Source organism: Bombella favorum, assembly GCF_014048475.1.
In the GTDB taxonomy this organism is placed as follows: domain Bacteria; phylum Pseudomonadota; class Alphaproteobacteria; order Acetobacterales; family Acetobacteraceae; genus Bombella; species Bombella favorum.
In genome coordinates, this window is record NZ_NWUS01000001.1 from 690,700 (window position 1) to 921,385 (window position 230,686).

Genomic DNA, 230,686 nt, shown 5'->3' on the forward strand with positions numbered 1-230,686 from the left:
CCGAAACGGGCACCTCACCATCGTAAGCATACAATGCCATGGCCTGCCCCCGGCTATGAGCCTCTGTAAACAAAGCCCTCAACAAGGGGTAATCATGATGGTTCTGTGGCAGCTCCCGCTTGACCAAAGTGATGAACAGCTCAACATCCGCAGATTCCTGAACCGAAAGTTTTTTATCCGCCGTACGGATGAGGTTCCTCGTCTTTTGGTCGCAATCCTGCCACGCTGTTTCCAACGATTTTTCAGGCATGATACGGAATGTAAAACCCTGATATACTTTAAATCCGGTGAGCCGGAACGCAAATGCAGAATCGTTTTCTGGGTCTAGATAGAAATGAACACCATGATATTTAGGCAGGCTAGCGATAGTTTTGTCCACAACATGCCGGATATTTTGCTCGTAACGGAATGTCTTAGAAGACGGTAACGAGAAGTGTGGGCCTAATGTCCGAGTATATTTTGGCATCCTTATTACATAGGAGCCAAACCGCTTCTTCCTGACAAAAGGAAAACGGGAGACAATTTTTCCGCCCATTTCTACATCAATAGAGGAAAATGTCTGACGGCTGGCCGTGGCAAGCCACCATTCCTGATGAAAAATGGGAATGGATAGCCGAGACGAGACATTGTTACTCATGATAACCATAAATAATGAGAATGAATGAAGACGCCTTCTATCATCAACATCCACAATATTGGATTAATATTTTTTTTAATAAAGACAAAAAAACAAATTGTAGATATTCCGCTATATGAAAATAATTAAAATAATATAAAAATTAAACTCATTATTTATAAATTAGAACATAAAATTATGGGGTTATTAATTTACATATCCTAAATGCCATTTAAAAATCAGAAATTATACTACCTTCCGAACTTCCTAACGTTCTGCCCGTGCCGAAAGACTTGACGACGATCATCTCACACAACCGTCGTTCGCACCTCTTTCGCCACGAAATCATCAAAATCGACAGCAGCCCTCGCCATAGCTGACGAACGCCCAGCCGAAACCAACGCCACCACTTTTGGCCCCCGCATATAGGCCGCCATGAAATCAAAACCGTTTAGGTCTCCCTCGATCAAGACCCGATCAAATGGGCCACCCCAGCCTATATATTCCAGTTTTTTTCCAAATTGCTGCGTCCAGTACCATGGAACAGGCATAGGCTGACGGGGTAGCCCCAGAATAGTCCTAGCAGCAGCCCGCCCTTCGATCTGCGCCTGCCGCCAATGCTCAACCCGGCAAAACGTCCCCTCATGCTGAAATATCGCAACATCCCCGGCAGCATAGATACCCGGCATCACCCGCATATCCTTATCCACCACAATACCTGTCATCCCATTCTTTGAATCCTTGCCAATATTATCTGGCAAGAAATCACGGCACGGCTCATTACCGATAGCAACGAGAACATGGGTGCAGGGAAGTTTCATGCCGTCATCCAGCTCAATCCCTTCCACCTGTTCCGTCCCACAGATACGCACCACTTTGCTATCGGTAACAAAAGCAACGCCATTATCGGCATGTAGGCGTTGCAGAATACGCCCCACCTCACGCCCCCATTGGGCTTCCATCGAGATAACCCGCTCCGGGGCAATGATCGTGACACCGGCACCCTTCTGCCGAAGAGCAGAAGCAAGCTCCAACGTAGTCAAGCCACCACCGATCAGAATAACCGCCTGCTCACCTGTGATACATTCTGCAATCTGGCGGGCATCACGCACGCCATGCAAAGTCATGACGCCATCCAGCTCGATACCGGGTAAAACAGGCTTCACCGGCTGGCCACCTGTCGCAATCAGCACATGGTCGGCGCTATAATCCCGCCCATCAGCAAGCTCAACCCGCCGCTTTTTGCAGTCCAGCGAGACGATCTTACCCTGTACACGGGTAATCTCATGATGCGCAAAAAAGGCCTCATTCAACAGTAGGGGCGGCTGCACCTTATCTGGCCCACCAAGGAAAATACCCTTACTCAACGAGGGGCGATCATAAGGGGGGAGGCTCTCCTCACCTATCAGCACAATGCTGCCCCCAAAGCCTTCCTCCCGCAGGGTATAGATGGCACTCGCCGCCGCTGCACCACCACCCAGAACCAGCACGGAACTTTCTTCCATGCATTTCTTAGCCTCACCAGCACCGATGGGGCTCACACCCACTAGGACCCGTCCCTCCACAAGCCGAACGGGATAAACGGGCAGGCTGGAAAAAGCGACAGGCTCTTTTACCTTACCATCCCGCACGCCAAACACCGCTTTATGCCACGGGCAAACAACCACATCTCCATGCACTTTACTGTGGCAATGAAGACGCCCACGCAATGGTGCTCCTTTATGCGGGCAGCGGCCTCCCACGGCATGGACCTCCCCCCCAACACGGACCAGCGCAATAGACTGCTCCTTGATGAGAACAGAAAGGACTTCCCCCTCTTTAACATCTTCTACCGCAGCCACATCATACAGGGTACGGTCCGGCTGCTGATCGGGTGTCGCCGCACTAACATCAGGTCCAAGAACGGGTCGGGGTGCTTCTTCCATAAATCTTGTCCTGTTGTTCTCCGTCAGGCCCCTGCGGGCACACCCTCGCCCAAACATGGGGCCGACCATGCTCGGAAGGTTTCACAAAATGGGCAAGGCCCGCCAAAGACCTTACCCGCCGCATCATCTGTCAGGCTGTATCAGAAAAAATCATCCCGGCCCATGTCATCACCATCATCAACCGGTGCGTCCTGCGGGCCAAAATCCTGCGGAGAGAACCCAGCTGCATCTGTCCCACTCCCTGCAAATGGATCCTGATAATTATCACCGTAGTTATTAATGATGGTCGTCTCGCTGCCAAAACCATCACCGGCACCATCGCCCATGCCTTCATGAGTATGCTCACCGCCATGTTCACCGGAGAACAGACCCTCCAATGCATGGGCAGCCATCATACCACCAGCAACACCCGCAGCGGTCGACAAAGCAGACCCCAGAAAGCCCGAACCAGACCGCCCAAACATACCCGGCTGATAACCAGGCGGTGGAGCGTAAGCCCGGCCCATTTCGGGCGCAGCTGCACCGGAGGCAGGCCCCCAGCCCGGCGGCAGGGACGCACCACGAGGTGGCGGCGGAGCGGACGGCCCCCGACCAAACAGACCAGAGAAGAACCCACCAGACTGCCCACTGCTCTGCTGCCCCGGCTGGCTGGCCTGCTGCTGAAGCTGCGCAATCTGCCCCCGTGCCTGCTGAAGCTGGAACTCCAGATCACGGATGCGGGCCTGCGCCTGCGAGAGTGCGGCCTCCTGCACGACAGCCAGCTGCGTGATACGATAGCGGGCTTCCGGGAAACGCTGGAAATTTTCGGCGATGAAACGGTCTGCCTCCGGGTCGATCGGCGGCAGGGAAGCCGGACTCTGGCCATTCGGCAACCCCACGCCCCCGCCAACACGGGCCACAAAGCGACTTATGAGATCACGTTCTTCCGAATTCATGGGCGTGCTGTCCTTCACAACTACTCGCAGCCCCCACCCGCCCGACCGGACGCAATGCGGGAGATGCTGCCTCTTTGATCCCACATGATATGATACAGCTCTGCATCCCCTGCAAGGCCCCGTCCTCTTCCCTCCAACAGAACCCGCAGAATTACGCCCATTATGTAAGCCATCTTAAATAAAGACCGCCATGCTAGAGTAGCAACTTCTTTACCCCCTCTGCCCCTGCCCGCTAGCGATCTGGGCGGTCATCCTGTAATGTGCAGCCATCTTTACGTTAATGGAGCCTAGTGAATTGCCCACATCCCGGCCCCCCTGCTTTCAGGATCTGATCCTGCGCCTTCATCAGTTCTGGTCACAGAAGGGCTGTGCCATTCTCCAGCCTTACGATACCGAACTGGGTGCAGGTACGCTTTCCCCTCATACAACCCTGCGTGCGCTAGGGCGCAAGCCGTGGGCAGCTGCCTATGTGCAGCCCTGCCGCCGCCCCTCTGATGGCCGCTACGGGGAAAACCCGAACCGCCTCCAGCATTATTACCAGTATCAGGTGCTGCTCAAGCCCACACCGCAGGAAAGCCAAAACCTGCTACTGGAAAGCTACCGTGCCATTGGGATTGACCCCGAAAAACACGATATCCGCTTCGTAGAAGATGACTGGGAGAACCCGACAATCGGGGCTTGGGGGCTTGGTTGGGAAGTCTGGTGTGATGGTATGGAAGTCACGCAGTTTACCTACTTCCAGCAGGTTGGCGGCATCCCAACTGTTGTCCCCTCTACTGAGCTGACCTACGGGCTGGAACGTCTGGCCATGTATGTGCAGGGTGTCGAGAATGTCTATGACCTCGACTTCAATGGTCGAGGCCTGACCTACGGGGATGTATTCCTCCGGGCTGAACGGGACTATTCACGTCATAACTTCGAGCTGGCCGATACGGACATGCTGCTTGCCCAGTTCAAGGCAGCTGAAGCCGAATCCATCCGCCTCTCCGAGGCCGGTGTGGCCCAGCCCGCCTACGACCAGTGCCTGAAGGCCTCTCATCTGTTCAATCTGCTGGATGCACGGGGTGTCATTTCCGTTTCGGAACGTGCCTCCTATATCGGGCGTGTGCGCACGCTGGCCAAAGCCGCCTGCGAGGCATGGCTTGCTGGAGACGAGGAGGAAACCTCTCATGGCTGAACTGCTTCTTGACCTGTTCTGCGAAGAAATCCCCTCCGGGATGCAGGCCCGTGCCGCCGAGGACCTCACCCGCCTGCTGGAACAAGCCCTCGCCGACCTAAAGCCCCGCAACATCCGCAGCTTCTACGGTGCCCGTCACATCGCTGCCAGCCTTGAGGTAGATGAAAGCATCCCGACCCGCACCATTTCCGAGCGTGGCCCACGGGAGAATGCTCCAGAAAAGGCCCTAGCCGGTTTCTCCCGCAAGCATGGTGTTAGCCCTGATGAGCTGACGAAGGAAAACGGCTTCTGGGTTCTCAACCGCACCCTGCCGCCCGTCAAAGCGGCAGAACTGATTGCCGAGCAGCTGCCGGATTTGCTCTGGAAGTTCCCATGGCCCAAAGCCATGCGCTGGGGTAACGGCTCCCTCTTCACATGGGTACGCCCGCTCCATCACATTGCCTGCCTGCTGGATGGACAGACCGTTCCCTTCACCCTAGCTCGTCAGGATGATGACGCCCATGGGCTAAAGAGCGGCAACGCGACCGAAGGCCACCGCATCCTCTCCCCCGGCACGTTCACCGTCACCACCACCGAACAATGGCTGAAAGAGCTGGAAGCCCGCCACGTCGTCATCAACGAAGGCAAACGGGCTGATCTCATCCGGCAGGGTGTCCATAAGCTAGCCAAAGACAAAGGCCTGACGTTGGTCGAGGATGAAGGGCTGGTTCAGGAAGTCAGCGGGCTGGTAGAATATCCTGTGCCCCTGTTGGGCCGCATTGACGATGCCTTCATGGACCTCCCGCCGGAAGTCATGCAGGTTTCCATGCGGGTCAATCAACGGTATTTCGCCCTACGCACAAAGGACGGCAAGGCAGCCCCTTACTTTGCCTTCGTGGCTAACCAGACCTTCAGCGATGGGGGCACGCTCTGCATTGCCGGGAATGAGCGGGTGCTGCGTGCCCGCTTCGCCGATGCCCGCCATTTCTGGGACCTAGACCGCAAGACAAAACTGGCCGACCGTGTTGAAGCTCTAAAACTCGTGACCTTCCATGCCAAGCTGGGCACGCAGGAAGAACGGACACAGCGCATCAGCACACTAGCAGGCATTATCGCCAAGGCCATGGGGCTGGATGACGCACAGGCGAAACACGCCGAACGGGCCGGTCTGCTCGCCAAAGCTGACCTAACAACCGGCATGGTGGGTGAGTTCCCCGAACTTCAGGGCGTGATGGGCGGTTACTACGCCGCCCATGATGGCGAAGCCCCGGAAGTAGCACAGGCCGTTGCCGAGCATTATATGCCCCGTGGCCTACAGGATGGCACAGCCAGTGCCCCCATCTCCGTTGCCGTCGCTCTGGCAGACCGGCTGGACATGCTGGCCGGATTCTTCGCCATCGGGGAAACCCCCACCGGCTCTGGCGACCCGTATGGCCTGCGCCGTGCCGCTCTTGGCGTCATCCGCACCATCCGGGATAATGGCCTACGCATCGACCTCGGCAGCCTGCTTTCCAAAGCAGCGGAAGCCTACGCCGGGAAAGACGGTAAGGACTCCGCTCTAGACGGGCTAGAGCCCTTCTTTACGGATAGGCTCCGGGTCCAGCTCCGCAATGAAGGCCGCCGTCATGACGTGCTGGATGCTACCTTGGCCGTCACGCAAGTGCGGGAGGATAAAAGCCTCTTCACCGATCATCTGGATGGCGACCTTGTCCGCCTGCTCAGCCGTGTAGAAGCACTCTCTGACATGATGGGCACGGAAGATGGCCAGAATCTTCTAGCAGCCTATCGGCGTGCTACGAACATCCTACGCATTGAAGAGAAAAAGGACGGGCCACACCATCAGGCACCTGAAGTGGCCCTCTATGTGCAGGATGAAGAGCGTGAGCTAGATGCAGCCCTGAACGACGCTGGGCCGAAGATCGCAGCCAGCCTGGCCGATGATGACTTCACCAGTGCCATGCAGCATCTTGCAGTCCTGCGCCCGGTCATGGACCGCTTCTTCGAGGCTGTGACTGTCAACGCTGATGATGCAGGCCAGCGGCTCAACCGCCTACGTCTGCTTTCAGCCTTCAGCCGCAGTGGCCAGCTAATCGCTGATTTTGGCCGCATCGAAGGCTGATCATCACCGTCATAACAGACTATAGGAAAGGCCGGTGGGATATTCTCTCACCGGCCTTTTCCATATCCTTCCTCATGGGGAAGGGCTATCTGTCAGAAAAATTTTGGCCCCGAAGGCAATAAACACCAATCCTGTTAGACGATCCAGCCGGCGCACCACGACAGGACGGTTAAAGAACTGTGCCAGCGGGACCGTCAGAGCCACCAGCAGCCCCAGCCATATGAAGGTCAACACGACCTGAATCACCACCTGCACCAACGTAAATGCCACTACATCCGTGGCAGGCGGAATAAACTGAGGAAAAAAAGTGATAACAAAAATGCCCGCCTTGGGGTTGAGGAGATCCGTCAGCATCCCACGGCGGAACCCCGGCCAGAAGGCGTTGCGATGCTCCACCCGCCGGGCTTGTTCCGGCCCAGCCTCTGTTGTCAATGCCATGCGGGGCCGCAGAAGCTGGCTAGCACCGATCCAGACCAGATAAACCGCACCAACACATTTCACGATAAAGAACGCTGTGGAAGACGCCGCCAGAAGGGCCGTCAGCCCGAACGCCGCCGCCAGCCCCCAGAGGCTCAGCCCCACGGCGATACCAAAAATAGCCCCAACCCCGGCACGCCGCCCATCGGAGGCAGCCGTCCGCAGGACCATGACGGAATCCAACCCCGGCGTAACAGTAAAGATCGCCGCTGCGGTGGTGAAGGCCAGCAGGGGAAGAAACCACTGATGCATAAAAACAGACACCTGAAAAAAACCGGCCACGACACTCCGTAGCCCGATGTCTCCCAGATGGGGTCTCGACCCTACGGTTCCAATAGATCAGTCAGGGTCATCCCGATGCACCCAGCTGGAGAGTAGCAGACCAAAGCCGAACATCATGGTCAACATGGCTGATCCCCCGTAGGAGATCAATGGCAAGGGCACCCCACCAACCGGGATAACCCCCATAACCATGGAGAGATTGACCACGCAGTAGAGGAAAAAATCCATCGCAATGCCCAGCCCAACCAACCGGCCAAAACGGTTCCGGCAGCGCAAGGCAATCAACATGCTACTGAGTGTGATCAAAAAGAGAAGCCCAATGACGACTGCTCCGCCTACATACCCCCATTCCTCCCCAATCATGGTGAAGATGAAGTCGGTCTGCTTCTCCGGCAGGAAGCTCAGCTGCCCCTGTGTACCATGAAGATAGCCCTGCCCCCATCGGCCCCCAGCCCCCAACGCAATACGGGATTGGAGAATATTGTAGCCTGCCCCTAGTGGGTCCCGCTCCGGATGGAGGAAGGTATCAATTCTAGCCTTCTGATAATCGTGGAGGTGATTATAAATGAACGGCCCAAGAAACGGCAGCGGCGACACCAGAATGATGATCTGCCACCAGCGCATCCCAGCGGCAAAGAACAATGAGGCCCCAATCACGCCGACAATGGTTGCCGTCCCCAGATTAGGTTCCTTCAGCACCAGAACCACCGGCAGAAGCGTCAGAAGGGCCGGGATAATGAGCCGTAGCGGATTGCCCATACGCTCCCGCCCTATGCGGTAGAACCATGTCGAAAGCATGAGAACCAGCGCAATCTTGGCAAACTCGGAAGGCTGAAACTGGAAGCCACCCAGATTGATCCAGCGTTCTGCCCCCTTGCCCACGTGCCCCATCTTCAACACCAGTGCCAAAAGCAGGATGGACAGACCATAAATAGGCACGGAGAGCATCCGCAACACCCGTGGGCTCGCCAGAGCCACACCCAGCATCATGAGCAGCCCGAAGCAGAAACGGATAAGCTGGGGCTGAGCGAAAGCTTCTGCTCGCCCCCCACCAGCGGAATAAAGAGCGATGTAACCAACACCCGCCAGACAACAAACCAGCAGCACAAAAAACCAGTTGATCTGCCAAAGCCGGGAGAACATGCGCAGATTTGGTTCCGCCCGCAACAGACGGCGAGCAGTACGGGGAACTGTAAAGTCCTTCAGCGACATGCCATCCCTTTTGCCTCAGTCATCCAAACCGTCAGCCCGTGCAACAACCCCTCTGGAAAGAGAGGTCCGGCTGGCTGGGTCCCTGATGAGAGTATCCGTCATGATCTGCGCTGCAAGCGGTGCCGCTTCCGTTGCGCCAGCATTACCATGTTCCACCACAACAGACACAGCATAACGAGGATTATCGTATGGGGCGAAGCAGATAAACAAAGCATGAGGGCGATACTGCCACGGTAGGTTCATGGAATTAAAATGCCCGCTCTCACGCAAAGCCCGCGGGACATTCCGCACCTGTGCCGAGCCAGTCTTACCCGCCATCTGCACACCCGGCAAATTCAGCCGTGCCGCTGGCGCCGTACCCTGTGGCTCATTCACCACGGCAAACATCCCCGCCCGGGCCGCAGCCAAGGCCTCCCGTGCGAAAGGCAGAGGCTCAGGAGCCGGAACGACCTCCCGCCCGCTTACAGACCGTAAAAGATGCGGCTGAACAATACGCCCTGTCGCCAGACGGGACACATAAGTGGCCAGTGCTAGCGGTGTCGTCTGCACTAACCCCTGCCCAATACCAGCATTGACCGTATCCCCACCATTCCAGTGATGCCCATGACGGCGGCGCATCTCTGGCGTCGGGACAGACCCTGACCGCACATGGGGCAGCTCTATCGGCAGTGCCCCATCCAGCCCCAAAATGGCCGCTGCCTCATGTATGGACTCCATGCCACAACGGCGGGCCACCTGATAGAAATAGACATCGCAAGAATATTTCAATGCCTGATGGAGGTTAATCGACCCATGTCCATAGCGGCTCCAACAATGGAACCGCACGCCACCCATATCGTAATAACCGGGACAGGAGAAACGGTCTGACGGGGTAATCGCATGAGCTCTCAACGCCGCCAGTGCCACGGCAGGCTTGAAGGTGGATCCCGGCGGATACAAGCCAGAGACGGCCTTATCCACCAACGGCGTGCGCTGATCGGTAAGTAGGTTGTTCCACTGTGTCCGGCTAATGCCACCATCAAACAGGGTCGGATCAAAAGAGGGGGTGCTGACTAGCCCCATCACCTCGCCATTGCGGCAATCCATCACCACAGCACTAGCTACACGCTCGCCTATGCGATCCTTAATGCGTGTCTGAAGGACTGTATCCAGTGTCAGTTCCAACCGGGAACCGGGTTGACCTTCTACACGCTCCAGCTCTCCCATAACACGGCCATGAGCATTCACCTCCATCTCCACCGTGCCGGGCTGGCCACGGAGATAGCTTTCCTGCGTCTGCTCCAGCCCAGCACGCCCTACCTTCATGCCCGGCAGGGCCATAATACCATCCCGCTGAACATCCGCCTCATTGGGTGGGGCCACATAACCAATGATATGGGAGAGCAGCTCCTTGAACGGATACTCCCGCGTCGTCCCCACATCAATCAGAACACCGGGTAATGTTGGCGCATTCAACCCCAGACGGGCCACATCATCCCAAGACAGGAACTCCTTGAGGGTCAGCGGAACATAACGGCGAATATGTTTACGGTCGTGTTCAATACGGGCCCGGTCACGCTCATCAAGCGGAACAATCGTAGCGAAACGGTCCACCACGGCCTGAAGGTCCGTCGTTTCTTCCGTCATGACCAGTGCCCGCCAGTTGGGGCGATTCCCGGCCAAAAGAACACCACATCGATCGTAAATCTCACCACGGGCAGGAGCGATCTGACGGCGGCTTGTTCGGTTACGGCGGGCCTGTTCCTTCAGTTCATCCCCGTGGACAACCTGCATCTCATAAAGGTGATGGGCCAGCGTCCCCATGACACCTGTCTGCGCCGCCAGAAGCAGCAGGGCACGACGTGTGAACATACCCCCACCGACCGCCTGCTCCTCTGAGAAAGACAGGTCAGCGGCTGGACCACTTCGTTTCCGAAATGGCGGACGGGTTTCATCACGCCGGAAGAACATTGCTCAATATACACTTAAAGAAAGATTAAAAAAAGGAAAACTCAAGGCTTCCATGTTTCAGATAGCCATAGTCTATTATAATCTGTCGTGTTTTTCCATAACAGAAAGCCCCCACAAATACAGAACATGCAGGAAAGGATAGCTCCCCACAGCAAGAGATTCCTGAAAAACAATAGGATAAACTGACAAAGCTCCCCGCACCCGGATGACCATCAGCACCCAGTCCGTCATAGCCTCTCCCAGAACGATCAACCCGTACAAAATCCATGACAACAGGAATCCACGACGGGAAAGGCCGACACGGCAACCATGAGCCACGCCATAGGCCACCAACATCCAGAAAAGAAGCACACCCGGGGGATTGGCACTGAACAGCTCGATCACCAACCCGCTACAGAATAAACCAAACAGCGGCATGAAAGCAGGACGATATAACGCCCAGAACCAGACCGTACCTAGTGTTAGCGCTGTCTGAAGTTCAGTTTGCCCCAGAATGCCGAACGGGGCAGACAACACAAAAGCTAGAAACACCATGATGATACAGGGCGACAACTTGCGCCGTACCCGAACCATCAGCTTGCGCTGCCGTACGCCTTCTAGCGCCTCATGGTCCAGCCGCCCCTGTTCCAACCGTAATGCCATAATCTCGCACCCGTTGCTATCTTCCCGGCCCCATGCCCCCTCGGGAATAATGTGCTTACCCATAGAAAGCAAACATTCCAAGAAGCAGAACACATCTTTAGGGCTATTTCCGGTCCAAGGTCAGAACCATGTCCGAAATATACCATCGAAATGACTGTATAGACCATCAATGACAACAGACGGTTTAACCGCCAGCGTATAATGATGTGCCTTGCACAAAAAAAGGAACGTCAGCCATTCCTGAGAGAAGCGAAAGGCAGGAAGCGACGCAGATTCTGCCAGTTTGAAGGGGCTTCACCATCTCGATGATCTGGCAAAAGCGGCGGTTTTTCCCGTACTCGCCCCGCACTGGGTGGGGCCTCCAGCATAAAATCACCATCGAAAACACGTATCAGCTCCAGCTTTCCAAGAGCTGCATCGGGTATGACGACCGGCTGCCCCGGTGTCAGATAATGCACCCGCCCGACAGCCACACCCCCTGTAAGACCTGTCTGCCCCCGTGTGACGATATGCTCACCCTCCTCCGGAGGAAGGCTCTGATTATAATACATAAGACGGGGATACGGCGTGTTATCACCGATCATCATGGCATCCCCGCCACTACTCTGTAATGTGACGGGAATACGGCTAGCAGCATCTTCAATCAGCAGGACACGCACAACATGCGGCCCTACCTCGCTGACACGCCCAACAAGCCCGACAGCATCCACCGCTAGACTGCCCTGCTGCACCTTGTGGTCGCCCACTTCCAACAGGACCGCCCGCAGATAAGGGCCGCTCTCATCCCGAACAACCCACCCGCTTACATAGTCTCTGGAATCTTCTGTCCCCCAATGCAGGGCCGCCTTCAGGCGGGCATTCTCCTGCCGGAGGGTCTGAGCCTCGCCATACCAATAAGCAAGCTGGCGGTTCTCCTGCCTTAGGCGGGCATTAGACGCCAGAAGATCACCCACGCCCTGTAGCGTTAGCTGCCATTTACGAAACTGCCGTTGTGGAAAGAGGAGAGCTTGATAGGTAGGCCCAACACTTCGTACCGCCGCCATACGCAGCTGTATGGCCTTGCCCGGCCATATCTGCCCGGCCAGCACAATCCCCACCGCCAGAAAGACCATAACCGGCAGAACCAGCCCGGCCAGAAGCTGGCGTGTGTGAATGGAGACCATAAGCCTACCTCTCCCCTCCGTTCAGCCCTGAGACCAGAACCTTGTTGGCAGAAAAGGATTAGTACATGCTGCTCAAAACACTGCGGAGCTGCTGCATATGCTCCAGCGTGCGCCCCGTCCCTACGGCTACGCAGGACAGCGCATTCTCGGCAACAACAACCGGCAGACCTGTGGCATTCCGCAGCACGTCATCCAAACGCCGCAACAGCGCACCACCACCAGAAAGGACAATACCTTTCTCCACAATATCAGCAGCTAGCTCCGGTGGCGTATGTTCCAGAACGGTTGCCACAGCATCAATGATATGTCCTACCGGCTCCTGAAGAGCCTCCGCAATCTGCGCCTCACTAACGGTGATCTCACGAGGGACACCATTCAGAAGGTCACGCCCCTTGAGCGGCATAGTCCGTTCTTCGGTCTGCGTATTGGGGTCGAACGTGGCTGCACCAAGATCAATCTTGATCCGCTCGGCAGAACTTTCCCCGATCATAAGATTATAGTTACGGCGGATATAGGCCATAATAGCCTCATCCATCTGGTCGCCACCAACCCGGACGGAGCGGGCATAGACGATACCCCCGAGAGAAATCACAGCGACCTCGGTCGTGCCTCCCCCGATATCCACAATCATACTACCGGATGGCTCCGTCACGGCCAGACCAGCCCCGATAGCCGCCGCCATGGGCTCCTCAATCAGATAAACCTTCCGGGCCCCGGCACTCTCTGCGCTCTCCTGAATAGCCCGACGTTCTACAGCGGTGGAACCAGACGGAACACAGATGACGATTTGTGAGCTAAAAAAGGACCGGCGATTGTGAACTTTGCGGATGAAATGCTTGATCATTTCCTCCGCACTCTCGAAGTCGGCAATAACGCCGTCCCGCAGTGGGCGGATGGCCTGAATATTTCCCGGCGTACGGCCAACCATCAGCTTGGCCTCATTCCCTACCGCCAGAACCTGTCTGCGCCCGCGCACTTCTGTTACAGCGACAACGGAAGGCTCACTCAGCACCACACCACGCCCCTTGACATAAACAAGGGTGTTAGCAGTGCCAAGATCGATCGCCATATCAGCGGAAATGAGCCCCAACAGACGAGAGAACATTCAAAACTCCTGGCCGGATAGCCCCGTGCTCACGGGGAGTGGAAATAATCAAGAACACCATCCACAGCATTCGCCGCAAATTATAAAGCCCCACAACAGTTCAGCAAGGCCATATTCCCACCCTAGGCAATATTTTTTCGCAGAAAACTCCGCTTTAATTACCGTACAGTAACATTCGGCCTCTTACTGTATCAAAGTCTGAACCGGTGACTGACACAGGTACGCCCACCAAGCCACCGGCCATCTTTTTATTCTTCAGACAGACAGTTCTTCTGGCTCACCACGTGTACGCTTTACCAGCAACTTGTTCAGCGCATGAATATAGGCCCGGGCAGCTGACACAACCGTATCTGCATCACTTCCCTGCCCATCCACTAGGCGACCACCCTCCTGAAGACGGACCGTCGTGCGGGCCTGAGCATCGGTCCCTTCTGTAACATTGGCTACAGAGAACAATGCCAATGTTGCCTCATGCGGGAATGCTTCCCCAATAGCCCGAAAGACAGCATCCACAGGGCCATTACCTGTAGAAGACACATGGCGGGCTTCACCATCTACTTCGACATCCAGCACTACCTGTGCAGCATGCTGCGTGCCGCCCTGCAACTCCAAAGAGGTCAGACGAACACGCTCATGGTCACGGCTTTCATCATCAACCAGTGCCCGCACATCATCATCGAAGACGATCTTCTTATGATCTGCCAGTGTTTTGAAACGCTGGAAGGCAGCATGGATGGTCTCTTCCGTCAGGTCTTCATACCCCAGAGCCTTCAGCTTATCCCTGAAGGCAGCACGACCGGAATGCTTACCCAGTACCAGAGACGTGCTTGTCCACCCCACGCTTTCCGGCGTCATGATCTCATAGGTGCCAGCGTGCTTCAGGATGCCATCCTGATGAATACCACTTTCATGAGCAAACGCATTCCGTCCCACGATGGCTTTGTTCGGCTGAACGTCAAAGCCCGTGATCGTAGCCAGCAGACGGGACATGCCCAGCAGGCGGGGTGTCTCGATGCCTGTTTCCATGCCGTAGCGGTCATGACGGGTCCGCAGAGCCATCACAACCTCTTCCAGAGCCGCATTACCGGCACGCTCACCAATACCGTTAATCGTACATTCGATCTGCCGGGCACCGCCTTCAACCGCTGCCAGCGTATTACCTACAGCCAGCCCCAGATCGTTATGATTGTGTGTGGAGAAAATGACCTGATCCGCACCCGGTACACGCTCCTTCAGCATAGTGAAGATGCGTTCCATCTCATCTGGCGTCGCAAAACCAACCGTATCGGGGATGTTGATGGTCGTTGCCCCATTGGCAATGGCTGTTTCCACACAGCGGCACAGGAAGTCCGGCTCCGTGCGGGAACCATCTTCAGCCGACCATTCCACGTCATCTGTATAACGACGGGATTCCTTATTACCAAAAGCGATCAGCTCCAGCACCCGCTCCGGCTCCATCCGCAGCTTGTACTTCATATGCAGCGGAGACGTGGAGATGAAGTTATGGATACGCCCACGCCGTGCGCCCTTAATGGCCTTGCCAGCGGCTTCAATATCCTTCGGGGCACTACGGGCCAGACCACAGATGACAGGGCCATCCACGTTATCGGCAATCTGTTTCACGCTCTCGAAGTCACCTTCCGAGGCTGCCGGGAAGCCCGCCTCGATGACATCCACACCCAGAGCGGCCAGGGCATGGGCCATGCGCAGCTTCTCACCCAGATTCATGGAGAAACCAGGGGACTGCTCACCATCACGCAGGGTCGTATCGAAAATAATGATACGATTATCGGCAATATGACCAAAAGAAGGATGCTGAAAAGACATGAATACGCCCTACTCTAAAAATCTACGAAAGGTCCAAAAAGGGAGGTTTTACCCCTGAACGCAGCAAAGCACCTGCTCGCCCGTATGGCGTTCAGGGGTTCATAAGTCGTAGAAGGAGGGCGCTAAAAAATGTCATTGCCCGGGCAAGGTAGCGGGCAATGACGCATGATGCAAGCGACTACCAGACTTTTTTACAGCATACCCCTCCGCTGCCGCAGGAAATAGCCATCAATGGCCTGCTTCATAGCCTGGGTGATCTGCGTTCTATGAGCAGCCCGCCGCAGGGCCTGCTCATCCAGGTGATTGGACATGAAGCCCATTTCCACCAGGACAGAGGGAATATCACCAGACTTCAACACCCTGAAGGCGGCATGGCGGGAGGGATGATGCAAAAGCTGGATACGGTTCTGGAATGAGCGGATCACACTGGCCGCCATATGGGCCGACCCCCGGCGTGTTTCCTCATGCACGAGGCTGTTGAGGATTGCCTCCACATCCGGCGGCACGCCAGCCACACCCGGCCCGGCAAAACGATCTGCACTATTCTCCGTCTCTGCCAGCATGGCCGTCTGCCTGTCCGATGCATTGCCGGAAAGCGTATAAACGCTGGCCCCACGAATATCAGACTGATGCAGCGCATCCGCATGCATGGAAATGAACAAATCTGCCTTATGGCGATGGGCTAGCTCCACCCGACCCGCCAACGGAATGAAACGGTCATCTTTCCGGCTCAGCACTACATCATACTTACCAGAAGCCATGAGAAGATTGTGCAGCTCTGTCGCAGCCGCCACGGCAATATGTTTCTCATACGTTCCGGAAACACCAATAGCCCCGGGGTCTTTTCCACCATGGCCGGGGTCGAGCATGATAACAGGTTTAGGTGGTGGAACCCTACGAAGCACGGCAGGAGCCTGCCCGGCATGCAGTCCTGCCCTCTTTAAATGGGAGGAAGCTCCATGAGCCACACCGTGGCGTGCGGCCAAAGCACCCCCTCCACCAGCCAACAACACCCCACTGGCCGCCCCGCCCAACAGATGGCGGCGTGTCAGCTTTGCCATGGTGATCCTCCTCTGCGTTCGGTCCACGACACTACCTTATCTTCAAACACGGCTCCCCAGCCTCTTCCATTCCATTAAGCGATCCCTCCTAATACGGGAACCGCCTTCCCATTTTCTTTGGTTAACACCTCGCTACAGAACCTCACATAAACAGGGAAAAATGGCTTTATTCCGCCCGTTCCACTGCCCATCAACTACCCACTTGCCATCCGCCCTGATTTAGGCCATTGTCACCGAGCAGAAGCCCGGAGCTCCAATGCACTCCCGCCCTGGAAAACAGGCTGGCAGGACCGCATCAGGCAGGGCCCGCAATGCAGTACCTTCTCCGCGCCGTTTGGTGCAGATAGCCCGGGACGATTGTTCCCGGTGTGCTCACACCCTGGCAGGAAGGCTGCATCCGAACCACCGGCATCCCACCTGGATGGCATCGCCATCCCCTAGGCGGGCTGCATCAATTCCCGATGGCAGGACCTGCCATCAGCGTGTTTACCAGAGGCTGCAATGCTGTTCTGTGTTATCCCATATGGCGCCCCTAATAGGATGTGCGCCCGCAAGAGACCGGATCACCTGCCCTCTGCCGACCAAGACAATCGGCGCATACAGGGCCATGACCCATGCGCCACGGAGTCCAGTCCTTCATGACAAAGCAGATGCTCATAGACGCCACACACGCCGAAGAAACCCGCGTTGTGGTCATGAACGGCAAGCGCATTGAAGATTATGATGTTGAAACATCAGCGCGCCGTCAGCTTAAAGGCAATATTTACCTCGCCAAGGTCATCCGTGTAGAACCGAGCCTTCAGGCTGCCTTCGTAGATTACGGCGGCAATCGCCACGGTTTTCTGGCCTTCAGCGAAATCCACCCCGATTATTTCCAAATCCCCGTCGCCGACCGGGAAAAACTTCTTGCCCTTCAGGAAGAAGAATATGCTGCCGAGCAGCGCAACCGGGACAATGATACCGATGATGAGGAGCTGGATGAAGACGCCCTCTCCGACACGGACGAACCCGGCCCGGAAATTGTCAGCGGTGAGCATGATACCGGTGACGAACAAAGTGCCAGCCGCCGCATGGCGCGGTTCCTGCGTAATTATCGCATTCAGGAAGTCATCCGCCGCCGTCAGGTAATCCTTGTGCAAGTCGTCAAGGAGGAGCGTGGCAACAAAGGTGCTGCTCTAACAACCTACCTCTCCCTCGCTGGTCGCTATGGTGTGCTGATGCCCAACGCTCTGCGTGGTGGTGGGGTATCCCGCAAGATCACCTCCGAGACTGACCGCCGCCGCCTGCGGGACATCGTCAGCAAGCTAGACCTGCCCCGGACAATGGCCATGATCATCCGCACAGCGGGTGCCGGCCGCCCGGAAGCGGAGATCACCAAGGATTGCGACTATCTCCTCCAGCTCTGGGACAATATCCGTACCCATGCGCTTTCCTCCATCGCTCCAGCGTTGATCTATGAGGAAGCAAGCCTGATCAAGCGGGCCATCCGGGACCTCTTCACACGGGACATCGAGACTGTTCTAGTTGATGGAGAAGAGGCATGGAAGAATACGAAAGAATTCGCCCGCTTGTTAATGCCTCACAATGCCAGCCGCATCCGCATGTGGCAGAATAGAGGGCAGAATCTTTTCTCCCACTATCAGGTAGAGAGCCATCTGGAAGCCATGTTCTCCCCAACGGTCAAGCTGGAGTCCGGTGGCTATATCGTCATCAACCAGACCGAAGCTCTCGTTGCGATTGACGTTAACTCCGGCAAATCTACCTCTCAGCGCAATATTGAGGAAACGGCCCTCCGTACCAATCTGGAGGCTGCCGAGGAGGTTGCTCGCCAGCTGCGCCTGCGTGACTTGGCTGGGTTGATCGTGATCGACTTCATCGACATGGAGAGCCGCCGCCATAACAGTCAGGTAGAAAAACGCCTCAAAGAGGCTCTCCGGATGGACCGCGCCCGCATCCAGCTGGGTCGCATTTCCCATTTCGGGCTGCTCGAAATGTCCCGCCAGCGTTTGCGCCCCTCCATTGCCGAGAGCATGCTCAGCCCCTGCCCGCACTGTCAGGGAACAGGGTTCATCCGTGGTGTGGAAAGCATGGCCCTGCAGGTTCTCCGCAGCGTAGAGGATGAAGCTAGCCGCCGCCATTCGTCCGATATCATCGTACATGTCAGCCCCAGCATCGTCCTTTACATGCTCAACAGCAAACGGGCTGCCATCAGCCAGCTTGAGCAGCGGCATAACATGACCATCCGCTTTGAAAATGACGAAAGCCTGCCAGAAGGTGAGCTGCGTATCGAACGGCTGGCCTCACGGCAGAAGCCCTCTCGTGAGGAAAGCCCTGTTACCACGGTTCGCACAATCGACATCACAGAAGGAGCCACTCCTGCCGCTACGCCGGAAGCCAACCCGAAAGCCGGTGCCGAACATATTCAGGAAGAACGGGATAGCGGCAACGAAGGTGAACCACGCCGCCGCCGCCGCCGCCGCCGTGGTAGCCGTCGTAACGAGCAGGATAGTCAGGACATTCAGGCTGAAACCGCTACCCAAAAAGATGCGGCTCCGGCAAAGGCTGAAACTGGCAATGCTGGCAGCGTCAGTTCTGAAGATGATGGACAGGCTCTCATGCCCGGTCGTCGTCGTACCAGAACACGGCGTGTTACAACCTCCTCCCAGTCTACCCATCAGCCTGCACCGGCAGCACATCGGGAAGAGGAAGAGCAAAAAGGCCGCCGCCGTGAGCGTCCAGCCCGACGTCGCCCAGCTCGCCATCAGGAAGAGCGGGATACCGTGCAGGGGTCTGCTACCTATCAGGGGCCAACACCGGCCAACCCGTTCCAGGGAGCAAGCATTGATATTTTCGACATGATGGAACAACAGGAAAGCCTCAGAGCTGCCCAGTCCCATGATGAAGAAATCACCGTTGCGGATGAGCCAACACCTCCCCACCATCGCCAGAAGCCGGCTCGTCCGGCAGCAGGGACGGTAAGTGCGGAAAGCCACGGGGATACCGAAGACGAGAAACCCGCTCGCCGCTCACGCACCCGTCGTCGCCCAGCAACACGCAGCCGCATTGTTGTTGACCAGGCTCAGGACGAAGACGAAAATCAGGTCGTCAAAATCCCGTCCCGTCCGGTTGATCCTGCTGATGTTGAGGAGGAAACGGCCCGTCGTCAGGCTCGCCGCCCCCGTCCTCGCCGTCGCCCAACACGGAACGAGACAGTAGAGCCCGACACTGACACGCAGGCCGTGGAGGCAGCACCTTCCCCGGTTGCGGCCGTAGAGGGTGAGGCACTGCCAGAAGCAACGGCAGAGGAAAAACCCGCCCGTCGTCGGCGTCCTGCACGACGCAAGAAGGCTGCGCCTGCGGAAGAAGCCCCCTCTGCCCCCAAGGTAGAAGAGACGGCCCCGGCTGAAAATGCCGTAGCACCGCAGCCAGTCAACATTGATGAGACAAAACCCAAAAAACGGCGTGTGGGCTGGTGGCGGCGTTAAAAGCCACCACCATCGTAACATGCTCTAAAAAAAGGGCGGCCAGATTAAACTCTGGTCGCCCTTTTCTTTATCTGGTCCTAACTAAAGACCTTAACGGCAAACGCTGTTATTGCCATCCTGTGCGATGAATGTGCCTGTCAGAGGCTGGAAACAAGCATTACGGGCACAGCTATTTCCGACTGCCAAGCTGCGGCTATACACACCTGCGCCCGTTCTGGCCTGTTCATGTAAGGCCGTACCACAAAGCGGTGTATTCACCGGGGCAGACGGAAGGTTCGTTTTCGCCCGGTTAGAAGGAGAAACGTCTCCTCCTCCACCAGAAGGAGCTCCCGCAAAACTCTGAATAGCTGGATGCTGTGCCGCTGCAACCTGCCGTGTAGGTGGCGTACTAGCACAGCCTGCCAGTATACCCCCCATCACAAACATCAGGGTATACCCCCGCATCACTATGACGACCTTATGCATCATATCCCCCTCCATCACCCGGAACTTATCACTGCCCTTCACACAAATAAGCACAGCAACATTTATAAGCTAAACTCGCCCTGCTGAGCCTGCTGACCAGCCCCCTCGGGGTCCAACTGAGCCTCTCGGACACCATCTGCAAAAGAAAGCCGGACCCGGCTCCTCTCCGGCACAGCCTTGGAAGAGGTGACTGCATGGCCCGCTTCATCCTGCACCAAAACATAGCCACGCTCCAGAATGGCCCGGGGGGATACCGCCTTCAGATGGCGGGCAACCCCTTCCAGCCGTGTTCTTTGAAGATTCATCTGGGACTGCACAGTCTCTACCCGCAACGGAGAGCGCAAAAGATGCATATGGCACCCCTGTATGTATCTCTCCCACCCAGACTTCAGCCGTCCTGCCTGCGTTTCCACAAGGCTGCGCCGCTGGCCCAATACAGTTTCCACAGCTGGCAGATGATAGGCAGACTGCCCCAACAGGGCACGAGCCCGCATCACAAAGCCCGGCAAGGCTAGCTCCAGCCTCTGGGCACGGTCATCCAGCCGCATCCGGGCTGTATCCAGCAAGCCCGGCAGGTCTGGCATCCGGGCCGCAACAGCCTGCAACCGCAGACCCTGACGTTGCAATATCCCCGCCATCCCCCCGGAAAGGCGGGCTGTTCGATGTGTAAGGTCTGCTAACAATTCCGATCGAAGGGGTACAGCCATTTCAGCTGCGGCCGTGGGTGTCGGTGCCCGCCGATCGGCGGCATAATCAACAAGGGTCGTATCCGTCTCATGCCCCACAGCGGAAATGACTGGCAGCGGGCAGGCAGCAACGGCCCGCACCACAGCTTCATCATTAAAAGCCATGAGGTCTTCCAACGAACCCCCACCACGAGCCACAATCAGCACATCCGGCGGGTTAGGCAAAGCGCTCATAGCCTGCACAGCATGAACAATTTGGCGTGCAGCCCCTTCCCCCTGCACAGCCACGGGCCAGAGCACAATATCCCGTGGGAAGCGGCGAGAAATGGTCGTGCAAATATCATGTAGCACAGCCCCAGACCGGGATGTCACCACCCCCACGCAACGGGGTAGGAAAGGAATGGGCTTCTTACGGTCGGACTGGAAGAGCCCTTCATCCCGCAACCGGATACGCAGAGCCTCGATCCGGGCTAGAAGAGCCCCCTCGCCAGCAAACTCCATCCTGTCGATGATGAGCTGGTAGTTCGAGCGTTCACCGTAAGAGGAAATCTTCCCTGTAGCGATAACCTCCGTACCATTCTCCGGCACCATGCCCAACCGGGAAACATTCCCCCGCCAGATGACAGCAGAAATTTTCCCGCCTTCATCCTTGAGGGAGAGATAAACATGGCCAGAGGCGTAACGCTTCATCTCCGTGATCTCACCACGGACACGCACCCGCCCGAACGTCCCCTCCAGCACACGTTTGATCGCCGAGGAAATCGACCCGACAGAATATTCCGGTATGTTGCTGCTCCCCGAACCCGTGCCGCTCTGCTGCCCGGTGGGAGAAAGAAGGCTCTCTCGTTCCATCATGTAGCCATTCTATGCTAAATGAGGGACAACGTGAAAGCGGCTATCTTCACCGCACGACATAATAAAAGGAAACAGAATGCGCGTACTTCTGGTCGGTTCAGGTGGACGGGAACATGCCCTCGCCACAGCCATTGCCCGGTCCCCTCTACTGGACACACTCTTTGCCGCTCCCGGCAATCCCGGCATGGCGGACTGCGCTCGCTGCGTTTCCATCGCTGCTGATGACATCCCCGGCCTGGTCGAATTTGCCAAAAAAGAAAAGATCGACCTTGTGGTGCCAGGGCCGGAAGTCTCCCTTGTAGCGGGCCTGACCGACGCCTGCCAGCAGGCGGGTATCGCCTGTGCAGGCCCTTCCAAAGCAGCCGCTGCGCTGGAGGGTAGTAAAGCCTTCACCAAAGAAGTCGCCGATGCGGCTGGTATCCCTACCGCCCGCTGGCAGCGTTTCGATGCCAATAGCAACACAGACGCCGCTAAGGCCTATGTGCGTGAACAGGGCGCCCCTATCGTCATCAAAGCGGATGGTCTAGCTGCCGGTAAAGGCGTTGTCGTTGCCCAGAGCGTGGATGAAGCGCTGGATGCCATCGACCGCCTTGGCCTGCCGTTGGTTATTGAGGAATGTCTCGTCGGGCGGGAAGTTTCCCTCTTCGCCTTCTGTGCTGATGACAAAGCTAGCCTGATTGGGGCTGCACGAGACCATAAGCGGGTCGGCGATGGTGATACTGGGCCGAACACGGGCGGCATGGGGGCTATCTGCCCGCCACCGGATTTTGACCGTACAGCACAGGAAGCCGCACTGGACCTCACCGTCCGCCCGATGCTGGCAGAAATGGTACGCCGTGGCACACCGTTCCGTGGCGTGATCTTCGCTGGCCTGATGCTGACGAAGGAAGGCCCGAAGCTTATCGAATACAACGTGCGCTTTGGTGACCCAGAGGCGCAGGCCCTACTCATCCGTCTGGAAAGCGACCTTCTTCCAGCCCTTAAGGCTCTGGCAGAAGGCACACTGTCTGAAGACAGTATCCGCTTTTCGGATAAACCATCCATTTCTCTGGTGCTGGCCGCCAAGGGCTATCCGGATGCACCCATCAAGGGGGGTGTCATTTCCGGACTGGACCGGACGGAACAGCTTCCCGGCGTGTCCGTCTTCCATGCAGGGACAAAACTGGATGGCGACAAGCTGCTGGCCAATGGTGGGCGTGTTCTGACCATCTGCGCCACAGGCCCCACAGCAGCCAAGGCCCGCTCCCGTGCTTATGAGGCAGCAGCAACCATCCAATGGGATGACAAGATGCTCCGTAGCGACATCGGGCTGTAAGACTGTCCCACGTGCTACAAAAACAGGGCCGGCCCATGAAAATGAGCCGGCCCTGTTTTACGTTGATGATATAGCCTGTTCAGCTCTCTGTATCGGATAGCAGGGCCGGTAGCTCCCATAGGCTATCCAGCTGATAATTTGGCTTCAAAGCCTTACAGACCTCTGCCACACCGTGCCCGTAGCTAGCCCAGCAGACATCCATGCCGAGGTTCTGAGCAAAATTGATATCCGCTGTTGTGTCGCCCACCATGAGGAACTGTTCCGCTTTCCAACCCGGTAAAAGATGGGCCAGACGCTGGGTGAACACTTCTTTCTCCGGCTTGCGGGGGAGCCCTTCTTCGGCACCAATGGCAGCCTCGAAGAAGTCTTCCAACTGGAACCGGGCAAGGCTGTGCCGCAGAGTAGGTCCGTGCTTATTGCTCACAGCGACCAGTCTGTACCCTCGCCCCTGTAAAATCTGCAGCACCTCATGAACGCCATCATACAGGTAGGTTTCTTCCTCATCAGCCTGGGTGTAACGCTTACGATAAGCTGCAACGTAACGCTGCGCCTCCTCCATCGAGGCACCTTCATCTACGATGCTCTGGTAAAAACCCTGTAGCGCATCTCCCTTACCCAAACGCTCCTGCAAATAGGAACGAGGCGGAGGCGTACGGTCAATATCCTCGAAAGCCTCCTCCAAACTCCGCAGGATGGCAGGGCGTGTCTCAGCCAGCGTACCATCATAATCCAGCAGAAGAATGGGATAGCGTAACATGGGCTGTTCCTTACTCTCTGTTCTGGCCAGACCGGGCCATGAGCTGCTCCAGCCCTGCTGTCAGGACTGTGGTGTCATCCGTCACTGGAATCATGCCAGCATAATGACCTTCCGGTGACATGACCACGAAAGATGGGGCAGGCTGATAATATGTCTGCCCCGGCTCCAGCGCATAGGGGGCATGGAAGAGGCGTGTCATGGCCTGTGTCATGTTCGGGGTCGCAAAAACCGGGAAGATGTGCGGGGCTACACCCATCACATAATCTTTCAGCGTATCGGGGTCTTCCGCTCTGGCATCCAGCGAAACGACCAATGGCAGAGTGTTCCGGCCTTTTTGCTTCATCGTTACGAGTGTCTGGTCCAAAGCCTTGAGCGGCGGCTGGCAGCGTTCAGGCGGGCAGCGTGGGTCTACAAACCAAACAACTGTCCATGCCCCCTGAAAATCACCCTCTGTCACCATTCCCCCGCCGAGGGAAAAGACACGGAAAGACCCGCCCACCGCATTGCCCTGCGTATGGACCCGTGCCCCTTCATTCGTACCGGTCGAGAGATAATACCCCCCATAACCCAGCAGCCCCGCCAGCAGGATCAGACCAAGAACAACCCACCCTGCACGGCGAACCTTCTTCTTGGGGTCCAGCCCGTTCTTGTCCCCAGCCTGCTGAACAGTCATGCCGTTATCTCCCTTTTTCTTTTCCGCTGGCCTCAGTGAGCCTCGCCCCAGTTCTGGCCAAGCCCTGTCTCCACAGACAAAGCGACATCCACTGTGGCCACGGATTCCATGACCTCTTTTACAAGAGCTGCCGTCTTTTCAGCTTCGTCATCCGGGACTTCAAAAAGAAGTTCATCATGCACCTGGAGCAGCATCCGAGCCTTCAATCTCGCCTCGGCCAGCCGCTCTGGCAGACGGACCATCGCTTTTTTGATGATATCCGCAGCACCGCCCTGTAGAGGGGCATTAATGGCCTGACGCTCGGCATAGGAACGCTGCGCTGCCTGACGGGCCTTGATACCCGGCACATAACAACGACGGCCGAAGGGGGTAAGCACATAGCCTTTTTCCCGAGCTTCTTCCTTCATCGTCTCCATATAATCCCGGATGCCGGGGTAACGTTCAAAATAGGCATCAATATAACGTTTGGCTTCGCCCTGCGGCACCTGAAGCTGCCGGGCCAGACCAAAGGCCGAAATACCGTAAATAATACCGAAATTGATGGCCTTAGCCCGCCGCCTTGTCAGTGGGTCCATCTCTTCCAGAGGGATGCCGAACACTTCGGAGGCTGTGCGTGCGTGAATGTCCTGCCCATTACGGAAAGCATCCAGCAAGGGCTCAATCTGCGCCACATGGGCCAAAAGGCGTAGCTCAATCTGGCTATAGTCGGCAGATAAAAGCTTATACCCCGGTGCTGCCACGAAGGCCTGACGAATACGGGCACCTTCCTCCGTGCGGATAGGAATGTTCTGGAGGTTCGGCTCGTTGGAGGAAAGACGCCCTGTGGTCGTAGTCGTCATCTGAAAAGTCGTATGCACACGCTGGGTCTTCGGGTCCATCAGCTTAAGCAGTGCATCCGCATAAGTAGATTTCAGCTTGGCCAGACGCCGCCAGTTCAGAATGGCCGTGGGAAGGTCATGCCCCTGCTCGGCAAGTTCCTCCAGAACACGGGAATCCGTGCCCCATGCGCCCGTCTTGGTGCGTTTGCCACCGGGGAGCCCCATCTCATCGAACAGAATTTCCCCCAGCTGCTTAGGCGAACCAATATTGAAGGACCGCCCAGCCCGATCGTAAATCCCCTGCTCCATCTCCGTCATGCGGGTGGCGAAATCCTCCGACAGGCGACGTAGCTCATCAGCATCGACCCGCACACCCTCTTCTTCCATGCGCTCCAGAACAGTGATAAGCGGGCGTTCCATTTCTTCATACAGAGCTGTGGCCTTCTGGCGAGGAAGGGTTACACGCAGCACCTCCCAGAGGCGAAGCGTCACATCGGCATCTTCCGCCGCATAGGCGGTAGCCTTATCCAGCGGCACCTGTGTGAATGAGATGCGATTACGGCCTGTTCCCGTTACCTCATCATAAGAGATGGGCGTATGATCCAGATGCAAACGGGAGAGTTCATCCATGCCCTGACCATGCGCTCCAGCAGACTGGGCGTAGGAAAGCAGCATCGTGTCATCCAACGGGGCGATGACCTCCAAACCTGCCTGCCGCAGGATGGTGAGGTCATATTTCGCATTTTGGAAAATCTTCAGCACCGTATTATCGGCCATCAGCGGGGCAAGCTGCTCCAGCGTGGCTTTTGCCGCCAGCTGTTCGCCGACAGGGGCTTCCAGCGTGCCTTCATGACGGAACGGCACATAACACGCCTTACCCGGAGCTACGGCCAGAGACAAACCAACAATCTCGGCCGTGCGGGCATTTAGGCCGGTCGTTTCCGTATCCACAGCTACACGTCCTGCGGCACGGGCGGCGTCGATCCACTGAGCCAGCGTATCCTTATCGGTCACGGTCTCATAAGGGCCGAAGGATGCCTCGCTACGGGGAGCATCCCCAACATCCTGCCCCTCTTCCGTGGCTGAAGCCGGGCTTGCGGCGGGCTTGCGCTGCGCTGGATGACGGGCTTTGCCACCAAAGCCCATACGCTGGAGAATGGAGGAGAAGCCCATACTCTCCAGCCAGCTCCGCAGCGTTTCGGCATCGGGTTCCCGAGGGCGTAGCTCCTCCACGGGGGTGGGCACAGCCACATCGTCTGCTAGGAGAACCAGCTGGCGGGAAATACGGGCTCCCTCAGCATGGTCGATGAGATTTTGCCGCCTCTTGGAAGGCTTCATGCTAGGAGCCGCCTCCAGGACAGCATCCAGCGACCCATATTCATTGATAAGCTGTGCTGCCCCTTTGGGACCGATCCCCGGCACGCCCGGTACATTATCGGTGGAATCTCCCATGAGGGCCTGCACATCCACCACCTTATCCGGCGTCACACCAAATTTAGCCTCGACCTCGGCCAGACCGATGGGCTTTTGCTTCATCGGGTCCTTTAAGGACACACCGGGGCGGATAAGCTGCATCAGGTCTTTATCTGACGAAATGATGGTGCAGCTACCACCCTGCTCTACGACCAGACGAGCGTAAGTTGCCAACAGATCATCTGCCTCCCAGCCCGGCAGTTCAATGGCGGGAATCCCAAACTGGTCCGTTGCCTGACGGATGAGGTCGAACTGGGGCCGCAGGTCTTCCGGCGGTTCGGGGCGATGGGCTTTATAATCGGGGTAAATATCGTTACGGAACGTCTTACGGCCTGCATCAAAGATCACGGCCATCGGCTGGCCTTCATGCTCTCTCATGAGCTGCAAGAGCATGTTGGTGAAGCCGTAAACAGCGTTGACGGGTACACCCTCCGGATTACTCATGTGGCGAATGGCAAAGAAGGCACGGAAAATGAACCCCGAACCATCCACCAAAACCAGATGTGTGTTTTTTGACGTCACGCCGTCTTTCTCCCCTGCCCATGCTGGCAGATCAGTCTTGCAGATGCTTTCTTCTCTAGCCGATTTCCGACGTTTTAAAAACGGTCCCCTATCTGTCATAGCCGTATTTCTGCTCGTGGCTTTGCTTGAGGGGTGCCAGACACTGCCTGCCCCCCAGACTTTGCCCCACCGCACTGCCGAGGCTGCCTTCATCCCTGCCAGTACGCAGATTGCTCTCTCCGATGGCAAGCAGGCTCCAGTACGGCTTTATATACCAAATATACCAACGCCCCCTCTTCGGGGCGTTATTCTGGCCTTTCATGGCTTCGGGGACAGCCGGGATGCATGGGAAGTCATGGCTCCTGCCCTGAACAAGGCGGGGTTTCTGATTGTCGCACCGGATGTGCGTAGCTTTGGTGAGTTCCCGGTTAAAGGGAACTGGAGCACGACAGACCGGATGATTGCCGATGCCGTGGAAGAAGTACGCTGGTGCCAACATCGCTGGCCCGGCCAGCCCCTCTATCTGATGGGGGAAAGCATGGGCGGTGCCCTTGCCCTCCTCACCAGTGCGAACTTGCCTGTACCCCGCCCTAATGGGCTGATCCTACTAGCCCCGGCCATCCTGTCGATTGGCGAGCCGTGGCAGACCCTTCTAGAAGGCTGGAACCTCATAACACCGCAGGCACGGCTAACGGGTGCGCATGTACCGGGACATCATGTCGCCACGGGCAATCTCACGGCCATGCGCCGCATGTTCTTCGACCCCCTAACCCGCCACGAGACAAACGTTCACGCCCTGCGAGGGCTGACGCATCTAATGGCCCGTGCATTGGAGGCCGTGCCCTCTGTACAGGCACCAACCCTGCTTATCTGGGGGGACCGAGACCAATTTGTCCCGGCCTCGGCCACAGGTCACCTTATCCAGCGGGCCCCTCAACACCTCTTCCGGTTAGATGAGCTGCCCCGTGGTTATCACCTCATCACCCGTGAACCACATGACCGCCCGGCCAAAGACATCATCTCGTGGTTGGAGCAGCCGGGCCATTTTCTGCCCTCCGGCGGGGACAGTGCCGCCACTATGTGGCTCTGGCTGGAGCAGACACGCTAAATAGAATGGAAAAAAGAACAGATTAAGGGCTAGGCAAACAGGCTCCTTCCCGTTAAAAGTACCGCCAACGGGGACCCGTAGCTCAGCTGGATAGAGCGTTGCCCTCCGAAGGCAAAGGTCGCGCGTTCGAATCGCGCCGGGTCCACCATCAAAAATCCTAAAATCGATCACAATGGGGCATATTTCAGCCCCTTGCCGTTGTCTTTCCTTCACAACTTCCATCGTGGCAACGTACCCGGCACCTGCCTCGTCTCCAGTGTGAAATTAAGCCTCTGACATCTCGTAACCGGATGAAAGAGAGCCGAGCACTACCTGCCCTACACCCTATAACGGTGCCCAACGGACGAAGAGCTTTCACCTCACCCCAGCAGCTCCTCCCCCACATAATGACCCTCCATACGCCCCGGACAGGCGAAAAGGCCGCTGCCGATGTGGGTTGTGTATTGGTTCATCATGTCGAACTTAGACATACGCTCAAATATCTTCGTAAAGGCTGTGCGGGGGTCCTGCTGATAAGCAAGAAACATCAGCCCCGCATCGAACTCATTGCCCTGCCGCCACGGGGGCCAGCGTTCGGCAATGTAACTTAGGCCATTATCGTAGGAATAAGACCGCCTCAGCAACTCTGCTCCACCATTCTCCTGCGGCGCAGCAAGGCGGGCATGGGCATTTTCAGGCGTAATAGGGTTGCCGTCTTTATCCGTCTGCTTCAGCGTTAATGGTTCATATTCATGATGTCCCCCAATAGGGGCACCGCTCTGCTTCTGACGCCCCATTGTCTGTTCCTGAAAACCCGTGTTCGTCCTGTCCCAATGTTCCAGAGCGATGCGAATAATGCGGGCTACAAGGTAGGTCCCACCCTGCATCCACGGTTTATCCGTAGGGGCTGCCCACAACACACGATCCGCCACAGCAGGGTTAGTAATATCAGGCTGTATGGTCCCATCCTTAAAGCCCATGAGGTTACGACCCGTCTGGTGCTTCGCAAAATCCGGGGAAAAGCCCGTCTGTGCCCAGCGCGGTGTTGCGATATTATCGGCCAAACGGGCTAGGATGCGTATGGCATGAAAGGCCGTCTGCGGGTCTGTTGCACAGCTTTGCACGCATAGATCCCCCCCTGTATGGGCAGGAACAAGCTGATCCCCTGTAAAACGAGGCAGATCCTCCAACGGGGCTGGGCGGCAGGCCGCCAGACCATACCGATCTTTCCCATCCTTCATGAACAACCCCGGACCAAAACCAAAAGTAAGGGTCAGAGTGCCGGGCTCCAGCCCTTCCACATCTCCGGAATCAACAAGATGAGGGGCTGATTCATGCTTCATCAAGGCATCGGCAGCCTCTGTCCATTTCCGCATGAGGGCCGCTATGTCGGATTTCTTGTCTGTCGTAAGATCAAACGTGATGAAATACAGAAACGGTAACTGCGGTAGTGTAATGCCGGGCTGATGCTGTATCCGGGCAGGCAGCGCAAAGCTGACTGTCGGTTTCATCAACTCCAGCCCTGCCAGCCCCAACGCCCCACCCAGAAGACGACGACGGGAAAGAAAAAATGTCATGGCTCTACTCTCACGGGAGGGCAACATTGAGGGTATTCATATCGTCTTCGACATAATAGAAACCCTTATTATCCGGCGTCATGGCTAGACCGAACAGGTCCCCGTTACCGGGAGGCTGCTGTGCCTGATCATTATCAACCCACTGCGCGTAGAGCTGCTTCTTCGCTACCGGGTCAATCTCAACAACCTGCCCGTTGCGCCCGTTTGCTACTAGAAGGTGATGCCCCGGCACCCAGATCATCGCCAATGGCCAGTTAAGAAGCTGCCCTTTGGTAATGACACGCCCTACCGCATCATTTTTCCGTGTGACAGGCGTTGTCCGGTTTACTGCATCATCAATGGCGGTCACTTCTTCATCGTAACCATCCGTAACGTACAATGTGCCATCACTATCCAAAGCGAGCCCCGTCGGCCCGAAGAGGAAGTTATCACGGTCGGCACGGCCAGCAAAACCACTTGCAATGATCGTCTGCTTATCCAGAACTGGGGGCTGCCCCTGGGGAATATGCAGATTGAAACGCAGAACAGTCGCATTATGCAAGATAGGCGGGTAGTGCGTTACGGGGTCCAAAACATAAGGGCTTGGCAGCCCTGCCGCCGCCATGGAAATAAAGAGCGTTGCCGTATCCCCGTTATCAATACTCGCAATATTTCCCCACGGCCCTGTTATATCCGGCCCCTTCCATGCAGTAGCGAATTTTCCATTGGCATCGAAGACAAGCAGGCATCCGTCCCCCTTCGTGCCTGTTGTGCCATCCTTGCTTGGTGTACTACCTACAATAACCCAGCCGGACTTCAGAACCGTCAGTGCTGTCGTAAAGCCAATCCCTCCCGGACAGGCTGGTAGATTGGCCGGCGCACTGGCAAAGAGTCGTATATTCTTAGTAACGGGAGAGTAAGCGACAATCGTTGTCCCTGTCCCCTGTAGATTATTTACATTATTGAAGTTGGTAATAAGAACCTCATCCTTCTTCAGGCCGCCCACATCCTGCGGCACGAGATAAATGGCGTAAGGATTGAGGTCTCCATTCCCCGGACTGGTGGAGGCCAGCATGGCATGACGATGGATAGTCTCCAGAAAGCCCCTTGGTGCGGCCTCTCCTGCCTGCTGGCCACACATTAGGGCCACCGTCAGACAGACCAGCCCCGGTAACATTCGGTAAAACACACACTTCATGAGAGGCCTCCTACAGGGCAATGTTTGCGCGTAGACCAAGGACCGCAATGTCCTTCACACGCCTGTCAGGATGGAGGGTGTTCGGAACACCACCTGACGGATTGAAAATATACTGGAAGTCGGGCTGTAGCTGGAGCCAACCTGTCATCTGGCACTGATACATCAGCTCCATGTAGGTTTCCCCACTCTGGGCAGGCGTGTAGGCCCCACTATAAAACCGGGTCGCCTTGTCGAACTTGGCTAGTGCTTTACTGAAATGCGTATAGCCCATGGCAAGGCCTAACGTATCATCCTGACGGTACGGCAGCGGGTCTTTTAACGTAAACCCAAAGTTCAGGCTGAAGTCATTCGGAACACGGCTGGACTGCGGCGTCCCCATTGCCCGCCCAAAAACATTGAATGTCCGATTAGGGTCATAATGGCTATGCCACAGCATCTGATCCACAACCGCATATAAGCTGAAAGCACCACGATGTTGACGGGGCACCCCGCTACTCGCCGGGGAAGCAAGTGGAATATGGGTATTGTCCCAATACTGATCATAAAAAGGCTCGGAATCGTACCATGCACCGAGACGATATACCCGAGAAAGCGCATCGGCCTGATCTGGTGAGACCATCGCCCCGAGAGCAGGATAAACATACTGGAACTCGACAAGAGCCAGAACACCACGGTTTAGAACAAAGCTGGTCCCGGACCGGTTGCTCTTCTGCGCATCCACACTAACATTATGGGCAGGACTGCCACTGAATACACCAGCCTGCACATATAATGGTGTGGCCATCCAGTATTTTGCCCGTACCCCCAGCGAGGATAACGGATAGGCCGGGCCGCCTCCGGGCAGGTCAGCAGAGGGCACCATCGGCCAGCCAAACATCGTATTAGCAAAGACAAGCGCATTGCTGCTGACCATCCATTCCTGATCCAAACTCTGCTGGCCTATTTTGATGTCCAAAGCCTGTTGGTCGAGGAATTTCTGGTCAAACCACATTTCCCATAAGCGTGTGGAACGATCGGCCTCGATACCGCTGATTGTCTGAACGACCTGCAAGTTATCGTCACTCAGATTACGCCCGTGTATCTGCTCCATACTGACCTGAAAGGTACCCCCATACCAGCCAAAGGCACGCTGTGTGTTGAGCTGCAATACGGCTACGGTCAGCCCATCATAAGCGGCTCCCTTACGTGTTCCCCCCGTCACATTGCCGAAGATCTCTGACGTCTCCTGCAACGCGAACACCAGCCCCGCCTTCCCCATGGCTGTCCGCAACCCCCACATGCTGCCAAGCAGATTGGAATCACGTTTCCAGTTCGAAAGAAAACCAAAAGGGCCATCCGCATTCTCATCACCAGCTGCCGCCGCATTCCCCAGATTGACCATCGGCGCACGGGCATAAGCCGCAGTAGCCATAACGAAAGACAGAGCACCAATCGCTACAGCCTGTGTAACGCCGTGCAACAAACGGGATTGCAGCTTTCTAGAGAGAATGGACGGGATCATGATGGCCCTGCTAGTTGTAAATGATTCTTATTACTAAGATAGATGAAACCTCTTGTGCAATTGAAAATTGATTCTCATTCGCATTTTATGCACACTCTCAACGCCCAAAATTCCGCCACATATATGGCAAAAACCACACGGAGAGAACGGAAGCATCTGGCAGGTAAAAACTATCGTGCAGCAAGATCAGCCCATAACTCTCGCCTATAACTGGGCTGGAAGTACCCCCCTTGGTCTTCTACTCATTAGACGAACTTCCATTATCGAGACACCAGAGAGGCCACATCATCATGCTTTCTTCCTCATGGATTTTCTGGGCATTGCTTTCGGCTGGTTTTGCGGCACTGACAGCCCTTTGCGCTAAGATAGGCGTCAGCACTCTTGATTCCGACCTTGCCACTTTTATCCGTACACTGGTCATTCTTGGCGTACTGGGCACGATCCTGATGGTAACAGGCAAGTTCCATAACACCGAAGGCTTCAACCCACGGGCCTGCCTGTTCCTGCTGTTCTCTGGGCTAGCAACGGGAGCCTCATGGCTATGTTATTTCCGTGCGCTCAAAATGGGGGATGCCGCCCGTGTCGCCCCACTCGACAAGCTAAGTGTCGTCTTTGTTGCCATCCTTGGCGTCACAGTGCTGGGAGAGCAGCTCTCCGTTAAAGGCTGGCTAGGTATCGCATTTATCGGGTTGGGGGCCATACTGGTTTCCCTAGGCTGAACAGCTCCCTCCTTCCTGTTCAAACATAAAAAAAGAACGGACCTGACGAGCAGATCCGTTCTTCCCGAAGATAAACCTTTCTGGGAGAGGGCTTACCCTCCCCCATCAAAATTATTCGCCTTCTTTTTCAGCCTGTTCCTCTGTGGAGGCAGGCTCTTCCGTTGTCGCTACAGGGGCCAGACGGCTAGCGAAGTTACAAGCCATCAGGTAGCAGACCACCGCCGTGCCGAGGGAGGCAAAGGCTGTTTCACGCTCGGCTGGATTGATCAGCATGGCCACAAACACCAGAACAATGGCAACCAGACACAGGATGCTGAAATACGGGTAAAGCGGCAGCGCAAAATGCTTGCTGGTCCCGGCTCTCTTACTACGACCACGCAGCACGATGTATGTGGTGGAGATCAGAGCATACGTCAGCAGGATAAGACCACCACTACAGTTCAGCAGGAAGCCAAAAATCTCACTCGGTGCAAAGATCGAGGAGAATGCCACCAACAAACCAGCACCAGAGCTGATCGTAATGGCCATACGAGGGGCCTTGTCCGGTGATGTACGCACCAAGAAAGCAGGAGCATCACCCTGAATAGCCAGCTCTGTCAGAATACGAGACGTAATGTACATGCTGGAGTTCAGGCAGGACAGAACGGCACTGAGAATAGCAATCTGCATAATCAGCGCAGCACCCGGCACACCCATGATCTTGAGCACGGCCACGAACGGGGACTTACCCGGATACAGTGTCCACCACGGAACGATCATCGTGATCAAGCAGATGGAGGAGACGTAGAACATCATGATACGCAGGCCGAGCGTCCGTGTCACACGGGAGACATTCTCACCCGGGTCAGACGTCTCGGAGGCTGCCACGGTGGAGATCTCGGATCCCATCATGGTGAACAGCACGGTCGGCACCAGTGCTAGCAACGGCACGACACCATTCGGGAACAGACCACGCTGGCCGAACAGGTTATGATGAACAGGAACACCTGGCCCAAACACGTGCAGAACGAACAGCAGCGACAGCAGGATAAAGGCCACAATGGTGAAGACCTTGACGCTGGAGAGCCAGAACTCACACTCACCAAAGATCTTAGGCGCAAAGAAGTTGACGAGCTTCATGCAGAGAATGAGCACGACAGCCAGCAGCCAGACCGGCAGATGAATCCAGTCCCGCAGCATCATGGCACCAGCGATAGCTTCCGAGCCAATCACAACTACCCAGAAGAACCAGTACAGCCAGCCAGAGGCAAAGCCGATCCGATCCCCATGGGCGAGGCGGATATACTCCACAAAAGAGCCACGGCCAGGGTCACTGACAACGATCTCGCCAAGCATCCGCATGATCGCCATAATCAGGAATCCAACGGCCACGAAAACAAGTGCGATGCCCGGCCCCGCTTTGGCGATGGCGGCACTGCTCCCGACAAACAGCCCGGCGCCAATCACGCCGCCAAGGGCGATCATCGCAATATGACGACTCGAAAGTCCTTTATCTTCGGACAGAGTCTGGTCAGTGGTGGGTTCCTTCATGAAAAGGTCCTTATGAATAGTTGGCTGTGCAAGTTGCCCATCCCATGGATGGTAGGCTCCCCGCTAAGTCATTCCCATTTTGTAACATCCCCTCTCAAAAGGGAAGCCGGAACAGCATAAAACCCTGCCCCTACTAGAAATGACGATAAAAATACAGCTCCAGCACACCGGACGTTCCGTGGATAGGAGGGATTTCCATGCCACTCGGCACACCCGACTTTGCCAGTGCTTTCCCCGCTGGCCCCGCAAAAGCGACGCCACCGGTAATCGCTCCCGATGTATTACCATCAAACGTATATTCTGCGGAGAAATCAAGCTCATCTGACATATGGCTCCCGACATTACTCGGCAACCCAGAGCCCGTGGGGTAGAGAAAAGACAGGTCATAAAAATGCAGACCTAGCTTCAGCTCGTCCTCCTTCCGCAGCAGATGAACAGGCGGGACACCCGTCAAATCCACCTGATGCACCTCCATATTGGAGAGTGGAGAGAGATACATACCCGTAATCTCTCCCGGCCAAAACCCACCATATGTATAGCGGCGACCATCGTACAAAAAGTACGTATCGTAATTATGCTTTGTCCGGCTCTGTGGGTTCTTTCCCCCACTAAAGCGGGTATAGCGATAGAAGATATGAGGCTTCCACGGCAGGGTCGTGAATGTGTAGCCCGGCTCTATGTAGGTTGCATAGGCACTGACCCCTTTATACCCATTTCCGGCATGGCTGTTTTGCTCAGAAACGAACGTGCCGTAGAGGGTGAAATTCTTCGAAATTCCTAACGCCTTGATCGGCACAAACGTACCGCCCCAACCCAACTGGGTTACATTCATGCCCTGACGGTCTCCACGATTGGCGTAGTCATAGGCAGCACCGATATTTGCCTTACGCACATGAAAGTAAGCCAGCGTCAGATAAGCTGCTCTATCCTCATAGGAAGAGCCACCATCCCCGCCCGGCTTGCTTCGGAACCATGTAATGTCAAACCCTTCGAACTTTGTCTCTGGGCGGTCATAATTCCGGTTCTGCTTATTATTGGTATTATTCTCCAACATGAAGACATCCGCACGGAGCTTCTTACCCTGATACTTGATGACACCCGGCCCAGAAAAAGCAAACCGGGGCGCATACCACCACGCACCACGATCGCCAGAGCTATAAGCCCCTTTCCCCATCAAAAAGCCATCATCAATCTGGAACTTCTGCCGCCCCCCTTCGATAATCAGCTTTCTCTCACTATTGAAGGGCAAATCTATTCCCAGATTGGCTTCCTCCAACGTAACGGCACGAGGGGTTCGTGTGGTCTGGGACACGCTCTCAGCATCCCCGTCCCCCAATGTCGTAGACCCAATGGCTGAAGCCTGCCCGAATACACTGAAACCCCACGGGGTTTTCCATTGCCCAGCAATTATGGGCTTGCCATACAGCTCGGCATAGGTTGTGTCCTTGATCAAGGCATAACCACCTGTCCGCCGCTCACGGTAAGAGCCTGTACCGTAATTAGTATTTGGCAGAAAGAATGCATCCCCCCCAATATCCAGAGAAGCCTTGATCGAGATATTCTTTGTAGAAACAAGTGTTTGGTCAGCATAAGCGTCAGAAATCGCATAGACGTTGCCCAAAGCGGCCAACGAAACGAAGAGCTTCCGCATTTTTGATGACATATGAAAAACCTTTTAGGAATATTCTTCTTCATTTCATTGCAGAATAATTCCTAAATGTCTATCGCTTGACCGGTCTATATATCAAAACAATCTATAATTTACTTATGATATATAGTTTTTTCTTTGTCATGTCCTCCAGAAATTACACTCTAAAATGACGCTCTGGTAGGCAATTTATTAACCTTTCTGCTCCGCTGCACTCTTTCTGGTCGGCAGAGTGGCATTCACCAGAAAAAAAATCAGAAATGTTTATAAAAATACACTTCCAGCACGCCAGAAACACCATGAATCCTCGGTATGCCCTGCCCAGCTGGCACGCCATCCTTGGCCAAAGCCCGCCCACCCGGACCAGAAAAAGCCGCCCCAGCAGCAATCGCACCAGATGTGTTCGCATCAAGGGCATATTCGGCTGAAACATTAACCTCATCTGACATATGCCGCTTCGTTCCCGCTGGGAGGCCCGCCCCGGTAGGGTAGAGATAAGCGAGATCATAAAAATGCAGGCCGAGTTTCAGCTCATCATCCTTCTTCAGCAGATGGACAGGCGGCACCCCAGTAATATCAAACTGCTGAACCTCCATATTGGAGAGCGGGGACATGTTGTTCCCTACGATTTCACCCGGCCAATAGCCGCCATAAGTGTATCGGGCACCATCATAAAGAAAGAACGTATCGTAATTATGCTTCGTCCGGCTATGCGGGTTCTTCCCACCGCTGAAGCGGGTATAGCGGTAGAAAACATGCGGCCGCCATGGCAGGTTAGCGAATGTATAGCCGGGTTCCACATACACGGCATATGCGCTGACGCCCTTATAGCCATTGCCTGCGTGGCTGTTCTGCTCGGAAACAAAATTGCCATAGAATGTGACATTCTTTGTAAAAGGATGTCTCTTCATAGCGAACGGTGTGCCGCCCCAACTGAGAGCTGTCACGCTCATGCCCTGCCTGTCCGCCCTGTTGGAGTAGTCGTAAGCTGCTCCCTTATCGGCATGACGGACATAGAAATAAGTCAGCGTGACATAAGCCGCTCTGTCCCCGTAGGTACTTCCACCATCTCCGCCCGGTTTGCTACGGAAGAGGGTAACATCAAACCCGACGAACTTTGTTTCCGGCTTGTCATTCCCGTAAGTTTGGCGGTTATTACTGTTATTCTCCAGCATGAAGACATCCGACCGGATAGACTGCCCCTCATATTTCAGGACACCGGGCCCGGAAAAGGCAAAACGAGGGGCATACCACCACGCCCCACGCTCGCCTGAGCTGTAGGCCCCCTTCCCCATGAGGAAGCCATCATCAATCTGGAACCTCTGCCGCCCCCCTTCTATGATCAGCCGCCTCTTTCCGTTGAGAGGAATCTTCACACCCAGATTAGCATCTTCAAGATTCACCTGCCGGGGCGTGCCCGAGGTCTGGCTCACGCTTTCAGCATCACCATCCCCTAGGGTTGTGGACCCAATGGCAGATACCAGTCCGAACACTGAGAAACCCCACGGGGTTTGCCATGTGCCCGAAAGCATGGGCTGGCCATAAAGCTCGGCCAGGGTGACATTTTTTGTGCGTGAATAACCCGACTTATGCGGCGCATAAGAGCCAGTACCAAAATTGGCATTGGGAAAATAAAACGCATCGCCCCCGATATCGAGGGCGGCGTTGATGGTAATATCCTTGCGGGAGAACAAAGAAATATCAGCATAGGCTTTAGGCGCAGCAAAAACACCAGCTGACATTGCTGCCGCATAAAGCAGTTTCTGCACCCTCACCGCCATGTCCGTCCTTTTTCTAGGCTGTTCTGGCGGCTTATTATCTCATGTCGGACCAATAATCCAGAAAATGTTACGACCACGGAAATACATCAGCTGATTATAATGCCATTCTGCAACAATGGCGACAGATCACCCTCTACCCTATCGGCCCAAGCCACCATTCCCGCTTACGATCCATTTACACGGCCGTGATACCCGCCCATAGACCAGATAAATACCGCCATCGATCACCAGCCAGATCATCACCGTGCCCATGTGATACCATCCATGGACATCATCACAGCACCGCAGGACAACGCCCCCGCCAGTGGAATGAACAACGCCCCACCCGGCACCGTAAAGCAACACTCCATCTCCGGCGCACGAAACCGCAAGATCATGACAGCAATACAAACGATCACAAAAGCCAGCAACGTCCCAATAAACGTCATGACCCCAGCACGCCAATCAACATATGTCCAACGTCATCGTAGGGGCAAGAAAACGAGGGGCCAGAACGATCCCATAGACTATACTCCCCATATCCGATCATCTTATTTCGATATAAAAACATTTAGGCACAGAATATTGCTTTTGGGAAATGATTTCATATCTATTAATTTCACGATGGGAGACCGCCCTGCCATAGCGGGCATATTACGGACGCAACTGTCCTTGCCCATGCACCTCATAACGATATGTCATCAGCTGTGCTGGGCCAACTGGGCCACGGGGTAGCATACGGCCTGACATAATGCCAATTTCCCCACCCAAGCCAAATTCACCACCATCACTGAACTGCGTTGAGGTGTTCCACATCACGATGGCACTGGGAACACGCTGCATGAAATACTGCGCTACAGCCTCATCTTCCGTCAGGATCGCCTCCGTATGACGGGACGAGAAACGGGCAATATGTGCCAGAGCGGCATCTACCCCTTCCACGACGGCAATGTTCAAAATCCTATCCAGCCATTCTGTGGCGAAGTCATCTTCAGTAGCGGCTGGCAGATCTGGCAGGATCGCACGGGCCGCCTCATCCGCCCGAAAAGTGCAGCCCTCCGCTGCTAGATCAGCCACAATGTTCGGCAAAAAGGTTGGAGCAATCGCTGCATCAATCAAAAGCGTTTCCGTAGCCCCGCAAATACCGGGACGGCGGAGCTTGGCGTTACGCACGACCTTTCTGGCTAGCACCGGGTCTGCTGCCTGATGAACATAACTGTGGCACATCCCCGCAGCATGGGCCAGAACCGGCACACGGGCCTCGGCCTGCACATGCTCCACAAGTGCACGCCCGCCACGAACCACAATCACATCAATTAACCCTACCGCACGGAGCATGGCCTCCACATGCTCCGGTCCGGCATCTGGCACCATAAGCACGGCGTCCTCTGGCAAGCCAGCACGGGCCAGCCCCTGCTGAATCACACTATGTAGGGCCCGTGTGCTATGAAAACTCTCCGGCCCGCCCCGCAACAATAGAACATTGCCGGACCGGATGGCCAAAGTTGCCGCATCCACCCCAACGGTGGGCCGCCCCTCATGGATCATACCCAGCACACCAAGCGGCGTAGCCACACGGCGCAACTTCAGGCCATTGGGCTGCTGCCATGCAGCAAGAACCTGCCCCACCGGGTCTTCCATACCCGCTAGAGCATCCACGCTACTAGCAACGCTCTCAAGCCGTTCCGTTGTCAGGGTCAGCCGCTCCCGGAAGAACGGGCTGAGATTAGCCTGCTCAAGGTCCCAGCGATTAGCAGCCAGCAAGGCCTCCGTTTCATTCCGCAACCCTGTAGCCACATGGCGTAGGGCCGCTGTACGCTGCTCTACCGGACATACGGACAAAATTCCGGACGCCACACGGGCACGCCGTGCCAGCCCATGCATGGGGGGACACTGTCCCTCATTCTGCTTGTTTATGGGCATGGCCTTCTCTCCTCTCTTTCCACCGGCTCGGCATACCGCTACCGGATGAGCTGCACCATCCATCATCAAAGAATCATCGTGCCAATTTATGCCGTCATTGCAAGATCGTGCTGCGATACGATCATATCCAGCTCCAAATCGGAGCATCGCTTGACAGAAAGACGCCGGCCCCACATCTCTTGAAACATGTCTTCTGCCCCCATATCGCCATCAGCTGCCCATCCGCTTCGCCTACTGGGGATTCTCAGTATTCTGATGGGTTTTGCGGCCATCTCTACCGATTTTTACCTGCCCGCTATGCCCACTATGTCGCAGGCCCTACAGGCACCTGGCGGAGAAATGGCATGGACGATCTCGGGGTATCTGGTCGGGTTCAGTTCCAGCCAGCTCATCTGGGGGCCAGTCAGTGATCATTATGGCAGGCGGCTGCCCATCGCCCTGGGGCTAGTTCTCTTCACGCTCGGCTCGGCAGGCTGTGCCCTTGCGGATTCCATCACAACACTCATTGCGTTCCGCATCCTTCAAGCCATTGGGGCCTGTGCCAATGTCGTCATTGCCCGGGCTATGGTGCGAGACCTCTATCATGGTCACCGTGCTGCGCAAATGCTCTCCACATTAATGACCGTCACGGCCATAACACCCCTGCTTGCACCGCTCATTGGCGGGCAAATTCTGGCCTTTTGGGGCTGGCGGGCTATTTTCGTCAGCTTGGTCTGTGTAGGTATCATCATGCTAGGCAGCATGGTCTTCCTACCGGAGACCCTGCCAAAACAGAAGGAACGGCCTCATTCTGTCCTTCATGCCTTTTCCCATTATGCCCAGCTCATCCGCCGCCCCCGCCTGATCGGCTATGCCGGGGCAGGTGGCTGCTATTATGCTGGAACATTCGCCTATATTTCCGGTTCACCCTTTGCCTACATCAGCTATCATCATGCCTCTTCCCTGCTCTATGCGTTGCTCTTCGGCATGGGGATTGTTGGCATCATGGCCGCCAATATGATCAACGCCCGGCTGGTTCGTGCATGGGGGAGTGACAAGCTCCTGATCATGGGGGTTGCCATCAGTGTTGTGGTCTCCCTCTGGCTGATGATCGATGTCTGGACCGATTTTGGCGGGATATGGGGAATGTTCATCCCCCTATTCCTCTTCGTTGCCATGGCGGGATTCATTGTAGCCAACTCCCTTTCCGGTGCCTTGCATGATGACCCCGGCCATGCAGGTACAGTCTCGGCCATGACGGGTGCTGTCCATTACGGCAGCGGCATCATCGGCTCTGGCATGGTGGGACTGATGGCTGATGGCACGCCCCGCCCCATGGCTACGACTATCGGCTTAGCCTCGCTACTCAGCCTCGCCTTCCTGCTACTCATCCGCCGTGACAGGAAAGGCTGAAGGCTAACCAATACCTCACGGATTCAGTTCGCCACGCTCCAGCCAGCCCGCAAGCTGCTGCATCCCCATCTGAATATCCGAAAGCTGGAACACATAAGCCCACGGCGCGCCTGTCTTCGTTTTTGCCGTCAGCTGGGCCGTCTTACCAGAAGCAAGAGCGAGCACAATCGGAGCAGGAAGCTCCTTCTGGGCCATGCAGCCCGTTTCATCACAAGACTGCAACGCCAGAGGCACGGCATGCCCGTTATCCACGCTCAACTGCAGACCAGCCTTCATATCGAAAGGCAGGCGTGTCGGCAGATTCAGGCTGATCTGCCACGGCTGCTGGGCCAGTGGCTTTTTGATGAGGTCTGGCGTGGCATGGGCCAGCAGAAAGAATCCGCTATCCATTGTGGTGCCTGCCATATGCTCCAGCTGGATGGTACAGAACTGCGTGCCCTGACGGCTACCCTTGGCTGGATAAGCACAACCATACCGCCAAGGCCCTGCAAAAGCAGACCGTGCGGCAACCCCCGGATGTTCGGCCGCCATGATCTCTGGCAGGCCGCCCCCTTTTTCCGTTACAGCCTCCACAGCCGCAGCCCGATTATCCTTCGACCCGGCAGCAAAAGCAGGCAGGACAGACAGCATCCCAGCTACTGCCATTCCTGCCATGACGGCGTGAGAGCGTCTGAACATCTTTTTTTCTCCTTACTACGGGTCAGCTCCGTTACCGTAACACCAACAGGCCCTCACATCATCAGGAAAACTCAGGGCTACACACTAGCTCCAGCAGCCACAGCAATGCGCCGCAACACATAAGGAAGAATGCCACCTTGGGCGATATAGGCCAGCTCAACCTCTGTCTCCAGCTGGAGAGTGGCCTGAATGACCTGCTCCGCTCCATCAGGAGCCGTAAAACACACACGGACAGGCTGGCGGGGTTCCAATGCGGCAGGAAGATCAATGCTCACCTGCTCCTGCCCTGTCAGGCCGAGCGACTGGCGTGTCACACCCTTGGGGAAAATGATGGGTAGAATCCCCATCCCGGCCAGATTGGCCCTGTGAATCCGCTCAAAATCTTCCGCAATAACGGCCTTCACACCTAGAAGACGAGGCCCTTTCGCTGCCCAGTCTCGTGATGACCCCATGCCATAATTCCGCCCAGCAATCACGACTAGCGGTACCTGCTCCTGCTGATACCGGGTAGCAACATCGAAGATGGCCCCTTCCTCACCGTCGGGCCAATGGCGGGTTATGCCGCCTTCACTGCCGGGGATCATCTCATTCCGAATACGAATATTGGCAAACGTCCCCCGTGCCATAACAAGGTCATTTCCCCGGCGGCTACCATAGGAATTAAACTGCGCAGGAGCCACACCATGCTCCTCCAGATAGCGGGCTGCAGGCGAACTAGCGGCAATCGTCCCTGCTGGGGAGATATGATCTGTCGTAATGTTATCCCCAAAAAGAGCCAAAATCCGAGCATTACAGATCGGCCCCGCTACGCCAACATCACCCTCCAACCACGGCGGGGAGTGAATGTAGGTGGAGGTTTCATCCCACGCAAAGGTTGCGCTGGCCTTACCATCCCCTAAGGTCTGCCACTGGGCTGGTCCCTGCTCCACAGTGGCATAGCCACGGGCGAATGCCTCCGCCACGACAGACTTCGCCATGAGCTGGGCTAATTCTGTTTCATCAGGCCAGATATCGGCCAACATGACAGGTTGCCCCGCCTCATCATGCCCGAGCGGTTCAGTTGTCAGGTCCCGTGTCACAGTCCCGGCGAGGGCATAGGCCATCACAAGTGGCGGGCTGGTGATATAATTCAACTTCGTATAGGGGGACACACGCCCCTCGAAGTTACGATTGCCCGACAGCACTGCAGCCACTGTCAGATCATGCTCCGTGATCGTCCGAGCAATGTCAGCCTGCAACGGCCCACTATTGCCGATGCAGGTCGTGCAACCATAACCGACAATCTCAAAGCCCAGCGCATTGAAATCTTCCAGCAGACCTGCCCGTTCTAGATAATGGGTCACGGCCTGACTGCCCGGAGCCAGAGAGGTCTTGATGCGTCTTGCGACTTTCAGCCCCCGCTGGCGGGCCTTTCGTGCCAGAAGACCAGCTGTCAGCATGGCTGCAGGGTTGGATGTATTGGTGCATGAGGTAATCGCTGCTAGCACAACATCCCCGGCCCCCAAAGTTTCCTCCGCAAGGGCTGCATCTTCCGTAAGGATGGGCAGACGGGCATCATCCTGCTTATCGGCAGCCAGTGCAACACGGCTGGCCCCTGCCACGGCAGATAGATCATGCCGCTGGGATGGCGTTTTCGGCCCGGCGACAGAGGGCTTTACAGAGGCAAGGTCCAGACGCAGAACGGTGGTAAAGAGCGGCTCCTCCTCACCTTTACGGAACAGACCTTGCGTGCGTAGATAGGCTTCCACAAGGTGAATATGCTCTGCTGAGCGGCCTGTTAGGGCCAGATACTCCATTGTCAGCGCATCGGGGGGGAAGTAGCCGCAGGTCGCTCCATATTCTGGGGCCATATTGGCAATGGTGGCCCGGTCCGCCACGGGCATATGGTCCAGTGCGGGCCCAAAAAACTCCACAAACTTGCCGACAACACCCTCCGCCCGCAGCTGTTCTGTCAAGGTCAGCACGATATCTGTGGCCGTCACACCGGGGGCGGGCCGTCCTTCCAGATACACGCCCACGACATCAGGCAAGCGCATGGCGATAGCTTCACCCAAGGCAGCGGCTTCCGCCTCAATCCCACCAACGCCCCAACCCAGAACACCAAGGCCGTTGATCATGGTCGTGTGGCTATCCGTTCCGAAAACCGTATCCGGGAACAGGGTCGTTACGCCGTTTTCTTCTTGCTGCATGACCAGCGGGGCCAGATATTCCAGATTCACCTGATGGCAGATACCTGCCTCTGGTGGAATGACCCGGAAATTATCAAACGCCTGCTGTCCCCAGCGCAGGAAGCTATAACGCTCCCGGTTGCGGCTGAACTCATGGGCCACATTCTGCTCTAGAGCATCCTTTTGCCCGGCCACATCCACCGTCACGGAATGATCAATCACGAGGTCTACGGGGATGAAAGGATTGACCTTTTCCGGCTCTCCTCCCAGTGCCTTCATGCCATCCCGCATGGCGGCGAGGTCCACCACTGCGGGCACGCCTGTAAAATCCTGCATCAGGATACGGGCGGGGCAAAAGGGAATCTCGCCTTCAGAGTGGCAACTCTTAACCCAGCCCGTTACCAAGGCAGCCGCATCATGCCGCCCCTGCCGCAGAACATTCTCCAGCACGATTTTCAACGCATAAGGCAGACGCCGTGCCTTTTCTCCCGCTTCGGCCAACACCGGCGGAAGGGGCACATAACGATAGCTCTGCCCTTCATGCTCCAGTATCTGCCACGCAATAGGTTGCTGCCCGCCGGCCCCGTTCATCTCACTCATGATATCCCCCGCTCTCCTGCATCTGCCCGCTCAGTCCTCTGCGCCGTAAGAAGACGGAACATCCCGCCTCGTTTGCCCTACATACAGGGCTCGGGGACGGCTGATGCCGGGGCGGCTCTCCAGCATCTCCTTCCACTGGGCGACCCAACCTGCTGTGCGGGCCACCGCAAAAAAGACCGTGAACATGGAAGATGGAATCCCCATCGCCCGCAGAATAATGCCGGAATAGAAATCCACATTCGGATAAAGCCGCCGGGAGATGAAATATTCATCATTAAGGGCCGTTTCTTCCAGCTTTAGGGCCAGTTCAAGGCGGGGATCGTGGTCCATGCCCAGCTCAGCCAGAACCTCATGGCAGATGCGCCGCATCAGCCCGGCCCGCGGGTCTAGCTTCTTATAGACACGATGCCCGAAGCCCATCAGCCGCGTTCCATCCTTCTGATTCCGCACTCGGTTCATGAAGTCCGGTATGCCGTCTACGGTGCCGATCTCATCCAGCATGTCCAGAACAGCCTCATTCGCACCGCCATGGGCAGGCCCCCAAAGGGCCGCCACACCAGCGGCAATGCAGGCAAATGGATTCACCCCCGTGGAACCGACCGTCCGCACGGTGGAGGTGGAAACATTCTGCCCGTGATCAGCATGAAGGATCAAAATCCTATCAAAGGCACGGGCCAAAACGGGGTTCACCGCCCATGGGGCTTCCGGCATGGAGAACAGCATATGCAGGCAATTTTCCGCATAGCTCAGCCCGGGGCGGGGATAGATGAGTGGCAAACCACGGCTATAGCGGTAAACCCATGCCGCAAGGGTTGGCATTTTGGCCACCAGACGAAGCGTGGACATCTCCCGCTCCTCTGGCGTGATGCGATGCCGCTGGTCAGCCCCCTGATTGCCATAGAAGCTGGAAAGCCCAGCCAATGTCCCACAGAGCATAGCCATAGGGTGAGAATCACGCCGAAACCCGTTGAAGAAATTGCGTATCTGCTCATGCAGGTGGGCTTCGGCCATGAGGCCTTGTTCAAAACGAACTTTCTGCTGGGCATCGGGCAATTCACCATGCGAGAGCAACCAAGCTACATCCGTAAAACTCGCCTTTTCGCAAAGCTGCTCGATCGGATAGCCACGATGGAGCAATACGCCTTCCTCACCATCGATATAGGTGATGGCACTCTGGCAAGCAGCCGTATTGGCAAAGCCGGGGTCGTAAGAAAACACACCCGCCTGTTTGTAAAGGCCCCGCATATCCACTACATCCGGCCCTATCTGGCCTTCCATGCTGCTTAGATGAATAGGCTGCGCAGAATCATCCGCCTTGCAAAGCACCCACTGGCCAGCACCTTTGTGCCCTATCGCTGTTTCCCCAATGCCCATGATACGGCCTCCCTGCGAAAAGCAACCGGAGCAGTCCAGTTTATTCCGTGATCGTTATATTTGAGTAACACACACATCCCCACTACCCGCAAGAAGCTAACCTCATGAAAAGAACTTTACCGCCTCAACCCTTGCCTCATCGTTATGAAGCATGATGAAGTTATTCTTCTGGCCGGGCAGATAGTTTTGTCCTCTATGGTCACAGAAGGGCACCCGGCCCCATCTCCAGGGAGAGTTCTTATGTCGGCTCATGCATCCCCCACAACGGGCAAGCCTATCCCCGTTACCCTGATTCCCGGCGATGGAATCGGCCCTGAAATCACACAGGCCACTAAACGAACTCTGGCGGCCCTTGGTGCCCCCTTCCTCTGGGACGAGCAAAAAGCCGGCGTTGCCGCTTTGGAAGAAGACGGCACCCCTCTGCCAGATACCACTCTCCGGAGTCTGGAACGTACCCGCCTTGCCCTCAAGGCACCATTAGCAACACCTAGCGGTACGGGGTTTCGGTCCGTCAATGTGACGTTACGGCAGAAATTCGACCTCTACGCCAATATTCGCCCCGCCCGGACACTTATCCCCCGAGACGATCTACGCCGTTATGATGGGCTGGATATTGTGCTGATCCGGGAAAATATCGAAGGCTACTACGCTGCCCGTGACTACTACCTCCCACAGGGGGATGACCCCCAAGGGATGGCCCTTTCTGCCGGCTACACAACACGGGCAGAATGTGAGCGCATCGTGACCCACGCCTTTGAGTACGCTCTTGCGCATGGCCGTAAAAAAGTAACGCTCGTCCACAAAGCTAACATCCTCAAGCTAATGAGTGGCCTGTTTCTGGAAACAGGCCGGAAAGTCGCCGCCCGTTATGAGGGCCGCATTGCTTTTGATGAACGCATCGTTGATGCCTGCGCTATGCAGCTCTGCCTGAACCCATCTCAATTTGACGTGATTGTCACCACGAACCTTTTTGGTGACATTCTCTCCGACCAGATATCCGGCCTGACAGGGGGGCTAGGGCTGGCACCGGGGGCCAATATCGGGGAAAACATGGCCATCTTCGAGGCTGTACACGGTTCGGCCCCTGATATTGCTGGACAGAACAAAGCAAATCCAACGGCTCTGCTCCTCGCCAGTGCGCTCATGCTGGACCATACAGGCTATAACGCTCTGGCCACTCGCCTGCGTAATGCCATCACCCGTACTCTCCAGAAGGGCCCACGTACGGGAGACCTCGGCGGCACAGCGACGACAGATCAATTTACCGCTGCACTCATCAAAGAACTGGGAACTCCCTGATCCCCTACAAAAAACCCGGCCATAAGAGGCCGGGTCTCCACACTGTTTTACCAAGAAAACAAGCCTTAGCTCAGGTGCTTGACGAGGACGCTGCGGTGAATCACCGAAAAGCCCCAGAACATCAGGCTGATCGCCACATAATACCCCAAAGCTGCCTGCGCCACGATCGGATTCATGCAAAACAGGGTTACACCGAGAACAATATTAACGATGGCATCCAACGCCATGAAGCTACGCCCATAAGGGGAAGCCCCCATTCCGGCCAGTTCCATCACACCACGCACGATGAACCATGCGGCTACCCAGATCGTCAGCCCGAAAGCAGAGCCAACGGGATTGAAGAAAATCAGAAACGACAAAATAATGCAGATAATCCCCAAAAGGCCATCAAGCATCCGACGCTCCATACCGGCACGGCGGAACACATCCACCAGCGTAAAAACGCCTGTCACCAGCAGCCCGACAGCCAGTAATGCCGTCAAAGAAACGACGGTCAACACGGGAGCCATTGCCATAAGAATACCGGTAAGGACAATCAGAATCCCCATGACGATTCCGCAATTACCTTCTTGTTTTAAAAGATTATTCTGCTGATGGTCAGTCATAAGACCCTCTCCTGCATGATCACTCTTAAAAGGGATGACGTATATTCAGTGTCCTGACAAGTATCATAAGCTATGCGCCATCATGATACCTATCATCTTTCCTACTCTGATATATCCTGACATTTTGATACGATCAGACTGACATAAATATGCTGTACGGAACGGGGGAAGACATCATGGCGCAGGCAAAACTGGTATTGATGCGCCACGGGCAAAGTCTGGGGAATGAAGCCAACCTCTTTACAGGCTGGTATGATTTGGACCTTTCCCCCACGGGGCATGAAGAAGCCCGCAAAGCAGGCCGCCTGATGCGGGAGCGTGGCCTCCAATTTGATGCCGCCCATTGCTCCATGCTCCAGCGGACCATTCACACCCTTCATCACTGTTTGGATGAGCTAGATCAGGTCTGGCTTCCAGAATATCACAGCTGGCGCCTGAATGAGCGTCACTACGGTGCCTTACAAGGGCTGAACAAAGAAGACACCATCGCCCTCTACGGGCGGGAACAGGTGCAGCAATGGCGGCGAGGCTTTGACGTCACTCCGCCAGACGTAGCCTTGGGCAGCCCTCACTATCCCGGCCATGACCCCCGCTATGCCACTCTCCCCAAGGCCGACATCCCCCGTGGGGAGAGTCTGGCCACGACTACAAAGCGTGTTCTCCCTTACTGGCAGAACACGCTACTCCCCAGCTTACAGCAGGGCCAGTCCCTGCTTGTCATTACGCATGGAACAGTCATGCGGGCCCTCATCGGCCATCTAAACGGCCTTGACCCAGACGATGCCCGGACTCTGGAAATCCCAACCGGGACGCCACTTGTTTACGAGGTTAATAGCGTTGGGATCATGCGCCGCCTCGGCTATCTGAACCCACCTAGCTGATCTCTCTCGAATCAGAAGCTGGGCCGGTTAGCTTCTCGCTCTACCCTATCTCCCGAACACATTGTGACAGCGTCCGCCCCTCTTTATTCTTCCATTCTGTCCAGCCATTGGCGGAACGCCCTAACAGAAAACTGGCTGCCGGTGATGGATTTTTAAAAACGACATCTCGTGTCAGGACCAGTCGTCCCTCATCCCACGTCAACACGCCTTCCTCAATGGCAGCCTGCCGCCTTGCAGCACAGCTCGGCGAGGACTTATCAAAGGCTGGACTAGCCTTACGGCCGTATGACCCTTTGAGAACCACCATACCTTCCTCGGTATAGTAGCCACGTCCATCAACCCCTTCTGCTTGGCAGAAAAACACCTCTGCCGCCGCCGTATCAGTCTCATCCATCACTGATGAGCCATCCGGAGAAGATTTTTTAACCATAGCCTCAAAAAGAGGATACCCAAGAGTGGTCAGCAGAACATGAATTGTTTCAAACAGTTCACGACATTCTGCCTCCATAGCAGGGAGCGTATGAGGCAATGTACCTGTTGTTTTATTCTCCAACACATAACGACCCACTACGCTGGCCTTTTCCAAGGCTTCCGCCTCCAGGTAATAGGCTTGAGTCAACGTAATATTACCAGTCAGCGATACCGCCACGACCGCCCTATTCCAGAAGTCCTTTTTTTCGTTATGCTCTTTCAGTCTCGTGCCCAATTTACCTGTCTGGCCGACATAAGCCTTGGGCTGCGCCGTCTGATCATCCTCTCCAAACAAAAAATAAATACCAACCTGATTAGCTTCTGGCCGTTTCAGAAAGAGGTCCAGCTGCGCCCTTGGAATCTCGATCATACTGACAACACGAGTTGTCACCATAGCAATACGCAGGCTCTGCGGATCGCCGGAAGGTAGAAAAATCTGAATGGTCTGCGGATGTTTCATCACCAGTCTGTCCTATCTCTTCAAAAAACCCTGCGAACAGGCCGCTGTTTTCCATACCCGCTATTCACACGCTCATCCCCAGATCATCCACCATTCCATCCGCCAGAACTGTGGGTAACCCATTCACAATCCGTCAGCTATGACCTGCACCCTGCGTTGCTGTGATCAGACTGAACAAAGCCGTGCCACAGCACATATAGAGAATATTGCGCTTCGGCCCACCAAACGTGAGGTTCGAGCAACCAACAGGAAGGCGGATGCGACCAATCATCTGGCCATGCGGGTTATAGATAAATACACCGCACAGCCCTAGCGGTCCCCACGCCCCGCACCAAAGGTTACCCTCCACATCGGCGCGCAGTCCATCAGGGCGCATGGCCCGCCCGGCCAGTGTGAAATCCGTAAAAAGCCGCCCGTTGGTCGGGCGTCCCTGCTTCATATCAAACACATGGATCGCATGATCAGGCAATGGCGGCTGCGAACCGGCAGCAACGCCAGAAGACGCCACATAAAGCCGAGTACCATCAGGCGAGAAGCACAGGCCATTCGGCCCCGCTACATCTTTCTGCCCCAATACAGCCTCGACCTTTCCAGTCTTTGGATCAACCCGGAAGGTATGATCCTCCTGCCGCCGTAGCCCGCCATATTGGGCCATTAGCTCTGCGTCCAGATATGGATTAAGGTGACGCTGCGGGTTGGCTGGGCCATCCACATCGGCATGGCCTTCCACCACGCCATCCCCATAGGCGGGGTCGGTGAACCAGATACTGCCATCAGGGGCCACGACAACATCATTAGGGGAATTCAGCGTTTTCCCCCGATAACGGTCCGCCAGTACGTTCACACTGCCATCATGCTCCCAGCGGATAACCCGGCGCATCCCATGCTCGCAGGTAATGAGCCGCCCTTCAGCATCGAATGTATTACCATTGGCATTAAAGCTCTGCCGGCGGTACAGGCTCATATGCCCCTGTGGGCCATCTTCAGGATCATACCGATACTGACAGCTTGTGATCGTATCGCTCAACAGGAGGAAACGCCCGACCGTGCACCAAGCTGGGCCTTCCAGCCAGCCGCTCCCTTGCCAGAGCTTCCGCAAGGGGGAATTGCCGTAATTTACCAGCCCGAAAGACGGGTCCAGCGGCAAAACATCCGGGTCCGGCAGATTAGCTGGTGTATCACCCACCCCCCATGTGCGGGGTGGCGATGAAATCACGCTTGGACTGGAAACGATGGATCCAAGGGCGTGCCCTACTGCGGGAGAGGCCGCTAATCCGGCCAGCCCTCCCAACAGACCACGCCGTGTAAGGCGGGCAACAGAGGACATCCGGGACTGCGCCTCTCCGTTCTGCACTGCTTCATCCATGCCTGTACCCTCCCTAAACCTTGCTCACGCCGATCTGCCGACGGTTTACATCAAGGTAAGAGACGTAACGAGGCAATCAATACCCAAAAGCAAAAACATGCTGCACGGCTACAGCATCCTTCACGCCACCGGCCAGAAGAAGCTGGAGCAACAGACGAGCCTTCTGCGGGTTCAGATCATAAGAGGCGACAAAATGATGGGCATCGTCATCCACTTCTACATCACGGTTTACAAAACCATCTCCAACACGGCTGGACCGCACAACCACCAGCCCGGCGGCAACAGCCCTATCCAACGCCTGTAAAGCCGGAGCAGATACATTGCCATCACCCATCCCAGCAATGACAATCCCTTTCACACCGGCACGAATAGCATCATCAATCTGACGACCATCCATATCCGCATGAGCATAAATCACATCCACCGGGGGAAGGTCCGTACCAGACGGCAGCGGGAGGGACAAACGAGCCCGGGCAGGACCATAAAATCGGACAGCAGCCGGGTCCACAATCCCTACCGGCCCCGCATTGCGGGAAACAAATGTCTGCAAGGCCGTGCTGTCAGCCTTGCTGACCCAATGTGCTGCGTGGATAGTGTCGTTCAACACCACCAACACGCCACGCCCTCTTGCCTGCGGATGTGCTGCCACCTTAACGGCCTCATAAATATTGGCGGGGCCATCCGCACTAATGGCCGAACCGGGCCGCATGGCCCCCGTCATCACCACAGGCTGCTCATGATGCAGAACAGTATCCAAGAAAAACGCCGTTTCTTCCATCGTATCCGTACCGTGGGTGATGACCACGGCATCGGCCTCATGCTGGGCAAAGGCTTTATTGATGCGCTCGACAAGTCGGAACCAGACCTTATGGTTCATATCCTGTGAGGGAATATTAGCAATCTGCTCTACCTGAAGGTGAGCGAGCCGCTCCACCCCCGGCACAGCGTCCACAAGCTGCTGCCCCGTTGTAGAACCAGCATCATAACCAATGGCCGAACGAGGATCGGCTTTACCGGCAATGGTTCCACCCGTTGCCAGAACAAGCACACGAGGAAGGCGGGCCACATCCTGCCCCACATCTGCCGAAGCCGGTGCAGCAGCCATCAGCCCAGCCCCCAGCGGCAGCATCCTAACGGCAGAGCAAGCTGTTTTGACATAATGCCGGGCCCCCGTGCGGGCTTTGAGGATGGTCAGCATACGGCGAATGGTCATGGGTGATGAGGCCTTTTTACACAAAAGCAACAATAAGTGGGCCCAGCAATGTTAGCAGCACATTGGCCAAAGCATAGGTAATGGCAAAGGGAATGGTGGGGCTGCTATGGCCAGCCTTGGCCAGAACCTCGCCAAAAGCCGGGTTGGAACTGCGTGTCCCCGCCAGAGCTCCAGCAAAGAGAGCAACATTCCGATAGCCCAACAGAAAGCGCCCGGCAAGAGCTGTCACCACGAGCGGCACGATGGTGACGATCATGCCCAGCAGAAGAATCATCACCCCTTGATGGGTAATAATCTCCACAACCTGCCCACCTGTCTGCAACCCTGTCACAGCGACAAACCCTGCTAGACCAAAACTGCCCCAAAGCAGGCAGACAGAGGATGGCATTTCCCCATATGCAGGATGCCGCCCATGCCACCAGCCAAACAGCAGGCCAGACAGCAAAGCCCCGCCACCACTGCCCAGCGTGATAGAGACACCCCCTAATCGGACAACCACCAGCCCGAGCATCAACCCCAGTGCCATGCCCAGCATGTTATAAACAAGGTCCGTAGCGACAGGTAGCGCAGCTTGCCGGGATGCTTCTTCATCCTGAATAGCCGGAAGAGCATTTTCCTCTACTTCCTCCTCCGGCAATGAGCCCGCCTTCAGCGCATCATCCCGCATGTTGCGACGCATAACGAGCGGCAGGATATTCACACAAAAAATGATAGTCCCGATAGACCCAAAAATATACGTCACAGCGTAGCCTACAGCGACATGAGCCTGCATCTGCTGCACCTGCGCCAGTGGCAAGCTCAACTTCTCCAAAGCGGAACTAGCCGTGCCGATAATGGCAGACTGTGTCAGCCCACCAGCCGCCAAACCGGCTGCCATGCCCTTATCCAGATGAAACAGCCGCCCCACTCCGACCACCGTCACAAATGCGCTGATCGCCATAATGGCAGCCAAAGCAACCTCCCTGAGAGATTGCCGCCCTAATGACCGAAAGAACCCCGGCCCGCTCCGGTAGCCTACCGCATAGATGAACAGAACAAACAGTACGGTTTTGAGGCTGGAACCAATATGCACGCCACATTGGCTAATCAGCACGGCCATCAGCAATGACCCAGCCACACCTCCGAGCTGGAACACCCCGACCTTGATACGCCCAACCCAGCAACCGAGACCAACTGATAGGAAAAAAGCCAGCTCCGGATTTTCTGCAAAAAGATGCGACAGCCCATGATACAGAAACATCCCGTGACCTTCTCTCCAAACAGCTTTTAAGAAAGCCGGACTGTTTTTCTAGTCGGGCTTTCTCCTCCATGTGCGCTACTTAATAGTTACAGAACATTTCTGCCAGAGAGTTAGAACCGTCAAGCTTACTCGGGCACACAATAAAAGAACTAGAATAGCACCAGGAAAACGCAGTCATAAAAAAAGCCACCACGCTCATAGAGCGATGGCGGCTTTTCTACAGCCCCGCTTTACTGAGCAGCTTTGAAGATTTCTTCAAGATGCTCAAGGGACACAGCTTCCCGGGTATCGGGGATGGGCTTACCTGCCTGGTCCAGCTTCTCGATCTCGTAGACGATGAAGCCCTCATCATCATAATGAACATCAATGACGACAAAACGGTCAGAGGCTTCACCCTCGCCACGATGTTCTTCCGTCTTCACCAGCTGCTGATCCTTCGCAAAGGGAAGGTCTGCCAGCTTTTCTTCATCAATCTGGCGGACAGCATGGTTCCATTTTTCATAGGTCTCCCGAATAGCCGCATAGATCGCTGTAATATCGGGAAACTCTTCCACATCTTCCGTGGTGGTGACATCGACCGTGGCGATGTCTGAGCCAAAATTAGCCTGCACCTGATAGGACTCAGGCGCAATAGACTGCACAGCCTCCAGAATGCGCTCGAGGAACTCAGGCCCATACATGGATGAGTTGAAATTCAGCATCTTGGAACGATCAAGAGTAACACTGATTTTGGCAGTTGTGGCCATGGCCCCCTCCTGGATAAAAAAATTGCCAGAGCACACTCTACCAAAATAGGCCGTTTCACACAGCCCCCTTAAAGGCCAGCCCCTTTGCACGCATCACCCCTCCCATACGAGAAAGGCCTTTTTCCCTGATGAATACTGGCAATTCCTGCCATGATTACCGAAAGTTAGCGCCATGTTACAAAAACGTAACATGACATAAATGTGCTTCCCAACAGCAAAAACACCCCTCTTATTCGCACGCCCCTTCACAACAGCCTCATAACGACCGTTCTCTCATAGTAAGTCGATGCAAGTGAATTTTACTGTTCCGGTTTCGTTATGAATGCCCTAGTCTACCCTTCTGGAAGACAAGGAGACACTCCCTCATGAGTACAGGCCAGCAAACAACACCCTCTTCTTCTCAGGTAGATGACAGGCATAACGGCAAACGAACCGACGATGACTACCCCCTCCGTTACGCACCGAGCCATTATCGCCGCTGGTCGCCCGCAACGGTAGCTATTACAGCTCTAGGTGGTATTGCCTATCTGGCCGACTTCTCCATCGGTGCCTCCATCGCCCTCTCTTATGGAACATGGAACGCCATTCTGGGTATTCTGGTGGCGGGACCTGTTCCCCCACCTACGAAGGTTGTAACCCCAGCGGCGAGGGCTTCTTCAACCTGCTGAGGGCAAATATAGTGAATGTGACTGTTGACCCCGCCCGGCGTGACGATGCGCCCTTCCGCAGCGATGATCTCCGTTCCCGGCCCGATGATAATGCCCATCCCGCTGGATGCTCAGCCTGTCCCGCACATGCAGCCGTTGCAGCTGCTCCCCAGAGCTACAGCGGCCTAAAATACGACTCTCGTAAAAAAGAAAGCTGGCCGTATCTGCCATCTCCACAGCCATGAAACGCTCCAACCGAGCCCCATTAAAGAAAATGGTCCCATGAGGCAACCATTCCAGTCGGGAATGTGGAGCTAGATGGTAGATTGTCCGGATCACAGCGGGCGGGTCTTCCGAACGGACACGGGCGCTGAGCGTGAACGTGCCTTCCGCCCTTTGCAGAGACACTCCTGCCCCCCCACCTACAACCATTGTCACGCTCTCCCATCCACCATTTCTTTAATGGCCAGATATGAAAGAACCATCATATCAGGACAGAGACAATCCAGACACACCCTAAAAGGAAACAGACATAATACATGGTGATTAATAAATAACAACAAACCATATAATATAATATTTATGCATATTTATTACGCTAATTTCATATTCTATTTAATGTGCTGGTAACATTGTTATTAGACACAGGGCTTTCAAAATATCTTGTTCCATCACGATCAAGTGATGATTAAATAATGCCTAACGGGGATAGCATGTCTAACTTTTCAGCCATCATGACTAATCCAAAAGAACGCTTTGAGGATACTGACGATCTGAAATCCCGGCTGCATTTTCTCAAGCTGGGGGAACGGGACTGTCTGGCTATCCGCCGTATTGAAAAATATGTTAACCGATGCCTGCCCAAAGCCCTTGATGCGTTTTATGACACGGTTCGCCAAGAACCGCATACAAGAACTTTCTTCAGTTCAGAAGCACAGATACAGAAAGCCAAACAGGCACAGCTCACCTATTGGAAGAATATTTCAGCGGCTAATTTCGGCCTGCAATATGCCAATACCGTCCGCCAGATTGGTCGTACCCATGCCAAAATTGGGCTGGAACCACGTTGGTATATTGGCGGCTACGCCCTTCTACTGACCTCCATCATTACAGATGTTACAACTCAGTTAGCCCCCCCGGCACCGCTCCTACCCTCCAAAATGCCCTTTTCCAAGCTGACGGAATCCCTTGCCAGCCTCTGCAAAGCCGTCTTTTTGGACATGGAACTCACCATTTCCATCTATATTGACGAGGCCAAGCAGCTCAATAAAGAGGAAATGAACAAGCTTGATGAAGCTATCGAGCAGGAGCGGCGGTTTGTCACAGAGCGATTTGGGTACATTATTGATGCGCTCGCCAACAAAAATCTCTCGCACACGGTAGAAGGGGATTTCCCCAACACCTACCTCCCCATGCGCGACAACCTCAATCGTGCCATCTCATCGCTCTGTCAGACACTCCATACCATCAGCGAAGCGACAGAAAGCATCGACAATACAGCCGATGAGATCAACAGCGCTGCCCAGGACCTCGCCCAGCGTACGGAACGGCAGGCAGCCTCTGTTGAGAAAACAGCCGCCGCCGTAGAGCAGATCACCGCCACCGTCTCCTCCACCGAGGCCCGTGTTAGTGAGGCCACCCAGTTCGTGGAGGAGTGCCAAACTATTACGGAACAATTCGGCACCATGATTCGCCGTGCCAGCACAGCCATGGAAGAGATCGAACGTTCTGCCGAAGCCGTAAACAAGATTACAAACGTCATCTCCAACATCGCCACGCAAACCAATCTACTGGCACTGAATACCGGCGTGGAAGCTGCCCATGCGGGAGAGGCAGGCAGTGGCTTCCGTGTTCTGGCGCAGGAAATCCGCAAATTGGCCAACCGGGTTGGCGATGCCTCCGAAGAGGTCAAAGACCTCATCACCACGTCTCAGACCCACGTCAGTTCTGGGTCCACCATCATGAAAGATGCCAGCGGCGCCATCGACACCATCATCTCCAGCGTGGCCAATATCGGTACACACCTCAAAGAAATCTCCAAGGCAACATCCGAGCAAGCATCGGCCCTACGGGATGTCAACGGGGCTGTCGTCACCATTGATCAGGGCACACGGGAGAATGCCGCCATGGTGGAAGAAACCTCTGCGGCAACCTCCAACATGGCGCAGCGGACACGCCAGCTTCGCCAGCTACTGAGTGAATTTATCCTTCAGGATCGGAGGTAACAGGAAAGAGGGGTCAACGCCCCTCCAACCTGTCGGCAAGCTGCACTATGAAACGGGACAGGCGGTTAAACTCACCTCTCAGCTCGCTCATCTCCTGCCGCAACCGACTACATTCCTCCCGGGCTTGCTCTGCCTGCTGGGAAAATGATGCGGCAAGACGATATTCCTGACGAGCCTGCTGGAGGAATGCCGCCTGCAACTCCCTCATCCGGCCTTTACCCTGGATGGCATCCCGCAGCACAGTGTTGGTATAAGCAATGATGGCATCGTAGGAGAACTCTGTCTCGCTCTTGTCATCCGGCCCGCCGGTCCTGAGTGGCCTCTGATGGTAATTTGCCAAGAAATCTGGAATGATCCCCACTTCCCCCGCCAACATAAGACGCTGGAAGAAGTCCTGATCTTCCACATAAGGCAGGGTCGTATTCACCCCATCCGAGGCTGGAATGGCCGAGCGGCGGAACACTGTCGTAATCGTGCTGAGCAAACTGACATGCGCCAGAAATAGGCCATAATCAACAATGGACCCTTCTTTACGTCCGAGGGTATCAAAACGCTTATCGAAAACGATTTGCCCCTCTTCCATATGCTCAACGATATCGTAGCTGCTTGTCGTCACCCCCACGAACGTACCGGCCTGGTCATCATCAAGATACGCAACAGTGCGCGCGTAAAATTCTGGTTCTAACGTATCGTCATCATCGTGGATGTGGACATACTCTTCTTTGACAAGCCCCAGCCCGATGCTCATGGCTTGCGCCCGACCTGCTGAAGTTGGGAGGTCCATCTGGACGACACGGTCTGCCTCGCTAGGGCCATATAGCGAGATGACCCGGAACACCTCGTCGGGATCTCCGCCATCATTAATGACGTACACACGGAAATCCTGAAAGCTCTGCCGCCGCAAACTCTCAAAAGCCCGGGCTAGGAACAGGGGACGATTCTTTGTCCGAATAATAATAGCAACCCTGTACGGCATGATCTCCAATCCTCCTGTATCAGAAACTTTACTAATCGCTCGTACCTCACAAAAAAAGGCCCGGAGCCTGAAAACTCCGGACCTTTCTTATAAAGAGCCGTGCTTCCACAGCCCTAGCCTGTCAGGCCATATTAGCCCTGATGGGCAGCACGGTAACGCTCACCAAGAGCATTTGCTGCAACCATGGCATGATAGACATCATCCGGCGTGACCTTGAAGGGCAGGTTGCCCATTGTGTCATTCTTATCGCAGGCAATCTCTGCCACCTTGCGCCAGTCTGCCTCCACAAACTCCTTAACCCCAAGCTCTTTGAGGGTCATCGGCAGGCCTGCAGACCGGACAACACGCAGCACTTCCTCGATCTCTTCCTTCGGTGCATTCTCCAAAACCAGCTGGGTCAGCAGGCCGAACACCACTTTCTCACCGTGCTGAGCGTGATGGAGGTCTTCAATAACGGTCATACCGTTATGCACAGCATGAGCAGCAGCCAAGCCGCCTGTCTCTGCACCTGTACCGCTGAGGTAAATGGTTGCTTCGACCATTTCTTCCAATGCACGGGTCGGCACCTTGTTGCGCACGGCGTCCATGGCCAGATCAACATTCTGGCAAACCAGATCGTAGCACATACGGGCCAGACCGAGCCCCGTGCGGGACGGACGCTTGCAGGACAGGTTCACACCGTCGGAATTATAGCAAGCACGGGCTTCGAAATAGGTGGAGAGAGCATCACCGATACCCGCGGCAAAGAAGCGGACCGGTGCACCGGCGATCACGCCTGTGTCAGCCACCACCACATCAGGGTTCTGCGGCAGGAAGAGATAGCGGTCAAACTCGCCCTTCTCCGTATAGATGACGGCCAGAGCAATGCAAGGAGCATCGGTAGAGGCGATAGTCGGATAAAGGATGAGAGGCAGCTTGTAATAGTGCGCCACGGCCTTGCTGGTATCCAGCGTCTTACCGCCACCAATACCGACAATCACATTAGCACCCTGCGCCTTGGCCAGCTCGCCCAGACGCTTAATCTCGGCATCCGTACACTCACGCTGGAATTTCTCGGCCTTACCCTTCAGCCCTGCTTTCTCCAGCCCAGCAACGGATTCTTTCTGAACACGCTCAACAAAGAACTCGTCACTGATGATGAAAGCGTTATCACCAAAATCTTTTACAAAATCATGCAGCTGAGCGAGCAGGCCCGTGCCGATGATGAATTTCTTGGGGGCTGAAACGGTGCGGGGGGTTTTCTCAACCATGCTCGATATCTCCTTCAAGCATATGTAAATGCCTCATTACCTCGCCACGCTACCCCCTCACCTGCTGATTGACCAGAAGCCAATCCGGGTTTTTGCATCATGCCAGCATGTATTGCCATGCATAGGTTGCAGCCATAGGACTGCTCTTGTCTTAAATGACTTTCCACGCACGAATAATAGGACAGATACAGCCCCCTTTTTTTAAGAAAGACCATTCTGTTCCATTCACTAGAAACATGAGAATTATTGCAACTTCTCTTCAGAACAGGGGCATATTATCAATCAGCCGGACAGCCCCCAACTTTACAGCCAACAGGGCCAGAGCCGTTTCCTCCACCGTCTCTTCTGCTTGAAAGGTTTCCGGGTTCACCACGGTGACATAATCGATCTCCGTCAGGCCGGCCTTCACCAACACATCGCGTATGGCGTCTTCCAGAACCATGCGTCTGCGCTCCCCACCCTGGGCCAGATCACGGGCACGACACAAAGCCTGATGCAAAACTGGTGCCCGGCTGCGTTCCTCCTCCGTCAGACGGCTGTTACGACTTGAGCCTGCCAGACCATCCGCCTCCCGCCATGTTGGCAGGGTAGTGATCTCTACCGGAATATTCAGGTCCTGTACGAAACGCTGAACGACAGCGCATTGCTGGGCGTCCTTCTGCCCAAAATAGGCCCGCTGCGGCTGGACGATATTAAAGAATTTGGTCAGCACCGTTGCTACACCAGCAAAATGACCAGGGCGTGATGGCCCTTCCAGCTCCTGCGCTACACCGCCTACATCCACCTGCGTAGCAAAACCAGCGGGATAAAACTCGGCTGCATCCGGCGTGAAGACACAGGCAAGACCCTCCTTTTGCAGTAAGGCAATATCCCTCTCTACCGCACGGGGGTAATTGGCCAGATCATCAGGAGAGCCAAACTGAATGGGATTGACAAAAAGACTGACGACAACCGCCTCATTCTCCTCTCTAGCACGCCGGACAAGGGAGAGATGCCCCTCGTGCAGAAACCCCATGGTCGGGACAAAACCGACTGTCCCAAGCTTTGCCCGCTCCTGCCGCATTTCCTGAACCGTTGTGCAGAGTCTCATGTCGTTCCTTCCCCCAATGGCCACCTAATGGCCTTTTCCCTTCCATAGCCTGCCTGCCTCCGGTTTGTCTTCCCCGAGAGACCGGAACAGGCTAACAACAGCTCACTCCCGCAGATCACCCAACCGAACGGATCACTCATGCCTGATACCAGCACGGCACAGACATCCCCCATTGCCATCATCGGCGCAGGCCCAGCCGGACTCTTCGCTGCCGAATGCCTGAGCAAGAAAGGCCATAAGGTCCATCTGTTCGACCACATGGCCAGACCGGGCCGAAAATTCCTTATGGCTGGGCGCAGCGGGCTAAACCTAACCCATAGCGAACCGCTAGAGCTGTTCCTTCAACGCTATGGCGCTGCACGGAACAGGCTGGAACCCACCATCCGCTGCTTTCCGCCCGAGGCTCTCCGCCACTGGGCCGAAGAGCTGGGCGAACCCTGCTTTATCGGCAGTTCTGGTCGAGTATTCCTAAAATCACTCAAAGCCTCTCCTCTTCTGCGCCGCTGGCTCAACCGCCTGCAGGAACAAGGCGTGCACTTCTTCCCCCGGCACCGGCTGACAGACATGCAGGGCCTCTCCCTCACCTTCCAGACAGCTGAAGGGCCTGTTCACACAACCGCACAAGCCGTCATCCTAGCTTGTGGCGGTGGAAGCTGGTCACGACTAGGCAGTGATGGGCACTGGGCCTCACTACTGAAAGACTATTGCACCCCCTTTGTCCCCTCTAACTGTGGGTTCATGCCGGATTGGCCAGAAGAGTTCCTACTCCGCCATGAAGGTGCCACCCTTCGGGGCATCACACTCAATTTTGCGGGTCAGACACAACGGGGCGATATCATCATCACAAAGCGGGGGCTAGAAGGCGCGCCGCTTTATGCCCTTTCAGCCTTATTGCGGCAGGCTCTGGCAGAGGCAGATAAGAAGGGCGTAACGATCCATCTAAATCTCCGCCCGACTCTGGAACCAGAACGCATCATGGAACGTCTCTCCCGCCAGCGCATCCGTGAAAGCCGCAGCAACAGACTCCGCAAAGCATTGGGGCTAGACCGCACCATACGGGAGCTGCTTGCTCGCCTCTGCCCGGAAGCCCGCACGGCAGGGGAGCTGACAAACGCCATCACGCAGGCACCCCTACGTCTTGTAGCCCCTGCCGAACTGGACCGGGCTATCTCCACCGCTGGCGGCCTAAAATTGGACGCCCTGGATGATACTCTCATGCTCCGCCATCAGCCCGGCCTGTTTGCCTGTGGTGAAATGCTGGACTGGGACGCCCCTACGGGCGGGTATTTGCTACAGGGCTGTTTTTCTACCGCCTACTGCTGTGCGGAGAGCGTTCATCACTGGCTCTCGCGCTCATTGCCCGGTAAAGTAACGCCATGAGTTCATCACATTTCGGCCCCCTTCTTCTTGGCACCACGACCCGTGGCGAGGATGCCCATATCGACCTGCCCGAACTTCTGGCTACCCGCCTGCTCGTACAGGGCAATTCCGGTTCTGGGAAATCTCATCTCCTTCGCCGCTTGCTGGAGCAGAGCGCAACCCTTGTCCAACAGGTCATCATCGACCCGGAAGGGGACTTTGTTACTCTAGCCGAAAAATACGACCATCTTGTCATCGAGACAGACACACAGTCTGAAGCCAGCCTGCGGAGTGCGGGGGAGCGTGTGCGAATGCACCGGGCTTCTGTCGTACTGAATCTGGAGCAGAGTGAGCCAGAAGGACAGCTCCGCTCGGTAGGAGCCTTTCTAACAGGCATGTTCGAAGCCCCACGGGCCTACTGGTACCCGGTTCTCATTGTGGTGGATGAGGCGCAGCTCTTTGCGCCCATCGCAGGGGGCGATACCTCCGATGAAGCTCGCCGCATCTCTCTCAATGCCATGACGAACCTCATGTGCCGTGGGCGCAAGCGTGGCATGGCGGGCATCATTGCGACCCAGCGTCTTGCCAAGCTCGCCAAGAATGTCGCTGCAGAAGCCTCTAACTTTCTAATGGGCCGAACCTTTCTGGACATCGACATGGCCCGTGCCGCCGACCTACTGGGCATGGAACGCCGCGCCGCTGAAGCATTCCGGGACCTTACCCGTGGTCAGTTCATGGCTCTGGGGCCTGCTCTGGCCCGCCGCCCCCAACGGGTTACCATCGGCCCGGTCGAAACTGCCAGCCATGCAGGGGGGCCTGCACTCATGCCGCTGGAGCAGCCCAATATTCCCATGGATGAGCTACGGGACCTCATTCTAGAGGCCCCACCCGAACCAGCTCCCCGCCCCCGCAAAGAACCAGCAGCCCCCAAACCGGACCTACTTGCCCAGCTGGATGCCTACAGCTCTTCCCGCGATGCCAGAGAGCAACAGCAGAACCAGCAGATGGCCACCCCCGATCCGGAAACACTCTGGAACCTAGTAGCCGAAGCGGGCCAGGATGAAGATGCGGCCTATCGGCCACTCGCCACCTTGTATCAGGACTTCCAGATGCGGGCCCGGCTGGCTGGATTCTCCCGTAACATCCTGCCCATGCCCCAGTTTCAAACCATGCTAAGCACTATCCGTTGCGGCATCACACGGGAACAGGCTGAAAGTGACGCATGGCAGGATATCCAGCAACGGGCTGGCCGCCTCCCTGAGGACATGCAGCCCGTTTATTTTCTGCTGGCTCGTGCCGCTATGGAGGGGGAACCCTGCCCGGATGACGCCGCTCTGGCCCGTGCCTATGGCACACATTCTCTTGGCCGTGCACGACGCCAACTAACTTACCTCGAAAAATGCGAGGCTATCATCCTACAAGGCACAGGCCGCCATCGGCGTGTTGCCATTATCGGACCGGGCTGGCAGACAGCCGCCTCGCTCTGACCACCTAGACGTTTCCGAGGGGAGTGACAAAATAACAACCTGCTGCTCCTCTCTCCCCTCCTACAAAAAATGGCGGAGCCAAAGCCCCGCCATCTTCCAAAGTCTCTAAGGACTATTACTGAACGAGCGCCAGAAGCCCCGTATCAGTCTACCACCTTCGGCGGCGGCACAACACGCAGACGCTCGATTACGCGGTCACGCAGCTCTTCCGGTGTTGCATCACCGGGAACACGAATAACGGGCTCGTCATCTGTCGGCTCTTCCAGAGTGGCCAACTGGCTCGGCAGCAAGGTCGGCGGCATGTAATGCCCGACACGGTGCTTCAACCGTTCCTCTATAATCTTCGGGTCCACCTTCAGATACACAAACTGCACCGGAATATGCTTGGCCAATGCGTCGCGATATTTCTTCTTCAGGGCAGAGCATGTCAGTACGGCACCGGTACCCTTCTCGGCGCATTTGGCCAGCCAGTCATGACACAGCTCCAGCCAGGGGGCACGGTCCTCATCCGTCAACGGGTGGCCGTTGCGCATTTTCTCTACATTGGCTTTGGGGTGCAGATCGTCCCCTTCCTGAAACGGCCAGCCGAGGCTCTTGGCCAGCAACTCAGCTACAGTGGTCTTGCCGTTACCGGAAACACCCATCACCACAATGTAATGCGGAGCAATACCAGATGCTGCCTGAGCAGCCTCTTTCTCTGTCATGGCGCCCATTGTTCAACCTCCCGTTCGGTGGCAACCAACACATCGGTCGCCATATTGGGGAACAACCCATGCTCCACCACGCCCACCGTACCATCAAGCCGTGCGGCCAGAGCCTGCACATCGTTGATTGGACCGAAAGCGCAATCAAGTATCCTGTTCCCATTATCGGTAGTAAGTAGCTCACCCGTCAGATGCCGACGAGGGCGAATAACCTTTGCCCCCATTGCCTCCAGACGAGCCGCTGTTGCCTCGTAACCAAATGGAACAACTTCCACTGGCACGGGCACCCGCTGGCCAAGCTGGTCAACCGGTTTGGTCACATCGACAATCACGACAAAACGCCGTGACGCCTGTGCAACAATCTTCTCACGCAGCAGAGCAGCCCCCAACCCTTTGATGAGATGAAGCGTTTTACGTTCCACTTCATCCGCACCATCAATAGTGATGTCGACTACGGAATGATCTGCAAACGTCGTGATCGGAATCCCCGCTGCACGAGCAAGCTTTGTTGATTCCTCGGAGGTTGGAATGGCCTGAATCTTCAGCCCCTCTTTGGCAACACGCTCGCCAAGCCGTTCGATCATGAATGCTGCTGTGCTTCCTGTCCCCAGCCCGACAACCATTCCTGGTTTGACAAGGCTTGCAGCAAGATGGGCAGCAGCACGTTTACAGTCATCTACGTTCATGAAAGCTCTCCAGCAGCAGCTCTGTCTGCCAGTATGAGGATTTTCCCTTCCGAAACAATACGCCCGGATGGGATGCTGCCATCACCCTGACGCAAACGGGCCAACATTGGTACTTTATTTTCCCCTGTCACAAGGAAGACAACCAATGCGCTGGAGGCAATGGCCGGGTAGGTCAGTGTCAGGCGTTCATGCGGGGCTGTACTGGGGGCGGCAATGCTCACCCAGGCCTTCTTTTCCTCAAGGACGGGTTCACCGGGGAACAAAGATGCCGTATGGCCGTCTGTCCCCAAGCCGAGCATGACAATATCAAAGAGCGGGCGGCCTGCCTCAAGGGTTGTGGAGCCGTAGGCCTTTTCCAGAACACTCTGATACCGAGCAGCATCCCCCTTGGCTGTGGTATCTGTCGGCATCGGGTGGACCTGATCCACCGGGATAGAAACCTTAGAAAGCAGCAAGGTGCGGGCACTAGCATGGTTGCTGTCCGCATGCCCCTCGGGCACATGGCGTTCATCACCATAGAAAATCTCGACACGAGACCAATCGACCTGCTGGGCCATTTCGGGCCGGGCAAGAATCGCAAAAAGCTGTTTAGGCGTGGACCCACCAGAAAGGGCGATGCGTACCTTGCCTTCCCGCTTTTCCTTCACTGTCGCGATCAGCAGCTTTGCCATTTCCATAGCGACTGCCTCTGAATCCTTCAGAACCTCCACGGCCGCATGGCGCATATCCGTTGTCATACCCGTCGTACCCTCCGAATCACTTTCTGCTCCCATCTGAAAAAGGAGCTGCCGGCATAATGAACGTCTCAGCTGCGTATGCCCAGCCACCTTCATCAGGTTTTCCGGTAACATAGCTGGCCTGCTCTTTCACAGAGTCCTGCGCCTGCCCCATGGCAATGCTCATACCCGCAGCCTGCAACATAGGAATGTCATTGGGAGCGTCACCAAGGGCGGCAATCTCCTGCGGGGTCACGCCATATAGTCTGGCTAGTTCGACTACGGCCTCCCCCTTCGTGGCCTTAGCGGGCGTGATATTCAGCTTATGGGGGGCAGAGCGCAACATGCTGGCACGCCCAGCAAAAGGAGGTGCCAACTCTTCCTCCAACCGAGCAATCAAAGCCGTATCATCAGAACAGACTATGAGCCGGTTTACCGTTTCCGGCGTCATGGGAAGGGACTCCACCTCCCGTGGGGTCATGCCCGTTAGCTCCCGCTCCCGCAGTACCAACGGCGTTCGACACTCACGGACCAGCCATTCCTGTTCTGTCTGAAACCAGATTTCCACAGGGAAAGAAGACAGAGCCTCCATAATGGCCATGAGGCTCTCAACAGGGAAATGATGGCTTTTTAGAATATTTCCATCAGGCGTGAAAAAGACTCCGCCGTTAAACCCCACACATGGCCCCTTCAACCCAAGCTGACGAACATAGGGCAGCACGGCCGCTGGCATACGGGCACTGACAAGCGCCAGGGCCACCCCCCGCTCGGCAAGGCGCTGTACAGCTGCGCCTGTTGTGGGGGAAATAGTATGGTCAGAATCAAGAATGGTGCCATCCATGTCGGATAGCACCAGTCTGATCGTCGGGGATGTTTCTGTCATGTGAGTCTCCTCCTCCCTTTCGGGGGAAGAGGGGGTGCGGCCCCCTACCCGCATCCCCCGCTCTTCAGGACAATGTATTACTTCTTGCGTTCGGTATGACCACCGAAGCCGTACCGCATGGCGGACAAGGCCTTCTCGGCAAAGTTGTTGCCAGTACGGGACCGGAAACGTGTGAAAAGGGCAGCTGTCATCACCGGTGCAGGGACATCTTCCTCAATAGCGGCTTCGATCGTCCAACGACCTTCCCCGGAGTCCTGCACCTCACCACTGAATTCGTTCAGGTCACCAGAACGAGCCAGAGCTTCGGCTGTCAAATCCAGCAGCCAAGAAGAGACGACACTGCCACGACGCCACACCTCGGCGATATCAGCCAAATGCAGGTCGTAACGCTCTTCCTCCGGCAGTTTTTCGGAATTCTTGCTAGCCAGCACATCAAAGCCTTCAGCAATGGCCTGCATCATGCCGTATTCGATGCCGTTGTGAATCATCTTCACAAAATGGCCAGCACCAGCAGGGCCGCAATAAAGATACCCTTTCTCGGCCCGTGGATCATGACGTCCATCATCCTCACGGTCTGGCGTACGGGGTACATCCCCCATACCCGGTGCCAAAGCATTCAAAATCGGATCTACATATTCAGCAGCGTGTTTCTCGCCGCCATACATCATGCAGTAGCCCCGCTCGAGCCCCCAGACACCGCCAGAGGTACCGACATCGATATAATCAATGCCGCGCTCGGCCAGCTCTTTCGCCCGGCGGATATCTTCCTTGTAATATGTATTGCCACCATCAATGATGATGTCCCCCTTACCCAGCAGGGGAGCGAGCTTCTGTATGCAGTCTTCTGTCACCTTACCGGCTGGCAGCATGACCCAGATCACACGCCGCTCCTCACCAGAAAGAAGCTCAACCATTTTCTCGAAGGTTGGGGCTCCCTGAGCCCGCCCCTTTTCTGACCGCTCGACAATCTTCTCGGTGACAGCGGGTGTCCGGTCGAACGCGACAACATCATGCCCCTTGCGGGTCAAGCGGACAGCAATATTGCCACCCATGCGGCCAAGTCCGACAATTCCGATACGCATTCTCAAGCTCCTTTTAGAATATCTGTCACCAGCTGAGCGAGACGGTCCAACCCTGCATGCAGGGGCCCGGCAATATGCACCCGCAGCGCACGACGGCCACGGGCAGCCAGAACGTCAAAATCCCCTCGTGCCTGAGCGGCCTTAACGACACCAAAGCTATAGGCATGCCCCGGGATGGGCAGGTCGGCAGCATCATCTGCCGTCACCTGTAGGAAGACACCGCTATTAGGGCCCCCTTTATAGGCCTGGCCTGTCGAGTGAAGGAAGCGTGGACCAAACTGCGCCGCTGTTGCGACATGAAGCTGGTCCCTCAACTCTGTTCTCACCGTCTGCTCCCAGGCGATATGGGCTTTGTTCCGCTCAATATAAGCTAGGAGGCCAATATAATCATTCTTACCCACACGGTCAAAATGAGCTTTCAGAATGGTTTCTGCACTCCCATTGCCCAAGGCTTCACGGTTGCGCTCATCAGCATAGAAGGCAAGATCACCATCCTTAGCAAAGGGGGTTTCCTCCGGCAGATGCCCCGTCTCGGCATAAGCCTTAGTTAGCTTGCGGGTTTCCACCTTGCTGAACTCTACATCCGGCTGATCAAATGGATTGATCCCCAGCACGGACCCAGCTACCGCCGTGGCGAACTCAAAAACAAAGAAAGCCTGCACGATCTGGCTAACATCATCAAGATGCAGGGTCACGACAGGGTGCCCCGCCTCCCGCAGCGCCTTCAGCCCCGGATTGACTGGCTCATGCCCCAACCGCAGCTCCACGAAGACACGGTCATCCCCATAGACTTCCGGGGTGCCCAGCGGCTCGCCATCTATGGGGATAAGGCCTGTACCGTTCTTACCAGTACTCTCGGCCAGAAGCTGCTCCAGCCAAGCCCCAAGGGAGGCAATTTTCTGTGACGCCACAAACGTGACCTTGTCCCGCCGGAAGCTCGTTGCTGCCACACCAAGAGCGAGCCCCAGATTCACCCCGGGGTTAGTAACGGGCGGAACGGAAGCGTCGCAGGCCTCAATCATCAGCTGAGTACTGTCCAGCAAGGCCCGAACATCGTACCCCGCCGCCGCAGCCGGGGCGAGACCGAATGCAGACAGAACAGAATACCGGCCACCAATCTCCGGATTGCCATGGAAAATATGAGCAAACCCACGCTCTTTAGCCAATGCTTCCAATGAGGAACCGGGGTCCGTCACGGCGACAAAATGCTCACTCGGGCTGCGTCCCAAAGCTTTTTCTGCCTGATCCCAGAAATAGGCAAACAGGATGTTCGGCTCCAGCGTACTGCCGGACTTACTGGACACGATAAACAGCGTCTTAGCCGGGTCGATAGCCTTGCGGAAGCTGGCAACCTGCTGAGGGTCGGTGCTGTCCAGCACATGCAGCTTGGGCCCACCAGACACCCGCCCGAATGTCTCTTCCAGCACTTCTGGCCCAAGGCTGGACCCACCCATAGCCAGAAGCAGCACGTCGCTATAGCCACGCTCCTTTACCTCACGGCCGAGGGCCTCATATGCCTCAAGAGCGGCACGGCCATTTTTTACGACATCCAGCCATCCCAGCCATTTACTTTCCGGCCCGTTGGTCCAAACAGAGGCATCACGCTCCCATATGCGCCGTACCTTGCCGTCATGGCTCCAGCTCTTACCAGCTGCGACAACGGCATTTTCCAACTCACCTGACAGTGCCAAGGATACTCGCATAAGACGTTCCCCCAAAACAGCTTCCCGGCGGGCTGCAACCGCACCGAGCAATCCATCAAAAGCGACCTCGAAAGCCGCCACCCCTTCTTCCAACAAGGTGGTGGCCACACCGTCCAGATCAAGCCCCAACCGCTCCGCTTCCAGCAGAATCTTACGGGCAGCATCTACATTCTGAACCAAACGCCCCTCTGGAACCCCATGGTCTCGGAAGGCCTCCAGCGTGCGGGGCGGTAGCGTATTAACGGTATCGGTGCCGATCAACTCCTCCACATACAGCACATCACGATAGGCTTTATCCTTCGTACTTGTGCTGGCCCAGAGAAGACGCTGTGTCTGCGCTCCCTTCGCCGCCAGTGCCTGCCAACGAGGACTGGCTATGACACTAAGGTAATGCTGATACGCCATACGGGCATTAGCAATGGCCACCTGCCCCCGCAACGCTTTCAGTGCCTCACTTTCCGGGTCTTCCGCTGCTATGCGGCGGTCGATCCGGGCATCAATCCGCCCATCAATACGACTGACAAAGAAAGAGGCCACGCTACCGATATGCCCTACCGGCAAACCAGCTTTTACCCGTGTCTCCAGCCCTTTCAGATACGCCTCCAGCACTTTCTTATACATGCCAATCGCAAAGAGAAGCGTGACATTGACATTGATGCCCTCAGCAATGGCTTGCTCGATGGCTGGAATGGCTTCTTCCGTTGCCGGAATCTTAATCATCACATTAGGATGATCCACCTGCTGCCAGAGCCTGCGGGCTTCCTCCAGGCTTCTCTTAGAGTCATGTGCTAGATAGGGAGAGACCTCAAGGCTGACATAGCCGTCCCGCCCGTTTGTCTCATCAAAAACGGGACGCAGAACCTGACAGGCCTGACGGATATCCTCCACAGCCAGAGCCTCATAGAGTTCTCCAGCGGTCAGGCTACCCGTTTCCAGAAGGGCCTGTACGGCTTCTTCATATTCCGCACCATGCCCGATGGCCTGCTCAAAAATAGCTGGGTTGGAGGTCACCCCTTTCAGGGCGTCCTCCTTCACCATGGCGGCCAGGCGACCATCTTCGACGAAATCTCGCCTGATGAAGTCCAACCAAATGGACTGGCCATGACGGGCCAGACCGGTCAAAGGGGTCTCTGGCAGGGTGCCTTCCATTGTTTTTGCTCCTCTCCAGTCAGTCTTCTGCGGCCCGTAGCAAGAGGTGGACCTGCTCGTAAACAGCCTGTTCTGTAAAGCCGAATTTTTCCATCAGCTCTGACGCCGCTCCGGATTCACCAAAGCTATTCATGGCAATGACGACACCGTCCAGCCCCACATAGCGGTCCCAGCCAAACCCGGACGCCATTTCCACACCGACACGCCTACGGACAGAAGGCGGCAACACGTCGTCACGATAGGTGCGATCCTGCTTCTCGAATAGCTCAAAGCTCGGAATGGAGACTACACGGGCCCGCACACCCTCGGCCTTCAGCCGTTCATAGACCCCAACAACAAGCGACACTTCGGAGCCAGAAGCCATAAGCAGGATATCCGGCGTGCCTTCGCAATCTGCCAGAACATAACCACCACGGGCCACGCCAGCGGCAGGAGCATAATGGGTACGGTCCAGCGTTGGCAGATTCTGCCGGGTCAAGGCAAGGGCCACAGGGCCAGCACGGTGCTGCATGGCGACACGCCAGCTTTCCACCACTTCATTTGCATCTGCTGGGCGCAACATAGTCAGCCCCGGCATCGCCCGGAACTGGGCCAGCTGTTCGATCGGCTGGTGGGTCGGTCCATCTTCACCCACGCCAATAGAATCATGAGTAAAGACATAGATCACCGGCAGATGCATCAAAGCAGCAAGACGGATAGCGGGCTTCATGTAATCCGAGAAGATCAGAAAGCCCGCACAGAAAGGCCGCAGGCCACTCAGGGCTAGACCATTGCAAATGGCCGCCATCGCATGTTCACGCACTCCGAAATGGACGTTCCGACCGTCATAATGCGCCCCTTCCTGCACCATGTTGGACGGAGCCTGCAACGACCGCGCCCCCTGGATGAGCGTCTTAGTGGATGGTGCAAGGTCTGCCGCCCCACCAACCAGCCACGGGAACTGGGACGCTATGGCATTCAGCACCTCACCGGAACTCTGGCGGGATGCGATCCCTTTTTCATCAGCAGGATAGACGGGCAAATTTTTGTCCCAGCTTTCCGGCAATGTACCAGCAAAGATGTGCTTTAGCTCATCCCCTTCCTTCGGATACTCGGTACAATAGGCAGCAAACTGCGCTTCCCATTCCGCCTGGGCCTTAGCACCACGCTGGCCAGCCAGCTCCTGGAAACGTTCCTTCACGCCCTCAGGCACAGTAAAGTGCGGTGCATCATCGGGCCAGCCGTAGGCTTTTTTGGCCCCCACCAGTGCTTCCATGCCGAGCGGCTCACCATGGGCGGAGGCTGTACCCGCCTTACCCGGTGCCCCATAGCCAATGACCGTCTTCAGAATGATCAGCGTTGGGCGGAAGGTTTCTGCACGGCCCTGCTGTAGAGCGTCACAGATGGCAGGAACATCATTGCCATCGTCTACCTCCAGCACCTGCCACCCGTAAGCGGCAAAACGCATGGCCACGTCTTCCGTAAAGGTTACATCTGTGGAGCCTTCAATGGAAATGCGGTTGCTGTCATAAACCCATGTCAGGTTACCTAGCTTGAGATGCCCTGCTAGAGACGCAGCCTCGGCGGCGACACCCTCCATGATGTCCCCATCACCGCAGAAAGAGGTAATGTGATAGCCAAACAGGTCGTAGCCCGGTCGCCCATAATGTGTAGCAAGCCACCGCTCGGCCATGGCCATGCCGACGGCACTGCTGCATCCCTGCCCCAACGGGCCGGTCGTGATTTCTACACCGGCAGTCAGCCCATATTCAGGATGACCCGGCGTGCGGGATTCAAACCGGCGGAAGTTTTTTAAGTCTTCCAACGTCAGAGCCGGGCGGTCAACGACCTGCCCGTTCTCAATATCCTTCACTCCAGCAAGAAAGACCGTGGCATAGAGAAGGATAGACGCATGCCCACCCGAGAGAATAAATCGGTCACGCCCCGGCCAAAAGGGATCGGCCGGGTTATAATACATCGTAAACTGCCAATAAGCATACATAGCCGGAGCCAGAGCCATTGCGGTACCCGGATGACCGGATTTTGCGCGCTCTACACTATCCATCACCAATGTGCGGATCGTGTCTATGCCAAGTTTCGACAGCATACTGTTCACTGATCTAACATCCTCAATTCAAACAATCATCCGGTCTCCCATGTCAGGCTCATGCCCCTTAACACGGCCTGTCATAGTCCGGATATTTCACAAGTGGCCTTATCCTGCGAAAGAACGCAATGCCCAACAGACAAATAAGGTCAATTTTCCTACCTCCAGAGTATAGACAGGTCGCACCTGTCAGACCCTACGGCAGATTCCGGTCAGGCTGCCCTCTTCCATCCATCCTGCATCAATCACATATCCGACGTATCAGAGAGGGCCTTCCCCCTTGACCTGACCGCAAACAGGCAGGACATTCGGAGGCCACATGCGTGCACATTCTTTTATCACAAAGGCAGCCCATCCATGACGCAGCCCGAAATGTCCTTCACCCCAGAGCAGATCACCGCTCTCTTCATCGATGCGGCCCGCAATGGAGAGAATGATCTGGTCAGACAGTTTCTCGAAGCCGGAATGCCTGCCGACTGCGCCGACAGCCGCGGCTATACCCCACTGATTGTCGCCACTTATAACGACCAGCTCGACACAGCTCGCCTGCTGCTGGATAACGGGGCCGACCCGAATGGCGTGGATGCCAAGGGAGCTACGGCTCTCTCCGGTGTGGCTTTTAAAGGATATGAGGCCATTGCCCTCCTGCTGCTGGAACGTGGAGCGCATATTGATCAAGCCAACCATGCTGGACGCACGCCGCTCATGTTTGCCATCATGTTCGGGCGGCAGGGCATAGCCCGTATGCTGCTGGAACATGGTGCCAACCCCGATATTCGTGATGCCGAGGGCCTGTCCGCCCGTGACCTTGCTCACCGCCAGGGATTAGGCAGCCTGTTTGATGGGGCAACGGCACAATGAGCCAGTTCTGGAACAGGAAGGTCCACGACCTCCAGCCTTACGTCCCCGGCGAACAACCCCGCATGGCCACGCTCATAAAGCTAAACACCAATGAGTCCCCCTACGGCCCGTCCCCTCGTGCGCTGGAAGCCATAAAGGCCAGCGCAGATGACCGCCTACGCCTCTATCCCGACCCGGCGGCCCTCGCCCTGTGTACGGCCATTGCCGAACAGGAACAGGTTCCAGTTGAATGTATCTTCGCTGGGAACGGCTCTGATGAAGTCCTCGCCCATGCTTTCCAGGCGTTATTCCGCAATGATGCGCCGATATTGTTTAGCGATGTGACCTACGGTTTCTACCCGATCTACTGCCAGATGTTCGGGCTGGAGTACCGTACTATTCCCCTGCGGGATGATTTCACCATCGCCGTGGAGGATTATGAGGGGCCGGCTGGCGGCATCATCATCGCCAATCCCAACGCCAATACTGGTATCGGTCTGCCTGTATCGGCTATTGAGTCGCTGCTAAAACGCTTCACCACCCAGACGGTCATCATTGATGAAGCCTATGTTGACTTCGGTGGCAAGAGTGTCGTGCCACTCACGCAGCGTTACCCCAATTTACTCGTTACCCGTACCTTCTCCAAATCCTCCGGGCTGGCGGGGCTGCGTGTAGGCTATGCTATCGGCTCGCCCGAGCTGATCGAAGGGCTGATACGGGTGAAGGACAGCTTCAACTCCTACCCCCTCTCCCGCCCTGCACAGGCCGGGGCGGAGGCATCTGTCCGGGATAAAGCATGGCTGGAACAAACCGTAGGCCGCATCATCGCCACACGGGACCGCACCGTCACAGCCCTGCGGGAGCGTGGGCTGAAGGTTCTGCCCTCTGTAGGTAACTTCATTCTGGTGCATCACCCCGACTGTTCGTCTGATACACTCTTCAATGCTCTGCGGGAGCGGGCTATCATCGTTCGCCATCAGGGCAGCAGCCCCCGCATCAGCGACTGGCTCCGCATCACCATCGGCTCAGATGAGGAAATGGATGCCTTGCTGAAGGCACTGGATGAAATCCTGTCTCTCTAATTCCATCCAAACATCATCATTTCACGAGATTATCCCATGCCCACATCACCTTTCACACATGAGCAGCTTCTGGACCGTCTGGCTGAAGTTTCCGTCCGTACAGGGCTGAACATCACACCCGGCCAGCAACTCATCATCACAGCAGGGCTGGAGGCTGTACCTCTCATCCGGCGTATTACCGCCCACGCCTACAAGGCTGGGGCCTCTCTCGTCACCACGCTGTATCAGGATGATGAAACCACGCTAGCCCGCTTTATTCACGGGCACGAGGACGGCTTCGACACCGCTGCGGGCTGGCTAGCCAATGGCATGGCAGAGGCTTTTGGCAACGGGGCCGCCCGTATGGCCATCACAGGGGGGAACCCCACCCTGCTGAAGGACCAGAACCCGGACCATATCTCCCGTGTTAGCCGGGCCAATTCTGCAGCCTATCGTCCTGCTATGGAGCGCATCACCAATTTTGACATCAACTGGAACATCATCGCCTGTGCCACCCCAGCATGGGCACAACAGGTCTTCCCCGACCTCCCAGAAGATGAAGCCCTGAAAGCTCTGTGGAACGGCATCTTCCATGCCTCCCGTGTGGATGTGGCAGACCCTGTCTCCGCTTGGGCGGAGCATAACAAGACCCTCCATGCCCGTGCCGCCATGCTCAATGACCGCCGCTTTGACGCCCTGCACTTCACCGGGCCGGGAACAGACCTAACGGTCGGGCTGGCTGATGGTCACCTCTGGGCTGGTGGGTCTGAGGAGGCCAGAAATGGCGTTGTCTGCAACCCGAACATTCCGACAGAAGAGGTCTTCACCACACCGCACTGCGCCCGTGTGGAAGGGACCGTCTCCAGCACTAAGCCGCTCTTTCATCAAGGTTCCTTGATCGACGGGATTCAGGTCCGATTTGAGAAAGGCCGCATTGTGGAGGCTCACGCCAGCAAAGGCGAAGATGTGCTAAACCGCATCCTAGAGAGTGATGCAGGGGCTCGCCGCATTGGTGAGGTTGCCCTTGTTCCTCACTCCTCCCCAATCTCCCAGAGTGGCATCCTGTATCAGAACACTCTGTTTGATGAGAATGCCGCCTGCCATATCGCCCTCGGCCAAGCCTACACAAAATGTATGACCGACCCTGACGGGCTAAGCGAGGATGAACTGATTGCCCGTGGGGCCAATCACTCCATCATCCATATCGATTGGATGATCGGTTCCGACAGAATCGATATCGATGGGGTGAAGGACGGTCAGAAAGTTCCTCTCATGCGCTCTGGTGAGTGGGTCTAATGGCCATCACGCTTGATCCAACCCGCCTGCCCAAACTGGATATCCTCTCTCTTGCCCAGAACGGCCTCATCCTTCGTGCCGAACGGACTACACCAGAGGCGGGGATTCCTAGTTTTCTAACCCGTGCGGGCTGGAACGAGCTCATCGCCCATCATCGCCACTCCACAACGGAGGGAGGCGAGACGGAAGAGCAAACAGCCAGCCGCCTCCTCCCTGCGCTGGAGCGCATCAGTGCCCGCCTCCTTAGCGAGGCGGCCCGCGGGGCGGAGACACAGGGGCAGCAGGATGCGTCTGTCTTCACGCTGGAGACCGACCTCTTTCCCAGCTCTACACAGACACGCCTTGTACTGGTTGCAGATAAGACACATCCCGTTGCTTGTGCGCTGATTGGCACGCCAGAACAGATCACCCAGCTTCTGGCATCCAGCACGGCAGAGCCTGGCGACGCCTAAAGCGATTCGGACTTCCAGACTCCTAATTGTATTATTTTGCTCCATAAAAATGGGAGTAAAGCGGTTTTATTTCTTTGCGTAAAAAATTATTAAGCGGCTCCCACTCCGTAAAAAAAGAAAAGTTATTCCGATAAGTGTGTTCGATAATTTGCTCTAATGTGGCGGCATGCTTATTTTAATTTTTTCTTTATTTAGTAAAACGCTTTTCACGTTCCTGTGATATTCATCTAAAATTGAATATACATAGATTGATACACACAAAGGTATAAGTATTCATCTTAATTATTGAAGCCTACCCCCCTTATTTTCTTTCTCACAGCAAAAGACGACATTAAATTATCATCTACTCAACACAAAAATGCCCCATACGAGGAGCAGAAGTAGCTCCTGTTCTAGTTGTATGGATTACAAGAAAAACAATCAAAGGTTGCATCCTATAAAAAATATCTTCCATACTACAACCAGTCCAAGGGGAGTTGAAATTATGCGTATTCTCATCGCTGATACCGACAGCGTTGCGGTAAACTATCTGGTGAAGGTGTTGGAAAAATCTTCTTATGCGGTCGACCATGTCAGAACCGCTGATGAAGCTCTCAACATGTTCAAGCACTACGATTATGATCTATTCATAACCGAGCTGAACTTGGCTGACCTACCAGGGGAAGAATTGATCCGCCAGCTTCGGCGCTCCCGCATCGCAACGCCTGTCATGGTTTTGTCTGCCCGGATGGATTCCTCCACCAAGGTTGCTGCCTTCTCCGCTGGTGCTGATGACTATGTGACAAAGCCCTTCGATATAAACGAGGCACAGGCCCGTATTCAGGCCCTAACCCGCCGTGCCTATGGCATCTCCGAGCCACGCCTGCGTGTCGGCCCGCTAGAGCTGGACCTGGAGAGCCGGATGGTCAGCGTCAATGGTCACTTCCTGCACCTGACCAGCAAAGAATATTCCATTCTGGAGCTGCTCCTTCTGCGTAAGGGCGCTGTCCTTACCAAGGATATGTTCCTGAATCACCTCTATGGCGGCATTGATGAGCCCGAGATGAAGATCATCGACGTGTTCATCTGCAAGCTGCGCCGTAAGCTCCAGCGTTTTGGGGCCGAGCATATGATCACTACCGTCTGGGGCCGCGGCTACATTCTGCAAGACCCAGCCGCGATATCCAACGGCGCAAACCATGTTGCCCCGCAGCCCTTTTCTGACGGGACTCCCCCCATGCGTCAGGCTGGCTAAAACAGAAAAAGGGGCAGATGCCGAGGCAGCCCCTTCTTCTTACGCTATCAATGCTCTAACAAAAAAGCCCCCGTTGCCAAAGGCTCGGGGGCTTCTTCTCTGCGCAGAATCCTCATGTATTGTTTAGCTAACTGCCAGCTGCTGGATGTGAGCACTGACCCGCTCCACCACATCCGCTACTAGTGCCTCATCCCGGGCTTCCACCATCACACGGATCAAAGGTTCCGTACCACTCGCCCGCAAAACGAGACGCCCCTTCCCAGCAAGCTTCTCTTCCGCCCAGCGGACAATCTCTCCCAGAGCTGGGTTCTGCATGGGGTTTGTGCCCTTATAGGGCACATTCTTCAAGGTCTGCGGATATGGCGTAAAAAGGTGGCAGAGCTCACTTGCAGGTCTGCCAGAGTCTACCAACGCTGCCAGAACCTGAAGAGCGGCTAAAAGACCATCCCCCGTTGTCGCATGGTCGGACAACACCATGTGGCCAGACTGTTCCCCGCCCAAGTTTCCGCCAGTCTGGCGCATACGCTCTACAACGTAACGATCACCAACTGCTGTGCGATGCAGGCTCAGCCCCTGTGTTTTCAGATACTCTTCCAGCCCGATATTGGACATAACAGTCGCCACAATTTCGGTACCATTCAGCCATCCCATGCGCTTCCAAAGCGTAGCGATAAGGGCCAGTATCTGGTCACCATCCACCAACTCGCCACGCTCATTAGCAAACAGGACACGGTCCGCATCACCATCAAGCGCAATGCCGCAATCAGCCTTATTGGCACGCACCGCCTCGCAAAGAGCCTCTGGGTGGGTGGAGCCAACACCATCATTGATGTTCAGACCATCCGGCGAAGCCCCGATGGTGATGACCTCTGCCCCAAGCTCCCACAAGGCGGCAGGTGCCACACGGTAGGCAGAACCATGCGCACAATCTAGGACAATCTTCAGACCATCCAAACGCAACCCACGGGGAAAGGAGGATTTGACACTCTCAATATACCGCCCGGCAGCGTCATTCAGGCGAGAGGCCCGCCCTATGGCCGCAGGAGAGGCTAGCTGGCCGCTCAGGTCTTCTGCCATGAGGGCCTCAATCTCTTTCTCCACCGCATCGGAGAGCTTAAACCCATCCGGACCAAACAGCTTGATCCCATTATCCGTAAATGGATTATGGGATGCTGAGATCATAACCCCCAGATCGGCCCTCAGAGAACGTGTAAGGAAAGCAACAGCCGGAGTTGGCAGTGGGCCCAGCAACACCACATCCACACCAGCGGACAGAAACCCCGAGACCAGAGCACACTCGATCATATAGCCAGAAAGGCGTGTATCCTTACCAAGTACAACCGTATGGCGGTGCTGTCTCCCTGTCTCGCCCTGCCGGCAGAAATAAAGTCCCGCCGCCTGCCCCAACTTCTGAGCAATCTCAACCGTCATGGGTGCCGTATTGGCCGTACCACGGATACCGTCAGTGCCGAAAAACATCCGCCTGTCTGCCATGACTTCCCCTCTGTTTTTTCTGTCTCTCTGCCTGCTTTCTACCGGTCGCCGACAGGACAGGCCCACCTGTTACACCATGAAACGCCCCCTGAAATGCCAGCCATTCCCTTGATACGCAAGCATTTCGTAAACAAAACGGGCGTATAGCCACCGCCATACGCCCGTCCCACTTATCAACGAACAGTCTATTATATCAGACAGTTCCGGGGGTAGCCGTCAGCCCGCCGGCCGGTGCCACACTCCCACCGCCCGCAGACGGTACAGAAGGCCTACGCCCACTGAAGGACTGATCCTCATCATCTGTCCGGCCCAGAGGCTCATCGCGGATGAGACGCCCGATCTCTTCACCAGTCAGGGTCTCATATTCCAGCAGGGCCTGCGCCACACGATGCAGGGCATCCATGTGCGTCAGGATGATATGACGGCAAGTCGCATAAGCGGCATCCAGAATCTTACGGACTTCCTGATCCACCTCACGGGCTGTCATACCGGAAATCTGGTCCGCATCACCATAATCCATCATACCGAGCTTATCGCTCATCCCCCACTGCGTGACCATGCTCCGTGCTGTACGGGTCGCACTCTTGATGTCACCAGAGGCCCCGGCACTAACCTGATCATGCCCAAAGATGACCTCCTCACCAACACGGCCACCCATGCAGATGACAATCCAAGAAAAGCACCACTGCCGCCTATAGGTAAGATTGTCCTTCTCTGGCAGAGACTGAACCATCCCTAGGGCCTGACCTCGCGGCACAATCGTTGCCTTATGCATGGGGTCGGAACCGGGGCTGAAATAAGATGCCAGCGCATGAGCTGCCTCATGATAGGCCGTCATCTTCTTCTCAGCATCATCAATGACAGCGGAACGACGCTCCGCTCCCATCATCACCTTATCTCGGGCTTCATCAAACTGCGCCATGCTGACCGTCCGCAGGCCCAGACGAGCCGCAAACAAAGCAGCCTCATTCACAAGATTGGCCAGCTCCGCCCCGGAGAACCCAACTGTTCCACGGGCAATCACCTTCGGATTAACGTCGGAGGAAAGTGGCAGCTTCTTCATATGGACCTGAAGAATCTTCTCACGCCCCTTCACGTCAGGGTTGGGCACAACCACCTGACGGTCAAAACGACCCGGACGCAACAAGGCACGATCCAACACATCCGGACGGTTGGTAGCAGCAATGAGAATGACACCCTCATTGCTATCAAAACCATCCATCTCAACGAGCATCTGGTTCAGTGTCTGCTCACGCTCATCATTGCCGCCGCCCATGCCAGCACCACGCTGACGGCCTACGGCATCGATCTCATCGATAAAGATGATGCAGGGAGCATTCTTCTTACCCTGTTCGAACATGTCACGAACACGAGACGCACCGACACCGACAAACATCTCCACGAAGTCAGAGCCAGACACGCTGAAGAACGGTACATTTGCCTCACCGGCCACAGCACGAGCCAGCAAGGTCTTACCAGTACCGGGAGGACCAACCAAAAGAACACCCTTGGGAATCTTACCACCCAGACGGGTATATTTCTGTGGGTCCTTCAGGAAGTCTACGATCTCGACCAGCTCTTCTTTGGATTCCTCCACACCGGCCACATCAGCAAAGGTGACACGGCCTTTCTTCTCCACCATCATCTTGGCACGAGATTTACCGAAGCTCATGGCACCACGACCAGCCCCGCCATTCTGCATCTGGCGGAAAACCATGAAGCCCAGCCCAAGCATCAGGATGATCGGCAGATAAGCCGCAATATAGCGAAGGATAGGGTTATCATCGCTCTGCGGCGGATGGGCGGTGACCTCCACCCCAGAATCTGTCAGCCTGGAGACCATTGCAGGGTCTGACGGTGCGTAGGTCTCAAAGGACGTCCCATTAGTCAGCACACCGGAAATATTCTGCTCCCGAATGGTAACAGAACGGACCTCGTGGCGTTCCACATCATGCATAAAGTCGGAATAAGCGATCTTCTGGACAGCCTGCCGACTCCCCCCCGGCTGGAATGCCGCCAGCATGCCGATGGCCGCTAGGACAACAACCACCCAGATCGCAACATTACGGCCAATGTTTTTCATCTCTACAAACACCTCACAAATCGGGGCACAGGGGCAGAGCCCACACCACACTTAGTCCCTTCAAGATAGGTATTTCTGGCGGCGTTCCCACCCCCATCGGGGCAAAATGGATGAAAAACCCTCATCTCGCCGCATTTATCAAGCTAGTTTCAGCCGCTCCAGTCCCGTTCCCCTGTTAGGGGAGCTCCCCCATCCCACACAAAGGCTACACGGGGCAGGCCAGGAGGAAGCCCCCTCACTCCCTCTGGTACGGCAAGCAGCTCATCCCCCGCCCACAAAGCTGGCAAAGCAGGCAGAACGCAGGCCGGTATACCACGCCCCTCCCGCCGATGCGGCCCGAGAGCCGCAATCACCGCATCCGGGCGGTCCGGCCCTATATAACGCCAACGCCCATCCCAGCATTGCCCATGTCGAGCTGATATTTTTTCTTCCAGATTCCGGGCTTCGCGATACAACATCCAACCGGCTTCTCGCCCCCGGAGAGGAGCCAGGCAGGTCCGTCCTAAAGACCCCGTCCCCGCCTGCCGCAAAGCCGAAACAGCCTGACGCTCTGGCACATAATCCTGCCCGCCCACAAGGCGGATCAACCGCCCCAGCAACTCATCCCCTAATGAGGACAGAAGAGCATCAGTGGTGAGTTTCAGCCACCCTTCCGGCTGCCACGCCACACAGCTGGCAACATGTGCTGCCAGCCGTTGCTCCGTGTCTTGTTGTTCGGCACAGGCCTGTCGCCTGATATCATGCATCTCCCGCCGCTCATCATCGGTCAGGTCCTGCCGGACTTCTACACGGCGAAACCGACGATTCTGATTAGAAGGGTCTTCACACCAAACCACGCCAGCTTGCCGCAGCGTCTCCCGCAGGCGTTCCGGCCTGATGCCCAGCAATGGCCGCAACAGCGTGATTCGCCCCCGAACGGTGCGGGCTGCCATGCCACATAACCCCCGGGCCCCACTCCCCCGCTCCTGACGCATCCAGAGCGTTTCTTCCTGATCTGCCTCATGATGAGCGACCAGCAAAACAGACCCTCCAGCTTCAACGCAAGCAGCTTCCAATATTTCAAACCGTGCTTCTCTAGCCCGCTGCTGCATACCGCCGGGTTTCAGAGGCCCTAACGTAAGTTGCCGTGAAGGAATATCTAACGCAGCCAAACGCTGGCAGGTTAAGGCGGCTTCCTCGGCGGATTCTGGGCGCAGAGCATGATCCACGACCAGAGCCAGAACGTTCCGCCTCCATCGCCGAGCCAACAGCGCCAAGGCCATAGAGTCCCCACCACCGGACACCGCAATACAGAGCGAATGCGCCGCCTCATCCGGCCCTACAGGCCCGAGCCTCTCCATAAGAGAGGCAAATTCACTCTGCGTGACAGGCTCTTCTCTACCCTCTCTGGCGTTATTCTTAATGACAGCCAGCCCGTTCACTGAAGATTTTCTCAGAAGACTTCACACGAGCCGAAGCATTGGGGAATTCTTTATGGAGCCGCCGCAATGCCTCGCAAGATGCCGTCTTGTTCCCTAACGCCAACATGGAAGCTGAAACACCCAACAGAGCCTCTGGTGCCCGAGGAGACTCCGGTGAATGGCTATATACATCGTAATAGGTCAAAGCCGCATTCTTGTAGGATTTCTGACCAGCAAGGGACTGCGCCAGTAGATACTGGGCTTCTGTGTGGCTCCAACCTGTTTTGCTCTGCTTAAGTACCTGACGGGCCTGTGTTTCAGCCGTCTCATACTGATGGGCCTTCAGAGCCGCACGGCCAGCCTGCAACATCTCCGTGGTAGACGCCACATGTGGTGCGGCTGCCGGAGCAGCAGCAGATGTTTCAGCCGCGGCAGAGGGACGGGCTGCGGCATGATGGCCATTCTCAAGGGCGAACTGCATATCCCCGAGCTGCTTGGTCATCGTCGCTTCATCCTGATGAAGCTGATTGCTCATCTGCTCTATCTGGCCATGCATCTCCCGCACCTGCCCTTCCAGAGAATTCACACGCTCCAGCAGGTTGGCAACCAAGTCCCCGCTACTCCGACCTGAAGAGCTCCCTTCAGAAGACCTACTTCCACTGCTGCTAGATGCTACCGGCAAGGGAGCGGACAGATCATCACCCTGATCATCAAGACTGCCTGTGCCGTCGTCACTGCTACTACCATGCTGACGGGCCAATGCCTGATGCTGCTGCATGATAGCTTCGCGCGAGAGACCAGCATCCGCCCAGGCAGAGCCAAGGGGCGCAATCGCCGTGCAGGAAAGCAGCAGAGCCCCCAATGCTCCCTTCAGAGTGGCTGAAACAGGACCCAGAACAGGCCGAGCAGAATGACGCATGATCTCATCTCCCAACGGACAGGCAATAATCGCACATAAAAATCGGGCCGGTTAAGCAAACCGGCCCGACCTTTTCTGAAAGGGCACCACCGCCCCTTCTACAGGTTTCCCGGAACCGGGCCTGCTTTAGCGGACAGACGTAATAGCGTTACGGTTCTGTGCCCATGCTTCTGGTGTATCGCCATCAGCTGTCGGACGGTCTTTGCCGTAAGAGATCGTCATGATACGGGCCGGGGCCACGCCCTTGGCTTCCAGATACTCACGGGCAGCGTTAGCACGACGCTGGCCAAGAGCGATGTTGTACTCTTCCGTACCACGGTCATCGCAGTTACCAGCAACCAGGATATTGACCTGAGGGTAGCGAGCCAGCCAAGCAGCCTGCTTATCCAGCGTGGCACGACCTTCGCTGTTAAGCTGATTCTTATTCAGCTCGAAATAAACACGGTCCCCGGCAGTGGCGACCAGATCAGCCTGACTACCCGGAACCGGGCCCTGACTCATCTGCTGGGTGTTCTGCCCATCACCGTCATTATCGTGGTTCTTATGGTCACCACTACAGGCGGTCAGAGCGCAGGCCATACCCAGCACAGCGAACATCTTCAACTTCATGACAATCTCCTGCAAAAAGATGCACCCCAGTTAATGGGGGAGTTTTCACCCACCTGCAAGATGCAGATGAGGAAAGACGCATGGCAGCCCCGAAAGCTACCAGAGCCATGGAAGCGCAACGTCTCCCATAGCCCCAAACAACCGTTCCCTACGCTTAGCGCCGCAACGGCGACCATGCTGGGTCAGAAGCCCCTGTCGTAGTGGGAATGATATGCTCATTGAAACCCGCTACGTCAATCACAGCGATAGAAGAGGTAAAGCCCGCACCACCGGCACCCGCTGCATTCTGGCGGCAGAAGGCCAGTGCCCGGCCATTTGGTGCGAAACTTGGGCTCTCCACAGTAAAGCCTTGTGTCAGAGACCGCTCCCCAACACCATCTGGCCCCATCACGCCAAGGGTGAAGCCACCCGAGCCAATACGGACGAAAGCAATCTGATCACCTCTCGGGGACCATACAGGCGACCCATAGTGACCATTACCGTAAGAAATGCGATGGGCATTTCCACCGTTCGCACTCATCACATACAGCTGCGGCGAGCCACCACGGTCGGAGTTAAAGACGATGTTCTGACCATCTGGGCTAAAGCACGGGCTAGTATCAATCACACCCGGTGCCGATGTCAGACGGCGACGGTGCTGGGTGGCCAGATCAATCAGATACAAATCCGCCCCACCATCCTTAGTCGTGGCCGAAAGAATGATGCTCCGCCCATCTGGAGAAAAGCGCGGTGCAAAGGAAATGCCCTCAAACGTGCCAAGAATGGTCTGCTGCCCCGTGTTGAGGTCATACACATACACACGAGGGCGATTATTAGCGTAGGACAGAAAGGCCAACTGCTCACTAATAGGGCTGAAGCGTGGCTCCAACGTCAGCCAGTTACCATTGGTCAACATATGAGCATTGGCACCGTCCTGATCCATAATGGCAAGACGTGTGGCCTGATGGCGCCGTGGGCCTGTCCGGGAGATATAAGCGATACGAGTATCAAAATACCCATCCTCACCCAGCAGACGCTTATAGATAGAATCAGCAATGATATGGGCAATACGACGCCAGTTGCTCGGAGAAGCCGTATAGGCCCGGCCTTCCATCTGCTGGCCTGCCACGACATCCCACAGGCGCATCTCCACCCGTACATGGTCAGCCCCTGTAGCACTCCCGGCCACAGCTACACGGGCACCACGAGCCTTCAGTGCCGAAAAGTCCGGCTGAACAGAAGCCGGCACCGTGCCCCCCATGACCTGAAACAGCCCTGTGCTGGAAAGGTCAGAAGAAATCACGCCGGAAATCTGATTCCCCAGCCCCGGTCCAAAATCCGGAACCACAATGGGGATGGGGGCCTGATGAGCCCCGGCCACTGTGATCTCTGCCGGGGCGTTTCCGCTAGCAGCCCGTGCGCTACGACTTCCCAGCAGGGCCAGAGGCGTAACAAGCACACCACCCGCAGCAACCCCACCAAGCAGGGAGCGGCGGGAGAGATGCTTCTGAAGAAGTTCAGCCTCGGTATCAGAAAAAAAGGACATGCAATAACCTCAGATAAATCCAGCCTCAGGGCTTGAACAGAAAACGGAACTGCCTCACCTGCCCCAGCATACGCTTAGGCACGGGCAGGCGGGAGCAGGTAGGACTCAGCACGGCATCCCGGGCCCGTTCGGCCTGGACCCGATATGTCGGGTCCGCTGCCATACGGGCACGAGTCTCCGGCAAAAATGTGACCATGCGAGCTTCGCCGGCTGCATCCACCGTGACCATCATACGTGCAGAGAAATTCTGATAGTTTCGAGCCAGTGTATCTTCCTGATAGCAACGCTGTACGGATGACCCGATGGCATTCTGCTCACCACTCGTCAAAGCACCCGTATCACCATCAGGACGACCACCCCCACGAGGAGACCCGCCCTGTGCCTGATTAGGCAACGCCTTAGGCGGACGCTCTTGCTTCTCCTGGCTCCGGTACTCATCCAACGTAGCCAACAGGGAACGGCTGTCCTCCTGCGTCTTTTTAGCCTCATGCTCCTGCTGGGTATGGGAAAGCTGCGGCTTGGCAGGCGGCTTCTCCACCTTATGCTCCGGTGCCTTGACCTGCGCTTGCTTATGCACCGGTTCCGGCTTCGGCTTTGCTTGCTCGCTCACCTCACCCTTTTCCCGCACTGGAGCACGCTGCTGGACCGGTGTCTTCACAGCCACATGAGACGGCTCTGGGGCTGCCTGTACAGGCCGAGGCGGTGGCGGAGCCGGTGGCGGTGGTTCAACTGGCTTTGGCTTGGGCGGCTGCGGTGCTGGGGGAGCCTTTGCCTCCACCGGAGCAGGTGGCGCCGGAACTTCAGCCTTATGCGCAGACCGAGCCGCCGGGCGGGCACCCCCGGTTGCCTCATACACCATAGTGACTGTCTGCTCTGCCGGTGGTTCTGGCAGGGGCGGCTGCGGGTGCCAAAGTAGGAAAACCAGCACACCCCCATGCAGCAGCAGGGAGAGCAGCACAGCACCCGTCACAAGGCTGCCCTGCCCCCGCTCCCGCCGCTGATAGGGCGGTGGAATCTCATCAAATCGTGATGATGCAGAGAAGCTCACGCAGGCTCTCCTTACTGGCCGCCCTGTGGCTGCTGCGCCAACAGGGCAACATGGGTAAAGCCACCAGATGTGATCTGCCCCATCGTACTCATCACCTTGCCATAGTCGATATGCGCATCGGCCCGCACAAAAATACGGCGACCGGAATCATCGCTCGCCAACTGCTTGAGATGAGTTACCAGCTCATCTGCACTGACGGGATCATCCCCCAGATACAAGCTGCCATCGCTCTTGATGGACACTGTAATGGGCTTGTCATCAGAATTGACAGGCTTGGCACTTGTCTGCGGCAGATCAACATTTACACCACTGGTCAACATCGGTGCCGTCACCATGAAAATGATGAGCAGCACCAGCATGACATCTACCAGCGGGGTTACGTTGATGTTTGCTTCCGGGCGGCTCCGCCTACTTCTGCCCCGCCCAATGCGTGATGAAGCCTCCATGATGCTCAGTTCCTCCCGCTGCCACGTTCTTCAGACTGGCGGGATAGGATAGCCGCAAACTCGGTCCCGAAGCCTTCCAGCCGTTCAGCGAAATTATCCACACTGCGGCTGATGAGGTTGTAAGCCACATAGGCCGGAATGGCTGTTAGCAGACCGATAGCTGTTGCAAAAAGTGCCTCGGAAATACCCGGTGCTACAACGGAAAGATTCGTGTTGTGCATGGAAGCAATGGAGCTAAAAGCATGCATGATACCCCACACCGTTCCAAACAGACCGACAAATGGGGCGACCGGACCGATGGTAGCCAGCATCACGAGATAGCGGCTCAGACGCTCTGTCTCTCTGCCGATTGTAATGCTGATAGCCCGGTCAATGCGTTCAGACGTACCACCGTGGATCACATCAATCCCCGCAATGCGGGATGAACGACGCCATTCGCCCATCGCCGCCCCGAAGACAGCAGCCATTGGATGAACAGGGCGTGCCCCTTCACTGTCATACAGATCATCCAGCGACCCACCGGACCAGAAGCGGTCCTCAAAGGTCGTAGCCTCTCGATTGACCCGCCGCAGGAGAAGCACCTTCTCCACAATGACCGCCCATACGAAAATGCTACACAGCACCAGCCCGATCATGACTAGCTGCACAGCCAGAGAAGCATTCAGGAACAGATGGAAGGGCGAAAGCCCCGCTGCCCCGGCAGCACCCAGAGCACTCGAATTCACAGCCTGATCCACTCCGCTTTCTCCTGTTTTCTATGGTCGGTTGGGTAAAGGACTACTGCCCATGTTGCGGCAGGAAGTACTTTTTTCAATGGCACAGGACGCAGAAAGAGCAAACATCTTTATCTTTAAATCTTTTGTCAGGCGGAATCCCCGCCTGATACCTCCAGCCCTGCCAATTTTTCCTGATAGGCAACAGGCAGCCGCAACGGAGCCATACTAGCCAATCTCAGGCAGGCCAGCTCCACCTCAATCACGACCGACTTCTGCCCACCCCGGGAGAGATTGGTGATAACCTGCCTCAGCTTCAGCCGGGCCCCGCCCCTCTGTAGCAAAACTGTTTCCACATCCATCAGCTCATCCAACCGCAGGGGGGCGTGATAACGGATACCCAACTGCCGGACGACAAAGCCGATTCCATCCTCTTCCGCCATTTCCCCAACGCTAAGCCCAAGGCTGCGTAATGCCTCGGCTCTGGCACGTTCGGCAAAGCCCAGATACCGGGCGTGATAGACGATACCCCCCGCATCTGTATCTTCATAATAAATACGGAACTGACAGTGATGTGCCGCCATGTCGTGTTCTCCCTAATGGCCGCCCGCACCAGCCCTTACAGGAACCGTGGTGCCAGATTATCAGAAGGTGGGTTGAGGCCGAGATAACGCCATCCGGGTTCCCCCAGCATCCGCCCCCGTGAGGTCCGCAGGATCAACCCTTCCTGTATCAGATAGGGTTCCACTACGTCTTCCAACGTATCACGGGCTTCCGCCAATGCCGCTGCCAATGTTTCCACCCCCACGGGGCCACCCCGGTGATGCTCGGCAATGCGGCGGAGGTAACGTCTATCCATCGCATCAAGCCCGTGGCTATCTACCTCCAGTCGAGAGAGGGCTGCATCTGCCAGCGTACGGTCAACGACCCCTTTCTTCGCCACAAGGGCAAAGTCCCTCACACGGCGCAGCAGCCTTCCAGCAATACGGGGTGTCCCACGGGAACGACGGGCAATTTCTTCTGCCCCTTCATCCGTCAACGCCATACCTAGCTTCTCTGCGCCACGGCTAACAATCTGGCGCAACTCCTCAGGCGTATAGAAAACCAAACGCAGCGGAATGCCGAACCGGTCCCGCAACGGTGTTGCCAGCAGACCAGAACGTGTCGTAGCGGCTACGAGCGTAAAGGGAGCCAAATCAATCCGCACTGAGCGAGCGGCCGGCCCCTCACCAATCACGAGGTCCAGTTGGAAATCTTCCATCGCAGGATAAAGGATTTCCTCAATCGCCGGCTGGAGACGGTGAATCTCATCAATGAACAGCACATCTCGAGGCTGAAGGTTCGTCAGAATGGCTGCAAGGTCTCCAGCGCGCTGAATGACCGGCCCTGACGTAGCCCGGAAGCCTACACCAAGTTCACGAGAAACAATCTGGGCGAGGGTTGTCTTCCCCAATCCTGGCGGACCATGTAGCAGGACATGGTCCAGCGCATCACCCCGTTTACGGGCTGCCTCAATAAAAATGGAGAGATTTTCCCGGCTGGCTTTCTGGCCTGTAAAGTCGGCCAGAGTCTGCGGGCGCAGGGTGGTATCAGCCACATCCTCGGGCTGGCGTGTGGCATCCGTCTCCGGCGCACGGCCAAAAGGTGTCTCTGGTACAAACTGGTTCATCGGCCCTGCTCTTCCCCTCTTCCCTCTGCCTACCGGGCCAGTTCCTTAAGGGCAAGACGAATGATAACATCCAGCCCTGCCCCGTCATTCTCCCCGATAAGTCGGCTGACAATCGGCCAGCTTTCTGCACGACGGAAGCCCAGACCTTCCAGGGCCATAAGAGCATCCTGCTCCAGCCCTGCACTCCCATGCAGACGGGTGCTGATAGCCGCCTCTCCCCCTCCAGCGGTCATGCTTGTCCCGCTCATACCGGCGGGAGCTGGCATTTTGGCCACTTTGCCCTTAAGCTCCGTTAAGAGACGTGCTGCTAGCTTGGGGCCAACCCCAGCGGCCTGCGTAAAGGCAGTCTTATCCTCTGCATGGACAGCCTTCCAAAGCAGACTGGGGCGACTAACTGACAGAATGGCCAAAGCCACACGGGTACCCACCCCTTGAACAGTCGTAAGAAGGCGGAACCATGCCTGTTCATCCGCCTCCGCAAAGCCAAAAAGCTGAATAGCATCTTCCCGCACGATGGTTTCCACCAACACACGGGCCACTTCCGGCGGGCGAGGCAACAGCCCGAGCGTGTGACTTGATGCCGACACGACATAGCCTACCCCATTAACATCAATGAGGCAGTGATCCCCTTCAATATGGGAGACAAGACCCGTCAATTGTCCGATCATGCCATGCGTACTCCCGCACCCACATGCTGCGCACTAGCCCGGTGATGAGCATGGCAAATCGCAATGGCGAGCGCATCGGAGGCATCAGCCCGCTTAACCTCCGCCCCCGGCAAAAGGCGACGGACCATCATGCTGACCTGCTCCTTAGTCGCTGCCCCTGTGCCGACGACCGCACGCTTTACGGCCATGGCGCCATACTCATGCACGCTCAACCCGGCAAGGGCCGGCACAACAAGGGCCACACCACGGGCATAACCCAACTTGAGCGTGGAAGAGCCGTTGCGGTTTACATAGGTCTCCTCAACGGCAGCTTCCGTGGGGCCATAGTGCTGAATGAGCTTCATCAGCCCTTCATGCAAGTCGCAAAGGCGGCGGGGAACGTCATCACCGCTCTGAGTTGCCAAAACACCATCGGCAACATGGCGCAGACGATTCCCCTCCACATCTACAATACCCCAACCCATAAAGCGCAGGCCGGGGTCTATCCCCATAAGGCGGATCAAGCTGCCAGAGCCTCGGCTACCTCATCCGGAATGTCAAAGTTGGCGTAAACAGCCTGCACGTCGTCATTTTCCTCAAGCACATCAATCAGCTTGAGAACGGAACGGGCCTGATCCTCATCCAGCGTGACAGTCGTCTGCGGACGCCAATCCAGCTTGGCAGAACGAGGCTCACCGAAGCGACCTTCCAGCGCATCACGCACGCTCATCAGGGCTTCCATCGCTGTGGTAATCTCGTGCCCATCTTCTGTAGTTTCCACGTTATCAGCACCAGCTTCGATGGCGGCTTCCAGCATGTCATCTTCAGAGGCGGCATCCTGCGGGTAAGCGATCACACCGATATGATCGAAACCGAAGGAAACAGAATTGGTTTCCCCCATGGAGCCACCATGCTTAGAAAATGCAGCCCGGACTTCGGAAGCCGTACGGTTGCGATTATCCGTAAGGCCTTCAATGATGATGGCTACGCCAGCCGGACCATAGCCCTCGTAACGGACAGCCACATAATCTTCCCCACCACCGGCGCCGCTGGCCTTTTTGATGGCACGTTCGACCGTATCCTTGGGCATATTGACTTCACGAGCTGCCGTAATGGCGGCACGCAGGCGGGGGTTCATGGCCGGGTCTGGCATACCGGACCGTGTTGCCACCGTGATCTCACGGATGACTTTGGCAAACTGCTTGGCACGCTTGGCATCCTGCGCCCCTTTACGGTGCATGATGTTCTTAAACTGTGAATGTCCTGCCATGGACCCTACTTCTCCTAAAAAACGTTGAACGCCTATATTCCATGCACCAGCAACGTGCGCCAGAAGGCCGCCCAGAAAAGGCGGCTCCCTTCTTAAATCATTCTGCCGTGGCAGTGCTTGAACTTCTGTCCGGACCCACAAGGGCACGGCGCATTACGAGGTACCTCGTTAAGCCAGCGGGCCAGCGTTGCCGTGTCCAGAGCTTCCTCCTCGGAGGCACCCTCCTCCATCATGCCTGTGGGCATGGTCGGCATGGTCGGGGCTTCACTGACGGGCTGGACATGGCTAACGGACTGCACAACACGGATCCGCAAGTCTTCCAACATGTAAGTGAACATCTGAAAGGCTTCCTGCTTATATTCGTTCAGCGGGTCACGCTGGGCATAGGCCCGCAAGCCAATCCCCTGCCGCATCTGGTCCAGCCCGTGCAGATGCTCCTTCCATGCCCCATCAAAAGAAGTCAGAAGGATATGCTTCTCAATCAGCCTCATCATCTCCGGGCCGACAGTAGCCGAACGTGCCGCATGGGCCTTCGTTGCCGTATCCTCGATGCGGTCGATCAGATGCTCCTCATCCATGCCGTCTTCTTTTGCCCAATCGGCAATCGGCATATCCAGATTAAGGATACGATGAAGCTCCGATGCTAAACCATCGATATCCCATGCTTCCACAAAGGAATTCTGCGGGATATGAGCATGGACAAGCTCTTCAATCACCTTGCCCCGCATATCCGCAATTACACCGGATACATCGGCAGAAGCCATATATTCACGACGCTGGGCGTAGACTTCCTTACGCTGAGCATTCATGACATCGTCATATTTCAGCGTGTTCTTGCGCATGTCGAAGTTACGGGCCTCGACCTTTTTCTGCGCCTTTTCCAATGCCCGATTAAGCCACGGATGCACGATGGCCTCGCCCCGCTTGAGGCCCATCTTCTGCATCATCGCCCCCATGCGGTCCGACCCGAAAATACGGATCAGATCATCCTGAAGGGAAAGGAAGAAGCGGGAATTGCCGGGGTCACCCTGACGGCCAGACCGCCCACGCAACTGATTGTCCACTCGACGGCTTTCATGCCGTTCTGTCCCGATGACATACAGCCCACCAAGCTCGTGCACCTTCTTGTGGTCAGCCGCCACCTGCGCACGGACCTGCTCCGCAACGGCGGCACGCTCGGCTTCATCCTCAATACCAGCGGTTTTCTCTGCCACCAGCATCTCAACGTTACCGCCGAGCTTGATGTCCGTTCCACGCCCCGCCATGTTCGTAGCGATCGTGATGGCACCCGGTGCACCAGCCTGTGCAATGATGCTGGCCTCACGCTCGTGATGGCGGGCATTCAACACGTTATGCGGAATGTGCTTCTGCCGCAGCAAATGAGACAGAACCTCGCTTTGCTCAATAGAGGCTGTACCAACAAGGATGGGCTGGCCCGTTTCATGCACCTTGCGGACAAGCTCTGCGACGGCTTCGTATTTCTCTTCCGCCGTGAGATAAACCTCATCATCCGCATCCTTACGGCGGACAGGCAGATTTGTCGGAATCTCTACGACCTGAAGATTGTAAATCTCGGCGAATTCATCCGCCTCCGTCATAGCTGTACCGGTCATACCGGCCAGCTTGGGGTAGAGGCGGAAATAATTCTGGAAGGTAATGGAAGCCAGCGTCTGGTTTTCCTGCTGAATTTCCACCCCTTCCTTAGCTTCCAACGCTTGATGCAGACCATCGGAGTAACGGCGTCCATCCATCATACGGCCCGTAAACTCGTCAATCAGCATCACCTTGCCATCACGGACGATGTAATCAACATCCCTTGTGAAGAGCGTCCGCGCCCGCAGGGACTGCTGAACATGATGGACGACTGAGATATTATGAAGGTCATACAATCCGCCTTCATGCAGCAGACCAGCCTCCTGCAGCAGTTCCTCGACACGGTCGGACCCTTTTTCCGTCAGCGTGACGGTACGCAGTTTCTCGTCCTTCTCAAAGACGTCCTGCTCCTTCACCAGACGGGCGATCACAGCATCTACGTGACGGTAAAGATCGGAACTATCATCCGCAGGACCAGAGATGATGAGCGGCGTGCGGGCCTCATCAATAAGGATGCTGTCGACCTCATCAACAATGGCAAAGCTGAAAGCACGCTGGACCATTTCATCCAGCGAATATTTCATATTGTCCCGCAGATAATCGAAGCCGAACTCATTGTTCGTTCCGTATGTAATATCTGCCCCGTAGGCCGCACGACGCTGATCGTCCGTCAGGTTCGGGACGATCACACCGGTGGTCAGGCCAAGGAAGCCATACAGACGGGACATTTCCTCAGCATCACGTTTGGCCAGATAGTCATTGACCGTAACAACATGCACCCCCTTACCGGACAGCGCATTCAAATAAACCGCCAAAGTACCAACAAGGGTTTTACCCTCACCAGTCCGCATCTCGGCAATGCGCCCATCATGCAGGACCATGCCCCCGATGAGCTGCACATCGAAATGGCGCATACCCAGCACACGGCGGGAGGCCTCACGACAAACAGCGAAAGCCTCGGTTAACAGGTCATCCAGAGAGGCACCTTCAGCCAGACGCTGACGGAACTCCACCGTCTTACCCTTCAGTTCATCATCCGTGAGAGCCTGCACCTGCGGCTCCAGAGCATTGATCTCTGGCACACGCCGCTGATACTTCTTGAGCGAACGGTCGTTGGAGTGGCCAAAGAGGGCGCGAGCAAGGCGTGAAAGCATGAGTTACCCTGAAAATTTTGCCATCAGCGACTGCGTACGCCCCTTCTTCCCACGGGAAGCCGGGAAACGCCTGCTACGGATGGTCACAACGCTTTTCATATTATGTCCGACATAAGGGGCCTCGCCATCATGGTCAATGGGAAAGCCCCTGTCCTCCTTCTGGACGCAGCACTATTCCCCACTTTTTTCCTCGCTAAGAACCAGCAATGCCACCTCACGCTCATGATGACATAAAATATAGGAAATACTTCACGTTTCTGCCCGTAAGGCTCTTGCTAGGGCAAGCAGGCTTTGTCATGGTGAAAAGGCTGAGTTCTAACAGATTGAAATGACGAGGTCTTACATGCGGCTTTCCCGCTCTCTCCTCCTGTGCACGGCCCTCATCGGGGGCGTCTCCTCTTCTGCCTCGCTGACGGCACAGGCCTTGGCTGCTGATGCCAAGCCGGCCGCCGCTGCACAGCCGCAGGCCAAGCCCGCAGCAGACCCCAACATGCTGCTGGCTACCGTGAATGATCAAAAGATCACTCTGGGCGATGTTCAGCGTGCTGCTGCTACGCTGCCGCCGGAAGCCCGCCAGCTTCAGCCTGCCGTCATCATTCCTTTGCTGATCAATCAGCTCATCGACCAGAAGGCCATCCAGCTTCAGGCTGACAAGGCTGGTCTGGCAAACAAGCCTGCCGTCAAGGCCGCTATGGAGGCTGCTGCCAACAACGTGCTCCAGAACGCTTATCTGGAAGAGCAGGTTGCTCCGAAACTGACAGACGACGCCCTGAAGGCTTATTATCAGGAGCATTATGCCTCCAAGAAGCCTGAGGAAGAAGTCCATGCCCGCCATATCCTCGTGGATAGCGAAGCCAAGGCACAGGGCATCATCCGTCAGCTGAACAAGGGTGCTGATTTCGCCAAACTGGCCGGCCGCCTCTCCACGGACAAAGCTTCCGGTGGGACAAACGGCGGTGACCTCGGCTGGTTCAAACGCGGGGACATGATCCCTGATTTCTCCAATGCTGCTTTCTCCATGAAGTCCGGCACTATCACCCAGAAGCCGGTTCATACCCAGTATGGCTGGCATGTGATTCAGGTTCTGGGCACACGGACAGCCCCGGTACCTAGCTTTGAGCAGGTCCGTGACCAGATCCGCCGCGACCTGATCCGCCAGGAAGTCCGGAAGGTTGTGGAAGCTGCCGAAAAGCAGGCTCGAATCGTGCATTATGATGCCAAGGGCCAGCCCATAACCAGCGCACCGGCACCGGCTGCTGCTCCGGCACAGGCAACACACTAAGCCATGGCGAAACCATACCCCCGCTCCCCGCTGGCGCTCTCACTGCCTAAGCTGACCTCCATCGCCGGGGTGCGGCTTAGTGGTGTGGAAGCCAATATCCGCTATAGCGGGCGGACCGACCTTATGCTGGTCGAGTTCGCCCCCGGCACAACGGCAGCAGGTGTCTATACCCGCAACCTCTGCCCGGGGGCTCCCATCCCCTGGTGCCGTCGTGCCCTTGCTAACACGCCTCATGCACGGGCGCTGCTGGTAAATTCCGGCAATGCGAATGTCTTCACCGGTCGCGCCGGGGAAGAAGCCGTGGTGGCCTGCGCTGGTGAAGTGGCACACCTGCTGGATTGCCCCGTTGAGGATGTCTTCCTCGCCTCTACTGGCGTAATCGGCGAGACACTTCCTTACAAAAAGATCCTCTCGGCTCTGCCCGCAGCCATCGAGGCCTTGCATGATGACGGCTGGGAAGACGCTGCCCGCGCCATCATGACGACCGACACCTTCCCCAAAGCTGCCCGCCGTGAAGTGACGATAGGCGACACGCCGGTCTGCATTCAGGGAATCGCCAAGGGGTCTGGCATGGTCGCCCCGGACATGGCCACTATGCTGGCCTATGTCGCTACGGATGCAACTCTGCCTCAGCCGGTTCTCCAGGCCCTGCTAGAAGAGGGCGTGGGACCGAGCTTCAACTCCATCACGGTGGATTCAGACACCTCCACGTCGGACATGCTGATGCTTTTTGCCACCGGGCAGGCAGAGCATGAGGCGATCAGCAGTCATGAGGATTCAGCACTAGCCGAGTTCCGTGCAGCCCTGAAGGACCTGCTCCATGAGCTAGCCCTGCTGGTTGTCCGTGATGGCGAAGGGGCCAGCAAGCTGATCCGTGTCGATGTGCAAGGCGCACAAAGCGAGCAATCCGCCCGGCGGATTGCCATGGCCATTGCCAACTCTCCGCTGGTGAAGACCGCCATTGCTGGAGAAGATGCAAATTGGGGCCGCATCGTCATGGCCGTTGGCAAAAGCGGCGAGCCTGCTGACAGGGACCGCCTCTCCATCGCCATCGGGGATCATTGGGTGGCCAGTAAGGGCAGCGTAAAAGAGCATGACGTCCATGCGCTGGACGACTACATGCGCCAGCAGGAGATCACAATCACGGCAGATATAGGCCTTGGTTCGGGATGTTCGAGCGTCTGGACCTGTGATCTCACCCACGGTTACATCGACATCAACGGCTCTTACCGGAGCTAAATCCGGGTCTTCCCACCCCCAGATATGGTAGGGTATCGGCCTGTTATACGAACAGGGCCTGCCCTACCACCGGCAGACAGCAGCTCCCCTTGAAATATGGGACTGATACACTCAGAAAACCATGTCGATTACCATGACAGGGCTTGTATATACTGGTACGGACGGCTAGAGCACGAATAGTTATGCGTCCTGCTTACGCCTGTCACGAAAATCACGTCGGAAAAACGAGGAACGGTTTCATGTCCGCAAAAAAGCATGTCGTCATTCTAGGGGGGGGTGTTGGCGGGCTGGAAGCCGCAACCCAGCTCAGCCACAATTCTAAGGTCAGGATTACCCTGATCGATCAGAACGCCGTCCATATCTGGAAGCCCGTTCTGCATGAGCTCGCCTCTGGCACGATCGGTCAGAAGGGGAATCTCTTCGCCTTCAACGAGCTTGCCAAACGTTTTGGCTTCTCCTTCATCCAGAGCACGCTGGATACCATCGACAGCACAACCAAGACACTGAACCTGGAAAACGGGCAGGTACTGGACTATGACCTGCTGATCGTGGCTCTGGGGGCCTGTGCCAACGACTTTGGTACGCCGGGCGCAAAAGAGAACTGTCTCTTCCTCAACACTCTGGCTGATGCGAACGTCATTCACGACCGTTTCCGCTCCCTCATCGAACGGGCACAGCTGACAAACAAGCCGGTCAATCTCAGCATTGTTGGCGGTGGTGCCACGGGCGTGCAGCTGGCGGCTGAGCTCTGTCAGGCTATCGACAGCACACCCGGCCTTGGCCCGTCCGCACGGAAAAGACTGCTAAAGCCCACGCTGATTGAAGCCCAGCCCCGCCTCCTCCCGCCTTTCCCGGAGCAGGTATCGGCTGAGGCACAAGCCGAGCTGGAGAAGCTGGGTTTTGATGTCATCACGAACGGCATGGTTAGCGAAGTTGGCTGTGGTTATATTGCCCTCAAGGATGGCCGCCGTATTGAGTCCGACTTCCCCATCTGGGCTGCCGGTGTGAAGGCCTGCGCTGCGACGTCTCTCCTCAAAAATCTTGAGCTTAGCCGCAGCGGGCAGATTATGGTCACCGATACGCTCCAGACCACGAAGGACCCGTCCATCTATGCGATTGGGGACTGTGCCCGTATGGAGGTCAACCCGACTGCTCCTACGGCTCAGGCAGCCCGGCAGGAAGGCCGCTATGTTGGCCGTGTCGCTATTCCCCGTCAGCTGGCAGGCAAACAGCCCGTTCCCTTCGTTTATAACGACCGTGGCGCCGTTGTGGCTCTGGGTCGCTACAATGCATGGGGCATGTGGCCTTCCAAAAAAGGCTTTGGTGGCCACGGCCTCGGGGCTCAACTGGCCCGCTTTATTCATGAAGGGCTGTTCCGCCAGCACCAGATGGGCATTAGCGGTATTTTCCGTACCATCTGCGCCGCTCTTGGCGAACGCTTCCGGCCCAATAATCCGGACCTGAACGGCAAAGAAACGCCAATCGAGAACAAGAGCAAGTAAGCCCCTCTTCTAGTTCTGCTGCGAAAACCCCTTCCACACACCGTGCGAAGGGGTTTTTCTTAAAGGGCGCATAGAGCGCAAGACAGCGGCCCAGAGACCCCCTATACTATATAAATGTGCCATCATGATCCGTAATGCCGGACAGGTGCCAGTTCCATTCTGTTTTCATTACGGCCACAGGGAGCCGCCCACCATGACTCCATCCCGCACAATACCCACTGCCTCTACCGAACAGCAGATCACGAAAGACGGTTTTACCTTTCTCCCTGCACAGCAGGCTGAAACGTGGCTGGAGCCCTATGGCCTAAAGGACTGGCAGGGTTTTGCGGAAAGCTGGAACGATCTAGGCGTGGACCTCTACATGGCCGATGGTGGACGTTATCGCCGACGCCGTTACGCCACCTTCTCCATCACTGGCGACAATCTAACACGCAAAGAACACCAGCCCCATTACCAGAGCCGAGATTATAATGTGCTCAATGGCGGTGTGGAACGCTGGTTCAGCCCAATCACGGATGAGATCGGGCAGCATCCTGCCCTTACAGCCATTCTTCAGGCCTCTTCCAGCATGGCAGATCACCTCTCTCCGGAACGACCACAGCCAGCATCGTGGCATGTGGAAGTGCATCAGTTCCGTATCGAGGCTGCCAACGATGCAGACGCTCTCCCCACGCCAGAAGGGATGCATCGAGATGGTGTAGACTGGGTGTTCGTCTTCATGGTCAACCGCTGTAATATCCGTGAGGGCGTCACCAGCATCCATGCGTTGGATCAGCAGACTGTTTTAGGCTCCTTCACTCTAACGGACCCGCTGGATACAGCCATTGTGGATGATCACCGGGTTTATCACGGCGTGACGGCTGTCGAGCCGGAAGACCCGGCACACCCCGCCTATCGGGATGTGCTTGTCGTCACGTTACGCTATGAATGAATAACGCCCCTGCTCCTTCCTGCTCTTCCCAGAGGATAACAACGCCATGACCCGCCTATCATCTGCCTCTCGCCGCTTTCCTGCCTTTGCCAAAAGCCTGCGTTCTGCTGCTACTGTCATGGCCCTCTCCGGCCTTGCCCTAATCACCCCTGCCGGGGCAGCCACGGCTAAACATTCAGCACATCGCCATCACGCATCCCAATCTTCTGGCACCATTCCTGTGGAGCTAAAATCCCAGCCTGGTACGGAGCTGGACAAGGCGGCCCGCAGTCTGAATACCGACCTGCTGGAAGATGCAACTCGCCATAATGAGCAGCCCATCGTCCTGACTGGTACGGCCAAACTTGCCTCTAAACAAAAAGGCACGATCCTTTTTGTCCAGCTACAGTCCTACCGCCTCTGCGGCTCGGCGGGTTGTACGACCTCCATTTACCGTAAGAATGGCGATAAATGGGACACATTGCTTGATAGCGTGAATGGCACCATCCGTATCGCCCGTCAGCGTCACAATGGCATGGCTGATATCGTCGTTGATGGAAATGACCGCTGGGTGTTCGACGGTCAAAAATATCAGGACACCCTCAACAGCCCCTAATCACACTGCTCCCACCGTCTTTTCATAGAGGGTGGGATTCATATTTCCGTAGGAAAGCAGGAAGATTTTTCCAGGCTGAGGCAAAATATTTTTTACAGCGTTTTACATCAGGATAATCACATCCTTATGTGATGAAATACATTCCATTAACTGATTTTCATTTATTCTACCCAGTAACTGCCTTTCCTGCTTCCGCTTATACTTTAGATATAACACTATGCTTATATATGTATGGGATTGATATTTTTCACCGCTTTTTTTACCCATGACACTTCCTTCAACAGACAGAAATACAAGGGGGCAACGCCATCCCCCGATGAGACAGAGACGCCATGCCTTCCTCCATCACGTCCATCTTCCCCGATAATACCCACACTCCTCTAATCCTGGATGGTGGAATGGGACGTGAACTGCACCGCATGGGGGCACCCTTCCGCCAACCGGAATGGTCAGCCCTCAGCCTGATGGAGCGGCCTGACCTAGTGCAGCAGGCACATGAAAATTTCCTCAAGGCAGGGGCGCAGGTCATTACAAGCAACAGCTATGCCGTGGTGCCTTTCCATATTGGTGAAGAGCGTTTTACGACACAGGGCGAAGCACTGGCGCGTCTATCCGGCCATCTGGGGCGGCAAGCCATTGCGGCACAGGCCAATGAAGGGACACGGGCACGGCCCCTTCTGGCTGGTTCTCTGCCTCCAACTGGCGGCTCCTACCGGCCCGACCTCTTCACCCCTCACAGGGCAGAAGCCATCCTAACCCCGCTCATCTCCGGGCTGGCACCATCGGTTGATCTCTGGTTGGCAGAGACACAGGGCAGCATTGCCGAACTCCAGACAGCCCACCGGCTCATTCGCCAGAATACAGACGATACACGGCCCTTCTGGGGAAGCTTCACGCTGGATGATTCCGATCCCGCCGCACTCATCCACCAGCACGCCCCGGTCTGCCTGCGATCGGGTGAACGGCTGGAAGAAGCCGTAAAAGCCGCCCTTCGGTTGAAGTTGGAGGCTCTACTCTTCAACTGTAGTGACCCTCGAATCATGGAAATGGCACTACGAACAGCCCGCAACGTGCTGAAAACTCACGGTGATGCCTCCTCCCCCCTACAGCTTGGTGTCTATGCCAATGGCTTTGCCCATAACCATCATGAAGATGAAGGCCAAGGCGCTAATGAAAGCATCACACCGCTGGATGGCACACTAACCCCGCAGCATTACGGCGAATTTGCCCAACGCTGGCACGAAGCCGGTGCCAACATCATTGGTGGATGTTGCGGCATTGGCCCTGAACATATCACCGCCCTCGCTGACCGCTTTTCTTCCCCCTACTAACCCGCCATCCTTTTCGCACTCTGGAGAAACAACAATGCCCCGCCTGCATGGCCCTTACCGTCTGCCTGCCTCCCTGCTGTCCCTATCCTGCCTGATGGGCTCATGCAGCTTTGGTCTCGGGCTCTCTACAGCCATGTCCGGCCTTACATCCCCCGCTCTGGCCGCCGTTCCCACCCACGGCCCGGGTACAAACACCAGAGCAGCCCATACAAAGGATAGCGGTGCAACCAAGGCTGTGCCCCATACAGCCACAGCCCACCCCCACCATCGGCCCCACGCCATCAATGCCACATCTACCGAACATCTGACTGTCCGGCAGACCAACACCCCCCTGAAACGGGCCCGCACCAGTACATCGCCTGTTGATATTGTCACGGCTCAACAGCTTCAGCGTACGGGGCAAATCAATGTGGCGGATGCGCTGGCCCGCATCAATCCCTCTGTCACCATAAGCACGGCGGGCTATGATGCCTCGGCTCTAACATCCTCCATCCGCCTGCGGGGGCTCAACCCCAATCATACGCTTGTGCTTGTCAACGGCATACGCCGCCACACCACAGCAAACATCAGCGCCGATAGCGGGCCGGAGGAAGGCTCCAGCCCGGTCGATCTGAACATGATTCCCCCTGAAGCCATCGACCATATCGAAATCCTACGGGATGGAGCAGCCTCCCGCTATGGGGCCGACGGATTGGCGGGTGTCATCAACATTGTGCTGAAAAAGGACATCAAAAGCTCTAATATCGACGCCCAGACCGGCGCAAATGCCTATAATGGCGACGGCTGGCAATATCAGTTCGGCTTCGACAAGGGCTTCTCCCTTGGGGAGGATGGCTACGTCAATCTCGCCGGACAAATGTTCCATACGGACCATTTCATCCAAAAGGGCCTTGATGACCGCACGGGCCTTTATGATGACCCTGCCCTGAGCCTTGCTGAACAGACCCGCCAGACCCTCAGCCTCAATTTCGGCAAACACTTTACCCAGTCGCTGGAAGGCTATGGCTTTGTCACCTATGCCCACCGTCACGGTGAAGGCTTTCAGGATTACCGGACACCGGATGTCTTCCCACAATATTTTCCCAACGGCTTTTCCCCCATCGAGGCCATGGAGGAACAGGATTTCGCCGTTACTCTGGGGCTAAAGGGCCGCCTGCCTGCTGGGTTCCATTGGGATGCCAATACAACCTACGGGGCTGATGATGACCACATGAGCCTTAAAAACAGCGGCAACCCGGCCTATTACGCCGATTACGGCACATCCCCCACTAAGGTGCGGACAGAACGCTTCAAAAACGAACAGTGGAACAACACGCTAAATATCAGCCGCAAATTTGCTTTTGCTCCGGGCCGCTCTCTAGACCTCTCCTTCGGGGCCCAGCACAGGCTGGAGAAATACACTATCGGTGCTGGTGAACCTGCCTCCTACTACAAAGGCGGCCTTCAGGGCTTTTCAGGCCTGATGCCGCAGAATGCCGGTTCATGGAACCGCAATGTCTGGGCTGGTTACATTGATGCTGATTTTCACCCGCTGCGTCATCTTGATGTCGATTTCGGCGGGCGGTACGAACATTATACCGATTCCGGAAATGCCCAGACAGGCAAAGTCGCCGCCCGCTATGACTTTACGAAACGCTTTGCCATACGCGCCACCATCAGCAACGGCTATCGTGCCCCAACCCTGCTAGAGCAGCATTACAGCGCACTAAGTGTCATTCCCAACGGGGCCTCTGCCAGCTTGCCTGTCAGCTCCGTAGCGGCCAGTTCCCTCGGGGCGCAGAAGCTGAAAGCCGAACGCTCCACCAATGCCAGCGGCGGCATTGTGATGGAACCCATTACGAATCTTCATGTCTCGGTGGATGTGTATCAAATCAACATCCGCAACCGCATTGCTCCGGGGGGCAGCTTTCAGGGTAGTGCAGCAGAAAATGCCATCTCCCTCATGGGGGCCGCCCTGCCCGGCGGGCTAGACCCGGACAACGTAACGGCAACCTACTTCACCAACGGTGCCAGCACCCGCACGCAGGGGCTGGACATCATGGCCGATTACAATCTGAAACTGCACCGCTACGGGTCGCTCAATCTCAGCATGGCCCTCAATCTTAACCGGACCCGCATCCATCATCTCAATACCTATGCGGATGGATCACCCATCCTCAATGCTCAGCAGATCGGTTATCTCACTACGGCATCACCACGAAGCAAGATTGTTCTCAATGCCTATTGGAAGCTGAACCGCTGGAACGTGAACCTACGCCAGACCCGCTATGGCGAGACAGTCAATAACGTGACCTATCAAGATCAGGCCCCTGCTGCACTGCAATACTCACAGAGCCAGTTCCATCGCTTCGTAAACACACCCGCATGGCTGACAGACCTTGAGGTCGGCTTCCAGGCCACGAAGCGCATCCATCTGGCTATTGGCGGTAACAATCTTTTCAATGTCCGCCCCCGCCGGATGCCTGCCGCGAATTCATATCTCGGTACGCTGTTCTATGACAACAACTCCGCCGGTATCCCTATGACGGGCGGATATTATTACGGGCGCATCAACATCAGCCTGTAACGGCACTTCAGGCACGGATCACGGCAAGGCAGACCATCATGTTCTCAGCGATTGAACAGCACACCATCCACCCCATCCCCGCCTCGGACAGGCGGGGACGCCCCCGGGACCAGTTCACCATCTGGTTCAGCACCAACATGACGCTGCTAACAGTCGTGACCGGTGCGCTAGGGCCGTTGCAATGTCATATCTCCTTTAGCATGACAGCCCTTGCCTTCCTGCTGGGCAGTCTGCTCGGGGCGGTCTTCATGGCTCTTCATGCTGTCCAAGGGCCACGGCTGGGTGTCCCGCAGATGATCCAAAGCCGGGGGCAATTCGGTGCGTGGGGGGCCATTCCGGTCATCCTGATGGTCGTCATCATGTATGTCAGCTTTGTTGCTTCAAACTGCGTGGTAGGCGGCGATGCACTACGGAGCGTCCTGCCCTCGCTGGGGGCACATCCGGCCATTCTCATCATGGCTGTACTCAGCCTGCTGCCTTGCATCATCGGCTATAGGACAATCGAAATCTTTTCCTCGGCCGTCTCCTTCATCACGGCGGCCGTCATTCTACTCTGCTTCTTTGTTGGGCTAGCAAGCCTACCACACGGACAAGCCTTTCTGGCAGACATGCACGGCTCCTTCGCCGGGTTTCTTCAGGCCTTTTCCATCGCCGTGCTCTGGCAGATCGCTACAGCTCCTTATGTCTCGGACTCCTCACGCTATTTGCCGGATGAAAAGGCCAGCTATCCCCGCATCTTCCTCGCCTGCTATGGCGGTACAGTCGGCGGAACCTTTCTGGCGATGGCAGCGGGAGCCTTCCTCAGTGCTGCAACAGGTCTATCGCCTGCCGTTGCCATCACACACATGACCGGGCCTTGGGCGGGGCTAATCATTCTTGTGCTGGGGCTCTCCATCGCCTTCGCCAATGCCATGGACCTCTACTGCTGCACGCTCTCCCTCATCACACTGCTGCATAGCTGCCGCACTAGCTGGCAGCCACGGGGCCGCAGTCGCCTCATCATCACCCTGCTCATCATCCTAACAGCGACGGCAATGGCTCTCTTCATGGCCAAGTCCTTCAATGCCGCCTATAGTGCCCTGCTGGACCTGCTCATGGCTGTCATGATCCCGTGGACGGCTATAAATCTGGCGGACTTCTACCTCATCCGTAAGGGGGATTATCACGTCTCATCCTTTTTCGAACGGGATGGCGGCGTCTATGGGCTTGTGAATGGTCCAGCCCTGTTCAGCTACGGGCTAGGTATTCTGGCTGAAATCCCCTTCCTCAACCTGTCCTTCTATCATGGCCCGCTACTGGAGCGGCTGCATGGCGTGGACATCTCATGGCTGACAGCCCTGCTCGTCTCCACGCTCAGCTATCTTCTGCTGGCACGACGTAAAGCCGTCTCTCCAGCCCTCTAGGGGGTGGGGAACGGACTATTCCATTTTTTAGGGGAAGTTTGGAGCGGATGAGGGGAATCGAACCCCCGTATGCAGCTTGGGAAGCTGCCGTTCTACCATTGAACTACATCCGCTTTATGGGGGTCCTTATACTGGCAGGCTGTGTGCCATGCAATCCCCTTTTCGTAGAGTTTTGCAACATGGCATCATTGCTTCTCCTTGACGCTCCCTCCCACCAGGCGCATAGTCGAGGTGTAGTGCCGCTGAAAGGTGGCCTTCCCTCGTGATTTGATAGGCCGGCTTGCGGCGAGGTAAAAGAACATGCGCTAAAGAGGCCCTGTTTCTCTCCCGTAGAATCAGGACTTCATACGGCCTCCATCCTAATCGGGCAGGTCGTCTTGTAGCCCTGCCTCTTCAAGCTGGAGGAACCCATGCCCTCTACCGACCAGTCCTTCCTCTCCTCCTGCCGCACTGACACACGTCTGCTGCACGAGGCCCGCAACCGCACCGAACATGGCGAAACGTCCGACGCCATCTTCCCAACATCCGGCTTTGTCTATGACAGTGCGGAACAGGCTGATGCCACCTTTGAAGGCACAATTCAGCACCTCCAATATTCCCGCTATGGCAACCCCACAGTAGATGCGCTTCAGGATCGCCTCGCCCTGTTAGAAGGGGCCGAAGCCTGCCAGACAACATCCACCGGCATGGGAGCTGTCTCCTGTGCCCTGCTCGCCCAACTGAAGGCCGGTGACCGTGTCGTGGCCAGCAGTGCCCTCTTTGGCTCCACACACTGGCTGCTGGACTCGCTGCTCCCCGGCTACGGGATTGAAACCGTCATGCTGGATGGTACAGACCCCAAAGCATGGGAAGAGGCTCTCTCCAAACCTGCGCAGGCCGTGCTGATTGAGACACCTTCCAACCCAATGTTGGATGTGCTGGATATCCGCCATATTGCGGACCTCGCCCATAAGGCTGGGGCTGTCTTCATGGTTGATAACGTCTTTGCTACCCCTGTTGGCCAGAAGCCGCTGGAGCTCGGTGCGGATGTCGTCATCTACTCCTGTACCAAGCATATTGATGGTCAGGGCCGTGTGATGGGTGGGGCCATTCTGGGCAGCAAAAAATGGATCACCGAGACACTCCAGCCCTTCGTCCGTAATACGGGCAATACACTCTCCCCCTTCAATGCGTGGGTTCTCTCCAAAGGGCTGGAAACATTACGTCTGCGTGTAGACGCCATGGCCCGTAATGCGGCCCGTGTTGCCGATGCCCTGAGCGAGCTGCCCGGCGTTACGTCTGTCCGCTATCCCGGTCGTAAAGACCATCCCCATGCCGACCTCGCCCGCAAACAGATGAGCAATGGCGGCACGCTAGTGGCCTTTAGCGTGGCCAATGGCCGGGAAGGCGCTTTTGCCTGCCTCAATGCATTTCGCCTCATTGCTATCTCCAACAATCTGGGGGATGCCCGTAGCCTTGCCACTCATCCTGCTACGACCACCCACCGCAAACTAACACCGGAGCAGCGGGCCGCTCTGGGTATTACGGATGGGTCAATCCGTTTCTCGGTCGGGTTGGAAGATGCGGAAGACCTGATTGAAGACCTCCGCCGTGGTGCCGAAGCCGCCCTGAAAGCCGGTAAATAATCTCCGTGGTCGTGCAGCCCTTCACGCTTTCTCCCCGGGCGGGACGTGACGGGCTGCACCACGACAGATTACACATTTCCTGAATACCAAGAGGGGAAAATCCCCCAGCCCTGACAGAATGACCTGACAAATCGCTATAATGATTCTAAGTAGGGGCCCATGTCCGATAATTCCCCCCCTCCGGAAGACCCTATGGTCGAGACGGAAACCCTCGAGATGGAACCCATAACGGCCCTGCCTGCCTTCACGGCCCGGACTGGGGAGATAACTGTCAATGTCCGCCCCTTCTGGGTTGATGAACATTCCGACCCGGAAGAGCATCGTTATGTCTGGCTCTATCATGTTCTGATCGAGAACAAGGGTAAGGAGAGCATCCAGCTTCTCTCCCGCAGCTGGACCATCACAGATGAACGTGGCGGGCGGGAACAAGTGCATGGCGAGGGCGTAGTAGGCGAGCAACCCATCATTGCGCCAGATAGCAGCTACCAATATACATCCGGCGCTGAGCTCAAAACACCCAGCGGCTTCATGGAGGGCATCTACCATATGATCGCTCCAACCAGTGGTCACCGTTTTGATGTCACCGTGCCCGTTTTCAGTCTGGACAGCCCCCACCATATGGGCATGACCCACTGACGAACCCGTAAAGAAGGACTGACCATCTTGAACGCCCCTCACGCCCGCCCCAAACGCAAACGCATTGCCGCCCTTCTTCTGGCGGCGGGACGTGGGCGGCGTTTCTCTGCCAGTGCCACGCAGGAGCAGGCCAGCATTAGCAAGCAGTTCCATCTTCTGGCGGGCCAGCCGGTTATCCGACATGCCGCTCTGGCCCTCTTGCCACATGTGGATGTCCTCCAGCCGGTCGGCAATGACCCGCTCTTGCCCGAGGCTCTGGCAGGACTAGATGTCCGCCCCCCGGTCGAGGGTGGTGCAGAACGTCATGATAGCGTGCGGGCTGGGCTGGAGGCTCTGGCCAAGTTGCCAGAACAACCAGATATCGTCCTCGTGCATGATGGTGCCCGCCCCTGCGTGCCTGCTGCTGTCATCGCCCGCACCCTTGAGGCTCTAGAAAGTTTTGAAGGCGTCATCCCCGCCCTACCTGTCAGCGATACGTTGAAGAAGGTGGAAGGTGGCGTCATCACGGGGACAGTCCCACGGGAAGGCCTCTGGCGTGCCCAAACCCCGCAGGGCTTTTCCTTCCCCCTGCTGCGGGACCTGCATGACCGCCACCGCACAGCCCTGACCGACGATGCTGGCCTGCTGGAGGCAGAAGGTCACAAGGTGGCAATCGTCATGGGCTCGGAAGATAATATCAAACTGACCGTTACGGAGGATCTGATGCGGCTTGAACGTGTAATTGAGGACCAAAAGACCCAGCCTGTGCAGGCACCCGTTCTTCTGCCCCGTGTCGGTCTGGGCTATGATGTTCATGCCTTCGCTGAAGGCCGCAAACTCATCCTCTGTGGCATCGAGATACCCCATGAGAAGGGTCTTGCCGGTCACTCCGATGCGGATGTGGGCATCCATACGCTCTGCGACGCTATCTATGGTGCGCTGAATGAGGGTGACATCGGTCGCCACTTCCCCCCCACGGATGAGAAATGGCGTGACATGGATTCTGCCCGCTTCCTCATCCATGCTGGGGACCTTATCCGCTCCAAAGGGGGGATGCTGGTTAATGCGGACCTGACGATCATCTGTGAACGCCCGAAGATCGGCCCCCATGCCAAAGCCATGTGCGCCCGCCTTGCCGAACTGCTGAAGGTTAATCCTAGCCGCATTTCTGTTAAAGCCACGACCTCCGAGCGTCTGGGCTTTACAGGGCGGGAAGAAGGCATCGCAGCTACGGCTGCCGTCAGCATCATGGTGCCAGACAGCGGGGAGTAAGGCACTCTCCTAAAAGATCATCAAAAAAAGCCCTTCTGGCCGTAATGCCAAAAGGGCTTTTTTCTTATCAGCCGTTCAGCGCCCTACCCTGCGCCAGATGTAAAAAACGGAGTGCATCGGCAATATCCGTATTCCGCTTCTCCAGCAATGTGGCCAACTCTTTATCATGACCCCATTTTTCCAACTGGCGATATTCATCCGCATGGGCCAAATGCACGGCTTCATCAAAACTGACGACATCATACACCAAAGCCAACGGCAGAAGCAGGCTACCCGTGATGGGCACCATCACACCTAGAGCGGCCAGAATAAGTGGCTCCCGTGCGGCAAGGTACCGCTTCAGAGCCTCTTTATAAGTTTCTGGCTGTGTTAGCGGCATGAGGCCATCCGTCATGGCAGGATGCAGCCCCTGCTCCGCCGCCCAATCCCGGATGCGGGCTACCACCCTCTCATCCTGTGCGGCACTCTGATAGCAAAGATTGTCATCAATGCCATAAGCATGCAGGGCGGCTTCCATAGCGGCACGATCAGGCAGGATACGCTCGATATAGCTGCCCGCAATACGTGTCAGGGCCAGATCATCAGGGGTAAACTGCGCCCCTACAGCAATCTGCTTCCATTCCTCCGCAAGGGCCTGCGCCAGAACGGGTGATGTCACAGCCAGAAGCCCCCCAGCAGGCAGCTTGACGGGGCGGCCATCCAGCAAAGGCCCTTGCTGGCCCTCTTCACCAACCGGCCCCACTGTTACCTGCTTCCAGAACCGCTTGTGGAACTGCGCCATGACGCCGTCCTTTCTTTCTCTGTTCAGTTACCACCAAGGCCGAGGGCACGCAGCAGGTTACCTGCTTTGCTGGTGCTGCCCTCATCTCGTGCAGGCAGGGCTAGCCCCTTCCGCCCGGCACGGGCCTGCTGCACAGCATAGGCGCAGGCATCATTACCAAAGTTCGCTGTGTTCAACATGGCCTGATCCTTCCCTTGCGCCCCAATATGGAACGTATCTTTCTGCCCGGAAAGAACCAGCGGAGTGGAGAAGTCCGCACCCACAAGAGTGACATGCGGTACAAGCTGGAGCGTATAGCTCATGTCATCCAACTTCATCGTGCCTTGCCCAATGACGGAAAGATGCTTCACTTCCAAAGCCATATCATCGAAATGCGCCTGCCCGTGATCAAACCTCACCGTTCCGGCTAGGCAGCGCAATCCCATCGTGCCGGACCCCAACTTCAACAGGCTGGCCCCAGGCCCTGCCAGAGGTGCAAGAACATCTCGGTGAACACGACCATCCACAAGTGAAAGGCCCATTTTGCCAGCCAGCCCCTGCCACAGGGCCGCAGACTGTGCCCCTTCCGTGCCAATAGCACCATCTAGCTGCACAGGCCCCTCAAACATCATGTCCTGCCCTAGCAAGCTTTGCACCCAGCCAGCGGGCAGGATGAACGGGCTGGCCTTCATGCCCATCCGCACAGGGTCCTGAGAGCCATCCAGCACAATCTCCCCCGAGAGAGGCACATCCTGCACACTGCCCTCCAGCACGGACAAGCTCAGTCGCCCTTCCAGCCCTAAAAGATGCAGATGCAACCCCTGATAGGCAATCCCCGCTACATTCAGCCGATCAGCCATCACATCAATATCTGACGGTCTAGTCGCCATTCCTCCAAACCACTGGGTCAGAAGCCCTGTGGGGGTCTTTCCATTAGCAGGGGTTATCTCTGGTTTCTGCGCCACCTGTGATTTGTCTTCAGACTGATTGATATCAGCCGGTGATGTGGTTTCGGTTGGCGTCATAATAGGGGCGTACGTAAAGCGGTCCCCATCCACATGGGTCAGGTGCAGTTTAGCCGTCAGCCCAGCTTCTGGCTGAACAGGAAGCTCAGCTGACACTGTGCCGCCAATTTCCTGGCTCTCAAACTCCACATCTTGAACAGACAAGGATGACACACCGGCATCCTTCACCGGCCCTATGACAAGCTGTCCCTGCACATGGCCATCATGCACCAGCAGGCCGGATAGCCCCCTGATATCGGGCAGCTGGAGCAACGCCGCCTGACCAGAGAGGGACAGAGTACTCCCCTGCGGGCCGACCTGCCCCTGAAGATCAAAGGATACATGATCCTGTCTGGCATCTGTTTTAGCGGCATCATTGCGGTTGAACAGGCTAGATAATGTCCTGTCCTGCCCCTGTACGTTCACTTTCAGCCCAACGGAAGCCGGCTCCCGACTAAAAGCGGCGACCCGTGCCTGCTGGAGGCTTTCTGCCTCGCCATGAAAGAGCCATGCATAACGCCCCCAAGCCGCCTGCCCCTGCAGCACAAGCGGCGCCTGCGCACTGTCTGCATCAATTTGGATATCACTCAACTGAAGAGGCGCTGCAATATGCCACACTCCCGCAGGCAAGTTGATACTGCCCAGATGGACATGAATCTGGTCCGGCACCAGCCGGCCCGGCACGTGGAGCAGAGCATCCGTCAGGGCCATATCGGCCCCATTTGTAGCAGCGGCAGTAGAACGCACCTCATCATCGCTATGGAAACGGATCGTACCTTCCAATTGCCCAAGGTCAGCCGGAAGCGCATGAGGGAAAAGATGCCTCATGCCCTGTAAGGACGACCAACGCCCCGAAAGGGTAAAGTTCACGCCTTGCAGATGATGAGCATCCCGCATGACACCATCCAGCGTAGCATGATCCTGATGCTCGCCCTCTCCCAGCGTCATGCCCAGACTAAAGGCCCACGGGTCTTTCTGCTCTGCCTTAGCCGATACCAGCCGGTTGAGCGGCCCCACCCGCCCCCGCAGCGTAAAGGGCGTATGGTCATGTGTGCCCTGCAAGTCCACCCACGGGCTAGCACTGCGCATTCCTGCCAGGTCCAGACTATCAATATGGAGATGCCCCCCCGCAGGAACATGGCCATCTGATAAATCATCCTGCCATGAAAGTTCTGCGTTTGTCAGGTGCAGCCCGCCGAAGCTGACTTTCCAGCGGGGGCTAACCCGGCCATCGTGACCCGGCAGAACCACCGCGCCTTTATCCTGCGAGATCATAGGCAGCCATGTGGAGCAGTCTTTCTCACTGGCCCGATGCAGCATGATGCCTGCTCCCTTCACCGTAAATTGCTGAAAGGAAATTTCCCGGTTCAGGATGGCGAGCAGGGACATATCGGCATGGACAGAACGAGCCGCCACAAAAGGCGTACAGCCCGGGCGGGTCAGCACCACATTAGTCGCCTGAAAAGATGGCCAAGGCAGAAGCTGGAAGGAGGTTTCCCCCATCTTCAGTTCCAGGCCTGTCTGACGCTGGAAAACTTCCTTGACGCTCTGACGCAACCTGTTCTGGTCTATCAGAAACTGCGGAGCAAGGCTTATGCCCGTCAGCACCACTATCAGCCCGATCAGGATTGCTGCCAGCTTCTTCATCTGCCTGTTGTCCTTGTTCTCTTAATCCGCAAGAAGGCCTGCTGCCCTTGCCAGCCTGTTACCGTGTCCGGCGTGGTGCCGGTGTATCCCCCGCAATGAAACCCAACATCTGGAAGGTCTCACGCATATGGGGCGGCAAAGGAGCAGCTACCTGCAACCGTCCCCCTGCCGGATGTGGGAAATCCAACATCCGAGCATGAAGATGCAGCCTATCGGGGAAACCTTCCACATGGGCCGTTTCGCCGCCATAGCGGGGGTCCCCAAGAATGGGGGTGCCCAAACTTTCTGTATGAACACGCAACTGATGGGTACGCCCCGTCCAGGGGGACAGGGCCAGCCAACTGAAGCGCTTGCCAGTGGCATCCAGCGTTTCATAAGAGCTCTTGGCACTCATCGCATCCTCCTCCCCACGAGAGACAGGAACGATAAGCGAGGCTCCGCCTGCTCCAACCTTGGCTAGTGGCTGGTCGATCACACCTTCGGCCGGGCTGGGCCGCCCGACGACCACCGCCCAATATGTCTTGCTAACATCCCGCCCCCGGAAAGCCGCTGCCAGTTTGGCCGCCACACCGGGGGTACGGGCCAGAAGCAGGATACCGGATGTATCACGGTCAATACGATGGACAAGACGGGGCTTATCCCCGCCTTCCGGCCGCAGGCCCTCCAACATCATGTCCACATGAACGGTAATACCGGGGCCGCCCTGTGTTGCTAGACCGGATGGCTTGTTCAGCACGATCAGATGATCGTCCTCATAAATAATCATGTCCCGCAGCTGTTGAACCAAAGCCGGATTAGGCGGTGGCGGTGGTGCGGGGCGGCTCTGGTCTGGCAGCGGCGGGATACGGATGCTCTGGCCGGGATAAAGCCGCTTGTTAGGCTGTACACGGCCCCCATCAACCCGCACCTGCCCCTTACGGCACAGCTTCTGCAAGCCGCCCTGTGTCAGATTAGGATAATGACGACGGAACCAGCGGTCGAGACGCAGATCGGCCTCATCCTCGCTGACAATACGATTCTCTACACTCATGACTGGCGAGATGCCCGTTTCTGCGCCAACATGTCCAGCCGTTTCCTGATTCTTTCTTCAAAACCACGATCAACCGGTTTGTAAAGGGTCACTCTTTCCATGCCATCGGGAAAATAATTCTGGCCGGAAACGCCATCTTCACAATCGTGATCATACTCGTAGCCCTTCTTATACCCCAGCTCCTTCATCAAGGCCGTAGGAGCATTGCGAATATGGGCGGGTGGCATGAGGCTACCCGTCCGCTTCGCCAGAACGCGAGCCTCGTTATACGCTTTATAAACAGCATTAGATTTGGATGCGACTGCCAGATGGACCACCACCTGCGCCAAGGCCACCTCTCCCTCCGGAGAACCAAGCCGCTCATAAGCAGCCGCCCCAGCCTGTGCCAAAGGCAGGGATGTCGGGTCAGCTTCACCAATATCCTCACTAGCAAAACGGACGAGGCGGCGGGCAATGTAGCGGGGGTCCTCGCCTCCTTCCAGCATCCTAGCAAACCAGTAAAGACCGGCATCCGGGTCACTCCCCCGCAAAGATTTATGCAGGGCAGAGATCAGATTGTAATGTTCGTCCCGATCCCTGTCGTAAAGGACAGGCCGCCGGGATAGGGACCGGGCCAGCTCATCCGGCCCCAGAGGCGATGCCTCACTTTTTGTCAAAGATAGAAGCTGCTCAACCATGTTTAGCAGATAACGGCCGTCTCCATCCGCCATGGCCCGCAGAGAGGTCCGCCCCTCATCCGTCAGCGGCAACGGTCTTCCAGTCTCATGCTCTGCCCGCACCAGCAACTGCTCCAGCGCAGCGTCATCCAACCGATGCAGCACGAGGACCTGACAACGCGACAGGAGGGCGGAGTTCAACGTAAAAGACGGATTTTCCGTTGTTGCACCTACCAGTACTACCGTTCCTTGCTCCACATAGGGCAGGAACCCATCCTGCTGGGCACGATTGAACCGGTGTATCTCATCAACAAACAGCAGCGTACCCCGCCCCGTAGCCTCGGCCTTGCGACGGGCTTCATCAAACGCTTTTTTCAGATCTGCAACACCGGAAAACACAGCAGAAATCTTAGTATAAAAAAGCCCCACCCGTTCTGCGAGCAACTGAGCAATAGTCGTCTTGCCACAGCCCGGCCCGCCCCAGAGAATCAAGCTGGAAAGATGGCCACTCTCCAGCATGCGGGTCAGCGTACCTTCTGGCCCTAGAAGATGGGTCTGCCCCTGCACATCATCCAGCGACTGCGGGCGCAAACGGTCCGCCAGCGGCTGGGTTCCCGTCCCACGGCGTGATGAGGAAGATGCTGGGCGGCCGGCTTCCTCATCACGCTGGGGAGCCCCCTTAGATGAGGGACCACCAAAGAGGTCCGGCATAGTATCCGCCATCATCATCTCTCCTGCCTTTCCCCGGGCCTTATCAACCCTGGGCCACCCTCTTACTCAAACAAACGCCGCAGCCCACCGGGCAACAGAGCTGCAAACGGGTTAACATGCATCTGCGGCTTATCCAAACTGCCATCCAGCTTATAGGTCATCGCCATGATGCCACTACCTTTTCTGGCCCCAAAGACACTTCCAGCTGCCTGATTGATCCCGAAAAATGGGGAGATAGTTCCCTGCATCTGCACAGTGGACCGCCGGAAGTCCAGCTGCCCTTTCATAGTTGCCCCGAGAATGGGATTATTGATCTGAGCATCGGCCAATTCAAGCTGCTCTCCAGCCACCTTAAAGGCGGCCCGCAGGCGGACATCCTCAAACCGTTTACGGGAAATCTGCCCCCAATGCAGAGGCGCTGCCAGTGTAGCAATAACAAGCACCGCTGGCGGATTTTCCAACGTCAGATGATCCAGCTTCACAGTTCCAGCAAACGGTGGCAACCCAAGACCAAGCCCCATTGTACGCTCTGCACTGGTCACATTGGCACCGGCCGGGACAGGCTGGCAGCGTCCTTCCAGAGCAACTGCTCCCCCGATAAGCTTGTCGTAAACATCCAGAGAAGCCAGTAGCTTGCCAAGATCAGCAATGGCAAATCTGACATCCAGCACCCCTATCCGGTGAGCATCCGGCACGAGGTCGAAACTAATGGCAGGCTGTGCCACATGCAGAGAAGCCCCCTGAAGCCGCTGCGCTGCCCAATGAAGATTGGCTGAGACACGACTAGCTGTCTGCTCCCTACCATAAATCATCCGGTCAGCCCGCAACCCGATAGCCCAGATACCCGCTGGTAGAATAGCCTTTCGGGGCACATCAACAGATGGCCGCCCATTTCTTTCCGGCATTGGTCGGACATGAGGCGATTGTACCTTCCCAGCGGCATGGCTGCCCAGCCAAGGGGTGATATCCAACGTGCTAGCCTGAACGGAAATCTGATAACGCTGGTCATCAGGCGTCCCATTCTTCAGCGGCCAGTCCACTACAGCACTGCCAAGCGTCCGCCCCAACTGGAAACGGGTAAGGCTGATCCCTCCCAACTGGCCGGACCGCACCCGCCCTTCAGCCTGAAGGGCCAGTTGTGGACCATAAGCCTTTATACCGTCCAAGCGGGTTATATGCCCATCCTGCCATGCAATACCCGCTTGAAACCCAGCCGCCACCCCAATTGGCTTGCGCCAAAAATGCGCGCGGACCCCCAACCCTCTGAGGTCCAACTGCACCGCCGCCGTCTCCTTCTTATGCCCGGGGCCCTCACCATATTGGCTATAGACAACATGCCCCTGCCCTCTGCCCTGCATCACGGAATCCTGCGTCAGGGTCATAGGTAGCCCTAGACTACGAAACTCTTTCGGCCCCAGAGGGGCTGTCAGGTCCGCTTTCAGCAGCAAGCGGCCCGGCATATTGGCCTGGAAACTATCGAACAGATTGCCTGTTACCGTCACGCCACGGAACTGGGCACTGCCCTGTATGGTCAACCCGACATCGGTAAGAGAAAAATGCCCATTCCCCTGCTGAAGACGCCCAAAAGATGGCACGGCAAACCAGACATTCTGAAAGTCAAAATCCGCTCCGAAATCGACATTCTTCATCAGAACATGATTCTTGAGAGGCAGCTTTAGCGACAGCGTACCCTTCAACTTACCCCCTGTCTCCGCTGGATTGACCGGATGCCGGGACAGAAGATTAAGCCGTGGGTAAGATAGAACAGCAACGAAAGACGGAAGAGCCCCTTCCAGCCCCAATGAGAATTCACCCGTCTGCTCTCGCTCCAGCAAGTCGTTAAGAACGATATGCCCGGTCGGCACAGTTACTGTGCCCCCTCTGCCATCGGCTAAATGCCCATGCTGCACATCGATCAGCAGCCGGTCATTATCAACAAAATGGGCATAGGCATCCTCCCCTGTAACCTGCGGCATACCCTCCAGCCACGTTACATTCAGGTTATGGCCTGTCAGCTCCCCGCCTAGCTTGCGGACATCCAACCCATCGAAACCGGTGTCGCTCGTAAAATAAAGCTGGAGCCTTAGATTCTCACCACGACCGGCCGTCATGTTGGTCGTCATCCAGCGGCGGGCCCCACGGGCTGTACCATCCGGCCAGACGCTCGCCAGTGTCGCAAAATCAAACTCTGGAACGGTGCCATCCACCATCATTTCCATAGTCTCGGGATGGCCCGGATGACCAAAATTACCATGAACATCCAGAAGAAAAGGTACCGTCCTACCAATAGAATCCAGAGCTTTCAGGTCTGTATGCAGTGTGAGCACCAGAGCCCCTGTCTGCCCTGCCTCCAAAGGTTCCAAATGGAAGGAAGACTGCCCGGAGGAGACCCGGAAGGGAATCTTGCCGGGTCGGTCAATTTCACCCGTACCAGCAGTAATCTCACCGGCTACATGATCAAAGTGACCAAATAGACCCCAGCCATTCAGCTGACCTTCCAGATGAAACGCCAGAGGTAGGTTTGGAATGGCCATACCCCGTTTCTGTGCTGGAGAAAGCGGTAGCCATGCCGCCAATGCCGGAAAACGAACAGAAGAAAGATTCAACTGCCAGCGGGTATGCTCCTCCCCCTCTGGGTTCATTGTTCCTGTCAGATGAACCGTGGAATCGCCCGGGCCAGCCCCCAGACCATCCCCCTGAATAAACGCCTCCATCTCTCCCTGCCAGCCGCTCCGCTTGGCGTAATCAGCCTTCAGCTTTGGCAGGTTCACAATCAGAGCTGAGGCTGGAGCGGCCTCATCCTTGATGGTCAGGTTGATATCCTGAAGATCAAGATGATAGGGCATGACAGAGGCCAGCGGTAGCGTAGCACCGCTACCTTGATGGTGTGTGCCGTACTTCATACGGCCAAACTGGATATGCCCCTCGGCATCCCGGAACGCCACAAGGCGCAATCCCTGAACATCCAACGACCGTAGACCCACCTGCCCATGCAGCAAGCTGGCCAGCCGGAAAACAACCCCGACATGGTCAAGCTGCTGCTCTGGCATGTCTGCAATGGTCTCGTCCGCAGCTCCACCCTCGGGGCTGACCCGGTAATGGACATTCTCGAGACTCAACAGAATTTTTGATGAATGACCGTTCTTTCTCGGTCTCCATGACAGAGCCATGCGCTCCCAGCTAAGCTCTCCCCCGCCCAGATGGGTCAGAGCTCCACCCCAGCGATGGGATAGCCCCGTCACGTCCAGAGGGCCTTGCGCGAGCCGCCCGAGAAGCAGAGCCACCACCAGCAGCAGCCCTACTAGCGGTACTAACAGCCCTAAGGCCACACGGCGCAGGATTGTCTGCCATCTCATGTCACGATACCCCGGGAAAAACGCATATCAGGATGCCTTGAAACAGAAAAACCCTAGACAGAAGGCCACCTGATAGGGCCAGACAACACAGAACCCGGCTTATATACCCGCTCCCGAACGGTCGCAGAGCAACGGAGGCCTGCTAGCCAAGCTGGGCCAGAGCCTCCTGCACCCAAGCCACATGCTGAGCCGGGCGCACCTTCCGCTTGAAAGCAGCAATACGCCCCTCAGCATCAATCAGGAAGGAGCTGCGCTCAATACCCATGAACTCCCGCCCATAAAGTTTCTTCTTAACCCACACGCCATAGGCTTCAGCCAATGTATGCTCTTGGTCCGACAGTAAGGTGAAGCTCAGCGCCTGTTTCGTGATGAATTTTTCCAGCGCACCCACGCCATCGGGGCTAACACCCAGCACCTTAAGCGCGCCACCACCGGGGATACGCAGCTCAGCCAAATGATCACGCAGATCACAAGCCTGCGTGGTGCACCCCGGTGTAGAAGCCCGTGGATAGAAATAGAGCAGATACGGTGCCCCTTGGAGAGCTTTGCTGCTCACCGTCTCCGCCCCAGCAGGCCCCATACCTTCCAGCTCGAAATCAGGGGCCGGGCTACCAGCAGCCAACACCCCGCCATTATCTGAAGCCATTTTTCCCTGTGTCATACTCTTAATGCTCCGCATTGTTAGGCTGGTCGTCGTGGGAAACGCTGCCATCCCCCACGGAATCATCGGGGCTGTATGGTTGGTCTGGCACTGGCTTTCCCTCCGCACCGGCATGGCCAGCACCATGAGTACTACCATCCAACGCTGCCCCCGGCACAGGCTGAGCCTGTGGTCGGGCGGGGGGCTTGCCCTTGAGAAAGGGACTAAATCTCTGGAACCCAGCAGGCGGCTGGAAACGGTCTGCCGGTATATCCTCATACCGCACAGAAATGGCTTGCAAGTGCCCCTGCAACCCATCTGCATCTACACCATCCTCGGCGAGAATAAGGCCATCCTCCGTTACGCAAGCCGTGGCCTTACCTCGGGGACTGTCTATAGACCATTCCTGACAAGGCACATCAGCGATCCGTTTCATGCCACCTGCATGGTAGGTCATATCCAGACTGAGCAGAAACGTATTATGCAACCCATGCATCGGGCGGAACTGGATGTAACGCTGCGCCTGCATACTGATGAGCGTCATGATCTGATTAGGGCGGTCCAGAATGGTGGCACTCTGTCCATCATCCGGGTCGATCCGCAAACGATCCCCCGAGGCAGCAAAAGACACCGCCACCTGATGCACTGGCCCGGCCTCTTGCCCTTTCCCCGGCAGGACTTCTGTTTGGAAACGATATGTCACCACGGCATCCCGTGTTGGAGCAAGCGGGGGATGATCGGCTGGCGGGGCAGCCTTGGCTGTACCACTGACCAGCGCAATAGCGGCCCCAAGACCAGCGGCCATGATGCCGCCTCCGGGCCACGACCTCGCCTTATCCCGCTTCTGCAAAGCCTCCCTGATACGCCACCGCATCCACATATCTCCCACTATTCCATCCGTATATCGGTATCAGACTGTCTCTAATCTGAAGATAAATGGCAGCATAACAGACCACGATAGCAGAGCCAGAGAGAAAATACTGACCGACCAACGATGCCAGTCAAAGCCCTACATCAGGCCTTCTAACTCCGGCTTCAAGGCTTCGAGACTGATATCCCCCGGCCAACGGGCAGGGTGTTGCATGGCAACATCAAGCTGCTGCCTGTAAGCTGCAAAAGGCACCCCCACACAACCCAGACTAGCCAGATGCGGGGTTACATATTGCGTATCCAGCAGACGATAGCCGCCTTGTTTCAAGGCGGCTATCAAATGTACCAATGCAATTTTGGAGGCATCCCGCACATGGGAGACCATACTCTCCCCAAAGAACGCCCCCTGAAGGGAAACACCATACAATCCCCCCAGAAGTGCCCCACTTTCCCGGTCCCGGACCTCCACGGAATGAGCATGCCCCATACGGTGTAACTCCCCATAGAGCTGGCGGATGCGCCCGCTAATCCATGTTTCTGTGCGAGTGGACGTCAGGCGGGCACAGGCTTGCATCATGCCGTCAAAATCTTCATCACTGCACAGACGATACTGCCCAGCCATGACAGTACGCATAAGCCGCCGAGGCAAAGCCGGTTTATCCAACGGGATGATGCCTCGCTCCTGCGGGCAGAACCATTCCAGCTCATCGCTCTGCTCGTCCGGGGCCATGGGGAACAGACCTTCCCCATAAGCACGCAAAAGCAGTTCAGCTGTGATAAGCTCCATTGGTCAGCCTTTCATACAGAGACGCCGAATCATGTCCAACAGCCCCTCTTCCTCTCCTTCATCACAGACCTATGTCTATACGATCGCTCTGGCTCTGTCCTTTCTACTACAGCTTGTCTGGCCTGCGTTAAGACCGCTCATGGATGTTATGCGAGTCCTCACTCTTCTAGGGATTCTCATTTTTGGGCCGCTAGAACTGTATCAGCTCTTCCGCACCCGCCGGGGCTGAACCTCCACAAAAAAAGAAAGGCGGCCCCATAGGAACCGCCTTCTTCCTATTTATCTATCCGCTAGGTAACGGACGAGAGAGCACCGCTCTTCAGGCACCCGGGTGAGCACCCCGATAAGCCTCGGCAGCTTCTCGCACGGCATTACCATGAGTACGCTCCAGCCTACGAATGGTAAAATGTGCCTTGGCCAAAGCCCGGTAATGGGCAAGAAAGGCCGAGTTGATGGCCGCACCACAGAGGGCCCCAGCCACCGGCACCATCTGGGCTGCCAGCTTGCGGGAAAGTGCCATGCCATAATGCCCCGCCACCTCGGCCATCAGCATCACAAGGGGCTGCCCCCGCATCAAGCCACGGGCGGCAAAAAAGCCCAGCTCACCCTCCCCTGTCTGTTCCCCAATGCCCCGCAAGGCAAACACTTCCAGGCAAGCCCGACGTGTCTCCTCGCTCTGCAAGTCTTCGCCATTTTCCTGCGCAATGGCGGCAATCTCTCGCATGATAGCGAGCGTGGTAAAGCCGACATCCGGTGCCATACTCATGAAGCCACCAAAGCCCCCCGCCGCACCAGAAACCGCCACAGCGGCCTGTATCAGATTCTCACGCCTTGCCCCGGAAGCACCACCACCTTTACGGCCTAGACCAAGAATGGAAATGCGGTAGGCTTGATCCAGTGCCGAACTAGCAAGATTCTGGAGCTTTTCCTGAAGGCCCGGCGCGAGGGAGAGCCCCTGCAGACCGAGATGCGCAGCACGCCCGACAGCTCCGCCCATCAGGTCACCCAGACGAGCCAGCGTACCTCGGCCTTTCTCCACACCATCCAGCACGGCATGAAGCTGGGCTAGGGCTTCCGTATCAAGGTCCTGAGACAGGAAACTCGCACTGGGTACATGCTCCTTGCGCTGTTCCGTCATCGTTTGAATCTCCTCATGTCCAGAGCGGGCCGCCCGAGCGGACCGGTCCGTAATTACTGCGCTTTTTCCCACTGCCCCTTACGGGTCAGATAGGCAAATTCTTCCTCTGTTACCGGGGCAACAGAAAGGCGAGACTGCTTAAGTAGTGCCATACTCTCCAAAGCTGGGTCCGCCTTGATCTCCGCCAACGAGATGGGATGACGAAACGCTCCATCGGCTTTTACATCCACACAGACCCAGCGGGGATCATCGGCGGTCGGGTCTGGGAAAGCTTCCTGCACAACCTCTACCACACCCACGATGCGCTTTTCCGTCACAGAATGATAGAACAGAGCCTTATCACCGCACTTCATGGCCTTCAGATTATTGCGGGCCTGATAGTTCCGCACGCCTGTCCACGGTTCGACAACATTCTTCACCTGCTCATCCCATGAAAAAGAGGCCGGCTCTGATTTGATCAGCCAAAAGGCCATGCGTCACTCTCTCCCTATTTTCTGGGCCGGGACGTTCGGTCCTTCCGGCCTCTGTATGTGCAGCCATATCATGTACGACCGGTCGCTTTACAATGCCTGACTTTGACGCTTTTTCAAGGCTGGAGGCGCCCTACTCTCCTCCATATGAACCATGAGGACATGACCACCACAAACGTAGTCCTATTTTTCATTTTTCTTCCTTTCGGGAAGCCGCCATACTCTCCCCATGTCTTCTTCCACCACCACAGTACCATCGAGACGATGGACGGGCAGTCCTGCCCGATTCCTGCATGTTACCCGTCCCGTCATCTTTCCATGCCTGTTCATTGGTCTAACAATACTGACTATAGGGTTAATCTGGGGACTATGCCGTGCCCCAGCAGACTGGCAACAGGGAGAGACGGTACGCATCATGTATCTGCACGTTCCCATGGCGTGGCTAGCCTCGGCAGATTATGTGCTGCTGGCTCTCTGCGGACTATTATGCATGGTCTGGCGGCATCCATTAGCTGGAATTATGGCTCTGGAGGCCGGACCGCTAGGTGCGACAGCGACTGCCCTGTGCCTCATCACCGGGTCACTCTGGGGGAAGCCGGGCTGGGGGACATGGTGGGTCTGGGATGCACGGCTGACCTCCATGCTCGTTCTATTCTTCCTCTATATCGGCCATATTCTGATCATACGGGCGTTTGATGACCCCGTGCGGGGCCAGCGGGCAGCGGCTCTTCTGGCGCTGGCCGGAGTGGTGGATCTACCCATCATCAAGTTCAGCGTGCAATGGTGGAACACCCTGCATCAGCCCGACAGCATCACCCTGACCGGGGCGCCCACCATGTCCATGAGCATGTTCTATCCCTTACTCATCTGTGCAACCGGCTTCACCCTAACAGGTATTGCCCTCTTGCTGATCCGCACCCGTGCTACCTTGCTGGAACGCCGTGCCCAGTCCCTCGCCCTGCGGGAGCCGCTGGTATGATACATCCCGCCCTCTGGCCCCCACATTGGGGCTTCGTGCTGGCCAGCTACGGGCTAGTTATCACAGTACTAGCTATCATGATTACCACCAGCCTTCTCCGCCTGCGGCGGGCTTCGCAACGGCTGACCCTCATGCAGCGTCTCCAAGACACAGCGGCAAATCCCGCCACGGGGCAGGAAAAAGATTAACACATAGCCCCACTGGCTTTAAACGGGAGACCATGGCTGCATCACTTCCCTTCACCCGCCGCAAGGCCGGACGGTTCTGGATCATTCTGGCCTGCCTGCTCTGCCTTGGCAGTGCGGTAGGGTTGGTCCTCAATGCGCTCTCCAGCACTATTGTCTTTTTCATGGCCCCTTCGCAGGTAGTGGCCCATCCTCCGGCCCCAGCCCAAACCATCCGGCTGGGCGGTATGGTTGTAGCGGGCTCTCTCCATACCGGCAAAACCGCCAACAACACGCCAGAATCCCGCTTTGACGTGACAGACGGACAGGCTGCCGTCACCGTACAATATCGGGGTATTTTGCCGGACTTATTCCGAGAGGGGCAGAGTGTTGTCGCCCTAGGCCGCTATGATGGACATGACTTCACAGCCAATGAAGTTCTTGCCAAGCATGACGAAACCTACATGCCCAAGGAAGTGGCTGATGCCCTCCAAAAGAGCGGCCGATGGGACCCCCGTTTCGGCCCGCCACCGGATACTGCCAGCTGGAACAGCATGACCACTCCGCCCCCTGCCCCGCAGAACAAGCAAGGAGCTGCGGAATAACATGGCCACGCTGGCGACCATTTTCTGCCCGGAAGGCGGACATTTTGCTCTGGCCCTGGCCTGCGCATTGGCCTTCATGCAGGGTATCCTGCCACTGATCGGCCTCCGCCGAGCAGAGAGCCCCCTCATCACTCTGGCCCGCCCTCTGGCACTTAGCCAGTGTCTTGCCCTGCTCTTTGCTTGGGCCTGCCTTATCATTGCCTCTCTGGGGGATGATTTCTCCCTGAAGCTCATTGCCGAAACCTCGGCCATTAACAAGCCTTGGGCCTATAAGATTGCTGGTCTATGGGGCAATCATGAAGGCTCGCTGCTACTTTGGGTCACACTGTTAAGCCTGTGGTGTGCAGGGCTGGCCCTGCTACCCGCCCCAACCACAGCCCGACCGGAAGCATTGCCCCCCCGCCTGCGGGCCCGGATTCTAGCCTTGCTAGGACTGGTGGGAGCTGGCTTCTCACTATTCTGCCTAACGGCCTCCAACCCTTTCCTACGGCTCTGGCCTGTTCCAGCCGATGGGATGGGGATGAATCCGCTCCTTCAGGACCCCGGCCTCGCTGTCCATCCGCCACTACTCTATAGCGGTTATGTCGGCTTTGCCGTGCCCTTTGCCTTCGCCATTAGTGCGCTACTGGAAGGAAAAGCTGATGCGCTCTGGGCCCGGTATATGCGTCCTTGGGTCATCAGCGCATGGGCGTTGCTAACACTGGGCATCACGCTGGGGTCGTGGTGGTCCTATTCCGTACTGGGCTGGGGAGGATACTGGTTCTGGGACCCGGTGGAAAATGCCGCCCTCATCCCGTGGCTGACGGGTACGGCCCTTCTTCATAGCGTTCTGGTCGTAGAAAAACGCAGCCTACTGCAAGGCTGGTGCCTACTGCTGGCCATTGCTACCTTTGCCTTCTCCCTCTCCGGGACATTCCTTGTCCGGTCGGGTATTCTCAATTCCGTCCATGCCTTCGCTAATGACCCAGCCCGGGGGCTATTCATTCTGGGGCTGCTGGGCCTGTATGGCGGGGGCAGCCTACTGCTCTTTGCCATCCGTGCCCCGGCCCTACCCTCCCCACAAACAGGCTTTTCCCCACTCTCCCGTGAAGGGGCTTTGCTGCTCAACAACATCCTGCTTTGCACACTCTGCGCTGTTGTGCTCACGGGGACGCTCTATCCGCCCTTCATGCAGCTGCTCTTTGGCCGTACCCTCTCCGTTGGTAAACCCTTCTTTGATGCTACGACCATTCCACTCACCCTGCCCCTTCTGGCCATCATGGGGGTGAGTGTGGCTCTACCATGGCGGCAGGCTAGAACGGACAAACTCCTACCCCGTCTAGCCCCGGCTTTACTCGTCACTGCCGGGAACATCCTGCCTGCATTCTGGCTGTTCCCCACACCTCTGGCTGCTTTTTCTGCCCTGCTAGCCCTGTGGGTCATCAGTGCGGCTCTCTGTGACCTCATCCTCCGCCTACGTAGCTTACCAGTAGGGGACCGAAAGCTTCACCACCTGCCCCGTAGCCTCTGGGCTGCAAGTCTTGCCCATATCGGTGTGGGTGTGACCATCCTTGGCTTATGCGGCATGGCAGGTAGTCAAGAACGTCTCATAGAGGCCAGACCCGGCACCCATACCACATTAACCGGACGCGACTGGGAACTCACAGCACTGACAGCCCATCACGGCCCCAATTACGAAGCTGTGGAAGCACATTTAACCATCCGCCATCACAATGCCCACGGGCCGATCCTTGCCACACTGACGCCGGAAATCCGCCTCTTCCCACAACAGGGGCAGCGGACATTACATGTCGCCATTCTTCACCGCCCGCTAGAAGACCTCTATGCCGCCCTTGGCAGCGTGAAAGAAGAGCATGACCCGCAAGGGCAGAGCCATTACACGGCTATTCTACGCCTGCATGAAAACCCCTTGGCCTCATGGATATGGCTAGGTGGCATTATCATGGCCCTTGGGAGCGGGCTGCATCTTCTGCCCGCCCGGCGGCGTCTACTGCGCATGAAAAGGCAAGTGCAAGCATGACACTCACACGCCGCCATCTTCTCGCTGCCCTGCCCGCTCTGGGAGCTGCTGGGCTGGGAGTGGGCTTTGTCCGTATGCTACATGGGCTGAATCAGGGGCATTTTGACCCCAGAGCCATCAATACCCCCCTGACAGGCCGACCCGTTCCCGACTTCCCTGCTCTGCCACCACTATCTGATACGCCCTCCTCCCCGCCCGGTCTGACCCGTGGGGACTTCCAGAACATAAAACAACCGATTCTACTCTTCATCTGGGCCTCATGGTGCTTGCCCTGCGTGGAGGAGATACCCTTCATCCGCCACCTCGCCACCTCGCTGGCCATTCCTCAAAGCAGCCATACTGCCCCGCTGGCCCTCTGGGGCCTCTGCTATAAAGATCACCCCACCCAAGCCGCCCATTGGCTGGAACAGGCAGGCCACCCCTTCACCCGGCTTGGTATGGACCGGGAAGGGCAAGCCGCCATCGACTGGGGCGTAACCGGCGTGCCAGAAACCTTCCTCATCATGCCCGACCCACAAACGGGAGGGCGTATTGTCTGGCATGGAACAGGTAGCCTGACCGACACTCTCTATCAGGCCCATATTCACCCGCAGCTGGAGACGGTACCATGAAGAGGCTCATTTTCGCCCTCCTCCTGCTTCTCTTTTCCATCCCTGCTTGTCTAGCTGTGGATACACCCGATGAGATGCTGCCTGACCCAGCCCTTGAGCAAAAAGCCCAGCAGATCGGCCAACAGCTTCGCTGTCTTGTGTGCCAGAATGAAAGCATTGAGGAGAGTTCTGCTCCTTTAGCCAAAGACCTGCGGCACATCGTCCGCCTGCAACTCCAGCAAGGGCGTTCCCCGAAGGACATCGAGGCATGGATGGTTCAACGTTATGGGGAGTTCATCCGCCTGCGGCCTTCTTTCTCCGCCGTGACGGCTCTACTCTGGCTTATGCCTATTCTCAGCCTTATGGTGGCTCTACTGCTGGTGCGCCGCCTTTGGCATCGTTCTGCCTCCGCCCCTGCCCCCCTAACCCCGGAAGAACACCGCATTCTGGACAGCCTGCTGAAGAAGGACTGACCCTATGTCATTTCTACTCATTGCTCTTATCTGCCTGTTCATAGGGCTGCCTATCGGCCTTAGCCTCATCGTGCGCCTCCGGGTATCCGGACAGACAGAGGACCCAACGCTCGCCCTCTATAAACAGCGCCTAAACTCGCTGGAGCGGGATAGACAGGCTGGCCTGTTGGAGAAACAACCTTATGACACTGCCCGTATTGAAACAGAACGGGAGATCCTCAATCACATTTCTATCCCTCCCCAAAGCTTGTCTGGCACTAGCAACATTCACAAGCTTCTCGGTATCGCCACTCTCCTCCTCATCCCGTTATTGGCCCTGCTGCTTTATGCCATCAATGGGCAGCCCTTCTTTGGGCCGCAGCCTGCCAATCAGATTCCAGCCTCGGCATTCCAGACATCACCCATCAGCCCACCGGCCAGCACCATGACACCCGCCACGGTGCCGCAGGATGGCAAGCCATGAGGTCCGGCCCCTTTTCCCGCCTGACCCGCACCGCTGCCACCCGGCTGGATAATGTTACACATGCTCTGCCCCAACGCAGCCTGAGTGCCTGCCCCTGCTGCCACCAGCCGATACAGAATACAGCCAGCCTTTGCCCCCACTGCCAGGCAGAAAAACATTATGGCCCTGTGAGGCGGGAAAGCCTGCTCTGCGCCCTCTGTGGGCTAGCCTTAATCCTCGGTCTCACCCGGCTGCTCTTTCCCCAACTCTTCGCACCCTTCTCCCTATGGGTAATTCCACTCATGCTGGCAGGGCTGGCGGCGGGGTTTATCTTCGCTCAGTTCCGCTTTGCCGGGGACCGGTGGCTACGCCCGAACAAAAGGTAAAGACGGGTTCCTTTTACCCCCCCATCATCCTATCATTTGTCCTGTTTCCCAGCCCGCTACAAGTCCGGAGGATCAATACCCATGTCCGCTACGTTTTCGTCCCATTCCGTCACCCAGCGTGGCATGGCGGTATTGAATGACCCCTTGCTCAACAAAGGTACGGCTTTCCCGTGGGAGGAGCGTACGGCTCTAGGGCTGCATGGCCTTCTGCCCCCCGGCATCCACACGCTGGAAGAACAGGTTGAGCAGGCTTATGCCAACATCATGAGTGGAACAGATATTCTGGACCGGCATGTCCGCCTCCGTGCCATTCAGGACAGTAACGAAACCCTCTTCTACGCCCTGTTACAAAAGCATCTCACGGAACTCATGCCCGTTGTATACACACCGGGCGTCGGACAGGCCTGCCAAGAATTTTCCAAAATCTGGCAGAAACCACGGGGAATTTTCCTCTCCGCGGCCGACAGGGGGCATATGGCGGACCGTTTGGCCGCCATCCCCAATAATGATATCCGCCTCGTCATCGTCACTGATGGAGAGCGCATCCTCGGGCTGGGTGATCTCGGAGCCAACGGCATGGGTATTCCCATCGGCAAGATCGCCCTCTATACGGCCTGCGCCGGGATCAATCCGGCCCTGATGATGCCCATTACGCTGGATGTCGGGACGGATAATGTCACGCTCCGAAATGACCCCACCTACATAGGCAGCCGCAGCCCTCGCCTGCGGGGGCAGGATTATGCGGATTTCATTGAGGAATTCGTCACGGCCCTTCAGGCCCGCTGGCCGGACTGCCTCCTGCACTGGGAAGATTTCGCCGGGCGTAATGCGGCCCCACTACTCCAACGTTATCGGGACCGCCTTCCCAGCTTTAATGATGATATTCAGGGCACAGCAGGCATCGCCACGGCGGCCATTCTTAGCGGCCTGAAAGCCAAGGGGGAAACGCTGGAACAGCAATGTATTGCCTTTGCTGGCGGCGGTGCAGCGGGCATCGGCATTGCCGGGCTTCTCCTTGCCGCTATGAAGGCTGAAGGGTTGTCGCAAGAAGACGCTCTGAAACGCTTCTATATCGTAGATCGCAATGGCTTGCTGACCCACGATATGAAAGGACTAAGCGAGGGACAGGCCCTTTTTGCCCGGCAGGACGAAACAGCCCAGGATGGGCAGGGCCGTACTCTGGCAGACGTCATCAGTCAGAACCACCCCACCATCCTGATTGGCGTTTCCGGTCAAGCGGGCCTCTTCAAGGAGAGCATGATCCGGGAAATGGCCACATATTGCCCTCAGCCCCTCATCTTCCCCCTCTCCAACCCTACAAGTCATGTCGAAGCCACACCGATGGACATCCTGACATGGACGGCCGGACGGGCCATCGTCAGCACGGGCAGCCCCTTCTCCCCTGTTGAGATTGATGACCGCAGCATCGTCATCGACCAAACCAACAATTCCTACATCTTCCCCGGTCTCGGGCTGGGGGCACTGGCCTGCAAAGCAAAAAGCATCAGCGAAGGTATGGTTATGGCCGCAGCGCAGGCTGTGGCTGCTCTCTCTCCGATGCAGTCAGGCGGGAAAAACCTGCTTCCACCGGTTGAGAATATTCATGATGTTGCCCTGCGGGTTGCTGTGGCCGTGGCCCGACAGGCCCAGCAGGAACAGCTCTGCCCGCCTCTTGATGATGTCGCCCTGCGGGAGGCCCTAGCCGCCCTAAGCTGGCGGCCCCGTTATCAGCCTTATCAGGCAGCCTGACCCTTCCCTTTCACTTTAACTTCCAGCAGGACCCCTTCACTCATGGCAAACCGTACAGAAACCGACGGCCTCGGCCCGATTGATGTTCCCCAGACAGCCCTCTGGGGGGCCCAGACTCAGCGTTCGTTACGTTATTTCAGCATCGGGCAGGAACTCATCCCCCGTGAAATGATCGAAGCTTATGCGATTCTCAAGCGGGCCTGTGCCGTGGCCAACGCTGCCAGTGGGCGTCTTGCACAGGAGAAGGCCGATCTCATCATCCGCATCTGTGATGAGATTATGAGCGGCATGCATGACCGTCACTTTCCCCTTCATGTTTGGATGACGGGTTCCGGCACGCAGTTTAACATGAATGTTAATGAGGTCATCGCCAACCGGGCCAGCCAGATTACCGGCCAGAAACTGGGCAGCAAAAAGCCGCTGCACCCCAATGACGATGTCAACATGGCGCAATCCACCAACGACACCTTCCCTAGTGCCATGTACATCGCCAGTGCGCTGACGACCCATCGCCGTCTAATCCCGGCTCTGGAACGGCTACATGGTGCCATTGCCCATAAAGCAGCGCAATGGAAGCATATCGTCAAGGTAGGCCGGACACACCTTCAGGATGCTGTGCCCATTACATTGGGACAAGAATGGGAAGGCTATGCCGGGATGCTGGAAGATAACCTCCAGCGGCTGGAACAAGCCCGTGATGGGCTTTTCCCGCTGGCTCTAGGGGGGACAGCCCTTGGTACCGGTGTTAATACCGACCCGCAATTTGCCGCACGGGCCTGTAAGGAGATTGCCCGCCTCACCCATCTGGACTTCTCCAGCGGGGCGAATAAATTCGCTCTTCAGGGGGCGCATGATGCCTTAGTGCATCTCTCCTCCACCCTGCGGACATTGGCTGGCAGCCTCTTCAAAATCGCCAATGATATCCGCCTACTCGCTTGTGGCCCTCGGGCTGGTTTGGGTGAGCTGAACCTACCGGTAAATGAACCCGGCTCTTCCATCATGCCCGGTAAGATCAACCCCACACAGGCTGAAGCTCTGACGATGCTGTGCCTTCAGGTCATGGGTAATGATGTGGTCGTGGGGATGGGTGGTGCCGGCGGGATGCTGGATATGAACGCCTACAAACCTGTGATGATCCAGAACATCATGCAGAGCCTCACCCTGCTCCATGATGGCATGGCGAATTTCCGCTGCTTCCTCATTGAAGGCACAACCGCCAATGAGGACCATATTCGCAAGCAGCTGGACCATTCCCTTGTGCTGGTTACGGCACTATCCCCCAGCATTGGCTATGACAAAGCTTCGCAGGTCGCTCATCATGCAGTGGAACATGGACTAAGCCCCCGCCAGAGTGCGCTTGCCCTTGGCTTCATGACGGGTGAAGAATATGACCGGGTTGCTAACCCGAAACTGATGCTGCAGCCCAACATCACGCCCCCAAAAGCGTAACAGGAAGAACTGATACGCAAACAAAAAGGGCTTGGCGGAACATTCCACCAAGCCCTTTTTGTAACATAATCCAGCGGGTTCGGCTCACCTAGACCAGCCTAAGCGTCCGCACCGGATCATCCGGTTGATTCAGCTTTACTGCTGAATCAACTTACCATCCTTATCAACCAGCGTGATGGGATAATCACCGGAGAAACAGGCGTCACAGTTCGTATGATTTTCCGCCGGACGCCCCTGATGACCAAGCGCACGATAAAGACCGTCAAAGCTGATGAAAGCAAGACTATCGGCATTAATGGCCTTCCGCATCTCCTCCAGCGAGTGACGGGCCGCCAGAAGGTGCTTTTCGGACGGGGTATCAATCCCATAGAAGCAAGGGTGCTTGGTCGGCGGAGACGTAATGCGCATATGCACCTCCTTCGCCCCAGCGGCCCGAACCATATCCACGATCTTGCGGGATGTCGTACCACGCACAATTGAATCATCCACCAGAATGACCCTGCGGCCTTCCAGCACGGCCTTATTGGCTGAGTGCTTCATCTTCACACCCAGATTACGGACCTGATCGGTCGGCTGGATAAAGGTCCGGCCTACATAATGGTTTCGCACAATGCCCATCTCATAAGGCAGGCCGCTTTCATGAGCATAACCAATGGCTGATGGCACGCCGGAATCAGGCACAGGCACGACTACATCGGCCTCTACCCCACTCTCCCGGGCTAGCTCACCACCAATGCGGGTCCGTACTTCGTAAACAGACTGCCCTTCCAGAATGGAATCAGGCCGAGCAAAATAAATATATTCGAAAATACAAAAACGACGGCCAACATCACCAAATGGCCAGAGCGACTTCACACCCTCCGCATTGATGACAACAATCTCACCCGGCTCAAGATCACGCACATAGTCGGCACCAATGATGTCCAGCGCACAGGTCTCACTGGCCAGCACCCAGCCACCCTGTTTGTCCTCATAGCCGGGCATACGGCCCAAAACCAGCGGACGCACACCAAGCGGGTCCCGCATACCCAACAGGCCGTTATCCGGTGTCAGGGTGATGAGGGAGTAAGCACCCTTAATCTTCTTTGCCGCATCCATCAGACGCTCAATCACCGTATCATACAATGAAATAGCGATGAGATGGACGATCACTTCCGTATCCATCGTGGAATGGAAAATACAACCGCGCTTCACCAGTGCCTGACGCAGGGTAGCCGCATTGGTCAAATTACCATTATGGGCCACAGCCAGACCACCAAACGCATAGTCAGCATAAATAGGCTGGACATTGCGTACATGGGTTCCGCCCGTTGTACCATAACGGTTATGCCCGATGGCCGCCTCCCCCGGTAGGCCTGCGATTACATCCTGATTACCAAACACATCTCCGACAAGGCCCAACGCTTTGTGCTGATGGAAGGCTTCACCATCAAAGCTGACGATACCGGCCGCCTCCTGACCACGATGCTGGAGGGCATGCAGGCCAAGGGCTGTTAGTGCGGCCGCATTCGGCACACCCCAGACACCAAAAACACCACATTCCTCGTAAGGACGACTGGACGATTCAGGAAAAGACATAATGGCAGAGCAAACCTGACGGGAAGAATCCCGCTCATATCTAAGTGGCACAGCAGCACAGGCAGCCAACCCCTTGAAAAAACCGACTATTCCCCTGCGTGAGGGCAGCCTGTCCGTCAGGGTGATGCCTGCGACCCCCCTTCAATGGCTATTCGATGGCAGAAAGGCAAGATGTTCCGACCATGAAAGCGGTATATAACCCTGTAAAAAAGCCACGCCACGCACGATGAATGGCGCAAAAACGCTCCCCTGCATGGCTGTCTCCAACCAATCTTGCGCCAGATAACTGCCAGCACAAAAGAGCAGAACCAGCACGACATACCCGCGCACCAGCCCAAAACCACCCCCCAGCAGAGCATCCAGAGAGCCGGAGAGCACCCCCCTCATGCTACGAGCCAGCTGGCTGGTGACCAGATTCAAAATAATCATGACCAGAATGAACAATACAAGCCGCCCACCCCAGACGAAAACCGGCGTCCCCTGAAGGGATGGTGAAACGAGCGGTGCCACATGTGATAGAACCACACTGCTGCATCGGCCAACAAGCCAGAAGCTGCCAACCCAGACAAGCAACGCCCCGCTCTCCTGCGAGAAGCCCCGCACAAGCCCCCACAAAGCCGAAAGACCAATGAGGGCCAGAATGCCCCAGTCCATCGCCCCCAGATGCTCCAGAAATGCCCCATGTTGGCCTGTCATTGCGGTTCTGCCACTCCTTCACCTAAAATCCCATCCGGACCGCCCAGCCTGTTAGGGCAGTTTGGTGGACCGATAACGCCCCCCTTTGCGGGCCCGGATGCCACGTTTCAGCAGATCGGATGAAAGGTCAATCCGCTCATTCAGCTCCTGCCAGATGGCATCTTCATTAACATCATGCTGCTGCCAGATTTTCTGTATCTCCAGCAGGAACAAGGCACTATCAACGATCAGTGCCTTTGGTTCCCCGTATAGATAATCCAAAAGGCAATCCGTGGCCTGTTCGGCCAGCATCTTGCACTCCTGCCCATCCTTGCCTCTGATCTCCTCCAGAGCAGGCCCGCATCCTGTAGGTCGTATCATACTGGCCCCCCAATCGTATCTGCCCTGCCCATCCTGCAAAAGAGAATAGGCCATACAGACTTGTTATCCTAGCTCGACAGGCTGACTAAAACCAAAAACTACCGCTACCAGACTGATTCATCTCCCTAGCGAAAGTAATATAATTGTTTACGAAAAGTAAAAAATAAATTCTTACTCGCAATACTAAAATTAATTCATAAACCTTCCTGAAATACACCACAAAAATACCACAGAACTCTCGTCATCATGAGTCCCCGTCGCGCGGAACCATCGGGCGGACCGCACCCCTCGGAGAGAAATATCATGTCGATCACATGGGAAAAATCGCAGAATTACTCCAACTTAGCCCCTGGTGCGGGGGGGAATGATAACGACAGCTACCCCGGTTTTTGGTTCGGCCCGGAAACTCTCCCAAATCCGCAGACCGGAAACGTCTTTAATACAAGGCTCAACCCGAACTCCCAAATCACACGTGCGCAACCAATCTATCAGGTTGCCATGTTCCAAGGGGCAAACGTTAGTAAAAGGGGCGATCGAGCTGTCGCCGTCATGCATATTCCAAACTCGAATATGTTTGCGATAACGTATCTGTCTTATATTGGCTCGTTTTCCTACAAAGATGTCTATCCCCCCACACCTGCCGTTATTGCAGAATTTTCCATTCAACAGGTTCAATTTGTTGAACAAGTAGGAACTGGGCGGCAATATGTCCCTATCCCTGCTGACGAACAGACTGCTGGAGTTGCTGCGCTAAATCAGGCAATAAACAGTAGCCCGAACTATATCTATTTCCAGCTTGTTCCCAACACGGGCTATGAATCCGTTGAGCAGCATAACCCGGCAACGCCTGGTTCCACTGTAGTTCTATCGAATGTCGATTGGGACTTTGATGCTGGGGCACCCAACATAGATATTGCCTGCTTCCTACCTGGCTCCATGATCACCACACACACTGGCCCAAAAGCTGTTGAGACTCTCGCAGTCGGTGACCTTGTCCTGACCGGCCCCGCTGGGAAGCAGACGCCAGAGGCGATTACATGGATTGGGCGTGGTCATGTCGAGGTTCAGCCAGACCTCCCAGATGACCGGGCGGGTTATGCGGTCTGCATCAGCAAGGGAGCATTGGGAGAGAATTGCCCGAATGCCGACCTACATCTGACGGCAGAACATACGCTTTATTTCGACGGTCGTTTTGTGCCGGTGCGGATGCTCGTCAATCACCGGTCTATTTTCTATGATCGTAGCCTTCTCTCCTATGATTATTATCACTTTGAGACAGCAGAACACAGTATTGTCCATGCCAATAATGTGGTCACAGAGAGCTATCTCAATACGGAGAGCAGCCGCCGTAACTTCCACGATATGGACTTCCTCCAGCAGGGCAATATCGTGGCCTTCCCGCCGCCTTCCAAAAGCTGGGAAAAAGATGCCTGTGCGCCGCTCGCTGTGGACGCCGCCTTTGTCCGGCCACTTTATGAAAGGCTGGATGAGCGGGCGCGCTCCCTTGGCTTTGCCCGACAGGTACCACCCCTTTCCCTGATTCAGGATTCAGACCTTCATTTGATGACTGATACCGGGGAAATCCTCTACCCAATCCGCCGCGTGCAGGATCGGGCCGTCTTTCTGTTGCCAGAAGGAGTTAAGGTTCTCCGCCTTCGCTCCCGTACGAGCCGCCCCTGCGATGCGGTTGGCCCCTATATAGATGACCGCCGCTTCCTCGGTGTACTCGTTGGCACTGTGGAGCTGTACCAGAATGGTCAGACCCACCATCTGACATCCCATTTGACGGACCAACATACTACCGGCTGGGACGTAGTGGAAGCCTGCCCCTGCCGCTGGACAAATGGTAATGCCATTCTCTCATTAAGCGAGGCCCCTTCTATTCGTGAACGGGACATGCTGAGCATCCAGATACTGGCAGAAGGGCCCTATATTGATGAGACCCAAACAGAAACATCCACTATTGCCTTGCCGCAAAAAGTAGCCATGATCTGAAGATGCTCTCTCCAGTGCTTTTCGATAAAGTTCGAAAAGCACTGGAGCATGGGCGGTCTCTGGAAATATTTTACTACTCTTAAAAAATACTTTATAAATCCCCTATCCGTGAACGGCTGCTGCTGTCTTCCACAAAAGGGGATCATCTTCCATGGGTGCCTCCACTACAGCCATTCTGGTTAGGCTCCTGCCTGCTACGCTGGTCGCTGGCCTATTATCTGCCTCCATAACATCGCCCGCTTGGGGCCAGAGTGCGCCCGTGGCTGGCTATTCTCCCGGCGCCCGAAGTGCCACGACAGCCAATACAATGCTCGATAGCGTTGTAGGCAACACCCACTCCCCCATAAAGAAGCAGACCAGTATAACTGGTGAAGTTTATCGCATTGCCGCCGATGGTACGGTCACCGCTCCCAATGGGCTACTTGTCCCACCCGGTGGCTGCCAGACACCCGGCACCGGGCCTCTCCCCACCTCTCCCAAAAAAACAGCCCCCCATACCCCCTACCGCTTCGGCACTTTACGGCATGGCAAAGGGTTCGAAACCGTGACTATCGGGGTCAGTTCGCAACCTAGTCTGACCACATCCGGCCCCAACACCCCCCGAACACACCGTGCAACCCTGAACGCCTCTTTCGGCCCGACTGGGCTCTATATCCTCCCAGAGCCCTGCCACAAGACAAACCCCAGTGACACCGCCCTGACGTTGGATGCTGCTGCCAGTCTCGCCAGTGCAGATGGCAACGCCTTTACCCTCGCAGGGAACCGCTCTAACGAAATACCCGTCAATACTGCCCAGCTCCTCCCCAATGGGGATGTAGAGCTACGCAACAGTACCCTCTCTGGTGCTGTTACCCCGTGAAACTTGGTCCCATCTCCCTCATCAGCAAAGTGGCCCGTTACTTCCCTCGTCTCCAGCATCCTGCCCTGCTGCTAGGGGGCCTACTGCTGCCAGGCGAGGCACTGGCGCAAGGTGTTCCAGCGGCCTCCACGCCGGCTGCGGTTCCCATTACCTCAATGCCTACTCCTCTGAGCTTCTTCAACCATCATACGATTGGTAGCCCAACAGCCAACAGCACAGGGACGGAACCGAGTGACGGGTTAAACCACATCCCCCCTCCCATTATGGAAAATCCCACTCCGCAGGGACCAGCGGGGCCAAATCCAACTCCCCACCTGGAAGAGACCATTGCCCTGCCGAAGCTAGAGGCCGTCATCCTGCAACCGGCTGGACAGCGAGGCAATAGGACAGGCCAGCAGACCATCTCTTCAGAAGGGTTGCGGCTAAGCCACTCTCCAACCCTCTATAAGGTCATTCTACCCTATATCGGCCATCCACTGACCTTCCAGAAGATGCACGAACTGACGGGGGCCATTGCCATCTTTTTCCGCCGGAATGACCGGGCCTTCATCAGTGTGACCGTACCGCCCCAACGTGTGCATGAAGGCGTATTGCGTATTAATGTCTCAGAATATCGCCTGGACCGCATCACCGTGCATGGCAACCGCTGGACGCCTTCTTGGCAGGTCCGGCAAGCCAGTAATCTCACCCCCAACCAGACCATGGCTCTAACGGCCCTCCAAACTGATCTAGACTGGCTGAATCTCAATCCCTTCCGTACGGCAGACCTCATCTATCGTCCCGGCAGCCACCCTGGCAGTACGGATGTGGACATCAATGTGACAGACCGTTTCCCGGTTTATGTCTATGGTGCCATAAACAATCAGGCCGATCGTTCACTAGGCCGTCTCAACTGGTATACGGGGGCATCGTGGGGCAATGCGTTCGGGCTGGGTCATATCCTGACCTATCAGTTCAACCGCACCTTTATGAACCGCTTTGATAATCATTCGGCAAGCTGGACTATTCCACTCATCGGCCATAATGCCCTACAGATATTCGGCAATTATGCCCTCTCCCACCCGACCAGCAACACGCCAGACCTCATAAACCGTGGCCTCAGCGGGCAGGTATCCATACGCTGGCTGCATATGTTCGACCATATCGCCCTTGGGCGTGATGCCGGGCTGGATGGCATGATCCAGCTTGGTTTTGACTGGAAGAACACACATTCCGACCAGTTCTACCACACCCGCACCATCACCCTCTCCAAAGCCGATACAGCCCAATTTGTCGTGGGCTATACAGGGTCCATTCAAGACCCGTTGGGGCAGACGCAAATCAACAACCAGTTCTTCTATGGCCCCGGTGGCCTGATGAAGAATGATACACGGCGGGCCTATGCGAGCATCTTCCCGCTCTCCAGCCCCAATTATGTCTACGACCGGCTGATGCTTACTCGCACGCAGAACCTATTCTACGGCTTTTCTTCCACCACAAAGGTAACCTTCCAGCGGGCCAGCAAGAACCTGCTCTATAGTGAACAGCTGATGATTGGTGGCATGGGCAATGCGCGCGGTTATTTCGCCAATACGTCATTCGGCAGTAATGGCAATACTGTCAGTGAAGAACTCTTCACCCCCGCCCTGTCCCTGCTCAAGCTGGCCCATCTGCCCACACCAGGGCAGCCAGATAGCAATAAGCTCGGCATCTTCTGGGACTGGGCAGACAACCGGCAAGTTCACCATATTGGCACAGGCGCCCGGGCTGCTACGCTCGCCAGTGTGGGAGCGGACATCACCGGCAGCCTGAACCAACATATTAACATCACCTTTGATGCTGGAATCCGCCTTCGCCGCATCCACACGACGGAACTAGCAAACCGCCGTGGGACATTCTGCGACTTCCAGATCGTGGGCGGGTTTTAGGCCGCTGTGCGGGGCAGCTTCAGTTCCGTCCAAAGTGTATCCAGCGCACTGACTAGAGAGTCCAGCTCCTCTTCTGTATGAAGCGGGCCTGGTGTCAGACGCAGACGCTCTGTCCCACGGGGCACGGTCGGGTAGTTTATGGGCTGGAGGTAATGCCCAAACCGCTTTAGCAGGCTGTCTGTTAGCTCACGGCAGAGGGTCGCATCCCCCACCATAACCGGCGTGATGTGCGACTGACCACGCATGTAAGGAATCTTCACCTCTTCCAGCTTCTTCCGCAGCAGAGCCACAGCAGCCCGCTGGCCTTTCCGCTCTGCATCGCTGTTGCGCAGATGGCGAACACTGGCCAGCACACCAGCGGCAATCATCGGCGGTAGAGACGTAGAAAAAATAAAGCCGGACCCGAAAGACCGTACGAAGTCACACAGCGCCGCAGAGGCCGCAATATAGCCCCCTACCACGCCGTAAGCCTTGCCCAATGTTCCTTCAATAACGGTCAGGCGATGTTCCAGACCACGTTCCTGCGCTACGCCACCACCCTGCGGACCATACATACCCACAGCATGAACCTCATCCAGATAGGTCATAGCATTATAGCGGTCGGCCAGATCGCAGATTTCTTCAATCGGAGCGATGTCGCCATTCATGGAATAAACGGATTCAAAGGCGATGATCTTCGGCGTATCCAGCGGCAACTCTTTCAGTTTTGCCTCCAGGTCCTCAAGATCATTATGCTTGAAGATGCGCTTTTCCGCACGGGAATGGCGAATACCTTCAATCATAGAAGCATGATTGAGCTCATCCGACAGGACGACACACCCTTTTAGCCGGGCAGCTAGCGTACCCAACGTGACCCAGTTGGAGAGGTAGCCGGAGTTGAAGAGCAAAGCACTTTCCTTGCCATGCAGGGAGGCAAGCTCCTTTTCCAGCATGACATGATAATGGTTTGTGCCGGAGATATTGCGCGTTCCCCCTGCACCTGCCCCGCTCTCATCCAAGGATTTATGGATGGCAGCCAGTACATCAGGATGCTGCCCCATGCCCAGATAATCATTGGAGCACCAGACGGTCACATCACGCCCAACCCCATGGTGGAACGCCTTGGGAAACTTACCAACATGCCGCTCCAGCTCCGCAAAATAACGGTAGCTGCCATCAGCACGGAGGCCATCCAGCGCATTCTGGAACAGGGTATCATAATTCATAGACATTGCTCTCCTTGGGGTCTCACTTTATGGCCCAGCCTCCAGAAAGCAAGGCTTAAACACTGTTATAAACGAAAACATGATTACAGACTGTCTTAAACAGGACTATCTAGCTACAGCTTTTTGAATCACTCCTCTATAGCTGGTGGCCATACTGTTCCCTAATACCGGGAATGTTTCTTGCCGGAGGCCCATCTTGCCTGTTTCCGCTTCTTCCCCCTCCCCGGATGACCGGCCGGGATTTAGTGCCCTGCTACCTTACTGGCAGGTCACGCTTGCTGCCTTCAGCGGCTGGTTTCTTGATGCATTCGACCAAACAGCCCTCATGTTCACCCTCCCCGATATTGCCAAGGACTTCGGCTGTACGCTCTCCGCTCTTGGCAGTGTCTTTTTGGCACAAGCATTAGGGCGTGCTGTGGGCAACACAGGGTGGGGGTGGCTCTCCGACCGCTTTGGCCGCAAACCTGCCTTCACGCTGGGAATCCTCTTCTTTGCCCTCTTTGCCGCTCTGACGGGCACAACCCACAGCATCGCCACGCTGGTTATCATCCAATTCCTCTTTGGAATCGGCTTTGGGGGTGAATGGACAGCTTCCGCCACCTTGTTGATGGAAAGCGTCCCTGCGTCTCTCCGGCCTTTGGCCTCCGCTACCATGATGTCCGGTTATGAAGTCGGCTACATGGCTTCTGCCGGGGCGCAGGCACTTATCCTGCCCCATTATGGTTGGCGGGTCATGTTCTTCATCGGGCTGTTACCGGCCCTACTCATCATCTTCATCCGCTTCAAGGTGAAGGAAAGCCCTCTCTGGCTGGCAGTGCAGGAGGAAAAGAAGAAACAGCGGGCCGATGGCGCAGAAACACTCTCCGTTTCCTTCTGGCAGACTGTTCGGCAGTTTTGGAGTGGTGCGGCTTTTCAGGCTATTGCCTTCATGTGCTTTCTGGAGTTCCAAAAGGCCGCTCTCTATACGTTCTACCCCACCATCCTGCGGGACAGTCACCATCTCAGCCCGCAGATGATCTTCTGGCCTGTAGCTCTGTACTGCCTCGGGTCACTCAGTGGGAAAATCCTCTGCGGTGCACTGGCAACCCGTTTTGGGGAAGATACCGTCATGCGGGCCGCACTTGTTGGCGTCATGTTGCTGATCATCCCATTCCTTAATGCTGGGCCATGGGCCATCCTTCTCGCCTCTGCTTTCTTCATCGGGGCTGCAGCATCGGGCGTCTATGCACTGGTGCCTCATTATCTCTCTCAGCGTTTCCCCGATGCACGCCGCAGTGCAGGAATGGGCACAAGCTATGCCGTTGGATCACTAGGGCAAGGCGTGGCTGGAAGGCTCGTTCCCTCCCTTGCCCCGTTGGTGGCTGGCCTGCCTGTTGCTGCCACTCTCTGTGTTCTTTCTGGCACATTCATCAGCATTGGCGTCACACTCTTCCGCCCAAAAGATATGCGCTAGGAGATAAGGACAAAATCAAAAGGCGGCCCATTACGGACCGCCTTTTTTATCATCATACCTGAATGGTGTGGCTTAGAAGCTCACATTGACACTTCCTGTCGCACCACTCTCGGTAGAATGGGTGCCATATTGGCCGATATAAGAAAGGTCCAGATTAATACGATTTGTGACTTTCGCCGTAACGCCAGCTTCAACCACGGCGGCATTGCTGGAGAGCAGCACACCAGCAACATCCATGTTGCTGCCACCACTGCCAAGAGCAAAGCCCTCATGCAGGCCGGAGCGCATACGCCCAAACCCGTGACGATACCCCCCCATGATGTGAGGCATAAGGACAGCCTGACCAACATCCATCCGTGCTGCTGCACGGAAACCGAAGGTCGAGAAGGTCACACCCTGATCTGTCCCACGGCTCCGCAAGGCTGCCTCGTTGCCATGTTCACGGTAGCTATTCATCTGCATGTTCACATAAGCCACGTTCATGAACGGCTCGAACATACCACGTTCTCCACGGAACTTATAACCCAGCTCCCCGAAGCCCTGAGCCGTTCCGCCCAGATAGCCACTGCTAAGACGCCCGCCATAGTCCCCCACAGCAACGTGACGATGAGCATTGATGACGTTCCAGCTATAGATCGCCCCCAAACGGAGATTCAGACGGCCCCAATGTGTACCGGCATAAGCACCAATGCTGATATTGTTGCTATTAGCCGAAGAGGAACGACCACGCTGGACGTTGAACTGCGAGTGCCCATACGATAGCAGCCCACCAACACGCCAGTTGCTATGATTGATGGGGGCATCTGCACCCATCACAAAGCCTGCTGTATTATGATGCATGAGGGCTGCATTACCGTCCCCGCTATTGAAGCCCATGCCACCGTAAGCCTGCCCCCACATGATCGCATGGTCGGAATAGCAGGTGCCATTCTTCTTATGCGTCTTCAGGTCGAAGAAGCTCTGCCCATTACGGCCATAGTCACAATCGGCCGCTGCCATACGATTCAGTGCCGCATTGCGGATATAGAAGCTGTCCTGAATCAGCCCTGTCCGGATGGAAGCGTGCAGCTCACCAGAGAGGCTGTCCAAAGCGTGGCGGGCTTGATCTTTCGTTAGAACTGTCATGGCCTGGGCTAGCTGGGTATTCTCGGCAATACGGTTCAGCCCCTGTCCTGCCGTAACCTCATTGCGGGTCTGGCCGACAGAATCATAACCATTAAGCGAGCGGCGGAGCATTACATCCACATCATCACCCTGATAGACAAGGCGTGGGTCCAGATAGGCATATTCCTGACCAATATTGGTCTTCAGGTCATCATACCGGCCATTCACACCACCATTGGCACTCAGCACACGATAGGCCTGCCCATAACGCAGCTCCATCGGGTTTTTCACCTGAAGGTCCAGCGTACCTCCCTGAATATCAGCCTTGCCAGAGACCAGAATCCGATCTGACTTGAGCTCACTGTAAGTGAACCCACCCGGTCCGGTCAGCTTCTGCCCGGTGGTCTCGCTATCACCACGCACGAACAGAACCGAGCCCTTGGCCATGGTCAGGTCCCCGTTGATGTGCAGGCCACCCTCGTTCTTCTCGTTCCCTGCACCCAGGGTCGCACCATTAGCTACCAGCACACCGCCCACATGGCCATTCCCAGCCAGCGCACCGCCATGCTGCACAGTCATGGTGGACTGGGCCATGTTACCCTCAACGATCATCAAACCGGACTGAATGTCCGTTGGACCGCTAAAGCCGGACCCATCCCCTGCAAAGGTGAAGGTTCCTGTCCCAGTCTTTGTCAGAGCATGGCTACCAGCAGTGTCATCATTCGTCAGATGCACAGTGCTACCCAACGTCATGTGGTTCTGGTCCTGCACATCGAATACGGCCCCCGTGGAACCGATAGACGTATCCACAGTGCTGGTCAGGTCTGCTCCCTTCTGGTTCTGAAGCGTACCACCATCCAGCGTCAGCTGCGCTTTGGAGCCTTCCTCAGCCTCCAACCCGGGCTTGCCATTGGTATCACCAGCACTCAACGTACTGCCATCAAGGACATTCAACTTGGCATTAAAGCCATTAGCCGGAGCCGTTGCAGCCTTGGCAAGCACAATCGGACCACGGCTCTGCACGGCAGCACCACCAGAAAGCGTAAGCTCACCAGCCTCGCCAGCACCGATCTTCACGCCGTTATCGGTGGTCAGATGAGCTGCCGGCCCGTTAAGCGCCAGCGTGCCATTATCCACAGCGACAGAGCCACCAAGATGGGACTGGCCTGTCAAAGTCTCATGCCCGCCAGAGAGTGTTAGCCCGCCAGTACCGGAAAGGCTGCCAGCATAGCTATCTTTAGCGTCGGTCAGATTCAGGGTGCCGTTAACGACACCATTCCCTGCCCCGGCAAGAGAGCCAATAGTCGACCCGTTGCTCGTAACGTTAAACTGGCCACCATGGGCTTCCAACGTTTGAGAAATCTGGTTCCCATCGAGGGTCAGATCGCCCTTGTCGTTAGAGACATCACCCGTAACATGGTTATCCTTGCCCAGCGTCATGCTACCGCTATTCACCACAGAGGCCAGCGTGCCACCTGTTGCCTTCAGGCTGGCACCCTCAGCGTTGGTAGCATGACCCACAGTGCTATCCGTCAAGGACGTTGTACCACTCTGGTTGGTGACCTGGTCGGCAGTGCTGCCCACCAGGGATGCGGTACCGCCCTGGTTGGTAACCTGGCCGATAGTGCTACCCGTCAGAGAGGCTGCCCCGCCCTGGTTGGCGACATCCGCCAACGTGCCACCTGTTACATTCAGGCTAGCACCCTCAGCGTTGGTAGCGTGACCCACAGTGCTATCCGTCAGGGATGCGGTACCACTCTGGTTAACAACACTTGCCAGCGTGGCCTTTTGTGTCGTCAGCGTGCCCTTGTTGGTCGTCGTCCCAGCAACCTTACCGCCATCGATCGTGGTGGTAGCCGCATTGTTCAGGTTCCCAGCAAGAGAGCCAGTCAGATTCAGGCGGCCATTCTGCACATCGGTATCACCGCTATAACTGTTGTCACCGGCCAGCGTAGTCGTGCCAGAGCCCTTCTGCACAACAGAACCGCTACCCGAAATAGCCTGCCCCAACGTGACATCATTACTGTGGTCCACAGCCAGTACACCGTTATTGACGATATCCTGCTGGCCAAGGGACCCCGTTGTGCCGCCATTACCAAGCTGCAACGTACCAGCTTCAATCTGGGTCGGCTTTGCAAATTGGTTGTCCGAAGTGAGAAGCAGTGTGCCGAGGTCTGTCTTATCCAGACCTGTACCGCCATCAACGTGGCTACCATCAATGACAGAGGCGATCTCCGCCGTAATATCCTTACCAGCAGATGTACCATCACCCACACGGATGACAGTCTTGCCAGTAGAGGCGTACAAACTGTCACCTGTTACCAGGTACTGTTTGCCATCATTGTTGGCAAATTGAGCCCCGGAGAAAGAAACAGGCGCCTCGCCCTTCTTATCATCAACAGTAACCGTACCGGCAGATGCTGCAAAAATGGCCATATTACCGGCCTGCCACTGGGCATTGGTGATCCCATCGGCCGTAGCCCAGTTGGGAGTGCCCTGCGGGTTTGCTGCGCTCCAGACACCATTACCGCCATCAACCCTATCGTTCCCCGTTCCATTTGCGGCCCGGTGAGAGCTGTTGTCTCCATCCCAGTAATTGAAGCCATCCGTCCTAACGGCCAGATTCACCTGATGATCGATAGAGGTCTGAAGGGCCAGCCCTTCCGTAGGAGCCTGAGAAGCCACCTCGATATGCTGCTGCGTGCCAGACAATACCCCGCCATAGCTATACAGGCGATACAGACCCGTCATCAGAGACGAGTTGTTGACATTCGGGCCGCCCTCGGTTGGCTGAATGGAGAGCGTACCCCCCAGAGCCAGATTCCCCTTAACATCCACAAAGTCGTTATAGGCACCACCGACTGTCTCAGCCTGCCCAAGACGGAAAACCTGATGGGAACCATCAGCCAAATTCAGATTACCGTTGACTGTCAGGGTGGACGGAGCCGCTGCTGCCCCCGCAGCTAGCGTTGCACCGGAAGCGATGTTCACATCACCGCCAATCGTTCCCTTACCCCGCAGGGTAGAGCCATCGGTAACGGAGGTCAGACCCTTGGCGGCACTATTGTCGCCATCCACTTCTAGCTGACCGCCCGTCTGTACAAGTGTTGGGCCTGTGTAGCTGTTATTACCCGTCAGTACTTCCTGCCCGCCGGAAACCGTCAAACCGCTATTACCGGTCAGACTACCCGCATAGGTATCGCCAGCAGCTGTAAGATTTAATGTTCCGTCCAGCTGACCATTGGCACTACCGGCAAGAGAGCCAACACCAAAGCCATCCTGACCAATGGTGAAGTGACCACCATTAGCGGACAGCGCACCGTTAAGCTGACCATTATTGAGTGCCAGCTCACCATCCTGCTGATTAATATGCCCTGTAACGACAGCACCCTGATCCAGCGTCGACGTACCATTATTTGTAAGAGAGGCCATCTGCCCCCCCGCAACACTGAAGTGAGCACCGGCCTGGTTGATAACATCAGCCAATGTAGCATTCTCGGCAGTCATTGTGCTGCTATTCGTCGTCGTACCGACGACTTTACCACCATCTACATCCGTCGTGCCGGCGTTATTCAGCGGACCGCCCACAGAACCTTTCAGAACCAAGCCAGCATTCTGGGCAATATCAGTGTTACCCGTGTAGGTATTGTTCCCGGTCAGGGTCTCCGTACCGCCAGAGATGGTCAGATTACCCGTGCCAGATATACTACCAGAATAGGTGTCGGCCGCCTTGGTCAGGTTCATTGTCCCTTCCAGCTGACCGTCGCCATTGCCCTTCAATGTCCATACTGTTGCCCCGCCGCTGGTGATATCAAATAGACCTCCATTAGCCTCGAGCGTAACAACCGTGGAATCATCAAGTACGAGCTTACCACTATCCTGAATCACTGTCCCACCGGTGGACTTTTCCAACAGCTGAAGGGTGCCGGTGTTAATCACCCCGCCGATTGAAGTGCGCCTAAACCTCGTCCGACCCGAGTTCTTTGAATAGCCACTCGTGTCAGAGCTGGAATCTGCTGCCCTATTGCTGATCATCTCCCCATTACCGATCCGGTCGGTCAGCACATAAGAAGAATCGTCACCACTGCGCCCCGCCAGAACATCTTCATCGCTTTTCACATCAGCAGGTGAAGGAACGCCCGGGATTTTTGAATTCACACTATCCAATTCACTATCAGTGTTCTGGAAAGAGCGAATTACCGAATCCTTAAGGATGAGCGTAGCATTTTCCTTAGTCGTGACGTCGAGGGCCAGCGTATTATTCAACGTCGATGTACCGCTGACATTCTCCAGGTTCGCAAGCCGGCTGTTCTGGGCTGTAAACGTACCATTGTTGGTGACTGTTCCCGTCACATCGGCATGATCAATGGAAGCCCCACCGCTGTTATCCAGATCACCGGACAGGACACCCCCCTTCTGGGAGAATTTAGCATCAGCCCGGTTGATGATCGGGCCTGCCATCGTAACGCCTGTCGCATGCAGGGAACCTGACTGAACGTCCGCTTGCCCCTTGTAGCTGCCGCCACCTGACAGCTCCAGCACACCCGTACCTGTCTTGACTAAGCTACCGTCATCACCAGATACGCCGCCGTTCCATGATATGTTGTTATTGCCCTGGACATTGAATTCGTTCGTACCAGCCAGATGCAGAGCCGCCGTACTGGTCAGATCATGCCCCTGAATGTTTTGGACCTTGGCATTCTCAAGATTAACAACGGCTTTTGCACCGTCCTCGACAGAAATAGCAGGAGAGGACCCATCATCCGCTGCCACGAGAGTACCACCATTCCGCACGTTCAACGTACCATCGGAGGCGGTGTTGTCGCCTGACGTACCGAAGTGGATTGCCTTGTCACTCTCGAAGCGACCACCATCAACCGTTACAGTACCCTTACCGCCGGCACCGATGGTTGTCGTGTCGTTCTTCATGGTGCCATTGGCCCCAATAACGATGGTACCCTCGCCGCCATCTTCACCCACCGTCGCAGATGAAGCCTGGAAACTACCACCATCACTGACATTCACCGTGCCGGTACCGCCAGCACCAACATAGGCATTGGTGGCCTCGATAGCGGACTTATCGCCCGTCACATTCACGTTGCCGGTCAAACCGTGAGAAGCCGCGACATGGAACTCATCAGCCGCAACGTGGGAGCCACTCTCCACATTCATATTGCCGTTCTGATCGTTACCAACAACGACATGCATACCCTCGTTAGTGCGATCATTAATCTGCGCACCATTCTTCAGGGTTGCATCACTCGTCCCAAGCGGCCCACCGTCGCCACCGTAATGTGAATCCCCATTACCAACGAAAACAGGCATCCGCTGGATCTGCGCATCGGGCCCATCCAGCACTAAATGCCCCTGATTCCCCCGTGCCAACCCGACAACGAGCGAACCCGTCACGCTCCCCGGTGCCGTAGAGAAAGACCCCTTATCCTTCAGAACCAACGTGCCGTTACGAATATCTACGGTCCCGTTGATCTGGTTCTGGCCTGTCAGAATCTGCTCACCATCCAGCAGAGACAGAACGCCCGTCCCCTTGAGAGAGCCACTATAAGTGTCGCCCTTCCCTTGGCTGATCGCCAGCTCACCCTGATAAGGCTTTGACGTATCGGGGGATGGCGTCATAGCCAGACTCGCATCAACGAGTGGTTTATCGAGCACCCCATTTCCGCTTCCAGCCAAGGACTGCACCAGCGTACCGCCGTAGCCTGTACCACTATGGCCGAAGAGGGCCGTCCCGCCATCCAGATGGAGGGTACCATCCACCTTTGTACCATCCAGACCAAGCTGGCCATCCTGCTGGTAAAGGTCGCCCGCAACCTCCGTACCCTGCGACAGATTGCGAGTTTGGGTGTTTGTCATGCTCTCTGCACGGGCAACACTGCCCACGCCAGGTACTAAAGACACTCCGCTGAGCAAAGCCAACATGTAACCGAAACGACGATATCCAGTCGTTCTATGGCTCGCCAGATACCGCAACGGAGCCTGCTCGTTCTGCTCAATAATAAACACCGGCTTATCCCTCAATATCCACGCTGTTGCGGAAGGAGGCGCTGCGCATACCCCCACCTATTATGGGATAACGATAAAACCCAATTGGGGTCTAATTGGTGCATAACTTGGGCATAAACATGACTTGCGCAAGTCTTATATTTAATCTTTCATTAATGATTCTCTCACCAGAAAGATATACCGTCTCCTTTGATTATAAACAGATTAATGGCTCGAGCTAATATTCCCGTTACAGGGAGGCAACCAGCCATTCCGCCACACGGATGCCATCAATCCCCGCCGAGAGGATACCCCCCGCATAGCCAGCCCCTTCACCTGCTGGGAAAAGCCCCCGTAGGGTCGGGCTTTGCCCCGTAGCATCACGGTCAATCCGCAATGGAGAGGATGTACGCGTTTCCACCCCCGTCATCACGGCATCCTCCATGCTGTAACCTTTAATCTTCCGTTCAAACCGGGGCAGAGCCTCACGAATGGACGCCACCACGAAATTCGGCAGACAACGGGCAAGATCAGTCGGCGTGACACCCGGCTGATAAGACGGCACGACCGCCCCCAAAGCAGTGGAAGCCCGCCCAGCGAGGAAATCCCCCACACGCTGGGCCGGGGCACGGTAATCCCCACCCCCTGCCACAAAGGCGGCCTTCTCCCATTGGCGTTGGAAAGCAATCCCCGCCAACGGTTCATCGGGGAAATCCACACCAGGGCGAACCTCCACCACGATGCCGCTATTAGCGTTCCGCTCCGCTCGGGAATACTGGCTCATCCCATTCGTGACGACCTGATCTTTCTCCGAAGTCGCCGCTACGACCTGCCCGCCGGGACACATACAGAAGGAATAAACACCCCGCCCCGTGCTAGCATGATGCACCAACTTGTAATCCGCCGCACCGAGCAATGGGTGCCCCGCCTGCGAACCAAACCGGGCCACATCAATCACCGCCTGCGGGTGTTCGATCCGCACCCCAATGGAGAATGGCTTGGCACGCATGGGCACGCCGCTTTCATACAGCATAGCAAATGTGTCCCGTGCTGAATGACCGACCGCCAGGATAACCCGGTCTGTCTTCAACACCTCACCCGTGGAAAGGCGCAGCCCCGTCACCTGCTGCTGCTCCCCCTCACCGGGTGCTGTTTCGATCCCTTCCAGCCGGGTCTCGAAACGATACTCCCCACCCAAAGCCTCAATCTGCGCCCGCAAGGACTGCACGACCGTCACCAGCCGAAAAGTACCAATATGCGGCTTGGAAAGAGTGAGGATTTCTTCCGGTGCACCGGCCTTCACAAACTCTTCTAAAACCTTGCGGCCCAAATGGCGGGGATCGGACACACCGGAATAGAGCTTGCCATCAGAAAACGTGCCAGCCCCACCCTCACCGAACTGCACATTGCTTTCTGCTGTGAAGCGGGATTTCCTCCACAGGGCGAAGGTATCAACCGTACGATCCTTCACAGCACGGCCACGCTCTATGATGATCGGTTTCAACCCGGCCTGTGCCAATACAAGAGCCGCCATAAGGCCACAGGGACCAGCCCCAATCACAACAGGGCGCAGCGTATGATCGGCCGCATGGGGCGGTAGAACAGGGGGAACCCAACGCATATCCGGGGTCTGACGGATATGCTGATCCTTGCTAAAACGCTCCAGCACGGCGGCCAGGTCCCTCAGCTTACAATCCAGCGTGTAAACAAGCTGGATATTGCCCCGCTTCCGGGCATCATGCCCTCTACGAAAGACATGATAGGCTAGAAGGTCCTCTTCCCTAATGCCCAGACGGGCCACGATGGCTGCCCGGAGCTCTTCTGAGGTGTGATCAAGAGGCAAGGCAAGATTGCTGAGACGGAGCATAGGAACGAGACGGGGGGATAAGGCTGTCATGCCCGTTCCTTTAGAGCCAGCACCGGGGCACTGGCAAGCAGGGATGACAGCTAGCCTGATAGAGGCTGCCCATCCATGAGCATGGGACAAGAAAAGTAATGAAAGCTGAATAGGTTTGGCTTATACTCACATGCCCTACATATCTTCGTGCCTATCAGGGTTTTTCATGACGACCATGCCCCATCATTCACACGAGCCGGCCGAAGGCACAGCTTGCTCCCATCACGACCATGAGCCGCATACACATGGGCATGGGCATGGGCATGGGCATGGGCATGGGCATGGGCATGGGCACCACCATCATGGCGGGCACGGACATGTCCACGCTCCAGCGTCCTTTGGTGGTACCTTCCTCGTCGCTATCATTCTCAACATGCTCTACCTTGTTGGGGAAGCAGGCTGGGGCTTTGCGGCTCATTCCCTCTCCCTTCTGGCCGATGCGGGGCATAATCTCTCGGATGTACTAAGCCTCCTGGCTGCATGGGGTGCCCAGATACTCGCACGCCGCACGCCTAGCGAACGTTTCACCTACGGGCTGAAACGGGCCACGATCCTAACGGCGTTGCTCAACGCCACCATCCTTCTGCTCGTTACCGGGGGGATCATCTGGCAGGCCATTTGGCATCTCATCCATCCCGAGATCGTACAAGGCCGGACCATCAGTGTCGTGGCGGGGATTGGTATCCTCATCAATGGAGGCACGGCACTGCTGCTCATGAGAGGGGCACACCACGACCTGAACATGCGGGGGGCTTTCCTTCATATGGCCTCCGATGCGCTCATGGCCCTTGGGGTAGTCATTGCCGGTATCCTCATCACACTGACAGGCCTTTCCTGCATCGACCCGCTGGCAAGCCTCATCGTCTCCGGGCTGATCATCTGGGGCACATGGTCCCTGCTAACCCATGCGCTTGGCCTTGCGCTGGACGGTGTCCCCCAAGCCATTGCGCCCCGTGCCGTGGAAGATGCCCTGCGGAACTTGCCGGGAATCGCTGACCTGCATCACCTCCATATCTGGCCCATCAGCACGACTGAAACCGCCCTGACAGTCCATCTGGTCCTCCACCCCATTCCAGCGGACTGTTCCGCCCGGGAGGCCCAAAGCAAAACGGCGGCCCTGCTAATGCAGGCCACGACCCTGCTGCGGGAAGAATTTTCCATTGATCACCCTACATTTCAGGTAGAACCACCGGAAGGCACCCTCTGTGCTACACCGGCTTGCAACACGCCCCATACCGCCCCGAAAGAGACGGACCACACCCATGCCCACCACCACGCCTGACGCCGAATTACCCAAGGACAACGCCGCCACGTCATTACGCCTACGGGTGGCCCGCCTCTCCATTCTCGTCAGCCTCGTTGTACTGGGCATCAAATATACTGCCTGGGCTGTTTCCGGTTCCGGAGCCCTACTCTCCGATGCCATCGAAACCATTCTGAACGTTCTGGCCTCGGTCGGTACGCTCTGGGCTGTGGCTTTTGCGGCCCGCCCGGCGGATGACAACCACCCTTACGGGCATGGCAAGGCAGAATATGTCTGGGCTGTCATCGAGGGTGTTCTGGTGGTTCTAACCGCCCTGGTCATTCTGGCCATTGCAGGGCACGATGCCCTCCATATTCAAGCACCAGAAGCCCCTCTACCCGGTGCGCTGCTCAATGCCTCGGCAGGCGTCATCAACCTCATCTGGGCCCTCATCCTGCGGCGTATGGGGAAAAGGCATCACTCTCAGGCCCTAAGGTCGGCCGGAGATCATGTTCTCTCCGATGTTTGGGCCAGTCTGGCACTCCTGATTGGTGTCTGTCTTATCCCTGTCCTACAGTGGCTCTGGCTGGACCCGCTACTCTCGGCCCTTGTGGCCCTGAATGTTCTCTGGACAGGCTTCGGCATGATGCGCCATTCCATGACCGGCCTACTGGATGAAGCCCCCCCGCCAGAACTCGTCCACGAAGTCGGCCAGACCATCACACAGGCCGGGCAAGGTGCATTGGAAGCGCATGACCTGCGTATGCGGCGGGTTGGTGCCCTCTATTTTGTGGAGTTCCACCTCATCGTTCCTGATGAGATGCGCATCACCGATGCTCATGACATCTGCGATCGGATTGAGAATGCCATACGGGCCGTGCTGGGTCGGTCTTCCATCCATATTCATGTTGAGCCGGAAGACCTCGCAAAACGCCACAAACCGGGAGCTAGCGGCGTCCTCGTCATGTGAGATGTCACCTGCATGTCACAACTGCCATGCAAAACCATATCCCCCCTTGACCGCAAGGAAGGCTCCGTCCGAAACAGGGCTGAAACCATTCACCTCAGCCCCGTGGCGGATCCATCCCGAACGTGTCCGATTCTTCCCAACATTCCCACACTTCTGCACCAGCCTCGTCTCATGCTATGAGGCGTCGCAACCGCATTACGCATTTCCGCCGTTCGGCACGGATGCGCACCTCACAGTGGCGGCGGACGCTCATTTTTTGGGCTGGAGCCATCACGGTCGGTATTGCAGCATGGCTGTTTGCCCGTGCAGCAGACTACGCTAGCTCCCTCTGCATGAGCCTCCATAACTGGAATCCCTACGTTATGTTCGCTGTCATCCCCAGCGGGCTGGCTCTCTCCATGTGGTTGACAAAACGCTTCTTCCCCGGGGCGCAGGGGTCCGGCATCCCGCAGACCATCGCTACGCTGCATATTGAGGACTTCTCCCTCGTCAACCGTATCCTCGCCTTGCGTATCGCCGCTGGTAAAATCTGCATGACCACCCTCGGCTTGCTCTGCGGGGCTTCTATCGGGAGAGAAGGCCCAACCGTACAAGTGGGGGCGGCCATCATGAACGCCTATTCCCGCTTTTTGGGCCACGCCAACGTTTCCACCCGTCGGGGTGTCATCCTCGCCGGTGGGGCTGCCGGTGTGGCAGCAGCCTTCAACACGCCGCTAGCCGGTATCGTCTTCGCCATTGAGGAGCTAGCCAGCTCCTTCCAGCAGCGGACATCCGGCGTGATGCTAACGGGCGTCGTCATCGCTGGTGTGACGGCTATTGTCCTAACGGGTGGGAATTATACCTATTTCGGCCATGCCTCGGTGGATGTCCCTGTTGGTACGGCATGGATCGCCGTGCTGGCCTGCGGCATCCTTGGCGGGTTGGGTGGTGGCCTCTTTTCCACCATCCTCATACGGGTCGGCAAAGGGATACCGGGCTTCATCGGAAGCATCCAGAGGAACCAGCCCATCCTATTTACAGCCCTCTGCGGGGTCATTCTTGCCATACTCGGCTTTGCCAGCCATGGGGACACATTCGGCACGGGCTACATACAGGCCCATCATCTCGTAGAGGGCTCCCGCCATGCCCATATGTCCTACTTCCTGATGAAATACGCCGCCACAATTGTCTCCTACTGTTCCGGCATACCGGGCGGGCTATTTGCCCCGTCCCTCTCCATAGGGGCCTCGGTGGGAGGGTGGGTTGCCCGCTTCCTACCCCACACAGCCCCCGGGGCCGTCGTGCTGCTCGGCATGGTCGGCTATTTCTCTGGCGTGGTGCAATCTCCCCTGACGGCCACCGTCATTGTAATGGAAATGTGCGATAACCAGCAGATCACCCTTGCCTTGTTGGCCACGGCCTTTCTGGCCTTTGGTGTCTCCCGTATGGTCTGCCCCCACTCCCTCTATGGCCGCCTGGCAGACCAGTTCATGGCCCGACAGGAGGGGTATCTGCAAAAGAAACACGCAGAAAATAAACAGACTAAAGCGTAGAATTAGATGATCTACCGGGGGTGGCTACTGCGCCCCCGGTAGATCATCCTACTACCCGTAGATCAGCCCTGAGCGGACAAATCTACAACCCCGACATAGCCTTCTTCCGTCCCGAAAATGACAGCACCGCCCTGCGGCGTGAAAGCGATAGCATTCACGGCTCCACGGGCGGCACCACCGCTACGTTGACCATTACAAAGTGGCAGGATGCGGTCCGCACCGGCCTCATCCGCACTTTTGGGCACTTCTGCCAGAAGAACGGTGCCATCCTCGAACCCGATGGCCAAAATATCATCCGTAGGATGGGCGCAGACACAGGTTACGAACAATCCCGGCAAGCGGGCCAGCTCCATAGGGGGCTTGCCCATCGGGCCGCCTCCAAAGAACGGCCACAACACGGCAGCATCCGCCCCGGAGGTCGCCAACCAACGCCCCTTCCGGGTAAAGCTCATGGAGCCGATCTTGCGGGGGTAGCCGCTCATACGCATGTTGTGCCCATCGGACAGACGCCAGCCATGCAGTTCATTCTCCTGCATGCTCGTCACCAGAGCCTCACTACCCGGATGGATGCACAACCCGGTATGGCTCCCCTTCCACTCCAGAGAGCGGACGTTGGAGTCCTTGGCCTGCACGAACCACATGGACACGCCATTGTAATGCGAGGCGGCCAGTTTCTTGCCCTTGGCATCAAAAACGAGGCCACTCAGGGCTGAAGGATGCTCCAGCACCTTCAGGGGTTCATCCGTGCCGTGGGCGTAGAGATGAACCTCCTTCTTGCTGGCACAGGCCCAATGCGTGGGGGTGCTAGCCAGACAGTCTATCCAGCCACGGCCTGCATGACGCTCTGTCATGGTGCCATCGGCCCGTGTTTCCACAACCCGGCCATCTTCCCCACCGCTGAGGAAACTATCCTTCCCACAGCCCTGCGCAAAGGACACGGCCCCATCATGAACAGACACAACCTGCCAATCTTCAGACGCCCGTAAACCATCACGAGGGATGAGGATGACCTCCCCATCCATCGTCAAAGCGGCGAAGGTTCTGCCATCTCGGCTGGCCTGCACACCCGTTATTGGTGCCTCAAAACACCGCTCGGACCCACGGGTCTGCAACAGGGTTTTGCTCTGTGCGGCGCTCATACGGCCACGCAGCTTTCAAAACCACGCTGGAGCTGGGCACAATCCAGCTTGCGGCCAATAAAGACAATGCGGGACTGTTTCGACTCTCCAGCCCTGAACGGCCCGATATAATCGCCATCGGCCATCATATGCACAGCCTGAAAGGCGAAACGTTCTTCTTTACCCTTGAAATGCAGAATCCCCTTTGCCCGTAGGATGTCTGGCCCCTGTTCCTGAAGGACAAGGCCGATCCAGGCATGGAAGCGTTCTTCATCAAGCGGCTCTGTCACGGTGAAGGAGTGGCTCGTCACATCCTCGCTATGGGCATGATGATGCCCACCCGGCCCGTGAGCAGCCTCATGATGATGATCATGGTCATGGCAGTGATCGTGGCAGTCGCAGTGATCATGATGGTGGTGGTCATGATCATGACCCTGCTCGTCTTCCTCGAGGAAATCCGGCATGGTGGACAAGGCACGCTTAAGGTCGAACCCACCACGGTTGAGGATATCATCCAGCGCCACCTTACCCCGTTCAGCACGGTGAATCCGTACAACGGAATTGATAGCCCGAAGCTTCTGCTCCACCTTGGCCAGTGCGGTTTCATCCAGCAGGTCACATTTATTCAGGATGATAACATCCGCAAAAGCCACCTGATTGACGGCTTCCGGGCTGTCCTTGAGTGTCTGCAACACATTGTAAGCATCTACGACCGTCACCACGGCATCTAGCTCGGCCTTTTCACGGGTGGCTTCATCCACAAAAAAGGTCTGTGCTACGGGGGCTGGATCAGCCAGGCCGGTGGTTTCCACGATGATGCCATCAAATTTGCCACGGCGGCGCAAAAGGCGGCTGAGAATCCGGATGAGATCGCCCCGCACCGTGCAGCAGATGCAGCCATTGTTCATCTCGAAGATTTCTTCGTCGGCATCAACCACCAGGTCATTATCAATGCCCAGCTCGCCGAACTCATTGACGACAACGGCGTAATTCCGCCCGTGATCGGCCGTTAGAATATGATTGAGCAATGTGGTCTTACCGGCCCCCAGGAAACCAGTAAGAACGGTAACGGGGATTTTAGGGGTCTGTGAATCAGCCATAATGTCTGTTCCTTTCTCCAGAAAAAGTTGAGGTGAGCATACTCCTTCCCTGTTCAAAACCAAAAAGAAGAACAGGTGCTTGCATAACCATCCATCTGCATCCCATATGAACGGAGTGGCCAGCAGGGCCTTGCCCGCCCCCCATGATCGAGGGGCTGCCCTCCAGGTCCGGGCAGAGACATGATTCATTCCATGCGCTCCGCCCTCATTACTGAATGATGGAGACGAACCCATGAATGAAAACACCATTCTCATTCCCGGTTTTGACAAACCCGTATCCCGTGTTGCTCTGGGCACATGGGCTATTGGTGGCTGGATGTGGGGCGGACCTGATGACGATAACGCCGTCCGCACTATTCATCGTGCCCTTGATGAAGGGGTAGACCTGATAGACACGGCACCAGTCTATGGTTTTGGTCATTCTGAAGAAGTCGTGGGTCGTGCTCTGGCAGAGAAACCCCACAAAGCCCGTGTTGCCACCAAGCTCGCACTGGACTGGAACGACGATCACAAGCCATTCCGCAACTCCAGCCCGGCCCGCATCCGTAAGGAAGTAGAGGATTCCCTCCGTCGCCTGCGTGTAGAAACCATCGATCTCGAGCAAGTCCACTGGCCGGACCCCAACACGCCGATTGATGAAACGGCCCGTGAGCTTCAAAAACTACACAAAGAAGGTAAAATCCGTGCCCTTGGCGTGAGCAACTACTCACCGGAGCAGATGGATATCTTCCGCGAGGTTGCCCCGCTGGCAAGCGTCCAGTCCCCTTACAATCTCTTCGAGCGGGAGATTGAAAAGGACGTTCTGCCTTATGCAAAGAAGCACAAGCTTGTTACGCTGGCCTATGGGCCGCTCTGCCGTGGGCTGCTAACGGGTAAGATGACCGTGGACAAGACCTTCCCGGAAAGTGACCTGCGCTCTGGTGACCCCAAGTTCCAAAAGGAGCATTTCAAAGATTATATCGCCGCTGTGGACGATCTGAAGGCCATTGCCGACCGTCATGGTAAATCCCTAATGGTTCTCGCCATCCGTTGGGTGCTGGATCAGGGGCCAACGATTGCCCTCTGGGGGGCCCGCAAGCCAGAACAGATTGACGGTGTATCCGATGTCTTCGGCTGGCAGCTGACCGAACAGGACAAGAAGGATATTGACGCTATTCTCACACGTCATGTTCCGACCCCGATTTCTCCAGCTTTCATGGCTCCGCCAGCCCGCAAGGCGTAAAACCCGAAAGCGGCATAAGAGCTAAAAATGAAAAAGGCGGCAGGCTTTCCCTGTCGCCTTTTTTATCACCCTATCTGCAACACATCACGCTTCCTGTTGCCCGATTGGCAGACAAAACAACGCAAGCATAGAAATCAATTCTTAATTACCTATAACATATATTAGTGTATTCTATAACATACATTACAGTCGACGTATTCTACAAAAATGAATGTCAGTTCATCAAACATTGCTTTACGAACTAGAAATACATATTGATTTAAGAAATATTTTTCCTATTATTAACTAAAATTTCACTACCCCCTATCCTTTACCCGGAGCTACAGGATGCCTAACAATCCCCAACCGGTTGTTACCCCTGGACTATACCAGATCAACATCGCCCTCCTCACCATAGGGACCTCACCTGCCGCAAACATTGCGCCACCTGCTACCCTCAGCAAACAGAAATATAATATAACAGCGACTTTTTCGACGCATACGCCGACCAGTTCTTCCGACAAGGCCGTCCAGGACTTCACCTTTACAGACCCCACAACAGGTGAGACCGTTACAGGCAACTATGATTATTCATGGGGCAATAAATCAACGAATAGTTTTATCATAAGTAATGGGCAAGGCGGGTTTTATATCATCACATCCGCCGTACAGGGCAGCTCCTCCTCCATCATTGATGGTAAAGACTTGCTCGACCCAACGAAAGCAACCTATGGCTACCTTGACTACCCGGGGGTTCCTAGGTCGAAAGGAAACATCTTTTTCCTCCGTCTAAATGATAGGAACTTTCTATTCCGCCAGAATGATGATGGTACCGCCACCGTCATTCCTCCATCAGGCATCCAAGAGAAATTTACCTTCAATACGTGTTTTCTAGCTGGAAGCCTGATTGATACACCCGAAGGCCCTAGAAAAGTTGAAGACCTAAAACAGGGCGATACGGTCCTTACCTATGATCCCGCAACAGGTCAGACACTGCCACAAGCCATCACATGGGCTGGAAAAGACCATGTGCAGATCAACACCTCCCTGCCTATGGACATGGCGGGCTATCCAGTGCGCATCAAAAAAGATGCACTGGCAGATGGTGTCCCTTCTACGGACCTTTTAATTACAGCGGAGCATTGCCTGTTTCTTGAAGGGCGCTTCGTGCCCGCTCGCATGATGGTAAACGGACGCTCAATCTATTTCGATACCTCTGACGCTAGCACGTCTGGTACGAAGAGAGCACACGGTAGCCGTTACGCCATCTTCCACATAGAAACTGAAAAACACAGTATCATCATCTCAAACAATGTTCTGACAGAAAGCTACCTCGATACAGGAAATCGCCATAGCTTCCTGAGAAATAGTCAGGAAACTGATGACAATGTCATCAATTATGACTTTTCTTCCAAAGCTCTGTCTTGGCAGGACGATGCAGCAGTACCGCTGGATACAACCAAGGACTTTGTTGCCCCACTTTATCATGACCTCCTCAAGCGGGCAGAAGCTCTTCAGTTCCCTATCCAACATCCCTGCAAAGCCGAGAATGTATCCGATGATCCCGCTTTCCAGCTCATTACGGATAAAGGGGTCATCCTGCATGAGCAGCGTGTGACCAACGGCTATAAAATCTTCTCCATTCCTGCCGGGACAGAACACCTTGTTCTTGCCTCCAGAGCAAGCCGCCCTTGTGATATACACGGTCCTTTCGTGGATGACCGGCGGTCACTGGGCTTATTGATTGGGGAAGTACTCTACTTCCACTCGGGCCAGTCCATCAATATTGACGTCCATCTAACAGATGAGACTCTGGATGGCTGGCTTGATTTGGAACAGGAAGCCATGCGCTGGACCGACGGCGCCGCAACGCTCCCTCTACCTAGCTCGTCATACGAGACTATATCAGGTGCGAAACTTCTAGCTATCAGAGTTCTTGCCGGTGGCCCTTATCCTCTCTCATCTGAGACAATACAGGCCGCACCAACCTATAAGCACGGCAAAGCAGGATAACCAAACGCCCTAAACCACAAAGGCGGCTCATGTCTGCATACCCTGCAAAATCCATCAGAGTATGCAGACATCCGCTTCTATTCTTTCTTGTTTCCCAAGGCGGCCCACCTGACCACAGGGCTTTTAGAAACCCGGCGGGAGGGATGCCTTTTCTTTCATCTCTAAAAGATTACGGCTCCTGCTGCCCAGTTGGGGTAATGGCCGTTGGTGCCTGGTCCCCGCCCAGAATACCAAGGGCCTGCTTATCCGCCGGGGTCATGATCCAGCTATCCTGCTGTGTATCTGGTGAACCCTCACCACGGAACTCCCGAATCCTCTTCTTTGATTTCTTGTGCGTATGTTTACGCACATATTTATGTTTCTTACGGACGATCCGGCTCAGGTCTTTTTCAACATGCACAGCCGTTACGTCATTCTCCGCACTGACAGTGATCATGTTCCACATAAACATGGGAGGTGCCACGCTATGCTGGGAGGCGGCATCATTGATATAAAATTGCGGCCGTGTAGCCAGAAGCCAACTACCGGCTGGAAGATTATTGAACACAAACCGACAATTATCATTACGGGCTGCCGACCGTACCAGAGCCTTGGCTTGCTGATTGCCAATCTTCTCCCTAAAGCCAGCCTGCGCCATATCCACCCGCAGATAATTGCGGAAGAATGGCGCATCAGGGAACAACATGACATCCGCATCAGCCAACTTGCAGGAGAGAGGCTGCGTATGCAGGTCATCATGACCAGAAATCTGCACAGCCAGTGTTTTGGTCCCCGGCTGTTCCGCCCAGGCCGACTGCTTGGCCCTAAAATTACCATCAAAGCCGGAACATCCACTTACCAACCCCACAAGCCCTGCAAAACCCACCAAAGTACAGAGCCGTTTTTTCCTATAGACCATTGTCAAATACGATCCTTCCTTTAGAGGAACAATGCTTCATGATACCTCTTCATAAGATCGTATCATATGCCATATACAATAGTGAACACGAGATACTTTCATTTCGACCTTGCCCCTTATGGCTCAGCTCACCTGCTTGTTACGGCGGGAAATGGCCTGCCAACCTTTCTCTTGCCGCTTTATCAAAATACGTTCCCAATCCGGTGAAAACATTCTACTCTGCCCTCTTTTCGGGCATGAAACATGCTCACAGGCGCAAGCAGGCAAGCGTAAGGTCATCATGAAGGCAGTTCGTCACTCTGGCAGCGATCGGCACATACACCCAACGAAAAGGCGGTTCCCCTGCAAGCCTGCCTCTGCTGGCTGGAGTGCCCTATGTGGGTTGATCCTGCTGGCCGGTTGTACTTCAAGCCAGCACAACCCGGCCCTCACCCCCATGACACAATATGCAAACGGGCAGACCGGGCCACTGGGCTATGATACGCATGTCCCCGCCTTTGCCAGCGAAAATTTTGCCCCTTTCAACCGGCAGGATGTCGCCGCTATCGCCCTGCGGGAATGGCGCCTGTTCGGCAGCCCCATTGCCGATGCCGACCCGCATGAAAGACCCGAACCCACCAGCCCCGCTATGAAGCCGGAACGCCTACCGGGCTTATGGCAACGCATTGGTGAATATTGGTGGATTGGTCAGGCCCCGGAAGAGAATGAAGCCCGCTGGACAGGCCGTACCGATGGCAATGGCACCCTGTTCTCATATCTTCGTGATGGCAACTATGCGTGGTCTGCTGCCTTCATTTCCTACGTTATGCGTATTGGCGGGGCGAATATCCGGTTCCCTTACTCCCCCAACCATGCCACCTATATCAATGCGGCTGCCTCTGGTAACAATCCCGGCATTTCAGCGCAGAACCCCGCCAATTATGCCCCACGTTTAGGGGATATACTCTGCGTCGGGCGGGGTAGAAGCCGCAGCATCACCTACTCCATGCTGCCTACCTCTTACGGCTTTCCTGCCCATTGCGGCATTGTGGTCGCCACCAACCAGCATGCCCCACCATTTGGCCGAGAAATCAGCATCATTGGTGGCAATGTGGATGATACCGTTGCCCTAACCCATGTGCCGACCGACAGCACAGGCCGGGTCAGCACACCGGACGGCAAAAGCTATGATAGCCGCTATCCGTGGTGTGCCATCCTAACGCCCCGTTACGATGCCGATGCGGACCCGCAAAGCGGACAGTAAGCAGCCCCTATACCTTCACTTTACAGGTAGGCCACAGGCTTTCCAGCCTGTGCCAGGGCCGTGCTTATCCTCAAAACCATCGACAATATTCGTCAGCGTCTGATACCCAGCCTGAGCCGCTAACTCTGCGGCCTTCTGTGAGCGCATCCCTGAGCGACAAATAAAGAAAAGTGGCGTTGCCTTGTCTGGCACGGCCTGCTCCAACCCACGGATGAACTCGGCCTCACTATCGGCACCCCATGTCAACGCAACAACTTTTTTGCCGATGCTTCCCAGCTCTGGCATCCCGATCTGTGCCCACTCTTCTGGCGTGCGGACATCTACTAGAACGGCGCGACCATCAGACTGAAGACTATTCCAGCTTTCCTTCGCTGTACTCTGTTTCATGTCATTCTCCTCTGTTGAACTTACAATCAACGATCATATATAGGGTGTCATACCCTTTCACGACGCCATGAGTTGCATCATGCTGATGCTCCCCCATTTGTCACGTTAAACACGATTCATTCCACTGACCAATAACAGCCGGACCTGTTCATGAAACACACATCATCCGCCCATCACGCATCACCCTGCCCCTCCCTCGTGGAGGCCATCGGCAATACTCCACTCATTCGCCTCCGTCATGCGTCCGAGATCACAGGATGCAACATCTACGGCAAGGCAGAGTTCATGAACCCCGGTGGGTCTGTTAAGGACAGAGCGGCCCTTTCCATCATTCAGGATGGTTTTGCCCGTGGCGTGCTAAAAAAAGGCGGCACCATCGTGGAGGGAACAGCCGGTAACACAGGCATCGGCATTACGCTTGTCGCCCATGCACTAGGGTGCAAGGCAGTCATCGTCGTTCCGGAAACACAGAGCAAGGAAAAGCTGGACTTCCTCCGCATGATCGGGGCGGACCTCCGCCTTGTCCCTGCCAAACCATACCGGGACCCCGGCAATTATGTGCATGTATCCCGCCGCCTAGCCGAAGAAACAGGAGCCTTCTGGGCTAACCAGTTCGATAACACGGCTAACCGTGAAGCCCATCGCACCACCACAGCACCAGAAATCTGGTCCCAGCTTGCAGGCAAAGTTGATGCTTTCACCTGCTCCTGTGGCTCAGGGGGAACATTGGCGGGCATCGCCTTTGGCCTGCGGGAACTAGCCCAACGGGACGGCCGGAAAACCCCCGACATCGTCCTTGCTGACCCAGAAGGCTCCGGCCTTTATGGGTGGGTTACAGCCAATGACCTCAGCGTAAGTGGGGGGTCCATCACGGAAGGTATCGGCCAATCCCGTGTCACGGCCAATCTGGAAGGATGCGCCCCAGACCACGCCGAGCGTATCCCCGATGCCGAAGCACTGGAACAGATTTACCAGCTCACCATGCAGGAAGGTCTTTCCGTCGGTGGATCCTCCGGCATCAATATTGCCGCTGCCATCCGCACGGCACGCCGTCTAGGGCCGGGGCATAATATCGTCACCATCCTTAGCGATGGCGGCGCACGCTATCAGTCCAAATTGTTCAACCCTGAATTCCTCCGCAGCAAAAATCTGCCTACACCTCCCTGGATGTAAGCCATCACATACAAAAAGGAGCGCATCCCATAAGGTAGGATGCGCCCCCCTTTTTCATACCATCATACTCAGCGGCGAATTAGGCGGGCAACAAAGAAGCCATCCATGCCACCTTGTGCAACATTCATCCCCGGGTGCGTGCGGAAATAACCTTCTTCCGTACGGGCACGGGGCAGAGCTGCCAACTCTTCCTCCGTGAAAGGGGACAACTCCCACCGGCCATCTTCCAAAGCGTGAGCAATACGCTGCGGGCCTTCCTCATCCTGCAAAGAACAAACTGCATAAAGCAGCATCCCGCCCGGCTTGAGCATCTCATAGGCCGCATCAATGAAGCGGTCCTGCCCTGCTGCCAACGTTGTGATGTCCCGTGGCCGCTTGGTCCACAATACATCTGGGTGCCGCCTCAACGTCCCCGTGGCCGAGCAAGGAGCATCCAGAAGCACGGCATCCAGCAGCTCGGAAGGACGCCAGCGCAAAGCATCCCCCACCACAACCTCCGCCTTAAGCTGGAGACGTTCCAAATTCTCTTTCAGCCGCTGGGCGCGGGGCTTTTCACGCTCCACGGCTACAACCTCCGCTCCACCACAGAGAAGCTGGGCCGTCTTCCCCCCCGGTGCAGCGCAGAGGTCCGCAACCCGCTTACCACGCATGTCCCCCATCAGCCGGACAGGCATGGCTGCTGCCATATCCTGCGCCCAGAACTGCCCTTCCGCAAAGCCGGGAAGCTCGGTCATTTTTGTCCCTGCCGGGTAGCGGACTGTCCCGGTCGGCAAAGTTTCTCCCCCTTCTGGGGCCTCACAACCGGGTTTTATCGTCAGGTCCAGCGGAGCTTCCTGATAGAAGCCCTGCGTAATGGAGCGTGCCCGCCGCCCCCATGCACTCCACAGCCAATGAGGAACATCCAGCCGGGCATCATCCAGCCCTTCCTGCAGCGTCTCCGCCTCCCTCACCACTCGACGGAGAACAGCATTGGCCAGCCCAGCAAAAGGTGACAGGCCACGCCGATGTAGCAGGTCAACGATCGTCCCAACCGCAGCGTGAGGCGGTGTCTGAAGATGCAGAATCTGCGCCACACCAAGCAGTAGGGCACAGCGGACTGCTTCCGGTGGCTGGCGGCGCAAAAGCGGCTGAAGCAGCTCTGTCATGCTCCCCAAATGCCGCAGAGTTGCAGCAGCGAGGCGGTGTGCGGCGGCGCGGTCCCGCCCCTCGCAGGAGCTACGCTCCAGCGTGGTTTCTAACATCCGGCGGTGCTCCACCACACCGCAGACAATATCAAAAGCCAGGTCCCTTACTGGGTCTTCATGGCGGGAAATGGAGGCGGGCCGAGAGCCGGTACGCCGACCCCGTCCGCCCTTGGGGCGTGAACGGGCTGGACGGGAAGAAGAAACGTTTGTCATGCGCCCGTTGTCGGGAGTTAGCAGGAGAAAAGTCAAGATAGTTTTTGCACAACCCCTTGACCCTTCCCCATAACGAGGCTGCAATCACGCTATCATGACAAACCATACCATTGCCCACGCCCTGAAAGACATCCAGACCCGCATCAACACGGCCTGCCAGCAGGCAGGACGCCCAGCGGATGATGTCAGCCTCGTTGCAGTCAGCAAATTTCACCCACAAAGTGCCGTCCGGCAGGCTCTAGAGGCTGGACAGCGTGTTTTCGGGGAGAACCGTGTACAGGAGGCTGCCGCCAAATTCCCCGCTCTGCGGGAAGATTGGCCGGACCTCCGCCTGCACCTCATAGGAACATTACAGAGCAACAAGGCTACAGAAGCCTGTGCCCTTGCCGATGTGATCGAAAGTCTGGACCGCCCATCCCTCAGCGCAGCACTGGAAAAAGCAGCCCAGAAAACTGGCCGTCTGCCAGATTTGTTCGTGCAAGTGAATATCGGCGATGAACCGCAAAAGTCCGGCATCAGTACAGCAGAGGCAGACCGGTTCATTGAGGACGCCCTCTCCCGCTTTAACGGACATGTAAAAGGGTTGATGGCTATTCCACCTCTTAATGAAAGCCCTCGTCCATTCTTCCAGAAACTTGCAGCACTGAATCGTCGTCATGGTCTACCTGCCCTTTCCATGGGCATGTCATCCGATTTTGAGGCCGCCATTGCAGAAGGTGCTACTCTTGTCCGTGTCGGTACGGCCATATTTGGGGAACGCCCCCGGGCTTGATTAGGAACGGCAACAGTTTTTTTTAGGCTCTCTACTTGCATTACATATGAAAAAACTGTCATGAGACCGGAATCATCATAGCCGGTGCCCTGCCTGTTACGGGGCATCCCTGCCTGTCTTCCTGTGGGGGATGGGTGTCTATCAGTCACACAGGATGGTTTCTCCATGTCTGAACAGGATAGCATGTCCCTCAAGGAATCTTCTTCTGACGCTCGATATCCCAGCTCGGTTGGTACGCCAACGCCTCCCCCACCACCGACAGAGCCTAGCGAGCATACGCGCCCCAAGGGCATCGGGGCCATGCTGGCTGCTCTGGGTGTCGTCTATGGCGACATCGGGACCAGCCCGCTCTACGCCCTGCAATCATCCATCCGCAATGTCGGGTCAGAAACACATCCTGCCCAAGCGTGGGAAGTTATTGGGCTGACAAGCCTGACCTTCTGGGCACTCATGCTGGTTGTGACCATCAAATACGTCATTCTCATCATGCGGGCCGACCATAACAAAGAAGGCGGCATTATCGCCCTCATGGCACTGGCTCAACGTGTCTGCAAATCTAACTATTTCCGCTGGGTTTTCGGGCTGATCGGTATTGCCGGGGCCTGCCTGTTCTTTGGTGATGGCATCATTACACCCGCCATATCCGTACTTTCCGCTGTGGAAGGGGTGGAGGTCTCGGTCCCCGATGCCTCGCCTTTCATCATTCCAGCGGCCATCATCATCCTACTTGGCCTGTTCGCAGCACAGGCACTTGGAACCGGCAAAATCGGCCGAGCGTTCGGGCCCATCATGCTAGTCTGGTTCTTCACCATCGCCATATTGGGTGCACGGGGAATCATGCTCCACCCGGGCGTGCTGCTAGCCCTTTCCCCGCTTGAGGCTATCCGCTTCATCGTCACACATGGCAAACTGTCCTTCATTGCACTGGGGTCGGTTGTGCTGTCTGTTACCGGTGCGGAAGCCCTATATGCCGATATGGGGCATTTCGGACGGTCTCCCATTCGTTTTGCATGGCTCTTCCTCGTGCTGCCAGCACTGGCTCTAAACTATTTCGGCCAAGCCGCTTCCATCATCCACACCCCGGCTACTCTGGCCAATCCCTTCTACTATCTGGCCCCACACTGGTTGCAGATCCCCATGCTGCTGCTCGCCACAATGGCCACCATTATCGCCAGTCAGGCTGGTATCTCCGGTAGTTTCTCCCTCTGCCGCCAGCTCATACAGCTTGGCTACCTGCCTCGCACCCGCATCATCCACACCAACCCCCATGAAGAAGCGCAAATCTATCTGCCTTCCCTCAACTGGCTACTTGCCTTCGGGTCGGTCGTGCTGGTGATCGCCTTCCGCTCTTCAGCGGCTCTGGCCTCCGCCTACGGTATCGCCGTAACGGGAACCTTCCTCTGCACCTGTGTGCTGGCAATGGTGGTCTTCCGCCGTGTCTTCCAGTGGAAGAGCTATGCTGTAGCGATGGTATTCGGCTTCTTCTTCCTCATGGATGGAGTGTTCTTCTCCGCCAACGTGATGAAAATTCCGGATGGTGGCTGGGTGCCGCTCAGCATCGCCATTGGCAGCACGCTCATCATGACCACATGGCAGCGTGGCCGCCAGCTCATCCGTAACACGAAGAAACGTGATGCCGTGCCGATGGGATCGTTCATCACCCGGCTTACCCAGTCCCGTACCATTCGGGTGCCTGGTCTGGCCGTCTTCCTGACCTCCGACCCAGAAATGGTGCCGGATGCCCTGCTCTATAACCTACGGCATAACAAGGTACTGCATCAGACGGTGCTGTTCGTCACTGTCCAGACGTTGGACCAGCCAGAAGCTGATCCCGATGGCCGCATGACCGTTAAAGAGCTGGCGCCGGGCATCCGCCGGGTCATCATCCGCTATGGCTTCATGGAGATGCCAAATCTCCCCCTGACCCTCGCCGGGATGACGGAGATGGAGTTCGACCCCATTCAGGCCTCCTACTTCACCTCGCATGATCTCGTCTTCCGTTCCAAAGTGCCAAAAATGTCACTCTGGCGGATGTGGATCTTCCTCTATCTGCTTAATAACGCCACGTCGATTTCCGAGTTCTTCCGGATTCCGCCTGAGCGTGTCATGGAGTTCGGGGTGCGGGTTGCGATCTGATCGTGACCCAACCTCTCCCGCTTTCTCTTTACATCCACTGGCCCTTCTGCCTTGCCAAATGTCCGTATTGTGACTTCAACTCCCATGTCCGGGAGACTATCCCTCAGGAGCGTTTCGCCAACGCCCTGAGGGCCGAACTAAGGCATAGTGCCGCAAGGCTGATGCAGGATGCGCCCCGGCGGCTTGTCTCCATTTTTTTCGGCGGGGGGACCCCCTCCCTCATGACGCCGGAGACAGTCCATCACCTCATTGAGGACGCTCGCCATCTTTTCCCCAGCGTGAACGACCTTGAGGTCACGCTGGAAGCTAACCCCACCAGTGTAGAAGCCGATAAATTCCGAGCCTTTGCAGAAGCAGGCATCAACCGGCTGTCTTTAGGTGTGCAGAGCCTTAATGAGGGCGACCTTGCCGCTCTGGGGCGGCAACATTCAGCACAGCAGGCCATTGCAGCATTAGAGCTCGGCCGCAGCATTTTCCCCCGCCTTTCCTTCGACCTGATCTATGCCCGCCCCGGCCAGACAGAAGAAAAATGGCGCACAGAACTTCGTCAGGCGCTCGCACTGGTGGCCGACCATCTTTCGCTCTATCAGCTGACCATCGAACCCGGCACGAAATTCGAGGCCCAGCATAGGCGGGGCACCCTCATTCTGCCCGAGGATGATCTTGCCGCCTCACTCTACATGATGACCCGTAACGAAGCCGCCCGCTTTGGCCTGCGTGATTACGAAATCTCCAACTATGCCATTCCCGGTGCCGAGAGCCGCCATAACCTCACCTACTGGCATTATGATGACTATCTAGGCATTGGCCCCGGGGCCCATAGCCGCTTGACCCTCAACGGTCAGCTCCATGCCACACGCCGGCACCGTGCGCCAGAACCATGGGCGGAACTTGTCGAAACCCATGGCCACGGAACACGGGAGGATGAAATATTATCCTCCGCTATGAAGGCGCATGAGGCCCTGCTCATGGGGCTGAGGCTCCGGGAGGGCATCGATACGGCCCATTTCCGCAAAAGGACGGGCTTGCCTTTAGAGAAGTGCCTTGACCCGGTCATTCTGGAAGCCTGCCTTGAGGAGGGCTATCTAGAGCAAGATGATCAGACTCTCCGAGCCACAGATGAAGGCCGCCTCCGGTTGGAAGCACTCCTAGGCCAACTTGTCCGCTAACACACACATTTGAAAAAACGGAGCACGTCCCCATCTGTAGGGAAGGCCCCTTCCATCCGCATTATGATGACTGCCATGCCCACATCGAAGACACCCACCCTTCATATGATAAAGCTAATTGTAGGCTGCACCTCACCCGAGATGCTACAGGACTGGGTCGCTGTGGAACGACACAAGGGTGTGGCCTATGTCCGCACGCGTACCATGCCCAAACGAGCCGATGAAATTGTAAAGGGTGGCGGGTCCATCTATCGGGTTATCAATGGGCTCATCATGTGCCGCCAGCCCATCATAGGCTTTGATAGCTACACACGGGAGGATGGCCATCCCGGCACGTTGATTCTCGTCTCCGATGACGTCATCCCGACCCAGCCCCGCCCCATGAGGCCTTTTCAGGGCTGGCGCTATTTCAAACCGGAAGATGCCCCGCCTGATCTCGACCCCACCGCCCCCGGTGCCATTGATGACGGCATAAGCGCCCTTCCGGCCTCGCTCCGCAATCAGCTTTCCGAACTGGGGCTGCTCTAAAACCCTCAGGCGCAACAGGTCAGCACGGCCCTCAACTGATCCTCAAGAGACGTACTTCCGGCAGGGAACGTCCCTTCCAAGGCTGCTGTCCCTACGGTGAAACCCGCTGCCCCCGCCTGACGCACAACATCTATCTGTTCCGGTGTGCTGATAGACCCAGCCACAATGACAGGCTTCTTCACAGCGGCACAGCTCGCCCGGATGACCTCTGGCACATCCCCAGCATTGCGATAGGCCAGCAGGTCCAGCCCTGTCACGCCCGGATGAGCAGCCCATTCGGCAGCATTACGGGCAATTTCCTCCGGTGTCCCTTTCAGCACACTGGGATGCCCTACAACATGTCCAGCAAACGGGTAATAGGCTACGTCACGCCCAGCCAGTAAGGGCAGGACATCTGGCACATGCGTGCCCCCCATCAAACAATCCACCCCCAGGGACAAACCTGCCTTGACAGACTCCAGCTCTCTCTCCCGATCGGGAGAGACGATCTCTAGGTAAACCTTCGCTCCACCAGAACGGATTTTCGCCGCTAGCGCCTGCAACTGCTCCACCGGCAAGCCAATATCCTTGAACCCGATATGACGGATGCCCAGCCGCAAAGCGGTCTCTGCCGCCGTAAGAGCAGATTCCACCGTGCGATCATCACGGGTCAACATGAAAATGAACCGGAACGTCTCCATAATGCCCCCATATTCCTGCCTATCAGGTCGTTCCCCCTATATGGAACGCTAAAAGCACCTGACCAACCCCCTCCCTGCCCATAGCAGACCAGCACCACAACGCCCTATGGACACACACCCCTAGGCCCTTCCATGATGGCAGGAAAACACGACCCACACTAATTCAGGACACATCACAATGCCCGATACCACTCCAACGCCTGACGATACTGTTGAAGCCGCCTTCCGGGATGACGGCCAGACGATCACCGGGGAGGACCCCTTTCTGCTGTTCCATGAATGGCTAGCTCTGGCCGGGACAAAAGAACCCAATGACCCCAACGCCATGACTCTGGCCACGGTGGACGAACACGGCCTACCCGATGCACGCATGGTCTTGCTGAAAGGCGTTGATGAGACCGGCTTCATTTTCTACACGAACAGCGAATCTGCCAAAGGGCGGGAGCTGGAAGGCAACATGCAGGCGGCCCTGCTCTTCCACTGGAAATCCCTACGGCGGCAAATACGCATCCGGGGCCGGGTCTCACGCCTTCCCGCCGTCGATGCGGATGCCTATTTCGATTCCCGCCCCCGGGCAAGCCGCATCGGTGCTTGGGCCAGCCAGCAATCCCGTCCCATCGCTAGCCGTAAGGCCCTCTGGCAAGCCGTGATGAAAGAAACAGCCCATTTCGCCATCGGCCCCATTCCCCGGCCTCCATATTGGAACGGCTATCACGTCACCCCACTTTCCATGGAGTTCTGGATGGACAAACCCTTCCGCCTTCATGACCGTGTACTATTCACCCGCGCATCCAATGGGCAGGACTGGACAACGCAACGCCTGTTCCCCTGAAACCCGGTAATAAAAAAGGTGCGGACCCGAAAATCCGCACCTTCTCATAACCAGTCTCTAACAGAGGCGTCACCGCCCCGTCATAATCCGTTCAATCAATTCCTTGACGGTCGGGATATGACCATTGGCATAGAACGGGTCTGTTGCAAAACGCCAAGCATTTGTCCCACCAAAGACAAGATTGTGATCCACAATCTGCTTTTGCTCTTCTGGAGAGACATCCTGAAGGTGGGAGATTGTCTGCAACGTCTTCTGGATACAGAAAGACCGAGGGTCCGCTCTCTGACCAGTGCTGAAAGCAGGTCCCTTTTGGCTCCAGTTAGAGAAACGACACTGGGAAAGACACCCCATGCAGGCTGCCTGATCCGCCAGAATCTGCCGAGCATTCTCCAACGTCTCGAACACGACCGTATCATCCGGTGTCCGCATGGACTGAGTGTAGCCTGCGTCCTTCCAACGGCTGACCTTTTCGGCATCACCCGAGGTAACGAACACTTCACGCCCCCGCCCACCGAGGCAGATCGGCGTATTGAAGTCCCCCTCGGCCTCCGCCCGGAAAGCAACCTGCCGCTCGGACCGGGCCCGCAGCTCCTGCAGGAAGCCGTTATTCACCGCAGAGGAATAGAACCCTGTCGGCGAAAAGCGGTTCAGATAAACATCACCTTCCTTCAGCGTTAGCAAAAGCTGCTTCCACGCATCAGGTACAGGACTTTCCTGTGTCAGAAGTGGGCGGGTACCGAACTGGAAAGCGATAAGACCGATTTCTGGATTATCCAGCCAATCATTCCATTCTTCCAAGTGCCAAACGCCACCAGCCATGATGATAGGCACATGCTGAAGGCCAAAACCATTCATGACCTTCCGCAGCGCTGCCACACGATGGTAGGGGTCTTCCGGCTTCAGAGGGTTTTCCGTGTTGGAAAGGCCATTATGGCCCCCTGCCCGCCACGGGTCCTCATAAACAACCCCCCCCAGCAGCTCAGAGAAACGCACATAAGAGCGTTTCCACAGCGCACTGAAGGCACGACCGGAAGAGACGATCGGGTAATAATGGATGCCAAACTGTGCGGCTATCTCGGCCAGCCTGTAGGGCATCCCCGCACCGCACGTCAGCCCCTGAATGAGGCCGGGTGCCCCCTCCAAGATGCCGGTGATGACCTCCTCGGCCGCACCCATCTCCCACATGAAATTGGCATGGATACGCCCACGGCCACCAGAGATATCATGCGCTATCCGGGCCTGTGCGATACCCCCTTCTATGGCGTAACGCACCAGCTCGGCCTGTCGCTCACGACGGGTCCGACCATGATAAATCTGCGGAACAGGATTGCCCTGCTCATCATAACTATCCGCATTGACAGCGGAAAGTGTTCCGACCCCGCCTGCAGCAGCCCAATGACCCGCAGACACACCATTGGAGACAGAAACACCTTTGCCCCCTTCGACCAGGGGCAGAACCTCCTGACCACCAAAACGGACGGCATTGATCGACTTCATAGAGGCCAGATGTCCCCACTACTCAATCACAAAACTCACTCATGCAAAGGGAGCCTGAGGCTCCCCCCACACATCCTTACTCCGCATCACGACGGGAGCGGCCCGGCTTTGCGCCAACGCTTTCCGTGATATCAGCGCCAGTTTCCTGGTCCACGACACGCATGGAGAGTTTTACCTTGCCACGGTCATCAAAGCCAATGACTTTAACCTTTACGGCGTCACCCTGCTTGACGACATCGGTCGTCTTGGCCACACGCCCATCCGTCAGCTCGGAGATATGCACCAGGCCATCCTTGGGGCCAAGGAAATTCACAAACGCACCGAAGTCAGCCGTTTTAACGACCTTACCTTCATAAATGCGTCCCAGCTCTGGCTCGGCAACGATACCCTCAATCCGGCTAATAGCCTTCTGAGCCTGTTCGTCATTGGCAGCAGCAATCTTGATGACGCCATCATCACCAATATCAACCTTGGCACCAGAATATTCACAAATCTCACGGATGACTTTACCACCCGAGCCGATCACATCACGAATCTTCGCAACAGGAACGGTCATGGTTGTGATCTTCGGTGCATTGCCTGCAACGTCAGACCGGCCCTCGGACAGAGCCTTGCTCATCTCACCAAGGATATGCAGACGGCCTTCACGGGCCTGCTCCAGAGCGACCTTCATGATTTCCGGCGTGATGGAAGTGATCTTAATATCCATCTGAAGAGCTGTCACGCCCTCGGATGTACCAGCCACCTTGAAATCCATATCCCCGAGGTGATCCTCATCACCGAGAATATCCGTCAGCACGGCATGGCCACGTTCTTCCTTAATGAGGCCCATAGCAATACCAGCCACGGGGCGCGGCATCGGCACACCAGCATCCATCAGAGAGAGGGACGTACCGCAGACTGTAGCCATGGAAGAAGAGCCGTTACTCTCCGTAATCTCGGACACGACACGCAGCGTATACGGGAACTCCTCCTTAGACGGCAGGAGCGGATTAATAGCACGCCATGCCAGCTTACCATGCCCGACCTCACGGCGACCCGGAGAGCCCATGCGGCCACACTCGCCAACAGAGAAGGGCGGGAAGTTGTAATGCAGCATGAAGCGGGAACGGTATTCCCCTTCCAGCGCATCAATCACCTGCTCGTCCTGCCCTGTTCCCAGCGTTGCGACGACCAGTGCCTGTGTCTCACCACGGGTGAAGAGAGCAGACCCGTGAGAGCGGGGCAGAACACCGACTTCCGCCACAATGGGGCGAACCGTCTTCGTGTCACGGCCATCAATGCGGATACCCGTCTTCAGGATAGCACCACGGACGACCTGCGCCTCAAGGTCCTTGATCATCGGCTTAGCCAGCTCGGCGTCAAAGCCTTCTTCCTCAAGGGTGGCCACGATCTTTTCGCGCGCCTCGGCCACTTTCTCCATACGAGCCTGCTTGCGGCGTTCCTTGTAGGCTTCAGCAATCAGCTTATTGCCCACCTTGTCCACACGCTTGCGCAGAGCAACTTCTTCCTTGGAGATTTCTGGCAGGTCCCACGGCGCACGAGCTGCATGTTCAGCCAAGTCAATAATGGCGTCAATCACCGGCTGGAAGGCTGTATGACCAAGCATAACAGCCTCGAGCATCTCATCCTCAGAGAGTTCCTGCGCCTCGGACTCAACCATCAGCACACCCTCGGATGTACCGGCTACGACGAGGTCCAGTGCGCTCTCCTTCACCTCGCTGAGGGTCGGATTGACAACAAACTTACCATCAATACGACCGATACGAGCAGCACCAACCGGCCCGAAGAACGGGATGCCGGAAAGTGTCAGAGCGGCAGAACAACCGATCAGAGCAACCAGAGCCGGATCATTTTCCATATCGTGGCTAAGGACCGTAGCAACGACCTGAACTTCGTTCTTGAAATTATCCGGGAACAATGGACGGATCGGCCGATCGATCAGACGGGAAGACAGCACCTCATGCTCGGACGGACGCCCTTCACGCTTGAAGAAGCCTCCGGGAATCTTACCCGCAGCGTAGGCTTTTTCCTGGTAATTCACGGTCAGCGGGAAGAAATCCTGCCCCGGCTTCACTGTCTTAGCACCAACGGCTGTGCAGAGTACGACCGTATCACCATAGGTGATCACGACCGCACCATCAGCCTGACGGGCAATCTTGCCGGTTTCCAGAACCAGCGGACGACCGGCCCATTCAATTTCTTTACGGAAATAATTATCAAACATTCTGTCTTCCTCCGGAAGAGATAATCACGGCCCAGCCAGTACCAGACTATACACAGCGTTTCGGACGGCATGGCGAGGATGACGCATCAAACACGTCATGACACCATGTGGCCTGAAACGCCGACACAAGCATTTACTGGCAACGTAGCAAAGGCCAAACCCCGGGGAAGAACCTCTCCCCCGGGAAGTGGTCGAATATCAGCGGCGCAGGCCGAGACGTTCGATCAGCGTCTTGTAGCGCTCTTCGCTCTTACGCTTCAGGTAGTCCAGCAGGGCACGACGACGGCCAACCAGCATCAGCAGACCACGACGGGAGTGGAAGTCCTTCTTGTGGCTCTTCATATGCTCGGTCAGGTTCACGATACGCTCGGTCAGCAGGGCAACCTGCACTTCCGGGGAGCCTGTGTCACCTTCGGCGCGACGGTATTCGGCAATGAGCTGGCTACGACGTTCAGCTGTGATCGACATCTTGTTCTCCAAAAAACAAATGATTTTCCAACATTCTGACTGCCCGCAACCGCCCTTCAGCGGCCCGACACAGCCCGATAACATGCCCCCCAACCGTAACCCGCCAGAGTGGAACGTCCTCCACCCCATCGGGCACGTCCCCCTCAAGGTGGGCCAGCATAACAGCTTGCCCACAGATCAGAGACTTTCCTTCCGCCGGTGTGACGGCCAGCGCCGGGATGTCGACCAGCGCGGTCGCCGCATCCAACAGAGAAACCGGAAGGGCACATGCCTTGTCTCTAGTTTCGGCCGGTTTGTCTAGCCCTAACTGTTCTGCCGAATACGCATGGGAAAGATCAAACGGCCCGCATTTCGTCCGCCGTAGGACAGAAATATGTCCCACAGTGCCACACGCTAGGGCGATATCCCGTGCAAGAGAGCGCATATAAACTCCCTTGCCGGACTGTACGTCAAATACGGCCGTATCAGCATCGGGACGGTCCACCAGAGTGATCGAATCGATTCGGGCAGGACGAGGTGGCAAGTCTGGCGGACGGCCCGCTCGGGCAAGGTCATAGGCCCGTTGCCCGCCAACCCGGAGAGCCGAAAACACCGGTGGCACCTGCATGACATCCCCACAGAGAGCAGGCAACACCGCCCTGATTTCCTCATCAGAGGGGCGTATATCGGAAGTGGCGAGAACCTCCCCCTCCCTATCATCCGTGGTCCGACTTTCCCCAAAGGACAAGGTAAAGCGGTAACGCTTTGTAGCGTCCATGATATAGGGGATGGTGCTTGTGGCTTTACCAAAAGCGATTGGTAAAACCCCCGATGCCAACGGATCCAGCGTACCACCATGACCAGCCTTGCGGCCATCAAAGGCACGCAAAAGCCGATTCACCATTGTTGTGGAACTGGGCCCTAAGGGCTTATCAAGGATCAACCAACCGTGGATGTCTCTGCCTCTTTTACGTGCCATCAGCGTCCCAGACAGCCTTAATCCGCATCATCTGAAGCTGAATCACGGTGCAGGTCCCGCTGAACCTCTGGAGAACGAAGAATAGTTTCCACCTCCATCGCATGTTCCAACGATGTATCAGGCTGGAAATGTAACTCCGGCACAGTGCGCAGACGCAAAGCAGAAGAAAGCCGCTTACGTAGGAAAGAAGCGACACGCTTCAATGCAGGCAGGACAGCCTCTATGTCGTCCCGTCCCAGACGGGTAACAAACACCGTTGCATGACGAAGGTCCGGCGAGATGCGCACCTCTGTCACCGTGACGGTAACGCCATACAGCTCCGGGTCACGAAATTCTGTTCTAGCAAAAAGCTCTGCCAGAACATGGCGGACCTCTTCAGCTACACGAAGCTGACGAGTGCTCGGGCCGACAGAGCTTTCGCCTGCCGGCCCGAGGAGATCAAAGGAAGGCCGTGTCTTCAAGCCGGGATCTCTTCCATTTCATAGCATTCAACAACATCGCCTTCCCGCAGGTCGTTATAACCGGCAAAGGAAAGACCACACTCGTAGTTATGAGCCACTTCACGGACATCATCCTTGAAGCGCTTCAGCTGGCTCAGCTCGCCCTCATGAATGACGACATTCTCACGCAGCAGACGCACACCACAGCCACGCTTGACGACACCCTCGGTGACGTAACAACCGGCGACCTTGCCCACCTTGGTAATATTGAAGACCTGACGGACCTCTGCATAACCAAGGAACTTCTCGCGATGCTTCGGAGCGATCCGACCTTTAACCAGTTTCTCCACATCATCAGAGACCTGATAGATGATGGAATAGTACCGGATATCCACGCCATCACGCTGTGCCAGCTCACGAGCCTGCACGGTAGCACGCACGTTAAAGGCAATGATAACGGCATTGGATGCCTTAGCAAGCTGCACATCACTTTCAGTGATCTGACCAACGCTGGCATTCAGCACACGGACAGCCACTTCCTCATGGGATAGCTTCTCCACTGTTGCCTGAATAGCCTCGGCAGAACCCTGCACGTCAGCCTTAACGATCAGAGCCACTTCCTTCTGCTCACCGGCCTGAATCCGAGCCAGCATCTGGTCCAGCGTTCCACGAGCGGCAACCTGCATGGCCGTAGCCTTCTCACGGGCCTTGCGCTGACGGAACTCGCTGATCTCACGGGCACGGTTTTCGCTTTCGACCACCACGAACGGCGCACCAGCATCCGGCACACCACTCATACCCAGAATCTCGACTGGGACAGACGGACCAGCCTTCTTGATCTGCTTACCATGATCATCCAGCAGAGCACGGACGCGACCCCAGTGGGCCCCCGCCACAACGATGTCTGTCCGGTTGAGCGTTCCCTTCTGGACCAGAACAGTTGCCACAGAACCACGGCCACGATCCAAACGGCTCTCAATAACGGCACCTTCGGCAATACGGTTCGGGTTTGCCTTCAGATCAAGGATCTCAGCCTGAAGCAGAATAGCTTCCAGCAGCCGGTCGAGACCATCACGCTTAAGGGCGGACACTTCCACCTCCTGCGTGTCGCCACCCATGCTTTCTACCACGATCTCGTGGTTCAGCAGTTCATTGCGGACACGGTCCGGATTAGCACCCGGTTTATCCATCTTATTGATGGCCACAATGATCGGCGCATTAGCAGCCTTGGCGTGCTTGATGGCTTCAATCGTCTGCGGCATAACACCATCATCAGCAGCAACAACCAGAATGACGATATCCGTCACAGAGGCACCACGGGCACGCATAGAGGTAAACGCCTCATGGCCCGGTGTATCAATGAAGGTCACCCGTTGGCCGGAAGCCACCGTCACCTGATAGGCACCGATATGCTGGGTAATCCCGCCAGCCTCGCCATGAGCAACGTCCGTTGTACGCAGAGCATCCAGCAAGGAGGTCTTACCGTGGTCGACATGACCCATCACCGTCACAACTGGCGGACGGGGCTTCATGTCCTCTGGCTTATCCTCGATACCCTCGATACCTACCTCAACGTCGCTATCCGCCACACGCTTGATGCGATGACCGAATTCGCTCACGACCAGCTCTGCCGTATCACCATCAATGCTCTGGGCGGCAGTCGCCATGACGCCCATCTTCATCAGCATCTTGATGACCTCACCCTGACGGGCAGCCATACGGTTGGCCAGCTCACCCACCGTAATGGTCTCCGGCACGGTCACATCACGCACAACCCGGACCTGGTCAGAGCGCAAACGCTCCAACTCAGCCTGCCGGCGCTCACGATCACGCTGACGACGGACGGAAGCCAGCGACCGCGTCTTGCCATCATCACCTTCAATAGCGGCGCGGACGTCAATACGACCTGAACGGCGATCCTGCCCACCGCCACCGCCACGGCGGGAGGACGGACGACGGGACGGCGGAGATGAACGACGGGCACCACCTGCACCGCCACCACGACGGCTAGGAGCGGCGCCCTCATCATCAGCGCCGCCAACACGACCCCGGAGATGCAGCGTCTCGCTAGCAGCACCATTGCCAGCACTGGAGCGGGCAGACGATGCCCGGGATGATGCTGCCGTGTTCAGTGGACGGCTCGGCATAATGGCACGCTCTGCCAGCGGGCGCAGACGTTTGGTCGGCTCGGCAAGCTGCACGCCCCCTGCGGTGGAGCCTGTCAGCGGTGGCGGCACACGCTGCTCAGCTTCCTGCCGACGGGCGGCAGCTTCAGCCTGCTTGCGGCCTTCCTCTTCAGCTGCCCGAGTCCGAGCATCCTCTTCTTCCTGAGCACGACGGCTCTCAACCTCAGCCTGCTTGCGTGCCTCTTCCTCGGCAGCAGAACGGATGCGAATCTTCTCGGCTTCCTGGCGTGCTGCTTCTTCGGCCTCACGGCGGGCAGCCTCGGCGGCGGCCTCCGCCAGAACACGCTGCCGCTTCTCCTGCTCGGAGGCTGTCAAACCGCGGACACCAGCCGTCGCACGGCCACCACGGCCACCTGCAGCCCCACTTCTCTTAGGCTTGCGCACCTCGACCCGGACTTCCTTAGAACGCCCATGACTGAAGCTCTGTCTCACAGAACCAGCCTCCACAGTCCGTCCCACGTCCTTACGTCCTGCCGGACGCAGGGACAGGCGACCGGAGCTCTTGCTCTGTCCTTCTTTAGGGGTCGTCCCCTTTGGAGTTCCGTTCTGGTTGCGCTCGTTGCCGTCGCTCATAATTTCTGCCTGTTCCTTACTGCCCTACCGTATCAGGGCCCGGGAGCGTACCTTCGGCCACCCCCGCAAATCTCTTATATTCTGCCTTTAGACGCTCCGCCAGCGCACCGGGGGCCATCACGGCATAAACCGCATGTTCCCGCCCGAAAGACGCTGCCAGAACAGCCCTTGGCACCCAGACCACCGGCAATTCTCGCTGGCCTGACAGCAGACGGGCCACCTCATCCTGGCTCGCACCTGCTGCACAGATGACAACCCCGACTCTGCCAGAAACGATCCGTTCCCGACACTTCTGGAACCCACAGACCGCCTCACCAGCGCGTCGGCCCAGACTGATACCATCCAGAAGGCGCTTTGCCAAACCATCCTTGAGAGACTCCAAAAGTCCCTCTGGCACATTTACCTTCTGTCGTGCTGCCCGGGAAAAAATCCGTGCAAGCTGTCCGTCCTCCAGAACGGTCCTATCCGCCTTCAACCACATGCCACGCCCAGGCAGACGGGCGGCAAGGTCCGCCACAATACTGCCCTCCGGCCCTACGACAAACCGTATCATATGACACGGGGCATCATGCATCCGGCTGACTAGGCACCGCCGCTGGGAAGGGGCACGACGCCCCCGCCCGGACGGACCATCATCTACATCAGGGATATGATCCTCAGTCGTGACCCGAGTCTCCCTCACCAGAAGCTCCCTCGCCACCATCGAACCAGTGTGCACGAGCTGCCATGATAATCTCGTTAGCCTCGGCTTCCTCCAGCGGCTCATCACCACCCAGAATCTCGATCAGCTCATCAGCAGCCAGGTCGGCCAGATCATCCAGCGTCTTGATGCCCTTCTCGCCAAGCTCAACCAGAACCTGAAGAGAGAAAACACCCAGATTGACCAGATCGTCGCTCACACCCAGTTCACGACGACGCTCATCAAGCGCACGCTCACGGCCTGCCAGATAATTATTGGCACGGGCCATCAGCTCTTCAGCCACACTCTCATCGAACCCTTCGATATCGTGCAGCTCTGCTGGATCCGCGTAAGCCAAGTCCTCAATGGTGTGATAACCTTCAGTCACCAGCAGACCAGCGATCACGTCATCAACATCCAGCTCATTAACGAACTGGCTGGTACGTTTACGGAACTCTTCCTGACGACGTTCGGATTCTTCAGCTTCGGTCAGGATGTCGATATCCCAACGAGTCAGCTGGCTGGCAAGGCGGACATTCTGCCCACGGCGACCAATGGCCAGAGACAGCTGTTCATCCGGCACCACAACCTCGACACGGCCGGCGTCCTCATCCATCACAACCTTGGTCACCTCGGCAGGGGCCAAGGCGTTCACCACAAATGTGGCGGCCTGCGGGCTCCAAGGAATAATGTCGATCTTCTCGCCCTGAAGCTCAGCAACGACAGCCTGCACACGGGAGCCACGCATACCCACACAGGCACCGACCGGATCGATGGAGGCATCACGAGACTCGACAGCCATCTTAGCACGAGAACCAGGGTCGCGAGCTACGGCCTTGATCTCGATGATCCCGTCATAGATTTCCGGCACTTCCTGAGCAAACAGCTTGGCCAAGAAGCCCGGATGGGTACGGGAGAGAAAAATCTGCGGACCACGAGGCTCATCCCGCACATCGTAGATATAGGCACGGATGCGGTCCGAGTTGCGGAACTCCTCACGGGGGATCATCTCGTCACGGCGCAGCAGCCCTTCAGCATGACCGCCCAGCTCTACCATAAGGTTGCCGTATTCCGTCTGCTTGAGCGTCCCGTTGATGATCTCGCCTACACGGTCCTTGAACTCGTCATATTGACGTTTGCGCTCATATTCACGCACACGCTGGACGATCACCTGCTTGGCTGTCTGGGCAGCAATGCGCCCGAAGTCGATCGGCGGCAGGGGGTCAACAATGAATTCCCCTTCCTGAATCTCAGGCTTGAACTTGCGGGCAATCTTCAGCGGAATCTGAATATCCTCATTTTCCGCCACAGCGACAACTTCAGTCCAACGGCTCAGGCGGACTTCGCCAGTCTTGCGGTCGATCGTGGCACGAATGTCCTTCTCATGCCCATATTTTGCACGGCCGGCCTTCTGTATGGCCTGCTCCATGGCTTCGAGCACCTGCTCACGATCAATATTCTTTTCCCTCGAGACCGCATCAGCAACCAGAAGCAGCTCAGGACGGGTAACAGATGTGTCCATCAGATCGGACCTCCAACCAGCAGAAGACGGGTCATCAGTTTTTCTTCCCCGGCTTTTTGGGTTTCAGCTTCGGCGCACGGCGGGGTTTGCCGTCAGCCTCGGCCTCTTCTTCCTGCGCCACGCCAGCCAGCGCAGCACTTGCCTCAATCAGCTCATCCGTCAGGACCAGCCGTGCCTTGCGCATGTCATCCAGCGGCAGGGCGACTTCCTGCCCGTCATCCAGACGAAGCAGGCCGAGTCCATCCCGCTCCCCGAGAACGATACCGGCAAAACGTTTACGACCATCTAGCGGAACTTCAAGCTCTACCTTGGCCAGATGCCCAGCAAAACGCTCCCAATCTTTCGCACGGGTTAACGGGCGGTCGATCCCGGCGGACGAGACCTCCAGCATCCAAGCACCTGGTATCGGGTCATCCACATCCAGAACAGCGCCTACGGCATGGCTGATCTGCTCGCAATCCTCAACACTGATAAGCGACCCATCCGCCCGATCAGCCATGATCTGGACAGTCGGAGTCTCGTGCCCGAGAACGGAAAGACGCACTAGCTCATAGCCCATATCGGCCAGAGTCGGGGCAATCCTATCCGCAATGCGCGCCTCCAGCCCGCTCAGACGACGGATGCCGTGAGAGCTCTCACCATCATGAAGTGAAGCGGACGGACCGGACTGATCCGGCGATGTGGAAAAATGATCCAAAACAAAAAAGGCGGCCCGTCAGGGCCACCCCCCAAAAGAACGGAAAGTGAAAACATTTCCCTGATACGACAGAGCCACCCCCAATGCAAGCACTTCCCTTACGGGGCCTACGGGGCAACTAATGAGAAAAACTTCATCTTTACTGCCTTGTTCCAGGATAAAAAATGATGCGAAATATCCATTATGGAACAGCCCTCACCAGCCCCTGCCCCACAGAAACAGCCTCTCTGGCGCCCAGCGGCAATCATCGCAGCCGCTGTTGGGCTTGGTGGGACCTTGCTGGCATTACATAACCAGCCGGCCCCTCATCAGGACACAGCCCACCCTAAGCCACAGCTCCAGCCAAAAGCAGCGGAGCAGGCTATTCCTATGGTTGAGGGGGTTCTTTCCCTTTCCATGCTGCCACCCAATGAAGCAGCACAAGCCATTGCCCACAGCAACTTTCCAGCCCAACAGAAACCCGTTCTTCTTGCTGCCCTGAAAGAAAACCGGGTCCGGCTGGCAGCCATGCCGCTAGCTGATGCCTCTGGCCACACCGGGCAGGGCGTGGTCGTCAGTGGGGCTGGCTTCAGCCAACACGTCGTGCTTGGCCCGCAGGCCAAGGCTGTTCTGCTCCCCATCGCACAAGAAGGCATCATCACGCTTACCCGTACCGGCCCGACCGAACTGGGGCCACTTTCCATCGCCACGCTAAACATGTTCCGTAACGTTGTGGTTCTGCCACCTCTTACACAAACCAGCCCTTCCCTCGCTGTTCCGGTGATTGTCCAGTAAGGATTATGATAAAGGGCTTGACCCCATCCCGGCCAGATAGTGAAAAAAGGGCCTTCTTTACCCGGCAGGATTGCAGGAGCCCATGATGAAAACCCTGATCCCCTGGCTGTCCCGCATGATGCCCCTGATGATGGCGGCCTTCCTCATCCTTGCGGCTGTCCAACTGGCCCTGATGGTCCATCTCTCCCCCACAGCCCTGCTGCATTGGCTACTTATAGCTGTAGACTGGGCCCGCCCCGGCTATCTTCCGGCCGGCCTCATCGGTGTTGCCCTCTCGCTTGCCGGAGTGTTCTACTGTCTCTCATCCGACCGTCTGGCCCGCCGGGGCCTACGCCATAGAAAGAGTCTTCTCATGGATGTTCTCAGCCGTCTGACCAACCGCACTGCCCTGGAGGAAATGCTAGCCCGCCAGCAGCGTGAAAGTGCCATCAATGCTGAAGAACTGGCCGCTGCCTTGCGTGCCCGTGTCATTGGGCAAGATCAGGTTTGTGAGGATATTGCCCAGCAACTGCGCCGCCGTCTGGCTCTCCAAAACCGTGACAGGCCTGTGGGGGTTTTTCTTCTGGCTGGGCCGCCCGGTACGGGTAAGACCTATCTGGCCAAGCAGATTGCTAATCAGACAGAACGCCCTCTGCTACATTTTGACATGACGCAGATGTCTAGCCCTCATGCTGCCACGCAGCTTTTTGGCTCTCCCAAGGGCTATGTCGGCTCTGATACGTTTGGGCGGCTTACGGGGGGGCTCAAGGAAAATCCTGATGCTGTCGTTTTGCTGGATGAAATTGAAAAAGCCCATCCGGATGTTTTCAAAAAGTTCCTTACGGCATGGAATGACGGCCATGTAACGGAGGCTTCCACTAACGAACTAGTACCGACCACACGGGCCATTTTCGTTCTGACCTCCAACATTGCAACAGATGCTCTAAGTGCCATTGCAGACCGGCTGGCTGATGAGCCAGAGAAAATGAGGGCCGAATCGACCGAAGCCCTCCGCCGAGCTGGCTTTGCGCCGGAGGTTCTGAACAGGCTGGACCGCATCTTTGTCTTCCGTGCCCTACGTGGGCTGGACCTCGCCCGTGTAGCCGCTCTTGAGATAGAACAGATGATCCGTGGGTATGGGCTGAATGTTGAAGCAGGCGGTATTGACCCTGCCCTCCTCTTCGAGATCCTCCAACGCCAGCAAAAACTAGGCAGCATGGCCAGTGCTCGGGATATTCTTCGCTCTATTGAAGATATGATCAGCGATAGCCTGATTACGGCCCGCCAACAGGGGCGCACCCATGTCCATCTCGTCATGGCAGGGGAAGGACGCATCCGGGCTGAAACAAGTGAAGAGCCGCAGGAACGTATGAACAAGGCAAGCCTGTGAAGACCTTCTTCGGTACCTTTGTCTCTTTGTGGAAGCAGGCACCGCTCTGGCGGTTCTGCTTCATTCTCGGCATCGGGGGATTGGCACTAGCTGCTTTCTTCCCAACGCCATGGCTGAAGAAACAGGCTCCTTGGCTTCCCGGTCATGCCTTATCCGATGCTAAAACACCGCATACGCCTACGGACGATAAGGACAGTCCCGAGAACGGGCCTACTAAGCAGGCGCATTTCAATCTGCAATATCCTAGCATGTCCGAAATTGTACGGGATCACGTTGTACTAGGCGGCCACACATTCCCCCTCCCCAAAGGGGAATGGCACCCCATTCTATCCGCCCAGATCAGTAACGATTCCCCACTCTCTTTTCTGGCGCTTGTCCGCACCTATCAAGGGGCAATTACGGGCCTCATCATCGCTCAGGCCACACAGCAGCCTATCTCGCCAGACAGGATCGGCAATGCCACCGGTGTCTGCCATGATGACCGTAACTTCCTCAATCACAGCCTGCCAGCTACCCCCTCTGGAGAAGACTGCATCGGCTCTGGCACTGTCGTGATACAGGGCGATGATGTCAGTACCAACCCACTCATCAATCAATCCATAGCCCGTTTGCAGGCCCTCGGCGTGACTCCTATCCCCCCCCTATTTCTGGCAGTCCAATGGCGGCACGTTACCGTAACACCTGATGGACAAGCACAGCTTGGCCTCATGGACACGCTCATTCCTCCGCTAAACCGGCAGACTCATCAATTACTGGCTCCTCTTCCTGCATGGGCAAAAGGGGCTCTAAACCCTTACCCTGAGGCCAGAACATTCCTGAGCCAGATGCACAGTTGGGCGCTAGAGTGGCAGAAAGCCCTGCAATCCAGTTTTGAAAACCGATCACAGGGCTTATCCATTGCTCCGGACCCACAGGCCCCCTGAACCATTCTTTCGTTAATGATGCCCTTTGGCCACCACACGGCCCATGCGCTTCTCCGCCATGCGGGCGAGGCGCACGAAGGGCAAACCAACCAGAAGATAGGCCATACCGACCATCAGCCCTGTCCCGATATAGTCATAATAGGTTGATGACAGACGGATATAGGTCTGGCTCAGTTCCGTCAGCGTGATAACGGAAACGAGGGAACTATCCTTGAGCAGGGCGATGAAATCATTCGTCATAACAGGCACAACCGTACGAAAGGCCTGCGGGACAATCACCAACCGAAGAGCCTGCATATGGGTCATATTCAGCGCGATGGCTGCTTCCATCTGACCACGAGGAACGGACAGAAGACCTGCTCGGTAATTCTCGGCCTCATATGCGGCATAATTCAGCCCTAAAGACAACACACCGGCGGTAAATGGCGAAAGACGCAGACCAAAAGCAGGCAGCCCGTAAAAGATGAAGAGCACCTGAATCAGCAACGGTGTTCCTCGTACAATTTCGACATATAGTCCAGCCAACCAGCGGAGCGGTGCCATCCCATAAGCCCGGGCCAGAGCCAGAACCAGCCCCATCGCCACAGCCAGCACCATCGCCAGAGCCGACACGCCCAGCGTCATCAACGCCCCGCTGCCGATCAGCGGTAAGAAGCTGATATACCGATGAACCATCGCCTGCACACTGCTGCCGGACATCCGTTCCATCGTCTGGCGGTAATCCGTCCAAGCGGTGGGCAGAACTTTTGAAGGAGTCTGATCCCCCGTATAATCGGCCATCTGGGGTGTCCAGAGGTTCCAGCGGGCTAGAATCTGATGCAGGGTACCGTCACTCATGAGGTCACCCAGCACGGAATCCACCGCATCACGCAGGCCCGGATTGTTCTTGGGGAAGGCAATACCGTAGGCCACTCGACCAATCGGCGGGCCAACGAGCTTCAGATCATCAGAGCGGTAATAAAGGGCGATGGGTTCATCAATCAGGATCGCATCAAGACGCCCGTTTTTCAGGTCAGAAAATAGGTTCGTCTCTTCATCATAAGACCGCACATTAGCGGGGTCGTGATCCAATAAAAGACGCTCGGCTGCCGTACTCTTGATGGTCCCGACCACATGGCCTTTCAGAGCATCAAGCGTATCCAGCCCCTTTTCCTCATTCCGCAAGACGATCCGGTCTACCGTCACGTAATAAGGCCGAGAGAACAGCACAGCGGCTTTATGTTCTGGCGTCATTTCGATGCCATCAATAACCAGAGCGTACAGATCCCGAGAAAGGCCGGGGATCAATCCATCCCAACCATTCTGTACGAAACGCCCATGCCGCCCCATCCGGGCACTTATGGCCTGCATCAGGTCATATTCAAACCCAGTCATCCGCCCTTCATGCGCTGGGTCATGAAAAACGTACGGCACATTCGCTTCACCATCGGAGGCCCAGGGGAAATCCCGATCATCCGTCGCACCGGGTACACGTAGAGGTGCCGCAGGAGGGGCCTTTGCCTCCGCAAGGGCCGTACCCTCTGCCAGAGCATGACCATCCAGACTGCCTGCCCCCCAGAACCCACATAGGGCCAGAACCAGCGCAAAAATTACACGCTTCATCACCATGCCCTCATTCGTCAAAGAAGTGTCCGCAGGAAACGCCGTGTTCCTGGCTCACGTGGGTTGGCGAACATCACATCAGGGTCGCCACTCTCAACAATCTGTCCAGCTTCCATGAACAGCACACGGTCTGAAGCCGCTCTTGCAAAGCGCATGTCATGCGTCACGACCAGCTGGGTCATGCCTTCACCATCCAGCGCCCGCATGACAGACAACACCTCTTCGGAGAGTTCTGGGTCCAGAGCAGATGTTGGCTCATCATACAGCATGACGGACGGTTTCATCGCCAAGGCACGGGCAATCGCCGCACGCTGCTGCTGCCCACCAGAAAGCCTATCCGGATAACGATTCTTTACAGCGGCAAGGCCGACCTTCTCCAACAGCTCACAGGCAATATGCTCCGCCTGCGCCTCGCTCATGCGTTTAACCTGCATGGGGGCCAGCATGACATTTTCCAGCACTGTACGATGTGGGAATAGATTGAAGGACTGAAAGACCATGCCCACATGGCTCCGCAGACGATGGGCCTGAACCTCATCCGCACGACGCCAATGGCCCGTGCTGGACACAGTTACATCCTCCACCCGTACTTCACCGGCATCGGGACGTTCCAGAAAATTGAGACAACGTAAAAATGTTGACTTCCCGCAGCCAGACGGCCCGATGATGGAAATCAACTCCCCACGTTCCACATCCAGAGAAATCCCCCGCAGAATCTCATTTCCAGCAAAGGACTTGGCGATACCGGTCGCCTTCAGCACCCAATCAGTCAGTTCCGAACACCCTCCCGCACGCTACAGCGTGGCAACCACCCTGTAGTCATTCACCATGCGCTTTCTTAACCATAACCGCCCTTTAAGCAAAACATCCTTTTATGTATTTCTATATTTTCCTTCTGCCGGAACATAATTTTCTATCGGCCCTTCACATCCATTCGGGCCATACGGCTCCACATGAAACATCCGCATGGCCCCTACTCCACCTTTCACACCGCCCTCTCCGTCGTCCCTTCTCCAACTGGAACATATCCAGCTGGAACGGGCGGGCCGCTGCCTATTCTCCGACCTCTCGCTCAGTCTTTCCCCGGGTGATGCCCTCCTCCTCACCGGCTCCAACGGTGCTGGCAAATCATCCCTGCTCCGCCTAATAGCGGGGCTCTGTCGCCCAACAAAAGGCACAGTAACCCGCAGAAGCACCATCGCATGGCTGGGTTCCCATAATGCCCTGAAGCCCACTCTAACAGTTGAACAAAATCTCCGCCTCTTCATTCCCTACGATACGGAAACCATCTTTAATGTCCTGAACCGTTTGGCCTTAGCTCATCTTCTGGACTGCCCCACCCGCCTGCTTTCATTAGGGCAGAAACGCCGTGTATCGCTTGCCCGCCTGATTCTATCCAATGCCGACTTATGGCTGTTGGATGAGCCCGCCAATGCTCTGGATGCTGCCAGCCTTACCTTATTGGAGACAATACTTGCCGAGCATCGTGCCCGTGGTGGTGCTCTCGTCATAGCCTCCCACACTGCCCTTTCCCTGCCAGATAGCCACCAGCTTGCACTTGGCAAACCAGCACCTCTTACCTTCACCCTGACACCCACAACGGGCGTATCACGACCGCACCAACACTCCAGACGACAAGAGCAAACGTATCATCCGTTTCTGTACCATCTCCGCCGGGAACTGCACCTTGCCTGCCGGAACAGTACCGAAACTCTGGCGGGGCTGCTCTTCCTCATCGTATGCAGCACAATGTTCCCTCTCGCCCTTGGCCCGTCTCCCACGTTACTTCAGCAAACTGGTGCCGCCATTTTATGGGTTTGCACCCTATTGGCCTGCCTACTCCCGCTAGAGCGGCTCTATAATGCCGATGCTGAGGATGGATCGCTGGATATACTCCAAATTACTCTGCATCCCGCCTTCATCGCTCTGGGGAAAATGCTCATACACTGGTTGACAACCGGACTGCCCATTCTGTTGGCCACCCCTCTACTTGCTGTATTCTTCCAACTACCGGCACCAATTCTTCCAGTCCTTCTGGCCAGTCTCGCGCTGGGAAGTCTGACCCTATCTCTCATAGGGGGTATGACGGCGGCCATAACGCTAGGCGCACGCCGCAACAGCCTGCTGCTCCCCGTCCTAACATTGCCGCTGATGGTCCCCACCCTCATTTTTGGTACATTGGCCTGCGCCCCCCCAGCAGGACCAGCCAGCATGACTAATCTCAGCCTATTGGCCGCACTTTTCCTACTGGCCTTACCAAGCTGCCCCTTTATTGCCGGGATCAGCCTAGAAGAAGGGCAAGCCTAATCACACCACATCAAGCGTCGTGTACTGATGCTATTCTTGGGGGAATAAAAAGGGCCGCTTCCAGCAAGCAGAAGCGGCTCTTTTTATAAGATATAACCCTCAACCTCTTCAGGCTTTATCAGCCTGCAACTTGGCTACGAAATTCTCCAGCCAATGAATGGTGTATTCACCCTTCTGGAACTCTGGATCTGCCAAAATCTTTTGGTGCAGAGGAATAACCGTTTTCACGCCCTCTACCACACATTCTGTCAAAGCACGCTGCATACGGGTAATAGCCAGTGCCCGTGTAGGCGCATGGACAATGAGCTTGGCAATCATGCTGTCGTAATAGGGAGGAACCTTATAGCCAGCAAACAAGGCACTATCCATACGAACACCCAAACCGCCAGGCGCATGAAACACCTTAATCTGACCGGGGTTAGGAGCAAACGTCTCTGGGTCCTCAGCATTAATGCGGCACTCGATAGCATGACCGGACATCACAATATCTTCCTGCCGGTAGCTCAGTTTTTCACCAGCGGCCACAAGGATCTGCTCCCGGACGAGGTCCACATCGCAGACCATTTCCGTCACCGGATGTTCCACCTGTAAGCGGGTATTCATCTCGATAAAGCAGAACTGCCCGTCCTGATACAGGAACTCGAGCGTACCAGCGTTGCGATACCCCATGCGTGAGAGGGCATCCGTCACCGTCTTGCCGATCTCATTCCGCTGCTCTGGCGTAATGACGGGAGACCCGGCCTCTTCCAGCAATTTTTGATGACGACGCTGGAGAGAGCAGTCACGCTCCCCAAAATGCACGACATTGCCATGCGTATCGCCCATAATCTGGAGCTCGATATGACGGGGCTTATCGAGATATTTCTCCAGATAGACCTCATCATTGCCAAAAGCGGCACGGGCTTCTGTCCGGGCCACGCTCCAAGCCTCTTCCAGCTCGTCAGCGGTCTGGGCCACTTTCATGCCACGACCACCGCCACCAGCAGCCGCCTTGATGAGTACGGGGTACCCCACCTTCGCTGCGACTTCACAAGCTTCATCAAGACTCCGCAGAGCACCGTCAGAGCCAGGCACCAGTGGAACGCCAAGGGCCTCCATGGTGGTTTTGGCGGTGATCTTGTCACCCATCATGCGGATGTGCTCGGCTGTCGGGCCGATGAAGGCAATGCCGTGCTCTTCCACCGTCTCGGCAAATTCTGCATTTTCCGAGAGGAATCCATAACCGGGATGGATAGCTTCCGCCCCGGTTATGGTTGCAGCAGACAGAATAGCCGCAACATTCAGATAGGAATCACGAGAGCTAGGCGGCCCGATACATACGGCTTCATCCGCCAGACGCACATGCATGGCGTCGGCATCCGCCGTAGAATGGACGGCCACCGTCTTGATGCCCATCTCACGGCAGGCACGCAGCACCCGTAGGGCGATTTCGCCACGGTTGGCTATCAGGATTTTGGAAAACATTACTCGATGATCGCCAATACTGCCCCAAACTCGACCGGGTCGCCTGAGGCCACGCAATAACGCACCAGCTTGCCTGCACGAGGTGCCTTGATCTGGTTAAAGGTCTTCATGGCCTCAATGAGCATAATAGTCTGCCCTGCAGCCACCTGTCCCCCTTCCTGCACGAAAGGCGGGGAGGACGGGTCCGGCGTCAGATAAGCCACGCCCACCATCGGGCTAGGAACAGCACCGGGATGAGAGGAGAGGTCTGCCGGGGCCACGGCTTCATCCGCTACCGGAGCAGGAGCCGCAGCCGGAGCAGAAGCTACGGGCGCAGCCGCAGCCTGTACGGTTACATTACGGGCAACACGAAGACGGCTGTCGCCTTCGGAAACTTCAATTTCGGTCAGGCCTGTATCCGTCAGGATATCGGCCAGTGCCCGAATGGCCTCCTTGTCCACGAGCATACGGCTCATCCTTCATCCTCAATCATATCTGCCACCGCCTGAAGGGCATGGGCATAACCGCGTATCCCCAAACCACAGATCACCCCACGGGCTGCCTGTGAAACATACGTATGATGACGAAATGCTTCCCGGCGATGAATGTTAGACATATGCACCTCAATCACCGGCAGCTCAACAGCCAGCAGCGCATCAAGCAGAGCAATTGATGTGTGCCCATAAGCCGCAGGGTTGATGACGATACCGCTTGCACGGCCCCGACACTCCTGCACCCACGACACAAGCTCCCCCTCGCCATTGGTCTGGCGGAAATCAATCGTCACATCGAGCCGCTCCGCAGCTTGAAGGCACAGCTGCTCCACATCATCCAGTGTCGCTTCGCCGTAGATATCAGGCTGCCGCAGCCCCAGCATATTCAGGTTCGGTCCGTTCAGGACAACAATAAGAGGTCGCTTCATCCGGACGGCTGATAGCATCTTCATCTTCATCAGGTAAAGTCACTTCTTGTACAGTCGGATGCTGCAATCATCGTCCATTATCCAATGCTTTACCATCAGCTTAGAGCCTTATGGTAGCCCATCTATCCAAGTTGTGACACACTTACCGGAATCATTAACACTACTGCCGTGGGTAACATGAAGGTATATCCTCCTTTCTCTGCTTCCATGGACTCTGTTTCTACCCCCCGGAGAAACGGACCTCCCCCTGCCGCAGTCCCTTTTTTGAAACATCTATCTGCCCTTGTTCTGCTAACTATTTTTATGGGCTTCCTACCGGCGGGGGCCTCAACCATCCCTCGTAAAGAATCAGTGGTACATAATGCAGACGCCGCCCCACAGCCCGTTACCGAGAGCGGGCTAGCCAGCTGGTATGGGGGTAAAAAACTGGCCGGGAAACGGACTGCCAGCGGTGAGCGTTTCAAGCCCAATGCGCTAACAGCGGCTCATCCATCGCTGCCCATGGGAACAAAACTTCTGATTCATTCCCCCCTCACGGGCCGTTCCGTCATTGTGCGCGTCAATGACCGTGGCCCCGTTGATAACGACAGGATTCTCGATCTCTCAGAGGGAGCGGCAGTCAGCCTCGGAATCAGAAATCATGGTGTCAGCCACATTACCGTAACAGTACTGCCCCGCCATCATTCCCGCTTCCGCCACCCTACCAATATGCACGACATTCTCCAGGACGAAGCACGTCGGGCCGAGAGGGTGGCGCAGGATAGCCCACTCAGATGACGGCCCTATTCTTTCTTCAATGATCCGTTCCCTTAACGGGAACACCCATTTCCTTACGGACTGTCCGCCGGTAGCCCCGCTCTTCCAGTTCGGCATTCAATACGGCACCGAACAACACCACATAAGCACTGACGAACAGCCACATCATAACGGCAGCCACAGCCCCTAGCGGGCCATAAGTGGTGCCGTAACTGGCGAAGTGCGACACATACCATGAAAAGCCGATGGAAACGCCCACCCAAAGCAGGGTCGCCAAGAAAGCACCGGGCAGTATCCAACGCCATGATGTCATGCGGTCCCGGCATGGTGCGATACGGTACAGCACGATCAAGGCCATGAAGACAAAAAAGAGCATGATGGCCGGAGCCAACCAGCGCACAAGCACCGGCGTGCCTTGTTCCACCAAAAAATGCAGCGATGGGGGGAAACTATCCATCGTCACACCCACGTAACCTAGATAACGCGGCAGGTAATCCACAATAGCGGGAGCTGCCACCATCAACGCCAATGTAAGGCAGGCACCAATCACGGCCATAAGGGTCGTCCCAAAGGCCAGAGCCTGAAAGTGCAGAAACCCACGGGTTTCTTTGGCGTGATACACGATATTCAGAGCGGACAAGATAGATTTACTACTTGCCGTCACTGACCAAAGTGCCACGAGCAAAGAAAAAACCAGCCCCAATGTCAGAGAGGACTGCGGCTGGGTAACCAGAGCATGTACCCTGTCAAATATCAGGTCGTAAGCGGCAGGCGGAAGAATGTGCTTGATAACACTCAGCTGCTCTTCAGCCGTCTGCACGTCAAAGGCGAGCCCGTAGACGGAGATCAAGGCTGTTAAAGCGGGGAACAGAGAGAGCGTCGCAAAGAAGGCGCACCCTGCCGCACTGAGAGACGTCTGACTGTCCCCGCTATTACTGATGACCTGCCGGAATGTGGCTATCAGGCCTTTGGGTGGTGGTGGAGGCTCCAATGGCATCGCTGTCTTGTCGGGCACGGGGTGCGCTTTTCCTCTCCCTATCATGCCGTGACATCAGGCCACGGCTCCATCATCACACTTTTTCCAGTTCAGCCTGAATACGGTTCCAACGTTCAATATTGTTCTGGGCATCCTTGACGAAAGCGGATTTCTTCACCCCACCAAGGAAGAGACGCTGCATCAACCGCCCCAGGCCACGAGTAGGTCGCTCAAACTGAATGAACAGTATGCCACGCACCTCATCGGTGTTATTCTGCACCGTGTGTTGGTAGGTATCATCAAAGACGAACATCCTGCCATCATCCCAGTGTAGCGTATGATCTGCGACCTGGATCCAGCAATTATCACGATCTCGTGGAACCCCCAAGCCCAGATGTGCGTTCAGCATCCCTTTGGTAACCCCTTTATGAGGTGGAATCTCCCCACCGGGTTCCAGAACAGAAAAGAGAGCAGAACACAGGCCAGGAATACCGGCAACAAGCTGTGCCGTAACGGGGGCTCTGGCACAATTCTCTGGCACGGGAATGCCGTAACCATATAGGAAAAATGACTTCCAGCGGCTATCAGGCGCAATGCGCTTATGGTCTGGCGAGAGGTCTCGCAAAGGCGGAATGGCATTGCGCTCCGCTATAATGGCCCGAAACTCCTCTTGCATCAGCGGGGCGGCTTTCTCCAACGCTGCGACCCAAGGGAACAGGCTATTATCCAACAAAGGTATATTGGGAACCAGTGACCCTTTGGCGATCAGTCCGTTGAACCAAGGCCGCAATGCCTTGCCAACCCGTACAAAAAGGGGCCGTTTCGTCCTACCCTGATAACCTGCCTTCATTGTATCCTCCAGCTACAAAAAACACATCAAGTCAGTTTGTGCAGACCTAATTCTGTTACCAGAACGCCTATATGGAGGAGAAGTAGGGACATCGATATGCCCGCTACCGGCCCAACGAAAAGGAGAAAACAAGAAAAAACGGAAGGGAGCACCTCCTACACACGCCTTGCGAAGACCTGAACAAATATCACTTTTTCGTTATGATCAGTCATGCGCTGGCGCCCTTGTTCCAGTTTCCCCTTGCATTGAAAAAAAATCTGGGCATTGTCACGCACTCCACGCAGCAACGCACGTGCCACTGGCCCTCATGCGGTTACGCAACGACGTCAAGCGCTCTGGCCCCGTACCCCCTTGCCCGCAAGGGGCAGGCGGGATCTCGCCGGTCCGTTCGACCGTTTCGCAACATCTCCCCTAACTCTTGGGGAGACTTTTAGGGGACGTGAGTATCATGACTCCCAAAATCGCCCGTTTTCTTACCGAACAGAAACCCGCTACACCCTGCCTTGTCGTAGACCTAGACTGCGTGCGCGGGCAGTATCGTGCCCTGCATGATGCCCTTCCTTCTTCCCGGATCCATTACGCTGTTAAAGCCAATCCAGCCCCGGCTATCCTGAAGGAACTGCACAACCTCGGTTCATTCTTCGACATTGCTTCCCCCGGCGAGATCGACATCTGCATGAAGGCAGGCATCCCGGCGCAGAAGCTCTCTTTCGGCCATACCGTCAAAACAGCACGCTCTATTGCCTATGCCTATCAGAAGGGCCTGACGCTCTACGCCTTCGACTGCCTGGAAGAGCTAAAAAAACTCGCCGAACATGCCCCCGGCTGTGAAGTCTTCTGCCGCCTCGGTGTTCTCAATACCGGTGCGCAGTGGCCCCTTTCCCGCAAATTCGGCACCACCCCGGAAAGTGCCTTCACCCTGCTTCAGCAAGCACGTGATCTAGGCCTAAAACCGGCTGGACTTTCCTTCCATGTTGGCAGCCAGCAAACCAGCACAGAAGCCTATGGCGATGCCATCGCTCAAGCTGCCGGAATATACCACCGCCTGCGCCAGCAGGACATCACGCTGGACTTCATCAATATGGGCGGGGGCTTTCCAACCTATTACAACAGCCCCATCCCCAGTATCGACCAGTTCGGCAAAGCCATCGCAACCGCCATGACAACCCACTTCCCAGAGGGGGCACCCCGCATCTTACTGGAACCGGGCCGTTATATGGTTGGCAGCGCAGGCGTTGTGCATACTGAGGTCGTACTGTCCAGCAAACGGGGCGGCGGGGACAATGACCCCCGCTGGGTGTATCTGGATATCGGACGGTTCGGCGGGCTGGCAGAAACGGAAGGTGAATCCATCCGCTACACCTTCCAGACTCCCCATGATGAAAACACGGCAAACCGCTCCCCCTGCATCCTTGCCGGGCCGACGTGCGACAGCATGGATGTACTGTACGAGAAAAACCCCATCCCCCTGCCGGAAGAGCTGAAAGCTGGGGACAGGATCAATATCCTTGCTACTGGAGCCTATGTCTCCACATACTGCTCAACTGGGTTCAACGGTTTTCCACCGCTGGATGAGCATTACATCTAAACAGCCCAACCAGTACCGGATGATCCCACCTCATCCGGTACTGATACCGTGTACGGCTGATAGTCTACTGGCTGGCTGCTTCAAGAGACTGCAACGACACAAGCCGACGATAAGCACCATCCTGTAGGGCCATTAGGCTCTCGTGCGTGCCATCCTCAATAATCTGCCCCTGATGGAAGACCAGAATCCGATCCAAATCTCGCACAGTGGCCAGACGATGCGCTACAACCAACACGGTACGCTTTTCCATCAGGCGACTCATAGCTTCCTGCACAAGCATTTCTGACTCGGAATCAAGACTTGCGGTTGCCTCATCAAAAATCACGATCGGCGCATCGACCAGAAAAGCCCGGGCAATCGCTACACGTTGACGCTCCCCGCCAGAGAGCTTCACACCACGTTCACCGACCAGCGTATCGTACCCTTCAGCAAGGCGGGTGATGAACCCATCCGCATTGGCGCGTTTTGCCGCCTGTATGATGTCCTCACGCGAGGCATCAGGTCGCCCGTAGGCAATATTCTCCGCCAAGGTGCGATGAAATAGCACAGGCTCCTGCGGGACCAATGCAATCTGACGCCTGAGGCTCTGCTGGGTAACATGAGCAATATCCTGCCCATCAATCAGGATGCTCCCTTCATCCACATCATAAAGACGCTGAAGCAGCCGTGTTAGCGTCGTCTTACCAGACCCAGAGGCCCCCACGAGCGCTATGCGGCCTCCCGCTGCAATTCTTAGGGAAAGCCCCTGATAGATCGGCTTTTCCTGAGACGGATAACGGAAGGTCACATCCGATAGATTAATCGCCCCAGCCTTCACTACCAACGGGGCCGCATCCGATGCATCCTGAATGGCCGGCTCGGTCGAGAACAGCCCGACAAGCTCTTCCATCTCATTTACAGACCGCTGAACCTGACTCACCTGCTGGCCGAGGTCCCGCAAATAGCCCTGAATAAGAAACATCATCGTCAACACATAAGCCACATCGCCCGGCCCAGCCGTGCCACGCCACCAAAGAATCACCGCCAGACCGATCATCACCACACGCATCAATAACGTGTAGGAAGCCTGAAAATTGGCACTGTTCGTACCCCGGTACCAACTATAATAGGTCTTCTCCGCCCATGTACGGGCGACGGCATGAAGGTGCTCCTCTTCCCGCCCCTCCGCACCAAAACTCTTCACAACGGAATTGCAGGTAACAGCGTCCCCCAACACGGCCCCCATTCTGGAATCCCACTCATTGGAGGTCCGAGCCGTGGGGGCCACATAGCGCAGAGCCAGCCAGATGGAGATACAAGCAAACAGCCCGACCATCACCGCCAGCACCAGCCCCATGAGCGGTGCCCGCACCAGCAGGACGAGTGTTGTCCCCAGCAGGACCAGAACCTCGGGCAGGATGAGCAAAAGCAATGTGTCGTCCAGTGTATCAATGGCCCAGATGCCACGGGTGATACGCCGTACGGTAGAACCTGCGAAACTATTGGCGTGCCAGTCTGACGAAAAACGCTGCACACGGGCAAAAGCGTCATCCAAGACCCGACGCATGACAGCGAGACTAAGTTTACTGATTCCCAAATAAGAAGAGCGTCGCCCCAGCACACCCACCAGCCCTAAAACCAGCAGGCCACCCACCATCAACAGCGCATCATGCAGCAGATGTCCCCGCCCACTTTCTGCCGAGGAGGTGGAAATATCCCCTACCAGACGCCCAGCCAGCAGAGGCGTGCAAATATCTGCTACCGTTGCCAGAGCGACGCCGCTCAATGTCCATGCTAGCAGGGCCGGATGCCGTACCCAGCGGGTCATCACAAAAGACAATATTGCTCCAAAAGAGAGCGTCTTCATGCTGCGCTGCCCGTCCTTACTTTCTGCCACGCCTGTCTCTCCATCCATCAAGACCTATCAAACCATACCTCATTGCCCCGCCGCTTGAAGAAAAACCCAACTCCCCTTAGGAACAGACAGAATTTTCCCACAATGGCCGGACCATCCATTCCTTATGGCTTCTTCCAGCACACCCCGCACACGCACGACAAAAACCCAGCCCCGCATGAGCCTGAAAGCCGTCCGGGCGTTCCTCAATGCGCTGGACAAAGCGCACCCTGATGCCCGCAGCGAACTGATCTACAACAACACCTTCGAGCTGCTTGTCAGCGTTGTGCTTTCGGCACAAGCAACGGATGTTTCCGTCAACAAGGCCACTCGTGCCCTTTATGAGGAAGCCCCCGATCCCGCCAGCATGGCCGCATTAGGTGAGGATGGCATCGCTCAACATATCCGCACCATAGGGCTTTGGCGTTCCAAAGCCCATAACGTGGCCTTACTCTGCCAGCAGCTGCTGGAAAAGCACAACGGTCAGGTACCCGATAGCCGTGAAGCGTTGGAGGCCCTGCCCGGCGTAGGCCGGAAAACGGCTAATGTCGTCCTCAACATCGCCTTTGACCAACCAACCATGGCTGTGGATACCCATATTTTCCGCCTTGGCAACCGTACAGGTCTTGCCCCGGGCAAAACCGTCCGTGCCGTGGAAGATGAGCTGGTACGCCGCATCCCCAAGGAGATGCTCCGCCCGGCCCATCACTGGCTTATCCTTCATGGCCGTTATGTCTGCAAGGCCCGCACACCGGAATGTTGGCGCTGTCCCGTTACAGAATGGTGCCTCTTCAAAGACAAGAACAAAATACCACCCAAACGGTGACCCTAGAGCCAATCACAGAACTAAGACCTTTATTTTATAAGAAAACTCTATAAAAGACCATTCCAAGATTAATCTATGATAAAACCATGAGATAAACCATGAAATCGCCATCACTGGAAGAGACGGCCATCGTTTTTGGGACAAACGGTAAAGACCTTTGGGCCACGCTCTGTGCCATCCAGTCTGTCATGGCTCATAACCCCCATACGAAGCTCGACTTCCACATTCTTCATACAAATGTTGCCCCTGCTCTCCAGCTCATCATCAGTGAGTTGTTTCAGGCGGCTCATAGCCATCTCACTTTTCATGATGTTGGACAAAAAGCCGCGGCCCTCCGCCTACATACCCATCAGCGATGGCGCAACGAATGTTTCTACCGTTGCTACCTTCCTGTCCTCTTCCGGGATACTGCCCATGTTCTCTGGTTGGACAATGCCTTGCTTGTTACCGGGTCGCTGGCCCCACTTCTAAACCGCTTTCCCCAGCAAGCAGGGATCGGCGCAGTGGCGGACCCCGTGGCCCAAATTCTCCGCCAGCATAATGTGCCCATTCACACCTTATTGGGCGATGCCCCCGCCGCTGGCCTGCCTGACCTCACCCTGCCCGCCTACACCCGCCGCCATCTATCCCTTTCCCGGCCGGAAGACTATTTTAACAGCGGCATGATGTTGCTCCGCCCCCGGTTCATCTCACCCTCACAAATCAACCGCTGTTTTACCCTCGCCACACGCCCCTATCTCTGCCCAGGAACGGATATTCTCAATCAGGTCTTTCACGACCATGTCCATCTCCTGCCAGAACGCTGGAACTTTCTGACCGGCAAACTGACCGAAAATCTCTGCCTCCATTTACCAGAACACTGGAAGAAAAACCGAGAAAGCGAGCGGCTAAAACGCTGTATCATTCAATTCCCCGAAGGGGCCAAACCGTGGGAGGACCCCACACTACCCGGCGCTAGCCATTATCGCCGTCTCTCTGCCACGCTGGAGCAACGCCTCAGCCACATCGCTCCACCGTTGATTCGCACCTTATGCGGAGCCTGACAGCCGATCACTCCGCCGGCGCTAGCGGAAAAGGCGCAACCTGCTGAAGCTGCTCCCCATCGGACCAAAGGCGGTCTCCCTGCGCCATTCTGTCCGATATAAGCCGGACATCATCAGTGCCCGTATCATAAACAGCCCAACTACCCTCGCGCCGCCCATCAGCTACTCCCAGCTGCCGGACGGAAGGACAGAGCGGATGCTGCTCCCCCAAACGGACCTCCAGCACGACATCCCGGCATGATACCCCCTCGACCTCATCCGGCCCCCTCACACCACGCCACAGAAGAACCCGATCTCCCCGCAAGTGGAGATGACACACACCTGCCGCACAATCCGGTATGCCGATATTGTGCGCTCTCCAGCCAAAGGCACGCTGCATCTCCTGCACAGCCAACCCAGAACCAGGCCGCCCCTCTAGCACACGCATCCCTCCCGCCTGCCGGATAGCCAGAACAGGCCCTGGCTCCACAAGAAGCATAACAGGCCGGTCAATCAGCCAGACCGCCACCAGTGCCCCTGCCATCGCACCAATACCAACCAAACGACCTCGGCCCTGCCACAAGCACAACACGACCAGCCCCAACATGAACAGAACCACACTCCATGCTGGGAAAGATGGTACCGGCCATGAAGCCAACGGCGCAGATGCCACACGGCCCGCCAGCCAGCTAATAAGCCGTATACCTCGCCCCATCACCTGCAACGGAACAGAAGACAGACCAAGAGGCATCAACAACAGGGCTACCACGCCAGAGGGCATCACCCACACACCCATCAGCGGCACCGCTAGTAGATTCGCTATGACAAACCACGGCTGAAAAGCTCCGAAATACGCCATGCTGAGGGGCAGGGTCGCAAGACCAGCTAACAGGGATGTCATACCCAGTGTTGCCACTAGGGCAGCCACTCGCCGCCACAGGGCCGGAGGCTTCTGCCCATTATGTCCGCCCAGCCAAAACAGCCAGCCACGCCATGCCTCATACCCGGCAATCAGAGCCATCACAGCCGCAAAAGACATCTGGAAAGATACATCCAGCACCAGGTAAGGCGACGTGACCTCCAGTGCCAGACAGATGAGCGCAAGCCCCCGCATGGAGACGGCCCGCCTCCCCAGCAGCAAGGCCAGCACAGCCAGCCCGGCCATCCCCAACGCCCGTACCCCCGGTACATGCAGGCCCGTCAATGCGACATAGCCTACCCCGGCGACAAAGGAGACCATCATGGCGACCTCCCGGCAGGGCCAGTAAGAAGACAAACACTGAGATAGGCTCATGCAACGTCTGGCCACAGTAAAAACCAGCCCCATGACAAACCCTAAATGTAACCCTGCCACAGCCAGAAGATGCGCCAGACCGGATGCTGCGTAACTCTGCCTCGTCTCTGCAGAAAGGCCACCCGTCTCCCCACATAACACAGCCTTTGCTACAGCCCCTTCCTGCCCGGGTAGCGTGGCTTCGATAAGCTGACCCACTCTCTGGCGCATATGCGCCAACCCACCACCCCAATGGGCAATAAAGCCGCTTCCCTGCGGGGACGTCACAGGCCGTGGGGGAGAAAGGGCCAACCCGGCCCCGGCACGCCCCGAAAACCAAGCAGCCCTCTGCCCATCATACCCGCCCGGCCAGAGCGGCGGAGAGGGCGAACGCAACAGTGCCCGTAGCCTCACAGACTGCCCAATCGCCAGACCTGTCAGACTCTCCTCCTGCCCCTTTTTGGGTAAAAACGTAACACTCACACGCCGTGACAGAGGGGCCATACCTTCATACCAAGGGGAATCAAAAACGGCACCATCCACTCCGATATGCCAGCCAGACCTCTGCCCCTCGTGCCGGCCTGAAAGCGGCTCCAGCACGGCCAGTTTCCCTTCCAGCCAAACAGCTTCCATAGGCAGACGTGGCATGGGAGGTTGCCGAACGGCCTGCCCATACGCCAGCAGAAAACCCAGCCCAACCGACAGCAATCCACTCCCCAGACAATGAACCAGAAGCTGTTTGCCTGCAGCCCGTTCCGTGACAGCCACCATCTGGCGGCTCCAGGCCAGCAGCGACATCCCCATGAGGACCAGAACGCCCATCATCAGGCAGAATCCCCATGAAGGTTCAGCTGAGAGGGAAAAATACCCCACAATGCCCAGAGCAACGCCAACAGGTAGCCAACAGGTCAGGCGGCTGCCCTGCCGGGCTACCCCCCCGGCGACCATCCCGACTATGCCAGTCCCCATCCTCTGCTCCCTGCATCGCTACCGTTACCCTCCATTCCATAAATGCCGCCGCCTGTGATAAAGCCCATGGTGACACATTGAAGTGGATAGCCCGACCCATCCCGGCATGTTATAAGGCCTTCTCATGAAGATCCGTACCCGTTTTGCTCCCTCGCCCACCGGCCTGCTCCATATCGGCAACGCCCGTGCTGCCCTGTTCAACTATCTATTCGCCCGTCATCACGGGGGAGAATTTGTCCTGCGCATTGAGGATACGGACCGAGAACGTTCTACCCAACATGCCGTAGACGTTATCTTTGACGGTCTGAAATGGATGGGGCTGGATTGGGACGGCGAACCCGTTTTTCAGGCGAGCCGGCAGGAGCGTCATGCAGAGATCGTTGCCCAGCTTATGGAAAAGGGCATGGCCTATCGCTGCTACTGCACGCCCGAAGAGCTGGCCGCCATGCGTGAGAAGGCCCGTGCCGAAAAACGCCCACCCCGCTACGACGGCACATGGCGTGATCGTGACCCTTCCGAAGCCCCAGAAGGCGTACCTTATGCCATCCGCCTCAAAGCTCCGAAGGATGGTGAGACCATCATCAAGGACCTCGTACAGGGGGAAGTCCGTGTCGCTAATGCGGAAATGGATGACCTCATCCTGCTCCGCTCCGATGGCACCCCGACCTATCTGCTCGCCGTGGTGGTGGATGACCACGATATGGGCATCACGCATGTCATGCGGGGTGATGACCATCTGACGAACACGTTCCGTCAGGCCATGATCTACCGTGCCATGGGCTGGGACCTGCCAGAATTCGCCCATCTACCTCTTATTCATGGGCCAGATGGGGCCAAGCTCTCCAAGCGGCATGGTGCCCAGTCTGTTGTCGATTTCCGTGAAGAAGGCATCCTGCCGGAAGCCCTCTGCAACTATCTGCTGCGCCTCGGCTGGGGGCATGGCGATGCGGAAGTGCTGGACCGTGAAGAACAGATCAAACTCTTCGACATAGATGGCATCGGCCGCTCCCCATCCCGGATGGACTATGTCAAGCTCGGCCACCTCAACGGCATCTGGATGCGCCGCGCCGATGATGAACGGCTGACCGCTCTGGTTATGCAGCGTCTGGAACAGCGTGACGATCTGAACCATGACGAGACGGTCCGGGCCCGTGTGCTTGCCCTCATGCCGGGGTTAAAGGAACGAGCCAAAACAGTTGTGGAACTTGCCGATAACGCCTCTTTTGCCGGCCTGCGCCTGCCATTGAGCTTCACCCCCAAGGCGGAAAAGCATCTTGGCGAGGATGGAAAGAAGGTTCTGGCCGGGCTGGAAGAAAAACTGGCTGCGTTGGAGCCCTTCACGGCTGAAGGAATCGACAGCACCCTGCGGGCCTTCGCTGCCGAGCATGAGCTAAAGCTGGGGGCTGTTGCCCAGCCGCTCCGTGCTGCCATGACAGGCACCACAACATCGCCTGGAATCGACCTCACCCTTGCCGCACTGGGCCGGGATGAAGTTCTCGCTCGCATCCGGAGTGTCCTATCCGCATGAGCCTCACACACCACATCCCCCACCTTCTTGGCATTGAGGGCATGACAGAAAAGGACATCACGCCTTTTCTGGACCTCGCCGAAAGCTACGCCCTGCTCAGCCGCTCCCGCAATGCACCGCGGGACGTGCTACAGGGCCGCACCGTCATCAACCTCTTCTTTGAGGACAGTACACGCACACGCACCAGCTTCGAGCTGGCCGCTAAGCGGCTGGGTGCCGATGTGGTGAACATGACCGTTGCCACCAGCTCGGTCAACAAAGGGGAAACCCTGCTGGACACGGCCTCCACCCTCAATGCCATGCATTGTGATCTGCTGGTGGTTCGTCATGCCCAGAGTGGTGCCCCGGCCCTGCTCTCGCAGAAAGTTGAAGCCAGTGTCGTCAATGCTGGCGATGGAATGCACGAACACCCCACACAGGCCCTGCTAGATGGCCTGACCATCCGGCGGCATTTCGGCCGCCTGAGCGGCCTGAAAATCGCCATATGCGGGGATATCGCCCATAGCCGTGTGGCCCGGTCGGATATTCATCTTCTGCGGGCAATGGGCAATGACATTCATCTGGCAGGCCCTCCTACCCTGCTTCCCGGTGCCCTCGGCACGCTGGACGGCGTCACCCTGCACCACAATATTGACGACGCCCTGAAGGATGCGGATGTCGCCATGTGTCTCCGTGTTCAGCGGGAGCGTATGGGCAGCGGGCTTGTTCCCAGCGCACGGGAGTATTTCTCCCTCTTCGGGCTGGACCGCCGCCGCCTTGCACTGGCCAAACCGGGGGCATTGGTGATGCATCCCGGCCCGATGAACCGAGGCGTGGAAATTGCTTCCGCTGTTGCCGATTCGCCCCAGAGCGTCATCTCCGAACAGGTCGAAATGGGCGTAGCCGTCCGTATGGCCGTGCTTGACCGTCTCTCCCGCATGAAGAATCCCGCATGAGCAGTATCCTTTTTGAGAATGTCCGACTGATCGACCCTGCCTCTGGGCGGGATGGCAAGGGAAGCCTGCTGGTCGAAAACGGCCGTATTGCCGCAATCGACCCCAAGGAAGCCCCCAAAGCCGCCCGTATTGTAGATGGCAACGGGGCAGTCCTCTGCCCTGGCCTTGTGGACATGCGGGCCAGCTTTGGCGAACCGGGGGCTGAATATCGGGAAAGCATCGATTCCGGCATTCAAGCTGCCGTAGCAGGAGGCATCACCTCTCTGGCCTTGCTGCCCGATACCGACCCGGCCATTGATAATCCGGCACTCGTTCATTACATCCGCCGCCGTGGGGAGGAGACAGGTCTTGTCTCCATCCATCCCTACGGTGCGCTGACAAAAGGCTGTGCCGGTGTGGAAATGGCTGAAATCGGCCTACTGAAAAAAGCCGGAGCGGTTGGCTTCACCGATGGAGCCCGTGCCATTGCCGATACCAAGCAGATGCGCAACCTGCTGGCTTATTCCGGCTTTCTAGACACAATCATCATCCTCCACCCGGAAGACCCGTCCCTAGCCAAAGGGGGCTGTGCCACAGCTAGCCCGCAGGCTGTGAAGATGGGGCTACCGCAGATTCCCGCCTGCGCTGAGGCAATGATGGTCGCCCGGGACCTCCGCCTAGCCGAGCTGACCGGGGCCCGCATCCATTTCGGGCATATCTCCACTGGCGAGGCTCTTGGTCTGATTGCCGAGGCTAAGAAACGGGGAACCCGTGTCACCTGCGATACGGCACCGCCTTACTTTGCTATGACGGAAGCGGATATCGGCGACTTCCGTACCTATGCCAAACTCTCCCCGCCTTTGCGCCTGGAGGCGGACCGACAGGCTGTGCTGGCCGGTCTGGCCGATGGTACCATTGATGCCATCGCCTCCGACCACAGCCCCGCCGATGCGGATGACAAGCGTCTCCCCTTCGCACAAGCCCGTGCGGGCGGGACCGGTCTTGTTACCCTACTTGGCGTAACACTGCGGGCAGGCCTACCCTTACTGGATGCCTTGCGTCTGCTCACTGTGGCCCCGGCCCGTCTGCTAGGGCTGGAAGCTGGCACACTCACCATCGGCGCAGCAGCCGATCTCTGCCTCTTCAACCCTGAAGAAGAATGGACAGTTGCAGCGGGTGATCTGCCCGGTCGGGCGCAGAACACTCCCTTTGATGGCCAGACACTCAAAGGCCGTATCTTGCGGACCTTCCATCACGGCAGGGAAGTCTTCACCGCTGAAGGTCTCTCTTCATGAGTGGTATCCTGACCTGGACCCTCATGCCGCCCAGTCTGCCCGTCATCGCCCTTGTGGCGTATCTTCTGGGTAGCATCCCGTTTGGCCTCCTGCTCACAGCAATGAGTGGGCAAGGCGATATCAGGCGCATCGGTTCTGGCAATATCGGGGCCACCAATGTGCTGCGAACAGGGCGTAAGGGACTCGCTGCTGCTACTCTTTTCCTGGATGCCTTCAAAGGGCTACTCGCTGTTCTGCTGGCAGAGGCACTCTCGCCGCATAATACGGCACTCTGCCTCTCCGTAGCAGGGTGTGCGGTCGTGTTGGGCCATTGCTTCCCTATTTGGCTAGGCTTTCGGGGGGGCAAGGGTGTCGCTACGGGGATCGGTGTCTTCTGGGGCATGTGCTGGCCGGTTGGACTGCTCTGCACGATCCTCTGGCTGGCTGGGGTACGCCTTAGCAAGATTTCCTCTGTCGGGGCGTTGCTGGCTTTTCTAGCAGCACCTTTCCTGATGGTGGCATTCTCTCTAGCGCCCATCATGTCGGCACGGCCTATTGCTGCAGCTCTGATCACTCTGCTGATTCTTCTGCGCCACTACGGCAATATTGCCCGCCTTTGTAGCGGAACGGAACCTCGTGTCGGGCAGAAATGATCCTGCTGCGTTACAAGAAGCCAGCCTGACAAAAGCGGAACGCCTTGCCCGCTTGCGGCTGGCCCGCACAAAAGGCATCGGCAGTGCTACATTCAGCCGTCTGATGGGCCTTTACGGAACGGCAGAACAGGCCATTGCGGCTTTGCCTGCCCGTGCCCGCCTGTCCGGCCGCCCAGAACCCGCCATACCCTCTTCCTCACAGATGGAAGATGAAATCGCCCGACTGGAGAAGCAGGGGGCCTGCCATCTGTTGCGCTCGGATACCGCTTATCCAGGTTTGCTGGCTGGTTTACCCAATGCTCCCGTACTGCTCTTTGCTCAGGGCAGGACAGAGCTGCTATCAGCACCATCCCTTGCTATTGTCGGCGCCCGTAAGGCCTCCGGCCCTGCTCTAAAACTAACCGAAGATTTTGCCACCGGTCTGGCAGAAGCCGGTCTCACCATCGTATCTGGCCTTGCCCGTGGGGTTGATGGTGCCGCCCATCGTAGTGCCCTTCCTTTTGGTCGGACCATCGCAGCCCTACCCGGTGGGCTGGATATCACCTACCCACCCGAACATGCCCGATTGCAGGCAGATATTGCTCAGCAAGGATGTCTGATTACGGAATATCCGCCCGGTATGCCTGCCAATGCCCGGCATTTTCCACGCCGTAACCACCTTATTGCCGGCCTCTCCCGTGGTTGCCTGCTGGTCGAGGCAGCCAGACGCTCCGGCACGCTCATCACGGCTCGAATCGCACTTAGTTTCCGGCGACTCCTTTTTGCCATACCCGGCTTTCCCGGAGACCCACGTTCCAGCGGCGGGAATGACCTATTAAAACAGAATCAGGCTATACTGGTCGAACAGTTTCAGGACATTCTCGCAGCATTAGAGGATGCTCCCCTGCCGGATCAGGGGCTAGCACCTTGGGAAAGGCCACCCCTACGCCAGCCATCGCTTTTTGCCCCCATGGCCGATTCTACCCCTACCATATCAGCCATACCTACCCAGCAGAACATCTCCGCAACGGGGGAACATATCCGAACATCGGACGAAAAAAATATCCTCTCCCTGCTGGCGCATACCCCCTCCACTGTTGACGAGATTGCATCACGCTGTCAGTTGTCCATCTCAGAAGTTGCGGCAATACTCATCGAACTGGAGATTAGCGGGGCTGTCCAACGGCATGAAGATGGACAGATCACACGTCTCCACTAGCGGGCATCAGCCATAGGCAGCCTATCGTCAGGACACCAGAGACCGGGAAAAACTCATGGCAGTGAAGAATGTTGTGGTTGTAGAAAGCCCTGCCAAGGCAAAGACCATCAACCGTTATCTCGGCAGCGATTACACCGTCATCGCCTCTTTTGGTCATGTACGGGACCTTCCTCCCAAGGATGGCAGCGTCCGCCCAGATGAGAACTTTACCATGTCGTGGCAGACTGATGAGCGTGGCTCCAAACAGATTGCCACCATTGCCAAAGCCCTCAAAGGTGCTAGCAAACTGATCCTCGCCACCGACCCGGATAGAGAAGGCGAGGCGATTTCGTGGCATGTACGCAGCGCCCTAGAGGAGAAGAAGCTCCTCAAAAATATTGAGGTCGAGCGGGTCACCTTCAACGAGATCACCAAAAATGCCATCGCCACAGCGATGAAGGCCCCCCGCACGCTCGACCAACCTCTGATTGACGCCTATCTGGCACGCCGTGCGCTGGATTATCTGGTGGGCTTTACCCTTTCTCCCGTCCTCTGGCGTAAGCTACCGGGGAGCCGCAGTGCAGGGCGTGTGCAATCTGTCGCCCTGCGCCTGATCTGCGAGCGGGAAGCGGAGATTGAGGTCTTTAAGCCCAGAGAATATTGGAGCGTGGAAGGCCTCTTCACGACTCCCGGAAAGGCGGACTTCACCGCGAAGCTGACACATCTGGAGGGCAAGAAGCTCGACCAGTTTGCTCTACCCAACGCAGAGACAGCCCATAAAGCCCGAGAGCTTGTTCGCTCCTCTGCCCTTAGCGTGCGGAAGATTGAGCGGAAGCGGACACGCCGTAACCCGGCCCCCCCTTTCACTACCTCCACTCTCCAGCAGGAAGCCTCCCGCAAGCTGGGCATGAGTGCGCAGACCACCATGCGGACTGCCCAGCAACTTTATGAGGGTGTGGACCTAAACGGCGAAACGGTCGGCCTTATCACCTACATGCGTACTGATGGCGTCACGATGGCCTCGGAGGCCGTGCAGGCCATCCGGTCGCATATCGGCTCCACTTTCGGAAAAGATTACTGCCCGGACAGGCCACGCTCCTACGCTACAAAGGCCAAGAATGCGCAGGAAGCTCACGAAGCTATCCGCCCCACCGATGTTGCCCGCACACCTGCGGCAGTGGCTTCCGTTCTTACAGCCGACCAGAAGCGACTTTATGAACTGATCTGGAAACGTGCCGTAGCCTCCCAGATGCAATCCGCTGAACTGGACCAGACGGCCATCACCATCGGCGATGAGAAAGAGCAAACTCTTCTACGGGCCACGGGCTCCATCATCGCTTTTGATGGTTTTCTGAAGCTTTATATCGAAGGTCATGACGATAAGGAGAAAGGCGGCGATGACGACCAGAACCGCCTCCTCCCAAGCATGAAAGAAGGCGACCAGCTGGGCACAAAGACCGTAGAGGCCGAGCAACACTTCACCCAGCCACCTCCCCGTTATTCTGAAGCATCGTTGGTTAAGAAGATGGAGGAAATTGGCATCGGGCGTCCCTCCACCTATGCCTCCATCCTCAGCGTTCTGCGGGACCGCAACTATGTGCGTCTTGATGCCCGCCGCTTCGTCCCGGAGGATCGGGGGCGGCTGGTAACGGCCTTCCTAACCTCCTTCTTCCAACGTTATGTGGATACGGGATTCACCGCTTCACTAGAAACGCAGCTGGATGACATTTCAGACGGACGAGCTGATTGGCATGATGTCATGTCTGCCTTCTGGCATGACTTCTCCGCCACGGTCGCCAAAACAAAAGACCTGAAGATTTCCGATGTTATTGATGCACTAGATCAAGACCTCGGCAACCACTTCTTCCCTACCCGTCCGGATGGCAGCGATCCACGTAGTTGCCCTTCCTGCGCTGATGGACGGCTGGGCCTCAAACTGGGGCGGCATGGTGCATTCCTTGGCTGTTCCAACTATCCGGAATGTCGAGTCACCCGTCCTTTAACAGTCGATAATGGTGAAGAAACAGCTCTGCCCGATGGGATGCGCCTACTGGGCCATGACCCTGCCACAGGTGAGGACATCACCCTCCGGCGCGGGCCTTACGGGCTGTATGTCCAGCGTGGCGAGCCGGACCCGGAAGATAAGAAGGCTAAACCGAAACGGGCCACCATTCCCAAGGACCGTAATGGAGAAGAGCTGACCCTGAAGGAGGCCATTGGCCTGCTCTCCCTCCCCCGTGAGGTCGGCCCTCATCCGGAAACGGGCGAGATGATTACCGCCGGCCTTGGCCGTTTCGGGCCTTTCGTCAAGATGGGCAGCATCTATGGTACGCTTAGTAAAGATGATGATGTCCTAACCATAGGGCTGAACCGGGCGGTCGATGCTCTAGCCAAAAAACTCGCCTCCATCCGCACGCTAGGGGCACATCCCAAGGATGGCGAGGCAGTCATGGTGCGTAAGGGCCGCTTTGGCCCCTATGTTCAGCACGGGCAGATCGTTGCGACCCTCCCTAAGGGGGACTCGATGGATGACGTGACATTAGAAGATGCCCTCACCCTGCTGGAAGAAAAGGGGAAACCTCTGAAGGGGGGCCGCAAGACAGCCACGAAAAAGACGGCGGCTAAAAAGAAGACCGCCACCAAGAAGAGTACGGCCTCCAAGAGCACTACAAAAAAGACAACCGCTACGAAGACCGGGGCATCCAGCACTACGAAGAAGAAAAGTACCACGACAAAAACGGCCAGTAGTGACACGACTACAAAACGCACTACCCGCAAGAAGGATGCTCCACAGAAAACCATCAGCGAGGATGACCTTCCTTTCTGATTTCCCTTCTTCCTGCAATGCGGCATAATGAACTGGAGGCGTTCTTCTGCAACGATGCGCCTCCAGTCCGTAACGGGTATGTTCGACCCTGCCCGGTCCTGCCTCTGAAAGAAACAGTATGGCAGCGTACCGGTTTTTCCATCCTCCCTTTTCTTCATTAGTCCGGTCCATCGCATCCATGATGCCAGTTCGCCCCTTGCGTTCCATCCGCACCGCCCTTACTGGGGTCACCCTTTCTGGTATGCTAATGTCCGGCCCTGCTACGGCACAGCCTGTGCAGGCCCATCCGTTCTGGCACCAGCTACTCCATCGTTTCGTCACCCCCTCTAATGCCGTGCCCCTGTCTCAGACTGAGACTCTGCCCGCAAAAGCAGCTCACTTAACAACTGCAACCAATCCCGCCCCGCCGTCCAACCTTACCCCGCCCACCAGCACAGCTGCCCCCGCCCCTCCTGCATTTCCGGACTTCACCGATGAAGACCGACAGGCAGAGCTGACATTATCCACAGCCCTCACATTCATGCTGCCCCGGACGCTGGCACCACACACCCCACAGGAACTTTGCCTCTGGGGGATGCAAGCTTTGCTGGAAATCCCACAGTCCCTGAAAGCACCAGGCCACGGGCCAGTTCTATCGGCCAGCTTTACTTTTACAGTCCAACCGGGGACTATATTCAGCCCGGCCCGTGTGAGCCTGCTATACGACCATCACCCGCTACTCTCCACCCATACGCCCGATAAGGACGATGTGGCAGGCTGGAGCCACCTGAGCCTCCAACTCATTGCTCTTCTGCGCAGGGATGTTCCCCAATTCCAGCTCATGAGCGATGAAACCCTCCTGAACCGTTTCCTGAATGGGATGCTAGCCAGACTAGACCCCTATTCCCGCTACCAATCCCCCCCACCACCGCCCAGCCGGTCCGACACGGTCACACATGACCAGACATCGCCCGAACCTCCCGCAAGTGTTGGTTTGACCCTCCGCCGGACACGGGCCCATTTCCCCGTTGTTGCGGCACTCAATCTCAATAGTCCCCTATGGGATGCTGGAATCATACCGGGCGACAGCCTAACTGGTCTTGACCACCAAAGCACACGCCAGATGGCTCTCCCTACCCTTCAGTCCATGCTAACCGGCCCTACTGGCAGTACTGTAACGTTGGAGTTCCGCACTCAAGATGGTCGCCACCTCATGCGGAGTTTTACCCGTGGGCGCATGGCCGATGAAAGCGTCTTTCCTGAACGGAAAGGCCGCTATCCCATATTGCGGGTCACCCATTTCTCCAGCCGCACAGCGGAGGAAGTCAGCCAGTATCTGTCTACCCTTTTGCCAGATACCCCCCCCAACAACAGCTCGCCCAAAGCACTCCCCACACCGCCCCTGCCCGGCCTAGTGTTGGACCTGCGAGGCAACCACGGCGGAATCCTGCAACAAGCCGTCATGACAGCCGCCCTTTTTCTTGATCACGGCGTGATTGCCACAACCGAAGGGCGAGCTGCGGAGGCTAATCATGTCTGGAGCATTCAGGGAGGGGACCTTACCAATAATACCCCGTTGACCCTGCTGGTCGATCAAGACACAGGCAGTGCAGCCGAGGTTCTGGCCGCAGCACTCGCCGACCAGCAACGGGCTGTCGTGACAGGCAGCAGCACCTTCGGCAAAGGCATGGTTCAAATCTCATCCGTCATGCCCAATGGTGGCCACCTCTCCTTAACATGGGCGCGCATTACGGCCCCTCAGGGCTGGTCTTTACAAGGACTTGGCGTACTGCCCCAGCTCTGTACCAATCCACAAGGGCAGTTCTCTCTACAAGAGCAACTGACAGCCCTCCGGGATGGACATTCCCTTATGGCCGATACACTGCATCAATCCCGCCTCATCCACGCAGATACCCCCGAAAAGACACGCCTTGCCCTGAGACAGGTCTGCCCGCCTGCTCCTCCCGGTCCGGCTGATCTATCCGCCACATTCGCACTCTTCATACTACCGCATGCCTACCACACAGCCATCCTACCCCTCCCGGACACTAGCATGCTCCACCCGGCAGCACTGGCTACTCCATAGCTGTTCCTCAACCACCCTCAAGGAGACCGCCCTATGTTCTATGGTCTGAAAACAGGATTCTGGGTCCGGGCGACCCTCCGACACCTCAACCAGAATGGTCTGGTTGCTGTCCTTGCCCATAAAGGTGATGAAGATGCAGGCAGCGTTTTTATTGTACTAAATGGCAGAGATGGGAAAATCGCTATCGTACGGGAACAAGGCGCAGCATGGCATCGCCAATCCTTTGAAGATAGGAGCGAAGAAAGTGCCATGATGCAAGCAACTGCCTATTTGGAACGACAGAAACGCTACGATCCCGACCTCTGGATCATTGAGGTTGATGTTCTAGACAGTGCCCATCCGCTGGAAAATGAGATACCGACACGCCGTTTTAACCATGATGACTGACCAGCCGGAACACCTCCCCCTGCTGGAACAAATGACAAACTGCCACAGACGTTGGTATGGGCCTCATTAACCTGTAACCCATAGGACACATCCTTCTCTGATTCAGGCAATGACGGTACAGGTATTTCTGGGCAATCCATTGCGTTTATTCCCACTTTCAGTGAAAAGGGTAACCACCTGTCTGGCTGGAGAGTAATTACATGATCGCACGCACCTCCATTACATCACTGCTGACCCGCAGCGCCTTTGTCGCCTGCCTGTCAGCCATGGCGTTTGGTGTGGCGAAAGCGCAGCCTGTCCGTGGCCTTTATGTCGCCGGGGCAGCTGGAGCGAGCTTCAACCAGTCTCAGACCGTTAACCCTCATACGAAGCTCTTCGCCCACGGGCGTGATGACTTTGCAACGGGTATTACCGGCCTGGGCAGCATCGGCTGGGGGCTAGGAAATGGCTTCCGTGTGGAGCTGGAAGGCAACTACCGCAATAACCGTCTCTCCCGCTTCCATTCCCCCGGTTTCAGCAGTACAGCGCATGGGCACCAGCAGAAATATGGTGGCATGGCCAATGCCCTGTTCGATATGGATATCGGCCAGAACTGGATCTACCCCTATTTCGGGGCTGGTATCGGCTATGGCAACCAGTTCACGAATACCCGCATCCAGGGGACTGGGGCGGATAAAGGGTATAAGCAACGGACACGCGATAGTGCCGGTGGGTTTGCCTATCAGGGCATCTTCGGGCTTTCTCTGCCAGTGCCTTGGGTTGTTGGCCTTTCCACAACGATGGAATACCGCTTCTATACTATTACGGGCCATCACAGGCATTACACCATGGCCTCCTACAATATCACCAACCCCGAAAGTGGACCTGTTAGCGGTAAACGGGGAAGCCGGACGGACTTCAACCATTCTCTGATGCTCGGGCTGAGGTATGAGTTCAACCCTGCCCCACCGCCACCGGCACAGAGGCCAACCCTCTCCGCACCTGCCCCGACCCCCGTTCGCACCTACCTTGTCTTCTTCGACTGGGACCGGGACAACCTGTCCGACCGGGCACGAGCTATTGTTGAAACAGCCGCTCGCAGCTCCACATCAGCCCAATTCACCCGGATACAGGTTAATGGTCACACCGATTCTTCTGCTGTTCACCCGGGCAGCAAGAAAGCAGAGGCCTATAACATGGCTCTGTCTCTCCGCCGTGCACAGGCCGTTAAAGCTGAGCTGATCCGTGATGGTGTACCAGCTGGCGTGATTGACGTTCACGGCTTTGGGGATTCCAAGCCGCTCGTCTCTACCCGTTCCGGTAAGGCTGAAGCCCAGAATCGCCGGGTGGAGATCGACTTCCAGTAATCTGCCGCTTTTGGGGACTGGCCTGCTCTTCTTGCTGGCCAGTTCCCCATAACCGTGAGGCATCCATAATGGAAACGGGCCAGGCACTGTTCGGTGCATCTGGCCCGTTTTTTTACAGGCGGTTACGGCTCATTACTTTGTCGGAGCTGCCGGTGTATGCACGCTAGCGGCATGATGCACTGCCCGAGATGCCGTATGATGGACAGTGTGAGCCGTCTTTGTTGCAACAGATTCGGTAGCTTTCTTTACCGGCTCTGCCGCCGGTGCCGCTACAGCAGCAGCCTGCTCAACCTGAACACGGACCTGAAGCTGACGGCGAGGCTGTGCATGAGCAGGAATCAGCTCCACAGTAAAAGTGTCTGCCCCTTTATAATCCACAGCGGGCGTGTACTCCACGTAAGTGCGGCCGTTGTAGTTGTATAGAAAGGCTTTGCCATTTTCAGGAGGCGGTACCAGACCAAAGGAGACATAGCTTCCCCCACCTCCCTTGCTTATAGAAAACGGACACATGCCGCCATCACCTGCAGTGACGGTCATGCTCACACCCATGCGGCCCGTTGCGGCATCCGTCTGCACAGGCGAGACCTCACAATGAGCAGCCCGTTTCTCATTCGCAAAAGGATTGGGAGAAATCTCAACGCCATTCGGCCCTCTTGACTGCTGGCCGACACACCCGCCAAGGGCCAGAAGAGTTGCTCCCACAACCCCGGCCCGCACTAGAAACCTGCTCTGCTGCACAGTCCACTCCAGAGAAAACTAAAAATAGATGGAAAAGGCATCTCCGGGCCCTACCCGCAATCCGCCAATTTCCGTGTGCACGATACGCTTTCAACACCGACATGAGAATGAGGTCTTCCATATTTCTTTCTCTACCTGTCAGGCTTAACGCTTCCTTCATCAGCACACGGTCATATCCACCAAAGAATTGCTCGTGTCAGGGCAGACTTTCCCAAATGTCCATGATATAGGCAGTGAACCTGTCAGCGGGAGTTTTCATATGTCTCTTCTGTTTCCCAGCCTGTCCTTTTGCAGAACTGGGCTGGCCCTTGCCACTGCGACCTTTTTTGCCCTGGCGCCTGCCTCGTGGGCGGCGGCTTGCCATTCCTCCGCAGAAGACCACTCGGCCTTCAATCTGGCCGGCCTGAAGTCAGAACTCATGGTGACCGCACTCTCCTGCCAAACGCAGGACCGCTACAACCAGTTCATCATGCGCTTCCGTCCCATCCTGACAGATTCTGAGAAGCGGCTTGATTCCTATTTCCATCGTACCTTCGGCCGCCAAGCACAAAAGAAACATGATGACTACATCACACAGCTGGCTGATGTGCAGTCTCTAGGCGGGTTAAAATCCGGCACAGCGTTCTGCGCCCAGCGTGTGCCTATGTATGATGAAATTGAAGCTCTGGACGATTCGAACAACGACCTTGCCCATTATGCTGAGGCTAAGGACATCGTTCAGCCTTCTTCTTACGAAAGCTGCACAGCTCCCCAGCCACCGCATCGGATCACGAGCCACCGTAAACGCCGAGGTTAACCCTCCCTCTTCCCTCACGCCCCGACAGACAGGATCACAGTATGGCCGATATGTTCGAGCAGGATTCAACACCTGCCCCCTCCCATGTACAGCCAGCTGACCACTATGACGCCGGAGCCATTGAGGTTCTTGAAGGGCTAGAGCCTGTACGCCGTCGCCCCGGCATGTATATCGGCGGTACAGATGATGCAGCCTACCATCATCTTGCCTCCGAGATCATTGATAACGCCATGGATGAAGCCGTGGCCGGTCATGCAACGACCATTGAGGTCCGGCTGGAAGATGCCTGCACGCTGATGGTCCGTGACAATGGCCGTGGCATCCCAACAGACCCTCACCCCCGCTTCCCCAAGAAGTCCGCTCTTGAGGTTATTTTCACCACACTTCATGCAGGTGGGAAATTCTCTGGGAAATCCTACGCTACTTCGGGCGGTCTGCACGGGGTGGGCAGTTCTGTCGTCAATGCTCTAGCCTCTCATTTGGAGGTTGAAGTTTACCGCAACCGCAAGGGATGGCGTCAGACCTTTTCCCGTGGTTTGCCCACCAGCACGCTAGAAAGCACAAAGCCAGCTATACGGCGGGGCACGATGGTCCGTTTCACGCCGGATAGTGAAATTTTCGGTGCGTTGCACTTCTCTCCAGCCCGCCTTTACCGCCAATGCCAGATAAAGGCAGCGTTGTTCCGTGGGGTTAGCATCACATGGTCCTGCGCCCCAGAACTTCTGAAAGGGGAAAATGCCCCACCGGCCGAGGCCATTATCGCCTATCCCAACGGGTTGGAAGATGCCTTAACAGCCGATCTTGGCCCCACCCCGGCGCTGCTCACCCCTCTTTGGGCCGGTGATGCCGAGCTACCCACCGCGGCTGATGGCCAGCCCGGTGGCCGTGTGGAATGGGCCGTCGCCTTTCTGGACCAAGGCAGCAGTGCCCTCATCTCATACTGCAACACCATTCCTACACCACAGGGTGGCACGCATGAGAATGGCCTGCGGGCAGCATTGGTCAAAGGATTCCGTCACTGGGGGGATCAACGCAAAATCCGCCGTGCCAATGCCATCACGGCAGAAGACGTTCTAGGTACGATCAATGCTCGCCTGTCTGTCTTCATCCGCAATCCGCAGTTCCAAGGGCAGACCAAAGACAGACTAACCACACAGGAAGCCAGCCGCCTTGTGGAAGGGGCTCTACGGGACCGTATCGACCACTGGCTTGGTGGGAATCCCCAGCAGGCCGACAGTTTGGTCGGCTACATCGTTGAACGAGCCGAAGAGCGTCTACGCCGTCGTGAAGCCCGTGAAACAACCCGCAAAACGGCCACGAAACGCCTGCGTTTGCCTGGCAAGCTGACAGACTGCTCCCGCAGTAATGCCCATGAGACAGAACTCTTCCTCGTAGAGGGTGAATCAGCCGGTGGGTCTGCCCGTCAGGCCCGTGATAGAGAAACACAGGCTGTTCTGCCTCTACGGGGGAAGATTCTCAACGTGGCCTCCGCTACGCAGGAGAAACTTCTAGCCAATACGGAGCTGAAGGACCTGATCGAGGCACTTGGTTGTGGCTTTGGTAAGTCTCTAAACCTTGAGAAACTGCGTTATGGTCGCATCATCATCATGACAGATGCTGACGTGGATGGTGCTCATATTGCCTCCCTCCTGATGACTTTCTTCTTCCGGGAAATGCCAGACCTTGTCCGGCAAGGGCATCTCTATCTGGCCCAACCACCGCTCTACCGGCTCACCCATGGCAGCAAAACCGTATATGCCATGAATGATCTCGACCGCGACCGCCGCCTGAAGACGGACTTCAAGCCCAATGCCAAGGTCGAGATTTCACGCTTCAAAGGGCTGGGGGAAATGCCCGTTTCTGACCTCAAAGAAACTACCATGTCCCCTGCACGCCGTACGCTTCTGCGTGTAACGGTTCCAGCGGAAGATAATCTACTAACCCGCAGACGGATCGAAAGCCTCATGGGCCGCAAACCGGAACTACGCTACCAGTTCATCCAGGAACAGGCCCGCTCGGTCGATCTGCTCGATATCTGAATCTTCCAATCACGGAACTAAAATAAAGGCGCATCCATCAGTCAGGATGCGCCTTTCCCCATCAGCCAAAAACCGGATTCGCTGGATTCTCGCCCATACGACCATCTGCACGGTGAAGCGTAGCGATTGCTTCCATCTCCTGTTCTGGCAAGACAAAATCGAACAGGTCCAGATTCTCGGCCATACGCTCCCGATGAACCGATTTGGGAATCACCACCACACCATTCTGAAGGTGCCAGCGTAGAATCACCTGGGCCGGACTTTTACCGTGCCGCTTGGCAATATCGCCAATCAGCTCATTTTTCAGCACAGTTCCCTTACCCAGAGGCCGCCATGCCTCGGTCTGGATTCCCACGCTTTTATGAAACGCCCTCAATTCCTGCTGCTGGAAGAAAGGGTGAATCTCGATCTGATTAATCGCAGGAACAACCCCCGTTTCATCCATGATCCTCTGAAGGTGATCCTTCTCAAAATTGGACACACCAATGGACCGAACACGCCCCTGCTTCTTCAGTTCAATCAGGGCCTTCCATGTCTCCACATAAAGCCCCTGCTGGGGCATAGCCCAGTGAATCAGGTAAAGGTCCACAACATCACGCTGCAACAGACGGGCACTCTCATCAAACGCCCTCAAAGTAGCATCGTAGCCCTGCTCATCATTCCAGACCTTGGTTGTGACGAACATGGCAGGATGGCCCTTCAACCCTTCCCCGACTCCTGCTTCATTGCGATATAGCCGGGCCGTATCTACAGCCCTGTAGCCTAGTTCGATGGCAGTTCTGACAACATCGGCCGTCTCGCCCGGCGGTGTTTCCCAGACACCAAGCCCGATCCACGGCATGACATGACCATCATTCAACTGCACGCAGGATGCTGCATCTTTGGGAAAATCACTCATATCCCTCTCCCTCTTTCAGGACGACACGGCCCCACAGTATAGCCAGTGACGCCCTCTCTTTTCATCCTCTCTCTTCCCGAAGGAACAGGCAAGCTGTTCCTTATGCAAGGCTGAGAGGTCAGACCGTCTGTTCAAACAGACCCATCTGCACAGGCAAAGTGCCATCATCGTAAGGAACTAGTGAGGAAATGGTCAACCCCAACAGGCGCACGGGTTTGTCTAACGGAAAGAAACTACGCAACAGTTCCAGAGCCATAGACAGCAGAACCCCCTCCTCAACGGTGGGAAAAGCCGCCGAACGCGCCCGTGTTACCGTATGAAACCCAGCATATCGTAGCTTAAGTGTTACAGTCCGCCCTGCAATGCGCTTCTGCACACAGCCGGCAGCCAATTTCCGCACGATATCCTTCAGGATAGCAGCCAGTCTATCCCATTCCACAACATCATGCGTAAATGTTGTTTCTGTTCCTAGCGACTTTCTCGGCCTGTTGGCCTCCACGGGCCGATGATCCTCCCCTCTGGCAATATCATGATAAAATTGCGCAGAACTGCCAAAATGTTGCCTCAACTCCGGGACTGTCCATGTTTTGAGGTCGGCCCCCGTATGAATCCCCAGAGCATGCATCCGCCTCGTAGTTGCCGGCCCGACACCATGAAACTTCTCCACCGGCAGGTCCGCTACAAACGCCGCCCCTTGCCGAGGTGAAATCACAAAAAGCCCGTCAGGTTTCCGTTGCCCCGAAGCCAACTTAGCGAGGAAACGATTGTAGGAAACGCCAGCAGAGGCCGTTAGACCTGTTTGCTGCTTGATATCCCGCCGAATGGATTCCGCAACAGCAGTCGCAGACCCATAAGCACGCCACTGTTCCGTTACATCCAAATAGGCTTCATCCAATGCAAGAGGCTGAATGACCTCCGTATAATGCCGGAAAATAGTATGAATCTGTGCCGAGACAGCACGATAGACCTCAAAGCGGGGCGGCACAAAGACCAGCTCTGGGCACCGTTCCAGTGCCATATGTGATGGTAGAGCAGAACGTACCCCAAAAACACGTGCCTCATAACTGGCTGCTGCCACCACGCCCCGACCCGCCCGCCGCCCTACGGCCACCGGCTTACCCTGTAATGCCGGATTGTCTCGCTGCTCGATGGACGCATAAAACGCATCCATATCCACGTGCAAAATCCGCCTTACGGAATCGTCAGCCCTACCTTCTTTCACGATTCAGTCCCGCCAGTTATTAGGATCGCTCCCTCGAAAACCCGTCATCCTCCCTGAAAAGAGGCACGTGGCATCGGCATGTAACTGCCGACAACCAACGCAAGAATCGTCACATCCGGGCTTTCAGCGGCACTATGGCAAACAGTATCACCCGGTGCAGGCAAGATAATCGGTGATTGGAACTCCGGCTCCGTACTTTGCGGCCAAAGAACCATCTGCCCACTTTCCTTGATTTGAACCGCTTTTATAGTTGCTTCGAAACTATCCGAGACTCTGGACCGCTGCATGGCAACGACATAATCCCCATTACGAGGCAAACGGCCCAGTTCGGAAAAATTAATGACAATCACCACCGAACCATCCTGAAAAACCCGGTTCATGGACTGCCCTTTTACGGTCAGCCCATACCGCTTCAGTCCCGGATAGGCTGCATCATAGGGGATGGTAATCTCATACTGATCGAGAACGGGCCATTCCTGAGCTTCTTTCCAGACTCCTGCCTGCACTTCTCCGCAGACCTGCACTTGCGATACCGGCACACTAGAGGAGGCATCAGTCCGTTCCTCCTCTTTTTTATCGTCAGAACTGCTGATCTCGGCGACCAATGTAGCAACCGGAACACTTAATACTTGCGCCAAGGCAGCGAGCTTATCCGTACGAGGCAAGTGTTTACGTCGGCGCATGTCCCGCAGAAAATCCACCCCTACGGCAGGGTTGATCTCTCGAGCCTTCAAACAGGCCCGCCTATCAGACAGGTTCCGGGCCGCCAATAAGGAATCCAGGCGCAGCAACAGCGATTCAATAGACATATACGGGGATTATCCCTCTCAACTCTCTATTGTCCAGAGTAAATCCTATAAAACCTACGTTAATTTTTCTTGACAATAGGGGTATTTCCCCGCACTTTAAGGGGGCTTCCTCAGAAAGGCTCTCCGACACTTATCTGCTAAGGAAGAATACCCTCATTGCTGCCATCCTCTCCACAAGACTTATTGCCATGGGCCTAAGGTCCCATCACGGACTATCACGCAATTTTTTGGGAGATTTTCTTTGTCTCGCATCGCCCATATCACGACTTCCCCCACACGGGAGCGTACCCGCAAAGCCGACTATGAAGCTATTGGCCGCAGGCGTCGCCGTGCCAATACTCTCGGCACACTGGCCACACGCCTAAAAGCTGAAGTTATTTCGGAAGCAGAACAGTGGATTAAAGACTGGATGCTTGCCGAGCATGGTTACCTCGACATCATGAAAAATGGTGGAGCACCAGCATTGGCAGGGAATGTCTTCACCTTCAACGCATTACAGGGCAAGGCCTGGGGACGGCTCAATGCCTTCCGTCGTCACGCAGGGCGGGCACGGCATCAACTGCTAGTGAATATGCTAGGATTGGGATGGTCGTTCACATCTCTTGGTTCCAAGCTGTACCCTGACTTACATCCGGATAATGCCCGTAAAAAAGCCTCGGAAGACTGCGCCGCCACATTAGAAATGCTGGCCGCCTTCTGGCAGGAACAGAGACGTAAGAAAACCCGACAGGCCATTTTCATCGCCCGCCAGCACCACAATGGTATGGACATAGCGACATTATCCAAACGCTATAACATTGCGCCAACTGGCCTTGATCGACTTATAAAACATGGCGAGAAAATCATGAACAAGCCGCAAAAACTCACATCTGTGGAGTTCCGTACCTGACAAACCTTCCCTCTCTGCCATTTTCCTGTTGACAGTTCACCCGCCTTATTCTATAAAAAGTACATCATCACGAGCCGTGTGCCCAAAAAGGTATACGGCTTTTTTATTGCCGCGTCCTAAACGAGGCTGCCCCCCTTCCCCTATTTTCTGCAGGATGCGTCACCCCCGGCCTGAAATCACAGGGCCTGTGGTTTGGCCTCTTATGCGCCGTTCCTGTCATCCCTACCTAAAAATTCACGGTGCATCACCATGACAGGCACACGGTTCTCGTTTCAATAAGAAAACGGATATTATTCCATGGCTCACACGCCTTCCGCCACTATCAGACAGCCGCTCGGATGCGGTCGTATTGTCATGACCAAACGTGGCCTTTGTACTATCCTTGCCGAAGACGGTAATCGCCTTGTACTCTGCCCGATATACAAAGCCCCTGACCTAACACATAGGGCTGACATTCCCCTAAGCTGGCGGGATGAACTCATTTTGGGTATAAAACATAATGCTGTTGTGCGAGCCGTCCCTTTCCTGAAACAGCGTAATGCTGTCACACCACAGCAGGCAAAGCTTTCTACCTTTACGCTCACGCAGCTCCGCCTACGCACAAATCGGGAGTTGCAGATCAATGCTCTGGAAAGCACCCGGCTTCCTTTCTTCTCTGGCCGACATGCTAGTAACCACCTCCATCACAGCCATGCTTGATCATGGACGCCGCAAAAGACCCGTCATTTTCTCGCAAAAACTCTTTGATGACATGATGGAAGACCTCATGCTAGGGCGTCCCCTGCATGATATCTGCACCGGCTCACAACGTCCTGCCTTACGCAGCTTCTATCGCTGGCTCCAAAAAAATCCGGCTCTACTTCCCCGCTACCGTCAGGCACGGGAACTATCTGCAGACAGCCTAGAAAGCACCATCCTCTCCCACATCGCCACCATGCCGGAGAAAGCCGATAACGCAACGGTTAATCTCTTCAAACTGCGCTTCGACATGCTGCGCTGGGTTATGGCCCGTCGTGCCCCAAAACGCTATGGCGAACGGCAGACCGTAGAACATACCGGCCAAGATGGCGGCCCCCTACACAGCATCCAACGCCTCATCATAGACCCCGCTGCCCCCAGCACAACGCCACCAGAACAACAGCGGCTGACTCCCGAATAGACAGACTGACACACCGTGCAGGCACATCATGACCACAGACCAGCTGACCATCATGACCCCCCGTGCCTTTGCGCCGCTCCTCCGGCCTGCCCGCTATAAAGGCATCTGGGGAGGGCGAGGGTCTGGCAAATCACACTTCTTTGCCGAACTGCTGATCGAACAGGCCACGCTACGCCCCGGCCTACGGGCTGTCTGCATCCGGGAAATCCAAAAATCCCTGACCATGTCCGTTCACCAACTATTGCGGGACACCATCGCACGGCTAAACCTCTCCCACCTCTTCACAGTTCTGGAGAGAGAAATCCGTACACCCGGTGGAGGTGTCATTCTGTTTCAGGGAATGCAGACCCATAATGCGGAAACCATCAAATCACTAGAAGGTATGGACATCGCTTGGGTGGAGGAAGCACAATCCCTTTCAGCAACATCCCTGAAGCTCCTGCGCCCAACCATCCGCAAGCCTCATTCCGAGATATGGTTTAGCTGGAACCCCAATCATCCCTCCGACCCTGTAGATGCCTTCATGCGGGGAACTGACACGGAAAATGACCCTTCCTTCGTGACTATTTGTGCCAATTGGTCAGATAATCCATGGTTTCCATACGTTTTGAACCAGGAACGAAAACGGGATCAGAAACTACGGCCACGAGATTATGATCACATTTGGGAAGGAGACTATCAGCAACATCATGAAGCACTCATCTTCCCTGACCGTATCATAATTGAAGAATTTTCCACCCCAGAAAACAGCCGGTTCCATTTTGGTGTGGACTGGGGCTTCTCACGAGACCCTACGGCCATCATACGTTGCTTCATCCATGATGATATCCTCCATATCGACCATGAAGCAGGCGGCATCCATATCCCGCTGGACCACCTGCCCACCCTGTTCGACAAGATACCCGCTATCCGCCGCTGGCCCATCCGGGCGGACAGTGCCCGACCAGAGACCATCAATTATCTCAAAACCCGCCATCATTTCCGCATCAATGCCGCACGAAAATGGCCCGGAAGCGTGGAAGACGGTATCGAGCGGCTCCGCTCATTCCGGGCCATTCGCATCCATCCCCGTTGCACGGAAACGGCCAGAGAGTTCCGCCTCTACCGCTACAGGACCGACCCGCTAACGGGTGATGTCCTCCCGCAGATAGAGGACACGAACAATCATTACATTGATGCCCTGCGCTATGCCTTAGATGGCCTCATCACCAACCGTTCCCCCCTACCGGACTTCTCACGCTTCGCTCCACCAACCTGACATGGGGCAGTCATCCGGGATGGCACAACGCCCAGAGCAACCAAAATCCCACAATACCGCCCAGTATGCCCCCACTCAGCAAAGCCAGAAGAAGCAGCCGCACGGCGATACGCTGTGGCGATGCTTTCCAATCAATCCACATCATGACTCGTTTCCCTTCCGTTACAGATAGGCCCTTCACATGTCTGGTTTTTCTCCCTCTCGTCTGTTTAGAGGGCAGCCCGCTGCAACCTCATGCTCTCGGCAGGAACCGGCTGCCCCACGTCACACCAGTTTGAACGAGAAGACAAATCCACACTGGCTGACCCGCCTATGGCGTGCTGCGCATAACCTACCCGCTTCTGATGGAGGATTTGCCACAACATTCTCCCCCTATCAGCCACCGCCAGGTGTCGTGCCAGAAGGATACGAACGCCCCAGCCCCCTCGGCACTGATTCCGCTGCCAGCAACATGACGGACATTTCCAGCTGGGCTATGGCACAAACAGCCGCCCAGCCTTCATGGATGGCAGATGGCCTCGGTTTTCTAGGCTATCCGACCCTCGCCCAGATGGCCCAGAGGGCAGAATTCCGCAAACCATGTGATGTCATCGCACGGGAAGCCACACGGGAATGGATCAGCCTCAGTACCCATAACCCCGCAGATCAGGCCTCCTCCTCCATCCCTTCAGACCCCGCAGCCCGCCTCCATGCGCTGGAAGTCGAGATGAAACGGTTGAACATTCGGGAACTGCTTCATCAACAGATTCTGGACAGTTTACTCTACGGCATCGGCCATATTTGGCTTAACATGGCGGGCACACCCCGCACGACTTACGGGCAGACACTCCCGCTTCCCCTAACGCCTAATGGCGTTCGTAAAGGGACATTGGCCGGGCTGAAAACCATTGAACCCGTCTGGACCACACCCAACGCCTATAATGCCGACTCCCCTTTGCAGGATGATTATTACAGGCCGCGCAACTGGTGGGTTCAAGGCTGCCTTGTCCATCGTGACAGACTCATCAGCATGGTGCCTTATGGCGTGTCTGATCTCTTCAAGCCGTCATTCAATTTTGGTGGCATGAGCCTGACACAGCAGCTACGGCCCTATGTTCACAACTTCTTGCGGACACGCAACAGCATCAGCAACATTACGGCCAACTTCTCCAAGCTCGTTCTAAAGACCGACATGGGCGGCCTCATGGCTACTGGCACAGGCGAGGAGGCAGACCCAACGACCTCCATCACAGGTCGTGCCTCCTTCATGCAGAAGATTTCTGAAGGTCAGGACATCATCGTAGCTGACCGACAGAATGAAGATGTTTCCATCGTAGCGACCCCCCTTGCAGGGCTGGCGGACCTTCAGGCGCAGTCTATGGAAGCCATGGCCTCCATCCCCGGCATCCCACTAGTCAAGCTGTTCGGCATCACACCGAACGGGCTGAATGCCTCATCCGCTGGGGAAATCCGAGTGTTCTATGATGAAATTGCCGCCTTCCAGGAAGCGCACATGCGGCCCGTCCTGAACCGCCTGCTCACGCTGCTCCAGCTCAACCTCTGGGGTGAGACCGACCCTGCGCTGGAGATCACCTTCAATCCCCTTTGGCAGCAGACCACACAGCCACAATCCTCCGAGGCCTCATGACCATTCTCGCCTATGACCGCACCGGCTCCGTCCGCAGTTTTGATGATAACGGGCGGCTCCGTGTCGAACGGACGCCCATCAGTAAAGCAAATATCTGCATCTATCAGGGCCGAGAAATCCCGAACCATGCCCGGCTCGGCCTAAAGCCAGATCAGCCTTACCGCCTCCTACGGGACCCGAAAGAACTGGAAAAAGCGGCCGATAGCTTCAACTCCCTCCCCATCCTGGAAGAACACGTCCCCACCAGTGCAGACGCTCACCCACGGGAACTGACGGTCGGCTCCACTATGGATAATGCCCGTTTTGAGAGCCCTTATCTGACAGTCGGCATGGTCATTTTCGATGGCCCCGCCATCCAACGCATCCAGAGTGGCGATCAAAAAGAGCTTTCCTGCGGCTATGCCTACGAAGCCGACATGACACCCGGCACTTATGACGGCCAGCCCTACGATGGGCGCATGGTCAATATCCGAGGAAATCATATTGCTATCGTAACAAAGGGACGAGCTGGCCCTGATGTGCTGGTCCATGATTCTTTAACAGACAACAGGACATCCACTACCATGACACAAACAGCCGAAACACCCACGACCAAAGCATCCAACCATGAAGAGACTGAAGCTGCTTTGAATGAAGCCATTCAGAAGGCCCTCTCCGCTGACCGTGCCCTGCGTCAGGCCACGGAAGACGCCCGCCGCCTTGTCCGCCCACTGGTAGGAGATGTTCACGGGATGGACAGTGCCGATGCCGTCTATCGCTATGCCCTCCAGCACAGCGGTATGGCCGCAGACAGTCTTGCCGACATCAATCAGGCTGGGCTGCGGGCACTTGTCCATGCCCGTCTAGCGGCCATGATTACTCCGGCCCCGCATCCGCTAGCTGCTGACGGCGCCAGCACGCCTTACACAGCCCCTCGCCGTTACTAAGCCCCACAATCCTTTCAGCCTTCACAGAAAGCATCTCCATGTCCGATTTTCAGCAGAGCGTTTCCTACACATGGCCGCAGGGTTTTCCCGGTGCCCCAGCCAGTGCCAACCCCATCCGCACGGCCATCGCACCGGATGGGGGCTTCATTGCCGGAGCAGGTGGCCTGACCATTGCCCATTTTGTTTGGCGCAATGAAGACGGGCTGAGCCTGAGCAATACGGGGACCGGCATTCCGGCGGGTTTCCTCTACCGTACACAGCAGGGACTAACGACACAGTATCTTCAGTCCTCTACCATGGCCCTGCCACAGAGCTTCATGGCCAGCATTGCAGAAGGCGGAGACTTCTGGGCTATCGCCTCCACAGCAGCCAGCACGGGTCAGGCCGTCTATGCCTCAACGGCTGATGGCAGTCTCCAGACAGCACCGGCAGGCAATGCCCCACAGGGAACAGTCGCTACCGGCTGGACTGTCGCCCATGGTGGTAATGCGGGGGAGCCGATCATCATTTCTGGCCCCATGCACCCTATAGCGACCTAATGCACGCCCTATTACAGGCCATGCCCTTCTCTGCCCCAGACCATCCATAAGGTATCCATCATGCCCCATTCCATTTCTTCCGCCATGCTGAAACGTGATTTCGGTATTCATGGCGTGATCGACCACGCCATGGCGTTTGACAGTGCCGTGACGGCTCCCAATTCTGGCATTCCGTCCATTTTCTCCACCTATACCGATCCCCGGACCATCAAGGCCCTCATCACACCCATCCGGGCAGAGTCCATCTATGGTCAGGGTCAGAAAGGCGACTGGCTGACGGATACGGCACAGTTCCCCTTTGTCGAACTCTCCGGCCAGACAGCATCCTATGGCGATTATGACAGCTCTGGCGACAGTGACGTCAACGCCAATTGGGTGCAGCGTCAGTCCTTCCACTTTCAGACATGGACACGCTGGGGGGAGCGGGAAGCCGAACGTATGGGAGCCGCCCGTCTCGATTGGGTTTCCCGCAAAAATGAGGCCTCCATCTCCATTCTAAACAAGACGAGCAACCGTATCAGCCTGTTTGGGATGGAAGGGCTTCAACTGCGTGGCGCCCTCAACGACACGGCCCTGCCGCCTGCCATTCAGCCCACACCAAAAATTGCACCCTCCGGTGCGGCAACGGGTAGCAATGATTGGCTGAGCATCACCGACCCGGTGCAGGTTTATGCTGATATTCTCAAGGCCTTCCAGCAGCTTTCCGAACAAATGGGCGGGAATGTCACGCTGGAAAGCCCGCTAACTCTCGTCATTCCAACAGAGCGGCAACAGTGCCTGCTCTATACCAACCAGTTCCGCACCTCCCTGCGAGACCTGCTGCGGGAGAACCTGCCCAATCTGAAAATCGAAACCCTGCCGGAAGCAGGTGGAACACTTTCCGGTGGTCTTAGCAAGGTCACACAAATGCAGCTCTTCCTACGAGAAGTAGACGGACAGGAAAGTGTGACAACTGCCTTCACCGAGAAGCTGCGTGCCCATGCCGTAGAGCGTTACAGCTCTTACATCCGCCAGAAGAAATCCCAGGGCACATGGGGAACCATCTGGTTCTACCCAGTGGCTTGCGTCACCATGACAGGAATCTAACATATGGCTGATACCGTTATCGTCCTCTGCCGCCTGCCTTCCGGCATCCGGCTCGACCTGCACGACCTCGCAAGCCTGAGCGAACGGACGCAGGCCACAGCACCCATCATGGCCCCACCGCAAGCACGGTCCTCCATCCTGCTGAATGGTATTCGGCAGGACCCATTCTATCACCCGGCAGAAAACCGCCTACTTGGCCGGGCCGGACGCACCACCGTGCCAACGGACTTCTGGAAAGCATGGCTAGAGCAAAACAGGCAGAGTGATCTCATCACCCGGAAGATCATCTTTGCCGAGAACACACCCGCCCGTGCCGATAACGCCATGACTGAACTGGCCAAAGAACGCACAGGGCTAGAGGGAGCCGATTCCACCACCCTGACGGATGGCGTCACTCCCATGCAGACAGCGGCCTAATAGCCTGCCCGTGCCGGCTTGGTTTCAGCCAACACGGCACGGGCACACCAACTGAGAGATGCCTCCATGACAGACTCTTCTACGCCTTCAGGGCGGGTCTCTTTCTCTTATCCGGACTGGCAGGCGGCTTATCCAGCCTTTACAGGTCACATTAGTGCGGAACAGGCAGAAGGGTTCTTCCAACTGGCTGAGCTCATCCTAAACAATACAGGCTGTTCCCCTATCCGGGATATAGCGAAGCGTAGGGCACTACTCTGGCTGCTTGTGGCACATCAGGCACAGCTCTTCGCCACAAATGGGACGGTACAGTCTGGCAGTGCCACCGCAAAGGCCCCGATGGCTGCACCTGTTGGGCGGATATCCTCCGCCACACAGGGAGCCGTCTCCATCACTCTGGATGGTAGTGCTCTACCCAAGCAAGCCGGATGGTTCAGCCAGACACAATATGGGCTGATCTTCTGGCAGGCCACAGCACCCTACCGCCAGATGCGCTTCCTACCCGGCCAAGCACACCCGGCACGCCTCTGGCCCTGATATGGAAAAGCCCGCTCCAAAGAGCGGGCCTTCATCACGTCGACAGCATCAATGCCAAAGCAGCCACCAGACGACATAAGCAAAGAGAAACGGCATCACGAGGCGGATTAATGTCCCGAACGTGAATCCTTCACCATCACTTGCCCGCATCATCAGGAAAATGGTCCGTGTCAGAGAGAGCAGACACAGAATCAGCACCACAGCAAACAGCACAACTTTGCCGGTTACAGCACCATACATACGACCTTACTCCTGTCCCACTAAGGCTGAACATACACCCGCTACTCAGCCAAAATTGAGCGTAAGGTGGCGTAGTCGTGCACTTTCGTCAATCCACGCCTGCCCGGCCTTTCCACCACACGCAGAGAGCCAGACATCATGAACCTCTTCTCTCTCGCCAGTACCATGACCTCCATCATCAACCCGCTTCAACCCGCCCACCTGCGCCGTATGACCGGAACTCAACTGGCTGCGGATTACAGCACAACCCCGCTTTATGAAGACATCCCGGTGATGATCGCCATTCAGCCCGCCCCTGCGGCTCTCCTTCAACTCATTGGAGATATCGCCCAACAAGGGGAGAGCCGGGTCATCTTCATGCAGGGCAGTGCCCATACACTCAGCCGCCCGTTGCACACAGGGGGCGATACGCTCCTTTTTGAAGGATCGGAGTGGCTCGTCACGAAAATTCTCGAACAATGGGGAACCAATCAATGGTGCCGCCTGATCGTCACACGCCAGACTCCCTTTCGGCAGAGTACCAACTGACACCAACGGAAAGTACTGTCATGCAGGTGCTGGGTGACTGGCTTAAAGAAACAGTTCTCCCTACCGATTGGGGCCTGTTTCAAGGCCAACAGAACCGCCTCCCCACACCTCAGACAAGCTACCTTATCATGCAGGCAACCTCCCGCCGCCCGCTAGCCACCAACAGCCACAATTACACCGCAACGAGTGTCACCATCTCCCAGCCTGTAGAGCTAGCCATCCAGCTCACTGCCCGTGGCCCCGGTGCCATAACAGTGCTGGGAAGCATCAGCACGCTCTGGCGGGACAGACAAACTGTAGCTTGGTTCCAGCAAAAACGGAATGACATAGCCCCCAGCGATACCGGACCTCTCACGCAGCAAGACTTCACCAATGCAGAACAACAGTATGAACCTTCCGCCACACTGCAACTGAAGCTCATCCTGATAACCTCCATAACTCACTCTACCGAAACCGCTACAGCCCTTGATTTGGCCTCCATGACGGAAGCCACAACGACCAGTTTCCTGCGGCCTTCCGTTCCCTGATCCCCGTACTTAATAGATAAGGACATTGCCTCATGGTCTCCCTGACCGGCACCATCCCCCTTTCTCAGACTGTCAGCATCAACCCTGCTACACTCGGCACAGCGAACAGCGTTCCCTTCATGAACGGGCTCCTTATTACGGCGCCATCCGATGCGACTGCCCTGAGCGTGGGCCAGATAAAACAGTACAGTTCCCTGACAGACGTTATAAAAGACTTCCCAGCCGATAGTTTGGAAGCCCGCATGGCGGCTGTCTATTTCGCCAGCCACGACGATGCTGCTCAGATACCAGCTACGCTGCTGATCCATATGGCAGACCCCGCCCATCTGGCAGACCCAACCACCCTTATGGAGCTGATCACCAGCCAAAATCAGGATTTCACCGGCTTCACCACGATATGGGAACCCACCCTGGCACAGAAACAGGCCTTTGCTACATGGGTAGCTGGCAAAGCGGGCCGTTATTGGTACGTTCCGTGGGATACGGATAAGCAGGCTCTCAATAGCCAAAACAGTGCCAGCTTCGGCACATGGTTGCAGAACCAGAATATTGACGGCACAACCCTGCTCTACCAAGACCCGCTGGCTGCCGCCTTCTGTCTGGGATGGATGGCCTCCATCGACTTTGACGCCACGAATGGCCGGACAAACCTATGCTTCCGCCGCAGCGGACTACTAACCCCCAGCGTGACCGACGCCACCACGGCTGCCACCCTCCGCAGCAATGGCTACAATTTTTACGGGGCCTATGCCAACGGGCTAGGACGCTTCCAATGGCTGGAGGATGGACATGTCTCCGGCTCCTTCCTCTGGGCTGACAGCTACATCAATCAAGTGTGGCTCAATGCATCCTTCCAGTCCGACCTGACTGCACTTCTGCTCCAGTCCGGGCAGATCCCTTATGACAGCATCGGAGATGGGCTGATCTCCGCCTGCGTGCAGGACACCATCAATCAGGCACTCCGGTTCGGGGCCATCCGCCCCGGCGTGAACCTGACATCCCTTCAGAAACAGCAGATCGACCAGAGTGCCGGCACGACTATCAGCGATACGGTACAGAGCCGTGGCTGGTATTTCCAGCCCAATGCCTCCACCGCAGCCGCAGACATCCGGGCCGCCCGGAAAAGTCCACCCTGCCGCTTTTGGTACACGGATGGTCAGTCCGTCCAGTCCATTCATCTCTCATCCATCGAGGTTCAGTAAGACATGTCCGGCAATGCACTCATCACATCAGCAGACGCCGTTTTTACCCTCACGGTCAAAACCCTTTTCAATGCACCCATCACGCTGGAAAACTGGGCGACAGATCATGGTTGGAGCGGTGCCCAGAAGCTGAAATTAGCCACAACCAGTCTTTCCATTGACGGCCGCCTCAATAAAGGCTTTGTCCCTTCGGCCTATCACATGACCCTCAACTTTTCG

General features: G+C 56.4%; 193 protein-coding genes, 2 tRNA genes, 3 pseudogenes and 1 riboswitch (2 of these 199 running past the window's edge). Of the genes and pseudogenes, 91 read left to right on the plus strand and 107 right to left on the minus strand.

Annotated features, from left to right (window positions below; translation table 11 throughout):
- From CPA57_RS03175 to CPA57_RS03185, 3 genes are all read right to left on the minus strand, one after another.
- Positions 1 to 637, minus strand: the 5' portion of a protein-coding gene (locus CPA57_RS03175; protein WP_182081383.1) for a GNAT family N-acetyltransferase. 314 nt of this gene lie to the left of the window's left edge; the window shows 637 of its 951 coding nt (coding positions 1-637); the start codon lies at positions 635 to 637; its stop codon lies beyond the left edge, outside the window.
- Between the two features lie 287 nt (positions 638 to 924).
- Positions 925 to 2,541 (minus strand): FAD-dependent oxidoreductase, encoded by a 1,617-nt coding sequence (locus CPA57_RS03180; protein WP_182081385.1) that lies wholly within the window; start codon positions 2,539 to 2,541, stop codon positions 925 to 927.
- Between the two features lie 140 nt (positions 2,542 to 2,681).
- Positions 2,682 to 3,476, minus strand: coding sequence for a DUF2076 domain-containing protein (locus CPA57_RS03185; RefSeq protein ID WP_182081387.1), 795 nt, complete (start codon positions 3,474 to 3,476; stop codon positions 2,682 to 2,684).
- 280 nt (positions 3,477 to 3,756) lie between these two features.
- Between CPA57_RS03185 and CPA57_RS03190 the strand changes: the two genes are divergently transcribed.
- Entirely contained in the window at positions 3,757 to 4,653 is an 897-nt protein-coding gene (locus CPA57_RS03190; protein ID WP_182081389.1) for a glycine--tRNA ligase subunit alpha, read from the plus strand.
- The gene (glyS, locus tag CPA57_RS03195) at positions 4,646 to 6,751 is read left to right on the plus strand and encodes a glycine--tRNA ligase subunit beta (protein ID WP_182081391.1); all 2,106 of its coding nucleotides are present in this window, start codon (positions 4,646 to 4,648) and stop codon (positions 6,749 to 6,751) included. The genes CPA57_RS03190 and glyS overlap by 8 nt, the downstream gene beginning before the upstream one ends.
- 72 nt (positions 6,752 to 6,823) lie before the next feature.
- Here the strand turns inward: glyS and CPA57_RS03200 are convergent, their stop codons facing one another.
- The 8 genes from CPA57_RS03200 to CPA57_RS03235 form a co-directional block, all read right to left on the minus strand.
- Positions 6,824 to 7,480 (minus strand): LysE family translocator, encoded by a 657-nt coding sequence (locus CPA57_RS03200; RefSeq protein ID WP_182081393.1) that lies wholly within the window; start codon positions 7,478 to 7,480, stop codon positions 6,824 to 6,826.
- Between the two features lie 87 nt (positions 7,481 to 7,567).
- Positions 7,568 to 8,722, minus strand: coding sequence for a rod shape-determining protein RodA (gene rodA, locus CPA57_RS03205; RefSeq protein ID WP_182081395.1), 1,155 nt, complete (start codon positions 8,720 to 8,722; stop codon positions 7,568 to 7,570).
- 15 nt (positions 8,723 to 8,737) lie between these two features.
- Positions 8,738 to 10,573, minus strand: a complete 1,836-nt coding sequence (gene mrdA, locus CPA57_RS03210; RefSeq protein WP_229709203.1) for a penicillin-binding protein 2 — start codon at positions 10,571 to 10,573, stop codon at positions 8,738 to 8,740.
- A gap of 174 nt (positions 10,574 to 10,747) precedes the next feature.
- Complete coding sequence (locus CPA57_RS03215; RefSeq protein WP_182081399.1) at positions 10,748 to 11,377, minus strand: hypothetical protein; 630 nt, start codon at positions 11,375 to 11,377, stop codon at positions 10,748 to 10,750.
- 167 nt (positions 11,378 to 11,544) lie between these two features.
- A complete protein-coding gene (mreC, locus tag CPA57_RS03220; RefSeq protein ID WP_182081401.1) occupies positions 11,545 to 12,477 on the minus strand; it encodes a rod shape-determining protein MreC in 933 nt (310 codons plus the stop codon).
- Between the two features lie 58 nt (positions 12,478 to 12,535).
- Positions 12,536 to 13,582, minus strand: coding sequence for a rod shape-determining protein (locus tag CPA57_RS03225; protein WP_077396577.1), 1,047 nt, complete (start codon positions 13,580 to 13,582; stop codon positions 12,536 to 12,538).
- A gap of 255 nt (positions 13,583 to 13,837) precedes the next feature.
- Positions 13,838 to 15,409 carry a 2-isopropylmalate synthase gene (locus CPA57_RS03230; RefSeq protein ID WP_182081403.1) on the minus strand — a complete coding sequence of 524 codons (1,572 nt, stop codon included), beginning with the start codon at positions 15,407 to 15,409 and terminating at the stop codon, positions 13,838 to 13,840.
- 191 nt (positions 15,410 to 15,600) lie between these two features.
- Positions 15,601 to 16,470: an N-acetylmuramoyl-L-alanine amidase family protein gene (locus CPA57_RS03235; protein ID WP_182081404.1), complete on the minus strand. Its 870-nt coding sequence runs from the start codon at positions 16,468 to 16,470 to the stop codon at positions 15,601 to 15,603.
- Positions 16,471 to 17,108: 638 nt separating this feature from the next.
- On the opposite strand from CPA57_RS03235, the gene CPA57_RS03240 reads away from it, so the two are divergent.
- The gene (locus tag CPA57_RS03240; protein WP_182081800.1) at positions 17,109 to 19,955 is read left to right on the plus strand and encodes an Rne/Rng family ribonuclease; all 2,847 of its coding nucleotides are present in this window, start codon (positions 17,109 to 17,111) and stop codon (positions 19,953 to 19,955) included.
- A gap of 90 nt (positions 19,956 to 20,045) precedes the next feature.
- On the opposite strand, the gene CPA57_RS03245 is transcribed toward CPA57_RS03240, so the two are convergent.
- Together CPA57_RS03245 and xseA are read right to left on the minus strand one after the other, a co-directional pair.
- Positions 20,046 to 20,423 (minus strand): hypothetical protein, encoded by a 378-nt coding sequence (locus CPA57_RS03245; protein ID WP_229709205.1) that lies wholly within the window; start codon positions 20,421 to 20,423, stop codon positions 20,046 to 20,048.
- Between the two features lie 59 nt (positions 20,424 to 20,482).
- Positions 20,483 to 21,961, minus strand: a complete 1,479-nt coding sequence (xseA, locus tag CPA57_RS03250) for an exodeoxyribonuclease VII large subunit (protein WP_182081406.1) — start codon at positions 21,959 to 21,961, stop codon at positions 20,483 to 20,485.
- 76 nt (positions 21,962 to 22,037) lie between these two features.
- On the opposite strand from xseA, the gene purD reads away from it, so the two are divergent.
- Positions 22,038 to 23,276 (plus strand): phosphoribosylamine--glycine ligase, encoded by a 1,239-nt coding sequence (gene purD / locus CPA57_RS03255; RefSeq protein WP_182081408.1) that lies wholly within the window; start codon positions 22,038 to 22,040, stop codon positions 23,274 to 23,276.
- A gap of 79 nt (positions 23,277 to 23,355) precedes the next feature.
- Here purD and CPA57_RS03260 read toward each other — a convergent pair whose 3' ends face one another.
- The 3 genes from CPA57_RS03260 to polA are packed head-to-tail and all read right to left on the minus strand — an operon-like array spanning position 23,356 to position 27,519.
- Complete coding sequence (locus tag CPA57_RS03260; RefSeq protein WP_182081410.1) at positions 23,356 to 24,033, minus strand: HAD family hydrolase; 678 nt, start codon at positions 24,031 to 24,033, stop codon at positions 23,356 to 23,358.
- 10 nt (positions 24,034 to 24,043) lie between these two features.
- Positions 24,044 to 24,706, minus strand: a complete 663-nt coding sequence (locus CPA57_RS03265) for an SCO family protein (protein WP_182081412.1) — start codon at positions 24,704 to 24,706, stop codon at positions 24,044 to 24,046.
- A 32-nt stretch (positions 24,707 to 24,738) separates the two neighbouring features.
- Complete coding sequence (polA, locus tag CPA57_RS03270) at positions 24,739 to 27,519, minus strand: DNA polymerase I (protein WP_326831335.1); 2,781 nt, start codon at positions 27,517 to 27,519, stop codon at positions 24,739 to 24,741.
- Between the two features lie 43 nt (positions 27,520 to 27,562).
- Between polA and CPA57_RS03275 the strand changes: the two genes are divergently transcribed.
- Both CPA57_RS03275 and CPA57_RS03280 read left to right on the plus strand, forming a co-directional pair.
- Positions 27,563 to 28,606 (plus strand): alpha/beta fold hydrolase, encoded by a 1,044-nt coding sequence (locus tag CPA57_RS03275; protein WP_229709256.1) that lies wholly within the window; start codon positions 27,563 to 27,565, stop codon positions 28,604 to 28,606.
- 71 nt (positions 28,607 to 28,677) lie between these two features.
- Positions 28,678 to 28,754, plus strand: a tRNA-Arg gene (locus tag CPA57_RS03280).
- A 211-nt stretch (positions 28,755 to 28,965) separates the two neighbouring features.
- Here the strand turns inward: CPA57_RS03280 and CPA57_RS03285 are convergent.
- The 3 genes from CPA57_RS03285 to CPA57_RS03295 are packed head-to-tail and all read right to left on the minus strand — an operon-like array spanning position 28,966 to position 32,840.
- Positions 28,966 to 30,162 (minus strand): Dyp-type peroxidase, encoded by a 1,197-nt coding sequence (locus tag CPA57_RS03285; RefSeq protein ID WP_182081416.1) that lies wholly within the window; start codon positions 30,160 to 30,162, stop codon positions 28,966 to 28,968.
- Between the two features lie 10 nt (positions 30,163 to 30,172).
- A complete protein-coding gene (locus tag CPA57_RS03290; protein ID WP_229709206.1) occupies positions 30,173 to 31,339 on the minus strand; it encodes an NHL repeat-containing protein in 1,167 nt (388 codons plus the stop codon).
- 10 nt (positions 31,340 to 31,349) lie between these two features.
- Positions 31,350 to 32,840: a carbohydrate porin gene (locus CPA57_RS03295; RefSeq protein ID WP_182081418.1), complete on the minus strand. Its 1,491-nt coding sequence runs from the start codon at positions 32,838 to 32,840 to the stop codon at positions 31,350 to 31,352.
- Between the two features lie 290 nt (positions 32,841 to 33,130).
- On the opposite strand from CPA57_RS03295, the gene CPA57_RS03300 reads away from it, so the two are divergent.
- The gene (locus CPA57_RS03300) at positions 33,131 to 33,559 is read left to right on the plus strand and encodes an EamA family transporter (RefSeq protein ID WP_182081419.1); all 429 of its coding nucleotides are present in this window, start codon (positions 33,131 to 33,133) and stop codon (positions 33,557 to 33,559) included.
- Between the two features lie 111 nt (positions 33,560 to 33,670).
- Here CPA57_RS03300 and CPA57_RS03305 read toward each other — a convergent pair whose 3' ends face one another.
- The 5 genes from CPA57_RS03305 to CPA57_RS03325 form a co-directional block, all read right to left on the minus strand.
- Positions 33,671 to 35,089 carry an amino acid permease gene (locus CPA57_RS03305; protein WP_182081420.1) on the minus strand — a complete coding sequence of 473 codons (1,419 nt, stop codon included), beginning with the start codon at positions 35,087 to 35,089 and terminating at the stop codon, positions 33,671 to 33,673.
- A 133-nt stretch (positions 35,090 to 35,222) separates the two neighbouring features.
- Positions 35,223 to 36,752 carry an alginate export family protein gene (locus CPA57_RS03310; protein WP_229709207.1) on the minus strand — a complete coding sequence of 510 codons (1,530 nt, stop codon included), beginning with the start codon at positions 36,750 to 36,752 and terminating at the stop codon, positions 35,223 to 35,225.
- 239 nt (positions 36,753 to 36,991) lie between these two features.
- The gene (locus CPA57_RS03315; RefSeq protein ID WP_229709208.1) at positions 36,992 to 38,518 is read right to left on the minus strand and encodes an alginate export family protein; all 1,527 of its coding nucleotides are present in this window, start codon (positions 38,516 to 38,518) and stop codon (positions 36,992 to 36,994) included.
- 239 nt (positions 38,519 to 38,757) lie between these two features.
- The gene (locus tag CPA57_RS03320; RefSeq protein WP_182081421.1) at positions 38,758 to 38,946 is read right to left on the minus strand and encodes a hypothetical protein; all 189 of its coding nucleotides are present in this window, start codon (positions 38,944 to 38,946) and stop codon (positions 38,758 to 38,760) included.
- Positions 38,947 to 39,151: 205 nt separating this feature from the next.
- Complete coding sequence (locus CPA57_RS03325) at positions 39,152 to 40,420, minus strand: glutamate-5-semialdehyde dehydrogenase (protein ID WP_182081422.1); 1,269 nt, start codon at positions 40,418 to 40,420, stop codon at positions 39,152 to 39,154.
- A gap of 186 nt (positions 40,421 to 40,606) precedes the next feature.
- Here CPA57_RS03325 and CPA57_RS03330 point away from each other — a divergent pair, with 186 nt between their 5' ends.
- Positions 40,607 to 41,812 (plus strand): multidrug effflux MFS transporter, encoded by a 1,206-nt coding sequence (locus CPA57_RS03330; protein WP_182081423.1) that lies wholly within the window; start codon positions 40,607 to 40,609, stop codon positions 41,810 to 41,812.
- A 15-nt stretch (positions 41,813 to 41,827) separates the two neighbouring features.
- Here CPA57_RS03330 and CPA57_RS03335 read toward each other — a convergent pair whose 3' ends face one another.
- The 3 genes from CPA57_RS03335 to CPA57_RS03345 all read right to left on the minus strand — a co-directional run bounded on the left by CPA57_RS03335 (position 41,828) and on the right by CPA57_RS03345 (position 46,632).
- Positions 41,828 to 42,490 (minus strand): invasion associated locus B family protein, encoded by a 663-nt coding sequence (locus CPA57_RS03335; protein ID WP_182081424.1) that lies wholly within the window; start codon positions 42,488 to 42,490, stop codon positions 41,828 to 41,830.
- Positions 42,491 to 42,567: 77 nt separating this feature from the next.
- A complete protein-coding gene (acnA, locus tag CPA57_RS03340) occupies positions 42,568 to 45,249 on the minus strand; it encodes an aconitate hydratase AcnA (protein WP_182081804.1) in 2,682 nt (893 codons plus the stop codon).
- Between the two features lie 39 nt (positions 45,250 to 45,288).
- The gene (locus tag CPA57_RS03345; RefSeq protein ID WP_182081425.1) at positions 45,289 to 46,632 is read right to left on the minus strand and encodes a citrate synthase; all 1,344 of its coding nucleotides are present in this window, start codon (positions 46,630 to 46,632) and stop codon (positions 45,289 to 45,291) included.
- 240 nt (positions 46,633 to 46,872) lie between these two features.
- Between CPA57_RS03345 and CPA57_RS03350 the strand changes: the two genes are divergently transcribed.
- On the plus strand, positions 46,873 to 47,931 hold the full coding sequence (locus CPA57_RS03350) for an isocitrate/isopropylmalate dehydrogenase family protein (protein ID WP_182081426.1): 1,059 nt from the start codon (positions 46,873 to 46,875) through the stop codon (positions 47,929 to 47,931).
- A gap of 65 nt (positions 47,932 to 47,996) precedes the next feature.
- Here the strand turns inward: CPA57_RS03350 and CPA57_RS03355 are convergent, their stop codons facing one another.
- Complete coding sequence (locus CPA57_RS03355; protein ID WP_182081427.1) at positions 47,997 to 48,536, minus strand: HdeD family acid-resistance protein; 540 nt, start codon at positions 48,534 to 48,536, stop codon at positions 47,997 to 47,999.
- 176 nt (positions 48,537 to 48,712) lie between these two features.
- Here CPA57_RS03355 and gpmA point away from each other — a divergent pair, with 176 nt between their 5' ends.
- Positions 48,713 to 49,417, plus strand: a complete 705-nt coding sequence (gene gpmA, locus CPA57_RS03360; protein WP_182081428.1) for a 2,3-diphosphoglycerate-dependent phosphoglycerate mutase — start codon at positions 48,713 to 48,715, stop codon at positions 49,415 to 49,417.
- A gap of 40 nt (positions 49,418 to 49,457) precedes the next feature.
- Here the strand turns inward: gpmA and CPA57_RS03365 are convergent, their stop codons facing one another.
- The 5 genes from CPA57_RS03365 to CPA57_RS03385 form a co-directional block, all read right to left on the minus strand.
- Entirely contained in the window at positions 49,458 to 50,348 is an 891-nt protein-coding gene (locus CPA57_RS03365) for a GIY-YIG nuclease family protein (RefSeq protein WP_182081429.1), read from the minus strand.
- Between the two features lie 133 nt (positions 50,349 to 50,481).
- Positions 50,482 to 51,714, minus strand: a complete 1,233-nt coding sequence (locus CPA57_RS03370) for an SMP-30/gluconolactonase/LRE family protein (RefSeq protein ID WP_229709209.1) — start codon at positions 51,712 to 51,714, stop codon at positions 50,482 to 50,484.
- A gap of 76 nt (positions 51,715 to 51,790) precedes the next feature.
- Positions 51,791 to 52,927, minus strand: a complete 1,137-nt coding sequence (locus CPA57_RS03375) for an asparaginase (RefSeq protein WP_229709210.1) — start codon at positions 52,925 to 52,927, stop codon at positions 51,791 to 51,793.
- A 16-nt stretch (positions 52,928 to 52,943) separates the two neighbouring features.
- A complete protein-coding gene (locus CPA57_RS03380) occupies positions 52,944 to 54,167 on the minus strand; it encodes an aspartate-alanine antiporter-like transporter (RefSeq protein ID WP_182081430.1) in 1,224 nt (407 codons plus the stop codon).
- A 230-nt stretch (positions 54,168 to 54,397) separates the two neighbouring features.
- On the minus strand, positions 54,398 to 54,913 hold the full coding sequence (locus CPA57_RS03385; RefSeq protein ID WP_182081432.1) for a hypothetical protein: 516 nt from the start codon (positions 54,911 to 54,913) through the stop codon (positions 54,398 to 54,400).
- Positions 54,914 to 55,278: 365 nt separating this feature from the next.
- Between CPA57_RS03385 and CPA57_RS03390 the strand changes: the two genes are divergently transcribed.
- The gene (locus CPA57_RS03390) at positions 55,279 to 55,581 is read left to right on the plus strand and encodes a hypothetical protein (protein WP_229709285.1); all 303 of its coding nucleotides are present in this window, start codon (positions 55,279 to 55,281) and stop codon (positions 55,579 to 55,581) included.
- Here the strand turns inward: CPA57_RS03390 and CPA57_RS08935 are convergent.
- A pseudogene (locus CPA57_RS08935) lies at positions 55,512 to 55,682 on the minus strand (amidohydrolase family protein); the annotation flags it as partial. The gene CPA57_RS03390 and the pseudogene CPA57_RS08935 overlap by 70 nt on opposite strands.
- A gap of 49 nt (positions 55,683 to 55,731) precedes the next feature.
- Positions 55,732 to 55,992: pseudogene (locus CPA57_RS08940) on the minus strand (urease accessory protein UreD); the annotation flags it as partial.
- Between the two features lie 281 nt (positions 55,993 to 56,273).
- Between CPA57_RS08940 and CPA57_RS03400 the strand changes: the two are divergent.
- Positions 56,274 to 57,785, plus strand: a complete 1,512-nt coding sequence (locus tag CPA57_RS03400; RefSeq protein WP_182081433.1) for a globin-coupled sensor protein — start codon at positions 56,274 to 56,276, stop codon at positions 57,783 to 57,785.
- A 13-nt stretch (positions 57,786 to 57,798) separates the two neighbouring features.
- Here CPA57_RS03400 and CPA57_RS03405 read toward each other — a convergent pair whose 3' ends face one another.
- From CPA57_RS03405 to panC, 3 genes are all read right to left on the minus strand, one after another.
- Positions 57,799 to 58,761: a glycosyltransferase family 2 protein gene (locus CPA57_RS03405; protein WP_182081434.1), complete on the minus strand. Its 963-nt coding sequence runs from the start codon at positions 58,759 to 58,761 to the stop codon at positions 57,799 to 57,801.
- A gap of 131 nt (positions 58,762 to 58,892) precedes the next feature.
- Positions 58,893 to 60,011 (minus strand): glycerol dehydrogenase, encoded by a 1,119-nt coding sequence (locus CPA57_RS03410; protein ID WP_182081435.1) that lies wholly within the window; start codon positions 60,009 to 60,011, stop codon positions 58,893 to 58,895.
- A gap of 259 nt (positions 60,012 to 60,270) precedes the next feature.
- Positions 60,271 to 61,101, minus strand: coding sequence for a pantoate--beta-alanine ligase (gene panC / locus CPA57_RS03415; protein WP_182081436.1), 831 nt, complete (start codon positions 61,099 to 61,101; stop codon positions 60,271 to 60,273).
- Positions 61,102 to 61,239: 138 nt separating this feature from the next.
- Here panC and CPA57_RS03420 point away from each other — a divergent pair, with 138 nt between their 5' ends.
- Together CPA57_RS03420 and CPA57_RS03425 are read left to right on the plus strand one after the other, a co-directional pair.
- Positions 61,240 to 62,481: a TIGR03862 family flavoprotein gene (locus CPA57_RS03420; RefSeq protein ID WP_182081437.1), complete on the plus strand. Its 1,242-nt coding sequence runs from the start codon at positions 61,240 to 61,242 to the stop codon at positions 62,479 to 62,481.
- A complete protein-coding gene (locus CPA57_RS03425) occupies positions 62,478 to 63,947 on the plus strand; it encodes an ATP-binding protein (RefSeq protein WP_182081438.1) in 1,470 nt (489 codons plus the stop codon). Before CPA57_RS03420 ends, CPA57_RS03425 begins: the two co-directional genes overlap by 4 nt.
- 143 nt (positions 63,948 to 64,090) lie before the next feature.
- Here the strand turns inward: CPA57_RS03425 and CPA57_RS03430 are convergent, their stop codons facing one another.
- From CPA57_RS03430 to tkt, 7 genes are all read right to left on the minus strand, one after another.
- Positions 64,091 to 64,660, minus strand: a complete 570-nt coding sequence (locus CPA57_RS03430; RefSeq protein ID WP_182081439.1) for a gluconokinase — start codon at positions 64,658 to 64,660, stop codon at positions 64,091 to 64,093.
- Positions 64,648 to 65,337, minus strand: coding sequence for a ribose-5-phosphate isomerase RpiA (gene rpiA, locus CPA57_RS03435; protein ID WP_182081440.1), 690 nt, complete (start codon positions 65,335 to 65,337; stop codon positions 64,648 to 64,650). The genes CPA57_RS03430 and rpiA overlap by 13 nt, the downstream gene beginning before the upstream one ends.
- Entirely contained in the window at positions 65,334 to 66,074 is a 741-nt protein-coding gene (gene pgl, locus CPA57_RS03440; protein WP_182081808.1) for a 6-phosphogluconolactonase, read from the minus strand. The genes rpiA and pgl overlap by 4 nt, the downstream gene beginning before the upstream one ends.
- A gap of 19 nt (positions 66,075 to 66,093) precedes the next feature.
- The gene (locus tag CPA57_RS03445; RefSeq protein WP_182081441.1) at positions 66,094 to 66,936 is read right to left on the minus strand and encodes an HAD family hydrolase; all 843 of its coding nucleotides are present in this window, start codon (positions 66,934 to 66,936) and stop codon (positions 66,094 to 66,096) included.
- A 77-nt stretch (positions 66,937 to 67,013) separates the two neighbouring features.
- Positions 67,014 to 68,018, minus strand: coding sequence for a phosphogluconate dehydrogenase (NAD(+)-dependent, decarboxylating) (gene gnd / locus CPA57_RS03450; RefSeq protein ID WP_182081442.1), 1,005 nt, complete (start codon positions 68,016 to 68,018; stop codon positions 67,014 to 67,016).
- A gap of 2 nt (positions 68,019 to 68,020) precedes the next feature.
- A complete protein-coding gene (locus tag CPA57_RS03455) occupies positions 68,021 to 70,870 on the minus strand; it encodes a bifunctional transaldolase/phosoglucose isomerase (RefSeq protein WP_182081443.1) in 2,850 nt (949 codons plus the stop codon).
- Positions 70,871 to 70,889: 19 nt separating this feature from the next.
- Positions 70,890 to 72,956 (minus strand): transketolase, encoded by a 2,067-nt coding sequence (gene tkt, locus CPA57_RS03460; protein ID WP_182081444.1) that lies wholly within the window; start codon positions 72,954 to 72,956, stop codon positions 70,890 to 70,892.
- Between the two features lie 357 nt (positions 72,957 to 73,313).
- Between tkt and CPA57_RS03465 the strand changes: the two genes are divergently transcribed.
- The 5 genes from CPA57_RS03465 (at position 73,314) to CPA57_RS03485 (ending at position 77,839) form a co-directional block, all read left to right on the plus strand.
- Positions 73,314 to 73,817, plus strand: coding sequence for an ankyrin repeat domain-containing protein (locus CPA57_RS03465; RefSeq protein WP_182081445.1), 504 nt, complete (start codon positions 73,314 to 73,316; stop codon positions 73,815 to 73,817).
- Positions 73,814 to 74,878 (plus strand): histidinol-phosphate transaminase, encoded by a 1,065-nt coding sequence (gene hisC, locus CPA57_RS03470; protein ID WP_182081446.1) that lies wholly within the window; start codon positions 73,814 to 73,816, stop codon positions 74,876 to 74,878. The genes CPA57_RS03465 and hisC overlap by 4 nt, the downstream gene beginning before the upstream one ends.
- Before the next feature lie 36 nt (positions 74,879 to 74,914).
- On the plus strand, positions 74,915 to 76,153 hold the full coding sequence (locus CPA57_RS03475) for an aminopeptidase (RefSeq protein WP_182081447.1): 1,239 nt from the start codon (positions 74,915 to 74,917) through the stop codon (positions 76,151 to 76,153).
- Positions 76,153 to 76,605: a hypothetical protein gene (locus CPA57_RS03480; protein ID WP_182081448.1), complete on the plus strand. Its 453-nt coding sequence runs from the start codon at positions 76,153 to 76,155 to the stop codon at positions 76,603 to 76,605. Before CPA57_RS03475 ends, CPA57_RS03480 begins: the two co-directional genes overlap by 1 nt.
- Positions 76,606 to 77,089: 484 nt before the next feature.
- Complete coding sequence (locus CPA57_RS03485) at positions 77,090 to 77,839, plus strand: response regulator transcription factor (protein ID WP_182081449.1); 750 nt, start codon at positions 77,090 to 77,092, stop codon at positions 77,837 to 77,839.
- A 123-nt stretch (positions 77,840 to 77,962) separates the two neighbouring features.
- Here the strand turns inward: CPA57_RS03485 and glmM are convergent, their stop codons facing one another.
- From glmM to secA, 15 genes are all read right to left on the minus strand, one after another.
- Complete coding sequence (gene glmM, locus CPA57_RS03490; protein WP_182081450.1) at positions 77,963 to 79,333, minus strand: phosphoglucosamine mutase; 1,371 nt, start codon at positions 79,331 to 79,333, stop codon at positions 77,963 to 77,965.
- 193 nt (positions 79,334 to 79,526) lie between these two features.
- Positions 79,527 to 81,416, minus strand: coding sequence for an ATP-dependent zinc metalloprotease FtsH (ftsH, locus tag CPA57_RS03495; RefSeq protein ID WP_182081451.1), 1,890 nt, complete (start codon positions 81,414 to 81,416; stop codon positions 79,527 to 79,529).
- Positions 81,417 to 81,565: 149 nt separating this feature from the next.
- On the minus strand, positions 81,566 to 82,837 hold the full coding sequence (tilS, locus tag CPA57_RS03500; protein WP_326831336.1) for a tRNA lysidine(34) synthetase TilS: 1,272 nt from the start codon (positions 82,835 to 82,837) through the stop codon (positions 81,566 to 81,568).
- Positions 82,815 to 83,735 (minus strand): tetratricopeptide repeat protein, encoded by a 921-nt coding sequence (locus CPA57_RS03505; protein WP_182081452.1) that lies wholly within the window; start codon positions 83,733 to 83,735, stop codon positions 82,815 to 82,817. Before CPA57_RS03505 ends, tilS begins: the two co-directional genes overlap by 23 nt.
- 126 nt (positions 83,736 to 83,861) lie before the next feature.
- Positions 83,862 to 84,344: a peptidoglycan-associated lipoprotein Pal gene (gene pal, locus CPA57_RS03510; RefSeq protein WP_077396525.1), complete on the minus strand. Its 483-nt coding sequence runs from the start codon at positions 84,342 to 84,344 to the stop codon at positions 83,862 to 83,864.
- Between the two features lie 154 nt (positions 84,345 to 84,498).
- Positions 84,499 to 85,869, minus strand: a complete 1,371-nt coding sequence (gene tolB, locus CPA57_RS03515) for a Tol-Pal system beta propeller repeat protein TolB (RefSeq protein WP_182081453.1) — start codon at positions 85,867 to 85,869, stop codon at positions 84,499 to 84,501.
- Positions 85,870 to 85,894: 25 nt separating this feature from the next.
- Entirely contained in the window at positions 85,895 to 86,917 is a 1,023-nt protein-coding gene (locus CPA57_RS03520) for an energy transducer TonB (RefSeq protein ID WP_326831337.1), read from the minus strand.
- 11 nt (positions 86,918 to 86,928) lie between these two features.
- The gene (tolR, locus tag CPA57_RS03525; protein ID WP_182081454.1) at positions 86,929 to 87,363 is read right to left on the minus strand and encodes a protein TolR; all 435 of its coding nucleotides are present in this window, start codon (positions 87,361 to 87,363) and stop codon (positions 86,929 to 86,931) included.
- 5 nt (positions 87,364 to 87,368) lie between these two features.
- Positions 87,369 to 88,100, minus strand: coding sequence for a protein TolQ (tolQ, locus tag CPA57_RS03530; RefSeq protein ID WP_182081455.1), 732 nt, complete (start codon positions 88,098 to 88,100; stop codon positions 87,369 to 87,371).
- 125 nt (positions 88,101 to 88,225) lie between these two features.
- Entirely contained in the window at positions 88,226 to 88,660 is a 435-nt protein-coding gene (locus CPA57_RS03535; protein ID WP_182081456.1) for a YbgC/FadM family acyl-CoA thioesterase, read from the minus strand.
- 35 nt (positions 88,661 to 88,695) lie between these two features.
- Positions 88,696 to 89,745 (minus strand): Holliday junction branch migration DNA helicase RuvB, encoded by a 1,050-nt coding sequence (ruvB, locus tag CPA57_RS03540; protein WP_182081457.1) that lies wholly within the window; start codon positions 89,743 to 89,745, stop codon positions 88,696 to 88,698.
- Between the two features lie 29 nt (positions 89,746 to 89,774).
- Entirely contained in the window at positions 89,775 to 90,413 is a 639-nt protein-coding gene (ruvA, locus tag CPA57_RS03545) for a Holliday junction branch migration protein RuvA (protein ID WP_182081458.1), read from the minus strand.
- A complete protein-coding gene (gene ruvC / locus CPA57_RS03550; protein WP_077396518.1) occupies positions 90,410 to 90,916 on the minus strand; it encodes a crossover junction endodeoxyribonuclease RuvC in 507 nt (168 codons plus the stop codon). The genes ruvA and ruvC overlap by 4 nt, the downstream gene beginning before the upstream one ends.
- On the minus strand, positions 90,913 to 91,662 hold the full coding sequence (locus CPA57_RS03555; protein ID WP_077396517.1) for a YebC/PmpR family DNA-binding transcriptional regulator: 750 nt from the start codon (positions 91,660 to 91,662) through the stop codon (positions 90,913 to 90,915). The genes ruvC and CPA57_RS03555 overlap by 4 nt, the downstream gene beginning before the upstream one ends.
- Positions 91,663 to 91,754: 92 nt before the next feature.
- Positions 91,755 to 94,409: a preprotein translocase subunit SecA gene (gene secA / locus CPA57_RS03560; RefSeq protein ID WP_182081459.1), complete on the minus strand. Its 2,655-nt coding sequence runs from the start codon at positions 94,407 to 94,409 to the stop codon at positions 91,755 to 91,757.
- Positions 94,410 to 94,737: 328 nt separating this feature from the next.
- Between secA and CPA57_RS03565 the strand changes: the two genes are divergently transcribed.
- The 8 genes from CPA57_RS03565 (at position 94,738) to CPA57_RS03600 (ending at position 105,258) form a co-directional block, all read left to right on the plus strand.
- Positions 94,738 to 95,691, plus strand: coding sequence for a peptidylprolyl isomerase (locus CPA57_RS03565; RefSeq protein ID WP_229709211.1), 954 nt, complete (start codon positions 94,738 to 94,740; stop codon positions 95,689 to 95,691).
- Positions 95,692 to 95,694: 3 nt separating this feature from the next.
- The gene (gene argJ / locus CPA57_RS03570) at positions 95,695 to 96,930 is read left to right on the plus strand and encodes a bifunctional glutamate N-acetyltransferase/amino-acid acetyltransferase ArgJ (protein ID WP_182081460.1); all 1,236 of its coding nucleotides are present in this window, start codon (positions 95,695 to 95,697) and stop codon (positions 96,928 to 96,930) included.
- Positions 96,931 to 97,169: 239 nt separating this feature from the next.
- Positions 97,170 to 98,432, plus strand: coding sequence for an NAD(P)/FAD-dependent oxidoreductase (locus CPA57_RS03575; RefSeq protein WP_182081461.1), 1,263 nt, complete (start codon positions 97,170 to 97,172; stop codon positions 98,430 to 98,432).
- A 193-nt stretch (positions 98,433 to 98,625) separates the two neighbouring features.
- On the plus strand, positions 98,626 to 99,363 hold the full coding sequence (locus tag CPA57_RS03580) for a 2OG-Fe dioxygenase family protein (protein WP_182081462.1): 738 nt from the start codon (positions 98,626 to 98,628) through the stop codon (positions 99,361 to 99,363).
- Between the two features lie 46 nt (positions 99,364 to 99,409).
- Positions 99,410 to 99,958, plus strand: a complete 549-nt coding sequence (locus tag CPA57_RS03585; protein WP_229709212.1) for a hypothetical protein — start codon at positions 99,410 to 99,412, stop codon at positions 99,956 to 99,958.
- A 332-nt stretch (positions 99,959 to 100,290) separates the two neighbouring features.
- Positions 100,291 to 101,289, plus strand: coding sequence for a homocysteine S-methyltransferase family protein (locus CPA57_RS03590; protein WP_182081463.1), 999 nt, complete (start codon positions 100,291 to 100,293; stop codon positions 101,287 to 101,289).
- 34 nt (positions 101,290 to 101,323) lie between these two features.
- Complete coding sequence (locus CPA57_RS03595) at positions 101,324 to 103,855, plus strand: TonB-dependent receptor plug domain-containing protein (RefSeq protein WP_229709213.1); 2,532 nt, start codon at positions 101,324 to 101,326, stop codon at positions 103,853 to 103,855.
- Between the two features lie 38 nt (positions 103,856 to 103,893).
- On the plus strand, positions 103,894 to 105,258 hold the full coding sequence (locus tag CPA57_RS03600; protein WP_182081464.1) for a purine-cytosine permease family protein: 1,365 nt from the start codon (positions 103,894 to 103,896) through the stop codon (positions 105,256 to 105,258).
- Between the two features lie 39 nt (positions 105,259 to 105,297).
- On the opposite strand, the gene CPA57_RS03605 is transcribed toward CPA57_RS03600, so the two are convergent.
- Positions 105,298 to 105,371: transfer RNA gene (locus CPA57_RS03605), tRNA-Gly, on the minus strand.
- A gap of 136 nt (positions 105,372 to 105,507) precedes the next feature.
- Positions 105,508 to 105,588: riboswitch (SAM riboswitch) on the plus strand.
- A gap of 80 nt (positions 105,589 to 105,668) precedes the next feature.
- Here CPA57_RS03605 and metZ point away from each other — a divergent pair.
- From metZ to ispF, 3 genes are all read left to right on the plus strand, one after another.
- Positions 105,669 to 106,883, plus strand: coding sequence for an O-succinylhomoserine sulfhydrylase (gene metZ, locus CPA57_RS03610; RefSeq protein WP_182081465.1), 1,215 nt, complete (start codon positions 105,669 to 105,671; stop codon positions 106,881 to 106,883).
- Between the two features lie 159 nt (positions 106,884 to 107,042).
- Positions 107,043 to 107,519, plus strand: coding sequence for a Co2+/Mg2+ efflux protein ApaG (gene apaG / locus CPA57_RS03615; protein WP_077396507.1), 477 nt, complete (start codon positions 107,043 to 107,045; stop codon positions 107,517 to 107,519).
- A 27-nt stretch (positions 107,520 to 107,546) separates the two neighbouring features.
- Positions 107,547 to 108,770, plus strand: coding sequence for a 2-C-methyl-D-erythritol 2,4-cyclodiphosphate synthase (gene ispF, locus CPA57_RS03620; RefSeq protein ID WP_182081466.1), 1,224 nt, complete (start codon positions 107,547 to 107,549; stop codon positions 108,768 to 108,770).
- Between the two features lie 67 nt (positions 108,771 to 108,837).
- Here the strand turns inward: ispF and CPA57_RS03625 are convergent, their stop codons facing one another.
- The 8 genes from CPA57_RS03625 to aat all read right to left on the minus strand — a co-directional run bounded on the left by CPA57_RS03625 (position 108,838) and on the right by aat (position 120,231).
- A complete protein-coding gene (locus CPA57_RS03625; protein ID WP_182081467.1) occupies positions 108,838 to 109,551 on the minus strand; it encodes an ATP12 family protein in 714 nt (237 codons plus the stop codon).
- Positions 109,552 to 109,574: 23 nt separating this feature from the next.
- Positions 109,575 to 112,181 (minus strand): AsmA family protein, encoded by a 2,607-nt coding sequence (locus CPA57_RS03630; protein WP_182081468.1) that lies wholly within the window; start codon positions 112,179 to 112,181, stop codon positions 109,575 to 109,577.
- A gap of 58 nt (positions 112,182 to 112,239) precedes the next feature.
- Complete coding sequence (locus CPA57_RS03635) at positions 112,240 to 113,211, minus strand: RluA family pseudouridine synthase (protein WP_077396503.1); 972 nt, start codon at positions 113,209 to 113,211, stop codon at positions 112,240 to 112,242.
- On the minus strand, positions 113,208 to 114,593 hold the full coding sequence (locus CPA57_RS03640) for a replication-associated recombination protein A (protein ID WP_407647562.1): 1,386 nt from the start codon (positions 114,591 to 114,593) through the stop codon (positions 113,208 to 113,210). Before CPA57_RS03640 ends, CPA57_RS03635 begins: the two co-directional genes overlap by 4 nt.
- A 47-nt stretch (positions 114,594 to 114,640) precedes the next feature.
- Positions 114,641 to 117,934, minus strand: a complete 3,294-nt coding sequence (locus CPA57_RS03645; protein WP_182081469.1) for a YhdP family protein — start codon at positions 117,932 to 117,934, stop codon at positions 114,641 to 114,643.
- 142 nt (positions 117,935 to 118,076) lie between these two features.
- On the minus strand, positions 118,077 to 118,595 hold the full coding sequence (gene bcp / locus CPA57_RS03650; RefSeq protein WP_229709214.1) for a thioredoxin-dependent thiol peroxidase: 519 nt from the start codon (positions 118,593 to 118,595) through the stop codon (positions 118,077 to 118,079).
- 4 nt (positions 118,596 to 118,599) lie between these two features.
- Positions 118,600 to 119,448 (minus strand): hypothetical protein, encoded by an 849-nt coding sequence (locus tag CPA57_RS03655; protein WP_229709215.1) that lies wholly within the window; start codon positions 119,446 to 119,448, stop codon positions 118,600 to 118,602.
- Positions 119,449 to 119,583: 135 nt separating this feature from the next.
- Positions 119,584 to 120,231, minus strand: coding sequence for a leucyl/phenylalanyl-tRNA--protein transferase (gene aat / locus CPA57_RS03660; RefSeq protein ID WP_182081470.1), 648 nt, complete (start codon positions 120,229 to 120,231; stop codon positions 119,584 to 119,586).
- Between the two features lie 31 nt (positions 120,232 to 120,262).
- Between aat and CPA57_RS03665 the strand changes: the two genes are divergently transcribed.
- Positions 120,263 to 120,460 (plus strand): hypothetical protein, encoded by a 198-nt coding sequence (locus CPA57_RS03665; RefSeq protein ID WP_182081471.1) that lies wholly within the window; start codon positions 120,263 to 120,265, stop codon positions 120,458 to 120,460.
- A gap of 90 nt (positions 120,461 to 120,550) precedes the next feature.
- Here CPA57_RS03665 and CPA57_RS03670 read toward each other — a convergent pair whose 3' ends face one another.
- Together CPA57_RS03670 and CPA57_RS03675 are read right to left on the minus strand one after the other, a co-directional pair.
- Positions 120,551 to 121,369, minus strand: coding sequence for an EcsC family protein (locus tag CPA57_RS03670; protein WP_182081472.1), 819 nt, complete (start codon positions 121,367 to 121,369; stop codon positions 120,551 to 120,553).
- Between the two features lie 53 nt (positions 121,370 to 121,422).
- Positions 121,423 to 121,842 carry an EVE domain-containing protein gene (locus CPA57_RS03675; protein WP_182081473.1) on the minus strand — a complete coding sequence of 140 codons (420 nt, stop codon included), beginning with the start codon at positions 121,840 to 121,842 and terminating at the stop codon, positions 121,423 to 121,425.
- 226 nt (positions 121,843 to 122,068) lie between these two features.
- On the opposite strand from CPA57_RS03675, the gene ccmC reads away from it, so the two are divergent.
- From ccmC to CPA57_RS03725, 10 genes are all read left to right on the plus strand, one after another.
- A complete protein-coding gene (gene ccmC, locus CPA57_RS03680) occupies positions 122,069 to 122,818 on the plus strand; it encodes a heme ABC transporter permease CcmC (protein WP_182081474.1) in 750 nt (249 codons plus the stop codon).
- Entirely contained in the window at positions 122,815 to 123,006 is a 192-nt protein-coding gene (ccmD, locus tag CPA57_RS03685; RefSeq protein WP_182081475.1) for a heme exporter protein CcmD, read from the plus strand. The genes ccmC and ccmD overlap by 4 nt, the downstream gene beginning before the upstream one ends.
- 32 nt (positions 123,007 to 123,038) lie before the next feature.
- Positions 123,039 to 123,587 carry a cytochrome c maturation protein CcmE gene (ccmE, locus tag CPA57_RS03690; protein WP_182081476.1) on the plus strand — a complete coding sequence of 183 codons (549 nt, stop codon included), beginning with the start codon at positions 123,039 to 123,041 and terminating at the stop codon, positions 123,585 to 123,587.
- Between the two features lie 19 nt (positions 123,588 to 123,606).
- Positions 123,607 to 125,607 (plus strand): heme lyase CcmF/NrfE family subunit, encoded by a 2,001-nt coding sequence (locus CPA57_RS03695; protein WP_407647563.1) that lies wholly within the window; start codon positions 123,607 to 123,609, stop codon positions 125,605 to 125,607.
- On the plus strand, positions 125,604 to 126,218 hold the full coding sequence (locus CPA57_RS03700; RefSeq protein ID WP_182081477.1) for a thioredoxin domain-containing protein: 615 nt from the start codon (positions 125,604 to 125,606) through the stop codon (positions 126,216 to 126,218). Before CPA57_RS03695 ends, CPA57_RS03700 begins: the two co-directional genes overlap by 4 nt.
- The gene (locus CPA57_RS03705) at positions 126,215 to 126,670 is read left to right on the plus strand and encodes a cytochrome c-type biogenesis protein (protein WP_182081478.1); all 456 of its coding nucleotides are present in this window, start codon (positions 126,215 to 126,217) and stop codon (positions 126,668 to 126,670) included. Before CPA57_RS03700 ends, CPA57_RS03705 begins: the two co-directional genes overlap by 4 nt.
- 4 nt (positions 126,671 to 126,674) lie before the next feature.
- The gene (ccmI, locus tag CPA57_RS03710; protein WP_182081479.1) at positions 126,675 to 127,133 is read left to right on the plus strand and encodes a c-type cytochrome biogenesis protein CcmI; all 459 of its coding nucleotides are present in this window, start codon (positions 126,675 to 126,677) and stop codon (positions 127,131 to 127,133) included.
- A complete protein-coding gene (locus CPA57_RS03715; protein ID WP_229709217.1) occupies positions 127,130 to 127,498 on the plus strand; it encodes a hypothetical protein in 369 nt (122 codons plus the stop codon). The genes ccmI and CPA57_RS03715 overlap by 4 nt, the downstream gene beginning before the upstream one ends.
- 81 nt (positions 127,499 to 127,579) lie before the next feature.
- Positions 127,580 to 129,247 (plus strand): NAD-dependent malic enzyme, encoded by a 1,668-nt coding sequence (locus CPA57_RS03720; RefSeq protein ID WP_182081480.1) that lies wholly within the window; start codon positions 127,580 to 127,582, stop codon positions 129,245 to 129,247.
- A gap of 42 nt (positions 129,248 to 129,289) precedes the next feature.
- Positions 129,290 to 130,696, plus strand: coding sequence for a class II fumarate hydratase (locus tag CPA57_RS03725; protein ID WP_182081481.1), 1,407 nt, complete (start codon positions 129,290 to 129,292; stop codon positions 130,694 to 130,696).
- A gap of 135 nt (positions 130,697 to 130,831) precedes the next feature.
- Here the strand turns inward: CPA57_RS03725 and purF are convergent, their stop codons facing one another.
- The 3 genes from purF to CPA57_RS03740 all read right to left on the minus strand — a co-directional run bounded on the left by purF (position 130,832) and on the right by CPA57_RS03740 (position 133,384).
- Positions 130,832 to 132,274, minus strand: coding sequence for an amidophosphoribosyltransferase (gene purF / locus CPA57_RS03730; RefSeq protein ID WP_182081482.1), 1,443 nt, complete (start codon positions 132,272 to 132,274; stop codon positions 130,832 to 130,834).
- A 141-nt stretch (positions 132,275 to 132,415) separates the two neighbouring features.
- Positions 132,416 to 132,970: a CvpA family protein gene (locus CPA57_RS03735; RefSeq protein ID WP_182081483.1), complete on the minus strand. Its 555-nt coding sequence runs from the start codon at positions 132,968 to 132,970 to the stop codon at positions 132,416 to 132,418.
- Between the two features lie 51 nt (positions 132,971 to 133,021).
- Positions 133,022 to 133,384, minus strand: a complete 363-nt coding sequence (locus tag CPA57_RS03740) for a hypothetical protein (RefSeq protein ID WP_182081484.1) — start codon at positions 133,382 to 133,384, stop codon at positions 133,022 to 133,024.
- Between the two features lie 249 nt (positions 133,385 to 133,633).
- Here CPA57_RS03740 and CPA57_RS03745 point away from each other — a divergent pair, with 249 nt between their 5' ends.
- The 3 genes from CPA57_RS03745 to CPA57_RS09030 all read left to right on the plus strand — a co-directional run bounded on the left by CPA57_RS03745 (position 133,634) and on the right by CPA57_RS09030 (position 138,091).
- On the plus strand, positions 133,634 to 135,325 hold the full coding sequence (locus CPA57_RS03745) for a Hint domain-containing protein (protein WP_182081485.1): 1,692 nt from the start codon (positions 133,634 to 133,636) through the stop codon (positions 135,323 to 135,325).
- 151 nt (positions 135,326 to 135,476) lie between these two features.
- Positions 135,477 to 136,184, plus strand: a complete 708-nt coding sequence (locus tag CPA57_RS03750) for a hypothetical protein (RefSeq protein WP_182081486.1) — start codon at positions 135,477 to 135,479, stop codon at positions 136,182 to 136,184.
- Positions 136,181 to 138,091, plus strand: a complete 1,911-nt coding sequence (locus tag CPA57_RS09030; protein WP_182081487.1) for a ShlB/FhaC/HecB family hemolysin secretion/activation protein — start codon at positions 136,181 to 136,183, stop codon at positions 138,089 to 138,091. Before CPA57_RS03750 ends, CPA57_RS09030 begins: the two co-directional genes overlap by 4 nt.
- Here CPA57_RS09030 and hemA read toward each other — a convergent pair.
- On the minus strand, positions 138,088 to 139,296 hold the full coding sequence (gene hemA, locus CPA57_RS03760) for a 5-aminolevulinate synthase (protein ID WP_182081488.1): 1,209 nt from the start codon (positions 139,294 to 139,296) through the stop codon (positions 138,088 to 138,090). The two genes, CPA57_RS09030 and hemA, sit on opposite strands and share 4 nt — an antisense overlap.
- A gap of 196 nt (positions 139,297 to 139,492) precedes the next feature.
- Between hemA and CPA57_RS03765 the strand changes: the two genes are divergently transcribed.
- Positions 139,493 to 140,749 (plus strand): MFS transporter, encoded by a 1,257-nt coding sequence (locus tag CPA57_RS03765; RefSeq protein WP_182081489.1) that lies wholly within the window; start codon positions 139,493 to 139,495, stop codon positions 140,747 to 140,749.
- 72 nt (positions 140,750 to 140,821) lie between these two features.
- Here the strand turns inward: CPA57_RS03765 and CPA57_RS03770 are convergent, their stop codons facing one another.
- Together CPA57_RS03770 and CPA57_RS03775 are read right to left on the minus strand one after the other, a co-directional pair.
- Positions 140,822 to 147,874, minus strand: a complete 7,053-nt coding sequence (locus CPA57_RS03770) for an autotransporter domain-containing protein (RefSeq protein ID WP_182081490.1) — start codon at positions 147,872 to 147,874, stop codon at positions 140,822 to 140,824.
- Positions 147,875 to 148,103: 229 nt separating this feature from the next.
- On the minus strand, positions 148,104 to 149,720 hold the full coding sequence (locus CPA57_RS03775) for an NAD(P)/FAD-dependent oxidoreductase (RefSeq protein ID WP_182081819.1): 1,617 nt from the start codon (positions 149,718 to 149,720) through the stop codon (positions 148,104 to 148,106).
- A 196-nt stretch (positions 149,721 to 149,916) separates the two neighbouring features.
- Here CPA57_RS03775 and CPA57_RS03780 point away from each other — a divergent pair, with 196 nt between their 5' ends.
- From CPA57_RS03780 to CPA57_RS03790, 3 genes are all read left to right on the plus strand, one after another.
- Positions 149,917 to 151,032 (plus strand): cation diffusion facilitator family transporter, encoded by a 1,116-nt coding sequence (locus CPA57_RS03780; RefSeq protein ID WP_182081491.1) that lies wholly within the window; start codon positions 149,917 to 149,919, stop codon positions 151,030 to 151,032.
- Positions 151,013 to 151,963, plus strand: coding sequence for a cation diffusion facilitator family transporter (locus CPA57_RS03785; RefSeq protein ID WP_182081492.1), 951 nt, complete (start codon positions 151,013 to 151,015; stop codon positions 151,961 to 151,963). The genes CPA57_RS03780 and CPA57_RS03785 overlap by 20 nt, the downstream gene beginning before the upstream one ends.
- 176 nt (positions 151,964 to 152,139) lie before the next feature.
- Positions 152,140 to 153,495 (plus strand): chloride channel protein, encoded by a 1,356-nt coding sequence (locus CPA57_RS03790; RefSeq protein WP_182081820.1) that lies wholly within the window; start codon positions 152,140 to 152,142, stop codon positions 153,493 to 153,495.
- A gap of 62 nt (positions 153,496 to 153,557) precedes the next feature.
- Here the strand turns inward: CPA57_RS03790 and CPA57_RS03795 are convergent, their stop codons facing one another.
- Complete coding sequence (locus CPA57_RS03795; protein WP_182081493.1) at positions 153,558 to 154,634, minus strand: WD40 repeat domain-containing protein; 1,077 nt, start codon at positions 154,632 to 154,634, stop codon at positions 153,558 to 153,560.
- Positions 154,631 to 155,713: a CobW family GTP-binding protein gene (locus CPA57_RS03800; RefSeq protein ID WP_182081494.1), complete on the minus strand. Its 1,083-nt coding sequence runs from the start codon at positions 155,711 to 155,713 to the stop codon at positions 154,631 to 154,633. The genes CPA57_RS03795 and CPA57_RS03800 overlap by 4 nt, the downstream gene beginning before the upstream one ends.
- Positions 155,714 to 155,945: 232 nt before the next feature.
- Between CPA57_RS03800 and CPA57_RS03805 the strand changes: the two genes are divergently transcribed.
- Both CPA57_RS03805 and CPA57_RS03810 read left to right on the plus strand, forming a co-directional pair.
- Positions 155,946 to 156,935, plus strand: coding sequence for an aldo/keto reductase (locus tag CPA57_RS03805; RefSeq protein WP_182081495.1), 990 nt, complete (start codon positions 155,946 to 155,948; stop codon positions 156,933 to 156,935).
- A gap of 327 nt (positions 156,936 to 157,262) precedes the next feature.
- Entirely contained in the window at positions 157,263 to 158,927 is a 1,665-nt protein-coding gene (locus CPA57_RS03810; RefSeq protein ID WP_182081496.1) for a Hint domain-containing protein, read from the plus strand.
- Between the two features lie 169 nt (positions 158,928 to 159,096).
- Here the strand turns inward: CPA57_RS03810 and CPA57_RS03815 are convergent, their stop codons facing one another.
- Positions 159,097 to 159,825 carry a hypothetical protein gene (locus CPA57_RS03815; protein WP_182081497.1) on the minus strand — a complete coding sequence of 243 codons (729 nt, stop codon included), beginning with the start codon at positions 159,823 to 159,825 and terminating at the stop codon, positions 159,097 to 159,099.
- 280 nt (positions 159,826 to 160,105) lie between these two features.
- Here CPA57_RS03815 and CPA57_RS03820 point away from each other — a divergent pair, with 280 nt between their 5' ends.
- The gene (locus CPA57_RS03820) at positions 160,106 to 161,068 is read left to right on the plus strand and encodes a DUF2272 domain-containing protein (RefSeq protein WP_182081498.1); all 963 of its coding nucleotides are present in this window, start codon (positions 160,106 to 160,108) and stop codon (positions 161,066 to 161,068) included.
- 15 nt (positions 161,069 to 161,083) lie between these two features.
- On the opposite strand, the gene CPA57_RS03825 is transcribed toward CPA57_RS03820, so the two are convergent.
- Positions 161,084 to 161,455 carry a rhodanese-like domain-containing protein gene (locus CPA57_RS03825; protein WP_182081499.1) on the minus strand — a complete coding sequence of 124 codons (372 nt, stop codon included), beginning with the start codon at positions 161,453 to 161,455 and terminating at the stop codon, positions 161,084 to 161,086.
- Between the two features lie 150 nt (positions 161,456 to 161,605).
- On the opposite strand from CPA57_RS03825, the gene CPA57_RS03830 reads away from it, so the two are divergent.
- Positions 161,606 to 162,628, plus strand: coding sequence for a cysteine synthase A (locus tag CPA57_RS03830; RefSeq protein WP_182081500.1), 1,023 nt, complete (start codon positions 161,606 to 161,608; stop codon positions 162,626 to 162,628).
- A gap of 68 nt (positions 162,629 to 162,696) precedes the next feature.
- On the opposite strand, the gene CPA57_RS03835 is transcribed toward CPA57_RS03830, so the two are convergent.
- Entirely contained in the window at positions 162,697 to 164,025 is a 1,329-nt protein-coding gene (locus CPA57_RS03835; RefSeq protein ID WP_182081501.1) for an RsmB/NOP family class I SAM-dependent RNA methyltransferase, read from the minus strand.
- 94 nt (positions 164,026 to 164,119) lie between these two features.
- Here CPA57_RS03835 and CPA57_RS03840 point away from each other — a divergent pair, with 94 nt between their 5' ends.
- The 4 genes from CPA57_RS03840 to CPA57_RS03855 all read left to right on the plus strand — a co-directional run bounded on the left by CPA57_RS03840 (position 164,120) and on the right by CPA57_RS03855 (position 168,630).
- Complete coding sequence (locus CPA57_RS03840) at positions 164,120 to 164,797, plus strand: YggS family pyridoxal phosphate-dependent enzyme (RefSeq protein WP_182081502.1); 678 nt, start codon at positions 164,120 to 164,122, stop codon at positions 164,795 to 164,797.
- A gap of 165 nt (positions 164,798 to 164,962) precedes the next feature.
- Positions 164,963 to 166,933: a potassium transporter Kup gene (locus CPA57_RS03845; protein ID WP_182081503.1), complete on the plus strand. Its 1,971-nt coding sequence runs from the start codon at positions 164,963 to 164,965 to the stop codon at positions 166,931 to 166,933.
- Positions 166,934 to 166,935: 2 nt separating this feature from the next.
- On the plus strand, positions 166,936 to 168,102 hold the full coding sequence (gene hemW / locus CPA57_RS03850) for a radical SAM family heme chaperone HemW (protein ID WP_182081504.1): 1,167 nt from the start codon (positions 166,936 to 166,938) through the stop codon (positions 168,100 to 168,102).
- Between the two features lie 75 nt (positions 168,103 to 168,177).
- Positions 168,178 to 168,630: a DUF1489 family protein gene (locus CPA57_RS03855; protein ID WP_182081505.1), complete on the plus strand. Its 453-nt coding sequence runs from the start codon at positions 168,178 to 168,180 to the stop codon at positions 168,628 to 168,630.
- A gap of 5 nt (positions 168,631 to 168,635) precedes the next feature.
- Here CPA57_RS03855 and CPA57_RS03860 read toward each other — a convergent pair whose 3' ends face one another.
- Positions 168,636 to 169,310 (minus strand): beta/alpha barrel domain-containing protein, encoded by a 675-nt coding sequence (locus tag CPA57_RS03860; RefSeq protein ID WP_182081506.1) that lies wholly within the window; start codon positions 169,308 to 169,310, stop codon positions 168,636 to 168,638.
- Positions 169,311 to 169,488: 178 nt separating this feature from the next.
- On the opposite strand from CPA57_RS03860, the gene pdxH reads away from it, so the two are divergent.
- Complete coding sequence (pdxH, locus tag CPA57_RS03865; protein WP_077396466.1) at positions 169,489 to 170,142, plus strand: pyridoxamine 5'-phosphate oxidase; 654 nt, start codon at positions 169,489 to 169,491, stop codon at positions 170,140 to 170,142.
- Between the two features lie 69 nt (positions 170,143 to 170,211).
- On the opposite strand, the gene CPA57_RS03870 is transcribed toward pdxH, so the two are convergent.
- The 9 genes from CPA57_RS03870 to rimP all read right to left on the minus strand — a co-directional run bounded on the left by CPA57_RS03870 (position 170,212) and on the right by rimP (position 181,314).
- Positions 170,212 to 171,639, minus strand: a complete 1,428-nt coding sequence (locus tag CPA57_RS03870; RefSeq protein WP_182081507.1) for an NAD(P)H-dependent flavin oxidoreductase — start codon at positions 171,637 to 171,639, stop codon at positions 170,212 to 170,214.
- A gap of 76 nt (positions 171,640 to 171,715) precedes the next feature.
- Positions 171,716 to 173,866, minus strand: coding sequence for a polyribonucleotide nucleotidyltransferase (gene pnp / locus CPA57_RS03875; protein WP_182081508.1), 2,151 nt, complete (start codon positions 173,864 to 173,866; stop codon positions 171,716 to 171,718).
- A gap of 198 nt (positions 173,867 to 174,064) precedes the next feature.
- Positions 174,065 to 174,334 carry a 30S ribosomal protein S15 gene (rpsO, locus tag CPA57_RS03880; protein ID WP_077396463.1) on the minus strand — a complete coding sequence of 90 codons (270 nt, stop codon included), beginning with the start codon at positions 174,332 to 174,334 and terminating at the stop codon, positions 174,065 to 174,067.
- Positions 174,318 to 175,292: a tRNA pseudouridine(55) synthase TruB gene (truB, locus tag CPA57_RS03885; protein ID WP_182081509.1), complete on the minus strand. Its 975-nt coding sequence runs from the start codon at positions 175,290 to 175,292 to the stop codon at positions 174,318 to 174,320. Before truB ends, rpsO begins: the two co-directional genes overlap by 17 nt.
- Positions 175,293 to 175,309: 17 nt before the next feature.
- Positions 175,310 to 175,753 (minus strand): 30S ribosome-binding factor RbfA, encoded by a 444-nt coding sequence (gene rbfA / locus CPA57_RS03890; RefSeq protein ID WP_077396461.1) that lies wholly within the window; start codon positions 175,751 to 175,753, stop codon positions 175,310 to 175,312.
- Positions 175,750 to 178,491 carry a translation initiation factor IF-2 gene (gene infB, locus CPA57_RS03895; RefSeq protein ID WP_182081821.1) on the minus strand — a complete coding sequence of 914 codons (2,742 nt, stop codon included), beginning with the start codon at positions 178,489 to 178,491 and terminating at the stop codon, positions 175,750 to 175,752. Before infB ends, rbfA begins: the two co-directional genes overlap by 4 nt.
- A 16-nt stretch (positions 178,492 to 178,507) precedes the next feature.
- Positions 178,508 to 179,173, minus strand: a complete 666-nt coding sequence (locus CPA57_RS03900) for a DUF448 domain-containing protein (protein WP_326831338.1) — start codon at positions 179,171 to 179,173, stop codon at positions 178,508 to 178,510.
- A complete protein-coding gene (gene nusA, locus CPA57_RS03905) occupies positions 179,148 to 180,692 on the minus strand; it encodes a transcription termination factor NusA (RefSeq protein WP_182081510.1) in 1,545 nt (514 codons plus the stop codon). Before nusA ends, CPA57_RS03900 begins: the two co-directional genes overlap by 26 nt.
- A gap of 34 nt (positions 180,693 to 180,726) precedes the next feature.
- Positions 180,727 to 181,314 (minus strand): ribosome maturation factor RimP, encoded by a 588-nt coding sequence (rimP, locus tag CPA57_RS03910; RefSeq protein ID WP_077396646.1) that lies wholly within the window; start codon positions 181,312 to 181,314, stop codon positions 180,727 to 180,729.
- Between the two features lie 258 nt (positions 181,315 to 181,572).
- Between rimP and CPA57_RS03915 the strand changes: the two genes are divergently transcribed.
- The 3 genes from CPA57_RS03915 to CPA57_RS03925 all read left to right on the plus strand — a co-directional run bounded on the left by CPA57_RS03915 (position 181,573) and on the right by CPA57_RS03925 (position 184,455).
- A complete protein-coding gene (locus CPA57_RS03915) occupies positions 181,573 to 182,163 on the plus strand; it encodes a hypothetical protein (RefSeq protein WP_182081511.1) in 591 nt (196 codons plus the stop codon).
- 85 nt (positions 182,164 to 182,248) lie between these two features.
- A complete protein-coding gene (locus CPA57_RS03920) occupies positions 182,249 to 183,532 on the plus strand; it encodes an AAA family ATPase (RefSeq protein ID WP_182081822.1) in 1,284 nt (427 codons plus the stop codon).
- A complete protein-coding gene (locus CPA57_RS03925) occupies positions 183,529 to 184,455 on the plus strand; it encodes a hypothetical protein (RefSeq protein WP_182081512.1) in 927 nt (308 codons plus the stop codon). The genes CPA57_RS03920 and CPA57_RS03925 overlap by 4 nt, the downstream gene beginning before the upstream one ends.
- A gap of 12 nt (positions 184,456 to 184,467) precedes the next feature.
- On the opposite strand, the gene CPA57_RS03930 is transcribed toward CPA57_RS03925, so the two are convergent.
- Positions 184,468 to 186,057 carry an ABC transporter substrate-binding protein/permease gene (locus tag CPA57_RS03930; RefSeq protein WP_182081513.1) on the minus strand — a complete coding sequence of 530 codons (1,590 nt, stop codon included), beginning with the start codon at positions 186,055 to 186,057 and terminating at the stop codon, positions 184,468 to 184,470.
- Positions 186,058 to 186,074: 17 nt separating this feature from the next.
- The gene (locus tag CPA57_RS03935; RefSeq protein ID WP_182081514.1) at positions 186,075 to 186,818 is read right to left on the minus strand and encodes an amino acid ABC transporter ATP-binding protein; all 744 of its coding nucleotides are present in this window, start codon (positions 186,816 to 186,818) and stop codon (positions 186,075 to 186,077) included.
- A gap of 205 nt (positions 186,819 to 187,023) precedes the next feature.
- Here CPA57_RS03935 and ccmA point away from each other — a divergent pair.
- Both ccmA and ccmB read left to right on the plus strand, forming a co-directional pair.
- Positions 187,024 to 187,605: pseudogene (gene ccmA, locus CPA57_RS09065) on the plus strand (heme ABC exporter ATP-binding protein CcmA); the annotation flags it as partial.
- 111 nt (positions 187,606 to 187,716) lie between these two features.
- Positions 187,717 to 188,364, plus strand: coding sequence for a heme exporter protein CcmB (ccmB, locus tag CPA57_RS09070; RefSeq protein WP_182081823.1), 648 nt, complete (start codon positions 187,717 to 187,719; stop codon positions 188,362 to 188,364).
- 108 nt (positions 188,365 to 188,472) lie between these two features.
- On the opposite strand, the gene accC is transcribed toward ccmB, so the two are convergent.
- The 3 genes from accC to aroQ are packed head-to-tail and all read right to left on the minus strand — an operon-like array spanning position 188,473 to position 190,729.
- Complete coding sequence (accC, locus tag CPA57_RS03950; protein ID WP_182081515.1) at positions 188,473 to 189,828, minus strand: acetyl-CoA carboxylase biotin carboxylase subunit; 1,356 nt, start codon at positions 189,826 to 189,828, stop codon at positions 188,473 to 188,475.
- On the minus strand, positions 189,828 to 190,283 hold the full coding sequence (locus CPA57_RS03955) for an acetyl-CoA carboxylase biotin carboxyl carrier protein (RefSeq protein WP_077396452.1): 456 nt from the start codon (positions 190,281 to 190,283) through the stop codon (positions 189,828 to 189,830). The genes accC and CPA57_RS03955 overlap by 1 nt, the downstream gene beginning before the upstream one ends.
- Positions 190,280 to 190,729: a type II 3-dehydroquinate dehydratase gene (aroQ, locus tag CPA57_RS03960; RefSeq protein WP_077396643.1), complete on the minus strand. Its 450-nt coding sequence runs from the start codon at positions 190,727 to 190,729 to the stop codon at positions 190,280 to 190,282. The genes CPA57_RS03955 and aroQ overlap by 4 nt, the downstream gene beginning before the upstream one ends.
- Before the next feature lie 264 nt (positions 190,730 to 190,993).
- Between aroQ and CPA57_RS03965 the strand changes: the two genes are divergently transcribed.
- Complete coding sequence (locus tag CPA57_RS03965) at positions 190,994 to 191,506, plus strand: septal ring lytic transglycosylase RlpA family protein (protein WP_229709219.1); 513 nt, start codon at positions 190,994 to 190,996, stop codon at positions 191,504 to 191,506.
- A gap of 16 nt (positions 191,507 to 191,522) precedes the next feature.
- Here CPA57_RS03965 and CPA57_RS03970 read toward each other — a convergent pair whose 3' ends face one another.
- Both CPA57_RS03970 and CPA57_RS03975 read right to left on the minus strand, forming a co-directional pair.
- On the minus strand, positions 191,523 to 192,500 hold the full coding sequence (locus CPA57_RS03970) for a YihY/virulence factor BrkB family protein (protein WP_326831339.1): 978 nt from the start codon (positions 192,498 to 192,500) through the stop codon (positions 191,523 to 191,525).
- 55 nt (positions 192,501 to 192,555) lie between these two features.
- Entirely contained in the window at positions 192,556 to 193,311 is a 756-nt protein-coding gene (locus CPA57_RS03975) for an aspartyl/asparaginyl beta-hydroxylase domain-containing protein (RefSeq protein ID WP_182081518.1), read from the minus strand.
- 448 nt (positions 193,312 to 193,759) lie between these two features.
- Between CPA57_RS03975 and CPA57_RS03980 the strand changes: the two genes are divergently transcribed.
- Positions 193,760 to 194,899 carry a type III PLP-dependent enzyme gene (locus CPA57_RS03980; protein ID WP_182081824.1) on the plus strand — a complete coding sequence of 380 codons (1,140 nt, stop codon included), beginning with the start codon at positions 193,760 to 193,762 and terminating at the stop codon, positions 194,897 to 194,899.
- Between the two features lie 64 nt (positions 194,900 to 194,963).
- Here CPA57_RS03980 and CPA57_RS03985 read toward each other — a convergent pair whose 3' ends face one another.
- Entirely contained in the window at positions 194,964 to 196,793 is a 1,830-nt protein-coding gene (locus CPA57_RS03985) for an ABC transporter ATP-binding protein (RefSeq protein ID WP_182081519.1), read from the minus strand.
- Positions 196,794 to 196,899: 106 nt separating this feature from the next.
- Here CPA57_RS03985 and nth point away from each other — a divergent pair, with 106 nt between their 5' ends.
- Positions 196,900 to 197,598: an endonuclease III gene (gene nth, locus CPA57_RS03990; RefSeq protein WP_407647554.1), complete on the plus strand. Its 699-nt coding sequence runs from the start codon at positions 196,900 to 196,902 to the stop codon at positions 197,596 to 197,598.
- 98 nt (positions 197,599 to 197,696) lie between these two features.
- Complete coding sequence (locus CPA57_RS03995) at positions 197,697 to 198,641, plus strand: glycosyltransferase family 8 protein (RefSeq protein WP_182081520.1); 945 nt, start codon at positions 197,697 to 197,699, stop codon at positions 198,639 to 198,641.
- A 7-nt stretch (positions 198,642 to 198,648) separates the two neighbouring features.
- On the opposite strand, the gene CPA57_RS04000 is transcribed toward CPA57_RS03995, so the two are convergent.
- Positions 198,649 to 200,862, minus strand: coding sequence for a ComEC/Rec2 family competence protein (locus CPA57_RS04000; protein WP_182081521.1), 2,214 nt, complete (start codon positions 200,860 to 200,862; stop codon positions 198,649 to 198,651).
- Between the two features lie 124 nt (positions 200,863 to 200,986).
- On the opposite strand from CPA57_RS04000, the gene gltX reads away from it, so the two are divergent.
- The 9 genes from gltX to CPA57_RS04045 all read left to right on the plus strand — a co-directional run bounded on the left by gltX (position 200,987) and on the right by CPA57_RS04045 (position 213,033).
- Complete coding sequence (gltX, locus tag CPA57_RS04005; RefSeq protein ID WP_182081522.1) at positions 200,987 to 202,390, plus strand: glutamate--tRNA ligase; 1,404 nt, start codon at positions 200,987 to 200,989, stop codon at positions 202,388 to 202,390.
- A complete protein-coding gene (locus CPA57_RS04010) occupies positions 202,387 to 203,325 on the plus strand; it encodes an aspartate carbamoyltransferase catalytic subunit (protein ID WP_182081523.1) in 939 nt (312 codons plus the stop codon). Before gltX ends, CPA57_RS04010 begins: the two co-directional genes overlap by 4 nt.
- Complete coding sequence (locus CPA57_RS04015; RefSeq protein ID WP_182081524.1) at positions 203,322 to 204,599, plus strand: dihydroorotase; 1,278 nt, start codon at positions 203,322 to 203,324, stop codon at positions 204,597 to 204,599. The genes CPA57_RS04010 and CPA57_RS04015 overlap by 4 nt, the downstream gene beginning before the upstream one ends.
- Positions 204,596 to 205,231 (plus strand): glycerol-3-phosphate 1-O-acyltransferase PlsY, encoded by a 636-nt coding sequence (plsY, locus tag CPA57_RS04020; protein WP_077396442.1) that lies wholly within the window; start codon positions 204,596 to 204,598, stop codon positions 205,229 to 205,231. Before CPA57_RS04015 ends, plsY begins: the two co-directional genes overlap by 4 nt.
- Positions 205,215 to 206,429, plus strand: coding sequence for a DNA-processing protein DprA (gene dprA / locus CPA57_RS04025; RefSeq protein ID WP_326831340.1), 1,215 nt, complete (start codon positions 205,215 to 205,217; stop codon positions 206,427 to 206,429). Before plsY ends, dprA begins: the two co-directional genes overlap by 17 nt.
- A gap of 61 nt (positions 206,430 to 206,490) precedes the next feature.
- Positions 206,491 to 209,235 carry a type I DNA topoisomerase gene (gene topA / locus CPA57_RS04030; RefSeq protein ID WP_182081827.1) on the plus strand — a complete coding sequence of 915 codons (2,745 nt, stop codon included), beginning with the start codon at positions 206,491 to 206,493 and terminating at the stop codon, positions 209,233 to 209,235.
- 178 nt (positions 209,236 to 209,413) lie between these two features.
- Positions 209,414 to 211,300 (plus strand): S41 family peptidase, encoded by a 1,887-nt coding sequence (locus tag CPA57_RS04035; RefSeq protein WP_182081525.1) that lies wholly within the window; start codon positions 209,414 to 209,416, stop codon positions 211,298 to 211,300.
- Positions 211,301 to 211,333: 33 nt separating this feature from the next.
- The gene (locus CPA57_RS04040; protein WP_182081526.1) at positions 211,334 to 211,687 is read left to right on the plus strand and encodes a DUF1491 family protein; all 354 of its coding nucleotides are present in this window, start codon (positions 211,334 to 211,336) and stop codon (positions 211,685 to 211,687) included.
- A gap of 200 nt (positions 211,688 to 211,887) precedes the next feature.
- On the plus strand, positions 211,888 to 213,033 hold the full coding sequence (locus CPA57_RS04045) for an OmpA family protein (protein WP_182081527.1): 1,146 nt from the start codon (positions 211,888 to 211,890) through the stop codon (positions 213,031 to 213,033).
- Positions 213,034 to 213,165: 132 nt separating this feature from the next.
- Here CPA57_RS04045 and CPA57_RS04050 read toward each other — a convergent pair whose 3' ends face one another.
- Positions 213,166 to 213,771: an Ig-like domain-containing protein gene (locus CPA57_RS04050; protein ID WP_182081528.1), complete on the minus strand. Its 606-nt coding sequence runs from the start codon at positions 213,769 to 213,771 to the stop codon at positions 213,166 to 213,168.
- A gap of 259 nt (positions 213,772 to 214,030) precedes the next feature.
- Here CPA57_RS04050 and CPA57_RS04055 point away from each other — a divergent pair, with 259 nt between their 5' ends.
- Both CPA57_RS04055 and CPA57_RS04060 read left to right on the plus strand, forming a co-directional pair.
- Positions 214,031 to 214,567: a hypothetical protein gene (locus CPA57_RS04055; protein ID WP_182081529.1), complete on the plus strand. Its 537-nt coding sequence runs from the start codon at positions 214,031 to 214,033 to the stop codon at positions 214,565 to 214,567.
- 50 nt (positions 214,568 to 214,617) lie between these two features.
- Complete coding sequence (locus CPA57_RS04060) at positions 214,618 to 216,606, plus strand: DNA topoisomerase IV subunit B (RefSeq protein WP_229709267.1); 1,989 nt, start codon at positions 214,618 to 214,620, stop codon at positions 216,604 to 216,606.
- A gap of 61 nt (positions 216,607 to 216,667) precedes the next feature.
- On the opposite strand, the gene CPA57_RS04065 is transcribed toward CPA57_RS04060, so the two are convergent.
- From CPA57_RS04065 to CPA57_RS04075, 3 genes are all read right to left on the minus strand, one after another.
- Positions 216,668 to 217,504, minus strand: coding sequence for an aldo/keto reductase (locus tag CPA57_RS04065; RefSeq protein ID WP_182081531.1), 837 nt, complete (start codon positions 217,502 to 217,504; stop codon positions 216,668 to 216,670).
- 118 nt (positions 217,505 to 217,622) lie between these two features.
- Positions 217,623 to 218,726, minus strand: coding sequence for a DNA polymerase IV (gene dinB / locus CPA57_RS04070; protein WP_326831341.1), 1,104 nt, complete (start codon positions 218,724 to 218,726; stop codon positions 217,623 to 217,625).
- Positions 218,727 to 218,770: 44 nt separating this feature from the next.
- The gene (locus tag CPA57_RS04075; protein ID WP_182081532.1) at positions 218,771 to 219,535 is read right to left on the minus strand and encodes a LexA family protein; all 765 of its coding nucleotides are present in this window, start codon (positions 219,533 to 219,535) and stop codon (positions 218,771 to 218,773) included.
- 241 nt (positions 219,536 to 219,776) lie between these two features.
- On the opposite strand from CPA57_RS04075, the gene CPA57_RS04080 reads away from it, so the two are divergent.
- The 4 genes from CPA57_RS04080 to CPA57_RS04095 all read left to right on the plus strand — a co-directional run bounded on the left by CPA57_RS04080 (position 219,777) and on the right by CPA57_RS04095 (position 222,841).
- Positions 219,777 to 220,424 (plus strand): hypothetical protein, encoded by a 648-nt coding sequence (locus tag CPA57_RS04080; protein WP_182081533.1) that lies wholly within the window; start codon positions 219,777 to 219,779, stop codon positions 220,422 to 220,424.
- Positions 220,425 to 220,721: 297 nt separating this feature from the next.
- A complete protein-coding gene (locus CPA57_RS04085; RefSeq protein ID WP_182081534.1) occupies positions 220,722 to 221,123 on the plus strand; it encodes a hypothetical protein in 402 nt (133 codons plus the stop codon).
- The gene (locus tag CPA57_RS04090) at positions 221,047 to 221,583 is read left to right on the plus strand and encodes a terminase small subunit-like protein (RefSeq protein WP_182081535.1); all 537 of its coding nucleotides are present in this window, start codon (positions 221,047 to 221,049) and stop codon (positions 221,581 to 221,583) included. The genes CPA57_RS04085 and CPA57_RS04090 overlap by 77 nt, the downstream gene beginning before the upstream one ends.
- A 28-nt stretch (positions 221,584 to 221,611) precedes the next feature.
- Entirely contained in the window at positions 221,612 to 222,841 is a 1,230-nt protein-coding gene (locus tag CPA57_RS04095) for a PBSX family phage terminase large subunit (protein WP_182081536.1), read from the plus strand.
- Positions 222,842 to 222,851: 10 nt separating this feature from the next.
- Here the strand turns inward: CPA57_RS04095 and CPA57_RS09000 are convergent, their stop codons facing one another.
- Positions 222,852 to 222,986 (minus strand): hypothetical protein, encoded by a 135-nt coding sequence (locus CPA57_RS09000; protein WP_268235206.1) that lies wholly within the window; start codon positions 222,984 to 222,986, stop codon positions 222,852 to 222,854.
- A gap of 36 nt (positions 222,987 to 223,022) precedes the next feature.
- On the opposite strand from CPA57_RS09000, the gene CPA57_RS04100 reads away from it, so the two are divergent.
- The 6 genes from CPA57_RS04100 (at position 223,023) to CPA57_RS04125 (ending at position 227,970) form a co-directional block, all read left to right on the plus strand.
- On the plus strand, positions 223,023 to 224,468 hold the full coding sequence (locus tag CPA57_RS04100; RefSeq protein WP_182081537.1) for a phage portal protein: 1,446 nt from the start codon (positions 223,023 to 223,025) through the stop codon (positions 224,466 to 224,468).
- Positions 224,465 to 225,394: a DUF2213 domain-containing protein gene (locus CPA57_RS04105; RefSeq protein WP_182081538.1), complete on the plus strand. Its 930-nt coding sequence runs from the start codon at positions 224,465 to 224,467 to the stop codon at positions 225,392 to 225,394. Before CPA57_RS04100 ends, CPA57_RS04105 begins: the two co-directional genes overlap by 4 nt.
- Positions 225,395 to 225,432: 38 nt before the next feature.
- Positions 225,433 to 225,933: a structural cement protein Gp24 gene (locus CPA57_RS04110; protein ID WP_182081539.1), complete on the plus strand. Its 501-nt coding sequence runs from the start codon at positions 225,433 to 225,435 to the stop codon at positions 225,931 to 225,933.
- A 60-nt stretch (positions 225,934 to 225,993) separates the two neighbouring features.
- Positions 225,994 to 227,019, plus strand: a complete 1,026-nt coding sequence (locus tag CPA57_RS04115) for a DUF2184 domain-containing protein (protein ID WP_182081540.1) — start codon at positions 225,994 to 225,996, stop codon at positions 227,017 to 227,019.
- Positions 227,020 to 227,022: 3 nt separating this feature from the next.
- Positions 227,023 to 227,436, plus strand: a complete 414-nt coding sequence (locus tag CPA57_RS04120) for a hypothetical protein (RefSeq protein WP_182081541.1) — start codon at positions 227,023 to 227,025, stop codon at positions 227,434 to 227,436.
- Between the two features lie 66 nt (positions 227,437 to 227,502).
- Positions 227,503 to 227,970: a DUF4054 domain-containing protein gene (locus CPA57_RS04125; RefSeq protein WP_182081542.1), complete on the plus strand. Its 468-nt coding sequence runs from the start codon at positions 227,503 to 227,505 to the stop codon at positions 227,968 to 227,970.
- 48 nt (positions 227,971 to 228,018) lie between these two features.
- On the opposite strand, the gene CPA57_RS04130 is transcribed toward CPA57_RS04125, so the two are convergent.
- Positions 228,019 to 228,210 (minus strand): hypothetical protein, encoded by a 192-nt coding sequence (locus tag CPA57_RS04130; protein WP_182081543.1) that lies wholly within the window; start codon positions 228,208 to 228,210, stop codon positions 228,019 to 228,021.
- A gap of 138 nt (positions 228,211 to 228,348) precedes the next feature.
- Between CPA57_RS04130 and CPA57_RS04135 the strand changes: the two genes are divergently transcribed.
- The 4 genes in view from CPA57_RS04135 to CPA57_RS04150 are tightly spaced (at most 32 nt apart) and all read left to right on the plus strand, a layout consistent with a single transcriptional unit that may run on beyond the window.
- The gene (locus CPA57_RS04135) at positions 228,349 to 228,738 is read left to right on the plus strand and encodes a hypothetical protein (protein ID WP_182081544.1); all 390 of its coding nucleotides are present in this window, start codon (positions 228,349 to 228,351) and stop codon (positions 228,736 to 228,738) included.
- Complete coding sequence (locus tag CPA57_RS04140; RefSeq protein WP_182081545.1) at positions 228,684 to 229,265, plus strand: phage neck terminator protein; 582 nt, start codon at positions 228,684 to 228,686, stop codon at positions 229,263 to 229,265. The genes CPA57_RS04135 and CPA57_RS04140 overlap by 55 nt, the downstream gene beginning before the upstream one ends.
- A gap of 32 nt (positions 229,266 to 229,297) precedes the next feature.
- Complete coding sequence (locus CPA57_RS04145; protein WP_182081546.1) at positions 229,298 to 230,467, plus strand: DUF3383 family protein; 1,170 nt, start codon at positions 229,298 to 229,300, stop codon at positions 230,465 to 230,467.
- A 3-nt stretch (positions 230,468 to 230,470) separates the two neighbouring features.
- On the plus strand, positions 230,471 to 230,686 hold the start of the coding sequence (locus tag CPA57_RS04150; RefSeq protein WP_077396419.1) for a phage tail fiber protein. Its footprint extends 228 nt past the window's final position; the window shows 216 of its 444 coding nt (coding positions 1-216); it begins with the start codon at positions 230,471 to 230,473; its stop codon lies beyond the right edge, outside the window.

What these genes read in the sequence shown, in the direction of transcription:
- metZ (WP_182081465.1), top strand. Translation starts at nt 105,669, where the DNA reads ATGCCCTCTACCGACCAGTCCTTCCTCTCCTCCTGCCGCACTGACACA.
- CPA57_RS03385 (WP_182081432.1), bottom strand. Translation starts at nt 54,913, where the DNA reads ATGGCCACAACTGCCAAAATCAGTGTTACTCTTGATCGTTCCAAGATG.
- CPA57_RS03855 (WP_182081505.1), top strand. Translation starts at nt 168,178, where the DNA reads ATGCCCACATCGAAGACACCCACCCTTCATATGATAAAGCTAATTGTA.
- CPA57_RS03370 (WP_229709209.1), bottom strand. Translation starts at nt 51,714, where the DNA reads ATGGATGAAGCAGTGCAGAACGGAGAGGCGCAGTCCCGGATGTCCTCT.
- purD (WP_182081408.1), top strand. Translation starts at nt 22,038, where the DNA reads ATGCGCGTACTTCTGGTCGGTTCAGGTGGACGGGAACATGCCCTCGCC.
- mreC (WP_182081401.1), bottom strand. Translation starts at nt 12,477, where the DNA reads ATGGTCTCCATTCACACACGCCAGCTTCTGGCCGGGCTGGTTCTGCCG.
- CPA57_RS03795 (WP_182081493.1), bottom strand. Translation starts at nt 154,634, where the DNA reads ATGAGCGCCGCACAGAGCAAAACCCTGTTGCAGACCCGTGGGTCCGAG.
- CPA57_RS03405 (WP_182081434.1), bottom strand. Translation starts at nt 58,761, where the DNA reads ATGCCGTACAGGGTTGCTATTATTATTCGGACAAAGAATCGTCCCCTG.
- xseA (WP_182081406.1), bottom strand. Translation starts at nt 21,961, where the DNA reads ATGATGGAACGAGAGAGCCTTCTTTCTCCCACCGGGCAGCAGAGCGGC.
- CPA57_RS03505 (WP_182081452.1), bottom strand. Translation starts at nt 83,735, where the DNA reads ATGCGTCATTCTGCTCGGCCTGTTCTGGGTCCTGTTTCAGCCACTCTG.
- purF (WP_182081482.1), bottom strand. Translation starts at nt 132,274, where the DNA reads ATGTCTTTTCCTGAATCGTCCAGTCGTCCTTACGAGGAATGTGGTGTT.
- CPA57_RS03380 (WP_182081430.1), bottom strand. Translation starts at nt 54,167, where the DNA reads ATGTTTCTGTATCATGGGCTGTCGCATCTTTTTGCAGAAAATCCGGAG.
- CPA57_RS03825 (WP_182081499.1), bottom strand. Translation starts at nt 161,455, where the DNA reads ATGAAACAGAGTACAGCGAAGGAAAGCTGGAATAGTCTTCAGTCTGAT.
- CPA57_RS03955 (WP_077396452.1), bottom strand. Translation starts at nt 190,283, where the DNA reads ATGAGCCGTATGCTCGTGGACAAGGAGGCCATTCGGGCACTGGCCGAT.
- CPA57_RS03425 (WP_182081438.1), top strand. Translation starts at nt 62,478, where the DNA reads ATGAGTTCATCACATTTCGGCCCCCTTCTTCTTGGCACCACGACCCGT.
- CPA57_RS03995 (WP_182081520.1), top strand. Translation starts at nt 197,697, where the DNA reads ATGAAATCGCCATCACTGGAAGAGACGGCCATCGTTTTTGGGACAAAC.
- CPA57_RS03390 (WP_229709285.1), top strand. Translation starts at nt 55,279, where the DNA reads ATGAGTACAGGCCAGCAAACAACACCCTCTTCTTCTCAGGTAGATGAC.
- CPA57_RS03800 (WP_182081494.1), bottom strand. Translation starts at nt 155,713, where the DNA reads ATGGCTGATTCACAGACCCCTAAAATCCCCGTTACCGTTCTTACTGGT.
- gnd (WP_182081442.1), bottom strand. Translation starts at nt 68,018, where the DNA reads ATGCGTATCGGAATTGTCGGACTTGGCCGCATGGGTGGCAATATTGCT.
- CPA57_RS04040 (WP_182081526.1), top strand. Translation starts at nt 211,334, where the DNA reads ATGTTCTATGGTCTGAAAACAGGATTCTGGGTCCGGGCGACCCTCCGA.
- CPA57_RS03815 (WP_182081497.1), bottom strand. Translation starts at nt 159,825, where the DNA reads ATGGTCTATAGGAAAAAACGGCTCTGTACTTTGGTGGGTTTTGCAGGG.
- CPA57_RS03585 (WP_229709212.1), top strand. Translation starts at nt 99,410, where the DNA reads ATGACCCGCCTATCATCTGCCTCTCGCCGCTTTCCTGCCTTTGCCAAA.
- CPA57_RS03335 (WP_182081424.1), bottom strand. Translation starts at nt 42,490, where the DNA reads ATGTTCAGACGCTCTCACGCCGTCATGGCAGGAATGGCAGTAGCTGGG.
- CPA57_RS03190 (WP_182081389.1), top strand. Translation starts at nt 3,757, where the DNA reads ATGGAGCCTAGTGAATTGCCCACATCCCGGCCCCCCTGCTTTCAGGAT.
- pal (WP_077396525.1), bottom strand. Translation starts at nt 84,344, where the DNA reads ATGAAGTTGAAGATGTTCGCTGTGCTGGGTATGGCCTGCGCTCTGACC.
- CPA57_RS03310 (WP_229709207.1), bottom strand. Translation starts at nt 36,752, where the DNA reads ATGTCATCAAAAATGCGGAAGCTCTTCGTTTCGTTGGCCGCTTTGGGC.
- mrdA (WP_229709203.1), bottom strand. Translation starts at nt 10,573, where the DNA reads ATGTTCACACGTCGTGCCCTGCTGCTTCTGGCGGCGCAGACAGGTGTC.
- CPA57_RS03225 (WP_077396577.1), bottom strand. Translation starts at nt 13,582, where the DNA reads ATGTTCTCTCGTCTGTTGGGGCTCATTTCCGCTGATATGGCGATCGAT.
- CPA57_RS03215 (WP_182081399.1), bottom strand. Translation starts at nt 11,377, where the DNA reads ATGGGTAAGCACATTATTCCCGAGGGGGCATGGGGCCGGGAAGATAGC.
- CPA57_RS03200 (WP_182081393.1), bottom strand. Translation starts at nt 7,480, where the DNA reads ATGCATCAGTGGTTTCTTCCCCTGCTGGCCTTCACCACCGCAGCGGCG.
- CPA57_RS03790 (WP_182081820.1), top strand. Translation starts at nt 152,140, where the DNA reads ATGAGGCGTCGCAACCGCATTACGCATTTCCGCCGTTCGGCACGGATG.
- CPA57_RS03595 (WP_229709213.1), top strand. Translation starts at nt 101,324, where the DNA reads ATGCCCCGCCTGCATGGCCCTTACCGTCTGCCTGCCTCCCTGCTGTCC.
- CPA57_RS03555 (WP_077396517.1), bottom strand. Translation starts at nt 91,662, where the DNA reads ATGGCAGGACATTCACAGTTTAAGAACATCATGCACCGTAAAGGGGCG.
- CPA57_RS04060 (WP_229709267.1), top strand. Translation starts at nt 214,618, where the DNA reads ATGTTCGAGCAGGATTCAACACCTGCCCCCTCCCATGTACAGCCAGCT.
- glyS (WP_182081391.1), top strand. Translation starts at nt 4,646, where the DNA reads ATGGCTGAACTGCTTCTTGACCTGTTCTGCGAAGAAATCCCCTCCGGG.
- CPA57_RS03655 (WP_229709215.1), bottom strand. Translation starts at nt 119,448, where the DNA reads ATGCGGTGGCGTATCAGGGAGGCTTTGCAGAAGCGGGATAAGGCGAGG.
- rodA (WP_182081395.1), bottom strand. Translation starts at nt 8,722, where the DNA reads ATGTCGCTGAAGGACTTTACAGTTCCCCGTACTGCTCGCCGTCTGTTG.
- aat (WP_182081470.1), bottom strand. Translation starts at nt 120,231, where the DNA reads ATGGAGCTTATCACAGCTGAACTGCTTTTGCGTGCTTATGGGGAAGGT.
- CPA57_RS03700 (WP_182081477.1), top strand. Translation starts at nt 125,604, where the DNA reads ATGACACTCACACGCCGCCATCTTCTCGCTGCCCTGCCCGCTCTGGGA.
- hisC (WP_182081446.1), top strand. Translation starts at nt 73,814, where the DNA reads ATGAGCCAGTTCTGGAACAGGAAGGTCCACGACCTCCAGCCTTACGTC.
- CPA57_RS03805 (WP_182081495.1), top strand. Translation starts at nt 155,946, where the DNA reads ATGAATGAAAACACCATTCTCATTCCCGGTTTTGACAAACCCGTATCC.
- CPA57_RS04110 (WP_182081539.1), top strand. Translation starts at nt 225,433, where the DNA reads ATGTCCGATTTTCAGCAGAGCGTTTCCTACACATGGCCGCAGGGTTTT.
- CPA57_RS04035 (WP_182081525.1), top strand. Translation starts at nt 209,414, where the DNA reads ATGATGCCAGTTCGCCCCTTGCGTTCCATCCGCACCGCCCTTACTGGG.
- nusA (WP_182081510.1), bottom strand. Translation starts at nt 180,692, where the DNA reads ATGGACACATCTGTTACCCGTCCTGAGCTGCTTCTGGTTGCTGATGCG.
- CPA57_RS03295 (WP_182081418.1), bottom strand. Translation starts at nt 32,840, where the DNA reads ATGATCCCGTCCATTCTCTCTAGAAAGCTGCAATCCCGTTTGTTGCAC.
- CPA57_RS09000 (WP_268235206.1), bottom strand. Translation starts at nt 222,986, where the DNA reads ATGATGTGGATTGATTGGAAAGCATCGCCACAGCGTATCGCCGTGCGG.
- CPA57_RS03480 (WP_182081448.1), top strand. Translation starts at nt 76,153, where the DNA reads ATGGCCATCACGCTTGATCCAACCCGCCTGCCCAAACTGGATATCCTC.
- CPA57_RS03535 (WP_182081456.1), bottom strand. Translation starts at nt 88,660, where the DNA reads ATGGCGGCACATCACTGTCAGTTCCGTATTTATTATGAAGATACAGAT.
- apaG (WP_077396507.1), top strand. Translation starts at nt 107,043, where the DNA reads ATGTCCGATAATTCCCCCCCTCCGGAAGACCCTATGGTCGAGACGGAA.
- CPA57_RS03180 (WP_182081385.1), bottom strand. Translation starts at nt 2,541, where the DNA reads ATGGAAGAAGCACCCCGACCCGTTCTTGGACCTGATGTTAGTGCGGCG.
- CPA57_RS04105 (WP_182081538.1), top strand. Translation starts at nt 224,465, where the DNA reads ATGACCATTCTCGCCTATGACCGCACCGGCTCCGTCCGCAGTTTTGAT.
- glmM (WP_182081450.1), bottom strand. Translation starts at nt 79,333, where the DNA reads ATGGCAGACAGGCGGATGTTTTTCGGCACTGACGGTATCCGTGGTACG.
- CPA57_RS03625 (WP_182081467.1), bottom strand. Translation starts at nt 109,551, where the DNA reads ATGGCGCAGTTCCACAAGCGGTTCTGGAAGCAGGTAACAGTGGGGCCG.
- CPA57_RS04140 (WP_182081545.1), top strand. Translation starts at nt 228,684, where the DNA reads ATGGTGCCGCCTGATCGTCACACGCCAGACTCCCTTTCGGCAGAGTAC.
- CPA57_RS04145 (WP_182081546.1), top strand. Translation starts at nt 229,298, where the DNA reads ATGGTCTCCCTGACCGGCACCATCCCCCTTTCTCAGACTGTCAGCATC.
- nth (WP_407647554.1), top strand. Translation starts at nt 196,900, where the DNA reads ATGGCTTCTTCCAGCACACCCCGCACACGCACGACAAAAACCCAGCCC.
- infB (WP_182081821.1), bottom strand. Translation starts at nt 178,491, where the DNA reads ATGAGCGACGGCAACGAGCGCAACCAGAACGGAACTCCAAAGGGGACG.
- CPA57_RS03185 (WP_182081387.1), bottom strand. Translation starts at nt 3,476, where the DNA reads ATGAATTCGGAAGAACGTGATCTCATAAGTCGCTTTGTGGCCCGTGTT.
- tolB (WP_182081453.1), bottom strand. Translation starts at nt 85,869, where the DNA reads ATGTCCTTTTTTTCTGATACCGAGGCTGAACTTCTTCAGAAGCATCTC.
- CPA57_RS03860 (WP_182081506.1), bottom strand. Translation starts at nt 169,310, where the DNA reads ATGGAGACGTTCCGGTTCATTTTCATGTTGACCCGTGATGATCGCACG.
- CPA57_RS03420 (WP_182081437.1), top strand. Translation starts at nt 61,240, where the DNA reads ATGCCTGATACCAGCACGGCACAGACATCCCCCATTGCCATCATCGGC.
- CPA57_RS03305 (WP_182081420.1), bottom strand. Translation starts at nt 35,089, where the DNA reads ATGAAGGAACCCACCACTGACCAGACTCTGTCCGAAGATAAAGGACTT.
- CPA57_RS03785 (WP_182081492.1), top strand. Translation starts at nt 151,013, where the DNA reads ATGCCCACCACCACGCCTGACGCCGAATTACCCAAGGACAACGCCGCC.
- gltX (WP_182081522.1), top strand. Translation starts at nt 200,987, where the DNA reads ATGAAGATCCGTACCCGTTTTGCTCCCTCGCCCACCGGCCTGCTCCAT.
- CPA57_RS03630 (WP_182081468.1), bottom strand. Translation starts at nt 112,181, where the DNA reads ATGAAGAAGCTGGCAGCAATCCTGATCGGGCTGATAGTGGTGCTGACG.
- CPA57_RS03285 (WP_182081416.1), bottom strand. Translation starts at nt 30,162, where the DNA reads ATGACATTTTTTCTTTCCCGTCGTCGTCTTCTGGGTGGGGCGTTGGGG.
- accC (WP_182081515.1), bottom strand. Translation starts at nt 189,828, where the DNA reads ATGTTTTCCAAAATCCTGATAGCCAACCGTGGCGAAATCGCCCTACGG.
- CPA57_RS03230 (WP_182081403.1), bottom strand. Translation starts at nt 15,409, where the DNA reads ATGTCTTTTCAGCATCCTTCTTTTGGTCATATTGCCGATAATCGTATC.
- CPA57_RS03350 (WP_182081426.1), top strand. Translation starts at nt 46,873, where the DNA reads ATGTCGGCTCATGCATCCCCCACAACGGGCAAGCCTATCCCCGTTACC.
- CPA57_RS04015 (WP_182081524.1), top strand. Translation starts at nt 203,322, where the DNA reads ATGAGCAGTATCCTTTTTGAGAATGTCCGACTGATCGACCCTGCCTCT.
- tolR (WP_182081454.1), bottom strand. Translation starts at nt 87,363, where the DNA reads ATGGAGGCTTCATCACGCATTGGGCGGGGCAGAAGTAGGCGGAGCCGC.
- CPA57_RS03465 (WP_182081445.1), top strand. Translation starts at nt 73,314, where the DNA reads ATGACGCAGCCCGAAATGTCCTTCACCCCAGAGCAGATCACCGCTCTC.
- CPA57_RS04100 (WP_182081537.1), top strand. Translation starts at nt 223,023, where the DNA reads ATGTCTGGTTTTTCTCCCTCTCGTCTGTTTAGAGGGCAGCCCGCTGCA.
- tkt (WP_182081444.1), bottom strand. Translation starts at nt 72,956, where the DNA reads ATGCTGTCGAAACTTGGCATAGACACGATCCGCACATTGGTGATGGAT.
- CPA57_RS03430 (WP_182081439.1), bottom strand. Translation starts at nt 64,660, where the DNA reads ATGGGCGCCATGACAGAGAAAGAGGCTGCTCAGGCAGCATCTGGTATT.
- CPA57_RS03985 (WP_182081519.1), bottom strand. Translation starts at nt 196,793, where the DNA reads ATGGATGGAGAGACAGGCGTGGCAGAAAGTAAGGACGGGCAGCGCAGC.
- CPA57_RS03715 (WP_229709217.1), top strand. Translation starts at nt 127,130, where the DNA reads ATGAGGTCCGGCCCCTTTTCCCGCCTGACCCGCACCGCTGCCACCCGG.
- CPA57_RS03600 (WP_182081464.1), top strand. Translation starts at nt 103,894, where the DNA reads ATGTTCTCAGCGATTGAACAGCACACCATCCACCCCATCCCCGCCTCG.
- CPA57_RS03780 (WP_182081491.1), top strand. Translation starts at nt 149,917, where the DNA reads ATGACGACCATGCCCCATCATTCACACGAGCCGGCCGAAGGCACAGCT.
- CPA57_RS04055 (WP_182081529.1), top strand. Translation starts at nt 214,031, where the DNA reads ATGTCTCTTCTGTTTCCCAGCCTGTCCTTTTGCAGAACTGGGCTGGCC.
- pdxH (WP_077396466.1), top strand. Translation starts at nt 169,489, where the DNA reads ATGCCCGATACCACTCCAACGCCTGACGATACTGTTGAAGCCGCCTTC.
- CPA57_RS03275 (WP_229709256.1), top strand. Translation starts at nt 27,563, where the DNA reads ATGCTTTCTTCTCTAGCCGATTTCCGACGTTTTAAAAACGGTCCCCTA.
- CPA57_RS03920 (WP_182081822.1), top strand. Translation starts at nt 182,249, where the DNA reads ATGAAAACCCTGATCCCCTGGCTGTCCCGCATGATGCCCCTGATGATG.
- CPA57_RS03840 (WP_182081502.1), top strand. Translation starts at nt 164,120, where the DNA reads ATGACAAACCATACCATTGCCCACGCCCTGAAAGACATCCAGACCCGC.
- CPA57_RS03640 (WP_407647562.1), bottom strand. Translation starts at nt 114,593, where the DNA reads ATGATGGCGGATACTATGCCGGACCTCTTTGGTGGTCCCTCATCTAAG.
- CPA57_RS03835 (WP_182081501.1), bottom strand. Translation starts at nt 164,025, where the DNA reads ATGACAAACGTTTCTTCTTCCCGTCCAGCCCGTTCACGCCCCAAGGGC.
- ruvB (WP_182081457.1), bottom strand. Translation starts at nt 89,745, where the DNA reads ATGAACCAGTTTGTACCAGAGACACCTTTTGGCCGTGCGCCGGAGACG.
- CPA57_RS03735 (WP_182081483.1), bottom strand. Translation starts at nt 132,970, where the DNA reads ATGACAGGCCAACATGGGGCATTTCTGGAGCATCTGGGGGCGATGGAC.
- CPA57_RS03725 (WP_182081481.1), top strand. Translation starts at nt 129,290, where the DNA reads ATGGCAAACCGTACAGAAACCGACGGCCTCGGCCCGATTGATGTTCCC.
- CPA57_RS03300 (WP_182081419.1), top strand. Translation starts at nt 33,131, where the DNA reads ATGCTTTCTTCCTCATGGATTTTCTGGGCATTGCTTTCGGCTGGTTTT.
- bcp (WP_229709214.1), bottom strand. Translation starts at nt 118,595, where the DNA reads ATGACACAGGGAAAAATGGCTTCAGATAATGGCGGGGTGTTGGCTGCT.
- CPA57_RS03665 (WP_182081471.1), top strand. Translation starts at nt 120,263, where the DNA reads ATGTCCAACAGCCCCTCTTCCTCTCCTTCATCACAGACCTATGTCTAT.
- CPA57_RS04125 (WP_182081542.1), top strand. Translation starts at nt 227,503, where the DNA reads ATGACAGACTCTTCTACGCCTTCAGGGCGGGTCTCTTTCTCTTATCCG.
- CPA57_RS03810 (WP_182081496.1), top strand. Translation starts at nt 157,263, where the DNA reads ATGCCTAACAATCCCCAACCGGTTGTTACCCCTGGACTATACCAGATC.
- CPA57_RS03930 (WP_182081513.1), bottom strand. Translation starts at nt 186,057, where the DNA reads ATGAAGCGTGTAATTTTTGCGCTGGTTCTGGCCCTATGTGGGTTCTGG.
- CPA57_RS03670 (WP_182081472.1), bottom strand. Translation starts at nt 121,369, where the DNA reads ATGACGGAACAGCGCAAGGAGCATGTACCCAGTGCGAGTTTCCTGTCT.
- truB (WP_182081509.1), bottom strand. Translation starts at nt 175,292, where the DNA reads ATGGCACGTAAAAGAGGCAGAGACATCCACGGTTGGTTGATCCTTGAT.
- CPA57_RS03980 (WP_182081824.1), top strand. Translation starts at nt 193,760, where the DNA reads ATGACTCCCAAAATCGCCCGTTTTCTTACCGAACAGAAACCCGCTACA.
- CPA57_RS03265 (WP_182081412.1), bottom strand. Translation starts at nt 24,706, where the DNA reads ATGACTGTTCAGCAGGCTGGGGACAAGAACGGGCTGGACCCCAAGAAG.
- CPA57_RS03720 (WP_182081480.1), top strand. Translation starts at nt 127,580, where the DNA reads ATGTCCGCTACGTTTTCGTCCCATTCCGTCACCCAGCGTGGCATGGCG.
- CPA57_RS03740 (WP_182081484.1), bottom strand. Translation starts at nt 133,384, where the DNA reads ATGGCCTATTCTCTTTTGCAGGATGGGCAGGGCAGATACGATTGGGGG.
- CPA57_RS04115 (WP_182081540.1), top strand. Translation starts at nt 225,994, where the DNA reads ATGCCCCATTCCATTTCTTCCGCCATGCTGAAACGTGATTTCGGTATT.
- ruvA (WP_182081458.1), bottom strand. Translation starts at nt 90,413, where the DNA reads ATGATCGGACAATTGACGGGTCTTGTCTCCCATATTGAAGGGGATCAC.
- gpmA (WP_182081428.1), top strand. Translation starts at nt 48,713, where the DNA reads ATGGCGCAGGCAAAACTGGTATTGATGCGCCACGGGCAAAGTCTGGGG.
- CPA57_RS03845 (WP_182081503.1), top strand. Translation starts at nt 164,963, where the DNA reads ATGTCTGAACAGGATAGCATGTCCCTCAAGGAATCTTCTTCTGACGCT.
- CPA57_RS03580 (WP_182081462.1), top strand. Translation starts at nt 98,626, where the DNA reads ATGACTCCATCCCGCACAATACCCACTGCCTCTACCGAACAGCAGATC.
- CPA57_RS03290 (WP_229709206.1), bottom strand. Translation starts at nt 31,339, where the DNA reads ATGAAGTGTGTGTTTTACCGAATGTTACCGGGGCTGGTCTGTCTGACG.
- ccmE (WP_182081476.1), top strand. Translation starts at nt 123,039, where the DNA reads ATGGCTGCATCACTTCCCTTCACCCGCCGCAAGGCCGGACGGTTCTGG.
- CPA57_RS04120 (WP_182081541.1), top strand. Translation starts at nt 227,023, where the DNA reads ATGGCTGATACCGTTATCGTCCTCTGCCGCCTGCCTTCCGGCATCCGG.
- CPA57_RS03830 (WP_182081500.1), top strand. Translation starts at nt 161,606, where the DNA reads ATGAAACACACATCATCCGCCCATCACGCATCACCCTGCCCCTCCCTC.
- plsY (WP_077396442.1), top strand. Translation starts at nt 204,596, where the DNA reads ATGAGTGGTATCCTGACCTGGACCCTCATGCCGCCCAGTCTGCCCGTC.
- CPA57_RS03675 (WP_182081473.1), bottom strand. Translation starts at nt 121,842, where the DNA reads ATGGCCTTTTGGCTGATCAAATCAGAGCCGGCCTCTTTTTCATGGGAT.
- CPA57_RS03565 (WP_229709211.1), top strand. Translation starts at nt 94,738, where the DNA reads ATGACGAGGTCTTACATGCGGCTTTCCCGCTCTCTCCTCCTGTGCACG.
- CPA57_RS03745 (WP_182081485.1), top strand. Translation starts at nt 133,634, where the DNA reads ATGTCGATCACATGGGAAAAATCGCAGAATTACTCCAACTTAGCCCCT.
- CPA57_RS03645 (WP_182081469.1), bottom strand. Translation starts at nt 117,934, where the DNA reads ATGAGATGGCAGACAATCCTGCGCCGTGTGGCCTTAGGGCTGTTAGTA.
- CPA57_RS03245 (WP_229709205.1), bottom strand. Translation starts at nt 20,423, where the DNA reads ATGATGCATAAGGTCGTCATAGTGATGCGGGGGTATACCCTGATGTTT.
- CPA57_RS04010 (WP_182081523.1), top strand. Translation starts at nt 202,387, where the DNA reads ATGAGCCTCACACACCACATCCCCCACCTTCTTGGCATTGAGGGCATG.
- CPA57_RS03325 (WP_182081422.1), bottom strand. Translation starts at nt 40,420, where the DNA reads ATGCCCATAAACAAGCAGAATGAGGGACAGTGTCCCCCCATGCATGGG.
- CPA57_RS03820 (WP_182081498.1), top strand. Translation starts at nt 160,106, where the DNA reads ATGAAGGCAGTTCGTCACTCTGGCAGCGATCGGCACATACACCCAACG.
- CPA57_RS04095 (WP_182081536.1), top strand. Translation starts at nt 221,612, where the DNA reads ATGACCACAGACCAGCTGACCATCATGACCCCCCGTGCCTTTGCGCCG.
- CPA57_RS03635 (WP_077396503.1), bottom strand. Translation starts at nt 113,211, where the DNA reads ATGAGTGTAGAGAATCGTATTGTCAGCGAGGATGAGGCCGATCTGCGT.
- rpiA (WP_182081440.1), bottom strand. Translation starts at nt 65,337, where the DNA reads ATGAACGTAGATGACTGTAAACGTGCTGCTGCCCATCTTGCTGCAAGC.
- CPA57_RS03375 (WP_229709210.1), bottom strand. Translation starts at nt 52,927, where the DNA reads ATGACCATTCGCCGTATGCTGACCATCCTCAAAGCCCGCACGGGGGCC.
- CPA57_RS03365 (WP_182081429.1), bottom strand. Translation starts at nt 50,348, where the DNA reads ATGAAACATCCGCAGACCATTCAGATTTTTCTACCTTCCGGCGATCCG.
- CPA57_RS03315 (WP_229709208.1), bottom strand. Translation starts at nt 38,518, where the DNA reads ATGGCGGTGAGGGTGCAGAAACTGCTTTATGCGGCAGCAATGTCAGCT.
- rpsO (WP_077396463.1), bottom strand. Translation starts at nt 174,334, where the DNA reads ATGTCGATCACAGCTGAACGTCGTAGCCAGCTCATTGCCGAATACCGT.
- pgl (WP_182081808.1), bottom strand. Translation starts at nt 66,074, where the DNA reads ATGACAACGGATATGCGCCATGCGGCCGTGGAGGTTCTGAAGGATTCA.
- CPA57_RS03320 (WP_182081421.1), bottom strand. Translation starts at nt 38,946, where the DNA reads ATGACGTTTATTGGGACGTTGCTGGCTTTTGTGATCGTTTGTATTGCT.
- CPA57_RS03975 (WP_182081518.1), bottom strand. Translation starts at nt 193,311, where the DNA reads ATGAAGGCAGGTTATCAGGGTAGGACGAAACGGCCCCTTTTTGTACGG.
- CPA57_RS03485 (WP_182081449.1), top strand. Translation starts at nt 77,090, where the DNA reads ATGCGTATTCTCATCGCTGATACCGACAGCGTTGCGGTAAACTATCTG.
- CPA57_RS03870 (WP_182081507.1), bottom strand. Translation starts at nt 171,639, where the DNA reads ATGAAGTCGATCAATGCCGTCCGTTTTGGTGGTCAGGAGGTTCTGCCC.
- panC (WP_182081436.1), bottom strand. Translation starts at nt 61,101, where the DNA reads ATGAGACTCTGCACAACGGTTCAGGAAATGCGGCAGGAGCGGGCAAAG.
- CPA57_RS03705 (WP_182081478.1), top strand. Translation starts at nt 126,215, where the DNA reads ATGAAGAGGCTCATTTTCGCCCTCCTCCTGCTTCTCTTTTCCATCCCT.
- CPA57_RS04135 (WP_182081544.1), top strand. Translation starts at nt 228,349, where the DNA reads ATGAACCTCTTCTCTCTCGCCAGTACCATGACCTCCATCATCAACCCG.
- CPA57_RS03445 (WP_182081441.1), bottom strand. Translation starts at nt 66,936, where the DNA reads ATGACAGAAACATCCCCGACGATCAGACTGGTGCTATCCGACATGGAT.
- CPA57_RS03475 (WP_182081447.1), top strand. Translation starts at nt 74,915, where the DNA reads ATGCCCACATCACCTTTCACACATGAGCAGCTTCTGGACCGTCTGGCT.
- hemA (WP_182081488.1), bottom strand. Translation starts at nt 139,296, where the DNA reads ATGAATTATGATACCCTGTTCCAGAATGCGCTGGATGGCCTCCGTGCT.
- CPA57_RS03915 (WP_182081511.1), top strand. Translation starts at nt 181,573, where the DNA reads ATGGAACAGCCCTCACCAGCCCCTGCCCCACAGAAACAGCCTCTCTGG.
- CPA57_RS03345 (WP_182081425.1), bottom strand. Translation starts at nt 46,632, where the DNA reads ATGGGCATTGGGGAAACAGCGATAGGGCACAAAGGTGCTGGCCAGTGG.
- ccmC (WP_182081474.1), top strand. Translation starts at nt 122,069, where the DNA reads ATGTCTTCTTCCACCACCACAGTACCATCGAGACGATGGACGGGCAGT.
- pnp (WP_182081508.1), bottom strand. Translation starts at nt 173,866, where the DNA reads ATGTTTGATAATTATTTCCGTAAAGAAATTGAATGGGCCGGTCGTCCG.
- CPA57_RS04045 (WP_182081527.1), top strand. Translation starts at nt 211,888, where the DNA reads ATGATCGCACGCACCTCCATTACATCACTGCTGACCCGCAGCGCCTTT.
- argJ (WP_182081460.1), top strand. Translation starts at nt 95,695, where the DNA reads ATGGCGAAACCATACCCCCGCTCCCCGCTGGCGCTCTCACTGCCTAAG.
- CPA57_RS03410 (WP_182081435.1), bottom strand. Translation starts at nt 60,011, where the DNA reads ATGGTTGAGAAAACCCCCCGCACCGTTTCAGCCCCCAAGAAATTCATC.
- CPA57_RS04090 (WP_182081535.1), top strand. Translation starts at nt 221,047, where the DNA reads ATGCTCTGGAAAGCACCCGGCTTCCTTTCTTCTCTGGCCGACATGCTA.
- CPA57_RS03400 (WP_182081433.1), top strand. Translation starts at nt 56,274, where the DNA reads ATGTCTAACTTTTCAGCCATCATGACTAATCCAAAAGAACGCTTTGAG.
- secA (WP_182081459.1), bottom strand. Translation starts at nt 94,409, where the DNA reads ATGCTTTCACGCCTTGCTCGCGCCCTCTTTGGCCACTCCAACGACCGT.
- CPA57_RS04065 (WP_182081531.1), bottom strand. Translation starts at nt 217,504, where the DNA reads ATGAGTGATTTTCCCAAAGATGCAGCATCCTGCGTGCAGTTGAATGAT.
- CPA57_RS04075 (WP_182081532.1), bottom strand. Translation starts at nt 219,535, where the DNA reads ATGTCTATTGAATCGCTGTTGCTGCGCCTGGATTCCTTATTGGCGGCC.
- CPA57_RS04130 (WP_182081543.1), bottom strand. Translation starts at nt 228,210, where the DNA reads ATGTATGGTGCTGTAACCGGCAAAGTTGTGCTGTTTGCTGTGGTGCTG.
- CPA57_RS03775 (WP_182081819.1), bottom strand. Translation starts at nt 149,720, where the DNA reads ATGCTCCGTCTCAGCAATCTTGCCTTGCCTCTTGATCACACCTCAGAA.
- CPA57_RS03240 (WP_182081800.1), top strand. Translation starts at nt 17,109, where the DNA reads ATGACAAAGCAGATGCTCATAGACGCCACACACGCCGAAGAAACCCGC.
- CPA57_RS03355 (WP_182081427.1), bottom strand. Translation starts at nt 48,536, where the DNA reads ATGACTGACCATCAGCAGAATAATCTTTTAAAACAAGAAGGTAATTGC.
- aroQ (WP_077396643.1), bottom strand. Translation starts at nt 190,729, where the DNA reads ATGAAGCGACCTCTTATTGTTGTCCTGAACGGACCGAACCTGAATATG.
- ccmD (WP_182081475.1), top strand. Translation starts at nt 122,815, where the DNA reads ATGATACATCCCGCCCTCTGGCCCCCACATTGGGGCTTCGTGCTGGCC.
- CPA57_RS03590 (WP_182081463.1), top strand. Translation starts at nt 100,291, where the DNA reads ATGCCTTCCTCCATCACGTCCATCTTCCCCGATAATACCCACACTCCT.
- CPA57_RS03455 (WP_182081443.1), bottom strand. Translation starts at nt 70,870, where the DNA reads ATGGAAGGCACCCTGCCAGAGACCCCTTTGACCGGTCTGGCCCGTCAT.
- CPA57_RS04085 (WP_182081534.1), top strand. Translation starts at nt 220,722, where the DNA reads ATGGCTCACACGCCTTCCGCCACTATCAGACAGCCGCTCGGATGCGGT.
- CPA57_RS03235 (WP_182081404.1), bottom strand. Translation starts at nt 16,470, where the DNA reads ATGGCAAAGCTGACACGCCGCCATCTGTTGGGCGGGGCGGCCAGTGGG.
- CPA57_RS04000 (WP_182081521.1), bottom strand. Translation starts at nt 200,862, where the DNA reads ATGGGGACTGGCATAGTCGGGATGGTCGCCGGGGGGGTAGCCCGGCAG.
- CPA57_RS03260 (WP_182081410.1), bottom strand. Translation starts at nt 24,033, where the DNA reads ATGTTACGCTATCCCATTCTTCTGCTGGATTATGATGGTACGCTGGCT.
- CPA57_RS03750 (WP_182081486.1), top strand. Translation starts at nt 135,477, where the DNA reads ATGGGTGCCTCCACTACAGCCATTCTGGTTAGGCTCCTGCCTGCTACG.
- acnA (WP_182081804.1), bottom strand. Translation starts at nt 45,249, where the DNA reads ATGAACGGGGCCGGCGGGCAGCAACCTATTGCGTGGCAGATACTGGAG.
- CPA57_RS03330 (WP_182081423.1), top strand. Translation starts at nt 40,607, where the DNA reads ATGTCTTCTGCCCCCATATCGCCATCAGCTGCCCATCCGCTTCGCCTA.
- ccmI (WP_182081479.1), top strand. Translation starts at nt 126,675, where the DNA reads ATGTCATTTCTACTCATTGCTCTTATCTGCCTGTTCATAGGGCTGCCT.
- ftsH (WP_182081451.1), bottom strand. Translation starts at nt 81,416, where the DNA reads ATGAAAAACATTGGCCGTAATGTTGCGATCTGGGTGGTTGTTGTCCTA.
- CPA57_RS03575 (WP_182081461.1), top strand. Translation starts at nt 97,170, where the DNA reads ATGTCCGCAAAAAAGCATGTCGTCATTCTAGGGGGGGGTGTTGGCGGG.